The sequence below is a fragment of the Phenylobacterium sp. FG114 genome (genome assembly GCF_057809855.1).
On record NZ_JBMDKU010000010.1, the window covers coordinates 1 to 192,973 of the forward strand.

Annotated in this window: 179 protein-coding genes; 91 read left to right on the forward strand and 88 right to left on the reverse strand. The window is 70.0% G+C overall.

Annotated features, from left to right (window positions below):
• Nucleotides 1-640 (forward strand): ADP-ribosylglycohydrolase family protein (locus ACODSY_RS17045; RefSeq protein WP_488952971.1); only part of this gene is annotated, 640 nt, incomplete at its 5' end.
• 7 nt (nucleotides 641-647) lie between these two features.
• On the opposite strand, the gene ACODSY_RS17050 is transcribed toward ACODSY_RS17045, so the two are convergent.
• The 3 genes from ACODSY_RS17050 to ACODSY_RS17060 form a co-directional block, all read right to left on the reverse strand.
• Nucleotides 648-1,052, reverse strand: a complete 405-nt coding sequence (locus ACODSY_RS17050) for a hypothetical protein (protein WP_488952972.1) — start codon at nucleotides 1,050-1,052, stop codon at nucleotides 648-650.
• A 140-nt stretch (nucleotides 1,053-1,192) separates the two neighbouring features.
• Nucleotides 1,193-1,855 carry a PEPxxWA-CTERM sorting domain-containing protein gene (locus ACODSY_RS17055; RefSeq protein ID WP_488952973.1) on the reverse strand — a complete coding sequence of 221 codons (663 nt, stop codon included), beginning with the start codon at nucleotides 1,853-1,855 and terminating at the stop codon, nucleotides 1,193-1,195.
• A gap of 262 nt (nucleotides 1,856-2,117) precedes the next feature.
• Entirely contained in the window at nucleotides 2,118-2,894 is a 777-nt protein-coding gene (locus ACODSY_RS17060; RefSeq protein WP_488952974.1) for a PEPxxWA-CTERM sorting domain-containing protein, read from the reverse strand.
• Nucleotides 2,895-3,177: 283 nt separating this feature from the next.
• Between ACODSY_RS17060 and ACODSY_RS17065 the strand changes: the two genes are divergently transcribed.
• The 8 genes from ACODSY_RS17065 to ACODSY_RS17100 all read left to right on the forward strand — a co-directional run bounded on the left by ACODSY_RS17065 (nucleotide 3,178) and on the right by ACODSY_RS17100 (nucleotide 10,788).
• Nucleotides 3,178-3,519 carry an ArsR/SmtB family transcription factor gene (locus ACODSY_RS17065; RefSeq protein ID WP_488952976.1) on the forward strand — a complete coding sequence of 114 codons (342 nt, stop codon included), beginning with the start codon at nucleotides 3,178-3,180 and terminating at the stop codon, nucleotides 3,517-3,519.
• A gap of 88 nt (nucleotides 3,520-3,607) precedes the next feature.
• Nucleotides 3,608-3,916: a hypothetical protein gene (locus ACODSY_RS17070; RefSeq protein ID WP_488952977.1), complete on the forward strand. Its 309-nt coding sequence runs from the start codon at nucleotides 3,608-3,610 to the stop codon at nucleotides 3,914-3,916.
• 4 nt (nucleotides 3,917-3,920) lie between these two features.
• Complete coding sequence (locus tag ACODSY_RS17075; RefSeq protein WP_488952978.1) at nucleotides 3,921-5,417, forward strand: class I adenylate-forming enzyme family protein; 1,497 nt, start codon at nucleotides 3,921-3,923, stop codon at nucleotides 5,415-5,417.
• 57 nt (nucleotides 5,418-5,474) lie between these two features.
• Complete coding sequence (locus ACODSY_RS17080; RefSeq protein ID WP_488952979.1) at nucleotides 5,475-6,455, forward strand: enoyl-CoA hydratase/isomerase family protein; 981 nt, start codon at nucleotides 5,475-5,477, stop codon at nucleotides 6,453-6,455.
• Nucleotides 6,452-7,477: a CoA transferase gene (locus tag ACODSY_RS17085; RefSeq protein WP_488952980.1), complete on the forward strand. Its 1,026-nt coding sequence runs from the start codon at nucleotides 6,452-6,454 to the stop codon at nucleotides 7,475-7,477. The genes ACODSY_RS17080 and ACODSY_RS17085 overlap by 4 nt, the downstream gene beginning before the upstream one ends.
• The gene (locus ACODSY_RS17090; protein ID WP_488952981.1) at nucleotides 7,474-8,841 is read left to right on the forward strand and encodes an amidohydrolase family protein; all 1,368 of its coding nucleotides are present in this window, start codon (nucleotides 7,474-7,476) and stop codon (nucleotides 8,839-8,841) included. Before ACODSY_RS17085 ends, ACODSY_RS17090 begins: the two co-directional genes overlap by 4 nt.
• A gap of 126 nt (nucleotides 8,842-8,967) precedes the next feature.
• Entirely contained in the window at nucleotides 8,968-9,201 is a 234-nt protein-coding gene (locus tag ACODSY_RS17095) for a hypothetical protein (protein ID WP_488952982.1), read from the forward strand.
• A gap of 369 nt (nucleotides 9,202-9,570) precedes the next feature.
• Nucleotides 9,571-10,788, forward strand: a complete 1,218-nt coding sequence (locus ACODSY_RS17100) for a putative sulfate exporter family transporter (RefSeq protein ID WP_488952983.1) — start codon at nucleotides 9,571-9,573, stop codon at nucleotides 10,786-10,788.
• Between the two features lies 1 nt (nucleotide 10,789).
• Here ACODSY_RS17100 and ACODSY_RS17105 read toward each other — a convergent pair whose 3' ends face one another.
• The 3 genes from ACODSY_RS17105 to ACODSY_RS17115 all read right to left on the reverse strand — a co-directional run bounded on the left by ACODSY_RS17105 (nucleotide 10,790) and on the right by ACODSY_RS17115 (nucleotide 14,540).
• Nucleotides 10,790-12,925, reverse strand: a complete 2,136-nt coding sequence (locus ACODSY_RS17105; protein WP_488952984.1) for a M13 family metallopeptidase — start codon at nucleotides 12,923-12,925, stop codon at nucleotides 10,790-10,792.
• Nucleotides 12,926-13,056: 131 nt separating this feature from the next.
• Nucleotides 13,057-13,764, reverse strand: coding sequence for a Crp/Fnr family transcriptional regulator (locus ACODSY_RS17110; RefSeq protein ID WP_488952985.1), 708 nt, complete (start codon nucleotides 13,762-13,764; stop codon nucleotides 13,057-13,059).
• Between the two features lie 287 nt (nucleotides 13,765-14,051).
• Nucleotides 14,052-14,540, reverse strand: a complete 489-nt coding sequence (locus ACODSY_RS17115) for a pyridoxamine 5'-phosphate oxidase family protein (protein WP_488952986.1) — start codon at nucleotides 14,538-14,540, stop codon at nucleotides 14,052-14,054.
• A 117-nt stretch (nucleotides 14,541-14,657) separates the two neighbouring features.
• Here ACODSY_RS17115 and ACODSY_RS17120 point away from each other — a divergent pair, with 117 nt between their 5' ends.
• The gene (locus ACODSY_RS17120; protein WP_488952987.1) at nucleotides 14,658-16,163 is read left to right on the forward strand and encodes a T6SS phospholipase effector Tle1-like catalytic domain-containing protein; all 1,506 of its coding nucleotides are present in this window, start codon (nucleotides 14,658-14,660) and stop codon (nucleotides 16,161-16,163) included.
• Here the strand turns inward: ACODSY_RS17120 and ACODSY_RS17125 are convergent.
• Nucleotides 16,160-17,791, reverse strand: a complete 1,632-nt coding sequence (locus tag ACODSY_RS17125; protein WP_488952988.1) for an amidohydrolase — start codon at nucleotides 17,789-17,791, stop codon at nucleotides 16,160-16,162. The two genes, ACODSY_RS17120 and ACODSY_RS17125, sit on opposite strands and share 4 nt — an antisense overlap.
• A 58-nt stretch (nucleotides 17,792-17,849) precedes the next feature.
• Nucleotides 17,850-18,023: a hypothetical protein gene (locus ACODSY_RS17130; protein WP_488952989.1), complete on the reverse strand. Its 174-nt coding sequence runs from the start codon at nucleotides 18,021-18,023 to the stop codon at nucleotides 17,850-17,852.
• Between the two features lie 111 nt (nucleotides 18,024-18,134).
• On the opposite strand from ACODSY_RS17130, the gene ACODSY_RS17135 reads away from it, so the two are divergent.
• Entirely contained in the window at nucleotides 18,135-19,097 is a 963-nt protein-coding gene (locus ACODSY_RS17135) for a DUF4118 domain-containing protein (RefSeq protein ID WP_488952990.1), read from the forward strand.
• 154 nt (nucleotides 19,098-19,251) lie between these two features.
• On the opposite strand, the gene ACODSY_RS17140 is transcribed toward ACODSY_RS17135, so the two are convergent.
• Both ACODSY_RS17140 and ACODSY_RS17145 read right to left on the reverse strand, forming a co-directional pair.
• Nucleotides 19,252-19,785 carry an RcnB family protein gene (locus tag ACODSY_RS17140; RefSeq protein ID WP_488952991.1) on the reverse strand — a complete coding sequence of 178 codons (534 nt, stop codon included), beginning with the start codon at nucleotides 19,783-19,785 and terminating at the stop codon, nucleotides 19,252-19,254.
• A gap of 28 nt (nucleotides 19,786-19,813) precedes the next feature.
• Nucleotides 19,814-21,541 (reverse strand): MHYT domain-containing protein, encoded by a 1,728-nt coding sequence (locus tag ACODSY_RS17145; RefSeq protein ID WP_488952992.1) that lies wholly within the window; start codon nucleotides 21,539-21,541, stop codon nucleotides 19,814-19,816.
• Between the two features lie 202 nt (nucleotides 21,542-21,743).
• On the opposite strand from ACODSY_RS17145, the gene ACODSY_RS17150 reads away from it, so the two are divergent.
• From ACODSY_RS17150 to ACODSY_RS17190, 9 genes are all read left to right on the forward strand, one after another.
• Nucleotides 21,744-23,573 carry an alpha/beta fold hydrolase gene (locus tag ACODSY_RS17150; RefSeq protein ID WP_488952993.1) on the forward strand — a complete coding sequence of 610 codons (1,830 nt, stop codon included), beginning with the start codon at nucleotides 21,744-21,746 and terminating at the stop codon, nucleotides 23,571-23,573.
• Between the two features lie 80 nt (nucleotides 23,574-23,653).
• Nucleotides 23,654-24,127, forward strand: coding sequence for a hypothetical protein (locus ACODSY_RS17155; protein ID WP_488952994.1), 474 nt, complete (start codon nucleotides 23,654-23,656; stop codon nucleotides 24,125-24,127).
• Between the two features lie 179 nt (nucleotides 24,128-24,306).
• Nucleotides 24,307-24,741 (forward strand): hypothetical protein, encoded by a 435-nt coding sequence (locus tag ACODSY_RS17160; protein WP_488952995.1) that lies wholly within the window; start codon nucleotides 24,307-24,309, stop codon nucleotides 24,739-24,741.
• Between the two features lie 96 nt (nucleotides 24,742-24,837).
• Complete coding sequence (locus ACODSY_RS17165; RefSeq protein ID WP_488952996.1) at nucleotides 24,838-25,035, forward strand: hypothetical protein; 198 nt, start codon at nucleotides 24,838-24,840, stop codon at nucleotides 25,033-25,035.
• A 48-nt stretch (nucleotides 25,036-25,083) separates the two neighbouring features.
• On the forward strand, nucleotides 25,084-25,287 hold the full coding sequence (locus tag ACODSY_RS17170; protein ID WP_488952997.1) for a hypothetical protein: 204 nt from the start codon (nucleotides 25,084-25,086) through the stop codon (nucleotides 25,285-25,287).
• Nucleotides 25,288-25,361: 74 nt separating this feature from the next.
• Nucleotides 25,362-26,693: an amidohydrolase family protein gene (locus ACODSY_RS17175; protein WP_488953167.1), complete on the forward strand. Its 1,332-nt coding sequence runs from the start codon at nucleotides 25,362-25,364 to the stop codon at nucleotides 26,691-26,693.
• On the forward strand, nucleotides 26,690-27,796 hold the full coding sequence (locus ACODSY_RS17180; protein WP_488952998.1) for a dipeptidase: 1,107 nt from the start codon (nucleotides 26,690-26,692) through the stop codon (nucleotides 27,794-27,796). The genes ACODSY_RS17175 and ACODSY_RS17180 overlap by 4 nt, the downstream gene beginning before the upstream one ends.
• A 25-nt stretch (nucleotides 27,797-27,821) precedes the next feature.
• Nucleotides 27,822-28,463 carry a DsbA family protein gene (locus ACODSY_RS17185; protein WP_488952999.1) on the forward strand — a complete coding sequence of 214 codons (642 nt, stop codon included), beginning with the start codon at nucleotides 27,822-27,824 and terminating at the stop codon, nucleotides 28,461-28,463.
• 30 nt (nucleotides 28,464-28,493) lie between these two features.
• Nucleotides 28,494-28,790, forward strand: coding sequence for a hypothetical protein (locus tag ACODSY_RS17190; RefSeq protein WP_488953000.1), 297 nt, complete (start codon nucleotides 28,494-28,496; stop codon nucleotides 28,788-28,790).
• Between the two features lie 3 nt (nucleotides 28,791-28,793).
• Here the strand turns inward: ACODSY_RS17190 and ACODSY_RS17195 are convergent, their stop codons facing one another.
• Nucleotides 28,794-29,186: a hypothetical protein gene (locus ACODSY_RS17195; protein WP_488953002.1), complete on the reverse strand. Its 393-nt coding sequence runs from the start codon at nucleotides 29,184-29,186 to the stop codon at nucleotides 28,794-28,796.
• Between the two features lie 57 nt (nucleotides 29,187-29,243).
• On the opposite strand from ACODSY_RS17195, the gene ACODSY_RS17200 reads away from it, so the two are divergent.
• On the forward strand, nucleotides 29,244-29,525 hold the full coding sequence (locus ACODSY_RS17200) for a DUF2277 domain-containing protein (RefSeq protein ID WP_488953003.1): 282 nt from the start codon (nucleotides 29,244-29,246) through the stop codon (nucleotides 29,523-29,525).
• A gap of 14 nt (nucleotides 29,526-29,539) precedes the next feature.
• Here the strand turns inward: ACODSY_RS17200 and ACODSY_RS17205 are convergent, their stop codons facing one another.
• The 4 genes from ACODSY_RS17205 to ACODSY_RS17220 are packed head-to-tail and all read right to left on the reverse strand — an operon-like array spanning nucleotide 29,540 to nucleotide 32,522.
• Nucleotides 29,540-29,779 (reverse strand): DUF2188 domain-containing protein, encoded by a 240-nt coding sequence (locus ACODSY_RS17205; RefSeq protein ID WP_488953005.1) that lies wholly within the window; start codon nucleotides 29,777-29,779, stop codon nucleotides 29,540-29,542.
• Between the two features lie 17 nt (nucleotides 29,780-29,796).
• Nucleotides 29,797-30,108, reverse strand: coding sequence for a UBP-type zinc finger domain-containing protein (locus ACODSY_RS17210; protein WP_488953006.1), 312 nt, complete (start codon nucleotides 30,106-30,108; stop codon nucleotides 29,797-29,799).
• 9 nt (nucleotides 30,109-30,117) lie between these two features.
• Nucleotides 30,118-31,755, reverse strand: a complete 1,638-nt coding sequence (locus ACODSY_RS17215; protein WP_488953007.1) for an amidohydrolase family protein — start codon at nucleotides 31,753-31,755, stop codon at nucleotides 30,118-30,120.
• A 41-nt stretch (nucleotides 31,756-31,796) separates the two neighbouring features.
• Nucleotides 31,797-32,522: an FABP family protein gene (locus ACODSY_RS17220; protein ID WP_488953008.1), complete on the reverse strand. Its 726-nt coding sequence runs from the start codon at nucleotides 32,520-32,522 to the stop codon at nucleotides 31,797-31,799.
• A 94-nt stretch (nucleotides 32,523-32,616) separates the two neighbouring features.
• Between ACODSY_RS17220 and ACODSY_RS17225 the strand changes: the two genes are divergently transcribed.
• Nucleotides 32,617-32,949, forward strand: a complete 333-nt coding sequence (locus ACODSY_RS17225) for a DUF2200 domain-containing protein (RefSeq protein WP_488953168.1) — start codon at nucleotides 32,617-32,619, stop codon at nucleotides 32,947-32,949.
• Between the two features lie 62 nt (nucleotides 32,950-33,011).
• Here ACODSY_RS17225 and ACODSY_RS17230 read toward each other — a convergent pair whose 3' ends face one another.
• Both ACODSY_RS17230 and ACODSY_RS17235 read right to left on the reverse strand, forming a co-directional pair.
• Nucleotides 33,012-33,785: a hypothetical protein gene (locus ACODSY_RS17230; RefSeq protein ID WP_488953010.1), complete on the reverse strand. Its 774-nt coding sequence runs from the start codon at nucleotides 33,783-33,785 to the stop codon at nucleotides 33,012-33,014.
• A gap of 104 nt (nucleotides 33,786-33,889) precedes the next feature.
• Nucleotides 33,890-34,033, reverse strand: a complete 144-nt coding sequence (locus ACODSY_RS17235; protein ID WP_488953012.1) for a hypothetical protein — start codon at nucleotides 34,031-34,033, stop codon at nucleotides 33,890-33,892.
• A gap of 292 nt (nucleotides 34,034-34,325) precedes the next feature.
• On the opposite strand from ACODSY_RS17235, the gene ACODSY_RS17240 reads away from it, so the two are divergent.
• Nucleotides 34,326-35,285: a calcium-binding protein gene (locus ACODSY_RS17240; protein WP_488953013.1), complete on the forward strand. Its 960-nt coding sequence runs from the start codon at nucleotides 34,326-34,328 to the stop codon at nucleotides 35,283-35,285.
• Here the strand turns inward: ACODSY_RS17240 and ACODSY_RS17245 are convergent.
• The 8 genes from ACODSY_RS17245 to ACODSY_RS17280 form a co-directional block, all read right to left on the reverse strand.
• Complete coding sequence (locus ACODSY_RS17245; RefSeq protein ID WP_488953014.1) at nucleotides 35,282-35,947, reverse strand: terminase small subunit-like protein; 666 nt, start codon at nucleotides 35,945-35,947, stop codon at nucleotides 35,282-35,284. The two genes, ACODSY_RS17240 and ACODSY_RS17245, sit on opposite strands and share 4 nt — an antisense overlap.
• 112 nt (nucleotides 35,948-36,059) lie before the next feature.
• The gene (locus ACODSY_RS17250; protein WP_488953015.1) at nucleotides 36,060-36,491 is read right to left on the reverse strand and encodes a hypothetical protein; all 432 of its coding nucleotides are present in this window, start codon (nucleotides 36,489-36,491) and stop codon (nucleotides 36,060-36,062) included.
• 428 nt (nucleotides 36,492-36,919) lie between these two features.
• On the reverse strand, nucleotides 36,920-38,008 hold the full coding sequence (locus ACODSY_RS17255; protein WP_488953016.1) for an acyl-CoA dehydrogenase family protein: 1,089 nt from the start codon (nucleotides 38,006-38,008) through the stop codon (nucleotides 36,920-36,922).
• 70 nt (nucleotides 38,009-38,078) lie between these two features.
• On the reverse strand, nucleotides 38,079-39,284 hold the full coding sequence (locus ACODSY_RS17260) for an acyl-CoA dehydrogenase family protein (protein WP_488953017.1): 1,206 nt from the start codon (nucleotides 39,282-39,284) through the stop codon (nucleotides 38,079-38,081).
• Nucleotides 39,285-39,435: 151 nt separating this feature from the next.
• The gene (locus ACODSY_RS17265; RefSeq protein ID WP_488953018.1) at nucleotides 39,436-40,635 is read right to left on the reverse strand and encodes an acyl-CoA dehydrogenase family protein; all 1,200 of its coding nucleotides are present in this window, start codon (nucleotides 40,633-40,635) and stop codon (nucleotides 39,436-39,438) included.
• 123 nt (nucleotides 40,636-40,758) lie between these two features.
• On the reverse strand, nucleotides 40,759-43,644 hold the full coding sequence (locus ACODSY_RS17270) for a TonB-dependent receptor (RefSeq protein ID WP_488953019.1): 2,886 nt from the start codon (nucleotides 43,642-43,644) through the stop codon (nucleotides 40,759-40,761).
• A 109-nt stretch (nucleotides 43,645-43,753) separates the two neighbouring features.
• Nucleotides 43,754-44,962, reverse strand: coding sequence for an acyl-CoA dehydrogenase family protein (locus ACODSY_RS17275; RefSeq protein ID WP_488953020.1), 1,209 nt, complete (start codon nucleotides 44,960-44,962; stop codon nucleotides 43,754-43,756).
• A 44-nt stretch (nucleotides 44,963-45,006) separates the two neighbouring features.
• On the reverse strand, nucleotides 45,007-46,224 hold the full coding sequence (locus ACODSY_RS17280) for an acyl-CoA dehydrogenase family protein (RefSeq protein ID WP_488953021.1): 1,218 nt from the start codon (nucleotides 46,222-46,224) through the stop codon (nucleotides 45,007-45,009).
• A gap of 142 nt (nucleotides 46,225-46,366) precedes the next feature.
• Between ACODSY_RS17280 and ACODSY_RS17285 the strand changes: the two genes are divergently transcribed.
• Entirely contained in the window at nucleotides 46,367-48,004 is a 1,638-nt protein-coding gene (locus ACODSY_RS17285; RefSeq protein WP_488953022.1) for a phosphatidylglycerol lysyltransferase domain-containing protein, read from the forward strand.
• A gap of 2 nt (nucleotides 48,005-48,006) precedes the next feature.
• Here the strand turns inward: ACODSY_RS17285 and ACODSY_RS17290 are convergent, their stop codons facing one another.
• On the reverse strand, nucleotides 48,007-48,210 hold the full coding sequence (locus tag ACODSY_RS17290) for a hypothetical protein (RefSeq protein WP_488953023.1): 204 nt from the start codon (nucleotides 48,208-48,210) through the stop codon (nucleotides 48,007-48,009).
• Between the two features lie 133 nt (nucleotides 48,211-48,343).
• On the opposite strand from ACODSY_RS17290, the gene ACODSY_RS17295 reads away from it, so the two are divergent.
• The 5 genes from ACODSY_RS17295 (at nucleotide 48,344) to ACODSY_RS17315 (ending at nucleotide 54,621) form a co-directional block, all read left to right on the forward strand.
• Nucleotides 48,344-51,001 (forward strand): tetratricopeptide repeat protein, encoded by a 2,658-nt coding sequence (locus ACODSY_RS17295; RefSeq protein WP_488953024.1) that lies wholly within the window; start codon nucleotides 48,344-48,346, stop codon nucleotides 50,999-51,001.
• A 31-nt stretch (nucleotides 51,002-51,032) separates the two neighbouring features.
• On the forward strand, nucleotides 51,033-51,953 hold the full coding sequence (locus tag ACODSY_RS17300; protein ID WP_488953025.1) for a sulfite exporter TauE/SafE family protein: 921 nt from the start codon (nucleotides 51,033-51,035) through the stop codon (nucleotides 51,951-51,953).
• The gene (locus tag ACODSY_RS17305; RefSeq protein WP_488953026.1) at nucleotides 51,953-52,771 is read left to right on the forward strand and encodes a TIGR02186 family protein; all 819 of its coding nucleotides are present in this window, start codon (nucleotides 51,953-51,955) and stop codon (nucleotides 52,769-52,771) included. The genes ACODSY_RS17300 and ACODSY_RS17305 overlap by 1 nt, the downstream gene beginning before the upstream one ends.
• Nucleotides 52,772-52,777: 6 nt before the next feature.
• Nucleotides 52,778-53,245 (forward strand): DUF3429 domain-containing protein, encoded by a 468-nt coding sequence (locus ACODSY_RS17310; RefSeq protein ID WP_488953027.1) that lies wholly within the window; start codon nucleotides 52,778-52,780, stop codon nucleotides 53,243-53,245.
• A 155-nt stretch (nucleotides 53,246-53,400) separates the two neighbouring features.
• The gene (locus tag ACODSY_RS17315; protein ID WP_488953028.1) at nucleotides 53,401-54,621 is read left to right on the forward strand and encodes a JmjC domain-containing protein; all 1,221 of its coding nucleotides are present in this window, start codon (nucleotides 53,401-53,403) and stop codon (nucleotides 54,619-54,621) included.
• Here the strand turns inward: ACODSY_RS17315 and ACODSY_RS17320 are convergent.
• Entirely contained in the window at nucleotides 54,618-55,460 is an 843-nt protein-coding gene (locus tag ACODSY_RS17320; RefSeq protein ID WP_488953029.1) for a lysozyme inhibitor LprI family protein, read from the reverse strand. The genes ACODSY_RS17315 and ACODSY_RS17320 overlap by 4 nt on opposite strands.
• A 78-nt stretch (nucleotides 55,461-55,538) precedes the next feature.
• Nucleotides 55,539-56,507 carry a choice-of-anchor A family protein gene (locus ACODSY_RS17325; protein WP_488953030.1) on the reverse strand — a complete coding sequence of 323 codons (969 nt, stop codon included), beginning with the start codon at nucleotides 56,505-56,507 and terminating at the stop codon, nucleotides 55,539-55,541.
• Between the two features lie 180 nt (nucleotides 56,508-56,687).
• Here ACODSY_RS17325 and ACODSY_RS17330 point away from each other — a divergent pair, with 180 nt between their 5' ends.
• Both ACODSY_RS17330 and ACODSY_RS17335 read left to right on the forward strand, forming a co-directional pair.
• Nucleotides 56,688-57,698, forward strand: coding sequence for a metallophosphoesterase family protein (locus tag ACODSY_RS17330; RefSeq protein ID WP_488953031.1), 1,011 nt, complete (start codon nucleotides 56,688-56,690; stop codon nucleotides 57,696-57,698).
• On the forward strand, nucleotides 57,695-58,339 hold the full coding sequence (locus tag ACODSY_RS17335) for a GNAT family N-acetyltransferase (protein WP_488953032.1): 645 nt from the start codon (nucleotides 57,695-57,697) through the stop codon (nucleotides 58,337-58,339). Before ACODSY_RS17330 ends, ACODSY_RS17335 begins: the two co-directional genes overlap by 4 nt.
• Here ACODSY_RS17335 and ACODSY_RS17340 read toward each other — a convergent pair.
• From ACODSY_RS17340 to ACODSY_RS17355, 4 genes are read right to left on the reverse strand one after another with little or no spacing between them, the layout of a single operon-like run.
• The gene (locus ACODSY_RS17340) at nucleotides 58,296-58,994 is read right to left on the reverse strand and encodes a TorF family putative porin (protein ID WP_488953033.1); all 699 of its coding nucleotides are present in this window, start codon (nucleotides 58,992-58,994) and stop codon (nucleotides 58,296-58,298) included. The genes ACODSY_RS17335 and ACODSY_RS17340 overlap by 44 nt on opposite strands.
• Nucleotides 58,991-60,190 carry a S8 family peptidase gene (locus ACODSY_RS17345; protein WP_488953034.1) on the reverse strand — a complete coding sequence of 400 codons (1,200 nt, stop codon included), beginning with the start codon at nucleotides 60,188-60,190 and terminating at the stop codon, nucleotides 58,991-58,993. The genes ACODSY_RS17340 and ACODSY_RS17345 overlap by 4 nt, the downstream gene beginning before the upstream one ends.
• Nucleotides 60,190-60,783, reverse strand: a complete 594-nt coding sequence (locus tag ACODSY_RS17350; protein ID WP_488953035.1) for a zf-HC2 domain-containing protein — start codon at nucleotides 60,781-60,783, stop codon at nucleotides 60,190-60,192. The genes ACODSY_RS17345 and ACODSY_RS17350 overlap by 1 nt, the downstream gene beginning before the upstream one ends.
• 24 nt (nucleotides 60,784-60,807) lie before the next feature.
• Nucleotides 60,808-61,413 carry an RNA polymerase sigma factor gene (locus ACODSY_RS17355; protein ID WP_488953036.1) on the reverse strand — a complete coding sequence of 202 codons (606 nt, stop codon included), beginning with the start codon at nucleotides 61,411-61,413 and terminating at the stop codon, nucleotides 60,808-60,810.
• Between the two features lie 166 nt (nucleotides 61,414-61,579).
• Here ACODSY_RS17355 and ACODSY_RS17360 point away from each other — a divergent pair, with 166 nt between their 5' ends.
• Nucleotides 61,580-62,275, forward strand: coding sequence for a PEPxxWA-CTERM sorting domain-containing protein (locus tag ACODSY_RS17360; RefSeq protein ID WP_488953037.1), 696 nt, complete (start codon nucleotides 61,580-61,582; stop codon nucleotides 62,273-62,275).
• A 1-nt stretch (nucleotide 62,276) separates the two neighbouring features.
• Here the strand turns inward: ACODSY_RS17360 and pdeM are convergent, their stop codons facing one another.
• Together pdeM and ACODSY_RS17370 are read right to left on the reverse strand one after the other, a co-directional pair.
• Nucleotides 62,277-62,996 (reverse strand): ligase-associated DNA damage response endonuclease PdeM, encoded by a 720-nt coding sequence (gene pdeM / locus ACODSY_RS17365; protein WP_488953038.1) that lies wholly within the window; start codon nucleotides 62,994-62,996, stop codon nucleotides 62,277-62,279.
• A 5-nt stretch (nucleotides 62,997-63,001) separates the two neighbouring features.
• Entirely contained in the window at nucleotides 63,002-65,590 is a 2,589-nt protein-coding gene (locus tag ACODSY_RS17370) for a ligase-associated DNA damage response DEXH box helicase (RefSeq protein WP_488953039.1), read from the reverse strand.
• Nucleotides 65,591-65,681: 91 nt separating this feature from the next.
• Between ACODSY_RS17370 and ACODSY_RS17375 the strand changes: the two genes are divergently transcribed.
• From ACODSY_RS17375 to ACODSY_RS17390, 4 genes are all read left to right on the forward strand, one after another.
• Nucleotides 65,682-66,401, forward strand: coding sequence for a class I SAM-dependent methyltransferase (locus ACODSY_RS17375; protein WP_488953041.1), 720 nt, complete (start codon nucleotides 65,682-65,684; stop codon nucleotides 66,399-66,401).
• A 4-nt stretch (nucleotides 66,402-66,405) separates the two neighbouring features.
• A complete protein-coding gene (locus ACODSY_RS17380) occupies nucleotides 66,406-67,701 on the forward strand; it encodes a C69 family dipeptidase (protein WP_488953043.1) in 1,296 nt (431 codons plus the stop codon).
• Nucleotides 67,702-67,776: 75 nt separating this feature from the next.
• The gene (locus tag ACODSY_RS17385; RefSeq protein WP_488953044.1) at nucleotides 67,777-68,646 is read left to right on the forward strand and encodes a PEPxxWA-CTERM sorting domain-containing protein; all 870 of its coding nucleotides are present in this window, start codon (nucleotides 67,777-67,779) and stop codon (nucleotides 68,644-68,646) included.
• 73 nt (nucleotides 68,647-68,719) lie between these two features.
• The gene (locus ACODSY_RS17390) at nucleotides 68,720-70,543 is read left to right on the forward strand and encodes a DUF885 domain-containing protein (RefSeq protein ID WP_488953046.1); all 1,824 of its coding nucleotides are present in this window, start codon (nucleotides 68,720-68,722) and stop codon (nucleotides 70,541-70,543) included.
• A gap of 2 nt (nucleotides 70,544-70,545) precedes the next feature.
• On the opposite strand, the gene pdxR is transcribed toward ACODSY_RS17390, so the two are convergent.
• The gene (pdxR, locus tag ACODSY_RS17395; protein WP_488953047.1) at nucleotides 70,546-71,898 is read right to left on the reverse strand and encodes a MocR-like pyridoxine biosynthesis transcription factor PdxR; all 1,353 of its coding nucleotides are present in this window, start codon (nucleotides 71,896-71,898) and stop codon (nucleotides 70,546-70,548) included.
• Between the two features lie 124 nt (nucleotides 71,899-72,022).
• On the opposite strand from pdxR, the gene ACODSY_RS17400 reads away from it, so the two are divergent.
• Nucleotides 72,023-72,601: a DUF1579 domain-containing protein gene (locus ACODSY_RS17400; protein ID WP_488953048.1), complete on the forward strand. Its 579-nt coding sequence runs from the start codon at nucleotides 72,023-72,025 to the stop codon at nucleotides 72,599-72,601.
• A complete protein-coding gene (locus ACODSY_RS17405; RefSeq protein ID WP_488953049.1) occupies nucleotides 72,598-73,041 on the forward strand; it encodes a GNAT family N-acetyltransferase in 444 nt (147 codons plus the stop codon). Before ACODSY_RS17400 ends, ACODSY_RS17405 begins: the two co-directional genes overlap by 4 nt.
• 6 nt (nucleotides 73,042-73,047) lie before the next feature.
• Here ACODSY_RS17405 and ACODSY_RS17410 read toward each other — a convergent pair whose 3' ends face one another.
• Complete coding sequence (locus ACODSY_RS17410; protein ID WP_488953050.1) at nucleotides 73,048-74,856, reverse strand: bifunctional helix-turn-helix transcriptional regulator/alpha/beta hydrolase; 1,809 nt, start codon at nucleotides 74,854-74,856, stop codon at nucleotides 73,048-73,050.
• A 204-nt stretch (nucleotides 74,857-75,060) separates the two neighbouring features.
• Between ACODSY_RS17410 and ACODSY_RS17415 the strand changes: the two genes are divergently transcribed.
• On the forward strand, nucleotides 75,061-75,837 hold the full coding sequence (locus ACODSY_RS17415) for a PEPxxWA-CTERM sorting domain-containing protein (RefSeq protein WP_488953051.1): 777 nt from the start codon (nucleotides 75,061-75,063) through the stop codon (nucleotides 75,835-75,837).
• A gap of 55 nt (nucleotides 75,838-75,892) precedes the next feature.
• Here the strand turns inward: ACODSY_RS17415 and ACODSY_RS17420 are convergent, their stop codons facing one another.
• From ACODSY_RS17420 to ACODSY_RS17430, 3 genes are all read right to left on the reverse strand, one after another.
• Entirely contained in the window at nucleotides 75,893-77,164 is a 1,272-nt protein-coding gene (locus tag ACODSY_RS17420; RefSeq protein WP_488953052.1) for a cytochrome P450, read from the reverse strand.
• Between the two features lie 73 nt (nucleotides 77,165-77,237).
• Nucleotides 77,238-78,503 carry a serine hydrolase domain-containing protein gene (locus tag ACODSY_RS17425; protein ID WP_488953053.1) on the reverse strand — a complete coding sequence of 422 codons (1,266 nt, stop codon included), beginning with the start codon at nucleotides 78,501-78,503 and terminating at the stop codon, nucleotides 77,238-77,240.
• 120 nt (nucleotides 78,504-78,623) lie between these two features.
• Nucleotides 78,624-79,430 (reverse strand): PEPxxWA-CTERM sorting domain-containing protein, encoded by an 807-nt coding sequence (locus ACODSY_RS17430; protein ID WP_488953054.1) that lies wholly within the window; start codon nucleotides 79,428-79,430, stop codon nucleotides 78,624-78,626.
• A gap of 341 nt (nucleotides 79,431-79,771) precedes the next feature.
• Between ACODSY_RS17430 and ACODSY_RS17435 the strand changes: the two genes are divergently transcribed.
• The 6 genes from ACODSY_RS17435 to fabA all read left to right on the forward strand — a co-directional run bounded on the left by ACODSY_RS17435 (nucleotide 79,772) and on the right by fabA (nucleotide 85,534).
• A complete protein-coding gene (locus ACODSY_RS17435) occupies nucleotides 79,772-80,272 on the forward strand; it encodes a VOC family protein (RefSeq protein ID WP_488953055.1) in 501 nt (166 codons plus the stop codon).
• Between the two features lie 43 nt (nucleotides 80,273-80,315).
• Nucleotides 80,316-81,650 (forward strand): PA2928 family protein, encoded by a 1,335-nt coding sequence (locus tag ACODSY_RS17440; protein ID WP_488953056.1) that lies wholly within the window; start codon nucleotides 80,316-80,318, stop codon nucleotides 81,648-81,650.
• 96 nt (nucleotides 81,651-81,746) lie between these two features.
• Nucleotides 81,747-83,210 carry a sensor histidine kinase gene (locus ACODSY_RS17445; protein WP_488953057.1) on the forward strand — a complete coding sequence of 488 codons (1,464 nt, stop codon included), beginning with the start codon at nucleotides 81,747-81,749 and terminating at the stop codon, nucleotides 83,208-83,210.
• 101 nt (nucleotides 83,211-83,311) lie between these two features.
• Nucleotides 83,312-84,304 (forward strand): SDR family NAD(P)-dependent oxidoreductase, encoded by a 993-nt coding sequence (locus ACODSY_RS17450; RefSeq protein ID WP_488953058.1) that lies wholly within the window; start codon nucleotides 83,312-83,314, stop codon nucleotides 84,302-84,304.
• Nucleotides 84,305-84,387: 83 nt separating this feature from the next.
• Nucleotides 84,388-85,011: a TetR/AcrR family transcriptional regulator gene (locus ACODSY_RS17455; RefSeq protein ID WP_488953059.1), complete on the forward strand. Its 624-nt coding sequence runs from the start codon at nucleotides 84,388-84,390 to the stop codon at nucleotides 85,009-85,011.
• Nucleotides 85,004-85,534 (forward strand): bifunctional 3-hydroxydecanoyl-ACP dehydratase/trans-2-decenoyl-ACP isomerase, encoded by a 531-nt coding sequence (fabA, locus tag ACODSY_RS17460; protein ID WP_488953060.1) that lies wholly within the window; start codon nucleotides 85,004-85,006, stop codon nucleotides 85,532-85,534. The genes ACODSY_RS17455 and fabA overlap by 8 nt, the downstream gene beginning before the upstream one ends.
• A gap of 7 nt (nucleotides 85,535-85,541) precedes the next feature.
• Here fabA and ACODSY_RS17465 read toward each other — a convergent pair whose 3' ends face one another.
• Both ACODSY_RS17465 and katG read right to left on the reverse strand, forming a co-directional pair.
• The gene (locus ACODSY_RS17465) at nucleotides 85,542-85,814 is read right to left on the reverse strand and encodes a hypothetical protein (RefSeq protein WP_488953061.1); all 273 of its coding nucleotides are present in this window, start codon (nucleotides 85,812-85,814) and stop codon (nucleotides 85,542-85,544) included.
• A gap of 128 nt (nucleotides 85,815-85,942) precedes the next feature.
• Complete coding sequence (gene katG / locus ACODSY_RS17470) at nucleotides 85,943-88,186, reverse strand: catalase/peroxidase HPI (protein ID WP_488953062.1); 2,244 nt, start codon at nucleotides 88,184-88,186, stop codon at nucleotides 85,943-85,945.
• Between the two features lie 315 nt (nucleotides 88,187-88,501).
• On the opposite strand from katG, the gene ACODSY_RS17475 reads away from it, so the two are divergent.
• From ACODSY_RS17475 to ACODSY_RS17505, 7 genes are all read left to right on the forward strand, one after another.
• Entirely contained in the window at nucleotides 88,502-90,298 is a 1,797-nt protein-coding gene (locus ACODSY_RS17475) for a CIA30 family protein (RefSeq protein WP_488953063.1), read from the forward strand.
• Between the two features lie 56 nt (nucleotides 90,299-90,354).
• A complete protein-coding gene (locus ACODSY_RS17480) occupies nucleotides 90,355-93,090 on the forward strand; it encodes a M14 family metallopeptidase (protein WP_488953065.1) in 2,736 nt (911 codons plus the stop codon).
• 335 nt (nucleotides 93,091-93,425) lie between these two features.
• Complete coding sequence (locus tag ACODSY_RS17485) at nucleotides 93,426-96,515, forward strand: TonB-dependent receptor plug domain-containing protein (protein ID WP_488953066.1); 3,090 nt, start codon at nucleotides 93,426-93,428, stop codon at nucleotides 96,513-96,515.
• Between the two features lie 63 nt (nucleotides 96,516-96,578).
• Nucleotides 96,579-98,345 carry a gamma-glutamyltransferase gene (ggt, locus tag ACODSY_RS17490; protein WP_488953067.1) on the forward strand — a complete coding sequence of 589 codons (1,767 nt, stop codon included), beginning with the start codon at nucleotides 96,579-96,581 and terminating at the stop codon, nucleotides 98,343-98,345.
• 43 nt (nucleotides 98,346-98,388) lie between these two features.
• Nucleotides 98,389-100,089: a glycosyltransferase family 4 protein gene (locus ACODSY_RS17495; RefSeq protein WP_488953068.1), complete on the forward strand. Its 1,701-nt coding sequence runs from the start codon at nucleotides 98,389-98,391 to the stop codon at nucleotides 100,087-100,089.
• A 79-nt stretch (nucleotides 100,090-100,168) separates the two neighbouring features.
• A complete protein-coding gene (locus ACODSY_RS17500) occupies nucleotides 100,169-100,549 on the forward strand; it encodes a glycine zipper 2TM domain-containing protein (protein ID WP_488953069.1) in 381 nt (126 codons plus the stop codon).
• Between the two features lie 3 nt (nucleotides 100,550-100,552).
• Nucleotides 100,553-101,008 carry a hypothetical protein gene (locus ACODSY_RS17505; protein ID WP_488953071.1) on the forward strand — a complete coding sequence of 152 codons (456 nt, stop codon included), beginning with the start codon at nucleotides 100,553-100,555 and terminating at the stop codon, nucleotides 101,006-101,008.
• 4 nt (nucleotides 101,009-101,012) lie between these two features.
• Here the strand turns inward: ACODSY_RS17505 and ACODSY_RS17510 are convergent, their stop codons facing one another.
• The 3 genes from ACODSY_RS17510 to ACODSY_RS17520 all read right to left on the reverse strand — a co-directional run bounded on the left by ACODSY_RS17510 (nucleotide 101,013) and on the right by ACODSY_RS17520 (nucleotide 103,048).
• On the reverse strand, nucleotides 101,013-101,408 hold the full coding sequence (locus ACODSY_RS17510; protein ID WP_488953073.1) for a DUF3597 domain-containing protein: 396 nt from the start codon (nucleotides 101,406-101,408) through the stop codon (nucleotides 101,013-101,015).
• A gap of 63 nt (nucleotides 101,409-101,471) precedes the next feature.
• Entirely contained in the window at nucleotides 101,472-102,218 is a 747-nt protein-coding gene (locus ACODSY_RS17515) for an ABC transporter ATP-binding protein (RefSeq protein WP_488953074.1), read from the reverse strand.
• Nucleotides 102,215-103,048: an ABC transporter permease gene (locus ACODSY_RS17520; RefSeq protein WP_488953075.1), complete on the reverse strand. Its 834-nt coding sequence runs from the start codon at nucleotides 103,046-103,048 to the stop codon at nucleotides 102,215-102,217. The genes ACODSY_RS17515 and ACODSY_RS17520 overlap by 4 nt, the downstream gene beginning before the upstream one ends.
• 114 nt (nucleotides 103,049-103,162) lie before the next feature.
• Between ACODSY_RS17520 and ACODSY_RS17525 the strand changes: the two genes are divergently transcribed.
• The 3 genes from ACODSY_RS17525 to ACODSY_RS17535 are packed head-to-tail and all read left to right on the forward strand — an operon-like array spanning nucleotide 103,163 to nucleotide 105,944.
• The gene (locus ACODSY_RS17525; RefSeq protein ID WP_488953076.1) at nucleotides 103,163-104,218 is read left to right on the forward strand and encodes a glycosyltransferase family 2 protein; all 1,056 of its coding nucleotides are present in this window, start codon (nucleotides 103,163-103,165) and stop codon (nucleotides 104,216-104,218) included.
• Entirely contained in the window at nucleotides 104,215-104,571 is a 357-nt protein-coding gene (locus ACODSY_RS17530; RefSeq protein ID WP_488953077.1) for a DMT family transporter, read from the forward strand. Before ACODSY_RS17525 ends, ACODSY_RS17530 begins: the two co-directional genes overlap by 4 nt.
• Nucleotides 104,568-105,944, forward strand: a complete 1,377-nt coding sequence (locus ACODSY_RS17535) for a hypothetical protein (protein ID WP_488953078.1) — start codon at nucleotides 104,568-104,570, stop codon at nucleotides 105,942-105,944. The genes ACODSY_RS17530 and ACODSY_RS17535 overlap by 4 nt, the downstream gene beginning before the upstream one ends.
• Before the next feature lies 1 nt (nucleotide 105,945).
• Here ACODSY_RS17535 and ACODSY_RS17540 read toward each other — a convergent pair whose 3' ends face one another.
• A complete protein-coding gene (locus ACODSY_RS17540; protein ID WP_488953080.1) occupies nucleotides 105,946-107,025 on the reverse strand; it encodes a sulfotransferase family protein in 1,080 nt (359 codons plus the stop codon).
• Between the two features lie 133 nt (nucleotides 107,026-107,158).
• On the opposite strand from ACODSY_RS17540, the gene ACODSY_RS17545 reads away from it, so the two are divergent.
• From ACODSY_RS17545 to ACODSY_RS17560, 4 genes are read left to right on the forward strand one after another with little or no spacing between them, the layout of a single operon-like run.
• On the forward strand, nucleotides 107,159-109,117 hold the full coding sequence (locus ACODSY_RS17545) for a hypothetical protein (RefSeq protein ID WP_488953081.1): 1,959 nt from the start codon (nucleotides 107,159-107,161) through the stop codon (nucleotides 109,115-109,117).
• On the forward strand, nucleotides 109,114-110,715 hold the full coding sequence (locus ACODSY_RS17550) for a glycosyltransferase family protein (protein WP_488953082.1): 1,602 nt from the start codon (nucleotides 109,114-109,116) through the stop codon (nucleotides 110,713-110,715). The genes ACODSY_RS17545 and ACODSY_RS17550 overlap by 4 nt, the downstream gene beginning before the upstream one ends.
• Complete coding sequence (locus tag ACODSY_RS17555; RefSeq protein ID WP_488953083.1) at nucleotides 110,712-111,737, forward strand: hypothetical protein; 1,026 nt, start codon at nucleotides 110,712-110,714, stop codon at nucleotides 111,735-111,737. The genes ACODSY_RS17550 and ACODSY_RS17555 overlap by 4 nt, the downstream gene beginning before the upstream one ends.
• Nucleotides 111,734-112,972 carry a hypothetical protein gene (locus ACODSY_RS17560; RefSeq protein ID WP_488953084.1) on the forward strand — a complete coding sequence of 413 codons (1,239 nt, stop codon included), beginning with the start codon at nucleotides 111,734-111,736 and terminating at the stop codon, nucleotides 112,970-112,972. Before ACODSY_RS17555 ends, ACODSY_RS17560 begins: the two co-directional genes overlap by 4 nt.
• Here the strand turns inward: ACODSY_RS17560 and ACODSY_RS17565 are convergent.
• Nucleotides 112,932-113,741, reverse strand: coding sequence for a DUF6270 domain-containing protein (locus ACODSY_RS17565; RefSeq protein ID WP_488953085.1), 810 nt, complete (start codon nucleotides 113,739-113,741; stop codon nucleotides 112,932-112,934). The genes ACODSY_RS17560 and ACODSY_RS17565 overlap by 41 nt on opposite strands.
• A 218-nt stretch (nucleotides 113,742-113,959) precedes the next feature.
• Here ACODSY_RS17565 and ACODSY_RS17570 point away from each other — a divergent pair, with 218 nt between their 5' ends.
• The 5 genes from ACODSY_RS17570 to ACODSY_RS17590 all read left to right on the forward strand — a co-directional run bounded on the left by ACODSY_RS17570 (nucleotide 113,960) and on the right by ACODSY_RS17590 (nucleotide 123,170).
• Complete coding sequence (locus tag ACODSY_RS17570) at nucleotides 113,960-115,696, forward strand: type I secretion system permease/ATPase (protein ID WP_488953086.1); 1,737 nt, start codon at nucleotides 113,960-113,962, stop codon at nucleotides 115,694-115,696.
• Nucleotides 115,693-117,081, forward strand: a complete 1,389-nt coding sequence (locus ACODSY_RS17575; protein WP_488953087.1) for an HlyD family type I secretion periplasmic adaptor subunit — start codon at nucleotides 115,693-115,695, stop codon at nucleotides 117,079-117,081. The genes ACODSY_RS17570 and ACODSY_RS17575 overlap by 4 nt, the downstream gene beginning before the upstream one ends.
• A 211-nt stretch (nucleotides 117,082-117,292) precedes the next feature.
• Nucleotides 117,293-119,131, forward strand: a complete 1,839-nt coding sequence (locus tag ACODSY_RS17580) for a hypothetical protein (RefSeq protein ID WP_488953088.1) — start codon at nucleotides 117,293-117,295, stop codon at nucleotides 119,129-119,131.
• A 92-nt stretch (nucleotides 119,132-119,223) separates the two neighbouring features.
• Complete coding sequence (locus ACODSY_RS17585; protein ID WP_488953089.1) at nucleotides 119,224-120,873, forward strand: glycosyltransferase family 4 protein; 1,650 nt, start codon at nucleotides 119,224-119,226, stop codon at nucleotides 120,871-120,873.
• 200 nt (nucleotides 120,874-121,073) lie between these two features.
• Entirely contained in the window at nucleotides 121,074-123,170 is a 2,097-nt protein-coding gene (locus tag ACODSY_RS17590; protein ID WP_488953090.1) for an O-linked N-acetylglucosamine transferase, SPINDLY family protein, read from the forward strand.
• Here ACODSY_RS17590 and ACODSY_RS17595 read toward each other — a convergent pair.
• The 3 genes from ACODSY_RS17595 to ACODSY_RS17605 are packed head-to-tail and all read right to left on the reverse strand — an operon-like array spanning nucleotide 123,167 to nucleotide 126,020.
• Nucleotides 123,167-124,186, reverse strand: coding sequence for a tetratricopeptide repeat protein (locus ACODSY_RS17595; RefSeq protein WP_488953091.1), 1,020 nt, complete (start codon nucleotides 124,184-124,186; stop codon nucleotides 123,167-123,169). The genes ACODSY_RS17590 and ACODSY_RS17595 overlap by 4 nt on opposite strands.
• 46 nt (nucleotides 124,187-124,232) lie before the next feature.
• Nucleotides 124,233-125,237, reverse strand: coding sequence for a M23 family metallopeptidase (locus tag ACODSY_RS17600; RefSeq protein ID WP_488953092.1), 1,005 nt, complete (start codon nucleotides 125,235-125,237; stop codon nucleotides 124,233-124,235).
• Nucleotides 125,238-125,276: 39 nt separating this feature from the next.
• A complete protein-coding gene (locus ACODSY_RS17605; protein ID WP_488953093.1) occupies nucleotides 125,277-126,020 on the reverse strand; it encodes a sulfotransferase domain-containing protein in 744 nt (247 codons plus the stop codon).
• A gap of 103 nt (nucleotides 126,021-126,123) precedes the next feature.
• Between ACODSY_RS17605 and rfbF the strand changes: the two genes are divergently transcribed.
• Genes rfbF through ACODSY_RS17635 form a run of 6 tightly spaced genes read left to right on the forward strand, consistent with a single transcriptional unit; the run spans nucleotide 126,124 to nucleotide 131,259 of the window.
• On the forward strand, nucleotides 126,124-126,891 hold the full coding sequence (gene rfbF / locus ACODSY_RS17610; protein WP_488953094.1) for a glucose-1-phosphate cytidylyltransferase: 768 nt from the start codon (nucleotides 126,124-126,126) through the stop codon (nucleotides 126,889-126,891).
• The gene (gene rfbG / locus ACODSY_RS17615; protein ID WP_488953095.1) at nucleotides 126,858-127,934 is read left to right on the forward strand and encodes a CDP-glucose 4,6-dehydratase; all 1,077 of its coding nucleotides are present in this window, start codon (nucleotides 126,858-126,860) and stop codon (nucleotides 127,932-127,934) included. Before rfbF ends, rfbG begins: the two co-directional genes overlap by 34 nt.
• Nucleotides 127,931-129,163 (forward strand): methyltransferase domain-containing protein, encoded by a 1,233-nt coding sequence (locus ACODSY_RS17620; RefSeq protein WP_488953096.1) that lies wholly within the window; start codon nucleotides 127,931-127,933, stop codon nucleotides 129,161-129,163. Before rfbG ends, ACODSY_RS17620 begins: the two co-directional genes overlap by 4 nt.
• Nucleotides 129,163-129,690, forward strand: coding sequence for a dTDP-4-dehydrorhamnose 3,5-epimerase family protein (locus tag ACODSY_RS17625; protein ID WP_488953097.1), 528 nt, complete (start codon nucleotides 129,163-129,165; stop codon nucleotides 129,688-129,690). Before ACODSY_RS17620 ends, ACODSY_RS17625 begins: the two co-directional genes overlap by 1 nt.
• A 2-nt stretch (nucleotides 129,691-129,692) precedes the next feature.
• Nucleotides 129,693-130,640 (forward strand): NAD-dependent epimerase/dehydratase family protein, encoded by a 948-nt coding sequence (locus ACODSY_RS17630; RefSeq protein WP_488953098.1) that lies wholly within the window; start codon nucleotides 129,693-129,695, stop codon nucleotides 130,638-130,640.
• A 28-nt stretch (nucleotides 130,641-130,668) separates the two neighbouring features.
• A complete protein-coding gene (locus tag ACODSY_RS17635; protein WP_488953099.1) occupies nucleotides 130,669-131,259 on the forward strand; it encodes a CatB-related O-acetyltransferase in 591 nt (196 codons plus the stop codon).
• On the opposite strand, the gene ACODSY_RS17640 is transcribed toward ACODSY_RS17635, so the two are convergent.
• The 3 genes from ACODSY_RS17640 to ACODSY_RS17650 are packed head-to-tail and all read right to left on the reverse strand — an operon-like array spanning nucleotide 131,256 to nucleotide 134,524.
• The gene (locus ACODSY_RS17640) at nucleotides 131,256-133,541 is read right to left on the reverse strand and encodes a tetratricopeptide repeat protein (protein ID WP_488953100.1); all 2,286 of its coding nucleotides are present in this window, start codon (nucleotides 133,539-133,541) and stop codon (nucleotides 131,256-131,258) included. The genes ACODSY_RS17635 and ACODSY_RS17640 overlap by 4 nt on opposite strands.
• A 33-nt stretch (nucleotides 133,542-133,574) precedes the next feature.
• Nucleotides 133,575-133,868: a SemiSWEET family sugar transporter gene (locus tag ACODSY_RS17645; protein WP_488953101.1), complete on the reverse strand. Its 294-nt coding sequence runs from the start codon at nucleotides 133,866-133,868 to the stop codon at nucleotides 133,575-133,577.
• Between the two features lie 5 nt (nucleotides 133,869-133,873).
• Nucleotides 133,874-134,524, reverse strand: a complete 651-nt coding sequence (locus tag ACODSY_RS17650; protein ID WP_488953102.1) for a sensor histidine kinase — start codon at nucleotides 134,522-134,524, stop codon at nucleotides 133,874-133,876.
• 222 nt (nucleotides 134,525-134,746) lie between these two features.
• Between ACODSY_RS17650 and purD the strand changes: the two genes are divergently transcribed.
• Nucleotides 134,747-136,012, forward strand: a complete 1,266-nt coding sequence (purD, locus tag ACODSY_RS17655) for a phosphoribosylamine--glycine ligase (RefSeq protein ID WP_488953103.1) — start codon at nucleotides 134,747-134,749, stop codon at nucleotides 136,010-136,012.
• Nucleotide 136,013: 1 nt separating this feature from the next.
• On the opposite strand, the gene ACODSY_RS17660 is transcribed toward purD, so the two are convergent.
• Complete coding sequence (locus tag ACODSY_RS17660; RefSeq protein ID WP_488953104.1) at nucleotides 136,014-138,086, reverse strand: M13 family metallopeptidase; 2,073 nt, start codon at nucleotides 138,084-138,086, stop codon at nucleotides 136,014-136,016.
• Between the two features lie 59 nt (nucleotides 138,087-138,145).
• A complete protein-coding gene (locus tag ACODSY_RS17665; RefSeq protein WP_488953105.1) occupies nucleotides 138,146-138,586 on the reverse strand; it encodes an SRPBCC family protein in 441 nt (146 codons plus the stop codon).
• Between the two features lie 115 nt (nucleotides 138,587-138,701).
• On the opposite strand from ACODSY_RS17665, the gene ACODSY_RS17670 reads away from it, so the two are divergent.
• The 3 genes from ACODSY_RS17670 to ACODSY_RS17680 all read left to right on the forward strand — a co-directional run bounded on the left by ACODSY_RS17670 (nucleotide 138,702) and on the right by ACODSY_RS17680 (nucleotide 143,112).
• Complete coding sequence (locus tag ACODSY_RS17670; RefSeq protein ID WP_488953106.1) at nucleotides 138,702-139,784, forward strand: phosphotransferase family protein; 1,083 nt, start codon at nucleotides 138,702-138,704, stop codon at nucleotides 139,782-139,784.
• Nucleotides 139,785-139,886: 102 nt separating this feature from the next.
• Nucleotides 139,887-141,485: a carboxylesterase/lipase family protein gene (locus tag ACODSY_RS17675; RefSeq protein WP_488953107.1), complete on the forward strand. Its 1,599-nt coding sequence runs from the start codon at nucleotides 139,887-139,889 to the stop codon at nucleotides 141,483-141,485.
• 10 nt (nucleotides 141,486-141,495) lie between these two features.
• Entirely contained in the window at nucleotides 141,496-143,112 is a 1,617-nt protein-coding gene (locus ACODSY_RS17680; RefSeq protein WP_488953108.1) for a carboxylesterase/lipase family protein, read from the forward strand.
• Here the strand turns inward: ACODSY_RS17680 and lpxK are convergent.
• The 14 genes from lpxK to ACODSY_RS17750 all read right to left on the reverse strand — a co-directional run bounded on the left by lpxK (nucleotide 143,109) and on the right by ACODSY_RS17750 (nucleotide 155,690).
• A complete protein-coding gene (gene lpxK / locus ACODSY_RS17685; RefSeq protein WP_488953109.1) occupies nucleotides 143,109-144,092 on the reverse strand; it encodes a tetraacyldisaccharide 4'-kinase in 984 nt (327 codons plus the stop codon). The genes ACODSY_RS17680 and lpxK overlap by 4 nt on opposite strands.
• On the reverse strand, nucleotides 144,089-145,333 hold the full coding sequence (locus ACODSY_RS17690) for a 3-deoxy-D-manno-octulosonic acid transferase (protein WP_488953110.1): 1,245 nt from the start codon (nucleotides 145,331-145,333) through the stop codon (nucleotides 144,089-144,091). The genes lpxK and ACODSY_RS17690 overlap by 4 nt, the downstream gene beginning before the upstream one ends.
• Nucleotides 145,330-146,322: a cation diffusion facilitator family transporter gene (locus ACODSY_RS17695; RefSeq protein ID WP_488953111.1), complete on the reverse strand. Its 993-nt coding sequence runs from the start codon at nucleotides 146,320-146,322 to the stop codon at nucleotides 145,330-145,332. Before ACODSY_RS17695 ends, ACODSY_RS17690 begins: the two co-directional genes overlap by 4 nt.
• A gap of 14 nt (nucleotides 146,323-146,336) precedes the next feature.
• On the reverse strand, nucleotides 146,337-147,059 hold the full coding sequence (locus ACODSY_RS17700; protein WP_488953112.1) for a lysophospholipid acyltransferase family protein: 723 nt from the start codon (nucleotides 147,057-147,059) through the stop codon (nucleotides 146,337-146,339).
• Nucleotides 147,056-148,831, reverse strand: coding sequence for an ABC transporter ATP-binding protein (locus ACODSY_RS17705; RefSeq protein WP_488953114.1), 1,776 nt, complete (start codon nucleotides 148,829-148,831; stop codon nucleotides 147,056-147,058). The genes ACODSY_RS17700 and ACODSY_RS17705 overlap by 4 nt, the downstream gene beginning before the upstream one ends.
• A 48-nt stretch (nucleotides 148,832-148,879) precedes the next feature.
• A complete protein-coding gene (locus ACODSY_RS17710; RefSeq protein WP_488953116.1) occupies nucleotides 148,880-149,128 on the reverse strand; it encodes a hypothetical protein in 249 nt (82 codons plus the stop codon).
• 77 nt (nucleotides 149,129-149,205) lie between these two features.
• A complete protein-coding gene (locus tag ACODSY_RS17715) occupies nucleotides 149,206-149,835 on the reverse strand; it encodes a hypothetical protein (protein WP_488953117.1) in 630 nt (209 codons plus the stop codon).
• Between the two features lie 32 nt (nucleotides 149,836-149,867).
• Nucleotides 149,868-150,788 carry a haloalkane dehalogenase gene (locus ACODSY_RS17720; protein ID WP_488953118.1) on the reverse strand — a complete coding sequence of 307 codons (921 nt, stop codon included), beginning with the start codon at nucleotides 150,786-150,788 and terminating at the stop codon, nucleotides 149,868-149,870.
• A complete protein-coding gene (locus ACODSY_RS17725) occupies nucleotides 150,778-151,380 on the reverse strand; it encodes a TetR/AcrR family transcriptional regulator (RefSeq protein ID WP_488953119.1) in 603 nt (200 codons plus the stop codon). The genes ACODSY_RS17720 and ACODSY_RS17725 overlap by 11 nt, the downstream gene beginning before the upstream one ends.
• Before the next feature lie 178 nt (nucleotides 151,381-151,558).
• A complete protein-coding gene (locus tag ACODSY_RS17730; protein ID WP_488953121.1) occupies nucleotides 151,559-152,047 on the reverse strand; it encodes a hypothetical protein in 489 nt (162 codons plus the stop codon).
• A gap of 238 nt (nucleotides 152,048-152,285) precedes the next feature.
• A complete protein-coding gene (locus ACODSY_RS17735) occupies nucleotides 152,286-152,687 on the reverse strand; it encodes a GFA family protein (protein WP_488953122.1) in 402 nt (133 codons plus the stop codon).
• Nucleotides 152,688-152,761: 74 nt separating this feature from the next.
• A complete protein-coding gene (locus tag ACODSY_RS17740) occupies nucleotides 152,762-154,225 on the reverse strand; it encodes a tetratricopeptide repeat protein (RefSeq protein ID WP_488953123.1) in 1,464 nt (487 codons plus the stop codon).
• A gap of 128 nt (nucleotides 154,226-154,353) precedes the next feature.
• On the reverse strand, nucleotides 154,354-154,980 hold the full coding sequence (locus tag ACODSY_RS17745; RefSeq protein ID WP_488953124.1) for a glutathione S-transferase family protein: 627 nt from the start codon (nucleotides 154,978-154,980) through the stop codon (nucleotides 154,354-154,356).
• Between the two features lie 59 nt (nucleotides 154,981-155,039).
• Nucleotides 155,040-155,690, reverse strand: coding sequence for a glutathione S-transferase family protein (locus tag ACODSY_RS17750; RefSeq protein ID WP_488953125.1), 651 nt, complete (start codon nucleotides 155,688-155,690; stop codon nucleotides 155,040-155,042).
• A gap of 140 nt (nucleotides 155,691-155,830) precedes the next feature.
• Between ACODSY_RS17750 and ACODSY_RS17755 the strand changes: the two genes are divergently transcribed.
• A complete protein-coding gene (locus ACODSY_RS17755) occupies nucleotides 155,831-156,508 on the forward strand; it encodes a protein tyrosine phosphatase family protein (RefSeq protein WP_488953126.1) in 678 nt (225 codons plus the stop codon).
• A 9-nt stretch (nucleotides 156,509-156,517) separates the two neighbouring features.
• Here the strand turns inward: ACODSY_RS17755 and ACODSY_RS17760 are convergent, their stop codons facing one another.
• From ACODSY_RS17760 to ACODSY_RS17775, 4 genes are all read right to left on the reverse strand, one after another.
• Nucleotides 156,518-156,937, reverse strand: a complete 420-nt coding sequence (locus ACODSY_RS17760; RefSeq protein WP_488953127.1) for a DUF2147 domain-containing protein — start codon at nucleotides 156,935-156,937, stop codon at nucleotides 156,518-156,520.
• Between the two features lie 64 nt (nucleotides 156,938-157,001).
• Nucleotides 157,002-158,366: a sensor histidine kinase gene (locus ACODSY_RS17765; protein WP_488953128.1), complete on the reverse strand. Its 1,365-nt coding sequence runs from the start codon at nucleotides 158,364-158,366 to the stop codon at nucleotides 157,002-157,004.
• Complete coding sequence (locus tag ACODSY_RS17770) at nucleotides 158,366-159,076, reverse strand: response regulator (RefSeq protein ID WP_488953130.1); 711 nt, start codon at nucleotides 159,074-159,076, stop codon at nucleotides 158,366-158,368. Before ACODSY_RS17770 ends, ACODSY_RS17765 begins: the two co-directional genes overlap by 1 nt.
• Complete coding sequence (locus tag ACODSY_RS17775) at nucleotides 159,073-159,564, reverse strand: MarR family winged helix-turn-helix transcriptional regulator (RefSeq protein ID WP_488953131.1); 492 nt, start codon at nucleotides 159,562-159,564, stop codon at nucleotides 159,073-159,075. The genes ACODSY_RS17770 and ACODSY_RS17775 overlap by 4 nt, the downstream gene beginning before the upstream one ends.
• Before the next feature lie 92 nt (nucleotides 159,565-159,656).
• Between ACODSY_RS17775 and ACODSY_RS17780 the strand changes: the two genes are divergently transcribed.
• On the forward strand, nucleotides 159,657-160,544 hold the full coding sequence (locus ACODSY_RS17780; protein WP_488953132.1) for a branched-chain amino acid aminotransferase: 888 nt from the start codon (nucleotides 159,657-159,659) through the stop codon (nucleotides 160,542-160,544).
• A gap of 37 nt (nucleotides 160,545-160,581) precedes the next feature.
• Here the strand turns inward: ACODSY_RS17780 and ACODSY_RS17785 are convergent, their stop codons facing one another.
• The 4 genes from ACODSY_RS17785 to ACODSY_RS17800 form a co-directional block, all read right to left on the reverse strand.
• Nucleotides 160,582-160,977, reverse strand: a complete 396-nt coding sequence (locus ACODSY_RS17785) for a DUF4870 family protein (RefSeq protein ID WP_488953133.1) — start codon at nucleotides 160,975-160,977, stop codon at nucleotides 160,582-160,584.
• Nucleotides 160,978-161,070: 93 nt separating this feature from the next.
• Nucleotides 161,071-161,439: a dihydroneopterin aldolase gene (folB, locus tag ACODSY_RS17790; RefSeq protein WP_488953134.1), complete on the reverse strand. Its 369-nt coding sequence runs from the start codon at nucleotides 161,437-161,439 to the stop codon at nucleotides 161,071-161,073.
• A complete protein-coding gene (locus ACODSY_RS17795) occupies nucleotides 161,436-162,164 on the reverse strand; it encodes an SDR family oxidoreductase (RefSeq protein WP_488953135.1) in 729 nt (242 codons plus the stop codon). Before ACODSY_RS17795 ends, folB begins: the two co-directional genes overlap by 4 nt.
• Before the next feature lie 13 nt (nucleotides 162,165-162,177).
• Nucleotides 162,178-162,312 (reverse strand): hypothetical protein, encoded by a 135-nt coding sequence (locus ACODSY_RS17800; RefSeq protein ID WP_488953136.1) that lies wholly within the window; start codon nucleotides 162,310-162,312, stop codon nucleotides 162,178-162,180.
• 159 nt (nucleotides 162,313-162,471) lie between these two features.
• On the opposite strand from ACODSY_RS17800, the gene ACODSY_RS17805 reads away from it, so the two are divergent.
• A complete protein-coding gene (locus tag ACODSY_RS17805; protein ID WP_488953137.1) occupies nucleotides 162,472-163,914 on the forward strand; it encodes an aldehyde dehydrogenase family protein in 1,443 nt (480 codons plus the stop codon).
• Between the two features lie 75 nt (nucleotides 163,915-163,989).
• Here the strand turns inward: ACODSY_RS17805 and ACODSY_RS17810 are convergent, their stop codons facing one another.
• Nucleotides 163,990-164,589 (reverse strand): DNA-3-methyladenine glycosylase, encoded by a 600-nt coding sequence (locus tag ACODSY_RS17810; protein ID WP_488953139.1) that lies wholly within the window; start codon nucleotides 164,587-164,589, stop codon nucleotides 163,990-163,992.
• A 16-nt stretch (nucleotides 164,590-164,605) separates the two neighbouring features.
• Here ACODSY_RS17810 and ACODSY_RS17815 point away from each other — a divergent pair, with 16 nt between their 5' ends.
• Complete coding sequence (locus tag ACODSY_RS17815; RefSeq protein ID WP_488953141.1) at nucleotides 164,606-165,787, forward strand: amidohydrolase family protein; 1,182 nt, start codon at nucleotides 164,606-164,608, stop codon at nucleotides 165,785-165,787.
• A gap of 21 nt (nucleotides 165,788-165,808) precedes the next feature.
• Here ACODSY_RS17815 and ACODSY_RS17820 read toward each other — a convergent pair whose 3' ends face one another.
• Both ACODSY_RS17820 and ACODSY_RS17825 read right to left on the reverse strand, forming a co-directional pair.
• Nucleotides 165,809-167,683 carry an ATP-binding protein gene (locus ACODSY_RS17820; protein ID WP_488953143.1) on the reverse strand — a complete coding sequence of 625 codons (1,875 nt, stop codon included), beginning with the start codon at nucleotides 167,681-167,683 and terminating at the stop codon, nucleotides 165,809-165,811.
• Between the two features lie 96 nt (nucleotides 167,684-167,779).
• Complete coding sequence (locus ACODSY_RS17825) at nucleotides 167,780-169,528, reverse strand: acyl-CoA dehydrogenase family protein (RefSeq protein WP_488953144.1); 1,749 nt, start codon at nucleotides 169,526-169,528, stop codon at nucleotides 167,780-167,782.
• A gap of 184 nt (nucleotides 169,529-169,712) precedes the next feature.
• Between ACODSY_RS17825 and ACODSY_RS17830 the strand changes: the two genes are divergently transcribed.
• From ACODSY_RS17830 to ACODSY_RS17845, 4 genes are read left to right on the forward strand one after another with little or no spacing between them, the layout of a single operon-like run.
• Entirely contained in the window at nucleotides 169,713-170,315 is a 603-nt protein-coding gene (locus tag ACODSY_RS17830) for a YceI family protein (RefSeq protein WP_488953145.1), read from the forward strand.
• The gene (locus tag ACODSY_RS17835; protein ID WP_488953146.1) at nucleotides 170,312-171,583 is read left to right on the forward strand and encodes a cytochrome b/b6 domain-containing protein; all 1,272 of its coding nucleotides are present in this window, start codon (nucleotides 170,312-170,314) and stop codon (nucleotides 171,581-171,583) included. The genes ACODSY_RS17830 and ACODSY_RS17835 overlap by 4 nt, the downstream gene beginning before the upstream one ends.
• A 20-nt stretch (nucleotides 171,584-171,603) precedes the next feature.
• Nucleotides 171,604-172,461: an L-threonylcarbamoyladenylate synthase gene (locus tag ACODSY_RS17840; RefSeq protein WP_488953169.1), complete on the forward strand. Its 858-nt coding sequence runs from the start codon at nucleotides 171,604-171,606 to the stop codon at nucleotides 172,459-172,461.
• A gap of 23 nt (nucleotides 172,462-172,484) precedes the next feature.
• Nucleotides 172,485-173,894: an FAD-binding oxidoreductase gene (locus ACODSY_RS17845; protein WP_488953147.1), complete on the forward strand. Its 1,410-nt coding sequence runs from the start codon at nucleotides 172,485-172,487 to the stop codon at nucleotides 173,892-173,894.
• On the opposite strand, the gene ACODSY_RS17850 is transcribed toward ACODSY_RS17845, so the two are convergent.
• On the reverse strand, nucleotides 173,891-175,747 hold the full coding sequence (locus ACODSY_RS17850) for a CHASE3 domain-containing protein (protein WP_488953148.1): 1,857 nt from the start codon (nucleotides 175,745-175,747) through the stop codon (nucleotides 173,891-173,893). The genes ACODSY_RS17845 and ACODSY_RS17850 overlap by 4 nt on opposite strands.
• Before the next feature lie 91 nt (nucleotides 175,748-175,838).
• Between ACODSY_RS17850 and yaaA the strand changes: the two genes are divergently transcribed.
• Nucleotides 175,839-176,636 (forward strand): peroxide stress protein YaaA, encoded by a 798-nt coding sequence (yaaA, locus tag ACODSY_RS17855; RefSeq protein WP_488953149.1) that lies wholly within the window; start codon nucleotides 175,839-175,841, stop codon nucleotides 176,634-176,636.
• On the opposite strand, the gene ACODSY_RS17860 is transcribed toward yaaA, so the two are convergent.
• Nucleotides 176,627-177,484 (reverse strand): pyridoxamine 5'-phosphate oxidase family protein, encoded by an 858-nt coding sequence (locus tag ACODSY_RS17860; RefSeq protein ID WP_488953150.1) that lies wholly within the window; start codon nucleotides 177,482-177,484, stop codon nucleotides 176,627-176,629. The two genes, yaaA and ACODSY_RS17860, sit on opposite strands and share 10 nt — an antisense overlap.
• Nucleotides 177,481-178,095 carry a glutathione S-transferase family protein gene (locus ACODSY_RS17865; RefSeq protein WP_488953151.1) on the reverse strand — a complete coding sequence of 205 codons (615 nt, stop codon included), beginning with the start codon at nucleotides 178,093-178,095 and terminating at the stop codon, nucleotides 177,481-177,483. The genes ACODSY_RS17860 and ACODSY_RS17865 overlap by 4 nt, the downstream gene beginning before the upstream one ends.
• Nucleotides 178,096-178,170: 75 nt before the next feature.
• Here ACODSY_RS17865 and ACODSY_RS17870 point away from each other — a divergent pair, with 75 nt between their 5' ends.
• Nucleotides 178,171-179,070 carry a LysR substrate-binding domain-containing protein gene (locus tag ACODSY_RS17870; protein ID WP_488953152.1) on the forward strand — a complete coding sequence of 300 codons (900 nt, stop codon included), beginning with the start codon at nucleotides 178,171-178,173 and terminating at the stop codon, nucleotides 179,068-179,070.
• A gap of 97 nt (nucleotides 179,071-179,167) precedes the next feature.
• Nucleotides 179,168-179,740: an OsmC family protein gene (locus ACODSY_RS17875; protein ID WP_488953153.1), complete on the forward strand. Its 573-nt coding sequence runs from the start codon at nucleotides 179,168-179,170 to the stop codon at nucleotides 179,738-179,740.
• Here the strand turns inward: ACODSY_RS17875 and ACODSY_RS17880 are convergent.
• A complete protein-coding gene (locus ACODSY_RS17880; protein ID WP_488953154.1) occupies nucleotides 179,737-181,311 on the reverse strand; it encodes a bifunctional AfsR/SARP family transcriptional regulator/alpha/beta hydrolase in 1,575 nt (524 codons plus the stop codon). The genes ACODSY_RS17875 and ACODSY_RS17880 overlap by 4 nt on opposite strands.
• A gap of 112 nt (nucleotides 181,312-181,423) precedes the next feature.
• On the opposite strand from ACODSY_RS17880, the gene ACODSY_RS17885 reads away from it, so the two are divergent.
• The gene (locus ACODSY_RS17885; protein ID WP_488953155.1) at nucleotides 181,424-182,407 is read left to right on the forward strand and encodes an NAD(P)H-dependent flavin oxidoreductase; all 984 of its coding nucleotides are present in this window, start codon (nucleotides 181,424-181,426) and stop codon (nucleotides 182,405-182,407) included.
• Here the strand turns inward: ACODSY_RS17885 and ACODSY_RS17890 are convergent.
• Nucleotides 182,404-182,955: a hypothetical protein gene (locus tag ACODSY_RS17890; RefSeq protein ID WP_488953156.1), complete on the reverse strand. Its 552-nt coding sequence runs from the start codon at nucleotides 182,953-182,955 to the stop codon at nucleotides 182,404-182,406. The two genes, ACODSY_RS17885 and ACODSY_RS17890, sit on opposite strands and share 4 nt — an antisense overlap.
• Nucleotides 182,956-183,066: 111 nt before the next feature.
• Between ACODSY_RS17890 and ACODSY_RS17895 the strand changes: the two genes are divergently transcribed.
• The 4 genes from ACODSY_RS17895 to ACODSY_RS17910 all read left to right on the forward strand — a co-directional run bounded on the left by ACODSY_RS17895 (nucleotide 183,067) and on the right by ACODSY_RS17910 (nucleotide 186,423).
• Nucleotides 183,067-184,035, forward strand: a complete 969-nt coding sequence (locus ACODSY_RS17895; protein WP_488953157.1) for an SPFH domain-containing protein — start codon at nucleotides 183,067-183,069, stop codon at nucleotides 184,033-184,035.
• Nucleotides 184,036-184,038: 3 nt separating this feature from the next.
• Nucleotides 184,039-184,497 carry an NfeD family protein gene (locus ACODSY_RS17900; protein ID WP_488953158.1) on the forward strand — a complete coding sequence of 153 codons (459 nt, stop codon included), beginning with the start codon at nucleotides 184,039-184,041 and terminating at the stop codon, nucleotides 184,495-184,497.
• Between the two features lie 179 nt (nucleotides 184,498-184,676).
• A complete protein-coding gene (locus ACODSY_RS17905; protein WP_488953159.1) occupies nucleotides 184,677-186,008 on the forward strand; it encodes a hypothetical protein in 1,332 nt (443 codons plus the stop codon).
• Between the two features lie 127 nt (nucleotides 186,009-186,135).
• Nucleotides 186,136-186,423: a DUF1330 domain-containing protein gene (locus ACODSY_RS17910; protein ID WP_488953160.1), complete on the forward strand. Its 288-nt coding sequence runs from the start codon at nucleotides 186,136-186,138 to the stop codon at nucleotides 186,421-186,423.
• Nucleotides 186,424-186,433: 10 nt separating this feature from the next.
• Here the strand turns inward: ACODSY_RS17910 and ACODSY_RS17915 are convergent, their stop codons facing one another.
• Together ACODSY_RS17915 and ACODSY_RS17920 are read right to left on the reverse strand one after the other, a co-directional pair.
• Entirely contained in the window at nucleotides 186,434-187,993 is a 1,560-nt protein-coding gene (locus ACODSY_RS17915; protein ID WP_488953161.1) for an acetolactate synthase large subunit, read from the reverse strand.
• Nucleotides 187,993-189,768 (reverse strand): feruloyl-CoA synthase, encoded by a 1,776-nt coding sequence (locus ACODSY_RS17920; RefSeq protein ID WP_488953162.1) that lies wholly within the window; start codon nucleotides 189,766-189,768, stop codon nucleotides 187,993-187,995. The genes ACODSY_RS17915 and ACODSY_RS17920 overlap by 1 nt, the downstream gene beginning before the upstream one ends.
• 140 nt (nucleotides 189,769-189,908) lie before the next feature.
• On the opposite strand from ACODSY_RS17920, the gene ACODSY_RS17925 reads away from it, so the two are divergent.
• Nucleotides 189,909-191,006: a hypothetical protein gene (locus tag ACODSY_RS17925; RefSeq protein ID WP_488953163.1), complete on the forward strand. Its 1,098-nt coding sequence runs from the start codon at nucleotides 189,909-189,911 to the stop codon at nucleotides 191,004-191,006.
• A gap of 45 nt (nucleotides 191,007-191,051) precedes the next feature.
• Here ACODSY_RS17925 and ACODSY_RS17930 read toward each other — a convergent pair whose 3' ends face one another.
• Both ACODSY_RS17930 and ACODSY_RS17935 read right to left on the reverse strand, forming a co-directional pair.
• Nucleotides 191,052-191,831 (reverse strand): calcium-binding protein, encoded by a 780-nt coding sequence (locus ACODSY_RS17930; RefSeq protein WP_488953164.1) that lies wholly within the window; start codon nucleotides 191,829-191,831, stop codon nucleotides 191,052-191,054.
• A 105-nt stretch (nucleotides 191,832-191,936) separates the two neighbouring features.
• Nucleotides 191,937-192,973: RNA polymerase sigma factor (locus ACODSY_RS17935; protein ID WP_488953166.1), on the reverse strand; the 1,037-nt coding region annotated here is incomplete at its 5' end.

Consider the following 192,973-nt stretch of genomic DNA (forward strand, 5'->3'; position numbering starts at 1 on the left):
TGTTTATAAGAGACAGGCGTTGAAGGCCGGCGCGCGCGGGACGCCGGAGGCGCCGATCAACGACTCGAAGGGCAGCGGCGGGGTGATGCGGGTCGCTCCGTTAGGCCTGCTCTCGGCCATCGATGCCGACGCCGCCTTCCGGCTGGGCGACGGGGCCGCCGCGCTCACCCACGGCCATGCTAGCGGCCGGCTCAGCGCCGCGGCCTTCGCCAGCCTGCTGCGGGACCTGCTCGACGAGACGCCCCTGGGCGAGGCCCTCGACCGCATGGAGGCCCGCCTGGAGAGCGCGCCGGGCGGGGCGGAAGTCCTGGCCGCGGTCCGCGCCGCACGTGCGCTTGCTGCCGGCGGCGCGGCGCCTGAAACGGCGGTCCCGGCGCTGGGGCAGGGGTGGGATGGGCACGAGGCCCTGGCCATCGCGCTCTACGCCGTGCTGCGGGCGGAGGGGTTCCACGACGCGCTGCGCCTGGCCGCCAACCACGACGGCGACAGCGACACCACAGCCTCGCTGGCGGGCCAGCTCTGGGGCGTGGCTCACGGCCTGGGCGACCTGCCGCACGACTGGTCGCGACGGCTCGACGTGTTCGAGCCGGTCTGCGACATGGCGAGCCGCCTGATCGCGGCGGCGGCTCGCCCGCGCTGAGCCTGGCTTAGGTGGGCGGCGCCGTCGACGCGGTGATCTGCGCCTTGCTCATCGAGCTGACCGCGCCGCCGTCGGGGGCGACGGTGAGGGCCGAGGCGGGCAGGTTCACGTTGCGCCCGTCGACGCTGACCGCGACCGTGGTCGCCCCGTCCGGGGTGCGGATGACGCGGGCGATCGGGCCGATGGTCGAACCCTGGGTGTCCTTCACCAGCATGCCGGTCTTGTAAGGAGAGGTCGTGGCGCTGGTGTCGACTGCGGGCGGCGCGGTGGCGGGCGTCGTGGCGGGCGCGGCGCTCGATGCGGGCGGGTTCACCGTGCCCGGCGCGGCTTCGCCGGGCTTCGCGGGCGTCTGGGCCTGCGCGGCTGCGGCCAGCGCCAGGCTCAGGCCGGCGGCGAACAGCGGAATGCGCATGGGAAGTCTCCTCGTGCTTCTGGGTAGAGGAAACCGTCCCCTGCAAGCACAGGTTCCGTCTCCCTCGGCCGGAGGCAGACATGAAGAGGCCCCGGACGGGGAGCCGGGGCCTCTGTTCGCGTCGGGTTTTGTAGGGGTCCCTACGCGAGGATCGACCGCCGACGGCGCATGAGCGCGCCGAGGCCGCCGAAGCCCATGATCATCATCGCCCAGGTGGCCGGCTCGGGTACGGCGGTGAGCGGGCCAAGGCGGATCTGGCCGACGCCCACGTCGGCCGAGGTCTGGAAGCTGATGTGAGTGAACACATCGCCGTCCGTGGCCTTGAAGTTGAAGAAGCTGTTGTTGCTGAAGTCCCCGAGCGTCACGGGGCCGAGCGCGTAGGGGTTCAGGTTCTTGTCGACGTACTGGGTGAACTGCACCCCCGAGGCGTCGAAGCCCTTCAGGGTGATCGACCATTCGACCTTGTTGGGCGCGTTGATGTTGATCTCGGCGGCCTTGAAGGTGGAGCCGGGGGTCGAGATGTCGAGGAAGGTGAGCCCGCCGTCCGAGCCTGCCACCCAGACCTGGCCTCCACCGCCGTTCGAGGGCGAGATGTCTTCATTGCCGGTGACCTTGACGGTCCAGCCTTCGTTCGAGAGCCCCAGGATTTCGTTGTCGGTCCCATCGTCCGAGCCGTCGAGCAGGATGGTGTCGAGACTGCCCGGCAGGTTGCCCTGGGTGATGATGACTGCGGCGGATGCCGGGTTCGTCGCGGCCGCGAGCGCCGTGGCGGCGACAGCGGTGAGAAGCGATCTGACGTGCATTTTCAGTACCCCCAACGGCCACTTCCTGAAGCGGCGGTGACCGGGTTGATTCGTCCCCATGCGTTGGAAATGATTAATCGTGATACGTCGAATTATCAAACAACCCAGAGATGACCGTGTTCTCCCAACGAGTTGAGTCTGTGACGGCCCAGAATGGAAATTATTGAATTAAATAAGAAAATCCCGACGTGACTTCGAGTCGTCAGGCAAAAAAGAAGCCCCGGCGAGCCGGGGCTTCGTGTCACGTTGCGGTGAATGCCGTTTACGCAGTGACGGTGCGGCGGCGGCGGAGGGCCGCGCCGGCGGCGCCGAAGCCGATGATCATCATCGCCCAGGTGCTCGGCTCGGGAACGGGCGTGAGCAGGAAGGCGTCGCGGGCGGCGACGTTGAACGTCGCGCCGGTATTGGTGATCACATCGGCCGAGAACCAGAAGCCGCCCGGATAGGTCTTGCCGCCCTTGCCGTTCTTGTTGGCGATGGTCGTCTCGACCGTCGACAGGAAGCGCGGGCCCGAGCCTTCGGTCACCAACCGGCCGTCGGGGCCGAAGACCGCACCGGCGCCGGCGAAGGTCAGTGTTCCACCCGGCGCCAGGTTGGTCACGACGAAATGCAGGTCGGTCGGATCGTAGGCCGCGCCGCCCGTGGCGCCGTTACAGCAGTCGATCTTGTTCGTGTAGATGCCGAAGTTGTTGTTCTGGAACGACCCGAAGCCACCGTCGGCGAAGTCCTGCGCGCCCGTGTTGAAGACGGCCACGTCGTAGTCGCCCGTCAGGTTGAAGGTGAACGGAGCCTTGTTGTCTCCGTTGCCGGTGTTCAGGAAGCCCACCTGCGGATTGAATAGCGAGACGACCACGTCGACCTGGTTCGGCGCGATCTCGGTCAGCGTCACCTTGCCGAACGGCGAGACGGCCGTATCCGGGTCGCTGTTCTTGTACTCGAGGTACGAGATGTAGGTGGCTGCGTTGGCCGCGGCGGGCAGAGCCAGCGCGGTGATGGCCGTCAGGGCCAGCGCGAACTTGCCGAGTGAAAGCGTTTTCATAGTAATGTCTACCGTTCCCCGCGGCGGGTGGCGTCACGGGACGCCGGTTCGCCGAACTTAGTTTCGAGATATCCCGAAGTGATTGAGAAAACAAAGCGGTTCGCCTGCGGCGCGAATTCAGGCACTTTCGCTGCCGGGAGCTCTACTTTCGAGTTTGGACGCCGCGGCGCCCTCGACGAGGTGGGGTGAACGTCGTTAATATGTGGATGAGAGTCGTTCGCAATTGCATTTTCGTCGGCGAGTCGACGCAACGGGTTGATACAACTTCGAGTTTTCCAGATTGATGGAAGAATCCGCCGCGACCGAAGCCTTTTCCGCCCTCGGCAACGAGCGGCGGCTGCAGGTTTTCCGCCTGCTCGTCCAGGCGGGGCCTGACGGGATCGCCGCGGGCGAGATCGCGCGTCAGCTGGGGATGCTGCAGAACACCCTTTCGAGCAGTCTGTCGGTGCTGAGCCACGCCCGGCTGATCACATCGCGCCGTGAAGGCCGTTCGATCATCTACAGCGCCGCCTATGATCAGGTGGGGCGGCTGCTCGATTTCCTGGTCGAGGACTGCTGCGGCGGCCATCCCGTGAACTGCCCGACCTTCAATGCCCGCCAGCGGGCGGCCGCGGGCGGCGTCTGAGGCCATCCCCCAAGGGAACTCTGAATCGAAGGTTCGGTAGGCACGGGCCGTCGCCGCGCGCTACACTTCCGGAAAAGGGAGTGAGTGCATGGACCTGAAACCTGGGTCGCGCTGGAAGAGCGCGGTGTGCGACGGCGAGTTCGTGGTGGTGCGGCCGGCCAAGTCGCCGGTCAGCCTGGAATGCGGCGGCCACCCGGTGATCGCGCATGCCGAGACCCGCGCCGGCGACCTGGTCCTGTCCGACGCACACGCCGCCGGCAGCGCGGCCGGCAAGCGCTACGCCGATCCCGAGACCGGCCTCGAGGTGCTGTGCTCCAAGGCCGGCGCCGGCTCGCTCAGCATCGATGGGCGCGCCATCGGCGCGACCGAGGCCAAGAAGCTGCCGTCCTCGGACTGAACCCATGCATACGGCCCTCCTGCTCGACATGGCCGCCGACGCGGCGCCCGATCGCTTGGCGCTGGGCCGTCGGGCCGATGGCCTCACCTTCGAGGCGGCGCGGCGGCGCGCGCGGTCCGGCGCGGCCTGGCTGGCGGAACAGGGCGGCGATACCGTGGCCTTCCTCGGCCTGAACGGGCCGGCCCTGCCGCTGGCGCTGTTCGCCGCGGGCCTGTTGGGCAAGCCCTTCGCGCCGCTCAACTACCGCCTGCCCGACGCCGACCTGAACCGGCTCGTGGCGCGCACCTCGCCGTCCGTCGCGGTGGTCGACGACGACATGCTGGGCCGGCTCTCGCCCCATCCCGGTGTGACCGTCGTTCCGCGCTCCGCCTTCGAGGCCGCCAGCGCCGCCGAACCGCCCGAGGACTTGCCCTGGGCCGATCCCGATATCGCGGTCCTGCTGTTCACCAGCGGCACGACGGGCGAGCCCAAGGCCGCGATCCTGCGCCACGCCAACCTGACCAGCTACGTCATCTCGACGGTGGAGTTCCTGGGCGCGGAGGAGGGCGAGGCCGCCCTGGTCAGCGTGCCGCCCTACCACATCGCCGGGATCTCGGCCGTGCTGACCGGCGTCTATGGCGGCCGCCGCCTGGTGCACCTGGACGCCTTCACGCCCGAAGCCTGGGTCGAGGCCGCGGCGGCCGAGGAAATCACCCACGCCATGGTCGTGCCCACCATGCTGGGCCGCATCCTCGACGTTCTGGCCGAGCGGGAGGAGAGCCTGCCGGCGCTAAAGGCGTTGAGCTACGGCGGTGGGCGGATGCCGCTGCCGGTGATCCAGCGGGCGCTGGACCTGCTCCCCCACGTGGACTTCGTCAACGCCTACGGCCTGACCGAGACCAGCTCGACCATCTCGGTCCTCGGCCCCGACGACCACCGCATGGCGATCTATTCCGACGACGAGGCGGTGCAGCGCCGCCTGGGATCCGTGGGCAAGCCGCTGCCGTCGCTGGAGCTGGAGATCCGCGGGCCGGACGGCGCCGTCCTGGGCCCCAACCAGTCCGGCGAAATCTACGTGCGCGGCGAACAGGTCAGCGGCGAATATGCGGGCAAGAAGGCGATCGCCGACGACGGCTGGTTCGCCACCAACGATGGCGGGTGGATGGACGACGAGGGCTACCTCTTCGTGGAAGGCCGCCTGGACGATGTGATCGTGCGCGGCGGCGAGAACATGAGCCCGGGCGAGATCGAGGACGTCCTGCGTGCCCATCCCGCCGTCGACGACGTGGCGGTGCTCGGCGTCCCCGACGACCAGTGGGGCGAGAAGGTCGCCGCGGTGATCGTTCCCAGGGGCGAGGCGCCGTCCGCCGCCGACCTGGCCGCGTGGGTGAAGGAACGCCTGCGCTCCAGCAAGACGCCCGAGGTCTGGGCCTTCCGCGACGCGCTGCCCTACAACGACACCGGCAAGCTGCTCCGCCGCCAGCTCAAGGCCGAGATGAGCGCCCCGCCCGCCGCGGCTTGAGCCGATGACTGTGGTCGGTCACCCTTTTGCGCTCCTCACCCGTAGGGGGAGGGGGCCGTGACCAACCTCGTCCTCGCCGACCTGACGGCCCTGGGCGGCGCGGGCTTGGCGGTGACCGAGATGGGGCGCGATCCCCCGCCGCTCGCGCACACGCCGGGCGTCGTGCAGTTGGGCGTGCATCGGGACGGGCCGGTCCCCGGCGGCGCGCTCGATCCATTCGACATCCTGTTCAGCGCCGATCCCGCCGCGCCCGGCCCTTGGGTCGGTTTCGCCTGCGCGCGCCTGGACGCCGCCATCGCCGAGCTTGGCGCCGCCGTGGCCGCACAGCCGGTGGCGGCCGCAGTGGCCGCCCAGGTGTTCCGCACCACCCTGGACGTCGCGTTCGACCAGGCCCTGGTCCACGAGTCCCTGGCCTATTCGATGCTGCTGGCGTCGGACGGCTTCCGCGCCTGGCGCGCCGCCAATCCTCCGCGCGAACGGCCGGACGAGCGCGCCCCGCGAGTCCTGATCGACCCCCGGGGCAAGACGCTGGGCCTGCAGCTCAACCGCCCGGCGGCCCGCAACGCCTTCGACGCGCGGATGCGCGACGAGCTGTGCGAGGCCCTGGCCTTCGCGCTCGAGCACCCCGACGCTCCGCCGGTCCGTCTCTCGGGCGCCGGCCCCGCCTTCAGCGCCGGCGGCGACCTGGACGAGTTCGGCCGCGCCGACGATCCGGGCCAGGCGCACCTGATCCGCACGCTGCGCTCGCCGGCTCGGCTGGCGCTGGCGCTGGGCGAGCGGCTGACCGTCGAGGTGCACGGCGCCTGCGTGGGGGCTGGGATCGAGGTCCCAGCCGCCGCGGCGCGCGTCGCGGCGCGACCCGGCGCTCACTTCCGCCTGCCGGAGGTCGCCATGGGCCTGATCCCCGGCGCGGGCGGCACGGCCACGATCCCGCGCCGGGTCGGCCGCCGTCGCGCCTGCTGGATGGCCATCTCGGGCGCCGACATCGACCTCGCGACCGCGCTCGCATGGGGCCTCGTCGACGAGGTGGCGGCGTGAGCCCCATCCAGCCGGCGCTGGACCGCCTGTACGCCGACGTGGCCGACCGAACGGCCCGTGTAGGCCTGCGCGTGGACGCCTCGTCCCTGGGCGTCACCGACCGCGCCGGCCACCTGCCGCTCGCGCCACCCGGCCGGATTTCGCCCAACGGCGCCTGCCGGATGGTCCGCGCGGCGGATGGCTGGATCGCCGTGAACCTCGCCCGCGACGAGGATCGAGACCTGATCCCCGCCTGGCTGCACGGCGAGTTCGGCGAGGACGCCTGGGATCAGGTCGAGCGGCTGGCCGCCGGTCGAGGCCGCGCCGACCTGATCGCCGACGCGACGCTGCTCGGCCTTCCGGTCTCCAGCGTGGGTGAGTTGCACCTCAAACACATGCAGGCCCCCACGGCGATCGAGGGCTTCCGCCTGAGGCGTTTCGCCGGTGCGCCGCTGAAGGTGGTCGACCTCTCCGCGCTGTGGGCAGGCCCGATGTGCGGCGCGATCCTCGCGGCGATGGGCGCCGAGGTCATCAAGGTCGAGACCTCGGGCCGCCCCGATCCCACCCGCATTTCGACGCCGGACTTCTTCGGACGCCTCAACGGCGCGAAGACCGACGTCACCATTGACCTCGCCGACCCCACGCACCGCGATTGGTTGCGAGAGGAAGTGGCCACGGCGAATATCGTGATCTCGTCCTCGAGGCCGCGCGGCCTCGCCTCGCTGGGGCTCCAGCCTAAGGACATGCTGCAGCGCTCGCCGGGCGGGGTCTGGGTCGCGATCACCGGCTATGGCTGGTATGGCGCGGCCGGTGAGCGGGTGGCGTTCGGAGACGACGCGGCTGCGGCCGGCGGGCTCGTTCGCTGGATAGGTGGCGAGCCGCGCTTCCTGGGCGACGCCCTGGCGGATCCGCTGACCGGCATGGCGGCGGCGGTTGGCGCGTTGGACGCGCTGCTGGACGACGGTGGTCAGGTGGTTTGCGCCTCCCTCGCGCACATCGCCGCCGGCGCCGCGTCCATCGCCGGCCTGAGCCGCCCCGCATGAGCCTCGTCATCCGCAACGTCGAGATCGAGGGCCGGGCCGGCCTCGACGTGCGCCTGGAGGCCGGGCGCATCGCGGAGATCGGCGTTGGCCTGCGCGGCGACGATGACCTGGACGGGCAGGGCGGGGCGCTGATCCCCGGCCTTTGCGACCACCACATCCACATCCTGGGCCTGGCCGCCCGCGCCGACTCCGTGGACGTCGAGGACGTCGCCACGCCCGCCGCCTTTGCCGCTCGCATCGCCGAGGCCGTGGCGGTGCGCCCCTTGGGCGACTGGATTCGGGTGCTGGGCTACCACGAGACCCTCGCGGGCGAGCTGACCCGCGACGAGCTCGATCGCCTCGCGCCGCGCCACCGCCTGCGGGTCCAGCACCAGACGGGCTCGCTTTGGGTGCTGAACAGCCTCGCCCTGGAGGCCCTGGGCGAAGGGGACGAGCCGCCGGGCCTGGAGCGCGACGCCGGCCGCCTCTGGCGCGGCGACGCCTGGCTGCGCAGCCGGATCGGCGCCCGCCCGCCGCCGCTGGCCCCCATCGGCGCGCGCCTGGCCGCCTGCGGGATCACCGCCCTCACCGACGCCAGCGTGGGCACGGATGCATCGGCCGCGGACCTGCTGGCTCGAGCGCATCGCGCGGGCGACCTGCCCCAGCGGCTGACGCTGATGAGCGGCGGCCCGCTGACGGCCCCGGCCGACGGCGCCTTCGCGGTCGGGCCGGTCAAGGTGCTGCTGGACGACCACAGCCTGCCCGACCTCGAAGACTTCCTGGTTCGCATCGCCGCTGCCCGCCAGCAGGCTCGCCCCGTGGCGGTCCATTGCGTCACGGCCGCCGAACTGGCCCTGACCCTTGCTGCCTTCGAAACGGCGGGGGCGGTCGTCGGCGATCGCGTCGAGCATGGCGGCGTGATCCCCGCCGCAGCCATCGCGACCCTCCGGCGTCTCGGCCTGACAGTCGTCACCCAACCCGCCTTTGTCCACGAGCGGGGCGACCGCTACGCCGCCCACGTCGCGCCGCAGGACCAACCCGACCTCTATCGCCTGAGGAGCCTGGTCGCGGCGGGCGTGCCGCTGGCGGGCAGTTCGGACGCGCCCTATGCCGACCCCGACCCATGGCTGGGCATCGCTGCAGCCGTCGACCGCCGGACCGCGCGTGGCCTCGTGCTGGGCGCGGACGAGCGGCTCGACGCGGCCGACGCGCTGGGCCTCTACCTCGACGATCCCGCGGCGCCTGGGCGGCGCGCCCGCCGCGTCGAATCCGGAGCGCCCGCCGATCTCTGCCTGCTGGAAGCCCCGCGCGCCGACGTCCTCGCCTCGCCGTCGTCGGCACACGTCCGCGCCACCTTTATCGGCGGTCGCCTCGTCCACGGCTGAGCTGCGCCACCGTAGAATCCCCCTACGGGCCGTCCCGTAGGTATTCGGACGAAATGGTTAGCGGCCCTGTGGCGGGCCTAGATTTCACCTCAAGAGAGGCTCCGCGCGAGCTCAGGGAGAAATCGGATGACCGCCGCGATCGTAACCCGTGACATCACCACGCTTCCGGCCTTCGTGGCCCGGATCGCCGACTATGCCGCCGATGGGCCGGCCTATCTGCGCCTCGCGGCCGACGGCGCCATGGAGTGGGTCGCCGCGCAGTGTGACGCGACGCCGTTTGACTCGATGCGTGAGGCGACGCGCCATGCCACCCGCCTGCCGGCCAAGCTGCGCGCCTTCGGCGTGCCGCGCCGGGACTAGCGGCTACTCGCCGCCACCGGCGGCGCCCAGGCCGGCGCCGCGTGAGCCTTGTCCTTCACGAACAGGGCGGCCGCCAGGATCACCGCGCCCAAAACCAGCCATTTCATGGTTGAGCCCCACACCCATGAGTTTCATTCGTCGTTCGAGCATACGGACGCGTCGGGGCCGTGGACGCAACGACTCAGGAGCGGGGGTTTAGGGTCTCATCCAGTGATGTGGCTGCGTCGATAGGAGTTTCAACTCTTTGTGGTTGGAATGGGAGATTTTCATTCTCCTCTCCGGCGTGATCCTCGCAGTCATCGACAATGATATTCCTGCCAGCCGCCCCATGATTAGAGGCTCGTTTCACCGAGCCGGGTCGGCACACACATGTTCAAGGCCTTCACGCAGCACCCTGAGACGGTGGGCGAAAGCTATTTCGAGCACCTGCGCTCGGCGTGGGGCTTTTCCTCGACCATGGCTGTGGGCGCTTGCGCCTGCCTGCTGCACGGGCTGTTCCCGTTCGCCTTCCAGACCTCGGGCAGCCGCCGCATCCGCGAACTGCACGAGCGGATGGTCACTCACCGCACCGCCCCCAAGCCGGGGCGCAAGCCGCTTCCCGCCTGGGCGCCGGGCCTGGCGGTCGCCCTCCTGCTCACCGGCCTCGCCACCTGGGTCGCGACGGCCGTGCATCAGCCCGTGGCGCCGTTCGCCCTGGTGGCTGGGTTCCTGATCGCCGCCCCGCTGGCGGGTCGCCTCGACCTTTCCCCGGGCCTTAAGGTGGCCGAGCGGCCGCTGCTCCGCGCCGGTATCGCGCTGCTGGGCCTGCGGATCGTCCTGGGCGACATCGCCCACCTGGGCGTGACCACCCTGCTGCTGGTGCTGGGCTGCGTGGCCCTGACGCTGGCCCTGGGCTCGGGCATAGGCCGCCTGTTCGGCCTGCCCCGCGGCTTCTCGATGCTGTCGGCCAGCGCCACGGCGATCTGCGGCGCGTCGGCGGCCATGGCGGTCGCCTCGGTCCTGCCCAAGGGCGCCGAGACCGAGCGCCAGACGGGCTATGTCGTGGCCGTCGTCGCCACGCTCTCCACCCTCGCCATGCTGGCCTATCCGGCCATCGCCCACGTCGCCGGCCTGCCGCCCCAGGCCGCGGCGATCTTCCTGGGCGCCTCGATCCATGACGTGGCCCAGGTGGCCGGCGCCGGCTACTCCGTCTCGCCGGCCGTGGGCGACATGGCTGTGACCGTCAAGCTGGTCCGCGTCTCGTTGCTGGCCCTGGTGGTCACGGCGGTCGCCTTCTCGTTCGCCAGCGGCGCGCGCGGCGGGCAGGGCGAGAGCAGGGGGGTGGGCCGCGCCGTCCTGCTTCCGGGCTTCGTCATCGCCTTCTTCGCCCTCGCGGGCCTGCGCAGCACGGGCGTGGTCCCGGCCCAGGTGCTGCCTGCAGCGACCTTCGCGTCCAACCTGCTGATCGGCGCGGGCGTCGTCGCCGTGGGGGCCAAGACCTCGATCGCCGGCCTGAAGTCGATGGGCTGGCGTCCCCTGGCGGCGCTGGCCTGCCAGACCGCACTGCTGTGCGGCCTGGCGTTCGGCGCGGCGCAGCTGGTCGGCTAGCTCACCAGATCTTCACCCGCTGATCCGGCGCGACGTAGAGCTTGTCGCCCGGCTGCACGTTCCAGGCGTCGTACCAGCCCGCCACGTTCCGGATCGTGCCGTTGACCCGATAGTAGGCCGGCGAGTGCGGGTCGGTGACCACCTGCTGGCGCAGCGCCTCGTCGCGGCTCTTCTCGCGCCACACCTGCGCCCAGCCCAGGAACACGCGCTGCTCGCCGGTCAGGCCGTCGATCACCGGCGCCGGCTGGCCCTTCAGCGAGGCCCGGTAGGCGTCGAGGCCCAGGCTCAGCCCGCCGTTGTCGCCGATGTTCTCGCCCATGGTCAGGCCGCCTTGCACCTTCGCGCCCGGCAACGGCTCGAAGGCCGAGTACTGCGCGCCCAGCCGGTCGGCCTGCGCCTTGAACTTCGTGGCGTCCTCGGCGGTCCACCAGTCGCGCAGCACGCCGTCGCCGTCGCTCTTGCGGCCCTGGTCGTCGAAGCCGTGGCTGATCTCATGGCCGATCACGCCGCCGATGCCGCCGTAGTTGATGGCCGGGTCCGCGTCCGGATCGAAGAACGGCGGCTGCAGGATCGCCGCCGGGAACACGATCTCGTTGTTGGCGAAGTTGTAGTAGGCGTTGACCGTCTGTGGGGTCATGCCCCACTCGCCCTTGTCCACGGGACCGTTCAGCCGGTCGACCTGGCGCTGCCAGTCATAGGCGCCCGAGCGCAGGACGTTGCCGTAGAGGTCGTCGGCCTTGAGCGTCAGCTTCGAATAGTCCTGCCACTTGTCGGGGTAGGCGATCTTCACGGTGAACTTGCTGAGCTTCTCCAGCGCCTTGCCGCGGGTTTCCGGGCCCATCCAGGCCAGGGTCTCGATCCGGGCCTTCAGCGCGGTGCGGACGTCGCCGACCAGGGCGTCCATCTTCGCCTTCGACTCCGGCGGGAAGTAGCGGGCCACGTAGATGCGGCCGACGGACTCGCCGATGCTGTTGTCCATGAAGGCGGCGGCCCGCTTCCAGCGCGCCTGCTGCTCGGGCTGGCCGGCCAGTTCCTTGCTGCGGAACGTCCAGTTGGCGTCGACGAAGCGCTTCGACAGATAGGGCGCCGCGCCGTCGGCGACCTTGAACGCCTGCCAGGCCTTCAGCGTCTCGAGCGGGGTGTCGGCGTAGATCTTGGCGACCTTCGGGAAGGCGGTGTTGGTCGTCACCACGACGCGATCGACCTTCGGCAGGCCGGCGGCCGTCAGGTAGCGGTTCCAGTCGACGCCGGGCGTGAAGGTGGTCAGCTCGGCCGGCGACATCGGGTTGTAGGTCTTGTCGCGGTCGCGGCGTTCGATCCGGCTCCAGCTCGCCTCGGCCAGCCTTGTCTCGAACTCGACGATGGCCCTGGCGTTCTCGGCGGGCTTTTCCCATCCGGCCAGGGTCAGCATCTGCGCCACATAGGCCTGATACTTGGCCTTCTTCTCCGCGAAGTTGGGCTGGAGATAGTAGTCGCGATCCGGCAGGCCCAGGCCGCCGTTGGTGGTGGTCACCGCGTATTTCATCGGGCTCTTGGCGTCGACGTTGATGCCCACCGGGAACAGGGTCGAGAAGCCGGTGGTGTTGGCCTTGGCCATCAGGGCGGTGAACTGGTCCTTGCTCTTCACCTTGCGGATCTGGGCCAGTTCCGGCGCGATCGGCTTGGCGTCCAGCTTCTCGGCCAGCGCCTCGTCCATGAAGGACGCGTAGCCGGCGGCGATCTTGGCCGCGTCGGGGTCGGTCAGCTTGCCGGCCGCCGCGTCCTCCAGGATCGCGTGCATGCGGTTTTCGGACAGTTCGCGCAGCTTGTTGAAGTTGCCGTAGCGCACCCGGTCGGACGGGATCTCGGTGCGCTCGTCCCACTTGCCGTTGGCGAACTTGAAGAAGTCGTCGCCCGGCTTGACGCTGCGGTCCATGCCCGAGAGGTCGAAGCCCCACGTCCCGTACCGCGGGGCGGCCAGCGACGCGGCGTCCATGCCGCCGCCCGTCGGCGCATCCGCCGCCTCGAACAGCAACTCGGCGGTGCAGGCCGCATCGGCGCAGGCATGTTCCTCATGCGCCTGGCCCGCGCTGGCGGCGAACACGAGGGCGCCGGCCGCCCCGGCGGACAGCAGGAAATTGCGCGTATTGGAAATCATCGGTCTCTTCTCGACTGGCGGGAGCCCCGTTCGGCTCCAAACTCCCCATCGAGACGCACCAAAAGGGGAAAACCGATCCCGCGCAATGGGCTCGCGACGAGCGCGGCAACCCGTCCGAAGGCCTGCGACGCTCAGGTCCCCAGCAGGCGCTTGTAGTGGTTGCGGATGACCCCGTAGCACTCGCACGTGAGCGCCTGCAGGCCGGCCCGGTCCATGATGTCCACCACGCCGCGGCGGTAGCGGATCATGCCCTTCTCCTGCAGCGAGCGGGCGACCGCGGTCACCGTGGTGCGCTGCACGCCCAGCATGTCGGCCAGGAATTCCTGGGTCAGGGCCACCGTGTCGCTCGAGATGCGGTCGTGGCAGGTGAGCAGCCAGCGGCAGAACCGCGCCTCCACCGAGTGCAGCGCATTGCACGCCACCGACTGGATCGCGTGGCCGTACAGCGCCTCGGTATGGCGGTCGACCAGATCGCGAAGCGCGGGGCTCTTCTCCCAGACCTCGTGCAGCCTGTCGGCGCCGATGCGCGCCGCGCGCAGGGGCGTCTGGACGATCGCGCGCGATAGCGACTGGCGCGGCGTGACGGCCGCCATCAGGCCTAGTGCGCCCTCGGGCCCGATGGTGGAGCTTTCGATGGCGGCGCCATTCTCCATCAGGGTCATCAGCGAGATGACCCCGTCATGCGGAAAATAGACGTGCTCGATCGGATCGCCGGGATCGTAAAGCAGGCGTCCGCGCTCCAGGTCGACCTGGACGAGACCTGGAGCGACCAAGGCTTGGTCCTGCGCCGGAAGCGCTTCCAGCAGGCTGTTCTGTAACAGGGGGGCGGGCCTCTGCATCGGGGACTTGAAACGCCGTTCTACGGCTTGGGTTTCAAGTTATCGGCGGTCGCTGAAGCAGACTGTCGAGTACACGACACTTACCTTCGGGCATTCGCGGATTTAGGCGAAATCGTGGTGACTAAGTTTAACATAAGAGGTTCGCGCCAGCTTGGCCGGGCGTCGGATAGTCGACCCAACTATAGCTGGGGCCGGTTACCGGCGGCGAATCAGCTCGAATCAATTGTTGGGCAGCCCCGCCGCGATGCGATGGTCTTCCGCGCCGCGGCAGGGCTGTCCCCTCAGCCTCAGTGGAAATTCAGGTCGCGCCGCTCGCCCACGTCGGGCGTGCTCTTCGATGCGTTCGCCTTCGCCACCTCCAGCGCGTACTTGATCAGGCCGCCCTCGGTGATCCACACGGCCGCCTCGGAGACGTCCAGGCGCAGGAGGGTCAGAGCCGGGTCGTCCTTGCCTTCCGGGTACCAGGCCGCCACGTGGGCGTTCCAGTAGCGGTCGATCCGCTCGCGGTCGTGGGACAGCGTCAGGCGGCCGTCGATGCAGGCTTGCAGCTTGCGGTCGAGGAAGATGAACGCGGCGTCGCCGGCGCCCCCCGCCACCGCCTGGGCGAGGTCGGTGTCGTTACGGGTGAAGAACCACAAGGTGTTGGTGTCCTTCTCCACGAACGCGGTCATCGGCTGGAAGTGGTGGCTGTCGTGGGTCAGGCCCAGCATGCCGGTGTGATGGTCTTCGACGGCTTTCCACAGGCGGTCCTGGACGTCGGCGTTGGTCAGGCTCATGGCGCTCTCCGGGTTTAGGTTGGGGCGCTGCCCAAACCCCCATCACGCCCGCCTGTTCCGTGGGGTTTCCGACGCTCAGGCCTGGTTGAAGCGGCGTCGTGATCAACCTAGAGTGTGGTGACCGAGGGGGAGGGCCTGCCGATGCCCACCGCGAAGCCGACCGCACGGCGCCCACGCGACGGGCGAAAGCGCCTCGCCGTCTTCTGCGACGGCACCTGGAACGATCTGCGGATGCCCAGCCTGACCAATGTGGCGCGGCTGGCGAAATGCGTCTCCCGCCAAGGTTGGGACGGCCGCGACCAGGTGGTGTTCTACGACGCCGGCGTCGGGGTCGCGACCGGGGTCTCGCCGTTCGTCGACCGGCTGGTCAGCCTGCTGGGTGGCGCTCTCGGCCGCGGGATCGACGAGAAGATCGAGGCCGCCTACCGCTTCCTGGTCCTCAACTACGAGCCGGGCGACGAGATCTTCGTCTTCGGGTTCAGCCGCGGCGCCTACACCGCGCGAAGCCTGGCGGGTCTCATCCGCAAGTGCGGCATCGTGCGGCGCGACTGCTTCGAGCAGATTCCCAACGCGATCCGCCTGTACCGCAGCAAGGCCGCGCCCTCGGATTCCGAGCTGATCGCCTTCCGGGCCAGCTATGGCGCGCGGGTGCCCGGCACGGACAGGCCGATCGCCAGCGGGCCGGAGGACCTGTCCGAGGCGCCGCTCGACACCTCCCGCGAGCCTTCGGCGCATCCGCCCGACATCTGGGCGCGCCGCGCGGTCCGCATGACCCGGGTGGATTCCGACGCCGCCGAGAAGGAGGTCGCGCCGCCCGAGCCGCCGCCGCTGGAAATCTACCGGATGATGTACCTGGGCCTGTGGGACACGGTCGGCTCGCTGGGCCTGCCGCCTTCGATCCCGTTCGTGTCGACCCTGCTGAACCGCCGGTACCGCTTCCACGACACCCGGGCTAGTTCTCTGATCTCGTCGCTGCGCCACGCCTGCGCGCTGGACGAGGACCGCAAGGTTTTCGATGTCACCGAGGTCGCCAACATCGACCGCCTCAACGGCGAATGGGCCATCAACAACGGGCTCCAGGTGGACTACCCCGACCGGCCCGGCTTCGTGCAGCCCTGGGACCGTCCGTTCCAGCAGTGCTGGTTCCCGGGCGGGCACGGTTCGGTGGGCGGCGGCAATGCCGAGCGCGGGCTATCCAGCGGCGCCCTGGTCTGGGTGGCGGTGGGCGCGCTGCAGGCGGGCCTGAAGTTCGAATGGGGCGGTGCGTCCGAGCTGGCCCGCGCCAAGACCGAGCGCACGCCCTACGCCGACTGGCGCATCGACAGGGAGGGGCGGCCCCTGCCGGCCTGGCGATTCGACTTCCTGGGCTTCCTGACCGGCTACCGTGACCGCCAGGGACCGAAGACCCGCGCCGAACTCTCCTGGGCGGCGATCCAGCGGATGGACAATCCCGAGGCGAACTATCGCCCCGCCACCCTGAAGCGCTTCACCGGTTCCGCCCGGCCCACCCCGCTCCACCGGATCGTGGCGCGCGCGCTGGGCCTGCTCGTCTGGCTGGTCCTGCTGGCGGCGCTGTTCCGGTTCGTGCACGAGCCGCTCAGGGCCTGGCTGCACGCGCTTTAGGGCCGGCGATAGACCACCTTGCCATCGACCACCGTCAGCACGGCGTGGCCCTTGGGGATCTCGGCTTCGGGGGCCTTCATCAGGTCGACCGAGAAGGCGGTGAGGTCCGCCCGTTTGCCCACCTCGATCGTCCCCAGCTCGCTCTCGGCGAAGCGGGCGTAGGCGGCGGCCGAGGTGAACAGCTTCAGCGCCTCGGCGCGGCTCAACGCCTCCTCGGGATGCCAGTCGGCGGCCGAAAAGCCCTTCAGGTCCTTGCGCGCCACCGCGGCGTAGAACTCGATCAACGGGTCGCCGCGCTCGACCGGCGCGTCCGAGCCGCCCACCACCACGGCGCCCGACTTCAGGAAGCTCTCCCAGGCGTAGGCGCCGTTGAGCCTCTGCTCGCCCAGCCGGGCGGGCGCGAAATGCAGGTCCCCTATGGCGTGGCTGGGCTGCATCGAGGCGATGACGCCGAGTTGCTTGAACCTCGGGATATCCGCGGGCCGCACGATCTGGGCGTGCTCGATCCGCCAGCGCAGGCCGTCCACGGCCTGTTCGCCGTAGAGATCCAGCACGTTGGCGTTGCCGCGGTCGCCGATCGCGTGGGCCGAGACCTGGATGCCCGCGGCCTTCGCCTTCGCCATGGCCTCGCGCATCGTCGCGGGCGGCGTGCGCACCAAGCCCGTCGTGCCGGGCGCGTCGGCGTACGGCTCGAACAGGGCGGCGCCGCGCGAACCCAGGGCGCCGTCCTCGTACAGCTTGATCGCCCGCGTGGTGACCCGCCCGTCCTTGGTGGCCCGCGGCCCGCCGGCGAACAGCGGCCCAGCCTGGTCGGCGTCCACGGCGTTGTAGACCCGCAGCGGCGTCTTGCCCTGCGCGTTCAGCGCCTCCAACAGGCCGACGTCCTTCCAGTCAACGCTCATGGAATGGACGCCGGTCCATCCGTAGGCCGCCTCCACCTTGAACGCCGCGTCGAACGCCGCGCGCCGGTCGGCCTCGGTCGGCGGAAGTTGCAGCTTGCGGACCAGGCTCATGGCGTTGTCCACCAGCATGCCGGTCAGCTTCCCGTCAGGCCCCTTCAGGATCTCGCCGCCCGCCGGCGCCCGGGTCGTCTCGTTGATCCCCGCGGCCTTCAGCGCCGCGGAGTTCGCCACCAGCGCGTGGCCGTCGGCGCGCACCAGCAGCACCGGCTGCCCGCCCGAGAAGGCGTCGATGTCGCCGCGGTTCAGGAACCGTCCCTCGGGCCAGCCCGTCTCGATCCAGCCGCGCCCCCAGACCGGCCCGGCCGGCTTTCGCGCGGCCAGATAGGCCTTCACCCGGCCCGCCGCCTCGGCCGCCGACCTGGAGCCCTCCAGGTTCAGCGACAGTTCTCGCTCGCCGATCCCGCGCAGGTGGGCGTGGGCGTCGGTGAAGCCCGGGAACAGGGCGGCGCCTTTCAGGTCGATGGTCTCGGTGGTCGGGTCGAGCTTGAAGCGGATGGTCTTCGGGTCGCCGACAAAGGTGATCTTGCCGCCCTGCACGATCACCGCCTCGGCGGTCGGCTGGGCCTCAACGCCGGTGTAGATCGGCCCGCCCGAGATCCACAGGTTCTGGGCGAGGGCGGGAGAGGCGGCGAGAACCGCCGCGGCGGCGAACAGGGTGAGCTTCATCCGCTGAAGCTACCGACCGATTGTCGCCATCGCCAGCCCGCCGGGACCGCGCTTCCCGCTAATGCTCCTCGCCGCCCAAACAGTGGTCGTAGACCGCCTTGGCCGTGCCGGCGAGGGTGACCGCCGCGGTATGGAGGGCGGTCTGGCCGACGATCGACTCCGCCTGCTGCGAGAGCCCGAGCAATTCCTCGGCGATTGCGGAAAGCTTCAGGTACACGTCGCGGTCGTTCATGGCCCACCTTTGTGTCCGTTCGGTCAAGCACGCCAAGCCGGCCTGTGCTAGACCCCGGCTATGTTGTCCTGGTTCTCCCGGCGCGCGCCGTCCGGCGTTCACGAGTCGATCATGCCCTGGCTATGGACCGCGGCCCTCGTCGCGGCGGCCTTCTTCATCCGCCTCCCGATGCAGTCGGTGCTGGGCGGGGGCCTAGCCTATTCCTGCTTCTATCCGCCGGTCATCCTGGCGGCCTATGCGTTCGGGCGCCGGCAGGCCACGGCCGCCGCGGCGGTCTCGGCCTTGTTGGCCTTCTGGTGCTTCGTCGAACCCGTCTATGCCTGGAAGGCCTCACCGCAGATCCTGACCGGCTTCGTGTTCTTCGGCGTCACCTGCGCCGTGGCCATCGTGGTCATTACCGGCCTGACGGGGGCGCTCCAGGCGGTCTCATCCGAACTGGGCCGCGCTCAGGCAGTCGCCGACAGCCATGCGGGCCTGTTCCGCGAACTGAACGAGCGCATGAGCCACCATATGCGCCTGGTGGCCGGCGTCCTGGCGCTGCAGGCCAAGGGCGAACCTGAGCCGGCCGTCGCCGACAGTCTGAGGCGCGCCATGGAGCGCACCTTGCTGATCTCGCGTGTCCATCGCGAACTGGGGGGCCGGGCGGATCAGGCGGTGGACTTCGACGCCTTCGCCGCCGCCCTGGCGCGCGCTGTATGCACCGCCCGTGAGCAAGCCTTCGAGCGGGTCCAGGTCCAGCCTTCCGGCCTCACGCTCGGGGTTGAGGAAGCCACCTCGCTGGGCGTCGCCCTGGCCGAGTGCCTGGGTGCTCTGTTCGACACCGGGGTGGCCGGCCCGCTGCGGATCCGGTTCGACACTGGCGCCCGCCAGGCCGAAGTGGCGATCTCAGGCGCCGGTGACGGCGTGGACGGGGTCCTGGTCTCGGTGACCAACGGCTACCTGCTGCGCGCCATGACCGAACAGCTAGGCGCCGCCGTGGCGCTTCGAGCCGACGCCGAGGGCTCGGCGCTCGTGCTGTCGATGCCCCGGGCGGGCAACCCGGATCACGGCGCCCAGGCCTCGACGCTGCACTAGAGCGCGTCAGCGTTAAGTGGAAGCCGGTTAGCCCGCCGGCGCGCTCTAAACTTTTGATTTGGAGCCTGTTTATCCAGTTCAGATGGATCCGTTTCAACCGGACAGGCTCTAGGCGCGAAAAAGGGGAAGGTCGCCCTTCCCCCTCGCTGCGGTTCTAGTAGCCGTTGGCGACGACGCTGGCGATCAGGCCGGTGGCCAGGGCCATCAGCACGAAATTTCCGTCAGCATAGACCCAGCGATGGCCGGGAGGCGGGGCGCGCAGGCCGTAGTAGTAGGGATCCTGCACATAGTAGCCGCGATAGGCCCGCGGGACGTAGGCGCCGCGGCGCCAGGTGTAGCCGCGCGTCACCGGGTGATAGCCATAGCCGGGCGCGTACCAGTAGCCCGGACGCGCGCCGCGATAGCCGCGCCATTCCGCGCGGTCGCGCCAGGTGTCGGCGCGGGCGCGGTTGTAGCGGACTTCCGCCTGGCTGCGGCGCACCTCGGCCCGGTCGCGGGCCAGTTCGCGCTGTTCGCGGGGGGTGACCACGCCGTCGCGGCGGGCGTCGCGGCGATCTTCTTTCAGCTCCCGGCGATCGCCACGCAGTTCGCGGCGGTCTTCCCGTCGTTCGTGGCCGGGCTGCGCCGATGCGGCCATCGGCGCGGCGACGGTGGCCAGGGCGACGGTGGCGTACAACAGATACTTCATGTCGGGTCCTCGTTGCGCGTTCCAGCGCTCAGGAGAGACCTGTCGCGCTGAACCCGTCCTGAACCCCCGGATTCAGCCTAGGTTCATCTGCCCGTCCGAATTCGAGCGGGATCGACAGGGCGCCGTGGAAACCGACCGGCTCGAACCTGAGGTCAGCCGCGCCGCCCAGTTCGCCCATCACGGCGCCCTGCACCATGCGCATCCCGAAGCCGCGCCGGCTTGGCGGCGTGACGGCAGGGCCGCCCGTCTCGACCCAGTCCAGCAGAAGCTGCGGTCGCGCGCCGCCAGGGAGCACCGTCCAGTTCAGCCGCACGCAGCCGCCCGGCGCCGAGAGGGCGCCGTACTTGGCCGCGTTGGTGGCCAGTTCGTGGAACACCATCCCCAAAGCCAGCGCCTCGCGCGGCGCGAGGTTCACCTCGGGGCCCGCCAGTTCGACCTGGTCCTTCGGATAGGGGCCTAACTGCTGCTGCAGCAGCTCCTGCAGTTGCGCCCGCTCCCACGAACTGCGGGTGAGCGCGTTGTGGGTCTGCGACAGGGCGATCAGGCGGGCTTCGAACAGTTCGCGGAAGTCGTCGATCGAACCGGCGCGCTTGGCCGACTGGCGCGAGATCGACTGCACGGCGGCCAGGGTGTTCTTCACCCGGTGGTTCAGCTCGTCGATCAGCAGCCGCTGGCGTCGTTCGCTGTCCGCGACCTGGCCGAAGGCCTCCTGCCGCTCGGTGACGTCGAAGACGACCCCCACCATGCGACGCGGACGCCCGCCGGCCTCGTCCACCACCTTGCCGCGGATGGCGACCCAGCGTGGCCCTGGGGCGCTCGCGACGCGAAGCTCCAGGTCGTAGTCGCGGCCGCTCTCGATAGCCAAGGCCAGCCGCTCGCGCCGGGACTCGTCGCTAGGCGGCAGCAGGGCCATCAGTTCCGGCAGCCCGAACGGCGCCTCGACATCCTGGCCCAACAAGGCCTTGCCGCGCGGGGAGACTTGCAGCGCCATCTGGGGCAGGGCCAGTTCCCAATAGCCGACGCCGCCAGCGTCCAGGGCCGCCAGCACGTTCAGTCGCTGGTCGTAGAACGAGGCCAGTAGGGCCAGGAAGAGGATCAGCAGCGTCCCCGTCGCGACGGCCGCCCCCATGACGTAGGGCGGCGCGCCGTCGTGCAGCACGGCCGGCCCGGCCCCGTGAGCGATCGTCAGCGCGGCCATGCCGGTATAGTGCATGCCCGAGATGGCGGCGCCCAGGATGACGGCTGCCGCGGTGCGCCAGCCCATCGCCCGCTCGCGCCGCGCCGCGAGCAACGCCGCCGTCGAGGCCACCACCGCGATGAGCAGCGACAGCGAGACCAGAGCTGGATCGTACCGCAACGAGACGTTCGTCCGCAGCGCCGCCATGCCCACGTAGTGCATGGCGCAGATCCCGGCGCCCATGAACGCGCCGGCCAGCGTGACAAAGGCGCCGCCTGTCCGTTCCCGCGCCGCCGAGAAGAACGCCCCCCAGGTCGCCCCGATCGCCAGGGCCAGCGAGGCCAGGGTCAGGCTCGCGTCGTAGCTGACCGGGCCGCCGGGATCGAAGCCCAGCATGGCGATGAAATGCATGGACCAGATGCTGGCGCCCATGGCCGCCGCGGCAGTCCCCAGCCACACTTGGCGCGTCCGGCCGATGTGGGAGCGCACCCGCCGGAACAGGTCCAGCGCGGTCCATGACCCAAAGACGGCCACCAGCAGCGATAGCGCCACGAAGGCCGGGTGGTGATGGTGTGGCATGGCCCCCGACTCAGCCCGCCCGCAAAACTCACCCGGAAAGCTTCATAATCAAAGCGAAATGCAACTGACGCCTGCAGGAACTCGCGTAACGCGATTCTTCGAATGGCGCGCCGCGGGCGCATGCGATAGCCGTGGCTCGAAGTTTGCGGAACGCGTTCCACGAACCTTGCAACTGTCCCGAGGGGGCGCGTAGTCCGCCGGCATGCCGCCAAGTTCCGCTCGTCTCGCCGACCTCCTCCGCACCCGTGCGTCCTCCGGCGCCCCGGTGGAGCTGTTGCTGGACTCCTGGGCGGTGGTGGAGGATGCGCTGCTGGCCGACAGCGGCCATGCGAGGGAAGACCTCGCGGCGGCCGCCGACGCCCTGCCGCCCATGGCCGGCGCCATTGCAGACCGCCGGGCGCTGGCGGCTGCGGTCCTCAACGGCCGCGGTCAGGTCTGTTTCGCCGATCCCGGCTATCTCGAGATCTTCCCGGATTCAGCCGACCTACGGCCTCTGCTGAAGCGCGCGACGCGCGAGGGCCCGGTGGTCAGCCTGGTCGAGGGCGCGGCGGGCGCGGCGTTCACCGCCTGGGTGGGGGAGGCCTCATCGGCGGTCCGCTGGCCGCTGGGGCCGGACGCGGCGGACGCCCTGCGCGCCGCCCCCGACCGCTTCGCCGTCGTCGTCTGCGCGCCGTCCCGCTCGTCCGAGCTGGCGCGCCGCGCCGCCCGCGCGCTGGACCTGACGGCGCTGGAGGCCCGGCTGGCCGAGGCTCTGCTGTTCGCGCCCAACCTCGACGTGGCGGCGGCCGACGTGGGCGTGGGCCGCGAGACCGCGCGCGACGCCGTTCGTCGCATCCACGCCAAGGCCGGCGTCCGGCGCACGCCCGAGCTGATCGGCCGGCTGATCGCCATCATGTGCGTGACGGGCGATGTCCCGAGCGGGGACGAGGCCCTGGCGGAGAGCGCCTTTTCCCTCACCCCCGCCGAGGCGCGGGCCGCCGCGCTCGTGGCGCGCGGGTCCACCACCCGCGAGGCGGCCCAGGCGCTGGGCCTCAGCCCCGAGACCGTCAAGAGCCACATGAAGGCCGTGCTGCAGAAGACCGGGGCGAAGGGCGCCAAGGACCTGGCCCGCCTGCTGGTGGAGGCGCGCGAACTGGTCGCCGTGGCCTCGGCTGCCGAGCCGCTGCTGGGCGAGGAGGCGGGCGGCGGTCGCCTGCGGATCGTGGCCGCCCTCGACGGCGCCCGGCGCGTGGCCCTCTTCGACTACGGACCTTACGACGCCGAGCCCCTGCTGGTCTTCCACGGGGCCGCCGCGGGCCGCCGCATTCCCGAGGGGTTCCGGCGCGCCCTGGCCGAGCGCGGTCTGCGCCCCATCGTCGTACAGCGGCCGGGCTTCGGCCTGACCGACCCGGCGGCTGGCGACTATGCCGCGGCCGGCGCCGCCGACCTCGCCGCCGTGGTCGACCGCCTCAAGCTGCGGCGGGCCCACATGCTGGCCCGCGACACGGGCATCCCCGTGGCGCTCCGTTTCGCCAGCGATTTCCCGGAACTGCTGGGCCGAGCGATGCTGCTCAACCCGCATACGCCGACCTCCCTGGTCGACGACCGGGCGACCGTGGGCGCCGGGATCCAGCGGCGTCTGCTGCGCAATCCCGAGCTCGTGGCCACCTTCGCCGAGCTGCTGCGCCGCCAGGTCACCACCGAGCTGCTCAGCCAGATCCTCGACAAGGTCTTCAGCGACCTGCCCATCGACGCCGAGATGCTGCGCGACCCCGCCGTGCGGGAATTCCTCGTCCGCGACATCCAGGCCCTATGCGCCCGCTCGGCCCGGGGATTCGCCGCCGAGCACGCTGCCTACGCCAACGGCTGGACGCCGCCTGGGGGGCTGGGCGGATACGACTGGACGGTCGTGCTGTCGGCCGGCCTTGAGGGCCAGCCCGATCCCGCCTGGATCGGCGCGCCGGACCTGCGGGTGGTCCACCTGGCCGGAGCCGGCGTGTTGCCGCAGTTCACCCATCCCGACGCGCTTGCCGACGTCGCCGCCGGACGCTGAGCGGACACCCCCAATCGGGGGAGGGCGCCCCCTTCCTCCCGCCTTACCCTCGGAAACATCAGGGTTTCTTGGGGGCGACAATGTACAGGGCAATCATTCTAGGCGCCGCGGCCGCCGCGCTGCTGGCCGGTCCGGCCTCGGCGCAGCAGCTCCAGGTCAGCTATCCGGGCGACGCCGCTATGGACTGCGTCGCGCTCTCGACGGAGGCCGGTCGCATGGACCAGCTGATGGCCGACGCCAACGCCCAGGTCGGCAAGGCCAACGGCACGGCCCAGGGCGCTGGTCTGGCGTCCACCGTCGCGGTCGAGGGCATGCTGCGTACCGGTGTGCTGGGCCGCGTCCCCGGCGCCGGCATGTTCGCCAACAGCATGGCCAACGCGGCCAAGCAGCGCGCCGCCCAGGTCCAGGCTCAAGCCCAGGAGACGATCCAAACCGCCACTACCCGCAAGGCGCTGCTGGCCGGCCTCTACTCGGGCAAGGGCTGCGACGCGGCTCCACCGCCCGCCGCCCCCTCGCCGGAACCCGCGGTCGCGCCGTCGCCGACCGGCGCCTGATCGCGTCGAGACCGGGCCCGGCCCGGCCATCCACGAACTCCGTGCGGACGCTCGGGCGAGGGCAATCGCCCCCATGCGACCTCTCGGCCGCTCGTCCTCGTGGGTGGTCGGACCCGGCCCGGTCCCGATGAAATCTAAGGAAACGCCGCGCCCTCGCCCGATTGGGGAAGGTGGTTGCCTTGCCCGACGACGTTAGCCAAATCTGCAGCATGGCCACCCGCAGCCCACCGGGCCGGATAATCCTCCAGGCGCTGATCTCGATCGCCGTGGCCGCCGTGCTCGTGGGCGTGGCCACGCTGGGCCGGGCGGCGCTCGGGCCCAAGCTGGGGGCGCTGTCGCCTTTCATGCTCTATGTACCCGCCGTCCTGCTGGCCGGTCTGGTGCGCGGTCCCTTCTGCGGCGCCCTTGTCATGCTGGCGGGAGGCCTTGTGGGTTTCCGCCTGTTCGTCAGCACCAATGGCGTGGCGCAGGACGGCTCGGTGGTGGCTCTGATGATCTTCTGGGGTGTCTCCGCCCCCGTGCTGGTGACCGCCAACGAGCTGCGGGTCCAGCTCGGCCGCGCCATGGCGCGCCTCTCCGCCGCCCTCGAACGAAACGGCCGCACGCCGGCCTGATCGCCAGGGATTTCGCTTCTCAAGCGAAAGTGTCGGGTGCCGGACTCAACCGGGTGGGGAAGGGTGTATAGTCACGGCTGGTCGGAGGGACCGGCGATGCCGCTCTTTACGTTCTACCCTTGCCTGCCCGACGGCTCGTCCCCGGCGCTTGAGACGATCGAGTGCCGCGACGACGCCAGCGCCATGGTCCGCGCCCGACGCGTCCTCGAGGACCATCTGAGCGCGGCCGAGGTGGTGATCTGGCTGGGCGAGCGTCGTGTCGGCGCCGTGGCCCGGGTGGTCGGAGACGCCTGACGCGCGCACGGCCTTGCCCTGCGCGGCCGCATCGGCCAAAGCCTGCCCATGCCGAGCGCCCCGAAGCCGCCCGACGAGGGCAAGCCTGATCGCCGGGCCGCCGCGGTTCGCTGGATGGCCCTCTTCACCGCGGCGCTCGCAGTCATGTGCGTGTGGCTCGCCATGGCCTGGAAGACCGAGCGGGAGGCCGCCGCCTGCTGGCGCATCGCCGCCGAGTTCCAGCAGACTCCCGAGGGCGGTTGCCGGAACTGACCCGCGCGCCATTGCGGCCGGCCCCGGCGCGACCTAACCCTCGTGGCGACGCGGCGAGGGGGTTTCCTGTGACGATGCGAATGATGGCGGCCGGCGCCTTGGCGGCCGGATTGCTGGCCGGCCCAGGGCCCGCGGCGGCCGAGGCCGTGCTCTACCGCAACGCCATCCTGATCGACGGGACCGGCGCGCCGGCCCGGCCGGACATGAGCGTCCTGGTCGATGGCGAGACCATCGTCCAGGTCCTGCCCGCCGCGCAGCTCCCGGCCCCCGCCGGCGCTCGCGTCGTGGACCTCGCGGGCAAGTTCCTGCTGCCCGGCCTGATCGACAGCCACGAGCACCTGGCTACCCCGCCCAACCGCCGGCAGGCCGAGGCCAGCCTGCGCCGGGATCTCTACGGCGGGGTCACGTCGGTCCGCGACATGGCCGACGACCTGCGCGCGGTGGCCGAGCTCACGCGGGCCTCGCTGCGCGCCGAGATCCCCGCGCCCGACATCTACTACGCCGCCCTGATGGCCGGCCCGTCGTTCTTCGCCGACCCGCGCACGCTCGCCGTCAGCTACGGCTACACGCCCGGCAAGACGCCGTGGATGCAGTCCATCGACGACAAGACCGACCTGCGGGAGGCGGTGACCCTGGCGCGCGGCACGTCCGCCACGGCGATCAAGATCTACGCGAACCTGCCGGCCGATCTCGTGGCGAAGATCGCCGCCGAGGCGCACCGCCAGGGCCTGAAGGTCTGGGCGCACACCGCCGTCTACCCGGCCACGCCCCTGGAAGTGGCCGCCGCGAGGCCGGACGTCATGAGCCACGCCTGCTCGCTCGGCCACCAAGCGCTGGGCACGCCGCAGACCTACCAGTCGCGCACGCCGATGGACCCCGCGCTCTTCCTCAAGTCCGACAACCCCGACGTCGCCAAGGTGCTGGCGACCATGAAGGCAAACGGGACCATGCTGGACGCCACCACCAGCATCTACGCCCACATCGAAGCCGAGGCGGCCAAGGACCCGAAGGCCCGCAAGCCGCTCTGCACCGGAGCCATGTCAGACGCCCTGGTCCGCCAGGCCTGGCAGGCGGGGATCGAGCTTTCCACCGGCACCGACTGGGTCGCGCCCTACGACGATCCCTGGCCCACCCTGCACCACGAGCTGGCCGCGCTGGTGAAGCTGGGCATGCCGCCCGCGCAGGTGATCCGCGCCGCCACCCTGAACGGCGCCCGCGCCGCCGGCCAGGCCGACCGCCTCGGCTCGATCCAGGCCGGCAAGCTCGCCAACCTGATCGTGGTGGCGAAGGACCCGACGGCCGACATCGGAAACCTCAAGACCCTGGAATTCACCGTCAAGCGCGGCCGCGAATACCGTCGCGCCGACTTCAAGCCGCTCACCAAGGACGAGTTGGAAGACCGATGAACCGCCGCACCCTGCTCGCCCTTTCCGCCGCCGCGGCCGCGTCGCCGGCCCTCGCCGCAACGTCCGATCCCATCGCCGGCATGACCGTGATCAACGCCCTGGGCGGCCTGGACGACCCCAACTTTCCCGAGCGGACACGGCCGGAACTGACGCCCCGCATCCTCGCCGATGCCCGGGCGTCGGGCCTGACGGCGGTCAACTGGACGATCGGCTACGTCGCCGGCCCGGACGAACCCTTCCAGAAGTCGGTGGCCGACATCGGCCAGTACGACGCCCTGATCCGCGCCCATCCGAAGGACGTGCTCAAGGTTCTCTCCGCCGCCGACATCGCCCGCTGCAAGGCCGAGAAGAAGGTGGGGATCATCTACGGCTTCCAGAACGCCGCCATGATGGGCGACGACCCCGCCCGCGTGGACATCTTCGCCGACCTGGGCGTCCGCATCATCCAGCTGACCTACAATCTGAGAAACCAGCTCGGCGACGGCTCCATCGTGCCCGAGGGCCGGGGCCTCACAGAATTCGGCCGCAAGGTCGTCGACCGTCTCAACGCCAACCGCGTCATGGTCGACCTTAGCCACTCCGGCCGCCAGATCTGCCTCGACGCCATCCAGGCGTCGAAGCAGCCGATCTCGATCAACCACACCGGCTGCCGCGCGCTCACCGACCTGCCGCGCAACAAGACCGACGAAGAGCTGCGCGGCGTGGCCGAGAAGGGCGGCTTCGTGGGCATTTACTTCATGCCGTTCCTGAATCTCAGCGGCCATGCCCGCGCCGTCGACGTGGTCGCCCACATCGAGCACGCGCTGAACGTCTGCGGCGAGGACCACGTGGGCATCGGCACCGACGGCACGGTCACCCCCATCGACGACCTCGACAAGTACGCCGAGGCGCTGCGCAAGGAGCATGAGGACCGCAAGGCCAAGGGCATCGCCGCGCCGGGAGAGCGCGCCGACACCCACCCCTTCGTCGACGACCTGCGCGGTCCCGACCAGTTCCGCAAGCTCTACCGCCTGCTGGCCGAACGCGGCCACAAGCCGGCCCGGATCGAGAAGATCCTGGGCGGCAACTTCGTGCGCTATGCGAGAACGGTATGGGGCGCCTGACCGGGGTCCTGCCTATATCGGCGACGTGAAGCCGGCCCGTCTGTCCCTCGCCCTCGCCATTGCCGCCGGTCTCGTCGGCTATGCTTGGCTGCAATGGTCGCCGCCGGCGGGGCGCAAGCTTGAGCTGACGCCCGTGGTCTCGGATGTGCTTTCCGATCCGGGCTCGCCAGCCACCGGCGCGGCCCGCCCCGAGGTCACGGTGGTGATCTTCACCGACTACCAGTGCCCCGTATGCAAGGCGACCGATCCGGCCCTGTCGCGCCTGCTGGAAGCCAATCCCGGCGTTCGCGTGGTCTGGAAGGACTGGCCGATCCGCGGGCCCATGTCCGACCTCGCCGCGCGCACGGCCCTGGCCGCCGATGCGCAGGGAAAGTACGGCCCCGTGCACGACGCCCTCATGGCGGCCCGCGGTCAGCTCTCGCCCGCCCGCATCGCCGACATCGCCGCGCAGGCCGGAGCCGATCCCCAGCGGCTGGCCGCCGACCTGCGCATCCACGCCAAATCCATCGACGCCCAGCTCGGCCGCCACAGGATGCAGGCCTTCTCCCTCGGCCTTCAGGGCACGCCGGCGTACCTGGTCGGGCCCTACCTGATCCAGGGCGGCCTGGACGACCGCGCCCTGGCCGCCCTCGTTCGCCGCGCGCGCCGGGCGGGACCGCCGCGCTGAACCTCGCTCGCCTTCGCGCGCTCTAGGGACATGGTCCGAAACTTCATTCCCTTCGCCGTCCTCGCCGCCGTCCTCAGCGTCGGCGCGTGTCAGGGCAAGGCCACCGCCGACGGCGCGTCCGCTCCGGCGGCCTCCGAACCCGCCGCGGCGCCCGCCGCCGGCGCGACCACCGGCGCGGCCGGGGCGATCGGCTCGGCGGCCGATCCCAACCCGACCGGCTCCGGCGCCACCACGGGCGCCACGCCCGGCGATCCCAATGGGGCGATGGGGGCGACCGATCCCGCCAGGCCGCCGGGCTCGACCCCGCCCATCGCGCCGCCGAACTGATCGTCAGCGCACCTGCCAGCCGCGCGCGGTCAGCCAACGGCGCGCCGCCTCGGCCGCGTCCGGCCCCTGGGTGCCGGGGATCGGCTGGATCACCGCGCCCTCGCCGTTGATCAGGATCACCCCGCCCGAGGTCCCGTCGGCGCGCACATAGCCCACCGCGCTCTCCCGCGCCCGCTGCCCGGTCCGCGCCAGGTAGAGCGGCCACTGGAAGACCACCCGCAGCTCCGTGTCCTGCTTCGGCGTCGTCCCCGGCGCCGTTCCGCCGGGCGGATAGCGCACCTCGGCAGGAGCTGGTTCGGGCCGCGGCTCGGGCTGGCGCGTGGTCTTGGCCGGCTCGCAGGCCGCCAGCGCCAGGGCCACCGCCAACACCAGTCCGGTCACGCCGAAACAGCGCATGCTCTTCCCCTTCGCTCGGCCCGCGGCCATCTTCAGCGCGAGACGGAGACCCCGCCCATGTGCCGCAACATCAAGACGCTGTTCAACTTCGACCCCGCCGCCACCGACGACGAGGTGCGCGCCGCCGCCCTGCAGTTCGTGCGCAAGCTGTCGGGCTTCAACGCACCGTCCAAGGCCAACAAGGCCGCCTTCGACGCCGCCGTCGAGGAGGTGTTCCAGGCCGGCCACCGCCTGCTGCACGAGCTGGAGACCACCGCCCCGCCGCGCGACCGCGAGGTCGAGGCCGCCAAGGCCCGCGCCCGCAACGCCGAGCGTTTCGGCCAGAAGGCGTCCGCCTAGGCCCCGGCCTGAGATCAGTCGTCGACGCGGGTGTAGGGCCGGTCGTCGCCCGCCTCGACCTCGCTGCGCCAGCGTCCCTGGGCGTCCTCGTAGACGATGCCCGTGGTGTCTCCGGGCACGCGTTGCTCGCCCGCCGCGCGCACCGCCGCCTTGTGCGCCGCCTCCCGCGTCGGGAAGGTCTCGGAGAACGTGCCCTCGAACTTATAGGCCCAGCCGCCGTCGTGCTGGACCAGGTGATAGACGACGTCCGCCATGGGAGGCTCCTTCGGGTTCAGTACCAGCGCGGGATCGGCCCCAGTTGCGGCGTCCGCCGCTCGCCCAGGTCGAAGACCAGCTCGTCCACATAGCACCATCCCCAGCCCTCCGGGGGATCGTAGCCCTCGATCACCGGATGGCCGGTGGCGTGGAAATGCGCCGTCGCGTGCTTGTTCGGCGAGTCGTCGCAGCATCCCACGTGGCCGCAGGTCCGGCACAGCCGCAGGTGCAGCCATCGCGAGCCCGACTTCAAGCACTCCTCGCAGCCCCGCGCGCTGGGCGTGACGTCTGCGATCGACTGGGCGTGGCGGCAGGGCAGGTCGTCCATCGAAGGCTCCTAGGGCTTTCCGGCCGCCACGCGCTCGGCCTTCTGCTTGTCGACCATGGCCTTCACGTCGGCGAGCAGCGCGTGGGCGTCGTAGGCCACGCCGCGCGTCACGGTCCATTTCACGCCGCCCACCCGCTCGACCTTGTTGTCGGCGCTCAGGCGCTCGTGGCCGGTGCCGTACAGGGTCTTGAAGTTGCTGAGCGGGTTCTCCGGGACGATCACCAGGTCGGCGCTCATCCCCGGCCGCACGATGCCGAAGCTGGGCGCCTCGCCCTTCGGGTCGGCCAGGGTGCGGGCCCCGTTGCTGGTGGCCGCCTGGATCACCTCCAGCGGCGTGAAGCCCGCCTCCTGCAGGAGTTCCAGCTCCTCGATGTAGCCGAAGCCGTACAGCTTCCAGATGAAGCCCGAGTCCGACCCCGTGCTCACCCGGCCGCCCATGTTCTTGTAGTCGTTCACCAGCCGCATGAAGCGGGCGTAGAAGTTGCGCCAGGCCACCTCGTTGCCGGTGGTCCAGTCGTAGAAATAGCTGCCGTGGTTGTCGCGCGTGGAGACGAAATAGTCGTTCAGCGTCGGCAGGGTGTAGATCGCGTGCCAGTCGGCGTTCTTCGCCCGCATCAGGTCGCGCGACGCCGCATAGATTGTCATGGTCGGGTCGAAGTCGACGCCCGCCGCCTTCTGGGCCTTCAGGTAGTCGACCCAGGCCTCGGAGCCCGGCTCCACCTCGTCCCAGATCTCCGCCGCCTCGCCGAACCGCTTGGCCTCGTCGTAGAAGTTGTAGTCGTTCGGGTACTTCTGCAGCCGACCGTTCGCCAGCATCGACTCGAAGTGGCCGTAGAAGTGGGTGACGGTTCCCAGTCCCGCCGCGCCGAACTGCCGGGCGTTCATCCCCGCCACGCCGGGCTGTGAGATATGGGCCACGGTGCCCAGGCCCAGCTTCTTCGCCTCGTCGATCGCCGCCGTCATCGCCTCGGGCGTCTCGTCGTTCCAGCCGAAGAACTTGATGCCGTCGACGCCGTTCTTCGCCGCCCACTGCACCCAGGCGCGCGCCTTGGCCGGCCCGTCGATCCGCCCGCCGCTCCAGCCCTGGCCCATGGTCTGGTAGTTGAAGATCCGCGGCGCGACGATCTCGCCGCGCGCGCTGCGCCCCTTCTCCGACACCGCGATGTCGTGCGGCGCCAGGCTCACGCCGCGCACGGTGGTCACCCCGTGCGCCAGCCACAGCTTGTAGGCGTACTCCAGGTCGGGCGACTTCACCGGGTCGCCGCCGTGGACGTGCAGGTCGACGAAGCCGGGCAGGGCGTACATGCCCGTGGCGTCGATCTCCTTATCGGCGTCGCGCGGCGCCCGGTCGGCCTTCAGCGGCATGCCGGGCCAGCCGGCCTGCAGCACGTCGGTGATCTTGTCGCCCTCGATGACGATGTCCACCGGCCCGCGCGGCGGCGCGCCCGTGCCGTCGATCAGCGTCACGCCGCGGATCACCAGCTTGCGGTAGGGCCCCAACCCTTCGCCGGCCCGCCGCGCGGGGGCCGGGTGCATGGTGGGCTTCGCGGCCGTCGCCTGCGGCGCCGCGGCGGCCTTCTGCGCCTGCGCGGGCGCGCCCGCCATCGCCACCGCCAGGGCCATTCCGGCCCAAACCCAACGCCCCATCGAACTCCCCATCTCTGCCGCCGCGACGATAGCGCCGCCCCCTACGTGTCCGCCATCCCGTGCGCCGCCAGGTGCGACTTGACCTCGCCGCGCGCGATCCGCGCCAGCGGGTTCGGCGTCGGCTCGCCCACCTTCTTCAGGGTGTTGCGGTCCCGGTGCTTGAACAGGCCGTCCTGCCCACGCACCGCCAGCATCGTGTCCGACACATAGCTCCAGCTGTCCGGGCCATCGAAGGTGATCTCCAGCGCGTACGACTCGGTCCGGAACGCCCACTCCAGGAAGTCGGTGGAACAGATGCCGTAGCCTGGCCCGCCGCGCTCGGCCTTCACGATGATCTTGCCGTCGCCCGCCTGGCCCTGGCCTCTGGCCAGCGCGACTTGCCCGCGCGGGATGGCCAGGGTCTGCATCACCAGCCCCGTCGCCGGCTCCCAGAGCCAGTAGCCCACCTGGTCGTGGAAGGTGGTGTCCTCCTCGGGCGTGGCGATGTGCACGTGGTAGCGCAGGCCGTACAGCAGCTGCGGCCCGTTCGGCTGCGGGTCGATGGGCTGCATCTCGATCCGCTCGAGATATTCCCGCCGCTCTGGCCCCTCGGCCTTGGGGTTCAGGTCGGTCCCCTTGCGCCCCTCCCAAATCCCGGCCAGCGGCCTGAGCGGCCCCAGGTTCGCCAGCGTGTCGGGATCCACGTCCTCCGGCTCGGTGAAGATGTCGTCGGGGAACGGGTTCATCGGTAGCCCTGCGCAGCGGTCGAACCCCGCGACGATAGCCACGCTTGGCGCCGGACTCTACCTATCCCATGGTTGCGGTCTCCAACGGAGGCCCTCAGTGGAAACGACCGTCGCGAAGACGCACCGCATCTACACGATGAGCTTCGCCAGCGTGCACCCGCTTTACGTCGCCAAGGCCGAGCGGAAGGGGCGCACCCGCGCCGAGGTCGACGAGATCATCCTTTGGCTCACCGGCTACAGCCAGGCCGAGCTCGACCGCCATGTCGCGGAGAAGACGACCTTCGAGACGTTCTTCGCCCAAGCGCCGCGGCTCAACCCCGCCCGCTCTGAGATCAAGGGCCTGATCTGCGGCGTCCGCGTCGAGGAGATCGAGGAGCCGCTGATGCGCGAGATCCGCTACCTGGACAAGCTCATCGACGAACTCGCGAAGGGTAAGGCCATGGCCAAGATCCTGCGGCCGCCACCGTGACCGCCGCCGCGCCATCCTGCACTCCCTGACCGGCTGGCGCGCCTTGGGGTGAGCGGCGGGCCCTACCGCGTCGCCAAAGGCCACCGCTGCTCGACCCAGAGGCTTACTTGCCCTGTCCGCGGATCGACGCAGGCGCGTCCGGCTGAACCGACGGCGCTCCACAGATAGCGAGCGCTGCGTTCGTCGGGGCAGGCTTCGCCGGTCGCCGTCACCCTGGGTCCGCCATAGCCGTTGAGCTCCAGCGTCGCGGCGATCATCTCCTCGTCGCTCGGCTCCTGGTGGCTGCGGAGGTCGCCGATCATCGAAGCGACGTAGATCGCGAAGCCCACCGCGCACGCCCCGACGATGAACAGGATTTCGGTCGCTCTTACCCAGGCAGGGCGCCGTTCGCGGGTCGCCCGGTCAAGCCGTGACGTGTAGGAGGACAGCGCGACGGGCGATTCCACGGCGTGCCGCAAAGGCGTCGCAAGCGGCGGTGGTGGGGCGGTCGTTGCGGTGCGAACACCTCCGAAGTCCATGGCGTGATACTTCATTCGCTCGGCGTCGGCGGCCGCTTCTTCCGCCTGACTCATCGACAACGACGAACTGAAGCGCAGCCACAAGAGACCGCGGACGACGGGATAGGCGAAGGGCGAGACGATGATCGCCAGAAGCCCGCTGCCGACAGGATCCCCGCCGTCGTCCATTCCAAGTGCGAAAAGCGCGAGGAATGCCAGCGGCGTCCAGGCCAGCCAGCCGTAGAGGATGCGTCGCGGATGCTGCCGCATCGACAGCCAGATTTCGACCCCGGCAGCCGCCATGCCGCCGAGCGCCAACACCGCAATCAGCCACGCCATGTACGCACTCCCGGATGCGAGAAAGCTTTGCCTTAGAGGCGTGTGTCAACACCCACTGCTGCCGCTCCCCGTGCGCAGGGAGCTTGGCGTGCCCCTGAGTTGCGCTACCGTGCCGCTTGCGTGGGGGCGCGGGCATGGCGGGCAAGGCCGACTTCATCGTCAACGGCAGCTTCGAGCGCCAGGCCGGCGGCGACGCGGCGGCCTGGATCGGCCAGGCGCCGCAGTTCGACACCGCCCTCGACGGCCACACCTACTATCTCCGTCCCGCGGCCCCGCCCGACGGCTGGACGGTGACGCGCGGCTTCTTCGGCGTGGAGACCTATGTCCCGCCCAGGGACCAGGTGTCCTGGGACGGCAAGGTCTGGGGGCTCATGCACGACAGCTCCATCGGCCAGCAGGTCGCCGGGCTCGCCTCGCGCGTCGTCTACGATCTCGCGTTCATCGCCTACCGGCCCGCCGACCAGCAGGCCGGACTGCAGGTGTTCTGGAACGGGCAGAAGGTCGCCGACTTCGCCAGCCTCCAGACCGAGGCCGGCCGGGGTGATCTACGTCCTGGTGACCGGCGGCGAGGGCGCGAACTCGCTCGAGCTGCGCGCCACCGGCGTGGTGGTCCTCGACGACGTCCGCCTCTTCGCGGCGGGGCCGGGCGGGTCTGCCGACTTCTCGCTTTCGACCCAGCCGGTCGGGGTCAACCTCGGCGACACGGAGTTCACCACCGACTTCGCCGGCATCCCGCCGCTGCCCAACCTGGCGCCGCTGCACGCCTACGTCGGCGCGGTCCCCCAGCCCCTGAGCGGCATCAAGGACGTCGTCGGCGGGTCGGCCAACGACCTGCTGGTGGCGGCCCCCACGGGCGGAACCCTCGAAGGGCGCGGCGGCGCCGATGCGCTGGTGGGCGGCGCGGGCGCCGACACGCTGATGGGCGGCCTGGGCAACGACCTCGTCGTCGGCGGTGGCGGCCGCGGTTACCTGCGTGGCGACGAGGGCGACGACTACCTCCAGGGCGGCGCCGACTTCGACGACCTCAACGGCAACATGGGCAATGACACCTGCGTCTCCGGCGGCGGCGACGACTGGGTTGTCGGCGGCAAGGACAACGACAGCCTAGTCGGCAGCGCGGGCCAGAACCTCGTCTACGGCAACCTCGGCGCGGACACCTGCGACGGTGGCGCCGGGGACGACATCGTCCGCGGCGGCCAGGACAATGACGTAATCCAGGGCGGCGACGGCGCCGACTACGTCTCGGGCGACAAGGGCGACGACACCGTCACCGGCGGCGCGGGCGCGGACAGCTTCCACACCTTCGGTGACGCCGGGATTGATCGGGTCACCGACTTCAACCTGTCCCAGGGCGACCGCGTCCAGCTCGACCCCGGCACGCAGTATACGGTGGTCCAGTCGGGCGCCGACACGGTGATCAACATGACCGGCGGCGGCCAGATGGTGCTCGTGGGCGTCCAGATGAGCACGCTCACTCCGGGGTGGATCTTCGGGGCTTAGGGGCGGTCCGTCCGATACACCCTCGGCGTCAGCCGTCCGCGCCTTTCTTCCAGCCTCGCGATCTTGACGTCGGCGGCGTCGAAGTCCCCCATCCCGGCCCAGACCTCGTCCCCGACGATGTCGGCCTGAAGCGCCAGCCACCTGTCCCGCCAACGGCACGCATCCACGAACGCCACCCGAAACCCGGGGCAGGTCTCCAGGCGTCGGTAGATCGTCTTCACCGACGGCGCCCCGCGCGCCGCCGTGGCTTCTCCGATCGAGGCTCCGGCGCGGACCCGCGCCAGCACCCGCCCCAGCGCCTTCGCCGAGCAGGAGCCGCGCATGCGCGGCCGCAGCGAGCGTTCGCCGGGCGCCCGCAGTCCATCCTCCGCCCGCGCCAGCCCGCGCTGCAGCCGCCGGTCCGCCACCCGCGCCTGCGCCATCATCATCCGCAGCCGCGCCACCGCCGCGCCGAACTCCGGCACGACCTGCATCCAGCGATAGACGGTGCAATAGGCCGGCATCCGCGCATCGGCCGTGATCGCCTTCATCGTCTCGCCCTCCGCGATCCGCAGCAGGATCAGCTCCCCCATCGCCCGGGTGAAGGCGGAAGCCTTGTAGCCGGACGCATGGTCCATCGGCGGGATCGGGAGGTTGCTGGCGCGGGGCGGGGAGGGTGGCATGGCGGGGAGTGTGCCGGCGCTGTGCGTCAGAAGCGGACGTTCCCAGTACCTCCGCCGCTCATCGGGGATTTGGCGAAGAGGTGACGGCTGTGCTCGGCGCCATGTCTAAAACCTAGACAATCTCAACCGCCCCGCGCCGGGCGGACTCGGTCACGCGTCCGGGGCGAACCATCATGAAGTCGCCTGACCAGACGCGTGGGATTTTCCATCGCCCCTCGATGCGCAGCCCGTCATCGCTGACGATCCCCTCGTAGATGACCTGGCCGCCGTACTCGGCGTCGGGGCCGAGGTCCTCATAGGTCTTGATGAAGACCACGTGGTCGCTCAAGCGCCGCCCGTCGATCACGGCGTGGATCGTCTTGCCAGCGAACACGCCGATGTCGGCGATCTCGTGGACCGTTCCGCTAAGAGCATCGCCCAGCTGCAGCAGTGTCACCGTGAAGCCGGTTGAGCTCTCTTCCAGTGGGTAGGTGTACACGCCGTCCCAAACACCGGTCAGGCTATCGAACGCACTCTCGATCTCCACGAGGCCCCCAAGGAGCATCCTTCAGGATGCCTCCCACCCTTAAATCCATGGTGGATTGCGAACCTGTCGGTCCAGGCGTGTCAAGGACGCGCCTCTGGCGCGCCGCCTTGCGGCAGGCGCTGCGCGCCTGTCCTTGAGACGCCTGGCCCGGCAGGCAAACTCTGGCCATGGACTTAAGGGCGCGACCGGTTGTCGACGTTGCCGACGCGCGAAGCCTGACAATTGGTGAGCTCGAGAAGCGGCTTGAGCTTCGCCATAGTTCATGTTTTGTTCGATCGTACTCCTCTCCCTTGGCGCTGCCGCGCCTGGGAGAGGAGTAGGGGCATCCGCGGCGCGGCGCACACAATGTCCGCTAAGCTCGTCGTCGCGCCGCCCAACGAAAAACCCCGCCGGCCTCGCGACCGACGGGGCTTCCGTCATCTCAGTCCTAAGCGGCTAGCGACCGCTCAATACCCCTGGATCCGCGCATACCGGTCCCGGTGGAACGCCTGGTTGCCGAAGGCCGCTTCCGCCGCGCGGGCGCGCTTCAGGTAGAAGCCGGCGTCGTGGGCGTCGGTCATGCCGATGCCGCCGTGCATCTGGACCATCTCGTTGCTCACCAGGTGGAACGTGTCGCCCATCTTGGCCTTCGCGAGCGAGGCCAGTTCCGGCACGTCCGGCGCGTCGCTGTCGATGGCCGCCAGGGCCGCCTCGACGGCCGAGCGGGACAGCTCCAGCTCGGTGAACATCTTGGCCGCGCGGTGCTGCAGGGCCTGGAAGCTGCCGATCACCTGGCCGAACTGCACGCGGGTCTTCAGGTAGTCCAGCGTGATCTCGAACGCCTGAGTGGCGGCGCCCAGCATCTCGGCGGCAAGGCCCGCGCGGGCGCGGTCGAGCACCTTTTCCAGCAGCGCCGCGCCGCCGTTCAGCTTGTCGGCGGCGGCGCCGTTGAACTCGACGTTAGCCGCGCCGCGGCTGTCGGCCAGGTTCAGCTTGGTGCGCTTCACGCCCGCGTCGTCGGCCTTCACCAGGTAGAGCTCGACGTTACCGCCCTCCTTCGCCGAGACGACGAAGACGTCGGCCGCCATGCCCTCGATCACGAAGGTCTTCTTGCCGGTAAGCTTGCCGCCCGAGACCGTGGCCTCGACCTTCTCGGGCTTGTGGTGCGGGCCCTCGTCGATGGCCAGCGCGGCCACGGCCGAGCCGTCGGCGATCTTCGGCAGCCACTCGGACTTCTGGGCGTCGGAGCCGCCCAGGATCAGCGCCGAGGCGCCGGCCAGGCCGGACGCGATCAGCGGCGAGGCCGTCAGGGTGCGGCCCAGTTCCTCGAGCACCAGGCCCAGGGACAGGTAGCCGAAGTTCGAGCCGCCGTACTCTTCCGGGATGATCACCCCGGCCCAGCCCATCTCGGCCATCTCGTTCCAGGCGGCCACGTCGTAGCCCAGCTCGGCGCCGCTATCGCGCATCTTGCGGAAGGCGGTGACGGGGCTCTTTTCCTGCACCCAGCTCTTGGCCGCGTCACGCAGCATGCTCTGTTCTTCGGTCAGAACGGCCATCTTAGTTCCTCGTGAAATTCGTTCGTTGTTTCAAATGTTCGGATGGGTGCGGACCCTGCGGCCCGCATCCTCACTGCGCTTGCGTAAGGTCAGGCAAGCCCAGGATGCGCTTGCTGACGATGTTCGACTGCACTTCCTGCGAGCCGCCGAAGATCGTGAAGGCCTTGCCGTAGAGCCAGGCGCGGACGATCTCGAGTTCGTCCTTGGCGAAGTCGCCGCCCTCCCAGCCCAGGCCCTGGTGGCCCATGATCTCGAGCGTCAGTTCGTGGCGCTCCTGGGCGATCCAGGTGCCGGCGTTCTTCATGATCGAGGTGGCGGCGGACGGCCCGGAGTTGCCCTTGGACTCGGCCATCACGCGGAAGGCGGTCTGCTGGAAGACCCGCGCCTCCATCTGGTTGCGGATCACCCGGTTGCGCAGGTCGTGGTCGGCGATGCGACCCTGATCGTCGACGCCCACGTACTTCTTGGCCAGGTCGGACAGCGAGGCGCCGCCCATGCCGCCGCCCATGCCCGAGATGCCGCTGCGCTCATGCTGCAGCAGCCGCTTGGCGATGGTCCAGCCGCCGTTCAGCGGCCCGACCAGATCCTTCTTTTCGGCGCGGGCGTCGGTGAAGAACGTCTCGCAGAAGGGGGCCATGCCGTTGATCAGCGGGATCGGCCGCACCTCGACGCCCGGCTGGTGCATCGAGAACAGCACGAACGAGATGCCTTCGTGCTTTTTGGCGGGGTCGGTGCGGACGAGGCAGAACATCCAGTCGGCGTATTGGCCGCCGCTCGTCCAGACCTTAGATCCGTTGATTATGAAGTGATCGCCCTTGTCTTCAGCCTTCGTCGCCAGAGAGGCAAGATCAGAACCGGCATTCGGCTCGCTGAAACCTTGGCACCACTGAAGATCGCCGCGGCAGATCGGCGGGATGTGCTCTTGTTTCTGGGCTTCGGTGCCATACTCCAGCAGTGTCGGGCCGAACATCATCACGCCCATGCCGCCGATCGGGTTGTAGGCGCCGGCCCGGGCGAACTCGCCCTGGATCACCCGCGCCTGGGCCTGATTCAGGCCGCCGCCGCCGTACTCCGCGGGCCAGGTGGGGGTGCCCCAGCCTTTCGCGCCCACCGCCTTGCGCCAGGCTTCCTGGTCGGGCGTCGGCTCGCTGCCGCGCTCTTCCCGCGCCATCGGGTTGGGCTTGCCCTTGAGCGAAGCGGGGAAATTCGCCTCGACCCAGTCTCGGACCTCTTTCCGGAAACTCTCCAGATCGGTCGCGCCGCCAAAATCAGCCATTTCTCGAAAATTCCTCGCTCTTAAATTTTGCTCGTCATCGCCGGGCTTGTCCCGGGGATCCAGATGCGCCGACCGCTCAGGCAAATTCCCGAAAGCCGGCGCGTCTGGATGGCCGGCACTAGGCCGACCATGACGGGTTGGAGTTCAGACCCTAGCTCGAAGCCGTCGTGTCGGGCAGGCCCAGAATGCGCTTGCTGACGATGTTCGACTGAACCTCCTGGGAGCCGCCGAAGATCGTCCAGGCCTTGCCCGAGAGCCACGAGCGCACGGCCTCGAGCTCGTCCTTGGCGAAGGCGTCGCCGCTCCAGCCCAGGCCCTGATGGCCCATGATTTCGAGCAGCAGTTCGGCGCGCTCCTGGCCGATCCAGGTGCCCGAGTTCTTCATCACTGACGTCGTGGCCGAAGGGTTCACATTGCCCTTGGACTCGGCGCGGGCGCGCTCGATGGTCAAGGCGTGGGCGCGGGCGTCCATCTTGTTCTTCACCACCCGCGTGCGCAGGTCCGTGTCGGCGATCCGGCCCTGGTCGTCGACGCCCACATATTGCTTGGCGAGGTCCGCCACGTCGGCGCCGCCGGTCATCCGCCCGCCGCCTTGGCCCGAACGCTCGTGCTGCAGCAGGCGCTTGCCCACGGTCCAGCCGCCGTTCAGCGGCCCGACCATGTCGTTCTTCTCCGCCCGAGCGTCGGTGAAGAAGGTCTCGCAGAACGGCGACGACCCGGCGATCAGCTTGATCGGCCGCGTCTCCACCCCCGGCTGATGCATGTCGATGAGAACAAAACTTATGCCCTCATGCTTCTTGGTGGTATCTGTACGAACAAGGCAGAAGCACCAGTCGGCCCATTGCGCGCCGCTGGTCCAGATTTTCTGGCCATTGATCTTCCAGTGATCTCCGGCGTCCTCGCACTTTGTTGTCAGGCTGGCCAGATCCGAGCCGGCGCCAGGCTCCGAATACCCTTGGCACCAGCGAAGTTCGCCTTTCACGATCGGCGGGATGTGGCGCTGCTTCTGATCCTCGGTGCCATATTCCAGCAGCGTGGGGCCGAACATCGAGACGCCCATGCCCATGATCGGGTTGTAGGCGCCGATCCGGTCCATCTCCTGCTGCAGGACGCGGGCCTCGGCGGTCGAAAGTCCACCGCCGCCGTACGCCTTGGGCCAGGTGGGGACGCCCCACCCCTTCTCGCCCATGCGCTGCTTCCAGACGAGGTGGTCGCCCTCGGGTCGATCGCCGCCCTGGAACCGCAGCGGCGCGTTGGTGTCGCCCCGGATCGACGGGGGCACGTTCGCCTCCAGCCACGACCGCGCCTCGGTGCGGAAGGCATCGAGTTCGACACCACCGAAGTCAGCCATCACATCCTCCCTTGGATACCGTTTTTTCTATCCTAGCACCGCTCCCGGGAGGCGGGGAGTCTGTCCAAACGCCTGTTCAAACCTCCTCTCCCTCGCGCTGCGCGTTGGGGGGAGAGGAGGAGCTCAGAAGAACAGCTTGCGGAAGCCCAGGCTGAGCACTCGGCCGGTGGGGTTCAACTCGTCGGCGCGGTAGCCCGAGGGCGTCCGGCCGGTGACGTCGGTCACCTTCTGGTCGGCGTCGAATAGGTTGGTCACCGACAGGGTCACCCGCGAGCCGCGGAAGAACGGCTGCTTCGCCACCAGTTCGCGGTTCGCGCCCAGGTTGGCGAACAGCCGCAGGTCGACCGTCGCCAGGCTGCCGAAGTGCAGGTCACCCGTGGGGGAGGAGGCCGGTGCGTCGACGTCGGTGGCGCTCTGCCAGTTGGCGCTGATCCGGGCGCCCAGGCCGTTGCGCGACACGCCGGCCTGAGCCTGCACCTCGTGCCGCGGCTGCCCGCCGCCGTTGCCGGCCGCGGAACCATTCAGCAGGTCGAACACCGGCCCGCCGTCGCGGACCAGGATTTCATCCTCGAAGTTGATGGTGTGGTAGAGCGCGAACTGGATGCGGCCGCCCATGGCCCCGCCGCCCCGGCCACCGCGGAAGCCGCCGGGCGGGCCGCCCGGTCCGAACCGCGGCGCGTCGCCAGATCCCGCTCGCTGACCCTCGCCCGGGCGCGCTTCGCCGCCGGAAGGCGCGCTTGGTGTCGTGGCGTCGGGCGACGCCCCTTCCGGCCGTTCGGCCGCCGCACCGCCGGGCTGACCCTGGCCTTGGCCCGCACGCTGAGCGCTCGCGTTCGGACCGCCCTGGCCGAACCGGCGCGGCTGGGGTTGCGGGCCCCACGGGCGCGAGTAGTTGAAGCCCCAGCGCAGGCTCTCGGTCTTGGTCTGGGCGAAGTTCACCGGCCGGTAGTCGATCTGGACCAGCGCGCCCGACGCGTCGCGGGTGAAGCGGTCGGGGAAAGCCGCCTCGATCTCGGCCGTGGCCGCCGGGAAGGTGGCGATCGGGTTCTCGATCCGGCTCCGCACATAGTTGGCGCTGAGCGTCAGGTCCTGGCCGGTGATCGGCTTCCAGGTGACGCCCAGCTTGGTCACGTTGCGCTCGTCGCCGGTCAGCGCGGCGTTTCCGCCATCGATGCGGCGCACTTCGACCGTCTGGCCGGTGGCGTAGTCGAAGATCCGAGCGGCCTCGGTCACCACCTGTGGCCCGCCCAGTTGGGCCATGGTCGGCGCGCCCTGGTCGCGGGTGTGGGAAACGATGACGCTGACGCCGGTGACCGGACGCCAGTTCACGCCGAAGCCGACCGTGGTCAGGGTCCCGAAGTCGGAAAGCTCGTTCACCGCGGCGTTGGCGTTTAGCGACAGATCGCCGAGGAACGGCAGGACATCGTTCTTGCGGCTGGTCAGCGGCACGTCGACGCTGCCCTGGGCCGAGAGCGTGTTGCGCGACAGGTCGGCGTCGCGCTCGACCCCCAGCCGCAGGGTGTCCGACGACAGCCAGCTTGCGGCCTCGCCGACCTTGATCGAGGTGCGGACGGGGCCCGCCGGGACGTTGAAGGCCGGGCCGCTGGCCACGCCCTGAAGCGTGAAGCCGTCGCTGATCGAGCGCGCCTTGTTGCCGCCACGCTCCGCGATCAGGCCGGGCGACCACGGCGCGAAGGGCGAGGCGAGGGCGCCGGCGTTCTCGGCCGCCTGCAGCGCGCTGATGTCGACGCCCACGTCGCTGACGGTGAACGAGTCGGAATGGTCGTAGCTGCCGGTCAGCGACAGCCGCCACTTGTCCAGGTCGCGATTCAGCGAGCCGCCCAGCTGGCCGCTCCAGCCCTGTGTCCTCTGTTGCAGTGGGCCGAACGCGGTGACGTAGCGGTTCAGCGTCACGTCGGTGGCGAAGGGCGACAGCGGATCGGTGTCGGGGATCGTGAGGCTGGCGCCCGGCAGGCCGCGCAGCGAGTCGCTCTGCGTGGCGCTGAAGTTCGCGGTCAGCGTCCCCCGGAAGTCGTGCGGCAAGGTGCGGGCGATCACCGCGTTGCCGGTGACGGTCTTGGTCTCCGGGACGAGCGAGCGATAGCGGCCGACGTCGCTGACGTTGGCCACGCCGGCGGTTGGGGCCAGGCCCGCGAATGTCAGCGGCTGGCCGTTCACGGCCGAAACCGGCAGGCCCGCCACCGTCACCGGCTGGCCGACGATGGCGCTCAGCGCCGGGTCGATCTCGCCACCGCGCGTGGCGCCCGTGAGATTGCCCGTCAGGTCGAAGGGCTGGCGCGAGACCGCCGCGTCGACGTCGCGCTCATCCGCGGTGATCGCGGAGGAGGCCTGGGCCTTGAGCACCAGGTTGATCCGGTTGTCGCCGCGGATCTGCAGGCGGTTGATCTCGGCCTGGCCGTTCGCCTGGCCGCCGCCCGTCGGGCCACCGCCGCCGGCCTCAACCGTGGTCGCGTTGAAGCGCCGGCGCAGCACGAAGTTCACCACCCGCTGGTCGGCGGAGTACCCGTAGGCCAGCGCGGCCTCCTCGGGCAGGATGTCGACGCGCAGGATCGCCTCGGTGGGGATGTCGCGGATCTCGGCGAAGCCCGAGATGCGCCGGCCGTTCAACAGCACAACCGGGGCCTCGCCGCCGCGGCCGCGGTTGCTGGAGATCTGCGGACTGAGCTCGTTCAGCAGGTCGGCCACCGAGCTTACGCCATAAGACTGGATCTGCGCCGGGCTGAGCTGCACCTCGGGTTGGATATCGCCGACGACGGCGCCGACCTGCGGGCGGTTGCGCGTCCCCACCACGACGAGTTCAGAGACGGTGTCGTCGTACTCCTCGTCCTCGGTCTGCCCGGCCGCCGGCGCGGGCTGCGCGGTGTCGACGGGGGCCTGGGCCTGCGTCGATTGCGCCCTGGCGGGAAGCGCCGTGCTGGCCAGCAGTACGGCCAGCAAGCTCGCGGCCGCGGCCGGCGCCGGCCGCAGGTTCGAACAATCCTTCGTCACCCAACCCTCAAGTTCAGCAGCGTCCCAACCGGCACGAATGCCTGAACGCAGGGGCGGAAATGAGGGTCCGCCGTTACGCGATCATGTCGTTCTGATCGGCGCCGAAACTTTATTTCGGGTCTGGCAAACCCAGCACGCGCTTGGCGACGATGTTGAGGTTGATCTCGGAGGTGCCGCCTTCGATCGAATTGGCCTTGGAGCGCAGCATGGTCCGCATGGCGGCCAGTTCCTGCTCCGAGAAGCCATCGCCGTCCCAGCCCAGTGCACCCTGGCCCATGGCCTCGACCATGAGCTCGTTCCGCTCCTGGGCGATCTTGGCGCCGGCGTACTTCATGATCGCCGCCGTGTTCGACGGTCCGTTCGAGGCCCGCGCGTCGGCCGCCGCCCGCTTCATGGTGAGCTGGAAGGCACGGTTCTCCATCAGGTGCTCGGTGATCCGGCGGCGCAGGTCCGGGTCGGCGATGCGGCCCTGGTCGTCGACGCCCACGCCGGCCTTGGCCGCCTCGGGGATCGTCGGCATGGCCACGGTCTGGCCGATGTTCCCGCCGCCCAGGCTGCCGGCGATCGAGTCCCGCTCGAATTGCATCAACCGCTTCGCCACCGTCCAGCCGCCGTTCAGCGGCCCGAACAGCTGGTCCTTCGGCACCTTCACATTGGTGAAGAAGGTCTCGCAGAACGGCGAGGTCCCGTTGATCAGCAGGATCGGCCGCACCTCGACGCCCGGCGCCTTCATGTCGATCAGCAGGAAGCTGATCCCCTCATGTTTCTTGGCCTTGTCGGTCCGCACGAGGCAGTAGCAGCGGTCGGCGTTCTGAGCGCCAGAAGTCCAAATTTTTGAACCATTTACGAGGTAGTGATCGCCCTTGTCCTCGGCGAAGGTCTGCAGCCCTGCCAGATCCGATCCGGCTCCCGGCTCGGAGTAGCCCTGGCACCACCAGACGTCGCCGTTCACGATGCCTGGGAAGTGCTCCTTTTTCAGCGCCTCGCTGCCGTACTCCAGCAGGGTCGGGCCGAAGAACGCGATGCCCATGCCGCCGATGGGGTTGCGCGCGCCGATCCTGGCCATTTCTTCGTTCAGGACCTGGATCTCGGCCTTCGAGAGCCCGCCGCCACCGACTTCCTTGGGCCAATGGGGCGCGCCCCAGCCCTTGGCGCCCAGCGCCTTGCGCCAGGCTTCGGCGTCGGCGCTCTCAGGCTTGGCCTGGAGCTTGGCCAGTTGCTGGGCCGTATCGTGCGCCAGCGCCTTGGGGAAGTTGGCGTCCAGCCAGGCCCTCGCCTCGGCCCGGAACGTCTCGATCTCGCCGCCGAAGTCCGCCATGGCCGTTGTTCCTCCTGCCTCGGTTTTCCGGATTTGCGCCCGTCTTACTTCGGGTCAGGCAAGCCCAGCACGCGCTTCGCGATCACGTTCAGGTTCACTTCCGAAGTGCCGCCCTCGATGGAGTTGGCCTTGGTGCGCAGCCAGCCGCGCACGGCCACGATCTCGGGGCTCTCATAGCCTTCGCCGTCCCAGCCCAGGCCCTGGTGGCCCAGCGCCTCGACCATCAGCTCGGACCGCTCCTTCGCGAACTCGGCCGCCGCGTACTTGATGATCGAGGTCGTGGCCGACGGCCCGTTGCCGGCCTTCGACTCCGCCGCCGAGCGCGCGATCGTCTGGCGCAGCGCCTGGAAGTTCATCTTGTTCGTGGTGATCTTGCTGCGCAGCTCGATGTCGCTGAGCTCGCCCGCGTCGCCGTTGTACTGCTTGGCGATCGTCGCCAGGTCGCCCGAGGCGCCGCCCGCCGAACCCCCTTCGCCGAAGCCGGCGGAGATGTTCTGGCGCTCGTACTGCAGGAGGCGCTTGGCGATCTCCCATCCGCCGTTCACCCGGCCGACCAGGTTTCCCTTGGGAATCTTCACGTCGGTGAAGAAGGTCTCGCAGAATGGGCTCTCGCCGCTGATCAGCGGGATCGGCCGCGTCTCCACGCCCGGCGAAGCCATGTCGATCAGCACGAACGAGATGCCTTCGTGCTTCTTGGACGTATCGGTCCGCACCAGGCAGAAGCACCAGTCCGCCTTGTCGGCATAGCTCGTCCAGATCTTGCTGCCGTTGATCAGCCAGTGGTCGCCCTTGTCCTCGCACTTGGTGGCGAGGCTGGCGAGGTCCGATCCGGCGCCCGGCTCGGAATAGCCTTGGCACCAGCGGATCTGGCCCTGGACGATCTTGGGCAGATGCTCCTTCTTCTGCTCGTCGTTGGCGTACTCCAGCAGGACCGGCCCCAGCATCCAGATGCCGAAGGAGGCGAGGGGGGAGCGGTACTTGCCGGCCGCTAGCTCGCGGTCGATCACTCGGGCCTGGGCGGCGGTGAGGCCGGCGCCGCCATATTCCTTCGGCCACGTCGGCGTGGTCCAGCCCTTGGCCGCCATCCGCTGCATCCAGACGATCTGCGGGTCGTCCGATCCCTCGAAGGCGCGGCCGCCCCAGACCGCCTCGTAGTCGGTCTTGGCATGGGGATCGCGCAGCTCGGGCGGATACATCGCCGCGAGCTCCTTGCGCACCTCGGCGGCGAAGGCGTCGAGTTCCGTGGCGCCGAAGTCAGCCATACCGATCTCCCAAACTTTGTAGACAGCGCCCCAAGATTAGCGCCCGGCGGGGCAGGGGCAAGCGCGATTAAACGGCCGTTTGAGCGTCGGGCCGCAGGCTCGCCTATACAGTCGATTCGACGCGGCTCATTAGAGGGACCTGATGCGCTTCCTCCGTCATCCGGCCGTGACGGCCGCCGCCCCCTGGACGGCGGCCTTGCTGACTCTGGCGCTGGGCGTCCTGCTGCTGGCCTCGGGCGCGCGGCCGTCGTTCCCGACCCGGTTCGTCCGCCTGATGGAGTTCGAGCCGGTCATCCTGATCGAGATCAGCCACTTCATCTCCAGCGTCATCGGCACGGTGCTGATCGTCCTGGCCTTCGGACTGCGCGCCCGTCTCGACGGCGCCTGGTGGGCCACCCTGGCCACCCTGCTGGTCGCCGCGCCGCTCAGCCTCGTGAAGGGCTTCGTGTGGGAGGAGACGGCGCTGCTGCTGGCCCTGGCCGCCGTCCTTGCGCCGCTGCACCATGCCTTTCCCCGCAAGACGCCGCTGACCCGGATGACCGTCACCCCGGGGTGGCTGGTCTCGGCCGCCTGTTTCGTGATCGGGGCGGGCATGATCGGTATCTGGTCGTTCGAGAACGCCGACTATGGCGATCTACCCTGGTGGCGGGTCATGGCGGACGACGACGCCGCGCGGAGCCTGCGGGCCTGGACCGGTTCCGCCATCGCCCTGCTGGCGTTCGGCATCTGGCGGCTGTTCAGCTCGGCCGCCAAGCCGCCGATCGTGGGTGAGGCCGACCCCGACTTCGAACGGGTTCGCCGCATCCTCGCCGAAGCCGAGCTGTCCCGCCCGCCGTCCAATCTGGCCCTGCTCGGCGACAAGCGGTTCCTGTTCTCGCAGTCGGGTGAGAGCTTCCTGATGTTCGGCGTGCGCGGCCGCAGCTGGATCGCACTCGGCTCCACCGTCGGGCGCCGCGACGAGCGGATGGAGCTGCTCTGGCGCTTTCGCGAGCTGGCCGACGCCAATGCGGCGCGGCCGGGCTTCTACAACCTGGAGCCGGACGACCTGCCTGACGTCGTCGAGCTGGGGTTCGCGATCCAGAAGATGGGCGAGGCCAGCATCTCCCCGCTGGAAAGCTTCACCATCGAGGGCACCAAGCGCGGTAACCTGCGCCGCGCCTGGCAGCGCGCGGCCAAGGACGGCGCGACATTCGAGATCGCCCAGCCTGCCGACATCCCGCCGCTGATGCCTGAGCTGAAGCGCATTTCCGACGCCTGGCTCGACACTCACGCAGGCGGCGAAAAGAGCTTCTCCCTGGGCGGCTTCGTCCCGCGTTACGTCCAGGAGTTCCCCGTCGCCCTGGTGAAATGGGAAGGCCGCATCATCGCCTTCGCCACGCTCTGGCCCACCGCGCGGCGTACGGCCTTCTCCATCGACCTGATGCGCTTCGTGCCCGAGGGGCCGCCCCGGATCATGGACTTCCTGTTCGTGGAGCTGATCAACTGGGGCCGCGAGCAGGGCTACGGCGCGTTCGACTTCGGCATGGCCCCGCTATCGGGCCTCGAGGACCGCCCCCTCGCGCCTGCGCTGTCGCGGGTCGGCAGGCTCATCTACGACCGAGGCGAGGAGATCTACAACTTCCAGGGCGTTCGCCACTACAAGTCCAAGTACGACCCCACCTGGCAGCCGCGCTATGTGGCCGCGCCTCGGAAGTGGGCCATCCCCATCCTCATGGCTGACGCCGGCCTGCTCTCCTCCGGCGGCGTCGCCGGCCTCGCCAAGCGGCCCAAGAAGGACTGACCTCACCGCCGGGGCGAAAAGCCCGCCATCTGCTCGGCGGTGGCGAGCAGCAGGATGGCGGCCGCGGCGGCGAACACCATGATCGCGCGCCAGGGAACCAGCCTTGGACCCTTCATCGGATCTGGTGGCCGCGCGCCTCGCCAGCCCGCGAAGGCGGCCACGGCGGCGCAGCCGCAGAACAGGGCTATGGTCAGGCGCAGGTCCATCGCGCAGCCCTACTCGAACCGTCTCGGGCCATCCACAGGAACCGACGCCGCACACCAGATGTAGCGTTAGGGCTTCGTTTACACCCCAGGAATCGGTCGATAGCGTCTGAGACTAGGCGGAGAAGCGATTCGCATGGGTGGGGCGGCGCCATGGAGCGTCAAGGGGATCGACCCCAAGGCCCGTGAGGTCGCGAAGGACCTTGCCCGTCGTTCTGGCATGACGCTTGGCGAGTGGCTGAACCGGGTGATCCTTGAGGATGACGTCCCCGATGAGGTGACCGCCGAGGCGCAGTTCGCCGACCGCGCTTTCCGGGCCCAGGCCCCGCGGCTGCGGGCCGTGCCGACCGGGCCTCTGCCGCTGGCGGGCGACGATCTGGCGGGTGTCGCCCACGCCCTGGACCGGCTCACCGACCGCATCGAGGCGTCCGAGACCCGGACCGGCCTCGCCATCAACGGCGTCGAGCATTCGGTCCGCCAAGCCCTGGCCCGCATCGAGACCGCTGAACGCGAACAGCACGCGGCCTCCACCCGGCTGGAAGGCCTGCTGGCCGAGTCGTCGGCCGAGCAGAGCTATTTCGGCGAGCGCCTGCGCCGGCTCGAGAGCGAGGCCGGCGGCGGCCCCCGCTCGATCGAGGCCCTCCGTCTGATCGAACAGCGGCTGGCCCGTATCCAGCCTGAACTGGTCGTCGAGACGGTGCTGGAGCGCCTGGGCGACCGGCTGGCCACGGCCGAGACCCGCACCGCCGAGGCGCTGGAGGGGCTGAAAGGCGCGCTGGGCTCGCTCGACCGCCGTCTCGCCGCCGTCGAGAGCATCGGCGACGAGCGGGTGGAGGCCCGGTTCCAGGCTCTGGCAGACGTCCTGACCCACCGCGTCGAGGCCGTCCGCGCCGAGGTCGCCGACAAGCTGGCGCGCTCGACCGGAGAGGACCGTTTCGCCGAGCTGGCGCAGCAGGTGCGAGAAGCCGAGCGGCGCTCGGCGCAGGCCGTCGAGGAGATCGGCCGCCAGGTGCTGTCTATGGCCGAGGCCGTGGGCAAGAAGCTGATCGAGGTCGACCAGCGCGGCGCCGAGGCCATCGACCAGGTGGGCTCCGAGATCGCCCGCATCGCCGGCGCCGTCGAGCTGCGTCTGGCCCGTGGCGAGCACGTGCAGGCCGAGGCCTTCGAGCGCTTCGGCGCCGAACTGGCCAGCATCGGCGCCCGCATCGCCGCGCCGCTTGCGGCATCGCCGTCCGCGCCCGCCGAATCGCCGACCCTTGAGGCGCCGACCGCAGAGGCGTTTGTCCCCGAGCCGGAAGCGTCCGTCGAGCCGCCGACATCCTTCGAAGCCTATGGACCCGCGGTCGACCCGTTCTTCGCGCCGGAAACGACGAGCGAGGCGGCCGCCGAGGCCGCCGAGCAGGCCGTCGCCGATTTCGCGCGGGATGAGGAGCCTGCGGCGGACCTCGATCCTTTGGCCGAGGCGATCCGCATCCTGGGCCCGCCGCCCGAGCCGGAGCCCGAGCCGCCGCCGGCCGCCGCGTTCGACGAAGACTTCTACTCGCGGGCCGAGGTCGAGGGCCCTGCGGCCGTCGAGCTTTCGGCCGCCGAGCCGCCCGCCGCGACGGCGGAGGCCGAGACCGTCGCCGCGCCGTGGCGTCGCCTCGACCTCGACATCCCTTCGCCGCGGGTCCCGGAGACCTTCGCGCATATCGACGACGAGGAGGACGACGACCTCTTCCAGTCGGTCGAACCCGTCGACCCGGTCCGAGAGCTCTCGACCCGCCAGGTGATCGAGCAGGCCCGCGCGACGGCTCGCGCCGCGCAGGAGTCCGGCGCCGCAAGCCCGGCGAAGGTGCGGGCCAAGATGAAGGCGGCGGCGTCGGGCCGGCTGTTCGCTGGCTTCGGCCAGCCGAAGGCCAAGCCATCGGCCCGCCAGTCCGCGCTCCAGACCGCGCTGCTGGTCGCCGGCGGCGCGGCGTTCATGAGCGTGGGCGCCGCGGGCCTCACCCTGATGCAGGCGCCGAAGGATCCGCCGCCGGCGCCCGAGCCCATCGCCCTGACGCCGGACGGATCGCCCGCCCGCGCCTCGATGGCGTTGGGCCCTGCCAGCTTCGCGAGCGCGCCCAAGCCGCCGCCGGCGTTCGCCCAGGTCCGCGCCGACGTCGAGGCCGGTGTCCCCGGCGCCATCGACAAGCTCAAGTCGCTGGCCGAGGCCAACCACGCCCAGGCCCAGCTCTACCTGGCCCAGCTTTATGACGAGGGCGGCGCCGGCCTGCCGGAGAACCCCGCCGAGGCGCGCCGCCTGACGACGCTCGCCGCGGAGAACGGCGATGTGAAGGCCATGCACAACCTCGGCGTCTACCTGTTCCGCGGTGAGGGCGGCCCGCAGGACCTGACCAGCGCGGCGCAATTTTTCGGCAAGGCCGCCGCCGCGGGCGTGGTTGAAAGCCAGTACAATCTGGGCCTCCTCTACCAGTCGGGCTCGGGCCTGCCAAAGGACCTGGTTCGCGCCCGCGCCTGGTTCGAGCGCGCCGCGGCCAAGGGCGACGAACAGGCGAAGAAGGCCCTCGCGGAGATGGGTCCCAAGCCGCAGCTGAAGCCGGTCAAGCCGCCCGCGCCGCAGGCGTCGACGGCGCCCGCGCTCAAGCCCGCTCACAACATCAACGTTCGCGAGACCCAGCTCATACTCACGCGGCTTGGATACTACGACGGTCCGCTGGATGGACGAGCCAGCGTCGCCTACGACCGCGCGCTGGCCGAATATCGCCGCGATCAGTCGAGCGACGCGCCGCTCGCGGTCTACCAGCGTTGACCTAGCCGTCCGCAAGGTCGTAGGCCCGGGCGTGGACATCTACCTCCCTATCGCCGAGGTGGCCGTGAACGCCCCGCTGATCGTCCTCCTGGGCGCGGCTGTCGGCTTCATCTCGGGCATGTTCGGCATCGGCGGCGGCTTCCTGATGACGCCGATGCTCGTCTTCCTCGGCATTCCCGCGCCGGTGGCGGTTTCGTCGATGGCGAACCACGTGGCGGCCTCGTCGATGTCCAGCGTCATCGCCTACAGCCGGCGGCGGGCCGTCGACCTGCGGATGGGCGCGGTCCTGGCGGCCGGGGGCGTCGTCGGGGCGTTCGTCGGTGTGGAGCTGTTCCGCTGGCTGCGCCTGCTGGGTCAGGCCGACCTCGTCGTCTCGCTCTCCTACCTGCTTTTCCTCGGCGTCATCGGCGGCCTGATGCTGCTGGAGAGCCTTGGGGCCATCCTGCGCCGCCGGCGCAACGAGCCGCCGCCGCCGCGCCGCGACCGCCGGCCGGTGTGGCTGTACGGGCTGCCGCTCAAGATGCGCTTCCCGCGCTCGCGGCTGTACATAAGCGTGATCCCGCCCCTGGGTCTGGGCGTCTTCGTGGGGATCCTCTCGGCGATCATGGGCGTGGGCGGCGGCTTCATCCTAGTGCCGGCCATGGTCTACGTCCTGCGCATGCCGGCCGGCATGGTGGTGGGCACCAGCCTGCTGCAGATCATCATCACCACGGCGCTCACCGGCGTGCTCCAGGCCGGGCGCAACCAGACCGTGGACATCGTGCTCGCCACCCTTCTGCTGGTGGGCGGCATCGTCGGCGCTCAGTTCGGGGCGCGCGCCTCCTCCCGCTTCAGGGCCGAGGAACTGCGCGCGGTTCTGGCGCTCATCGTCCTCCTCGTCGGTTTGCGCATGGGGCTTGGGCTGTTTCTCACCCCCGAGGAGCCGTTCGTTCTCATGTCGGGGATGGGCTGATGGGCGCGCTCGCAGCCCTCGCCGCAGTCTCGATCGGCGCGGCGCCGGGCCCACCGCTGCCGCCAGCCCCGGCCGCGCAGGGCGCGCCCGTCATCTCGGCCGCCCTCACCGACACAAATGTCCAGGTGAAGTCCGACTTTCGCGGCGCCCGCATCGTGCTCTACGGCGCCGTCTTCGATGCGGCCGCACGGCCGTCCGATGTGGTCGTGTTGGTGCGGGGCCCCGAGCAACCCGTCCGTCTCACTCGCAAGACCAGGATCGCCGGCCTCTGGCTGAACAGCCGCCCGGTGGTGTTCCGCGGGGCGCCCGGCTTCTACCGCGCGGCCTCCAACCGGCCGCTGGAAGACATCGCCAATTTCGGCACGCTGCGCCGGCTGGGCGCCGGGGTCGACCATCTGCCTATCAACGCTCCGGCCGAGCAGCATATCGAGACCCGCTACGGCGTGCGCGACGTCGTCGTCTCCAGCCTGGGACCCGACTACTACGATTGGCGACGCGCCGTGGTGCGGCTCAAGGAGGCGGCCGGGCTCTACCACGAGGACGGACGCGGCGTACGGTTCGTGGATCGCGGCCTGTTTCGGGCGGAGATCGCGCTTCCGGCAGGGGCCCCCACCGGGATCTACAAGGCCGATATCCTGCTCTTCCAGAACGGCAAGCCGGTCGCGGCGCGCGCCAGGACCCTGACCGTCGAGAAGGTCGGGGTCGAACGGGCTCTTTACGTGTGGGCGCATGACAGGCCATGGTCCTACGGTCTGGCAGCCATGGCGTTCGCGCTGGCGGCCGGTTGGGCGGCCTCGGCGGCATTCCGGAGAGACTGATTGCTCATGGATGACGTAGGGCCCGCCGGTAAGGCGGAGGCCATTCCCGTCGCGCTTTGGGGCATCGCCCTCGTCGCGCTCGCGCCGTTCCCGATCACGGCGTTGCTCTACTGCTACGGACCAGCCGACTGGGCCGGCCCGTCGCTGACCCTGCTGCTGGCTTGGTCGGCGATCACCCTGGCGTTCCTGGGCGGGGTGCGTTGGGGCCTCGAAACCCGCGAGCCCAGCCCGCGCGCCATGCGCCAGGCGTTCTCGTTCCTGTGCGCCGTGGCCGCCGTGGTGATCCTCCTGGCCCGGGGTCGCGCGCCGGACACCTGGGTCCTGGGGGGCTTCGTCGGCGCCTTCCTGCTGCAATGGCTGTTCGATCACCAGACCCCCGACACCCCTTCCCGCTACCCGATCCTCTCCACGGCCGTCACCGGAGCCGCCTGCGTCTCGCTGGGCCTCGCCCTCGAAAGAGCGATGAACGGCTGACGCGCCAAACGCCGGGCGCGCCCGCGATTTCATCATCGTCCGAGCACCCGGCCGAGAGCACGACCGTTCGTCGCGCGCTGGGATGACAACGCTCGCCGAAGCGTGAGATTTGCGTCGGCGCCGCGAGTACGCGCGGTCGCGTCGGGGGGCGTGGGATGAATTTGGCGGACGCTGAACGACGGCTGGGGCAGTTCCTGTCGCCGCTGAGCGTCGACGCTTTCTTGGGTGAGGCGCTGGGCGGGGGCTTCCGGGTCGTGCGCCACGATGGACAGGCATCGCGCGCCGGGCTGCTGGGCCCCGATCCGCAAGCCGCGCTCGCCGGCGCCGTGCGCCTGGCCTCCAAGCTGACCTGGCACTCGGCCAATGCCTCGGGGCCGGCGCCCAGCCTGACCGATGTCCGCGACGCCGCCGATTTTCGCGAGCGGATCGCCGCCTTCCACGCGCGAAACTACTCCGTCCGCTTTCCCGACCTGCGGCCCCTGTCCCCGACGCTCGACGCCTTGGCGCGCTCCCTCGAGACGCTGATCCACGCGCCCGTCACCGCTTCGGCCTTCTGGAGCCGGGGCGGCATGCGCGCGCCGGTGCACTACGACGACCACGACCTGATCGTGGTGCAGCTAAACGGGACGAAGCGCTGGTACGTGGCCACACGGCCGTCCGAACTGTTCAACACCTGGAAGGGCGTCTCGGGCAATCCTCCGGACCTCGGCCCGCACGAGGTGGTCGACCTGGCGCCGGGCGACCTCATGTACCTGCCGCGCGGCACGTTCCACACCGTCGATTCCGACACGGAGTCCGTGCATCTGGCGATCGGCTTCACGCCGCTCACCCTGCGCGAGGCGATGATCGCGGCGCTGGATCATCTCTCAGACCTGAACCGCCCCCTACGCGCCACCGTGCTGGGCCGCGTCGATGGCGCAGACCTGGAGGCTCTGGCCCGGCCGGTGGCCGAGGCCGTGAGCCAGCTCCTGAACGCGGCCCGGACGCCTGGCTTTCTCACCGCCGCCCTCCAGCGCCGCTCGTCGCGCTCCGTCGGTGAGCTGCCGCCCCTCGACCGGCCCGCGGCGCCTGCTGCGCTCACCCTGGACACTGCGTTGCGCCACGCGGACCCGGCCTTCAGCGTTCTGGGCGCCAACGCCGAAACGATCGACTTCGCTTTCCCTGGCGGCCACCTCTACGTCCACCGCGGCGCCCAGGAGGCCGTGGTCTTCATCGCTGACACGGAAACCTTCCGCATCCGCGATCTGCCCGGTCCGATCGGCGACGACGTGCGGGTGGCCCTGGCCGCGCGGTTCGTGGAGGTGGGGTTCCTCGAGGTCGCCGAGCCGAGAGCCGGCGTCGCCGATCTGTTCGGCGCGGTGTCCGCCGGGGTTTAGCGCGGGGCCTGGTCGGCCACGTCCCACAGCTCGTCGATCCGCTGGCGGTAGATGCTGGCCACCGCGTACCGTGAACGCTCGGCGGCCTCTTCGCGGACCGACATCCAGTCCTCCTGGTCAGCCGCCAATGCGGCCGGCGACGCACCTGCCGCAAGGGCCGCGGCATAGGCCCGCTTCATCCGGCGGTCGAGGGCGGCGAGGTCCATGTCGGCGCACACCATGCGCCGCGCCGGGGTGGGGGCGTCGCCGCAGGCGAACGAGCGGCTGCGTTGAGGCGGGGCGACGGTGGTCGGGGCGTCACGCGCGGGCGCCACGACCGCCGGTTCGCGCGGCATGGGCGAGGGCAGCGGCGAGGGAGACGGGGCGGGGGCGGGCGACGGTGCGACTGGCGCCAGCATCATCGGCGGCTGGGCAGCGGCCGAAGCGGGCGCGCGCCGGGGCTCGCTGTCGCGCGGCAGCACGTCCAGTTTTCCCACCGTGGCGACGGACGGGATCGGCGGAGGCTTGAGGGCGGCGACTTCGACATTCATCGGCGAGGCGGCGGCTTCGACCTGGACGGCCGAGGGCGCGGGCTCATGGCGCGCGATCAGCAACCCGCCCCCGAACGCAACGGCCACGGCCGCGACCGCGCCGGCGACCGGCCAGACCCTTCGCCGCGGAGCGGGAAGCTGGGCGTCTTCCCAGGGAGCCTCCGGGTCGAGCCCCTCGACAGTCGGCTCGGGGCTTGCCCATGACCGCGGTTCGCTGGCGCGCAGCCTCCGCGGCGTGTCGTCGGCAAAAGTGGCGAAGCCCGGAAGCGAACCCTTGGGCGGGTCGCTCCGGAGGTCGTCGCTCGGCACGGCCAGCACCTCCTATCGCGGTCCCTCCGACGTTCAATCGTCGGCGCCCGATCAAGGTTGCGTGCAGCCTGGCGGATATTAGGCCGCGGCGACGGCTCGCTTGCGGCGCAGCAGGGCGCCGGCCATGCCGAAGCCGCCGATCATCAGCGCCCAGCTCGCGGGCTCCGGCACGGCGCCGGGCGGCGTCAGGGTGAGCAGGTCGCCCGCGAACTTCACGTTGTTGATCTGGGTGTTGCCCTGGGCGAACTGGTACCAGGAGTCTCCCGTGAAGCTCTTGACGATCAGCTGGCCGTTGAGCTGACCGCCGCCCCCGACGACGGCCGCGTTCGGCGCGAGCACCGAGCCCATCATGCCGAAATTGCCATTCTTGAAGCTGGTGGCGTCCTTGAGGTTGAACAGGACCTGGCTGGCGTTGCCGCCGTTTACCGACATCCCGCCGTCGAGCTGCAGGCTGGTCCCGCTCACGTTCACCAGGATGCTGGAGCCCGCGCCGAGGTTGATGGTGATGGTGTTGGTGTCGGACAGGATCGACGCGTCGATATCGAACACGTTGAGGCCCGCCTGGGTGGCGTTGAACGTGAGCTGGTAGCAGTTCGAGCCCGGAGAGCCCCAGCAGACCTGATCGACGGTGCCGGTGTTGGCATAGGTGTCGAGGTAGTTCGACAGCGCTACCAGGCGCGTGCCTTCCGCGGCGAAGTCCACCGTCGGAGCGCCGACGGTGATCGCGCCGTGCGACCAGCTGGGGTCGGCGGGGGTGCCGGTGTTTCCGACCAGCGAGGTGGCGCGAACGTCGCCGAAGGTCGTGCCGCCGGTCGCATACAGACTGCCGCCGACCACCAGGTCGGTGCCGGTCGGGGTCATCAGGCCGATGGTGTAACCGTCGAGGCTGGCGTTGCCGCCGACGGCCACGCGGCCCTCGGTGTCGCTGCTGCGAACCTTCATGTCGCCGAGGACGAACAGGTTGAAGTCGGCGGCCGTCTCGGCGCTCGCGACGGCCGGCGCGGCCAGGACGATCAGGGTGGCGGCGGCAAGCAGGATACGGCGCATGAGACAGGCTCCCGAGACGCACACACACGGGCGCCAACTGAAAAGGTGCTCTCCGGTATCCCCGGGGGCGGCCGCAAGCTACGCCTTGGTGGTTGTAAAGACCGCCGGGATTCCCCTCCAGGCAGAGCTGTGCCACCCATAATGGGCGCACGCCCTCGGCGGCTGCGGAGGGAGGGCGCGATGCGGCGATGGATCCTGGGCTTGGCGGCCGCGCTGGCCGCCCTTGTCCCCGCGATGGCGGCCGACTTCGCGCCCGCGCCGATGAACGACGTCACCCCGTGGACGCACACGCGCTTCGACGACGCGCCGGGGGACTTCGCGTTCGCCGTCGTGACCGACCTGGAAAGCGGCTATCGCACCGGCGTCTTCGACGTGGCCGTGGCGGACCTGAAGCTGCTGCGTCCCGCCTTCGTCATGACCGTCGGAGACCAGATCGACGGCGGGACGGAGGATGAGGCGAAGCTCGAAAGGGAATGGACCGAGTTCGACGCGCGGCTCGCCAGCCTGACGGCGCCCTACTTCCACGTGGGCGGCAACCACGACCTGACCAACCTCACCCAGCGCAAGGTCTGGGAGCGCCGGTACGGCGCCCGCTACTATCACTTCAGCTACAAGGGGGTGCTGTTCCTGGTGCTCGACACCGAGGACTACACACCCGCCCGCTTCGCCGAGATCTACCGCATGCGCGCCGACTACCTGGTCGCCCGGGAGACAGACCCCGCGAAGGCTCGGACTCTACCTTACGCCTCGCTGATGGAGGCGAAGGTAGGCGAGGTGGGCGAGGCCCAGAGCGCCTATTTCGAGAAGGTCATCGCCAAAAACCCCAAGGCGCGGCACGTCGTTCTGCTCATGCACAAGCCAGCGTGGCGCCGCGCGGGGACGGGCGGACTCGCCCGCATCGAGGCCGCGCTGAAGGGCCGTCCTTATACCGTGCTGAACGGCCATCTGCACCGCTATGGTCACGAGGCGAAGGAGGGCCACGATTACATCACCCTGGGCACCACCGGGGGGGAGTGGGCCGACAACCACACACCTGGGGCCTTCGACCACATCATGTGGGTGACGGTCACGAAGGATGGTCTATCCATCGCCAACCTCCGGCTCGACGGCGTGCTGGACAAGACCGGCCGGATTCCGGCAGGCGGCGACAAGCTGTGCCTCAGCCTGCATGGTCCCAATTGTCCGAAATGAGTTCGCGCATGCTGTCCGATGGCTACCACGACGTCGACCCGACCAAGATCGTCACGGTCGAGACCTCGCTGCAGATGTTCGCGCGGCCGGCGCGCCGGCCGGTCCCGGCCACGCCACCGTTCCGGCTTGTGCAGCTCGAGAACGTCGCCGCCGCCGAGTACCTCGACCTCTATCGCGCGGTGGGCCGTGACTGGCTGTGGTTCATGCGCCTGGCCCTCAGCGAGGCCGACCTCCTGAAGATCGTCCGGGACCCAAAGGTCGAAGTCTACAGGCTGGAGGGCGAGGGGGGCGTCGGCATCCTCGAACTCGACTTCCGCGAGGAGGGCGAGTGCGAACTGGCCTTCTTCGGCGTCTCGCCCGGCCTCGTCGGCACGGGCGCGGGGCGCTGGCTGATGGACCAGGCCATCGAACTCGCCTGGTCGCGACCGATCCGCCGCTTCTGGGTCCACACCTGCACCCTCGACCACCAAGGCGCCGTGGCCTTCTACATGCGCTCGGGCTTCGTCCCCTTCCGCCGCAAGGTCGAGATCACCGACGACCCCCGCCATCTGGGCCGCTCGCCTAAGGACACCGCCCCGCACTTCCCCTTCATCGAGGCTAGAAGAACACCGCCAGCCCGGCCACCAGCGCGGGCCGGGTGAACGACGTGTGCGGGTCCGGGCGCGGCGTGGCGCCGACGAAGGTCAGCGAGGCCTCGGCCCGGCCGAGCTCGCGCACCACGCCCAGCGCCACGTCGTAGCGGCTGCGTTCGGCGACCCGGCCGCCCAGCCGGCGCAGCGCGCCCACATGCCCGGTAAGTCGCCAGCGGTCGGCGGGCCGTAGCGCTGCGTTCAGCTCGGCGTACGCGCTTGTCACGCCATGCCGCGGGTAGTCCGGCGCCAGCGAGACCCGTCCGCTGACCGGCCCGTGGGACAACCCCGCATAAGCCTCGGTGTAGTCGATGGAATACTCCCGGTCGAAGTAAGGCCGGTACTCCACGCGGTTCACCCCCAGGTCCCAGCCCGGCCCGCCCGCGAACTGCCCCGCGATGCCGGCATAGGCTTGGTAGCCGAGCAGCCGAGCCCCGCGCACGGCTGGATCGTGGCCGATTAGGGTCCCGCCCACGTAGGCGCCGCTGGCATGGTCGTAGTTGGCCGAGACGGTCGCGACGCCGCGCCCGTCGGTCAGGGAGAAGCCGCGCAGGCGGTAGTCGCTGGCAAGGCCGACGGCGCCGCTGAGCTGCGCCATGGCCACGCCGGGGGCGAGCCCGCTCACGGCGACGGCCAGGGTCAGGCTGAGGGCGCGGCCGAGCCTCACCGGGCGGGCGGCGCCGCGCGGGCGGCCAGGGGGACCCGCCCGCCACAAGCCTTCAGCGTCGCGCACGCGTCCACCGCGCCGCCGGCGCCCGCCAGCAGCGTCGCGGGCCGCCCGCGTGGGCTGCGCTCGCGCAACAGGGCGTAGAGCCCGCTCACATGGGCCGCAGCGTACGAGCTGCCGCTGACCAGGCCGAAGCCGCCGCCGGGCTCGGTGGTGGGGATGTCGCGTCCCGGCGCGGCGAAGGTCCCGGGCGCGCCGCCGGGCAGGGCGGCCACCGCCACCACGCCCCGATGCGAGGCGGGGAAGCCGCCGCCCGGAAGCGCGGGATCGACCGCGGCCACCACCGCCGTCCCGCGCGCCGTCGCCACGTCGATCAGCCGCCCGAGCAGCAGGTTCCGCGGCCCGCCCAGGCTCATGTTGATCACCTTGGCGTTGCGCTCGATAGCGAAGCTCAGCGCCTTGGCGAGGCTCAGCGTGTCGCAGATCGTGTCGGCGGCCGTCTTCTGCCAGCAGGCGCGGAGCGCCATCAGCCGAGCACCCGGCGCGATGCCGGCCACGCCCAGCCGGTTGTCCGCCAGGGCAGCGATCACGCCCGCGACGCCGGTGCCGTGCGCCTCTGCCGTCGCTGGATGGCCGATGGTGAAGTCTTCGCGCACCGCCACCTGGCCCGCCAGATCGGGATGCCGCGGGTCCACCGCGCTGTCGATCACTGCCACCCGCACGCCCCGCCCGGTGGCCGCCCCGCGCAGCTCGGCCAGCTTCCAGGCGCTCGCCGCCGGCTGCAGCGGGAACAGCGGATCGTTCGGCGCCGCCAGGCCGCGATAGCTCTGCATCGGTTCGGACCATTCCACGGCACGGTCGCGCGCCAGTTCGGCGGCCACTGCCGCGGCGCTGCGCCCCTCGGGCGCCTCCAGCACGAAACAGTCCATGCCGATCAGCGGCATCGGCCAGTCCGTGACCCGCGACAGGCCATGCTCGCGCGCCAGCCGGTCGGCCGTCCGTTGGCGCGCCGTCCGCGCCGCGCCGTCGCCATAGCCGCCGGAGTAGGCCGCGCCCGGCCGGAAGTGGTCGGGCGCCATCCGAAGCATCACCAGCACCTGCCGTTCGGTCGCCTCGGAGGCCGCGGCCCACGCCGCGCCGGCGCAGGCCAGCCAAGCCGCCAGCACGGCGAGCAGCAGTCGCCGCCAACGGGTCATCAGCGTCGGCCGATCGGCTCGGCGACCACCACGGCCCGGTCTGCTCTGAGCGCCGCCAGAGCCGCCGCGCGCCGCGCCGGAGTGACGTGCAGCACATAGCCGTTGGCCGCCGTGGGCCCATCGACCAGTCGCGCGCCGCTTACTTTCAGGATCCCGCGCATCCGCTGTTCCGTGGTCTCGGGCAGGAAGACCACCACGATATTTCCCGCCGCGGCGGGGGCCGCCGGCGCCTCGCCCAGCGCACGATACTCCGCCGGATCGCGTTGCGGCAGCCAGGCGGCGCCGGCCGTCACCGCCAGCGCCGCCGCCACGCCCCAGCCCGCCCATGCGGACGCGCTGCGGGTCCGGGACCTGTCCTTTTCGGGCGTGTCCTCGTTCGCCAGCCGGGTCCGCATTTCGGCCCAGCCCCGTTCGACGTCCAGCGGCAGCCGCGCCACCTCGGCCTCCAGCCGCGCCTCAGTCGCCGCCTCCGCCCGGCACTCGGCGCAGGCCACAAGATGGGCCTCCACGCGCTCACACTCGGCGGCCTCCAGTCGCCCGGTCACGTACCAGGGCAAGAGCTCCTGGACGCTCCGATGTCCGTCACTGTCCAAACGGAACCCCCCGTTCCATCGCCGTCACCATGTCTCCCCTTCCAGCCGTCCCGCCAGCATGGCCTTCAGGTAGCGCCGCGCGTGCAGCATCCGCGACTTCACCGTGCCCACCGGACAATCCAGGATCTCGGCGATCTCGGCATAGCCGGCCTCGTGGAAATAGGTCAGGTCCACCACCGCCCGGTGCTCGGCCGAGAGCTGGCTCATGGCGCTCCAGAGGATCGCCTGGGTCTGCCGTCGACTGACCTCCTGCTCGGGGCCGGGCGCCAGGCTGGGGCGATCCTCGGCGTCCTTGTCCTCCATCGGCTCGTCGTGCCGCGACCGGGCCTTCAGCGCCGTGCGGTAGGCGATGGCAAAGATCCAGGTCGAGACCTTGCTGGTCCCGTTGTAGGCCTCGGGCTTGCGCCACACGACCATCAGCGTGTCGTTGAGGGCCTCCTCCACCAGGTGCGGGCGTCGAAGGATGTTGGACAGGAACCGCGTCAGCCGCGGGTGATAGATCCGATACAGCTGCTCGAACGCCCGCAGGTCGCGCGTCGCGATCCGGTCGAGCAGGCGCGCCTCGTCCAGCGCCAGCGGGATGGCCGCTCCGCCGCGCTCACCGTTCGCCTGGCCGCCCGTCTCGAGCATGAGCCTCCTTCGCACTCGACCGGTCTATGCCCCTGGCGGCGCGATCGGTTCAAAGCGTGGCGCGCATCCCGCCAGCATGAACCTTTTCGGTAGGGCCCGGCATCAATTCTCGGCGCGACCGGAGAGGCCGGCTCGCCCAAGCACTCCACCGTGCCAGGAGCCCCCGATGCGTTCCGTCCTGCTTGTCGCTACAGCCGTGCTCGCCCTCGCCGCCGGCCAGGCGCACGCCACTGCCATCGTCGATCCCGCGGGCGACTTCCTGCCCAGCTTCGTGGGGGCGCATGACGCCGACCTCGACGTCCTCGCCTTCTCGGTCGCCTACGACGATGTCGCCCAGGCGTTCAACTTTCACGCCACCCTGGCCGGCGAGATCGATCCGGCGCGCGCAGGCGTCTACGTCATCGGCGCCAACACCGGCACGGGGACCATCCAGCCCTTCGCCGGCATCGGCGCGCATAATGTGATCTTCAACCAGGCGATTGTGGTGCAGAAATCCGGCGCGGCGGCGGTCAGCGGCAACAACATGAGCGCCACCATCTCGGGAGCCAGCTTCAGCTTGGTGGTGCCCTTGGCGTTCCTGCCCTCTACGGGCTTCGCGCCCACCGAGTACGGGTTCAACCTCTGGCCGCGGAATGGCGTAGGGAACAACAACCAGATCAGCGACTTCGCCCCCGACAACGCGAACATCACGGGCGTGCCCGAGCCCGGCGCCTGGGCGCTGATGATCCTAGGCTTCACCGCCGCCGGCGCGGGCCTGCGCCGCCGTCGCCGCGTGTGGGTCGCTAGTCCCGTCTGGCGATCCCACGGCCGCCCGACCGCCCCGCTAAAATCCCCCGGCGAGCGCGGTCGGGCGGGACCGTGAACTAATCCCCCACCAGCTGCCGCCAGCCGACGGCACGGACGCGTTCAGCGCCCAGTGCGCCGGCCAGCGGCGGCCGCATGAACATCCCGGCGAAGGCGGCGTCGCGCACATTGAGCCCGCCCGCGTAGGCTCCGAACGCCGGCAGGATCACCCGCTCGCCGTCGGTCACGAAGCAGCGCCGCCGCACCGTGCCGCGCGGCGCCTTCACCTTGGCGGCCGGGTGCAGGTGGCCAGCCACCTCGCCGGGCTGGGCGCCGGCCTGCGGCTCGTGGCGCAGGATCAGCGCCGCCACGGCGATCTCGTCCGCTGTCTCGCCCGGCAGCGCCTGCGGCCCGTCGGCGTCGTGGTTGCCCACCACCCAGACCAGCCGCCGACCCACGGCGAGCGCCCGGAGGCGATCGGCGTCGTCAGCCGCCAGCCGGCCTTCCGACTTCCGGTCGTGGAAGGTGTCGCCCAGCAGCACGACCGCCGCGGGCGCCAGCGCCGCCACCTCGGCCTCCAGCCGCCTCAGCGTCTCGCGTGTGTCGTACGGCGGCAGCATCTGGCCGCGGGCGGCGTAGCTCGACCCCTTCTCCAGGTGCAGGTCGGCCACGATCAGCATCCGCTCGCCCGCCAGCCACAGAGCGCCCGAGCAGCGGAACGTCACCTCGACCCCGCGCACCCGCGTCGCCAGGCCTCCGCAGTCGCTGGCGCCGAACCGGTAGGCAAACGGGAGACTCACGTCGTTCACTGCAGCGCCTCTGCGATCAAATCTTCCTCGGCCTCGGCCAGGATCATCTCGCCGGCTTGGCCGGGCGAGCGCTCCTTACCGATCTCCAGCAGGATCGGCACCGAGAAGGGGCTCAGATGGTCCAGCGGCGCGTGACGGATTCGGCCGCGGATGCGCGCCAGCATGTCGCCCAGCCGCGCCACGTCGATGAGGCCGGTCGCCGCATCGGCGCGCGCACAGCGCAGCAGGAGGTGGTCCGGCTCGTGCCTGCGCAGGACGTCGTAGATCAGGTCGGTCGAGAAGGTGATCTGTCGCCCCGTCTTCTGCTGCTCGCCCGGGAACCGCTTTTCGATCAGCCCGGCGATGATCGCGCAGCCCTTGAAGGCGCGCTTCATCATGAAGCTCTCGTGGAGCCAGGCCTCCAGGTCGTCGCCCAGCATGTCCTCGGCGAACAACTCGTCGAAGTCGAGGCGGTCCAGCGGTTTCAGCGCCCAGATCGCCATGGCGTAGTCGTTGCAGACGAAGCCCAGCGGCCCCACGCCCAGCCGCTCCAGGCGCTTGGTCAGCAGCATGGCCAGCGTCGTGTGCGCGAGCCGACCCTCGAAGGGATAGACCACCATGAAGTTGCGGTTCCCGCGCGGAAAGGTCTCCAGCAGCATCTCGTCCTCGCCGACGATCAGCGACCGGTCCTTCTGCGCCCCCAGCCACTCGCGCACGTCGGTGGGCAGCACGCTCCAGTGGTTCTCGTCGAACATCAGCTCGCGCACGCGCTTGGCGAGATAGGTGGACAGGGCGAACTTCGACCCGCCCCACGACGGCATCTTGGGGTCCTTGTGGTTGGCTGGCCGCACCAGGACGTCCAGGTTGGTCACGCCCACCAGCTCCCAGACCTGGCCCGCGAAGACGAAGGTGTCGCCGGGGTCGAGCATCTCCAGCATGCCCTCCTCGACCTCGCCCACCTTGCGGCCCCCCCGGTTGCCGCGCATGGCGATCCGCACCGACAGCACGGCCGGCGAGACGATGGCCCCCACGTTCAACCGATGCCGCTGCGCCACGTTCTGGTCCCTGACCTTCCAGCGCCCGTCGGGTAGCTGAACGATGCGTCGGAATCGGTCGTACGTCTTGAGCGCGTAGCCGCCGGTCGAGACGAAATCGACCACGGCCTCGAAGTCTTCCCAAGGCAGGTCGCGATAGGGCCCGGCCGAACGCACCTCGTCGTACAGCTGCAGCATGTCGAACGGCTCGGAAACCGCGCAGCCCATGACGTGCTGCGCCAGCACGTCCAGCGCCCCCACCCGCGGTGGGTCGCCGTCCAGCTTGTTCTCGGCGATGGCCTCGCGAGCGGCCTGGCACTCCAACATCTCGAAACGGTTGGCCGGCACGAACAGCGCGCGGCTGGGCTCATCGAGCCGGTGGTTGGCCCGACCGATCCGCTGCACCATCCGCGACGCGCCTTTGGGGCTGGCGAGCTGGATAACCAGATCCACGTCGCCCCAGTCGATCCCCAGGTCCAGGGTGGAGGTGCACACCACGGCCCGCAATTCGCCCCGCGCCATCGCCGCCTCCACCTTGCGCCGCTGCTCGGCCGCGAGGCTGCCGTGGTGCAGAGCGATCGGCAGGCTGTCGTCGTTCAGCCGCCACAGTTCCTGGAACGCGAACTCGGCCTGGAAGCGTGTGTTGACGAACACCAGCGCCGTACGGCTCCGCCGGATGACGTCATAGACCTCCTGCATCGCGTGCTGCGCCGTATGCCCCGACCATGGGACGCGGCCTTCGCTCAGCAGCACGTCCACCACCGGCTCCGCCCCCGCGGGCCCGCGGATCAGGGCGATGCGTTCAGTTCCTCCCCCGCCGGCGGAGGGGGACACCGAAGGGGTGGAGGTGGCTTCCTCCACGACGGCCAGGGAGGAAACCCCCTCCGTCGGCTTCGCCGCCACCTCCCCCTGCGGGGGAGGAACGTGGCTCGCCATCCAATTCTTGATCACCAGCGGGTCGTCGACCGTCGCGCTCAGTCCCACCCGCCGCATGTTCGGCGCCAGCGTCTGCAGCCGCGCCAGGTCCAGGGCCAGCAGGTCGCCGCGCTTGCTCGCATGCAGCGTGTGGATCTCGTCCAGGATCACGCAGCGCAGGTCCTCGAAATAGAGCCGCGCCCCCTCCCAGGCGCACAGCAGCGCCAGCTGCTCGGGCGTGGTCAGCAGGATGTCCGGCGGCTTCACCCGCTGCCGTTGGCGCCGCGCGATGCCGGTGTCGCCCGTGCGGCTCTCGGCCACCACGTTCAGGCCCATTTCCAGGATCGGCGCGTTGAGGTTGCGCTCCACGTCCACCGCCAGGGCCTTCAGCGGGGAAATGTAGATCGTGTGCAGCCCCCTCGGCGTATTGGCCGGCGGCCGCTCGCTGAGCTCGATCAGCGTCGGCAGGAACCCGGCGAGCGTCTTGCCCCCGCCCGTCGGCGCGATCAGCAGCGCGTCGCGGCCCGCGCGACCCTGGGCCACCATCTCCAGCTGATGCGTGCGCGCCGACCACCCGCGCCTGGCGAACCAGGCCCGGAACCGTTCCGGCAACAGGTCGGCGGGGCTTCCCCCAAGGGCCTCGGCGGCGTCGGCCATTCCGACGCCTATAACACGTTCCCGTTCCGTTTCACGTTCCATGATCCTTAGGGGCTGGCGTTCGGCGCGAATTCAGGCTGGAAAGAGGCCGATGCGTTTCAGTCTCGTCTTCCTGGCCTGCGCCGCGCTGGCGGCGTGCTCGCCAACGCCGGCCAGCCGTCCCGCCCAGGCCGCGGCGCGCACGGCCGAAGGCTTCCCGCTGCCGGACCGTTCGGTAGCGGGGATCGTCGCTCCGGAGTGGTCCAGCGGATCCGACCGCGACGCCGCCGACGAGTCGGGTCAACTGATCCGAGGGCTGGAGATCGCGCCCGGCATGAAGGTCGCCGACATCGGCGCAGGCTCGGGCTACCACACCCTTCGCCTCTCGCCGGCTGTCGGGCCGACCGGCATGGTCTACGCCGAGGACATCGTAGAGGCCTATATCTCTGGCCTGCGCCGCGAGGCAGAGCGCCGTAGGCTGACGAACATCCGTATCGTGGTGGGGACGGCCGACGATCCGAAGCTGCCGGCGAAGACCATCGACCGTGCCGTGCTGGTTCACATGTACCACGAGGTCGAGAACCCCTATGCCCTGCTGTGGCATCTGGCCGGTGCGCTGAAGCCGGGCGCCCGGGTCGGCGTGATCGACCTGGACCGCACGTCGTCGTCCCACGGCATGCCGCCGGCGCTGCTGACGTGCGAGTTCGAGGCCGTGGGCTACAAGCAGCTCAGCTCGGGCCCCATGGCCGGCGGCGTCGGCTATCTCGCCATCTTCGAGGCGCCGACGAAGCGTCCCAGGCCCGTCGACATCAAGGCCTGCAAGGCGCGCTAGGGCCGTGTGCGACACCCTCGCCGCGCTCGCGTCGTCGACGGCCAGGGGCGCCGCCCTGTTCGCCAAGAACAGCGACCGCGAGCGCAACGAGGCCCAGGTCCTCGAAGTCCATCCGTCCCGCGAAGGCCTCGCGGGGCGGCCGCTGCGGACCACCTACATCACCATTCCGGACGTCGGACGCACCCACGCCTGCCTGCTCAGCCGGCCCTTCTGGATGTGGGGCGCCGAGATGGGCGCCAACGAGCACGGCGTGGTCATCGGCAACGAGGCCCTGCACGCCAAGACCCCGGCCCAGCGCCGCCGCGCCCTGATCGGTATGGATCTGGTCCGGCTGGGCCTGGAGCGCGGCGCCACCGCGCGCGAGGCGCTGGAGGTCATCGTCGACCTGCTGGAGCGCCACGGCCAGGGCGGCGACTGCGGCCACCTCGGCCGCTTCTACTACAACAACGGCTTCATCATCGCCGACCCGACCGAGGCCTATGTTCTGGAGACCGTCGGCCGCTCCTGGGTCTGGCAGAAGGTGAGAGGACATCGTGCGCTGTCCAACGCCTATTCCATCGGCGCCGACTGCGACGCCCTCAGCCTCGACCTCGACCGCGGCGCGCCCTACGACGTGGCCGCCAGCCTGATCGACGAGGCCCGCGACGCCGTCAGCTTCGGCCGCGGTCGCTGCGCCCGAGGCCAGACGTTGCTCGACCGCGCCGCTCCGGCGCTGACGCCGGGCGCCATGATGGCCGTACTCCGCGACCACGGCGACGATCCTCACTGGACGCCAGCCCGCACGACGAACCGCACGATCTGTATGCACGCCTCAGCGGGCGCGCGGCGCAGCCAGTCCGTCGCGTCGATGGTCAGCGAACTCGCGCCCCGCCGCACGGTCCACTGGGTCACCGGTACGTCGGCGCCCTGCACCGGACTCTTCAAGCCCTTCGTCTTCGGCGCCGCCATCCCGCCCTTCGGCCCTCCGCCGACCGACCGCTGCGACCCGGCGTCGCGTTGGTGGAACCACGAGCGGCTGCACCGCGCGATGCTTGGCGACTTCACGCCCGCCCTGGCCGCCATCGCCACCGAGCGCGACTCCCTGGAGGCGGACTTCCAGGCTCGCGTCGACCGCGCCTTCATGGATGGCGACCTCGACGCCGCAATCCTCGACTGCTGGGCGCAGGGCGACGCCGCCGAGGCGCGCTGGTCGCGCGAACTCGCCCCGCGCCCGCCGACCGAGCCTGCCGCCCATCGTGGAAGCTGGGCGCGGCTGAACAAGGTCGCCGGCCTCAACCACGGGAATCTCCGCGCGCCCTGACCCGCGGCGCGTCGTTCCGGCGCCTTCCCTCTTGCCGACCCGCGTCTGGGCGGCGGTGCAGGAGTGGGGCTAGTCATGAACCTGAAGCTGAAATCCATCGCCGGCGCGCTGTCGCTGATCGCCGCCACCGCCATCGCGGACGCGGCCCAGGCCGGCTACTTCATCACTCCCTATGCCCAGCTGGGCTCGGGGGTGGACAACGGCTATGTCGCCAACGGCGTCACTTCCGGTTCGGCCAACGTGGATAATGGCGGCTTCGCGGAGTCCCACGTCGATCTGACGACGGGCACGATCAAGACCTACCTGGGCTTCTCCGCCGCCGACGTCACCGGCGGGCCGTTCGGCCAGGCGGCGGGCGTATTCGGCGACCGCATCACCTTCTCCGGCCCTGCCGGCAGCTCGATCGGCTTTTCGGTCAATTTCGACGGCCTGATCTATGGCGACGACGATCTGCCCGATGCGGACGAGATCTTCCAGATCGGGCTCATCGCCAACCTGCGGGTCTTCGACGCCGCGGCCGGCGCCACCTCGGCCAATTTCGCGTCCAAGGCGGGCGCGCTGGTGTCCGACACGATCAACCTGGATTTCAGCAATCCAGGAGCCTCGTTCTATCACGAACTCGACGAGACCCTGTCCGGCGACCTGATCACTCTGGGCGGTGTCGGCGCCTACGACGTCTTCGTCAGCTTCTCGATCTTCACCGCCATGAACAATCACCCGGCGACGATCACCATGGACTTCCTCAACACCGCCACCTTCGACATCGCCGCCGACCCGGGCGTCACCTACACCTCCGAAGCCGGCATTCTGGGCGCCGAGATCACGCCCACCGCGGTCCCGGAGCCGGCTGCCTGGGCCTTGATGATCCTGGGTTTCGGCGCGACCGGCGCCATGGTCCGCCGGCGGCGGAGCCGGTTCGCCACAGCCTGGGCTCGCGCCTCATAGATTGAGAATTATTCATTTCGGGCAGCGCGGAGCGGGCCCTAAGCCTCGCGGTCACACAACCTCCGGGGGTTACATGTTCCGCACCGCCTGCTCCGTCCTCGCGCTCAGCGTCGCCCTGGTGGCCGCCGCGCCCGCCTTTGCTCAGGCGGCGGCCGTGCCCGCCACGGCGCCCGCCCAATCGGAGGACGCGCGCCTTGCTGCCTTCTTCCAGGCTTCGTTCCTGGAGAGCGCCCGCCTCAGCCCCGAGACCCTCACCCAGCTCGGCATGAAGGAGCGCTACAACGAGCTGGGCGACTACACCGAGGCCGGCCAGAAGCAGGCCCTGGCCGTGGCCGAGGCCCAACTCTCGCAGATGAAGCGCGACTTCGATCGTTCGAAGCTCTCGCCCGCCTCGCAGCTCTCGTACGACCTCTTCGAGCGCAACGTCGCCACCCAGCGCATGTTCGAGAAGTGGTACTGGCAGAACTACGCGGTCTCCTCGAACGGCAGCGCGCTCGACAACCTGCCGGTCATGCTGATCAACGCCCACAAGGTGGACAGCGCCGCCGACGCCGAGGCCTATGTCGCGCGCCTCAAGGCCGTCGAGCGGGTGGCCAAGGAAGTCTCCGACGACATCGACCAGCGCACGGCCAAGGGCTTCTTGCCGCCGGCCTTCGTGTTTGGCCGGGTCATCCCCGACGCCCAGACCCAGATCAAGGGCGCACCCTTCGACACCGGCGCCGACCACCCGCTATGGGCCGACTTCAAGACCAAGGTCGCTGCGCTCAAGACCGACGACGCCACCAAACAGAAGCTGCTGGCCGCTGGCGAGGCGGCGCTGAAGGGCGAGTTCAAGCGCGGCTATGAGCGCTACATCGTCTCGCTGCAGGGCATGCAGAACAAGGCGACGAAGGTCGACGGGGTCTGGGCCCTGCCCCAGGGCGACGCGTTTTACGCCGACATGGTGGGCTTCTTCACCACCACCAAGCTGACCCCGGATCAGATCCACCAGACGGGCCTCGCCGAGGTCGCCCGCATCCGCGGCGAGATGGAGGTCATCAAGGCCAAGGTTGGCTTCAAGGGCACGCTGGAGGAGTTCTTCCGCTTCGTGCAGACCGACCCCAAGACCCACTACCCCAACACCGACGCCGGCAAGCAGCAGTATCTCGCCGACGCCAAAAAGATCATCGCCGACTACATGGCCGTCGCGAACAAGCAGTTCTCCACCCTGCCGAAACAGGCCCTGGAGGTCCGCGCCGTCGAGCCGTTCCGCGAGAAGACCGCGTCTACGGCCTTCTACAACCAGGGCACGCCCGACGGCTCGCGGCCGGGCATCTTCTACGTGAACCTCAGCGACATGACCCAGGTCCAGAAGGTCCAGCTTCCCGCCATCGCCTACCATGAGGGCGCGCCGGGCCATCACTTCCAGATCGCCCGCAGCCAGGAGCAGACCGACCTGCCGATGTTCCGCCGGCTATCCTACTACGGCGCCTACACCGAGGGCTGGGGCCTCTACGCCGAGAAGCTGGGCAAGGAAGCCGGCTTCTACCAGGACCCTTACGACGACTTCGGACGCCTCAGCCTGGAGATCTGGCGCGCCGCCCGCCTGGTGCTCGACACCGGCATCCACGCCAAGCACTGGAGCCGCGACCAGGCCATCGCCTACATGAAGGCCAACACGCTGAACTCCGACCTCGACACGGCGCGCGAGATCGACCGCTACTTCACCAGCCCCGGCCAGGCGACCAGCTACAAGGTGGGCCAGCTCAAGATCTCGGAACTGCGCGCCAAGGCCGAGAAGGCCATGGGGCCGAAGTTCGACATCAAGGCCTTTCACGAGACCATCCTGGCCGCCGGCGCCCTGCCGCTGGACGTCCTGGAAGGCCGCGTCGACGCCTACATCGCCACGGCGAAATAGGCTCAGCCGATCGCGTCGGTCAGCAGGCTGATCGCAGTCGGGATATCCTCGGCCTCGATCAGCCCGTAGCCCAGGGCGAACCCCTGGGCGGCCGGCCGTTCGGCGGCGAACGGCGCCAGGGTCTCCACTCGCAGGCCCGCCGCCAGCGCCCGCGCCGCGACGGCCGTTGCGTCGCCGTCCTTCAGCAGCGCCGCGACGTGCAGCCCGGCCGAGCTCGGCGTGACCTCCAGCGCCTCGCACCGGTCGAGCGCCGCAAGCATCGCCGCCCGCCGGGCCGCATAGACCTTTCGCATCCGCCGTACACGCCGCGCCAGGTGGCCCTCGGCGATGAAGGCGGCCAGCGCCGCGTGCTCGATCGCCGGGCCGTGCCAGTCGCTCAGCGCCCGCGACTCGGCCAGAGCGTCGCGCAGCGGCGAGGGCGCGACCACGAAGCCGATCCTGAGCGCCGGCAGCAGGCTCTGCGAGAACGTTCCGACATAGGCGACGCGGCCGGCGTCTTCCGCGAACAGCGGCGGCCGCGCCGGCCCCTCGAACCGGAATTCGCCGCCGTAGTCGTCCTCGACCACCAGCGCTCCGGTCCGCCGCGCAAAGTCCAACAGCGCCGCCCGCCGCCGGTCAGACATCGCCACCCCCATGGGGAACTGCTGCGCGGGCGTCACGCAGATCACGGCCGCCTCGGCGGGCAGGGCGCCCACCACCAGGCCCTCGCCGTCGACCGGAACCGCCCGCACCTGCGCGCCGGCCGCGGCGAACGCCGCCCGCGTCGCCGGATAGCCGGGGTCCTCGACGGCGACGACGCGCCCCGCCGCTGTCCGCGCGATCAGGTCGAACGCCTGCTGCGCGCCCACGGTCACCACGATGTCTTCCGCCCCGCAGGCCAGGCCTCGTGCGAACGACAGGTGGCCGGCGATGGCCTCGCGCAGCGCGGGATGTCCCACAGGCTCGCGGTAGCCGGACGGCGCTCGCGAGAACTGGCGCAGCGCCCGGCCGGTCAGCCGCCCCCAGATGTCGAACGGGAAGCTCGTGCTGTCCGGCAGCCCGGGCCGCAGGTCGAACCGTGCCGCGGGCGCCGCCGCTCGCCGCGCCGACGCCGCCGCGCCGCCGCCGGTCACAAAGGCGCCCGCTCCCGGTCGCGTCGTGATCAGACCCTCGCTCAACAGGATGTCGTAGACCCCCGTCACCGTGTTGCGGGACAGGCCCAGGCCGACCGCCAGCGCCCGACTGGCCGGCAGCTGCAGCCCCGCCGCCAGCCGCCCGTCAAGGATCGCCGCGCGCAGCTGAGCGTGCAGCTCGCGCCGCACATGTCGCGAACCCGGCTCCGGCAGTTTCAGCCCCAGCTCGAGGACGGCGCTCATCGCCCTGTTGTGCGCGAGCCTGGGGGCGGCCTCAAGGGCGCGTCCGACAGACCCGAACTGGCGCCCTGAACTTCCCCCGGATTGGCCCTCGTCCGCGCGCGAGTGGGCGGCCAGAACCGCCGTTATGACCCTTGCCGAAACCGACCGCCGCCGGCTGCTCCAACTGGCCCTGCTCGCCGCGCCGACCCTGGCGGCGGTCGCGCCCGCCGCCGCCCAGCCGGCCGTCGCCTCCGGCCTCCACGACTTCGACTTCTTCGTCGGGACCTGGGACGTACACCACCGCCGCCTGCGCAAGCGCCTGGCCGGCAATAGCGACTGGGAAGAGTTCAAGGGGACCACCCGCTGCCAGTCCCTGCTGGGCGGCGTCGTGAATCTCAATGAGAGCAAGGCGGTCCGCGAGACTGGCCCGACCAACGGCATGGGGCTGCGCGTCTACGACGCCAAGTCCGGGCTCTGGGCCGACTGGTACGTCACCGCCGCGGGCGGCCACGCGCTGGGCGATCCGGGGATCGGCCGGTTCCAGGGCAAGGTCGGCGACTTCTTCTCGGACGACACCTTCGAAGGGAAGCCGATCAAAGTCCGCGGTCGCTTCACCTCGATCTCGGACGGTCTCGCCCAGTGGGAGCAGGCCTTCTCGCCCGACGCCGGCCAGACGTGGGAGACCAACTGGGTGATGCGATACGTGCGAACAGCCCGAACGTGATCGTCCGCCCTGCGACCGTCGCCGACCTGCCGGCCCTGGTCCCCCTGTTCGACCGCTACCGTCAGTTCTACGGCCAGCCGGCCGACGCGCCCCGCGCTTACGCCTTCCTGGCTGAGCGCTTCCTTCGGGCGGAGTCGGTGGTGCTGATGGCTTTTGAAGGGGGCGAGGCCGTGGGCTTCACCCAGCTCTACCCGTCGTTCTCGTCGGTCCGCACCGCGCGGCTGGTGATCCTCAACGACCTCTACGTCGATCCCGCCCGCCGCCGCTCAGGCGTGGGCGAAGCCCTGGTCCGGGCCGCCGTCGACCATGCGCGAGGGCAGGGCGTCGCCGGCCTTGTCCTGCAGACCGGAGCGGACAACGCAGCCGCCCAAGCGCTCTACGAACGCCTCGGCTGGACCCGCGAGAGCGGCTTCTACGAATACGGCCTGCGCCTGGCCTGACTACCGTCAGCCGCTCAGCAGCTCGGCCAGCGCGTCGGCGTGGGTGAACTGGGCCAGCACGCCGGCGCCGGCGAGCGTGCGGAACGCCACCTCGGGCAATCCGAGCCATGGCGTATGCGGCGGCTCGGCCCCGAGCGCGGCGGTGTGCGCCACCGCCCACGCACCGCCCGTGACGTCCGGCACGCGCCAGCCGGCGGCGTAGAGCGCGTGTTCGGCGGCATAGCCGGCGCTGGTGTGGGCGAACTGAGCCTGGATGTCGCGAATGAGCTGGGCGCGCACGGCCGGATCCCTCAAGGCGTCGCGGTCCGCGGGTATGGCGCTCAGGGTCTGGTCCAGAGCCGCTGCCAGAAAGTCGCTCCGCGTACGGCGGCGGATCAATTCGCCAAGGCCCTCAATGAGATGCGGCTGGTCGAGGATAAGTCCCGTCATCCGCTTCACCGGTCCGCTGCGGTGACCGGGGGCCAGGCCGCGGGGAGAGCGAGGGTTCATCAGCACGCCGCGCGCCACGCGTCCTGGATGCGCCGCTGCGAACGCCAGAGCCGCGGCCGTCCCGCCGTCCCGCGCGAACAGGGCGATTTCGCGCAGGCCCAGGGCCGTCGCCAGCGCACCCAGGTCGTCGGCCGCCGTGTCCAGATAGTCCCCCATGGCGGGGGACGTCAGGCCGAATCCGGGCCGCTGCGGCACGATCGGCCGCAAACCCAGGGCCTGCAACGCCGCCGCCAGCCGGGGTGGCAGGCTGCGCCCCGCCGTGAAACCGTGGAACACCACCGCCGGTCGTCCGCTCGCCGGGCCATAGTCGAGGAACGCCAGCCGCCGGCCGCCTGGCCTGGGCATCAGCCGCAGCCGCGCCGGAGGTCCGCCCGAGGTGAACACGGGCTCGGCCACCGACACCAGGCCCGAGAGCGCGCAAGTCTCGGCGGCCAGGCGGGCCAGGTCCTTGGCTCGCGCCACCCCGGTCTTCGCCAGCACGGCCTTCGCGTAGGTCCGGACCGTCTCGGGCTGCAGGCCCAGCGTCTCGGCCGCCTCCTTCTGGGAGGCACCGCTCGCAAGCTCCACCGCGACCCCGGCCTCGGCCGCCGTCAGACCGAAGGCTTCGGCCAGTAGTGACGCGTCGGCGCGGAGTTCGTCGTGCACGGCGCTCATCACTTCCGTGAGCCGCCGGACGATTTCGGCCGAGCGGCCGGCGCCCGTCTTCGCCATGATCCGGCCCAACGCGTCGCGCGCCGTGGCCCGTCCAATCCCCGCCTGCGCGGCGGCGATCTCCAGGGTCGGCGCGAACAGGAACGCCTCGGCCAGCCGCGCCTCCAGCGGCGTCAGCCCGAACGCCGACGAGGCCCGTGCGGCCAGGTCGCTCGAGCGCGACGGCGCGAAGACCAGCACCACCACCGCGTCCGGCCTCGACAGAGCCGCCAGCGCCTCCGCAGTGCGGACCCAGCGGGCCGCCGCGGGCCCGCGCGCCAGCCACGCGGGAACCGGAGCCCCGTCCGCGGCTTCGAGCAAGCCCAGCGCCGACCCTTGTCTTCGGGCCCGATCCGCCAGCCGGCGCAGGTCGGGGATGGCGCCGGGATCGGGAAAGGCGGCGGTGAAGGCGGCGTCTGCCTGGGCCACGGCGTTGCGGCCGCTCAGCACCGCGATCGCGACGGCCTCTTCGGGGACCAGCGCGGCCGATCCGAAGCCGGCGTCGGCGTCTCCACCCAGGATCTCGTCCACCACGCGCATCTCATGGCGCGAGGCGCGTCCGTCGCGCCCCCAGGCGTGGCGCAGCAACTGGGCGGGCGAGGCGGGGGGCAGGTCTGTCGGGTCCGGCCGGTTCAACGGAACGCGCTCTGTACTCACCACTGCCCCCGCAGGCGCCTAACGCCCGGGAATTGTTGCGGCTGCATGACTAAGGCGGACCTAACCGACGGCCTTAACGACCGATGAACACCACCAAAAGGGGGCGGCGCGCCGAGCGCCCGCCGGCGTACCCATTCCCCACGAGCGCCGCTCAGGCGCCGCATCAGTAGTGGGGCTTATCAGATGAAGACCTTTGCCTTGGGCGCTGCGGCTTTCGCCTCGGCCACCCTCCTGGCGGGGGCGGCCGGCGCCGTCACCTCGCCCGTGTTCGAGACCAACTACGGGACCGTGCTGGTCTCCGCCGACGATTCCACCGCGTCCGGAACTCTGCCGTTCGCCTTCACCCTCTTCGGCCAGAGCTACACCGGCTTCGAGGTGTCCACGAACGGCTTCGTCAGCTTCGGCAGCGGCAACGGCAACGGCTGCTGCAGCGGCGACGTCGGCGGGTTCCTAAACGGCGCCGCCCGCATCGCCCCCGAGTGGTTCGACATCGTCGGCCCGGCGTACCTGAACACCGACCAGGCCGACCGCGCCGTGTTCACCTGGGTGGGCGGCGAATATGCGGCGGGCGGCAGCTACGCCGCCCAGGCCCAGCTCTTCGCCGACGGCCGGATCATCTTCGGCTACAGCAGCGACAGCGTGCCCGCCGCTCACGTCACGCTGGCGGGCATCAGCGCCGGCGGCGGCGTGGCCGACCCTGGCGCGACCGACCTTTCGGGCGGCCCGTACACCGTCGACAGTCCGCGGGCGATCTACCAGCAGTTCGCGGCCAACAGCTTCGACCTGAACGGCGCCAACGTCTATTTCACGCCCGACGCCCAGGGCGGCTACACGGTCAGCACGTCGGCCGTGGGCGGTGTGCCCGAGCCCGCCACCTGGGCCATGATGCTCGCGGGCTTCTTCGGCGCGGGTTCGATCCTCCGCAGCCGCCGGACGCGTCAGACGCCGCAAAGCGCCTGATGTCAGCGCCGTCGGGGGTCGTACCCGTGCAAGCCCCCGGCGGCGCGCCTTCCTGCTAGTTGCGCTTCGGAATGACGACCGGCAGGGTCTCGTAGCCCTTCACGAAGGTCGAGAACGAGCGCTTGGGTTCGCCCACCACCTTCACTTCCGGGAAGCGCTTCAGGATCTCTTCCCAAATGATCTGCAGCTGCAGTTCGGCCAGCCGGTTGCCGACGCAGCGGTGGATGCCGAAGCCGAACGAGATGTGCTGGCGCGGCCGCTCCCGGTCGATGATGTAGTCGTTGGGCCGCTCGATCACGGTCTCGTCGCGGTTGCCCGAGACGTACCACATGACCACCTTGTCGCCGGCCTTGATGGTCTTGCCCTGGAACTCCACGTCCTCGGTGGCCGTGCGCCGCATGTGGGCCAGTGGCGTCTGCCAGCGGATCGTCTCGCTCACCATCGACGGGATCAGGTCGGGGTTGGCGCGCAGCTTGGCGTATTGGTCGGGGTTCTGGTTCAGCGCCAGGATCGAGCCCGAGATCGTGTTGCGGGTGGTGTCGTTGCCCCCCACGGTCAGCAGCACCACGTTCCCGAAGTACTCGCGGGGCTCCATGGTCCGGGTCGCCGGGTGGTGCGCCAGCATCGAGATCAGGTCGCCGGTCGGCGCGGCATTGACCTTCTCGTTCCACAGCCCCGTGAAATAGGCGTGGTACTCGCCGAAGATCGCCATCTTCTGCTCGATGGATTCGACCAACCCGCCGGGCGTGGGAACGGCCGTCACCACGTCGGACCAGTAGGTGATCTGGCGACGGTCCTTCTGCGGCGCGCCGAACAGCGTCGCCAGCGTCATGGCCGTCAGTTCCTTGGAGACCAGGTCGACCCAGTCGAACTCCTCGCCGATCGGCAGGCCGTCCAGGATCGCTCCGGCGCGCTCGCGGATTTCCGGCGCCATGGCCGCCAGCGCCGGAGGCGCCACCGCGGGGCTCACGGCCTTGCGCTGGATGTCGTGCTTGGGCGGGTCCATGGCGATGAACATCGGCAGCGGGTCCATGTTGGCCTGGCCGCCGGCGATGGTGATCCCGCCCTTCATGAAGTCCGACGAGAACCGATTGTGGTCCGTGTCGATCGCCATGATGTCGTTGTACTTGGTGATCGACCAGTACGGCCCGAATTCGTGCTCTTCGGTGTAGTGCACCGGGTCCTCGGCGCGCAGGCGCTCGAAGTAGGGCCACATGGCGTCGGCCTGGAACAGCTCGGGCCGCGCCGGATTCAGCTTCTCCAGCGGCAGGCTGTAGGCCTCGGCCCGCGCCTGTTCCTTGTTCATCAGCGCATTGCCGTCGGCCATCACGTTCCTCCGTCGTGTTTGCAACAGTGAACGCTGATCAGGTTCGCTTGGCTAGGGCGTTTTGCGCCGACCGCTACTTCACCAGGGCGTCGTAGATCCACGCGCGGTTCTTGCGCTGGTAGTCCATGGCCAGTTCGCGGGCCTGGACCATGAAGACCATGAAGACGTCGTTCTTCGGGTCGACCCAGAATTCAGTGCCCGCGATGCCCCACCACGAGAAGGTGCCCTTGCCGGGCCGCTGGAGCGTGTCGTCGTTGACCAGGCTGAAGCCCAGGCCGAAGCCCATGCCGGGGCCGGGGAAGAACAGGCCCGCCTTGCGGATCTCGGGCGTGGTCTCGTCCTGGCGCATCCGCAGCAGCGTCTCCTTCTTCAGGATCCGCACGCCCTTGTACTCGCCGTCCCCGGCCAGCATCAGCACGAAGCGCAGGTAGTCCTCGGTGGTCGACGACATCCCTCCGCCGCCCGAGAGGTAGGGCGTGGGCTTGGCGTAGTCATAGTAGACCCCGCCGCCGCCGTCGTTCTTGGCTTCGGCGAACCGCGCGCGCTTGGCCTCGGGCTGCCAGAAGGCGGTGTCGGTCATGCCCAGGGGGCCGGTGACCCGCTCCTTGACCAGGACGTCCAGCGTCTTGCCGCCGGCCACCTCGACCACGGCGCCCAGCACGTCAGTGGAGTGCGAGTAGTTCCAGGCCGTCCCCGGCTCGGCCTTCAGCGGAAGCTTGGCGATCAGTCGTGCGTACTCGCGCGCCGTCAGGTCGTTCCGGTATTCGCCGCCCGCGGCCCAGGCCTTGGAGATCGGCGCCGTCGGGGTGATGAAGCCGTAGATCAGCCCCGAGGTGTGGCTCATCAGGTGGCGCACCAGCATCGGCTTGGTGGCCGGCGCGCTGGAACCGTCCGCCTGCCACACCACGAGGTTGGCGTACTCGGGCAGGTACTTCGACACCGGCGCGTCGATGTCCAGCTTGCCCTCCTCGACCAAGGTCATCGCCACGACCGAGACGATCGGCTTGGTCATCGAGAACACACGGAAGATCGTCTCGTCGCTCACCGGCGTCGCCTGGCCGGGGCCCTGCACGCCGAAGCCTTCCTGGAACGCGACCTTTCCATGGCGGCCGACCAGCAGATAGGCGCCGGCGATCTTGCCGCCGGCCACGTCGGCCTTCAGCCCTTCGCGCGCCAGCGCCAGCTTCGCGGGGTCGAAGCCCAGGGCCGCCGCGTCGCCCTTGACGATCGACGAGGCCTTGGGGTCGACGCTTTTCGGCGCGGCATCCGCCGCCTGCGCGCTCATCAAAGCGGCCAGCACCACGGCCGCGCCGCGCGCGCCCAGGAACCTGTTCAGCATGAGACGATGTCCTCCCCGTCGGGATTGATGCCGTCGTTTGCCGGCTGCGGCAATTCCACACGAAAGAACGCGGCGGAGGCGCCCCCGCCGCGTCCATCGATCCCGCCGGGTGCGAAGGCCTCAGGCGACCGCGAACTGCCGCCGCCGGCGCAGGGCCGCGCCGGTGAGGCCGAAGCCGCCGATGATCAGGGCCCAGGTGCTGGGTTCCGGCACCGCGCCGCCCTCGATCGGCCAGCCGATAGCGAAGGTCTGGTGCTGCGGGCTGCGGGCCTGGTCGGTGATCGTGTAGACGCGGTCGTTGGCGTCGGCGAGCACCGTATAGTTCCCGGTCTTATAGTCGTTGAAGTAGGTCTGGTATTGGCTGAACTGCGCGCCGTTCAGGTTGGCGTTCAGCACTGTGATGGTCGCGTTCGGGTTCGCGACCTGCCAGATCGCCGCCTGGATCGCCGCTGTCCGCATCGACGTGTCGTAGTCGTTCGGGTTGCCCTGGTGCAGCAGCCAGCCGGTATCCACGAGGTTGGTGATCGCGGTGATCTGCCCATCGCTGAGTTCGTTCGCCGGCGCCGTCGGTCCGTAGTTCGTGTAGAGCGGCTGTCCTGCGTCGCCGTAGGTCGACGTGTACGTGTAGTTGAGTGTCTGATTGATGTACATGTCGTGGAAAATGTCGATGCAGAAGCCGTAGATATAGTAATCCGAGGCGTTGAACCCTGCGGACGTGCCGAAGTCATTCACACGGAACGTCACGCCGTTCGAATATGCGTTGCCGAAGCCCGAGATGTTCGCTTGGAACGTCGTGTTCATGGTTGCATATTCGACGTAGATATTCTGCGTCGCTGCCGCCGGCGTCGCCATGGCCATCATCGCTGTGGCGATCGCGGCGCCCGCCGCGGCCTTCGCGCCCGAGGCAATCGTATCGAACCTGAACATAGTATCCCCCTAAAACCCAATGCGGCGATCGTCATGCACGTCTCGTGCAAGCTCGCCATGGATCCCCATCCATTCGCCGTTAGCTATTCGGTGGCGAACGGCGATCGGCAAGTGAGTGCACGTCTCAGGGGAATTCAGGCGAACCGGCGCGGGAACTCAGCGGGTCTCTTGGCGATGTCCTGCCGCCAGTGGCGCCGTGTTCGATGTCGACTTGCGAACACACGCGACGATTCAGGTCTGATCCTGAGTCTTGGCTCGGCGCCGCGGCTCTGCAATTCCGCAGACTTGTGCGGCGGACACGGCAATTCCGGACGGCGCGCGAGGGGCGTACGCCTTCCTTCATGACCGAGCGCCTCCACCACATGGCCTTCCGCTGCCGCGACAGCGAGGAAACCCGCGTCTTCTACGAAGAGGTGATCGGACTGCCCCTCGCCGCCGCCTTGCCTATCGAGGCCTCGGCCACCGGCCGGGCCGTGCGGGTGATGCACACCTTCTTCCAGCTCAAGGACGGCAGCTTCGTCGCCTTCTTCGAGGTTCCGGGCGCGCCGTTCGAGTTTCGCGACCAGCACGACTTCGACCTGCACATGGCGCTCGAGGCCGACCAGGAGGACATAGACCGCGCCACGGCCGCCGCCCGCGCGCGGGGCGTCGAGGTGCGCGGCCCGTCCGAGCACGGCTTCATCCGCTCCACCTATTTCCGCGACCCGAACGGCTATGTGGTCGAGCTGGCGCTGAAGACCCACATCCACGACAGTTTCGAGGCCGAGGCGCCCAAGGCCGCCCACGCCATCCTCGCTGCCTGGCGCGCCCGCACCGCCGAGCTCGCCGCGCAGGAGGGCTAGCCTCTACAGCTTAGCCGTGATCCGCTATGGGCGGGGAGGGGCGATGTCCGAGCCGATCGTGCAGACTTGGCGCAGGCGCAACTTCATGCGCGCCTTGCCGGGCCGTCTGCGCCTCATCCTCGGGATCCTGGCCGTCCCCGCCGTGATCGCCGCGGTGGTCTGGTTCTTCATGGCGAGCGGCGGCCTTGTGCCCAGCCCCGCCAGCGTCCAAGGGCCGCCCGTGCGCGCCGCCGTCGCGGGGGCGGGCGACCGCGTCTTCCTGATGACCAGCCAGTGGCGCACCTACCGCACGGGCCGGTCGTCGACGGGCACGAGCTATACCCGCCTCTTCGTCGATGTCTGGGGCTTCGACGCTCGCACGGCGAAGCCCGTCTGGCGCCGCCGCCTCGTGGACGACCGCCGGGGCGTGAACATGGGCCGCGAGATTCTGGGCGTGCAGGGCGGCGTCCTCTGGCTGTTCGACGGCAAGCAGCTCCTCGGCCTCTCTCCCTCGGATGGCGCCGTCATCGCCGACGCCGCCTCGCTCGAGGCGGCCAATCCTGCACTGAAGGGCGTGACGCCCACCGAGCTGCGCTACATCCGCTTCGACCCCCAGGGCCTGTCGTTCACAGCCGCCGACGGCCGCGACTGGCGCCTGACGGGCCAGGGGCCGGCCACCCGTCCCGACGGTCCCCGGCTGAGCCTCGACGCCCAGCGCGCAGCGCCCCAGGCCGGCATCGCGCCGCGCGCCCGCATCGCCGGCGGCAATGGCACATGGGCCTTCTACACCCGAGGCATCGGCGTCAACGGAACCATGTGGCTAGGCCTGCTCGCCGAGCCGGAGGTCGTGGGGTTCCGCGACCAGGGCGCGATCGGCGGCGTTGATCCCGAACGTTATCCGCGCACCCGCCTCTGGACCGCCCGCATCGGCCGGAAGGAGACGTTCTTCGGCCCGCGACCCACCTTCGCCAACTTCAAGCCCCTGCCCGAGAGCCCGGAGTTCCTGACCGCCGGACTCTTGCAGGACGGCCGCTGCTGCCACGAGACCCCGATCCTGCTGTTCAAGCCCGACAGCGTGTTGGTCCTCCACCGCGATCGCCTGGGGGAGGGCAGTCGCCTGCGGCTCACCCGCGTCACCGGCCCGCGCGGCAAACCGGCGTGGACGGTCGACCTGCCGGCCGACGCCCTGGAGGCAGTGATGCCGGGCGAGGGCGCGGTCGTGCTTCTGGGCCGCCGCGACGAGCCGCCGCTGTTCCCCAGCCGCCGCTCCAGCACGCGGCCCGACAGCGTCGATCAGCTTATCTCGGTGGACCTGGCCACCGGCGCGCTCGGCGTCTACGGCTTCCGCATTGCCCCCACGGAGCCGGACGATCTGCCGGAGTCCTCGACGAAGCCCTAGGCGCCGGAGCGCATTGTCGCGGGGCGGCGTCGCCGCATGGCGCGGGCTGCGGCCTAGGTGTAGCGTCCGGGTCCCCCCACCGGCCTTCGAAGACCTGTGTCCGACCTGCGCTCGAAAATCCCGGCCGATCCCCCCGCGGCCGCCGCACAGCCGGCCGCCAATCCTGGCGTCTACACCGCCCTGACCCAGGCGCCGTTGGGCGTGGCCATTTTCGATCGCGAGATGCGCTACCTGGCGGCCTCCAGCCGGTTCCTCGTCGACCAGGGCCTGCCGGGCGACACGCCGCTGATCGGGCGGCGGCACTATGACGTCTTTCCCGCCATCCCGCCTCGCTGGCGCGACCTGCACGCCCGCGCGCTGCGGAATGGCGAGGCGTTCAGCCACGACGCCGACCCCTACATCGACCAGGACGGCAAGGTCGAATGGATCCGCTGGTCCCTGCAGCCCTGGCGCGAGGGCGAAGGCCGTATCGGAGGGTTGATCCTCTATACCGAGGTCGTCACGCAATCGGTGGAGGCCCGCCTGCGCCTGGAGGCGGCCGAGGCCCGCTACCGAGCCGTCTTTGACCAGGCTGCCGTCGGCGTGGCGCGTGTCGCCGCCAGTGGGCGGTTCCTTGAGGTCAACGATCGGTTCTGCGCCATCACCGAGTACGATCGGCCCGAACTGCTCGCGCGTCGCTTCCAGGACATCACCCATCCCGACGACCTGACCCCCGACGTCGCCCAGGCCAATGCGCTGCTGTCGGGCGCCATCACGAACTACTCCCGTGAGAAGCGCTACCTGACCAAGGCGGGGGGCACGGTGTGGATCAACCTCACCGTCTCGCTGGTGCGCACCACCGATGGGGCTCCCGACTACTTCGTCACGGTCATCGAGGACATCACGCCCCGTAAGCAAGCGGAGGCGGAGCAGGAGCGCTACCAGGCCCAGCTGCGCCTGATGATCAACGAGCTGAACCATCGAGTGAAGAACACGCTCGCGACCGTCCAGTCGATGGCCGCCCAGGCTCTGCGCGGCGGCGCTGACCCCGCCACCGCCTACCACCGTTTCGAGGCCCGCCTGATGGGTCTGGCCGAGGTGCACGACGTCCTCACCCGCGAGAACTGGCATGGCGCGGCGCTGCAGGAGGTGGCCGAGCGGGCGCTGCGTCCGTTCGCCGGCGCGCCCCTAGCCGAGCCGCCGTCCGGCCAGATCCGTGTGGAGGGTCCCGCCGTTTGGCTCCAGCCGCGCGCCGCCCTGACCATGGCGCTGGTGCTGCACGAACTGGCCACCAACGCGGTGAAGTACGGCGCCCTATCGCGCGAGCAGGGCCGCGTCGTCCTAGGGTGGACCTTCGATTCCGCCGCCGAGCGCCTGCGCCTGTCCTGGCAGGAGAGCGGCGGCCCGCCGGTCAGCCCGCCCACCCGCCGCGGCTTCGGCTCGCGTTTGATTGAGCGGGCGATCAAGAGCGAACTCCAGGGCCAAGCCTCCATGACCTATGACCCAGAGGGCTTCGTCTGCATCATGGACGGCCAGCTCCCGAAGCGGGAGGGGATGCTGAACTTGCTGGACGGGCTGTAGCGCCGGCGTCTGCGTACCGTTCGCGCCGGCCGCGCGCGCCTTGCCTCTGCCCCAGCGGAAGCGCCTAACCTCCCGCCAAACGGACATCGGGAGGACAGGCCATGAAGGACTTCGCCGGCAAATTCGCCGTCGTCACGGGCGGCGGCACGGGCATGGGCCGCGAGCTCGCCCGCCAACTCATCGCCGAGGGCTGCAGCGTGGCCATGTGCGACGTCTCCGACCGCAACATGCAGGAGACCATCGCGCTCGCCAAAGCGGACGGCGTGCCCCAGGGCGCCAAGATCACCGCCCATGTCGCCGACGTCTCGGACGAGGCCGCGCTGGTCCGCTTCCGCGACGAGGCCATGGCCGCCCACGACATCGACCGGCTGCACCTGCTGTTCAACAACGCCGGCATCGGCGGCGGCGGTTCGATGGTCACCGACGACCGCGTCGAGTGGGAGCGCACGTTCAACGTCTGCTGGGGCGGGGTCTACTACGGCGTGCGCACCTTCCTGCCGGCCCTGATGGCGGCCGACGAGGCGCACATCGTCAACACCTCCTCGGTCAACGGCTTCTGGGCCAGCCTGGGCCCGCACGTCTCCCACACCGCCTACGCCGCGGCGAAGTTCGCGGTGAAGGGCTTCACCGAGGCGCTGATCACCGACCTGCGCCTCAACGCCCCGCACGTGAAATGCTCGGTGGTCATGCCCGGCCACATCGGCACCGCCATCGCCGGCAACAGCCGCAAGGTGATCCGCGGGACGGAGGACGACTCCCTCAGCCCCGAGGAACTAGCCCGCGCCCGCCAGCGCATCGGCCGCATGGGCATGGACGCCGCCGCGATCCCCGACTCCGCCATCCAGGCCATGGTCGCCGAGCAAGCGCGCCGCTTTCTGGAGGACGCGCCCATGACCGCCGCGGCCGCCGCCAAGGTGATCCTCGACGGCGTCAAGGCTGAGCGCTGGCGCATCCTGGTGGGCGACGACGCTCAGAAGATGGACGCCCTAGTCCGCGCCGATCCCGAGAACGCCTACGAGCCCGCCTTCTTCGAGGTCCTCGCCAAGGAAGTCGGCTGGCAGCTCAACGGGATCGTCTCCAACCAGCCGAAGTAAGGTCTCTCGCCGAGCTCTACGCGCGCCTTGCCGTGGCCAGGACGTCCCCTTAAATTGAATTCAATTCAATAGGCGGACATCTCATGGCCATCCCGAAGATCGGCACACCCGAGCGCCTGATCCGCGCCGCCCAGGAGGAGCTGATCCACACCCACGGGCTGCTGGAGATGCAGGCGGTCGCCAAGCGGGCGAGGGTGTCGGTGGGACTGGCCTACCATCACTTCGGATCGAAGGCGGGTCTGATCGCCGCCGTGGTCGAGGCCTTCTACGACCGGCTGGAGGAGGCCGCCTTCAGCCCCGCGAACCTCACGGCGCCCGACTGGGCAGGCCGCGAGAAGGAGCGGATCGCCGCCTACATCGCTTTCCACTACGACCATCCGTTCGCACCGCTGGTGGTGGGGCCGCTCAGCCGCGCGGCCGAGGTTCTGGACGTCGAGCAGGCCTTCACGCGCCGCCAGCTCGCCGCCGGCGCCTACAACCTCCGCGCCGGCCAGCGCGCGGGCGTCATTCCGCCAGACCTCGACCCGCGCCTGACCATCGCCCTGATGATCGGGGGCATACGCCAGGCGCTGATCGGCGCCCTGACCAGCGCCCATCGCCCCGACCCCGCCGAGCTCACCGATAGGATCTGGGTGTTCGTGGCGAACGCGCTGCGCCTGCCGCCGGGCGCGGCGGTCTCCAGCAAGGACCTGCAACGCCATGGCTGATCCGCACGCCTTCCACACGCCGCAGTCCAGCTACACGAAGGACGAGCTGCTGCGCTCGAGCCGGGGCGGCTACTTCGGCGCCGGCAACGCCCAGCTTCCCGCACCGCCGATGCTGATGATGGATCGGATCATCGCCATCACCGCGGACGGCGGCGAGTTCGGCAAGGGCCAGGTGGTGGCCGAGCTGGATATCGTCCCCGAGCTCTGGTTCTTCGACTGCCACTTCCCCGGCGATCCCGTGATGCCCGGCTGCCTGGGCCTCGACGCCATGTGGCAGATGCTGGGCTACTGGCTGGGCTGGTCGGGCTCGCCGGGCAAGGGCCGGGCCCTGGGCGTCGGCGAGGTGCGGTTCCGCGGCGACGTCACGCCCGCCACCCGCCGGGTGCGCTACGAGGTCGACCTCCGCCAAGCGCGGCGCGGCCAGCTGGCCGTAGGCGTCGCCAACGGCCGCCTGTTCGCCGACGAGACCTGCGTCTACTGGGCCACGGATCTCAGGGTCGGGATGATCCGACCCCAGGACTGACACCCCATCAGGGCGGCGGGCCGTTGGCCGGATCGCGGATGGTCTGCAGGACCTGCGCTTTCTCCAGCAGATCGCGGTCGTCGATCGCCCGCTGCTGGGCGTCGCCGGGCCGGGTGCAGATCTTGGTCTTCAGGCGGCTGCCCAGCACGGTCTCCTTTCGGCAGACGATCCCGTCCTTGTCCGGCTTTCCGGCATGGACCTTGGCCGGCAGCGCGGGCGCGGTGAACGAGGCGACTGGCGCGGTGGCCTGGAACAGCGCGGCGAGCATCAATGCGATCATGCGGACCTCCGTGGGAGCGCCAAGCCTCCCATGTCCGCACACTGCCTCAGTCGCGACGGGCTCGCGACGTCGATGCGACGGGCGGTCCGATGACGACGCCGAAGGCGTGCGCCGTCATCGGTGATGCCCTATGCCGCGCGGCGCCGTTGGACCCGGGGCAGGTCGAACCGGTCGGCGTTCATGACCTGGGTCCAGGCCGCCACGAAGTCGTGGACGAACTTCGGCCCCGCGTCGGCCGCTGCGTAGACCTCGGAGAGCGCGCGGAGCTGCGAGTTCGAGCCGAAGGCCAGGTCGGTCCGGGTTGCGGTCCAGCGTTCCTGGTTGGTCTTGCGGTCCGTGCCGACGAAGACCTCGTCGCCGCGGTCGTCGACTTCCTTCCAGGCCGTGCCCATGTCGAGCAGGTTGACGAAGAAGTCGTTGGTGAGCTGGCCCGGGCGATCCGTGAAGACCCCGTGCTTCGACCCGCCATGGTTGACGCCCAGCACCCGCAGGCCGCCAACCAGCGCCGTCATCTGCGGCGCCGAGAGGCCCAGCAGCTGGGCGCGGTCGACGAGCAATTCCTCGGTCGGCACGCTGAAGCGGCTCTCAAGGTAGTTGCGGAACCCGTCCACGCGCGGCTCGAGTACGGCGAAGCTATCGGCGTCGGTCTGCTCGGCCGTGGCGTCGGCCCGACCGGGCGAGAACGGTACGATGACAGGGTGGCCGGCGTCCCGCGCCGCCTTCTCGACGCCCGCCGCGCCGCCCAGGACGATCAGGTCGGCGAGCGAGACCTTCTTGCCGCCGGGCGCGGCGCTGTCGAAGTCGGACTTGATCTTCTCCAGCACGCCCAGAACGCGGGCGAGTTCGGCGGGCTCGTTGACCTTCCAGTCCTTCTGCGGGGCGAGGCGAATGCGCGCGCCGTTGGCGCCGCCCCGCTTGTCGGACCCGCGGAAGGTCGAGGCCGAGGCCCAGGCGGTCTTCACGAGGTCCGACACGGAGAGGCCCGAGCCCAGCAGCGTGGTCTTCAGTCCGGCGATCTCACCGGCGTCGATCAGCGGGTGGTTCACCGTCGGGATCGGGTCCTGCCAGATCAGGTCCTCCTTAGGGACCTCCGGGCCGAGGTAGCGCGCCTTCGGCCCCATGTCGCGGTGGGTCAGTTTGAACCACGCGCGGGCAAAGGCGTCGGCGAACTGGTCCGGGTTTCGATAGAAACGCTCGGAGATTTCCCGATACTTCGGGTCCATCTTGAAGGCCATGTCGGCGGTGGTCATCATCGTCGGAAGGCGCTTGTCGGGGCTGTGGGCGCCCGGCGCCATGTCTTCCGGCTTCTGGTTGATCGGTTGCCACTGCTTGGCCCCGGCCGGGCTGCGGACCAACTCGTACTCGTACTCCAGCAGCATCCGGAAGTAGTTGTTCGTCCATCGGATCGGCGTGGGCGTCCAGGCGCCTTCGAGGCCGCTGGTGATGGTATGGTCGCCCATCCCGCTCTCGTGGCCCGATTGCCAGCCCAGACCCTGCTGGGCGATGTCGGCGCCTTCGGGCTCGGCGCCCACCTTGGCGGCGTCGCCGGCGCCATGGCACTTGCCGAAGGTGTGGCCGCCGGCGGTCAGCGCGACGGTCTCCTCGTCGTTCATGCTCATGCGCGCGAAGGTTTCGCGGATGTCCCGCGCGGACTTCAGCGGGTCCGGCTCGCCGCCCGGGCCTTCCGGGTTGACGTAGATCAGGCCCATCTGGATGGCCGCCAGCGGGTTCTCAAGCGCCCGGCCGGATTCCGTGTCGATACGCGTGAGGTTGCCTTCCTGGCCCACCCACTGCTCCTCGGTGCCCCAGTAGATGTCGCGCTCGGGCTCCCAGACGTCCTCGCGGCCGCCGCCGAAGCCGAAGACGGGTCCGCCCATCGACTCGATGGCCACGTTGCCGGCCAGGATCATCAGGTCGGCCCAGGAGAGTTTCGCGCCGTACTTCTGCTTCACCGGCCACAGCAGGCGGCGCGCCTTGTCTAGGTTGGCGTTGTCCGGCCAGCTGTTCAGCGGCGCAAAGCGCTGCGCGCCCGACGAGGAGCCACCGCGGCCGTCACCCGAGCGATACGTCCCGGCGCTGTGCCAGGCCATGCGGATGAAGAACGGGCCATAGTGACCGTAGTCGGCCGGCCACCAGGGCTGGCTGTCCGTCATCAGCGCGGTCAGGTCGCGCTTCACCGCGGCGTAGTCGAGGCTGGTGAACTCCGCGGCGTAGTCGAACCCGTCGCCCATCGGGTCGCCGGTCACCCCGTGCTGGTGAAGGATGTCGAGCGAGAGCTGGTTCGGCCACCAGTCGCGATTGGTTCTGCCCAGGAGCGTGCGGAGCGCTGCCGGCTCCTTCCGGGGATCGTGCAGTGGGCTGGCGTCGTCCATGAGGTGTTCCTCCTGAGATCCTCCCCCAAGTCGGGCGACCCTAGGCCCGCGCCGGGGCCGGGGGCAAAATGAAAGGTCCTATGTCGAAGAACGGGAAAATCTATGGGCGGCCCCGAGGGCATGGCGCGAGCCGGGCGGAGGGGCGGATCGATCCTCAGGCCCAAATCCGCCCACACCCTTTGTGCCCGTCCCCCTTGCCCCATCGCGCTAGGGGGTCGAAATTCGCTGAGGATGCTAAGGGACGCTGAGGTTTCGCCGCGCTCGTTCGTTCTTGATTGGAGTCGGGCGGCCTGGGCGGCCATGGGGGAGTAGGGCGTGGCGTATCGGTGGGGACGGGTGCGTGTCGTAGCGGCGCTGGCCGCGGCGGCGATGATCGGGCAGGCGCAGGCGGCGGCGCCCAAATCCGACACGACCGCCATCATGGGCGCGACGGTCTTCGACGCGACCGGTGCGGCGCCCCATGTCGCCAACGTCATCATCCGCGACGGCCGCATCGCCGAGGTCGGTCCGGACGCCAGGGCGCCGCGCGGCGCGACGGTGATCCAGGCCAAGGGTAAAGCCCTGCTGCCCGGCTTCTTCGACCTGCATACCCACTGGACGCCGGGCGGGCAGCCCGCCGTGGCCCCGCCGATCGCGGCAGCCTACGTCGCGTCGGGCGTCACAACCGTCAACGATTTCCACCAGCCGCCCGAGGCCTACGAACCGCGCCGGCGATGGCTGGGGACGCTGACCACGCCGCACGTGAACTTCACGGCGCGCATCTCGACCCCAGGTGGGCACGGCGCCGATTGGGCCGACGAGGCGACCACGAAGTGGGTCAGCACGGCCGAGGGCGCGCGGGCCGCGGTGCGCGGGCTGCTGCCTTACAAGCCCGACGCCATCAAGGCGTTTGCGGACGGCTGGCGCTATGGCGCGGGTCCCGACAATTCCAGCATGGACTACTGGACCCTTTCGGCGATCGCTGACGAGGCGCACAAGAACAACCTGAAGGTCCTGACCCACACTGTCACCGTCGAGCGCGGCAAGGTGGCCGCGCGCGCCAAGGTGGACGTGATCGCCCACAGCCTGCAGGACCGTGAGGTCGACGACGAGGTCGTGGCGCTGATGAAGGCCAACGGCACGGTCTATGCGCCGACCCTGGCGGTCTACGAGCCTGTCAAGCCGGGCCAGACCGCGCCGGCCAATCCGGACGCGCGCCTGCAGAACGCGCAGAAGAAGTTCGGCTACGCCCTGCACAATGTGAAGGTGCTGCACGACGCCGGCGTGCCGATCGCGGTGGGCACCGACGCGGGCATGCCCGGCACGCCCCATGGCGCGGCGACGCTGCGCGAGATGGAGCTCCTGGTGCAGGCAGGGCTGACGCCGACGCAGGCGCTGATGGCCGGCACTTCGAACAGCGCCCGCGCCATGGCGGAGATCGCCGACCGCGGCACCATCGAGAAGGGTAAGCGCGCCGACCTGGTGCTGATCGCCGGGACGCCCTGGACGAACATCGGCGACATCCGCAAAACCGAGCGGGTGTTCATCGACGGCAAGGCGGTGTTTGGCCCCGGCGTGAAGCCGACGCCGGCGGACGGGCAGATGTCGATGCCGGCGATCAAGGCCAGGGCGCTGGTGGACGACTTCGAAGGCGTGCTCGGGCGAACCCGGCTGGACACCTTGCGCCTGGACGACATGGACGGCGGCCACGACCGCTCGGTGCAGGTGAGCCAGGTGACGGTGCGCAGCGGCTCGGACCACGCGCTGCTGCTGGCCGCGAAGATGGCCCAGAAGGAAGATCCCAGCGCCGGGGTGCTGCTGCCCCTCAGCCGCGGCTCGGTAGAGCCGGTGGACGCCAGCGCTTTCAAGGGCGTGCGCTTCGAGGTGCGCGGCGATGGCGGCGAGTATGCCTTTACGGTGGGGACGCAGAGCGGCCGGTGGCGCGCACCGATCAAGGCTGGGCCCGAGTGGACGAAGGTCGAGATTCCGTTCTCCGACCTGAAGCGCGTGCCAGGCCGCGGCGCGGCGACAACCGGCTGGACCGGCGCCGACCTGACCGACCTCGGCTTCAGCGGCGGCCGGGCAGCGGGCGAGCGGCTGTGGCTGCAGGTCGACAATGTGAGCTTCTACTGACGCGCCGCGGGCCGGTGACGTGGGTCTGGGCGGCGTGAGTTTGGGGGACTGAAGTGATGCGTTTCCATCGTGCGATCCGCGGCGCCGCGCTGGCGCTGGCGTTCGGGGCGGCCCTGGTCGGGACGGCAGCCCAGGCGGGCCCTGTCACCTCGCCCAAGGAGGCGTTCGGCCACGACATCGGCGACGACTATTTCCTGGCGAACTACACCCAGCTCGAGAGCTACTTCAAAAAGGTCGCCGGCCAGACCGACCGCATGAAGCTGGTGGAGATCGGCAAGACCGAGGAGGGCCGCACCGAGTATATGGCCATCGTCTCGTCGCCGGCGAACCTGGCCAAGCTGGACCGCTACCGCGAGATCGCCCGCAAGCTGGCCAAGGCCGAGGGCGTCAGCGAGGCGGACGCCAAGGCGATGGCCGCAGAAGGCAAGGCGGTGGTCTGGATCGACGGCGGCCTGCACGCCACCGAGACGGTGCCGCCCCAGGCGCTGATCGCCGGTCTCTACGACATGCTGAGCAAGGACGACCCTGAGACCCTGCGGATCCTTGACAACGTCATCATCCTGTTCGGTCAGGTGAACCCCGACGGCATGGAGTTGGTGTCGAACTGGTACATGCGCAACGCGGATGAGAAGAAGCGCGAGTTCTCCAGCCTGCCGCGGCTCTACCAGAAGTACATCGGCCACGACAACAATCGCGACTACTACATGTCGGCGATGAAGGAGACCACGAACGTCAACCGGATCTTCTTCCGGGAGTGGTTTCCCCAGATCATCTACAATCACCACCAGACCGGCCCGGCTGGGACCGTGGTGTTCGTGCCGCCGTTCCGTGACCCGTTCAACTACAACTACGACCCGCTGGTGATGTCGACGCTGAGCGAGGTCGGCGCCACCATGCACAGCCGGCTGATCGCCGAGGACAAGCCCGGTTCGACTATGCGCAGCGGGGCGACCTACTCCACCTGGAACAATGGGATGGAACGGTCGATCACCTATTTCCACAATGCCGTGGGCTTGCTGACCGAGATCATCGGTCACCCTACGCCCTCGACCCTGCCGCTGATCGCCAAGAACCAGATCGCCCGCAACGACCTGCCGGCGCCGATCGCCCCGCAGACCTGGCATTTCCGCCAATCGATCGACTACTCGCTGACCATGAACCGCGCGGTGCTGGACTATGCGACGCGCAACCGCGAGCGGCTGCTGTTCAACATCTGGCGGATGGGGAACAACTCGATCGAGCGGGGCCGGCGCGACAGCTGGACGGTCACGCCGAAGCGGATCGAGGCCCTGGAGGCGGCGGCCAAGGGCAAGCCGCTGGTAGGGTCGGGCCGCAACGCGGGCCTGGATCCCGACCTCTACAAGACCGTGCTGCGCGACCCCGCGATGCGCGATGCGCGCGGCTACATCATCCCCGCCGACCAGGCCGACCTGCCGACGGCGGTGAAGTTCCTGAACGCACTGATCAAGACGGGCGTCGACGTGCAGCGCGCCACCAAGTCGTTCACGGTGGCGGGCAAGACCTATCCGGCCGGCTCGTACGTGGTGAAGGCCGACCAGGCCTACCGGCCGCATGTGCTCGACATGTTCGAGCCGCAGGACCACCCGCACGACTTCGCCTATCCGGGCGGTCCGCCGATCCCGCCGTACGACTCCACCGGCTACACCCTGGCCCTGCAGATGGGCGTGGCGTTCGACCGGGTTCTGGACGGCTTCGACGGCCCGTTCGAGGCGGTTCCCGACCTGCTGGCGCCTCCGCCGGGGCGGATCGTCGGTTCCGGCGGCGCCGGCTACCTCGTGAGCCACGAAACCAACGACAGCTTCATCCTCTCCAACCGGCTGCTGAAGGCGGGGCAGGGGGTCTACTGGATGAACGCTTCGACCAAGGCGGGCGGACGCACGCTGCCGCCGGGCGCCCTGTGGATCCCGGCGACAGCCGAGAGCCGCGCCATCGTCCAGGCGGCCGTGAAGGGGCTGGGCCTGAACGCCTATGCGCTGGGCGGCGCGCCCTCGGGTGCGCGGCTGAGGCTGAAGCCGGTTCGCGTGGGCCTGGTGGACAAGTACGGCGGCAACATGCCCGCCGGCTGGACCCGCTGGCTGATGGAGCAATATGAATTCGACTACCGCGTGGTCTATCCCCAGCGGCTCGACGCCGGCGACCTGGCCAAGGACTATGACGTCCTGATCTTCACCAACAACGTGCTGGCCAGCGACGACGCCGACGCCTTCCAGGCCCGGCAGCCGAAGCCCGACGAGATCCCGGCCGAGTTCCGGCCGTGGTTGGGAGAGGTGACGCGGGACAGGTCGGCGCCCCAGGTTGCCGCCTTCCTGAAGGCCGGCGGCGCGGTCGTGGCCATCGGCAACTCGACCCGCCTGGCCGAGATGGTCGGCGTCACCGCCACGAGCGCGCTGAATGGGCCGGACGGCAAGCCGCTGCCGCGCAACAGCTTCTACATCCCCGGCTCCTTGGTCGAGGTGAGCGTCGACACCACCCAGCCGCTGGCCTACGGCGCGCCGAAGTCGATGAACGTCTTCTTCGACCGCAGCCCCGCTTTCGCACGGGGCGTCGGAAAGCCCGCGGCCTGGTACCCACAAGGCGACGTGCTGCGCAGCGGCTGGGCCGTCGGCCAGGAGAAGCTGAGCGGCGCCGGCGCGGTGGTCGAGACCGACGTGGGCAAGGGCAAGCTGTTCCTGATGGGGCCGGAGGTGGCTCAACGCGCCCAGTCGCACGCAGCGTTCAAGTTCTTGTTCAACGGCCTCCTGTATGGACCCGCGATCGCGGCGGCGCCTTAGCGGAACGACCGCAAGTCCCGCCCGTGATGACAGTTGAGAGATGTATCTAAGCGTAACATAACGCGGTTAGCAGTATTTTTCGAGCAATCGAGAACCAATATCAGATGCATCTGATAGTTGTGCTGAGCGGTTTCTGAAGTGGCATCGTCTTGGTGATCGGGAATGAGGCGCGGCTGCTCACCCTCGCCACATTCCAGCCGTTATCGAACTAAGCGCCACGGGTTTCTTGTTGACTATCCTGCGAACGGTTGTTTGACGCGACGCAGATCACGCTATTCACTACGCCTGGGGCGGGCGCCTTGCTTCGCGCCGGGCCGGATGAGGGGAAAACAAACATGACGACGCCATCGCGCGGACGGACCACCTTGCTTGCGACCAGCGCGCTCTGCGCCGTCGCCGCCATCGCCACGCCGGTCCGGGCTCAGGAAGGCGCAGCGCCCAGCGAGCTCGAAGAAATCGTGGTCGTCGGCTCCCAGATCCAGGGCTCCAAGGTGACGGCGGCCCTTCCGGTGACCGTGGTGGATGCGGCCCAGATCCAGGCCACGGCGGCTGGATCGGGCGACGAGCTGTTCCGCACCATCCCGCAGGCCGGCAACGTGACGTTCAACTCGAGCTTCCTGCCGGGCTCGTCCAACTCGGCGCGGGGCGACGTGAACTCGATCAGCCTGCGCAACCTGGGCGCCGGCAATACGCTGGTGCTGATCAATGGCCGCCGGACGGTCTATCACCCGACGACCCAGGCCGAATCCCTGGTGCCGACCTTCACCTACAACACAAACGCCATCCCGGTGGCGGGCCTGAAGAGCATCGAAGTCCTGCGCGACGGCGCGGCCGCCATCTACGGCACCGACGCGGTGGCCGGCGTGGTCAACACCGTGCTGCAGGACGATTACGACGGCGCCCAGATCGAGTTCCAGTACGGAACGGCGACCGGCACCAACCTGCGCGAGGGCAGGCTGACGGGCCTGATCGGCGACAACTTCCAGGACGGCCGCGGCAACATCACGCTCTTCGGCTCGCTGGAGAAGCGCTCGGCCCTGCTGGCCTCCGACCAGGACTACACCGCCTCGCAGGATCGCCGGCCCCTGTTCGCCGGGACGGAGTTCGCCAACACCGTCGGCCTCGACAGCCGGGCGACCACCTCGGGCTTCGGCGCCTTCCAGGCCCAGGGCGTGACCAGCGCGATCCGCGTCGGCACGACGGCGATCACCGGCGCCACCGGCATCTTCCACACCTCGCCGCAGTCCGTGGCTTGCGCCGTGGCGGTCGGACCGGGCCTGTGCGTCGTACCGGGCGCCATCAACACCACGACCGACCGCGCCTTCCGTCCCGACGTGCTGGCCCAGACCAAGGCGTCGGTCATCCCGCAGGCGGACCGGACCAACCTGTTCCTGACCGGCCACTACGACATCAACGAGGACGTCACCTTCTTCGGCGAGGCGGGCTACTACCACGCCCGCACCGAGGGAAACACGGCGCAGTACAATGCGCTGAGCACCTCTCCGGCGATCAGCATCGGGCCCAACGCCTACTACAACCCCTTCGGCGCCACGACGTTGGCCAACGGACAGCCGAACCCCAATCGCCTGCCGAACCTGGTGGGCGTTCCGGCGGGCGGGCTGCGGCTGACCTTCAACGCCTACGGCCTCCTGGACCTCGGCGCCTCGCAGGTCATCGTGAAGAACGACCAAGTCCGGATCCTGGGCGGCCTGAAGGGCAAGAAGTACGGCTTCAACTGGGAGACCGCCGCGCTCTACTCGGAAGCGACGGTGGACGACCTGTCGTACGCCCTGGACGGCACCGCCTTCTCGGCGGCGGTCAACCGCACGACGCCTGACGCCTACAACCCGTTCAACGGCATCGGGGCCGGGACGAACCTGGTCACCGGCGGCGATCAGACGCCGTCGAGCGCAGCGGCGCGCGCCGGGCTGATCATCCCGATCACGCGCTCCAACAAGACCACGCTGGCGCTCTGGGACTTCAAGGTGAGCCGTCCCGACCTGTTCACGATCTGGGCCGGTGACATCGGCCTCGCCGCGGGCGTCGAGGTGCGGCGCGAAACCTACCGGGACAACCGAGACGACAACGTCGACGGCACCATCCCGTACGTCGACGCGATCACCGGTCCGATCGTCGGCGGCGCCGTTGCGCTCAGCAACATCCCGGGCACCTCCGTGTCCCCGGACGTGAGCGGCCACCGCACCGTCAAGTCGGCCTACGCTGAGCTGGCCATCCCGCTGGTCTCGCCGGAGATGAACATCCCGTTCGTCAACCGCGTGGAGATGCAGCTGGCCGGACGCGCCGAGGACTACAGCGACGTGGGCAGCGTCGCGAAGCCGAAGGTGGCGGCGGCCTGGGACGTCGTCCCCGGGTTCCGCCTGCGCGGGTCGTGGTCGAAGGGCTTCAAGGCCCCGAACCTTGAGCAGATCAACGTCAGCCAGGTCAGCCGCACCAACAACCGCCAGGACTACTACTTCTGCGAGGCCGACCTGCGGGCCGGCCGGATCACCAGCTTCAGCCAGTGCACGCAATCGCGGACCACGCGCGCCGTGCGGGCGGGCAACCCCGACCTGAAGCCCGAGACCTCGGAAAGCCTGTCCTACGGGATCGTCTTCCAGCCCGAGTTCCTGCCGCCCGAGATGGGCCGCTTCATCTTCACGGTCGACGTCTGGAAGATCAAACAGAAGGGCATCGTCGGCCTGTTCGGCGAAGGCAACGCCGTCATCCTCGACTACCTGATGCGGCTGCAGGGGTCCTCGAACCCGGCGGTCCACCGCCTGGCGCCGACGCCGGACAACATCGCCGTGTTCGCCGGCACCGGCCTGACGCCCGTGGGCTTCGTCGAATATGCCGACGACAAGTACGTCAACCAGCTGCCGCAGGTGGCGCAGGGCGTCGACATGGGCGTCAACTACCGTCTGAACACCGAGAATTTCGGTGACTTCACCGTCGACGTGAACGTGGCGCGGCTAGACAAGCTCTACCAGTCCCCGACCGAAGGCCTCGCCGCGCTGATCACGGCGCGGGCCGCGGGCCAGATCAACGCCGGCACGATCATCACGGGGGGCCAGGAGCTGGTCGGTCAGAACGGCACGCCGGAGTGGCGCGGCACCGGGTCGGTGAACTGGCGCTACAAGAACTTCGCCGCCAACTGGTTCACGACCTACACGGGCGACTTCTACTCCACGGCCCTGACCTATTCGGCGACGGGCGAGTTCTACAAGGTGCCGCACACCTGGGTGCACAACGTGTCGGTCTCGTACACCTTCGAGGACGGCAACAAGTACCTCGAGAACACCCGGGTCCTGATCGGGGCGCGCAACGTGTTCGACAAGGACCCGCCGCTGGTCTCCGACGGCTACCAGGCCTCGGTCTACAACCCCTACGGCCGGTACCTCTACTTCAACATCCGCAAGACCTTCTGAGCTGGATGACCCGGGCCCCTCTCGCAATCGCGGGAGGGGCTCATCGTTTTGTGGGGAGCAGTGATGCGTAAAGTCGTCCGGGCCGCCGTCTCGCGCGCCGCCCTCGCGGGCTTCCTGGCGGTCTCTCTCGCCTCGGCGCCGCCGGCGTGGGCCCAGCAGGAGGAAGCGCCGACCTCGGCCCTGGCGCAGACCGGCGGCGACCTGATCGGCTACCGGTCCATCCACCACCCGGTGATCGGGCGCGACGGGATGGTCGTGTCGCAGAACAAGATCGCCTCGCGGATCGGCGCCGACATTCTGGCCAAGGGTGGCAACGCCGTGGACGCCGCTGTGGCGGTGGGCATCGCCGAGACCCTGGTCCTGCCGCGCGCGGGCAATCTGGGCGGCGGCGGCTATATGCTGTTCTACGACGCCGCGACGAAGAAGACGACGGCGATCGAGTACTACGGCCAGGCGCCGCTGGAGGTGAAGCCCGACCTGTTGCTGGGCGCGGACGGCAAGGTTTCGAACGACAAGTCGATGTCATTCAAAGGCGTCACCGTGCCGGGCACGGTCGCCGGCCTCTACGAGGCGCACAAGCGGTTCGGCAAGCTGCCCTGGGCCAAGCTGGTTCAGCCGACCATCGACCTGGCGAGCAAGGGCGTGGTCATGAGCGACGACGAGGCCTCGGCGCTGGCGGCGCGGAAGGCCACCATGGCCAGGGACCCGGGCGGCGCCCTGAAGGTCTACTTCAAGAAGGACGGCTCGGCCTACCAGCCGGGCGACGTGTTCCGGAATCCCGACCTTGTCTGGACCCTGAAGCACATCCAGGCGAAGGGCGCCGATGGCTTCTACAAAGGGCCAGTCGCGGACCGACTGGTCGCGGGCATCCAGGCCGGCGGCGGCATCATCACCAAGGCCGACCTGGCCGCGTACAAGGCGAACGTGCTGGAGCCGATCTGGTCGGACTACCGCGGCTACCGGATCGCCTACATGCCGCCCACCTCTGCCGCCTCCAGCGTCGCCGAGGCGATGAACATCATCGAGCAGTTCCCGATGGCCCAGTATGGCCAGGGCAACGTCGCCAGCATGCACCTGATCGCCGAGGCGCTGAAGATCGTCACCTTGGATCGCCGCTATTCAGGCGGCGGACCGCAGTGGAAGACCCCGGCCAAGGGCATCGCCAGCGAAGAGTTCGCCCGGGAGCGCGCGAAGCTCATCTCGATGGACAGGTCGCTGGACAGCAAGGCGCTACCCGGCCTGGATCCGCATCCTTACGAGAGCCCCGACACCACCCACTTCTCGATCGCCGACAAGACCGGCAACGTGGTGTCGAACACCTACACCCTGAGCGCCTCCTTCGGCGCGCACGTGGTGGCGCCCGGCACGGGGTTCCTGCTCAACAACTCGCTGGGCAATTTCGACTGGAACCCCAAGCCCACGAGCCTGGGAAACAGGATCGAGCCGGGCAAGCGGGCGCAGTCCACCATCTCGCCGATCATCGTGTTCAAGGACGACAAGCCCTGGGTGGTCACCGGAACGCCGGGCGGCGGCACCATCCTGGCCACCATGGTCCAGATGCTGGTCAATGTGATCGACTTCAAGCTGAACATCGCGGACGCCGCCCAGCGGCCACGCATCTACCAGGTGGGCATCGACGGGCCCCTGCAACTCGAGGAAGCCATCCCGGATGACCTGGTCGTGGGCCTGGCGGCCAAGGGCCATAAGGTCGAGCGCTCGCAGATCCTGGGCAGCACGCAGTCGATCATGATCGGGCCCGACGGGGTGATGTACGGCGCGGCCGACACGCGCCGGCCGGACGCCGCCGCCGTGGGCGTGAAGCAGTACTAGGGCCGCCTCGACGCCCCGACCCGGCGCGTTCTAAGACTGGAGCATGAGCGACGAGCCTATGAGTTCCGGCGCGCGGGGCGGGCTCGCGATCCTGCACCCGTCGGGCCACACCACCCTGCAGAAGAACCCGTTCGGCAAGGACGTGGCCAACCTGCAGCTCTGGCAGGCGCTGGCCCGGCACGGCGGCTACGGGCGCCTCGATGTGGTGACCATGCAGAACGCCGACGCCGGCGAAGTTGCGCAAGGCTTGCTGGAGGGTGTGGCGTCACCCACGCGGATCACCACCTCGCTGCGGCTCAACTCGAGCGCCCCTGTCGAGATGGGGGCGCTGCTGCGCGGCACGCCCGAGATCTCCGGCCTGGCCTGGTCGCGCAGACGCCGGGCGTCGGACCGGGCCTACAGCCTGCTGGGCATGATCCACACCCTGGCGCCCCCGGCCATGCGCCAGATCACGGCCAATGTCTCGACCGCCCCGATCCAGCCCTGGGACGCCCTCATCTGCACCTCGCCTTCGGTGCGCCAGGCGATGGACGAGATGTTCGACGGCTGGGAAGACCACCTGGCCGATCGCACCGGCGGACGGCGCCCGCCGCGTCCCGCGTTGCCGGTGATCCCGCTGGGCGTGGACGCCGCCCGCTTCGCGAACAAGGCCGACCGTCCGGAGGCGCGAGCCCGGGCGCGGGCCGCGCTCGGCCTGGCGAAAGAGGACGCGCTGATCCTGTGGGTGGGGCGGCTCTCGTACTACGAGAAGGCGTTCCCCCAGGCCATGTTCCAGGCGTGCCAGCGGGCTGCCGCGGCGACCGGTGTTCGCACCGTTTTCGTCATGGCCGGTTGGTTTCCCGAGGCGCACGAGCGTGGCTTGTACGAGGCGGCGGCGCGGACCTACGCCCCCGATGTCGAGACCCACTTCGCCGACGGCAACGACCGCGAGCGCCTGGCCGACCTGTGGGCGGGAGCCGACGTGTTCCTCTCGCTGGTCGATAACATCCAGGAGACGTTCGGGATCACGCCGCTGGAGGCCATGGCCAGCGGCCTGCCGGTGGTTGTGAGCGACTGGGACGGATACCGTTCCAGCGTGCGGCACGGCGTAGATGGGTTCCTGGTCCCGACCCTTGGCGGTCCGATCGGCGGCGGGTTGGGCGGGGCGATGGTGGAATGGCACACCATCGATATGCGCTCCTATCAGGCCTACGTCGCCGCCGTGGCCCAGCAGACGGCCGTGCACGCGGGCCGGGCGGGCGACGCGCTGGCCGAACTGATCCGCTCGCCCGACCTGCGGCGACGGATGGGTGAAGCGGGACGAGTCCGCGTGCGCGAAACCTACGACTGGCCGGTGGTGGCCCGTCAGATCCACGCGCTGACCGACGAGTTGGCGGCCATCCGCGCTGCGTCGGAGGACCCCGTCTATCGCGTGGCGCAGGATCCCGTGGCCGGCGATCCCTTCCGCGCCTTCGCCGCCTTCGCGTCGCAGACCCTGACGCTGGAAACCCGCCTGACGGCCGCGCCGGGAATCACGGCCGACATGGTTCGGGGCGCCGGCAAGGTGGTCGCCCTGGACACCGCGCTGCCGGACTTCCGCGCCAGCCCGGCGGTCTGCGCCGAGGCGTTCGACAGGATCGCGGCGACCTCCGGCGGGATGACGGTGCGCGATGTCCTGACTGGCTTCCCGATCCCGCAGCGGCGGACGTTGGAGCTGGGCCTGGGCTGGATGGCGAAGTGTGGCTTTGTCGACTGGCTGACCTAGCGCCTGCATCCAACTCCAGCCTTTGGCGTTTCCATCGCCTGAGCCGACGAGGGAACGGCTCACGGATGAAGGAGAGACTATGCGGACGATCGCCATGATCGCCGGCCTGGCCATCGCCGTGGCCGCCGTTCCCGCCGCCTCACAGGCGGCTTGCCAAAAGCGCACCAACGGGACCGTGATCGGCGCCCTGGGCGGGGCCCTGCTGGGGAGCGCCGTCGCCGGCCGCGGCGACCGTACCGAAGGCGCCCTGATCGGCGGCGCGGCCGGTGGCCTCGTGGGCAACCAGGTCAGCAAGTGCCGCAACAAGAGCTATTCCAGCCGCAGCTATCAGCGCGCCCGCAGTTCGGAACGCGCCTCGTACGACCGTCCGCGCTACGCGACCGGCTGCCGGATGGAAACCCGCGCCTACTACGACGCGTATGGACAGCGCGTGTATCAGCCCACCCGGGTCTGCCGCTAAGCCATGCGCAACATCCTGATCGTGACCGCCGCCTGCGCGGGCCTCGTGGCCTGCTCGGGCGGCGACCGCCGGCCGGTCGCCGGCGTCTGCAAGGCTTTCCCGACAGCCGCGCAAGCGGCCGCGACCGACGGCGCCGCCGGGATGGAGGATTGCCTGCATCGGTGGGCCTACACCTTGGCCGCTGGACCGGATGACGCTGGAACCGTGGCGGACGCGACGGTTGCGGCCTGCACGGCGCCGCTCAGCCGCTGGAATCAGCAAGCCTTGGCCGCAGCCGCGAACGAAAGCACGCCGCAGGAGGCGACGAGCCTGCTGACCGGCGAACCCACCAGCCCTATCGCTGAACACCGAAACTTCGCCGCGGACCGAGCGCTGTTCTATGTCGCGCAAGCGCGGGCGGGGCATTGCAAGCCGCCGCCCCGCCGCGAGGGCGCGGTGATGACCGCGCCGGACAAGTAGTCGTCTAGCGAAGCGAGTCGGGGACGATCCCACCGTTCTCGGCGAGCTTCCGCATGACCGCCTTGTGCAGCCAGATGTTCATGGCCGCGCTGTCGCCGGTGTCGCCCGAATAGCCGAGTTCCGCCGCCAGCGCGGTCCGGTTGGCAAGGCTCGAGTCGATGGACAGCAGCTTCAGCAGGTCCACGATCGACTGACGCCAGTTCAGGGTCTGCCCGTTGTCCTTCGCCATCACCTCGAGAACGGCCTCGACGTCGACGGCGGGGGGCGGTTCGGCCGCGGCGGGCGCAGGCGCGGCCGCGGGCGCCGCCGCTGGCGCGGTCTGGCGCGGGGCGGCCTGAGGCGCCGCCTTGGCCTGGGGATGGTGGAAGATCTTCGAGAGAATGTCGCCGAATACGCTCATGTGCCGCCTCCTGCTGAGGACGGCGGAACGTCGACGGGGGCGGGTTGGATGCTAAGGCAGAGCTCAGCTCTTGAGCAATTCGTCCAGCTTGCGGATGTCGACGATCTCGGAGGCGACGCCGCCTTCGAGCTTCATCACCTTGTTGCAGTAGAGCCGCAGCAGCGGCGCCTCGTGAGTGGCGAGCACCAGGATCCCCGCCCGCTCGACCAGCTTCAGCAGCCGCTTGTGCGCCAGCTTCTGGAAGTCGGCGTCGCCCACGGCGATCCATTCGTCCATCAGGAGCACGTCGCACTCCACCGCCGTCGCCGCGGCGAAGGCGAGGCGGCCCTGCATGCCGGCGGAGTAGGTCTTCACCGGCATCGACAGGAAGGGCCCTAGCCCGGTGAACTCGGCGATCTCGTCCATCCGCGCGTCGATGTCCTTGGTCGACAGGCCGCCGATGCGGCAGCGGAGGCGAATGTTCTCGTAGCCGGTCGCCGACGGGTCGATGCCCAGGCTGAGGTCCAGCAGCGAGGCGATGCGCCCGTGCACCTCGATCGAGCCCTCGTCCGGCTCGTAGGCTCCCGAGAGCGCGCGCAGCAGGGTGGTCTTGCCTGAGCCATTGTGGCCGATCAGGCCCAGACGGTCGCCAGCCTTGAGCTGGAGGTTCACGTTCGACAGCGCAGTCACGTCGGTGACACCGGCGTGGCGGCCCAGGGCGCCGCCGACGGCTACAGCGCGGGCCAGCGCCTTCTTCATCGACTTGGCGTCGGCCCCATAGACCGGGAAGCGGATCGTGAGGTCGGTGCAGGTGATCGAAGCGGCGGTCACAGGTAGTGCACCAGGCGGCGGCGGGTGTTGGCGAAGATCGCGAAGGTGAGAGCCCAGCCCACGACGGCCATCGCCACGAGGACGATGTAGCTGTACGAGGCCACCGACTGGCCGAGCAGCGGCGCGCGGACGGCCTGCAGCAGGTGGTAGAACGGGTTCAGGTCCAGGAAGATCTGGTGCTTGCCGAACCGGCTGGGCATCCAGAACACCGGCGTCATGAAGATGGCGAACTGCATCACCGAGACCACGATCTGCGGAACGTCGCGGAAGCGGGCCGAGGCGATGGCGGCGAGCAGGGACATCCAGCTCGCGTTGAGCAGCATCAGCGCCACACCGACCACCGCCAGCGGCACGTCGGCCACCTTCCACTGGCCGTAGAAGACCAGCATGCCGACCACGATCACCAGGTGGTGGCCGAGGTTGATCAGGTTGCGGAAGACCGTGCGCCAGACAAAGGTGAACATCGGCAGGCTGGTCTGGGACAGGATGCCCGAGGCCAGGACAAAGGTGTCGCAGCCCTCGTTCACCGTACCCGTCATCACGCCGAAGAACACGATGCCGAGCGCCACGTAGGGCAGGAACTCGTTCAGCGGCAGGGTGAAGAGACTTGCGTACAGAAAGCCGATGCCCAGGACCATCAGGCCCATGGACAGCGTGATCCAGAACGGGCCGAGCACCGAGCCGCGGTAGCGCGAGGCCACGTCGTGCCAGGCCAGCGACCAGGACAGGCCCAGTCGCCCGAACGAATTGACCAGGTCCCTGGACGCCATCTGCAACTGGAACAGCGCGCCGCGCCGGCCGGTCCGCAGCATGTGGGTGGCGGTCTGCAAAGGGCCTCTCCCGATGGAAGGCGCGCAGTTATCAGCCGGGGTTTCACGGCGCAAGGAACGACGCCTGCCGCAGCGGCTTTGCCAGCCCGCGCGCTTCCGTGTTAGCCCGGCCACGTGCCCCGCACCGTCCCTGCTCCCCCGCCCGCGCCCGTCCGCGACACCGCGACGCCCGCCCTGTCCCTGGAAGGGGCCGGCGTCTGGCTGGTCGTCCCATGCTACAAGGTGACCGGCCACATCCTGCGGGTGATCAAGAAGACCCCCGCCTGGTTCGAGGGCATCGTCTGCGTGGACGACGCCTGCCCCGACAAGTCGGCGGACTTCATCGAGGCGAACAACACCGATCCGCGCGTGGTGGTCGTGCGGCTGGCGAAGAATCAAGGGGTCGGTGGCGCGATGCTGGCCGGCTACGCCGAGGCCGCCCGCCGAGGCGCTCGGGTCATGGTCAAGGTGGATGGCGACGACCAGATGGACCTGGGCTACGCCGCCCAGCTGGTGGCCCCCATCCTGCTCGGCGAGGCCGACTACGCCAAGGGTAACCGCTTCACCTCGATCAGCCACCTGACCACCATGCCGACGGTGCGCGTTCTGGGAAACGCCGCGCTCAGCTTCGCGGCCAAGGTCTCGACCGGCTATTGGAACATCTTCGACCCCACCAACGGCTACACCGCGCTCGAGGCGAACGTCGCGCGGCTGCTGATGGAAAAGCGGGTCTCGAAACGGTTCTTCTTCGAGACCGACCTGCTCTACCACCTGGGTACGCTCCGGGCCGTGGTGCGGGACGTACCGATGCCGGCGCGCTACGCCGACGAAGTCTCGAATATCCGCATCGGCGCCATCGTCGGGCCCTTCGCCCTCAAACACATCCGCAACTTCGCCCAGCGCGTCGTGGGGCAGTACTTCGTGCGCGACTTCAACGCCGCCAGCATGGAGTTGTTGTTCGGCCTGCTGTTCTCGCTCTTCGGCGTGGCCTATGCGCTCAGCTACCTCGCCAACCGGGTGCCGGGCCAGGCCGCGTCGGCCGGGGTGGTCATGCTGGCCGCGCTCCCGGTCATCCTGGGCGCCCAGCTTCTGTTGCAGGCGATGAACTTCGACGTGCTGAACGTGCCCAATCGTCCGATCCACCCGTATCTCAACGTCCTGCGCGAGCTGGAGGAGGAGCCCCAGGCATGAGCCCCAAGGACATGGCGCTTTGCAGCGTCTTCGCCGTGGCCCTGCCGCTGGGCCAGATGATGTTCAAGTGGGGCGCCGTCTACAACGAGCGGCTGTCCGGACCCTTCCTCGTCCGGGTTGTCCAGAACTACCCGCTGATGGGCGCCTTCGCCTGGTACGGGGTCACGGCGCTGCTCTGGTTCTACGTGCTGACCCGCGTGCCACTCAGCCTCGCCTATGCCTTCTCGCTGATCGGGTCGTGCCTGGTGCCTTTGGCCGGCTGGCTGGTGTTCAAGGAACAGGCGACCTGGACCATGGCGGCCGGGTACGTCCTGATGGTGGCCGGCCTCTTCCTCGTGGTGCGCCCGGCGTGAGAGAGGTCGCCACGCCGACGGGCGCCGCGGCGCGCTGGACGCTGCGCCTCATCCTGCTCGCCGCCTTCGTGCTGATGCTGAAGCTGAACCTCCCGGGCCACCTGACCGTGGACTCGGTGTTGGCCCTGCACGAGGGCCGGTTCGGCGTACGCACGACCTGGAACCCGGCCTTTTTTGGCTGGCTGCTGGGCGTGCTGGACAGGATCCACACCGGCACGGCCCTCGCCGTCGGACTGAGCGGGCTGCTGCTGTTCGGCGCCTGGTCCCTGTTGCCGGCCACGCGGCCGCGTACCAGCTGGCTGGCGCCGCTGGTGGCGCTGGGCGTGATCGCGCTGCCGCAGGTGATCGTTTATCCCGGCATCGTTTGGAAGGACGTGCAGTTCGCGGTGGCGACCCTAGCGGGCTTCTCGCTGCTGGCCTTCGGCGTGCGCGACCGGTTGGCGGCCACGCCTTGGATCAGCCTCGCGGTCGCGGCCGTGCTGTTCGCCGCCGCCGGCCTCCTGCGCCAGAATGGCCTGCTACTGGCGCTGCCGGCGGCGCTGGCCATCGCCTGGGCGCGCGCGGGCTATCGCGGCTGGGGCCGCAGCACCGGCCTCGCCCTGGGCTGGCTCGCGGCCGTGGCGCTGATGGCCTTCGTGCTGAGCGCAGTCGCTCAGCCCCAAGGGGCCGGTCGCCCGGACGACGCCGGCAGCAAGGGGGTGCGCATCCTGCAGACCTATGACGTCGCCGCCGCCAGCGCCCTGGAGCCCAGCCGCCGCACGCCGCACATCGACCGGGCCTCGCCCGCCGCCGGCGCCTATCTGCGGGCGCACGCCGCCGAGTTCTACTCGCCGGAGCGGGTCGACACGATGTCCTCCGACGCCCGCATGTCCGAGCTCTGGAAGACCGTCCCGCATGCCGCGATCCAGGCCGAATGGCTGGACCTGATCCAGGAGGATCCCGGCCTCTACCTCCGCGCCCGGGCCCTGGCGTTCAGCCAGGTTTTCGGCACGCCGGTGATCGATCGCTGCCTTCCGGTGACCGTGGGCGTGGATGGCCCGCCCGAGGCGATGAAGGCCCTCAATCTGCCGCGCCGCATGAGCCGGGACGACCAGCGGCTGTTCAACTACGTGACGTGGTACATGGACACGCCGGCCCTGTCGCACGTGGCCTTCGCCGCCGTCGCCCTGGTGGTGGGCGTGATGCTGCTGATCCGACGCGATCCGGCCGACTTGGTCATCGCCGGCCTGCTTGCGGGCGGGCTGGGGTTTGCGGCGAGCTTCTTCGTGATCTCGATCGCCTGCGACTATCGCTACCTGTACGTCCTGGACATGGCGGCGCTGACCGGCCTGATCTACCTCGCGCTGGATCCGCGCCTACGGCGCCGGGCGTAGATCAGTCGTCGGCGAGGGCGGCGTCCAGTTCGGCGTCGACGCTATCCAGCAGGCTCTGGGCGGCGCGCCAGCCGTCCTCCAGCCGCGCGATGCTGGCGCGGGCCTCGGTCTCGAACGCCTGGGCCGCTTCGATCCGGGCGCGGGCTTCCATCAACTCGGCGCGGACGGCAGCCAGGTCTCGGGTCGTGGACGAGACCAGGGCGCCGACGTCGCGGGCCCGCTCGGCCAGCCGCGCCGCCGCGCCGTCCAGCAGGGCCATCTTCGGCGACTTGCCGGCCGCCTTAGCCTCGAACCAGGCGTGAACGTCCGCGGCGATTTCGCCGGCCCAGCCCAGGTTCTTTAGGCCGTCGCTGGTCGCATTGTGGCGCAGGTCGGCGGTCAGGAAACCGTCGATCTCCTTCGCAGCCTTGGGCGTCAGCTTGGGCATCGGCGCGCCGTGGGCGGCCTCGATCCGCGTGACCTCGGTCCGCCAGTCCGCCAGCAGCGCATCGTACCCCACGAAGGCGCGCGGCAGGTCGCGGGTATAAGCCTCGGCCGCCAGCATGTAGACGCTCCAGACCAGCACCGACTTCTCGTCGGCGAATCCGTCGCGGCGGCGCAACGAACCAGCCACGGCCAGCGGATGGCGAACCGGGATGACGCAGCGGGCGGCGACGCCTTTCGCCTCCAGCACCCTGCGCCACATCGGCAGGAGCACGGTGGCGCGGGGGTCCTTCATCAGAGGCCAGGCCGCCTTGGGGAACTCCTCATCGAACAGGGCCATGGCGCGTTCGAACCAGGCCTGGTCCTCGGCTTCCGGCAGCGGGCGATAGGGATAGGCGAAGGGGTCGTCCCAGGCCGAGCCCGCGGCGCGCAGGCGCTCGTCGTTGAAGATCGCGATCTTCCAGGGCTCGAAGTAACCCTTGGCGTTGTGCTCGTCGCCCGGCATCACATTGGTCGGGAGCTGGGCGCCCGCCAGGGCCAGTAGCTGGGTGACGGCCGAGGTGCCCGAACGGTGCATGCCCAGCACGAGATAGGCGGTCCGCGCGCCTGCGGCCGTCGCGGCCGTCGGGGAAGCAGTCTTGGCGGTTGGGCGGCGCATCTCCGGGTGGGTGGTACGGGGCAGGGCGCGCGACGGCAAGCGCTGGATCGCAAAGCGGGACCGCCAAGGTTGAACGGCCGGACCATCTGTTGCACACCACGGCCTGCCGCCCGATCTCAGGAACCCATACTCCATGGCCGCTACGGCCCCAGCTGACGAACGCCCGCTCTCCGCGGAGGCGCATCGGGCGATCTCCGCCGCGTTCGACCCTGACTTCTACCGGGCGACCTACACCGACGTGCCGGCCGACATGGGGCCGCTGTGGCACTATCGGATGGCCGGTTGGCGAGAGGGCCGCGACCCGGCGCCGTGGTTCTCGGTCCATGGCTACCTCGCGGCCAACCCCGACATCGCGTCCGCCGGGGTCGAGCCCTTCTCCCACTTCCTGACGTACGGCCGGCATGAGGGGCGCGAGATCGCGCCCTCCCGGTTCGCCGCGGCCTACTTCGGTCAGGTGGACTGGGCGCCCGAACCCTGGACGCACGAGAGTTTCGCCGTCTCGGAGACCGCCGGCGTGGCGCGCGGCGGCAAGCGTCGCCGTCCGGCCCTCCCGCTGACGCCGGAGCAGCATGCCGCGGTGGCGGCGGAGTTCGACGCGGCCTTCTACCTGACCCTGAATCCCGACATCGCCAGCTCCGGCCTGGACCCGCTGGAGCATTTCATCCGCACCGGCTGGCTGGAAGAGCGCGACCCCAACGCCCGCTTCTCCGTGCGCGACTACCTGGACGCCAATCCCGACGTGGAGGCGGCGAACCTCAACCCCTTCGCCCACTATCTCGTCGCCGGCCGGGCGGAGGGCAGGGCCCCGCGGCACGAGCTCGGGTTCCGCTACGATGTGGTCGCCCGCCTGCGGCCCGTCGAAGAACGGATCGCCGCGGCGGCGAACGCCTCGGCCCGTCTGCGGACCGATCCACCCGGGCGGCTGACGGCCGCGCTGGGCAAGCTGGGCGACCTCCACGTGACGCTCAGTCACGACAACTACGTCGAGCACTCGGGCGGGCTGCAGTTCTGCGTGCGGCGTGAAGCCGAACAGTTCGCGTCACGCGGAGTTGCGCACCTGCATCTCTATCCCGCAGTTCCCTGGCCGGTGGTCCGCGCCGCGGGCGAGGCGGGACCGCTGGGCGTGCTCCTGAACGGCCGCCGGCTGGGGTTCTTCACGCCCGAGGCCGTGCGCGATGCGCTGGCGGCGGCGGCGGCGGGGGAAGGCCGGCGAAGCTTCGCGATCCATAGCCTGCTGGGCCACGAGCCGGACGCCACCGCCGATATCCTGGGCGCGGCCGGCCTCTGCGAAGGCTTCTTCTGGCTGCACGATTTCGCCAGCCTTTGCGCGGGTTTCCACCTGCTGCGCAACGAGGTCGAGGACTGCGCCGCGCCGCCGCCGGAAAGCGCCGCCTGTGGGATCTGCGCGTACGGGCCTCACCGCGCCCGTCATCTCGACGCGCACAGGCGCCTGTTCGAGCGCCTGAAGCTCACGGTCGTGGCGCCGTCGCAGGTCACACTCGATTTCTGGCGTTCGCGCGGCGATCTGCCGGCCATGGCCGAGGTGGTGCTGCCCCACGCGCGACTGGTGGAGCGCAAGGCGGCGCGGCCGCCGGGCGGCGAGCAACCGTTCCGGTTGGCCTACCTCGGCATGCCGACCGCGCTGAAGGGCTGGCCGGTGTTCCGGGCGCTGGCGCAGCGCTTCGAGGACGACCCTCGCTACGAGTTCCTACACCTGGGCGGCGCGCCGGACCCGACCGCGCCGGCGGCGTTCCACAAGGTGGTCGTCACCGGCGAGCGGCCGCGCGCCATGCAGGAGACCCTGGAGGCGCTGCAGGCCGACGCGGCCCTGATCTGGCCGCTGTGCCGCGAGACCTTTTCGTTCACGGCCTACGAGGCCGCCGCGGCCGGTGCGGCGGTGCTGACCGGACCTGATAGCGGCAATGTCGCGGCCTTCGCGGCGGACCCCACGCGCGGCCGTGTCCTGGCCGACGAGGCGGCGCTGGCCGAAAGCTTCGAGACGGGCGAGGTGCTGGCGCTGGGCCGAGCGCACCGCAAGGCGATGCTGCATGACCTGGCCTACAGCGGCATGACCGGAGACCTCGTGGCATGAAGCGCCTGCTCGCAGCCGCGGTGCCCATGCGCCTGCGTGGGCGTCTGCGCCGACTGCATCCCGACCACGCGATCGCCGCGCGCGCCTTCGACGCGGCGTTCTATCTCAAGACCTATCCCGATGTGGGCGAGGTGGGCGCCGATCCGCTCGACCACTTCATGACCTACGGCTGGCGCGAGGGACGCGATCCGTCGCCGGACTTCTCGGTCCGCGCCTATCTCGAAGCCTTTCCGGACGTGGCCGATACGGGGCTGAACCCGTTCGTCCACTGGCTCACCAACGGCCGGCCGCGGGCGGTGGCGCTCCAGTCACCCTATGGGTTCCGCTACGACCTTATCGTCGGGCTGAAGCCGGTGGAAGCGCGCCTCCCGCGAGGCGTGGACGTCTGCGCACCTGAGGACGGCCTGAGGCTTGCGCTCGCCACGTCGCGGAGCGGCCTCCGCAGGCTGCACATCACGTTCAGCCACGACGACTACAGCGCCAATCTCGGTGGGCTGCAGGCGGCGATCCGGCGCGAGTCCGTGCGGGCCGCGAGCCTGGGTTGGGACCACCTCCATCTGTATCCGGCGCGACCCTGGCCCGTCGTCCGCACCGAGGCCGAGGCGGCGGGGCTGGGCGTTGTCTGGAACGGCGACCGCGCGGGCGTGTTCGCCCCCGCCTCGATCGCCAGGGTCCTGACCGACGCCGCCGGGCGGGAAGGCGCCGAGCGCAGCTTCGCCATCCACAGCCTACTGGGTCATACGGCCGACGAGGTCGCCGACATCGTCGAGGCGGTGGGCCTGGGCGCGGGGACCTTCTGGCTCCACGACTTCGCCAGCCTGTGCGCCGGCTTCCACCTGCTGCGGGACGACGTTCAGGACTGCGCCGCGCCGCCACCGGGCAGCGCAGCGTGCGGCATCTGTGTCTATGGCCCCTGGCGCGGCCGTCACCTGGCCCAGCATGCCCGGCTGTTCGAGCGTCTGGCCCTGACCGTCGCGGCGCCGTCGCAGGCGACGCTCGACCTCTGGAAAGCCTCGACCACCCTGCCGGCCGCGGCCACGGTCGTGCTGCCGCACGCGACGTTGGTTCCTCTGAGCCCAGCGCCGCCGACGCCTGCCGATCGGCCGCTGCGGGTCGCGTATGCGGGGCTGCCGGTCGCGCACAAGGGCTGGCCGCTCTTCCAGGCGCTGGCCGGGCGGTTCGCCGACGATCCCCGCTATGAGTTCCACCACTTCGGCGCACGCGGCGACGCGGCCCTGCCGGCGACGTTCCATGCGGTGAGCGCCAACGCAGGCCAGCCGCTCGCCATGCGCGATGCGCTCCAGGCGGCTGAGATCGACGCCGTCCTGGTCTGGCCGCTATGCCGCGAGACGTTCTCGTTCGTGGCTTACGAGGCGGTGTCGGCCGGTTGCGCCGTGATCACCGGACCCGACAGCGGTAACGTTCAGGCGTTCGTGGTCGGAGAACGCCACGGCCAGGTGCTGGACGAGGCGGCGCTGACCCAGGCGTTCGAAAGTGGCTCGATCTTGGACCTGTCTCGTGCGCGCCGCGCCCCGATGCTCTATGAGCTTCGCTACGGCGCGCTCACCTTTGACCTCGGCGACGCCCCAAGCGCATGAAGATCCTCTGCTATTCCAGCTTCACCTTCTCGTACCTGAACCGCGCTCGCGTGCTGTTCCAGACGCTTCGCGAGCATCATCCCGAGTGGGAGCTGGCGGCGCTGATCACCGACCGCCCGCCGGAAGGGTTCGTCTTCGACCCCGCCGTCGAACCCTTCGACCGGCTGGTGTGGGCCGACGACCTGGGCATCCCGAACTTCCAGAGCTGGCTGTTCAAGCATGACGTCGTGGAGGTCTGCACGGCGGTGAAAGGCCCCTTCATGCACCAGGCGTGCAGCTGGGGCTTCGATGCTGTGATCTACATGGATCCCGACACCGCCGCGCTCAGCACGCTGGCGCCGCTGGAGGAATGGCTGGCCGCGGACGATATCCTGCTGACGCCGCATCTGATCGATCCCAACGACGACCACACGGCCATCCTCGACAACGACCTTTCGGCCTCGCGCACCGGTATTTTCAACCTGGGCTTCGTCGCCATCCGCACGACCGGGGAGGGCGCGCGGTTCGCCAAGTGGTGGAACGACCGGCTGCTCTCGTACTGCTACGACGACATGGCGAACGGGCTGTTCGTGGACCAGCGATGGTGCGACCACGTGCCGGCCCTGTTCGACCGTGTGAAGATCATTCGCGACCCTGGGTACAACGTCGCCAGCTGGAACCTGTCGACCCGCAAGGTCGAGGTCGGCAAGGACGGGGTGATCCGCGTCAACGGCGCGCCGCTGCGGTTCTGGCACTTCACCAAGCTGGGGGCCGTCGGCGACGCCATGACCAAGCGCTACGCTGGGACCAATTTCCCGGTCTACGAGATCTGGGCCTGGTACAAGCGGCAGGTGACGGCGGCGACCGATCCTGCGATCCCGGACCGCTGGTGGGCCTTCGGCGCCTATGATGACGGCCGGGCCATCGCCAAGAAGGAGCGGGTGCTTTATCGCGAACGCGCCGACCTGCAGGCGGCTTTCCCCAACCCCTTCGCCTCTGGGCGCGGCAGCTTCCAAGAATGGCTCGAACACGAAGGCGCGTGACGCCGGCCGAAGCCGGAGCCGACGCCGCTCTCAGCACCCAGCCCGCGCACGCGACGATGCTGGACAAAGCCCGCGCCGTCTCGGCGAAGGTGGCGCGGCTGAGCCGTGACTTCGCCGGCGCGCACAAGCTCGCCCAACAGGCCCAGGTCCGCGAGGCGCTGACCCGCACCGAGCTGACCCAGGCGCTGACCGAATCGCTGGCGGCGCGCGCGGAGCTGGAGGCGAGGTTGCGGGACCAGGCGGTGGCCGCGTTCCAGGCCCGCGGGGAGAGGCGCCTGCGCCGCCACAACCGCCTCAGCCGCCTGCTGGACCGCGTGTTGGCGCGGCTCGGCTGGCCCGGCCAGGCGCTGGTGATCGCCCGCAGCGGCGTGTGGCACGGGACCGGACGGCGCTGGCGCGACCTGCGCCACGTGGCGGCCTACGCGCGGCGTGGAGCGCAGCCCGAGGTCAGCCCGCGCGCGCCGCTGGATCAAGCCTGGTATCTCGCCGAGAACGCAGACGTGGCCAAGGCCGGGATCTCGCCGCTGGCCCACTACCTCGTCACCGGCGGCCGCGAGGGCCGCGATCCCGGCCCCCTGTTCCACAACGGATGGTACGCGCGCGAGAACGCCGTCGAACTCGCCGCCACGAGCGTGACGCCGCTGGAGCACTATGTGCGGGTCGGCGCCGCGCGTGGACTCTCACCGCATCCGGTGTTCGACGCCGCCCACTACCTGGCGCAGGCCCCGGTGCTGGAGCCGGGCGATGCGCCGCTCGCCCACTATCTGCGCGAGGGCTGGCGTTCGAACCTCAGTCCTCACCCGCTGTTCGATCCAGCCTGGTACCTGCAGCAGGCGCCGGAAGCGGCCGGCCAGCCGCCCCTGGCCCACTATCTTTCGACGGGCTGGAAGACCGGCCGCGCGCCGCATCCGCTGTTCGACCCGCGCTGGTACCTGGAGCAGCATCCGGGTGTGGCCGAGGCGGGATTCGAGCCGCTGACCCACTTCCTGGCGAATGGTGGCTTCGAAGGCGCCAGCCCCAGCCCCTGGTTCGACCTGCCCGCCTATGTCGAGGCCCGCGGCGCGGACCTGCCCAAGGGCGTCCACCCGCTGATCGACTACCTGCGCGGGGGAGCGTGGGCGGTGGCCGAGGCCCGGCCGGGCTTCCCGACCGCGGCCTATCTCGCGACGCGTCCAGGGCTCGTGGCCAAGGGCCTCACGCCGCTGGAACACTGGGCTCGGCGGGGCGGTCGCTGAAAGCGTCCGCCAGGCCGAGCGCGGCCAGCTGGCGGCGCACCTCGTTGTAGTATTCCGGCACGTAGTGGAAAGGGCTGAGGCCCCAGCGATGCTCGGCGTCCGCTAGCCGAAACGCGCCGGCGTCGATCCGCGCCATGGGCGGCATGAGCGCCTGGAACTCGGCTTCCTGTCGCTCGAGCAAGGCGTTGTAGTCGGCGATCGCCGCGCTCTGGCCGCCGATGATCTCCACATGATCGATCGGCGCGATCCGCCCGTCAGGCAGCCGCTGGCGATCGGCCCAGCGCGCGCTGTGCAGGATCAGCTCGGCGCGCCCCAGCGGCGTCGCCCGCGTCAACGCCGCGAACTCCGAGGCCGACTCGCGCCAGAGCCGCTCGGCGGCCTCGGACAGCCGATGGATGGTCCGCACGTCGCGCAGGGAATCCTGCGTCCGATAGCCGCTCCTGACCATCTCGCCGCTGTTTGAGGCCAGGGCCGGGCCGACGGAGAGCAGGTCGAACCGCTCGTCGATGAAGTCGAAGATGATATGGCTTGGCCGCCACGCCAGGAGCGTCCCAAGCGCGGTCTTGCGCAGGTCGGCCACGAGCGCCTTGTGCTCGTGCGCATGCAGGTCACCCGGCAGGTCCTCCGCAGGGCGAAAACCCTCGACCGGAGCCGAAAGCAGGCCCGGAAGGCTGGTGCGCGACACGTAAAGCAAAGCTTCCGCGCCGCCGCCACGGATTGGCCACAGATCGCGGGTTATGCAGCTGCCAACGATGGCGATCCGCAGCATCGGGGCTCCTGGGGCGCGGGGTCCGTTCGGCGGTTCTTAGCACGGACGGGCGAGCATTGGGGCGCATTGACAAGGCAAGGTCGCCTGCGCATCTACGCGCCCTTTCGGCAAATTGCCGTCGCGGGGGGGCGCGAACGCGCTATCTTCGGGTGCGTTCACGTCTTTCGGGGCGGATTGGTATATCAGGCCCCAAGGTCTGACGAGACGGCTTAGGCGACATGAAATTCCTCACGTTCCTTACGGATCTGCCGAAGAACACGGTCGGGCGCGCACTTCGCGACGGCTACAAGCCGGCGGCCGTGGCGTTCGGATTCAGCCTCGTCTCGAACCTGCTCTATCTGGCCCTCCCGCTCTATACCTATCAGATCTACGGCCGGGTGATGGTCAGCCAGAACCTTCCGACCCTTTGGATGCTGACGCTCGTCACGCTGTTCGTCTTCGCCATCTCGGGCGTGATCGACGACCTCCGCGCGCGAGTGCTGATCAACTACGGGGTGGCCCTCGACCAGCGCGTGTCCGGCCGGGTGTTCACCAGCCTCTTTGACGCCGCGGTGCGGGGGGATTGGGGCGCGCGGGCGCAGGCGCTGCGCGACCTGGACCAGTTCCGCCAGACCCTCACCGGCGTCGCGGCCGCGGCCTTCATGGACGTGCCGTGGATCCCGGTCTTCCTGTTGGTGCTCTTCATCATCGATCCGCTGGTCGGCGTGATCACGGTGCTGGGGGCCGCGGCGCTCATCCTGCTCGCCGTCGCCCAGGCGCGGGCGACGAAGTCCGCCCTGAAGGACGCCAACGACTCGGCGCTCAAGAGCTACGGTTTCACCGACGCGGCCCTGCGCAACGGCGAGGTCGTGCGCGCCATGGGCATGCTGCCCACGATCGGCCAGGCCTGGGCCCGCCATCGGGCCGTCACGATCGAGCGCGGCGCCGCGGCGGCTGAAGCGTCGAACTTATACACCGACCTGATCAAGACGGTGCGCATGGGAATCCAGGTGCTGATCATCGCGACCGGCGCCTTCCTGATCCTTGAGGGCAAGATCCACTCGGGCATGCTGTTCGCCAACATGATCCTGGCCGCCCGCGCCCTGCAGCCGATCGAGAAGATCGTCGCGGCCTGGGACCCGCTGAACAACATGTTCCGCGCCTACGAGCGCCTGAACCTCTTGCTGGCCGGAGCCGAGCAGCCGGCGGCCGCCACCGCCCTGCCGCGCCCCCTGGGCAAGCTCTCGGTCGAGGGCCTCAACTTTGCGCCGCACGGTAGTACGCGGCTGGTGCTCAGCAACATCAACTTCGCGCTCGATCCCAACGAGGTCCTGGGCGTGATCGGGCCGTCGGGCGCGGGCAAGTCGACCCTGGCGCGCCTGCTGATGGGAATCTGGAAACCCCAAAACGGAGTTGTGCGGCTCGACGGCGCCGACGTGTTCAGCTGGGACCGCGCCGACTTCGGCCGCTACGTGGGCTACCTGCCGCAGGATACCGAACTGTTCGCCGGCACGGTTCGCAACAACATCGCCCGCTTCCGCGAGGGCGTGACGGACGAGGAGGTCGTGGCCGCGGCGCAGCTCGCCGGGGTGCATGACCTGATCCTGCGCATGCCCAAGGGCTACGACACCGATGTCGGCGAAGGCGGCGTGGTGCTCTCCGCCGGCCAGCGGCAGCGCGTGGGCCTGGCGCGGACGGTGCTCGGCAAGCCCGCGTTCGTCGTGATGGACGAGCCGAACGCCAATCTCGACCTCGAGGGCGAAGAGGCGCTGATGCGCGCGATCGACGCGATGAAGGCCAATGGCGCCACGGTGGTGATCATCTCCCACAAGCCGGGCGTGTTCCGCTCGGCCGACAAGATGCTGGTGCTGCGGGAAGGGCGCGTCGAGCTGTTCGGTCCGCGCGATCAGGTGATGGCGCGCCTCGTCAAGCCGGCGCAGCAGCCTGAAGTCCGCGCCGTGGAGGGCGGTCGATGAAGTTCGATCTGACGACGCTCAGCAAGCCGCCGGCCCGCCGGGGCTATGTCGCGCCGACCTTCGGGAACGATGAAGACGAGGTGATGCCCACCGAGCTGCAGCAGCGGCTGCGGCGGCCGATGGTGGTGGGCGCGGGCGTGATCGGGGCCTTCGTGATCGGCCTGGGTCTCTGGGCCTCGGTGAGCCAGCTCAGCACGGGCATCACGGCCCAGGCGCAGGTGCGCGCCGACGGAATGCGAAAGACCCTGCGGCACAAGGAGGTCGGGGTCGTGAAGCAGATCCTGGTCACCGAGGGCCAGCGGGTGCGCGCCGGCCAGCCGCTACTGCTGTTCAACGACGTCGAGGCGCGCGCCGCGGTGGCGGTGCTGCAGAACCAGTACGACAGCCTGCTGGCGCAGAACACGCGGTTCACGGCGGAGGCGCTCGGCAAGACCGCTCTCGAGTTCCCGAGCGAGCTCAGCGCGCGGATGAGCGACCCGGCCGTCGCCACCATGATCCGCGACCAGCAATTCCTGTTCTCGTCGCGCCAGCAGCTCTTCCAGAGCCAGTCGGCGGTGCTGATGCAGCGAATCGAGCAGCAGCAGACGCAGGTCCAGGGTCAGCAGGCGCAGGTTGATTCGATCAACGAGCAGATCCGCCTGACCGAGGAGGAGCTCGCCGGCTATCGCAAGCTGAACGAGCAGGGCTTCGCGCCCAAGACGCTGATCCTGCGCTACGAGCGCAGCCTCGCCGAACTGGGCGGCCGCAAGGGCCAGCTCCTGGCCGACATCGCCCGCCTCAAGCAGCAGATGGGCGAGACGCGGCTGCAGCTGACATCGATCCGCGAAGAGCGCGAGACGCAGGCGGCTGAGGGGCTGCGCGACAGCCAGGCGCGCCTGGCCGACGTGATTCCCCGCCTGACGACGGCCCGCCAGACGCTGGACGCCACCGTCGTCCGCTCGCCCGTGGACGGCTACGTGTTCAATCTGACCCAGTACACCGTCGGCGGCGTCGTCGGCGGCGGCGAGGCGCTGATGGACGTGGTGCCGTCGAGTACGCCTCTGACGGTGACCGCCATGATCAAGCCCGAGGACGTGGACGAGGTCCACGAGGGCATGAAGGCGAAGATCAAGCTGACCGGCCTGAACCAGCGCTTCAACGACGCGCTCAACGCCGAAGTCGTGCTGGTCTCGAAGGATCGGATCACCAACGAAAAGAGCGGCATCCCGTTCTACCGGGTCGATCTGCGGATCCCGCCGACCGAACTCAAGAAGCTCAAGAAGGGCGTCCAGCTGACGCCGGGCATGCCCGCGTCGGCGCTTATCGTGACCGGCCAGCGGTCGGTGATGGGCTTCCTGATTTCGCCAATTACGATGACCATGGAGGACGCGTTCCGCGAGGAGTAGCGGCGCCCGTGCAACACCAATTCACCTGAAGTTCCAGGGGGCTTTTTGATGTTGCGTAATTGGCAGGGTTCCGATACGTCTCCCCTTGGGCTCGTCTAACCTGCGCCGCAGCCATGCTATGGCGCTTGGGGTAATGGACCGCTGGGACTGCTCCATCGGGGATGGGGGTCAAGCGTTCCAGGGGTCCGTGTGACACAGACTGGAGAGACTAATGGCGACTTATTTGTTTGAAACGATCACGGACGCGCAGGCCGCGACCTACGATCAGTGGGTTGACCAGCTCGTCTTCACGACGGCTGGCGAGCGTGCGACCCTGACGACCGTCCGGTTCAACCCGGCGACGCTGGCGAACCCCGCTTCGACGATCACCGTGATCTCGGGCCTGACTGGCAAGACCGTGACCTTCCCGGCCGCGACGTTCGCCGGTGAAACCCCGATCTTCCCGGACGGCTCGGTGCTGTACGTCGGCACCACCGGCAACGACAGCCCCGCGGCTGGCGGCTCGACCAACGACGCCTACTACGGCGGTGAGGGCAACGACACCTTCGACGGCGGCGCCAACGGCGACCTGCTGCAAGGCAACCAAGGCAACGACAATCTGACGGGCGGCTCGGGCGCCGACACCGTGTATGGCGGTCAAGGCAACGACACTATCGACGTCGGCCAACAGGCGAACTTCGCTCAGGGCAACATCGGCAACGACACCATCTCGGGCGCCGGCCAGTCGACCCTCCTGGGCGGCCAAGGTGACGACAGCGTCACGGGCGGCACCTTTGCGGACTTCCTGAACGGCAACTCGGGCGCTGATACGATCACGGGTCTGGGCGGTAACGACCAAATCCTCGGCGAGAGCGGCGCTGACAACATCACGGCTGTGGACGGCAACGTCACTGTCGATGGCGGCACCGGTAACGACACGATCTCGATCTCGGCCGGCTCCGTTGGTGGCACCGTTTCCGTGATCGGCGGTGACGGCGACGACAACATCTCGGCTGCGAACGTCGCGGGTGGTGGCGTTCTGCAGGGCAACCTCGGCAACGACACGATCAACGCGTCGGCGACTGCCGGTGTGTTCTCGGTCTTCGGCGGCCAGGGCGAAGACAGTATCACCGTCGCCTCGACCACGAACGGCTCGCTCGTCAACGGCAACCTGGGCAACGACACGATCGTGGCCAACGACGGTGCGGATCGCATCTTCGGCGAAGCTGGCACCGACAACATCACGAGCGGTAGCGGCAACGACACCGTCGATGGCGGCGCCGATAACGACACCATCGTGGCGGGCTTCGGCAACGACAGCGTCAACGGCGGCGACGGTGCGGACGTCATTACCAACTCGGGTGGTGCGGACACCGTCGACGGCGGCGCAGGCAACGACAACATCACGAGCGATGCTGGTGCTGACCAACTCACGGGCGGTGACGGTAACGACACCATCGTCGCGGCTGATGGCGCCAACACCATCAGCGGCGGCGCCGGCAACGACTCGCTGACCTCGCTCTCGGGCAGCGACAACGTCACGGGCGGTGAAGGCAACGACACCATCACCACCGGCACGGGCGTCGGCAACGACACCGTCGACGCGGGTGGCGGCAACGACAACGTCAGCACGGGCGCCGGCAACGACGTCCTGCAAGGCGGCGACGGCAACGACACGCTCGTGGCCGGTTCGGGCACCGACAGCATCTCCGGCGGCAACGGGAACGACATCTTCTCGTTCAGCACGGCGGGCGACTCGGGCACGGTCCTCAGCACGCTCGACCGCATCCTGGACTGGGATTCGGGCGACAAGCTGGACTTCGCGGGCGGCATCACCGCTCCGGTGGAGAACGTGAACTACCTGGAGCTGACGGCTTCCACGTACGAGCTCGCGGTCAGCCTGGCGACCAGCCAGATCGGCGGCGGCGTGGTGGACTTCGTTGCGGTGCAGGTCGAAGGCAACGTGGTTGTGTTCGCCGACGGTGCGAACTCCAACGCGATCAGCGACGCGGTGGTTCTCGTGGGCCGCACGCTGGCCGACATCAGCTCCACCAACATCATCGGCAGCTAAGACGCCGAAACGATGGTTCGGAATTGGGCCGCCCCTCTGGGGCGGCCCTTTTTCGTTGCGCGCGCCCCCGGCTGGGCTAAGAGCCCGACGGCATGTCCAACGCTGCGATCTATCTCCACCCGAACGGCTTCGACACGACGACCGACCGCCTGCTCGGTCGGCATTCGGCGGGTGAAAGTTTCCTCCGCGGCCTGATCCGCCACGGAACGGCGCCCAACCTCAACTTCTGGAACGTGATCGGCTACGATCAGGCCAAGCTCGCGGCTCTGGTCGACCGCATCGAGGCGCCTTCGCGGCCGGTCCGCTGGATCGCGCCCAATGCCCGCGCGCAACTCAGCGACCCGGGCGTCGTCTACCTTCCCGGGCCCGCGCTGCCGGCGGAAGCCTGGCGCCGCCAGCCGCACGGGACCCGCCGATACTCAATCTCGGGCGTCACCCACACCACGGCCACGGCCAACGTAATGGGCATCCTGCCGAACTTCCTCATCGCCCCGCTCGAGGACCACGACGCGCTGATCTGCACCTCCGCCGCCGTCCGCTCGGCGGTCGACACCCAACTCCAGATGATGCGCGACTACATGCGCGCCGAGTACGGCCCCCGGCTGCGCTCTGAGGCGCTGCGGGTGACGATCCCGCTCGGCGTCAACTGCGCGGATTTCGGGACCAGCCCGGAGCACCGGCGGGCCTGGCGGGAGAAGCTCGCGATCCCGGACGGCGGCGTGGTGGCCCTCTACGTCGGACGGTTCAACATCAAGGCGAAGATGAACCCCGCCCTGATGGCCATGGCCCTGGAGCGCGCGGCCCAACGCCTGGGACGCCCGATCTACTGGGTCAACTCGGGCTGGGCGGAGAGCGAGGCGCAGGAGCGCACCTATCACGAAGAGACGCGCAAGCTCTGTCCGTCCGTCGAATATCGTCAGGTCGACGGGCGGGCGCCGGAAGTGCGCTTCTCGATCTGGTCGGTCGCCGACCTCTTCATCAGCTTCTCCGACAACATCCAGGAATCGTTTGGCCTGACGCCGGTGGAGGCGATGGCCGCCGGCTTGCCGTCCGTGGTGAGCGATTGGGACGGCTATCGGGACACCGTTCGCGACGGGCAGGACGGCTTCAGCGTGCCGACCCTGGGGTCGCGCCCCGGCTTGGGGGGCGACCTGGCCTACTGGTACGAGAACGAGTGGATGGCCTACGACAACTACATCGGCGCCGCCGGCCAATACACGGCCGTTGACCTGCGTGCGGCCGAAGAGGCGATCGTCGCCCTGGCCTCAAGCGAGGATCTGCGTCGGAAGATGGGCGCCGCGGCCCAGGCGCGCGCGCGGCAGATCTTCGACTGGGCGGTCATCATTCCGCAGTACGAGGCGCTGTGGGCCGAGCAGAACGCGCGCCGGAGCGCCGCTGCCCCCGCGCCCGTCCACCAGGTCAATCCGTTCGCGCCCGATCCCTTCACGCTGTTCTCGAGGTATCCTTCCAGGCACCTCGGCCGCGGCGACACGGTGAGCCTGACGCCCGGCCTGTCCTGGGACGCGGCCCAGGCGATCCTGGGCGCGCCGCTGGCGGCGTACAGCGCCCTGCATCGTCCGAACGCCTCGGAACTTCAGGCGATCTTCTCGCATCTGTCGCAAGGCCCGGCGACCGTCGCGGCGCTGCGCGACCTGTTCGAACCGGCGCGGAAGAACTTCATCGAACGCGGCCTGATCTGGCTGGTCCGCTACGGAATTCTGGAGGTTCGTCAGGCGCCCTAGCGTGGCCGCGGACGGTCGGGAAACAGCATCTGGCGACCTGCTTCCCGACCAAAGCGACACAGCCATGGAGAGCTAGGCTGACAGTTGAAGACTAGCGTAAAGCTTTACCGGAATGAAGGGGCGGCCAGATCACGTCTCGGTCAACTGCCGGCGGGTGTTGGAGCCGAGCAACGGGTTGGCGGGTGGATGAGAGCAAGGCGGTGAGCGACGCGCGTGGGGCCCGGGCATGCTGTGCGGCGCTGGATGCGGCGCGAGCGCTGGATCGGGCGGGCCGGGCGGCCGCCGCGGCCGCGCGTCTGGCCGATGTCGACGGATGCGACAGCTGCCGGTTTCGCAACCTCTATCTCAAGGGATCGCTGGCCGCGCGACTGGGACATCACGCCGATGCGGATCGCTGGCTCTCGGCGGCGCTCGGCCTGGACCCGGACTCCGTCCCGGCCTTGCGCCTGCACGGTATCGTCCTGCGGCGCCTAGGCCGCCTCGAGCCGGCCCTTGAGCGCTATCAGGCCGCCATCGCCCTCGCGCCGGACCTGGCCGAAACCCACGTCAACCTGGCCAACCTGCTGAACGACCTTCATCGATGGCGGGATGGCCTGCGGGCGGCGGACCGCGCCATCGCGCTGGACCCGACCACCGGCGGCGCGCACAACGCGCGCGGGACGGCCCTGGCTGGGCTGGGTAGCCAAGCCGAGGCGACGGCAGCCTTCCGCGGGGCCCTCCGCCTCGATCCCGACGACGTTAACGCCCATGCGAACCTCGGCAACGCGCTTGTCCGCGTCGGCGAGACCACCGAGGCCCACGCCCTCTACGAACGAGCGACGTCTCTCGCGCCGGGCAATGGCGGGGCCTGGAACGGGCTGGGCAATGCGCTGGCGCTCCAGGAGCGATGGCCCGAGGCCGCCGACGCCTATGACCGCAGCTATGCGATCGATCCGGCCCAGGCGGGCCTTCTCGGCCAACGCCTGCATGCCCGCATGAAGCTGTGCGACTGGCGCGACTACGAGGCGAACGCCGCGGCCATCTCCAGCGAACTGCGCCGCGGCCGCCTGCCGACAGGTCCTTTCCCTCTGCTCGCCATCTCGGACAGCGCCGCAGACCAGCGGCTCTGCGCAGAGGCCTATGTCCGCGGGTTCGTGTCCGGTCCCGTGGCGCCCCGCCCGGCTCCGCCCCCGTCGCCGCGCATCCGCGTCGGCTACTTCTCGGCTGACTTCCACTATCACGCGACCGCGCATCTGATGGCCGAGGTGTTCGAGCGCCACGACCGCGAGGCGTTCGAGATCACGGCCTTCTCGTTCGGGCCCTCATCGGACGACCCCATGCGCCGGCGCCTGCTCGGCGCCTTCGAGCGCTTCTTCGATGTCTCGGGGATGGACGACGCGGCCGCCGCGTCCATGGGACGCGCGTTCGGGCTGGATATCGCCGTCGACCTGAAGGGCTTCACCAAGGAGGCGCGCGCCGGAATCTTCCGCCACCGCCCCGCGCCCGTCCAGGTGAACTACCTCGGCTATCCCGGCACGATGGGCGCGCCCTTCATCGACTACCTGATCGCCGATCCGGTGCTGATCCCCGCGTCCGCGCGCGGCGACTATTCCGAGAAGATCGCCTATCTGCCGTGGACCTATCAGCCGAACGATCGTCAGCGGCCGAGGCCTACGCGCACGACCCACCGCGCCGATCATGGCTTGCCGGCCGACGCTTTCATCTTCGGCGGCTTCAACGCCCTCTACAAGGTGACGCCCGACGTCTTCGCGGCCTGGATGCGGATCCTGGCGGCCTGCGAGCCCTCAGTTCTCTGGCTGTACGGCGACCATCCGGTGGCCGTGGACAACGTACGGCGGGCGGCCGAGGCGCAGGGCGTCGACCCGCGGCGACTGGTGTTCGCGGATCCGGCGCCCCGGGAACGGCACCTCGAGCGGCTGCAGCACCTGGACCTGTTCCTGGACACGGCGCCCTACAACGCCCACACCACCGCCAGCGACGCGCTCTGGATGGACGTTCCGCTGGCGACCAAGCTGGGCGGCGCGTTCGCCGGACGCGTGGCCGCCAGCCTGCTGACCGCGGCGGGCGCGCCGGACCTGATTGCGGAATCCTGGGCGGCCTACGAAGCCTTGGCCATCGACCTTTTTCGCGACCCTGGCCGGCTCGCCGCGATCCGCGAGCGTCTGGCCCACAACCGACTGGGCAAGCCGATCTTCGACACGCCGCGGTTCACCCGTGATCTCGAGGCCCTGTACCGGCGCATGCACGAACGCCGGCTGGCTGACCTGCCGCCCGACGATCTCGCACCGGTCGGCTAGGGCGCGTGGTCCAGGGCGCCGGCGAGTTCGGCGATCACGCCGGCCCAGTCTCCGGGCGCGCGCTGGCGGATGATCCGGGCGGACGGATACCAGGGCGTGCGGTCGTCATTCCAATTGGCGTACCAGTCGTAGGCCGGCCGCGACATCAGGATCAGCGTCGGCTTGCCGAGGGCCCCGGCCAGATGCGCGACCGAGGTGTCGACGCTGACCACGCGCTCCAGGCCCGAGATCAGCCTGGCCGTCTCGCCGAAGTCGCGCGCGCCGCTGGTCTCGGGATCGAGAGCCGTGAAGTCGCTCAACCCGCGGATGGCCCGAGCGATCGGGCCCAGCGGCAGGCGTAGGGGGTTGGGATTGCGCTCTCCGCCCTGCAGCATCAGCCCCGCGCCCGCCGGTGGTCGGGTGGGCGCCGGCGTGCTCAGGGTCGGCGCGGGCGCGTCGTCGGGCCCCGCTCCCAGCCAACGCGGGATCGAGCCCATCGAGGCCCAGACATCCACCGGCTGATCGTCGAGCGACTGGGCGTTGAAGACCATCGCCGGAAGCTGTTCCAACAGGGGCACGAGCGGGCGGGCGACGGCGAGACGAACCTCGGCGGCTTGCTGTGCGAGAAGCGGGATGAAGCGGGACCAGAGGATCTGGTCGCCCAAGCCCTGTTCGGCGACGACGAGGATGCGCTTGCCGGACAGCGGTTCCCCCTGCCACTCCGGGAACGGCGCCGTCGGTCGCGGCAGGATGCGGTGGCGCGCCTCGTACAAGGCCCAGCCCTCCGTCCAGCGGCCGAGCTGCAGCAGGGTCATGCCCAGTGCGTGCCTGGGATGCGGCTCGTCGCCCGCCGCGGCGACGGCTTCGCGGAGCACGGCCTCCGCCTCCTCGAGACGGCCGGTGATGCGCAGGATGACGCCGAGGTTGTGCAGGGTCCAGCCGGGCCGCCAGCTCGCCGCCTTGCGATAGCAGGCCTCGGCCTCGGCGAGGCGGCCGGCCTTCTGGTGCGCGACGCCCTCCTGGAAGATCGACTCCATGGCCCAGGTCTAGGACGACCGACCGCGAGCTGTCACCTTCGCCGACCTAGAGGCGAAGCTCGAACCGCCGGCTGATCGCCACTTTCCCGGCGCGCCAGACCCGATAGTCGGCGACATAGGCCCCCTTCGGCCAGCCCGCCGGCGGGCGCCGTTTGCCCACGAGGATGAAATCCTGCGCCCGCCAGCGCACCAGTGGCTGGGCGCGGCTGCGCGCCAGGCTGGCGCCGCCGGGACCCTTGAGCTCGAGCTCGACCTCGTCGCCGGGCAGCAGCGCGATCGCCCGCACATAGGCCACCAGGTACGGCGAGGCGGCGGTAGCGGCGGCCACCCTGCCGGCCTCGACCTGATCCATGGTGATCTGGCCGCCGGTGAAGCCCGCGTTCAGCACCACCCCGGATCGATACGGCATCTTCGCCAGCGCCTGGGCCGTCCAGAGGCTGGTCTGGCGGCCGCACGACTGGGCCTGGGCGGGGTCGGGCGCGAAGGGATCGACGACCTGGCCGGCGTGGCGGACGGTCAGGTGCAGGTGCGGGAACTCCGTATTGCCCGAAAGGCCGACGCGGGCGAGGGGAGTTCCAGCCGTCACGGCGTCTCCCTGCTTCACCACGATGCTGCCGCGCGCCAAATGGCAGTACTGGGTCTCCCAGCCGTTGCCGTGGTCGATCACGACGCCGTTGCCGCACTCCTGGTTGGCGACGGAAGGCGCGCCGGGCGCCCGGATCGAGATGTCCTGCACCCCGTCGCGCAGGCGCGCCACGCGGCCGGCCGCGGCGGCCAGCACCGCGACGCCGCGACGCTGGGCGGCCATGTCGGGCACGCGGATGTCGACGCCGGTGTGTTTGTCATAGGTCTGCAGCCCGCAATGATAGTCGCGGGTCCCAGGGCCGGGGTCGCGGTCGACGTAGTGCTGGATCTCGCAGGTCCGCCCGGTTTCGCAGGCCAGCGGAAACGAGAGGGCGGGCGCACCCGCCGGCGGCGCGGCGTGGGCCTCGGCAACGCCCAGCCCCCCGAGCGAAAGCGCGGCCACGGCAGATAGAGCGGTCAGCTTCATGGCCGGAGGCTCGCGGCAGGAGAGGTCGAAACTGTGGCCTCAGCCGAACCGCAAGCCCGTGAGGCCCGCCAGCCGCTCGGCGTCCGCGGCGTAGACGGCGCGCAGGTGATCGACGTCCTTTGCGGTGAGTTCGGACGGATAGTCCATCTCACGGCCCACATGCACCTCGCGCGCGGCCGGGGTGGGCGCGGGGCCGAGGCCGAGAAAGCTTCGCACCTCTCCCAGTGTTTCGCCCGGCGCGGCGCGCAGCCGGTCGGACGTCAGCACCAACGCCTGCTCGCGGGGGAACAGGGCGTAGAGGCGCTCGATCTGCTCGCCGTAGAAGCCGCGCTCCACGTACGAGAACTCGCGATGATGGCCCCAGGGATCGGCGTCGAACAGGCGCTGGCGCCCCTCTCGTATGCACCATGCGAAGGGATGGGTCTCGACACCGCGCGCGTACTCCATCCGCCAGTGCGACCAGGCGCGTTGCACCGGATCGCGCAGGACAAGGATCAGCTTCACGGCCGGGTTGTAGACGGCGATCCGCTCGAGGCTGTTCGGCCAGTAGGCGTAGATCGGCGTCGCCTCGCCGCAGGGCCGGCCCGCCGGGTCGCCGAAGCGTGCGTGATAGTCGGCGTAGTCGGGGCGATCCCAGTCGCGGCGGTCGTCGTCGAAGAAGTGGAGTTCCTTGAAGTCGGGCAGGGCGATGTCGGGGTATTCGCCGAGGTAGTCGAACAGCGCCGTCGTGCCGCCCTTCTGGACGCCCGCGATGATGAAGCTGACGAGGGGCTGCAACGTCATGGCCTCACATCCCGCGCCGAGGCCGTCCGCGCAAGCGGCTTCGGAATCACTGGCTTACCCGCTAAGACGGCGACGAGGCGCGGATCGCGCGAGAAGGCGAGACATGAAGACGGTAATCCTGGCCGGGGGCCTGGGCACGCGCATCTCGGAAGAGAGCCACTTGAAGCCGAAACCGATGATCGAGATCGGCGGACGCCCCATCCTCTGGCACATCATGAAGCTGTTCTCGCACCACGGCTTCAACGACTTCGTCGTCTGCCTGGGCTACAAGGGCTACGTGGTGAAGGAGTACTTCGCCAACTACGTGCTGCATAACGCAGACCTGACCGTGGACCTGGCCAAGGGCGTGATCGAGTACCACGCCACCAACCACGAGCCCTGGCGGGTGACCCTAGTCGACACGGGCGAGGCCACCATGACGGGGGGACGGCTGAAGCGCGTGGCCTCCTATCTCAATGCGAACGAGCCGTTCTTCCTGACCTATGGCGACGGCGTGTCGGACGTGGATCTGACGGCGCTGGCCGCCTTCCATCGCGGCCACGGCAAGGACGCCACGATCACCGCAGTGGCCCCGCCCGGGCGCTATGGCGCGCTGGAGATCGACAACGGCCAGGTGCAGCGCTTCGTCGAGAAGCCGCCGGGCGACAACGGCCTGATCAACGGCGGCTTCTTCGTGCTGGATCCCAAGGTCATCGGCCGCATCGACGGTGACGCCACCGTTTGGGAACAGCAGCCTCTGGAGGGCTTGGCCGCCGACGGCCAGCTGATGGCCTATCGCCACGACGGCTTCTGGGCGGCGATGGACACCCTGCGGGACAAGAACCAGCTCGAGGCGCTGTGGGCCTCCGGCGAGGCGCCGTGGCGGCGGTGAACCCAGGCTTCTGGGCCGGCAAGCGGGTCCTGCTGACGGGGCACACGGGCTTCAAGGGCTCGTGGGCGGCGATCTGGTTGTCCCGGATGGGGGCCGAGGTGACGGGTTTGGCCCTGCCGCCCGACCAAGCGCCGGCCCTGTTCACCCTCGCAGGCGTCGAACGCCGGATCGACTCGCTTTTCGTCGACCTGCGCAATCCGGACGCCGTGGCCGGGGCCGTGGGTCCGTGCGCCTTCGACATCGTGCTGCACATGGCCGCCCAGCCGATCGTGCGGACGTCGGTGGAGGACCCGATCGGAACCTTCGCGACCAACGTGATGGGCACGGCCCACCTGCTGCAGGCGCTGCGCAGGCAGGCGGCGCTGCAGGCGGTGCTCGTGATCACCTCGGACAAGGTCTACGCCAACAACGACTCCGGCCGCGCCTTCCGGGAAGGCGACAACCTGGGCGGCAAGGATCCCTATTCGGCCTCGAAGGCGGCGGCCGAGATCGTGGTGCAGAGCTTTGCCAAGAGCTTCTTCCCGGCTACGCCGGTGGGCACGGCGCGCGGCGGCAATGTGATCGGTGGCGGTGATTTCTCACGCGATCGCCTCGTGGCCGACATCGTCCGTGCGGCGCACGCGGGTCAGCAGGTGGTGCTGCGCCATCCCGAGGCGACGCGACCGTGGCAGCATGTCCTGGATTGCCTGGCGGGGTACTTCGCCCTCGCTGAGGTCCTGGCCACCGATACTTCGGCGCCTCGGGCGGTCAACTTCGGGCCGAAGCCTGGCGGGCCGGAGGTGAGCGTGGGCGAGCTTGCGACGCTGGGCGTCGAGGCCCTGGGCGGACAGGCCTGGCGGCATGAGCCCGACCCCGCATCGCTGGAGGCCAAGACTCTGGCCATCGACGCGACCCTGGCGCGCGAGGTCCTGGGCTTCGAGAGCCGCCTGGACGCCCGAGAGGCCGTGGCGCTTACGATGGACTGGTATCGCCGCCTGGCGGCTGGCGAGGACGCGCTTTCCTTGTGCCTGGAACAGATCGAGGGCTACGAAGGCCGGCCATGAGTCTCTGCCGCTTCTGCCGCTCGCCGCTGACCCGCACGTTCCTGGACCTGGGGCTGCAGCCCCTGGCGAACAGCTACCTTACGCCCGAACAGCTGGCCGCCGGGAACGAGCCGGTGTTCCCGCTCAACACCATGGTCTGCGACAGCTGCTTCCTGGTGCAGGCCGACCACGACGTGCCCGCTGAGGCAATCTTCGACGAGGGCTACGCCTATTTCTCCTCGTTCTCGCCAGGATGGGTCGAGCACGCGCGCCGCTATGCCGAGGCGATGATCGAGCGCTTCGGCCTCGGGCCGGAGAGCCTGGTGGTCGAGGTGGCCAGCAATGACGGCTACCTGCTCAAGCACTTCCTGGCGAAGGACATCCCCGTGCTGGGGATCGAGCCCACCGCCAATACGGCGGACGCGGCGCGCGCCATCGGCGTGCGGACCGACGTCGTGTTCTTCAATGCCGAGACTGGGCAGAACCTCGCGGCGCGAGGCGACCGGGCCGACCTGATGGCGGCCAACAACGTCCTGGCCCACGTGCCCGACCTGAATGCCTTCGTGGCCGGCTTCCGGCACGTGCTGAAGCCGGACGGCGTGCTGACCTTCGAGTTCCCGCACCTGCTGAACCTGATCGAGCTGGTGCAGTTCGATACGATCTACCACGAGCACTATTCGTATCTGTCGCTGCTGGCGGTGGAGCAGGTGCTGGGCGCCCACGGCCTCAGGGTCTTCGACGTGGAGCGGCTGCCGACCCACGGCGGGTCGCTGCGGCTGTTCTGCTGCCACAAGGCGGCCGGCCGCGAAGAGAGCGACGGCCTGCGCGCCGTTCGCGCCGCCGAGGCGGCTGCCGGGCTGAACCGGCCGGAAACCTATGATGGCTTCACGGCCCGCGTAGAGGCCGTTCGCGACAGCTTCCTGGGGTTCCTCGCCGCCGCTCGCGATGATGGCAAGGTGATCGCCGCCTATGGCGCAGCGGCCAAGGGCAACACGTTCCTCAACTATTGCGGCGTCGGGGCGGACCAGATCCTCGAAGCTTACGACGCCAACCCGGCCAAGCAGGATCGCTACCTGCCCGGTAGCCATGTGCCGATCCGCGCACCCGACGCTGTGAAGGCCTCCCGGCCGGACTACGTGTTGATCCTGCCCTGGAACCTGAAGGACGAGATCACCCGCCAGCTCAGCTTCATCGCCGACTGGGGCGGCCGGTTCGTGGTGGCCTCGCCAGTCACCCGGGTGCTGGACTGATGCGGTTCACGCCGACGGAGATCGCCGGTGTCGTGCGCGTGGACGCGGAGCCGCACCGTGACGACCGTGGCCTGTTCGCGCGCCTGCACTGCCCGGAAGAGTTCGCGGCCGCTGGCATCCCATTCGAACCGGCGCAGACCAGTGTCTCGCGCAACCCGACCCGCCATACGTTGCGCGGGATGCACTACCAGCCCAGCCCTAACGGCGAGACCAAGCTGGTGCGGGTGAGCCGGGGCCGGATCTTCGACGTGGCCGTGGACCTGCGCCCCGCCAGTCCCACCTATCGCCGCTGGATCGCCGCCGAGCTGTCGGCCGATAATCTGGCGGCGCTGTTCATCCCGGAGGGGATCGCGCACGGCTTCCTGACGCTCGAACCGGATACGGACGTGGTCTACCAGATCGCCCCAACGTTCCGGCCCGGCCATGAGGCCGGCGTCCGGTGGGACGATCCCGCGTTCGGAATCGCCTGGCCCGCGCCGCCCACGCTGATCTCGCCGCGCGATGCGGCCTATCCGGACCACGGGTAGGCATGGCGGCCAAGGTCCTGCTCACGGGCGCGAGCTCGTTCACCGGCGTCTGGATCGCCGAGGCGCTGGCCGCCGCCGGGTTCGAGGTGGTCGCGCCGCTGCTCCGCCCGCGCGAGGACTACGAGGGCGTGCGGCTTGACCGCGTGGTCCGTCTGGAGAAGGCGGCCGTCGTCACCTATGGACGGGCGTTCGGATCGCAGGCGCTGCTCGACGACATCCGGGCGGCGAAGCCTGACGTGCTCGCCCACCACGCGGCTCATATCACAGGCTACCGCAGCCCGGACTTCGACCCCGTCGACGCCCTGGCCCGCAACACCGCGGGCGCAGGGGACGTCCTTTGCGCCGTCCGCCGGGCCGGGGGGCGGCTGATGCTGCTGACCGGCAGCGTGTTCGAGGCGGGCGAAGGCGGCGGCGAGGAGGCCGGGGCGGTTACGCCCTACGGTCTGTCCAAGACGCTCACCACCGCGGCGTTCGACTACTGGGCCCGGTCGGCGGGGCTCGCGTTCGGGCGGTTCGTCATCCCCAGCCCCTACGGCGCGCTCGAGGAGCGGCGCTTCGGCTGGCACCTGTTCCGCAGCTGGTTCGCCGGCGAGACGCCGGCGGTGCGCACGCCGCTCTATGTCCGCGATCATCTGGCCGCCGCGCAATTGGCGAGGGGGTACGCCGAATACGTCGCCGCCTGCCTGGGGTCCGACGAGCCAACAACTCCCGCGCGACCTTCGGGATGGATCGCGTCGCAGGGTGACTTCGCGCTGCGCGTCGCCGACGAGGCCGGTCGCCGGCTGGGCCGTGAGTGCCCGGTCGACCTTTGCGACCAGGCGCGCTTCGACGAGCCGCGCGTGCGGGTCAACGACCAGCCGTCGTGGGGCTCCGGGTGGGACGAGGCGGCGTTCTGGGACGGCTACGTGGACTGGTACGCCCAGTTGCATGCGCGCGGCGCGCTGGATTGAACGGCGCGAAGGCATAGGAATCCACCACATGCCCCCTCCTGTCTTCACGACCGTCGCCGCCGCCCAGCATGTTGCTGCGGGGCGCCTCGTGGCCGGCCCGCATTCCTACGGTGTGCCGATCCTGCGCTACTGGGGCTCGCCGGGCGGCTACGCCTGCCGGATCGGCGACTACTGCTCGATCGCCGACAATGTCGACGTGTTCCTGGGAGGCTACCATCGACCGGAGTGGGTCTCGATGTACCCGTTCTCCGCCTTCGAGGAATGGCGCGCCGACTGTCGGGTCCGCAACCACACTGTCGGGCGCGGCGACGTGGTGATCGGCAGCGACGTCTGGCTCGGCAGCGGCTGCACCATCATGGCCGGCGTCAACATCGGCCATGGCGCGGTCGTGGCGGCCCGAGCCGTGGTGACCAGGGACGTGCCGCCCTATGCCATCGTCGCCGGCAATCCGGCGCGGGTCGTGCGGCGACGGTTCGACGACGACACGATCGACGAGATGCTGCGGATCGCCTGGTGGGACTGGCCTGCGGATCGCGTCGGGCAAAACCTCGACCTGCTGATGAGCGGCGACATGGCCGCCTTCATCGCTCGCAACCGGGTGACGCCCGAGGCTTTCTAGCGGCCCAGGACCGTCCGCTCGACCGCATCGTAGAAGTCGGCCGCCCAGGTGTCGCTCTGGCCCAGCGGGCTGGCGCGCATCCGCTCGCGCAGGGTGGCGCGCAGTTCGGCGATCCGGCCCGGATCGTTCGCCAGTCCGACGGCCGCGTCGACATAGCCGTCGACCGAGTCGGCGCAGAGGTCGGCCAAGCCCACGTTGCTCAGCACCGACCAGCTCAGCCGCTCGTAGGGCGCCGGACCCTTCAGACTGACACAGGGGGCGCCCATCCACATGGACTCGCAGGTCGTGGTGCCGCCGGTCTGCGGGAAGGTGTCGAGGCTCATGTCCATGCGGTTGTAGTGCGGCAGGTGCGCGCCTCGGACCGCCTCGAACTCGATCCGGTCACCCTCGATCCCCTCGGCCGCGAAGGCTTGGCGGATATTGGCCTGGAATGACGCCGAGCTGCCTTCGGGCCGGATGAACAGGAAATGCGACCCGGGGCTGCGGGCCATGATCCGGCCCCAGGCCTGCAGCACCTCGCGCGTGTACTTGTGCGGCTGGTTGGCCGTGCCGAAGGTGACGTAGCCGTTGCGGGCGACCGGCGGCTCCGGGTTCGTGGCCGGCTGGTCGCGGAATGCCGAGGCGCTGAGCGGGTACCAGGCGTGCTTCAGCATCAGCGGCCTCTCGATCAGCATGCGGAGATCGGGCGGCGCGATGTAGGGGTCGCAGACGAAGTAGTCGATGGTCTCCAGGCCCGCGGAATGCGGATAGCCCAGCCAACTGGCCTGTCGCGGCGCCGGCTTGTAGGCCATGACCTCGAGCTTGTTCATGTGCGTGGAGCCGCCCAATTCGATCAGCATGTCGAGCTGGTCGTCGGCGATCTTCTGCGCCGCGTCCGCCGCGGTGATCTCGGGCCACCAGCGGTAGGCGGTGACCTTCGAGGTGATCAGCCGCTGGGCCGCGTCGGCCTCACCGCCGTTATAGTAGGAATATGCGAACACCTCGAACCGGTCGTTGTCGATGTGCTCGAACAGCGGCAGGGCGAAATAGCCGACCGGATGCAGGCGCAGGTCGGACGACATGAAGCCCAGGCGAATCTTGCCGCCCGCCGGTCGCGGCGGCTGGCGCTTGACCTTCCGCCGGTTTGCCGAGGCCTCCACCTGCCGCCCCCAGATGCGGTGCTGCTCGATCAGCTCCAAACGATCCGCGTCGGTTCGCACGCGGGCCATCTGCTTCATCAGCGCCGTGTGCCGGCCGTTGCTTGCCCAACCGCGCCCGAGGCTGCGGAAGTCGCCGATACGATCCTGCGAGTCGAAATCGCAGACCCGGCCCAGGGTCTCCCAGACGATCTTGTTGGCCGAGTCGCTGAATTCGGTGGCGCGCGGCACGAGCTCTCGCGCCAGCTGGTAGGCCTTCTCGATGTTGGCGCCTTCGTCGCCGCTTCGGTTGCGCTCGTAGCCCTCGATCAGCGCGACCGCATAGTCGATCCGCTGGGGCTCCGCCTTCACCGCCTTTTCGAGATGCTCCAGGCCGCGGGCCCGGTCGCGGTCGACGAGCATCGCGCCCAGCTGATGGTGCAGCCAGCCCGCGTCGGGGTTCGACGGCAACAGCGCCCGGAGATAGGCCTCGGCGCGGGCCGCGTCGCCCGAGCGGCGGAGCACGGCCCCCTTGGCCTCCAGCAGCCGCTGCGCGCCTGGGTTCGCCGCCAGGGCCTTGTCGAGCGCCTCCTCGGCTTCAGCAGTGCGGAACTCCTCGTTCAGTGTGCCGACGATGTCGAGCCAGGCGTCGAGATGGTCGCGCTTAAGGCTCACCGCCTGCCGGAAACGCATGAGACCGGGCTCTATGCGGCCCAGCTTGACCATCGCGCGGCCCAGCTGGCGCTGGAACTCGGCGTTGCGGGGCTCCAGTCGCGCCAGCTTGGCGAACAGCGTCTCGGCGCGGGCGGCGGCGCCGAGATCGAGCAGGATGTTGCCCAGGTTTTGTTGTGCCGGCAGCTTCTTGGGTTCGAGCTTGATGGCCTGCTCCAGCACCGGCACGGCCTCGGCCTGGCGCTTCAGCTTGCGCAGGAGCACGCCGCGGGTGTTGAGCAGATCGTAGTCGCGCGGATAGCGGTCCAGGCCCTGGGCGGCGAAGGTGTCGCCCTCCTGGAAGCGGCCGGCCCCGAACAACTGCGCGGCCAGGACGCGGTAGACCGGCGCAGGCCGGGCGGGATCCTCGGCGACCGCGGCGATCAGATGCTCGATGGCCTCACCCGAACGCCCTGCATTCAGCGCCGTCTGCGCCGCCGCCAACCGATCCGTCATCCCGCTACCTTCTGGCCCGTGCCGGCGAACGACTTACGGCCCCGGCTGGCTCGTGGCTAGCCCGCGGCCTGCGGCGAACCGCCATTTGAGGACGAGGATGGCGGCAGAGAGCGCCAAGCACACGGCGTTCGACGCCGCGATCGGCCAGCTTCCGATCATCACGCCATAGGCGATCCAGAGCGAGAAGCCGGTCACCGTGACCGCGTACATCTTGAGAGACACCGAGGAAGCGTCGCGCTCGCGCACGATCTTGGTGAGCTGTGGCACGAAGCTGGTCATCGAGCAGAGAGCGGCGCCCACGCCCACGACGTTTACGATGAGAGACATGGGCCTCAGGCCCGCGACGTTGCTGTGTCCATGGGCACGCTAACGGAAAGCCGCAGCCCCGGTTGCGCGGCGGCGGTATCGAGGCGACCCCGGAGCTGTTGCGCCATGAGCTGGACGACGGTGAGGCCGAACCCCGTCTTCGGAGCCTCGGGCGGCATGCCCACCCCGTCGTCGCAGACCTGAAGATCGAAGCCGGCGGCGGTCCGCCGCACGATCACCTGGATTCGTCCCCGACGATCGCCGGGGTAGGCGTGGCGCAGCGCGTTGCCCACCATCTCGCTGACCAGCAGGGCCACCGGCGCGGCCTGGCGGCCGGGGATGCTGACGGTGTCGAGGTCCAGGTCGATGTCGACCCCCTCGCGGCCCGCCGATCCGGCCAGGTCGCTCACGATCTCCCGGACCAGCGCGGCGACTTCCACCTGTTCGGCGTCCTCGCTCCAGGACACATGGCGGTGCGACACGCTGACCGCGGCCACCCGCTGCTGCACGGCCTTCAGCGCCTGGCGGGCGGCGTCGTCGGCGGCGCGGCGACCTTGAAGCAGCACGATGGAGGAAATGAGCTGGAGGGTGTTCTTCACCCGATGCTCGACTTCCCGGGCGCGTTCGGCCTGCCGTTCGAGCGCCTGTTCGGCGCTGTCGAAGTCTGAATCGGCCATCCCGTCTCCCGTCGTTTGGCCAGCAACCTTAGTACTATAACGAAGGTTGGCGGGCGTGGGATTGCGACCTTGCGCCGCCGTTCGCGTAACACGGTACGGCTAAGCCAAGCCGCGCAAAGACGCCAGACCGACCGATGCCGCTGGACGTCGTCACCCCGGTCCCGCCGCGAAAGGTCCATCCCGCCTTGACCGCCGCCGAGCGGCGCGCCAAAGCCGCCTGCCATGAACATCCTCCTTGTGGGCTCCGGCGGGCGCGAGCACGCGCTGGCGTGGAAGATCGCGGCTTCGCCGCTGGTGTCGCGCCTCGTGGCGGCTCCGGGCAACCCAGGCATGGCCGCCCAGTGCGAGCTGCGCGCGGTGTCGGCGACCGATGTGGAGGCGCTGGTCGCGCTGGCCCAGGACATCGCGGCCGACCTCGTGGTGATCGGGCCCGAGTCGTCGGTCGCGGCGGGCCTGGGCGACGCCCTGGCTGCGGCGGGGATCCCGTGTTTCGGCCCCAGCGCCCAGGCCGGCCAACTCGAGAGTTCGAAGGCCTTCACCAAGGCCTTCTGCGACCGCTACGGCCTGCCCACCTCGGCCTATGTGGTGTGCGACAGCGCGGCTGAGGCCAAGGCTGCGCTGGACCGGTTCGAGCCGCCCTATGTCATCAAGGCCGACGGGCTGGCGGCGGGTAAGGGCGTGGTGATCGCCACGCAGCGCGCCGAGGCCGAAGCGGCCATCGACGACACCTTCGGCGGGCGGTTCGGCGCCGCCGGAGCGCGGGTGGTGATCGAAGAATTCCTAGAGGGCGAGATCGGCTCGTTGTTTGCGCTGTGCGACGGCAGGGATTCGATGGTGTTCGGCTGGGCGCAGGATCACAAGCGCGCGTTCGACGGCGAGCAAGGCCCGAACACCGGTGGCATGGGGACGTATTCGCCGGCGCCGCTGTTCACGCCCGAATTGGTGGAACAAGTGCGGACCCGCCTGGTCGAGCCCGCCTTTGCCGGGATCGCCGCCGACGGCGCGCCGTACCGTGGCGTGCTGTTCGTGGAGTTCATGGCCACCAAGCACGGTCCCAAGCTGGTCGAGTTCAACGTCCGCTTCGGCGACCCGGAGTGCCAGGTGCTGATGCTGCGTCTCGAGAGCGACCTCGTGCCCTATCTGATGGCCTGCGCGCAGGGCCGCTTGGCCGACATGCCGCCCCCGGTCTGGCGCAAGGAGTCGGCGGTCTGCGTGGTCGTCGCCGCCGACGGCTATCCGGGCACCCCTAGGGCGGGAGGCCGGATCGGCGGGACCGAGGCCGACTTCGGGGCTGGGCAGCTGGTGTTCCACGCCGGCACCCGGCGTGACGAGGCCGGGGTGCTGCGCGCCGCGGGCGGGCGGGTGCTGAATGTCTGCGCCACCGGCGCAGACCTCCGCGAGGCCCGGGACCGCGCCTATGCGGCGGTGGACGCGATCGATTTCCCGGATGGCTTCTGCCGCCGCGATATCGGCTGGCGTGCGCTCTGACCTACCAGACACGGACCCGGCGGTCGGGCGGCAGGTACATCTTCTGGGCGGGCTTCACGTCGAAGGCGGCGTACCAGGCGTCGACGTTGCGCACCTCGGCGGTGCGCCATTCGTTGGGCGAGTGCGGATCGGTCAGCAGCTGCTGACGCAGCGCGTTTTCGCGCTGCAGCGACCTGCTCGTCTGGGCGAACGACATGAAGAAGCGCTGATCGCCGGTGAGGCCTCCCAGAACCGGGGCCGGCCTGCCGCGCAGCGAGGCATGATAGGCGTCGTACGCCATGCAGAGGCCCGCGAGGTCGCCGATGTTCTCACCGAGGGTCAGGCGGCCGCTGATCCGCGCGCCCGGAAGCGGCTCGTACTGATCGTACTGCGCGGCCAGCCCTGAACCGGCGGCGTAGAACTTCGCCAGGTCCTCCGGGGTCCACCAGTTCGCGAGGGCTCCCTTCTCGTCGAACTTCGCGCCCTGGTCGTCGAACTGGTGGCTGATCTCGTGGCCGATCACACGGCCGATGGCGCCGTAGTTCACGGCCGGGTCGGCGTAGGGGTCGAAATTCGGCGCCTGCAGATAGCCGGCGGGGAACATCACCTTGATCAGCACCGCGTTGGACACGGCATTGATGGTCTGTGGGTTCATCGACCATTCGCGGCGATCGACGGGTCGGCCCAGCATGCCCAGCATGCGGTCGCGCTCGAAGGCCTGCGCGCGCTGGAGGTTTCCGAAGCCGTCGCCGGCGACCACCTCCAGTTTCGAATAGTCGCGCGGCGGCTGCTGGCCGCCGATCTCGACGCGCAGGTTGGCGAGCTTGGCCAGCGCCCGGGCCTTGGTCTGCGGCGACATCCAGTCGAGCGCCTTGATCCGGTTCGCCATGGCGGCTTTGAGGTTGCGCGTCATGTCCAGGATCTGGGCGCGCGACCTCTCCGGAAAATGCCGCTGGAGGTAGATCTCGCCGACGGCCTGGCCCAGCGCCTTGTCGGTCTGAACGACGGCGGTCTTCCAGGCGGCCGGCATATCCGGCGTGCCCGATAGGGCCCGGCCGTTGTAGTCGAAATCCTCCTCGCGGAAGGCCCGTGGCCCAATGGGCGCGAAGTTGCGGATGGCGCGAAGCGCCAGGTAGTCGCGCCACTCGGCAATCGAAACCTCGGCCGCCGCGGCCGCCGCAGAGGCCGACGCCTCGGGTTGGTTCACGATCCACACCGACTGGCCATCCAGGCCCGCCGCCTTCAGGTAGGCGTCCCAGTCGACGCCAGGGGCCCTGGCCGCGAAGTCCGCGCGGGTGAAGGGGTTGTAGCGCGCCTCGGCCTGCCGGTTGGCCACGCGGGTGCGATGGCCGCGGGCGATCCGCTCCTCGAGGGCGTAGACTCGCGTCGCGCGGCCCTCGGCGTCGTCGAAACCCGCCAGCGCGAACATCTTCGCCATGTGCGCCTTGTACGCCTGGCGGGCCTTCACGTTGGCGGGCCTGTCGATCAGGTAATAGTCCCGGTCCGGCAGGCCGATGCCGCCCTGGGTCATCCCCGAGATGTAGCGGTCAGGTTGTTTGATATCGACGGCGACGCCGCACGCGATGGGGCTTTGCGGCAGCGGTTGGGAGCCGTTCGGGTTCGGCAGCGCGGCCCAGGAAAGTGTCGCCAGTTCGCGGGCCAGGTCCGCGGGGGTCGCGACGGCGGCCACGCGCGCCAACTCGCCCTTCAGCGGTTCGGTCCCGCGACGCTCCAGGCCCGCCTCATCCACCCAGGCGGCGTAGTAGTCGGCGATCTTGCGCCCGTTGGCCGTGCGGAGCGAGCCCGCGGACTCCATGATCGCGCGTGTTCGCGCCTGGGTGTTCTCCGTAATCCGCGCCCCGGCGCCCCAGCTCGAACGATCGGGCGGGATGGTCGCCGTCTTCAGCCAGGTTCCGTTCACGTGCCGGAAGAAGTCGTCGCCCGGCGCCACCGAGGGGTCGATGGCGGTCAGGTCGATGCCGAAGTCGCCGTACTCGGGCTTGCCCTTGGCGACGGCCGCGAGCGCCGACGGCGCGGCGCTCATCAGGGGTGCGGACAAGAGCCCGGCGCCGAACGTCCGTCGCGTGAAACCCATTTGGCTAGAACCCCCGATATGCGCCGCGATACTGTGCCGCCCCGGCGCCCGCGGCAACGCTACTCCGTGGGCGTCTCCGCCACGGCCCGCAGGCGGGGCAGGGCCACGCTGTGCCAGGCGTGGCCCAGGCCGCCTCGTACGTCCTCGGTCTCGCGGTCGTCGAACTGGTCCCAGCCGGAGTGGACCAGTCGCACGTAGGTGCCTCCCGGGATGTTGCGCAGCCGGATATCGACGAAGGTGTCCGGCACGTCGGGGAAGCCCCACGAGAAGCTGAGGCGGCGCGGCGCGTCGACGACCTCGATCCGGCAGGCGATGGCGTCGGTCACGTCGTCGGCCGCCCGTCGCCCTCGGTCTGGCTGCAGGTAGAAGATGTGGCCGGGCGCCGCGCGGAAGCGCAAACAACCCATCCAGCGCGCCACCTGGGCCGGATCGGTGAGCGCCTGCCAGACCCGTTCGCGCGGGACGGCGATCTCGATCATCGACGTGACGTCTTCGACCATGCCTGCGGCTGTGCGGATTGCGGCGCGCCGCGTCAAGCACGCCGCTCGCGCCTTGCTCCCGCGTGGGCGGCGTCGCTAAAAGGGGTTCAAACAACTGTACGAAGCGAGGAACGCCATGTCCGTCACCGCCGACATCGCCGCCGAACAGGCCCGGGAACAGGCGAACACGGGCACCAAGGAGGTCGCGGAATCCCACCGGTTCGACCAGGCCGCGCTGGAAGCCTGGATGAAGGCCAACGTCGAGGGCTACGCGGGGCCGCTTGAGGTGCGCCAGTTCAAGGGCGGCCAGTCGAACCCGACCTACCAATTGATCACGCCGGGCAAGAAGTACGTGCTGCGCCGCAAGCCGCCGGGCAAGCTGCTGCCGTCGGCGCACGCGGTGGATCGCGAATTCAAGGTGATCTCGGCGCTCTATCCCACCGGCTTCCCGGTGGCGCGGCCGTACGGCCTCTGCACCGACGACGGGGTTATCGGCACCTGGTTCTACGTGATGGACATGGTCGAGGGCCGGATCCTGTGGGACCAGAGCCTGCCGGCCTATGAACCCGCTGAGCGCAACGCCATCTTCAAGGCCAAGATCAAGACGCTCGCCGACCTGCACAACACCGACTACGTGAAGGTGGGCCTTGAGGACTACGGCAAGCCCGGCAACTACATGTCCCGCCAGGTCGACCGCTGGACCAAGCAATACAAGGCCTCCGAGACCGTCCACATCCCGGAAGTCGAAAAGCTGATCGAGTGGCTGCCGAAGACGGTGCCGGCCCAGGAGCGCACCTCGATCGTGCATGGCGACTATCGGCTGGACAACATGATCTTCCATGCCACCGAGCCGCGCGTCGTCGCGGTGCTGGACTGGGAATTGGGCACCCTGGGCGAGCCGCTGGCCGACTTCACCTATGTGCTGATGAACTGGGTCAACGGCACGATCTCGACCCTGCCGGACCTGAAGGCGCACGGCATCCCAACCCTGGACGAGGCCGTCGCCTACTATTGCGAGCTGACCGGGCGCCCCGGAATCCACGACCTCAACTGGTTCTTCTCGTACAACGCCTTCCGCCTTGTGGGCATCCTGCAAGGCATCCTGGGCCGGGTGCGCGACGGAACCGCCAACCACCCTGACGCCGCCAACATGGCTCCCCGGGTGCAGAGCCTGGCGCAGATGAGTTGGGCCTACGCGCAGAAGGCCGGCGCAAGCTGAGGGCGAGGCGGCGCCCGGCCGTCGGAATTTTTCGTAGATTGGGTATGGCCTCCGCCTGAGCTCCCGCGTATCCAGGTGGGAACAACAAGCGGGAGGGGCGCCATGACCTATGACCGTCGGGCCTTGCTGGCCGGCGTTTCGGCTACAGTGGGCGGATGGGCGCTGGGTGGCGTGCCAGCCCGCGCCGCCCCGGGCGCCCCCGTCGCGGACACGGCCTCGGGCAAGCTTCGCGGCGCCTGGAACCGCGAGGTCGCGGTGTTCAAGGGCGTGCCCTACGGTGCTTCCACCGCCGGGGCCGGGCGTTTTCGCCCCCCGCAGCCAGCGAAGGCCTGGACCGGCGTGCGCGACGCCCTGGCCTTCGGAGCCTCGTCGCCGCAAGGCCAGCCGGCGGCGCTGGCAGCGGCCGGGCGTCCACGCAGCCCGCTCAACGATCAACCGATCAGCGACGACTGCCTGTTCCTCAACGTCTGGACACGCGGGCTGGCGGACGGCAAGCGCCGGCCAGTCATGGTGTGGCTGCACGGCGGTGGGTTCAGCGCCGGGACCGGATCGTGGCCCTCGACGGACGGGACCCGCCTGGCCGAACGCGGCGATGTGGTGGTGGTGACCCTGAACCACCGGCTGAGCGCCTTCGGGTTCCTGTACCTCGCCGAGCTTGGCGGCGCCGCGTTCGCGGATTCTGGCAACGCCGGCATGCTCGACATTGTCCAGGCGCTGAAGTGGGTGAAGCAGAACATCGCCGCGTTCGGCGGCGACCCGGGCAATGTCACCATCTTCGGCGAGTCCGGAGGCGGGGCGAAGGTCAGCGTGCTGATGGGCATGCCTGCGGCCAAGGGCCTGTTCCACCGCGCCATCGTGCAGAGCGGCGCGCACCTCACCGGCCTGGGCAGGGACGAGGCGACCGAGAATGCGCGCCTGGTCATGAAGGCGCTGGATGTGAGCGACGTCGGTAAGCTGCAGCAGGCGCCGGTGGACGCGCTGTTGGGCGCCATCATCACTGCGCAGCGCACGCCAGGCCGCAAGCCCGCCAGCTATAGCCCGGTCATGGACGGCCGCGCCTTGCCGGCGCATCCCTGGCTGGACGGCGCGCCGGCAGTCTCCGCCAAGGTTCCGGTGCTGATCGGCTCGACCCGAACGGAGACGACGTTGCTGGTCGGCGCATCCGATCCCTCGACCTTCGACCTCGACGCCGCGAGCCTGCGGACCAAACTGGCCTCCTGGCTGGCGGGCGCCGACATGGAGGCGGTGATCGTGGCGTTCCAGAAGGCCGATCCCAAGGCCACACCCAGCGACCTGTTCTTCGCGATCACGACGGACCTGCGGGTGCGCAAGCAGTCGTGGGCGCTCGCCGACCGCAAGGCGGCGCAGGGAGCCGCGCCGGTATGGATGTACGAACTCCATTTCGACGAGTCGGCCCGGATGCGTTCGCCGCATGCGATGGACGTGCCGCTGGTGTTCGACAATCCGCCGAAGGGCGCGGTGGCCGGCACGGCCGAGGTGGCGGCCGCCATGGCCTCGACCTGGATCGCGTTCGCCCGCACCGGCAACCCCAACAACCCGGCGGTCCCGCAATGGCCCGCCTACGGCGCGACCGACCACGCGGCGATGCTGTTCGAGCCGCAGCCGCGACTGGCCCACCACTGGCGCGACGACGAGCGGGCGGCGCTGGCCGGCCTGCCGGTCATCCGCGTCGATCGCTAGGAGACAGCAGATGAGCCACACGCGTCGGGCCGTCCTGGCCGGGGCTTCGCTGGCGGCGGGTGCCCTCGCCCTGCCGCGCTCGTCATGGGCGGTATCGCAGGAGGCGCTCTTCCCGGTGGTCGAAACCGCCCAGGGCAAGCTGCGGGGAATGACGGCCGGCGGCGTCAGCATGTTCAAGGGCGTACGCTACGGGTACGACACTTCCGGACGTAACCGCTTCATGCCGCCCCAGCCGCCGCCCAAGTGGGCGGGGGTGCGCAACGCCTACGCTCACGGCCAGGTCGCGCCGCAGATGCCCAACAGCCGCCAGAACGCCTATGGCGGCCTGATCATGTTCGACATCCAGCCCGGCGGGATGGGTGAGGACTGCCTGGTCCTCAACATCTGGTCGACGAAGCTGGATCGCAGCGCCAAACGGCCGGTCCTGGTGCACCTCCACGGCGGCGGCTTCTACGGCGGGTCGGGCAACTCGCCGGGCTTCGACGGCGAGGCGATGGCGCGCTTCGGCGACTGCGTGGTCATCACCATCAACCATCGCCTGGGCGCGTTCGGCTACCTGAACCTGGCCGACGCGGGGCCGGCCTTCGCGCGATCGGGCACGGTCGGGATGATGGACATCATCGCCGCCCTAGCCTGGGTGAAGGCCAACATCGAGGGCTTCGGTGGCGATCCCAACCGGGTGCTGGTCTATGGCCAGTCCGGCGGCGGGGCGAAGACCAGCATCCTGATGTCGATGCCGTCGGCCAAGGGGCTGTTCCATCGCGCCGGCGTCATGAGCGGCTCGACGCTGCGGCTGGCCTCGGCGGAGCAGGCGCAGGCGGGCGCGGCGGCGTTCCTGAAGCAGCTCGGCCTGACCAAGACCGACACGGGCAAGCTCCAGGCGCTGCCCTACGAGACCCTGTTGGCGGCGCAGGCCACCATGGAGGCGGCGGACCGCGCCAAGGGCGAGGCGCCGCGTTCGTTCTCGCCGTCGATCGACGGCGTCGTGCTGCCGGGCCATCCGTTCGATCCGGGGGCGCCGACGGTATCGGCCGATGTGCCGATGATCGTCTCGACCGTAATCGACGAGCGGTCGTATCGGATGGGCAACTTCAACCTCGACGAGGCGGGCCTGCGAGCCTTCATCGCCCGGCGGGTGGGCGAGGGCCGGGCGGACGAGGTGCTGGCCCTGTACCGGCAGGACGATCCCAAGGCGACGCCGTTCGTGCTGCAGGCGCGGTTCGACAGCGACGAGACGTTCCGTAAGGGCGCGCTGGCCCAGGCCGAACGCAAGGCGGCGCAGGGCCAAGCGCCGGTGTGGAGCTACTACTGGACGCATCCCAGCCCGGCCTATGGCGGCCGCTACGGCGCGCCGCACGGCAGCGACGTCGGGCCCAGCCTTCACGACGTACGAGGCGGATTGAACGAGACTGGGCCGGACAGCATCCGCCTGACCGACCAGCTCTCGTCGGCGTGGATCGCCTTCGCCGCCACCGGCGATCCGAACAACAAGCTCATCCCCAACTGGCCGAGCTACAAGGTTCCGGAGCGGGCCACCCTCGTGTTCGGCGACGAGACGCGGGTGGAGAACGATCCGCGCGGCGCCTTCCGCCGGTTCTGGGAGAAGGAACCGCCGCGCGGCGGCTAGCGCGCCAGGAGGGCGTCGAGGGCGGCCTCGTCCTCGAAGACCGTCCGGACCGGCCAGGCCGCCACGCGGTCGCGCCAGGATGCAGGCAGGCGAGCCCAATCCTTCTCGGTGGTGACCAGGCCGGCGCCGAACTGCCGCGCGCGGTCGGCCAGGCGGCGCAGCGTGGGCTCGTCGTAGGCGTGATGGTCGGGGAAGGGCCAGAAGTCCTTCAGCTCGCAGCCGGCGGCCTGCAGAGCGCGCTCGACCTTCCAGGGCTTGCCGACGCCCGCGAAGCCCACCTGCGGGCCGGTTGGCGGCGGCGCGGCTGGCGCGAGGCGGGCGACGAGGACGGAGATGGCGGACAAGGCCCGCAGCAGGTCGGGATCGGGCGCGTCCATATCGGCTGGCAGCAGGATGATCGCCGCGTCTGCGCGGGCCAGTCCCACCTTCAGCGGCTCGCGCATGGGACCGGCGGGAAAGACGCGGCCGTCGCCGAACGGCCACTCGTCCTCGCGCGTCTCGCCGTCGACGACGATCAGCGACAGGGTCTTGCGGACCGACGGGTTCTGGTGGCCGTCGTCCATGACGATGGCTTTGGCGCCGGCCTTCGCCGCCGCCAGGGCGCCGGCGGCGCGGTCGCGCGAAACCCAGACGGTGAGACCCTGCGCCAGCATCAACGGCTCGTCCCCGACGTCGGCTGCGCCATGGCGGGCAGGGTCGACCTGGACGGGGCCTTCCAGCGATCCCCCATAGCCACGCGAGAGGACCACGCCGTCCAGACGCCGGGCGATCTCGCGGACGACCGGCGTCTTGCCGGTTCCGCCCATCGTGAGGTTGCCGACGCAGATGACCGGAACGCCGGGATCGACGGGCCGACCCTTGGCGATCCGGCGCGCGGTGACGGCGGCCCAGATCCAGGAGACGGGCGTCAGCAGCAGGCGGGCGATCGCGCCGGTCTTGCCGTCGCGCGTGTACCACCAGCGGGGCGTGCTGAGCTTCATGCGGGCAGCAGGGGCTCGAGCATGGCCATCGCCTGGTCCAGGGCGGCGCCCTGCCGGCTCGCGTACGCCAAGGCGGCCTCGCCCATGCGGCGGGCGATGACGGGGTTGGCCAGGAGGCCGCGGAGATGGCGGGCCAGCGCCGCGCCGTCCGCCGCCTCGATCGCCGCGGCCTCGGCGAAGAGGGCGGCGTAGAGATCGGTCGCATTGAAAGCGTGCGGGCCGGTCAGGATCGGACGGCCGATGCGCGCTGGCTCCAGCGGGTTGTGGCCGCCGACGCCCGGGACGAAGCTTCCGCCCATCACCACCACCTCGGCCAGGCGGAAGAACAGGCCGAGCTCGCCCAGCGTGTCCGCAATGTAGACCGGTCCGGTCGGGTCCTCACCAGCGCCGCGGCGCGGGGCGGCGAGATCGCGGGCGATGTCGGGGCCGCGCTCGGGATGGCGGGGGGCGACGACCAGCAGGGCGTCCTCGCGGCCGGTCTCGCGGAAGGCGTCGGCGACGATGGGCTCCTCGCCGGGATGGGTGCTGGCGGCCAGCACCACCTTGCGGCCGGCGACGGCGGCGCGCATGCGGCCGAGCTCGGCCTCGTCGACGGCCAGGGGCTCTCCCAGCAGCTTGAGGTTCAGGCGCGGGCCCGGCGTCGCGCCCAGCCGTCGAAGGCGGGCTTCGGTGGCCTCGTCCTGCGGCAGGGCGAGGTCGAAGGCGCCGACCAGGGCGCGGGCCGAGGCCGGCCACTTCGCCCAGCGCTCGGCGCTCGACTGCCGCATCCGGGCCGACATCAGGGCCAGGCGCACGCCGCGCGCCTTCGCCTGGAGGATCAGGTTGGGCCACAGCTCGCTCTCGACGAAGACGCCCAGCGACGGCCGCCAGTGGTCGAGGAAGCGGCCCACTGCGGCGGGGCCGTCGACCGGCGCGAACTGGTGCGTCACGCCGCCGGGCAGATGCCTGGCCAGCATCTCGGCCGCGGTGACGGTGCCGGAGGTCACCAGCAGCCGCAGGTCGGGTCGTCGGGCGCGCAGGGCCGTGACGAGCGGCAGCAGCGACATGGCCTCGCCGACGCTGACGCCGTGTAGCCAGACGAGCGAACCCTGTGGCCGGGACGCCTCGGTGTGGCCCAGGCGCTCGCCCAGGCGGGCGAGGTCCTCCTTGCCGCGGCGGGCGCGGCCGCGGAGGATCGAGGGCGCGAACGGCTCCAGCAGGCCTGTGGCTGCGCCATAGAGCGCGAGCGGAAGGGTGATCACACCACCTCGGCGGGGGCGAGGCGGCAGGTGCGGGCGGCGTCGGTCTCGACCTGCAGGGTCGCGTGGCCGATGCGGAAGCGCTTCTCGAGGCCCTCGCAGGCCTGATGCAGGAAGCCGTCGCCGTCGGCGTTCGCCGGCCGCAGGATGTGGGCGGTCATCGCCGTCTCGGTGGTGGAGATCGCCCAGACGTGCAGGTCGTGGACGCCCTCGACGCCGGGCAGGCCGGCGAGGTAGGCGCGGACCTTGTCCACGTCGATGCCGCGCGGGGCCGCATCCATGGCGAGGTCCATCGAGTCGCGCAGCAGGCCCCAGGTGCCAAGAACGATGACCACGGCGATGACCAGGCTGAGCGCCGGATCGACCCAGAGCAGGCCGGTCCGGGCCATGACGAAGGCGCCGGCGACCACGGCCAGCGAAACGCCGGCGTCGGCGGCCATGTGCAGGAAGGCGCCGCGGACGTTCAGGTCGTCGTGGCTGCCGCGCATGAACAGCATGGCGGTGGCGCCGTTGATCAGCACGCCCAAGCCGGCGGTGAGCATGACGATGTCGGAGTCGATCGACGCGGGTTCGCGGAACCTGTGCGCCGCCTCGGAGACGATGGCGCCGACGGCGACCAGCAGCAGGATGGCGTTGGCGAGGGACGCCAGGATGGTGCCCTTGCGCAGGCCGTAGGTGCGGCGGCCGGCCGGCGCGCGGCGGGCCAGGATCGTCGCGCCCCAGGCCAGCAGCAGCGAGAGCACGTCCGACAGGTTATGGCCGGCGTCCGCCAGCAGGGCGAGCGAGCCGGTCCAAAGGCCGGCGGCGACCTCGGCGGCGACGAAGGCGGTGTTGAGGACGACGCCGATGGCGAAGGCGCGGCCCATGTTGGCGGGCGCGTGGTGATGGTGGCCGCCGGCATGGCTGTGCCCGTGGCCATGGTCGTGCGCATGGGCATGACCGTCGTGGTGGTCATGGTCGTGCCTGGAGTGATCGTGCGCGTCGTGGGCCATTCAGGGCCTATGTCTCACCGACCGACCCGACGATCAATCCGGCCGACCAGCGCCTCGGCGCGGCGGGTGGCCGCCGACAGGCGAGTTGACCAGTCTTCGATCAGCGCTGCGATGGCGGCGTCGTCGGCGTCGGCGGGGACCTGTAGCGGGCCGTCCCAGACCACTGCGCCGCGGCCGAAGGGGGCGGCGAACATGACCTTGTCCCAGGTCGAGTCGATCTGCCAGGCGGGGTTGGCGGCGATGCCCATGAGGTAGACCGGCTGGTCGGACCGCCTGGCGATCTGCAGCGAGCCGGCGGCGATCACCTCGTTGGGGCCGCGCGGGCCGTCGGGGGTGACCACCAGCGCGCCGCCGCCCTGCACCCAGTTGGTGGCCTCGCGGATCGCGGCGACGGCCTGGCGGGCCTTGGCGGTATCGCCCTTCTTGGCCGAGGAGACGCGGATGGCGGGGAAGCCCGACATGTCGAGCGCGCGGGCGATGAACTCGCCGTCGGCCGAAGGCGAGATCAGGCACTTGGTCCGCTTCCTCCACCACTGCGGCGCGGTCGCCAGGCAGAGGGGGATGCGGCCGTGCCAGAAGAGGGCGATCGCGCCCTTGCTGTCGTCGGCCAGCGCCGGCTCGACGCAGGCCGCGTTCTCGTGCCGCCAGCGCACGGTGCGCAGCACGAGCCGCAGGTAGGTTCCCAGCACCCAGCCGAGGAAAGCCTGGACGCCGTCGGATCGCAGGAAGGCCTTCACGCGACGGGCTCCGCCTCCAGGTCCTGACTTTGCGCCAGGCGGGCGTAGAGGCCGCGCTGCTTGACCAGGCCGGCGTGGTCGCCGGTCTCGACGATGCGACCCTTGTCGACGACGTAGATCCGGTCGGCGCCGCGCACGGTGGAGAGGCGGTGGGCGATGAGGATCGTGGTGCGGCCGGCCATCAGCCGCTTCAGGGCGGCCTGCACCTGAGCCTCGCTCTCGGTGTCGAGCGCACTGGTGGCCTCGTCCAGCAGCAGGAGCGGGGCGTCCTTCAGGAAGGCGCGGGCGATGGCGATGCGCTGGCGCTGGCCGCCGGACAGGCGTGCGCCGGCCTCGCCGACCAGGCTGTCGTAGCCGTCGGTCAGGGCGGCGATGAAGTCGTGGGCCGCGGCGGCCTTCGCCGCCTCCTCGACCTCGGCCTGGGTCGCCGCCGGGCGGGCGTAGGCGATGTTGGCGCGGACCGTGTCGTCGAACAGGAACGGCTCCTGGGTGACCAGCGCGATCTGGTCGCGCAGCGAGGCGATGGCCAGGTCGCGGACGTCGCGGCCGTCCAGGGTCACCCGGCCGGTGGTGACGTCGTAGAAGCGCGGGATCAGGTTGAGGATGGTGCTCTTGCCGCCGCCCGAAGGGCCGACCAGGGCGACGGTCTCGCCGCGGCGGGCCTCCAGGCTGACGCCGCCCAGCGCCGGCGGGCCTTCGCCGCCATAGCTGAAGCCCACGTCCTCGAAGCGGATCAGGCCGTCCACCTGGCCCACGGGCTGGGCGCCTGGCCGCTCGCGAACCTCGGGTTCGACATCCAGGGCGGCGAACAGGCGGCGCGCCGCCGACATGCCCTCGGCGAACACGGTCTGCAGGTTGGCGAGCTGGCGCAGGGCCTGGCTGGCCATGGTCAGGGACGCCACGAACGAGAAGAAGGCCCCGGCGTTCATCTCGCCCGACTGGGCGCGCCAGCCGGCGTAGGCGAAGACGATGGCCACGATCAGGGTCATCAGCAGTTCGGTGGCCGGCGCGGCGCGGGCCCGGGCGTTGGCGCCCTTGGTCAGGTGCGACTGGCGACGGCGGACCACCTCCGCGACCCGAGCCTCCTCGTGCGCCTCGCGGTTCTCCAGCTTCACGACCCGGACGCCGTCGAGGCTCTCCATGATCGCCGACGACAGCGCCGAAGTCTCCTGCATGGCGCCCTTGGCGGCCTTGGTCGTGCGTTTGGAGAAGCGGCGCATGATCGCGCCCGCGAGGGGCACGGCGGCCAGCAACACCAGCGAGAGCACCCAGTCGTTGCCGATCATCACGATCAGGGCGCCCAGGAAGATCAGCGCGTTCTGGGTGTAGTTCACGACGCCGGCGGTGGCGGCCTCGCGGATCAGACCGGCGTCGTAGAGGACGGAGGAAACGTAGGCGCCGGAGTGCTGGCTGCGCAGGTGGGCGAGGTCGGCGCGGACCAGCTTGCCGAACAGCTGCACCTGCACGTCGCCGACCACGGCGTTGCCGATGCGGTTGACCAGGGTCGCCTGGACCACCTGGGCGACGGTGCGCGCCAGCGCCAAGGCCGCGATGGTTAAGGGGAGCACGAGCAGCGCGCCGGGCTTCCTGAACACCAGAAGGTCGTTGGTGGCGGGCTCGATGATCTGGACTAGGCGGGCGCTGCAGTAGGCCACCACCACGGCGGCCAGCATCGCCGTCGCCCAGCCTTTCCAGCGCGGCGCCATGTAGATGCGCGCCACCCGTGCGATCAGGGCGCGGGCGGAAAGCTCCGTCGGGGCCGGCTCGCTCATGGGCTTGGGATCGGATGTTGCGAGGGCGGCGTCAAGCGAAGCTGCCGCCTAGCCGTCGCCCAGCGCCTGTTCGAGCTCGGCGATGGCCTCGGCGACATCGCTGTCGTCGTCGGCGAAGATGCCGTCCCAGACCATCTTGAAGAACGGACCCGGCTGCTGCGCGCGATCCGCGTCGTGCTGGGTCTTCCAGTCGCGGAGTCGCTGCAGGAGGTCGCGCAGCACGACGGGATCCGCGTCTGTCGAACCGCGGATCTCGCGCCACCACGCCAGATCGCCGGAGAGCCCCGCCACGCGCATCGTCACGTCTCCCTTGGGAAGCGTCGACACTGTGACGGCCTCTACCGTCGGTTTCCACCCCTGAGGGCGAGCCGTCGTCAGGCGGAGCTGAGTCGGGAGACGGGAGGGGGCGGCAGCGGCGGCAGGGACGGCCGCGCCAGCGCGGCGCCCCCCATCAGCCGGGATCGCCGGTCGCCGGGGCCTCCGGGGAGGGGGAGGCGCGGTTCGCGCGCGGCCGGCGACGGCGGCGTGTCGCACACCGCCAGCGGCGCGGCCGCGTCCAGATCGTCGCGGATGCCCGCGATACAGGCCTCGACGGCCTCGTGGAGGGCGTCCAGGTCAGGGTCCTCGGCGTCCAGGAGCTCGTCGAGTTCGTCGAGCAGTTCGTCGCTGTCGTCGGATTCGTATTCGTCCCAGCCGGTCCGTTCCGGCCGCACCCGTGGCGGCGGCGCCCGTCTGAGGCCGGCCCCGGGCTGGGGCGCGGCGCCGGCCGTCGCGGCGGCAGGCGTCGGGCGGCGCGGCTCCTGCGTCAGGCGGAACTCCAGCGCCATGGTCTGACGCACGGCGCGTGACACCCGGTGGAAGGCCAGGCCCAACTGCGCCTGGGTCTGCAGGTCCTCGGTGGCGAGCATGGCCTCGCTCAGCCGGCGCACCATGACCATTCCGGCCTCGGCCAGTTCCGCCAGGACGCGGCCGTGCCGCTCGCGCATGTCGCCTTCGTTGGACATGAACAAAAAGAGAACATGCGACAATGCCGCCGTCAAGCCTGAACGTGCGAGACCTGCGGCGCAGACCCGTGGGCCCCGGTCCGGCGGACCAGCGCCGCCGTGGCTTCGGCGATCGCCTGGGGGTGGTCCTCCTGCAGATAGTGGGCGCCGGGGCCGAGCTCGACGACCTCGATGTTGTGGAGGTTCGCAGCGAACGCCCGGGCGAAGGTCGGCGAAACGAGCGCGCCCGGGTCGCCGGTTAGCAGGACCTTCGGACAGTGCGAGGCGCGCAGCGCCCGGTGGGCCTCGGCCAGGGCCGCCGCCACGTCGGCGGGCTGGCCCGCGATCGGCAGTTCGTTGGGCAGGCGCAGGATCGGAAGACGGCTGGCCGCAGTGGGGAACGGCGCGCGGTAGGCCGCCATCTCCTCGCCGGTCAGGGCGCGCTTGACCGAGCCCGGCAGCACCCGCTCGATGAAGAGGTTGTCTTCGAGGATCAGGCGCTCGCCGACGCCCGGGGTGCGGAAGCGGCGGAAGGTCTCGCGCGCGGCGTCCGATTGGTGGAAGTCGTCCCAACAGGCGAAGGGCCGGATGAACTCCATGAAGACCAGGCCACGGACGAAATCCGGTCGGCGTGCGGCCAGATGGAACGCCAGCGCCGTGCCCCAGTCCTGGGCCACCAGATAGGCCGACGGCAGGCCCATCTCGGCGATGAAGGCGTCGAGGTAGCGGACGTGGTCGAAGAAGCGATAGCCGCAGTCCGGCTTGCCCGACTGGCCAAAGCCCACGAGGTCCGGGGCCAGGCACCGGGCGACCGGCGCGACGCCCGGCAGGATGTTGCGCCAGATGAAGGACGAGGTCGGATTGCCGTGCAGGAACAGGACGACCGGCCGATCCGGGTCGCCCGCTCCCGCTTCGCGGTAGGCCATGGTCGTATCCAGCACACGCACCTCGGGCAGGACGGCGTCAGGTCGCATCGGACGGCTCCTCTTTGAATACGGTGGCGAAGGCGATGGCCTTGAAGCGCTCCAGCGGCGCGGCGCTCCGCTCGACCTTCATGCGCAGGATCGCGCCCTCCCACGAGGCGATCAGGAACTCCGCGAGGTCGGCGGGGGCGAAGCGGTCGTCGATCTCGCCGAGCGCCTGGGCCTCGGCGATGCAATCGGTGAAGGGCTGCAACCAGATCTCCCAGATCCGCAGCAGGCGCTCGCGCAGCGCCTCGCTGTCCTGAACCACCTCCAGGCTGAAGTCGCCGATCAGGCAGCCACGGGAGAAGTCGTCGTGGGCGAGGCGGGCGGTGATGATGTCGAGGTAGCGGCGAAGGCGCGCGCGGGGCGTGAGGCTTGGGTCATCCAGCGCCTCCGCCACCAGCCGGAGCGTCTGCTCGAAATAGAGGTCGAGCACCTCGCCCGCGAAGGCTTCCTTCGAGCGGAAGTGATTGGTGAACGACCCCTGGGGAACCCCCGCCTCGGCCACGACGTCGCGCACGCCCGCGCCGTGAAATCCCTTGCGGAACATCACGCGCAGGCCGGCCTGGAGAATGTCGGGTTTGAGGGAGGGGCGCGGCATGAGGTGGATTAATACGTACGAACGTATTGGAAGGCAAGCGGGGCGTGGAGTTCTGGCGTTGATCGGGGGTCGGACGGGAGGATGACAGGGTCACCGAGTCGACGGCATCGATGGCTCCGCGGCGCTCGATAACGCACGTTCCGGAGTTCGCGGAGGGGGTGGCTTACGGACGTTGGCCTCAGCCCCACCCAGCTTCGGCGAGCATCTCCTCGCGTTCGTCCTCAGTCAGCATGGCCATTCGAGCAAGCGTGAGTTTGCCTTTGGCGAGGGCGAGCACGGCCAGGATGCTGCTCACGAGCTCATGGTCACGCGTTGTCGGCCAGTCCGCCAGACCACGGGCTTCAAGGTCCTTCCATGCGAGATCGTAGTCGGCGGCCAGCCAGGCAGGGAGCTCCGGATTGGCTCCCCCATGCCTCGCCCCTTCTATGGTGGCCGCCAGCGCGTACACGTTCCAGTCCGGTCGGGAGTGCGCCGCGTAGGCTCGTACTAACTCTGGTACGGCGGCGTACGAGGCTTCGCCTACGTCGCCTTGGTGGTGCAACTCATCCCAGAGCTCCTTCCAGACACCTGGGTCGCCCCCAGCGAACCGTCTCAGCGCTGGCCTGACGTCATATGGCCGCCGGTAGCCGCCCTGGAGGCTAGCCCAGCGCTCGTCCGAAAGATCCATCGACGCCTCCGACTCAGTTCGAGGTGCAGGGTAGCGGGTTAGCGAATGTCCGTGATGGGTCGGACGCGGTCGATGAAACGGCGTCGGGAGCCGATCTTCGCCGCCATCCCCATGAACGGATGTCGGCAACGTCAGTGTGGGGTGAAGGCGACACCTCCTCTCCCCTCTCGCCTCGCGGGGGGAGAGGAGATCGGAGCACCAACGCCCGCTAGGGGCACGGCGCCTCGGAGGCCGCGCGCTAGGCCCAGAGGTCGCGGACGGTTCGGCCGTCGGGGGGCAGGTCCTCGAAGGTGTCGAGGCCGTCGAAGTGGTCGATCGGGAGGTGGGCCACGGCTTCGAGGTCGGTGAGTCGGACGTTGACCGCCATGCGGCGGCGGCCGTCTTCCTCGGGCCGCAGGCCGCGCCAGGCGAGCACGCCCGCGCAGGCAGGGCAGAACACGATCTCGAGCGCGGGATCGGCCTTCCCGACCCGGCGGAAGGTGGATGTCACGCCCTCGATCGCGATGCGCTCGCCCTCGAAGTCGTAGGCCCAGAGCGCGCCGTACCTGTGGCAGAGGGTGCAATTGCAGGCCGTGATCGGGCCGGGGTCGCCGGTCAGGGTCCAGCCGGCCGCGCCGCAATGGCATGACCCCTTGAGCATAGGCGCGTCTCCATCCGTTCGGGAGGACGTTGTCAGGCCACGACGTCGTGCGCCAGGGGGCGGCCGGCGCCGCTCTAGGGCTGCTGGAGCCGGCTCGCCCTGGCGAGGCGCGGGTCGAGGCGAAGGGCGGCTTCGTCGTCGGCGCTGCCGCGGCGGAGGTCGTGCCGCGCGGCGTAGGCGATGCTGCGATGGCGGAAGGCCAGGGCGTCGCTGGGGTCGATGGCGATGGCCTCGGAAAGGTCGGCGATGGCGAGCTCGGCGCGGCCCCGGGCCAGCTGGGAGATGCCACGGCCGCGCCACGCCGCCCCGTCATCGGGGGCGAGGGCGAGGGCCTTGTCATAGTCCACGATCGCGGCGGCGTGGTCGCCCCGGGCCTGGCTGATCGCGGCGCGGTGGCGGTAGGCGACCGCGCGTTTCGGAGCGAGGGCGATCACCCGGTTGTAGTCGGCCAGCGCCAGTGAGGTCCGGCCGCCGGCCTTCAGCGCCTGGGCGCGGTTGAGGAGGGCGTCGACATAGCGCGGGTCGATGGTCAGAGCGCGGCCGAGGTCGGCGATGGCGCGGTCCCAGTCCGCCTGCTGCATGTAGGCGGTGGCGCGGTTGTTGTAGGCGTCGCGGAAGTTGGCGTTGAGCGCGATGGCGCGGGTGAAGTCGGCGATGGCGAGGTCGCGCGCGCCCTTGGCCAGATAGGCGTCGCCGCGGATCTTGATGAGCTCGGCGTCGGTGGGGTTGAGGTCGATGGCGCGGCCAAATTCCGCGATGGCCTGGTCGCGGCGACCCAAGGCCTGCAGGGCGGCGCCGCGTGCCCGATGGCCGCCCGCCACCCGGGGATCGAGGCGCAGGGCCTGGGCGGCGTCGGCCTCGGCGCGCCGGGCGTCGCCGGCCTTCTGCCAGGCGAGGCCCCGGTTGCGCCAGACGGTGGCGTCCTTCGGGTCGAGCGCGATGGCGGCCGAGAAGTCGTCGATCGCGGCCTGGAGGTCGCCGGCGTTGCTGCGCAGCACGCCGCGGGTGACGAATACCGCCGGGTCGTTGGGCGAGAGGCGGGCGGCGTCCTCCAGGTCGACCAGGGCGCCGGCGTTATCGCCACGGCGCATGGCGAGCGCGGCGCGGTTCAGATAGGCGGAGGCGACCGTGGGGTCGGTCGAGACGGCCGCGCCGAAGTCGGCGATGGCGCGGTTGTCGTCGCCCTTGGCCGCGTAGGCGATGCCGCGATTGACGTAGGTGCGCGCCGTGACGCCCTCGCTGCGGGCGGCGGCGGGGCCGAGCTCAAGGGCGGCGTCGTAGTCGGCGATGGCGTGGTCCCAGTCGCCCCGCTGCTGATAGACGAAGCCGCGGTTGCGGAGCGCGATGGCCCGTTCGACAGGCGTGCGGCTCTGGGCCTGGATGATGCGGGTGCAGGCCGGCAGCATGTCGCCGGGCTTGCCCGAGGCGCAGGCGAGGTTGTCGGGATTGAGGAGAGGTTTGCCCTCGTCCTGGGCCGCGGCCACGGCCGGCGCCGCGAGCGCCAGTCCTAAGGCTAGGCCGAGCGCGTTCCTCATCATGCCTGCCAGCTCCCTCATTCCGCCCAAAGCAACGCACGGTTGCCGGGGCGTGACAAGGTCGGCTGCTGGATCCAAAGCTTAGAGCGCGTCGGGCAGGTTAACCGGCTTCCACTTAACCCTGACGCGCTCTAGGCGGGGACGCCCTCGTGGGAGCGTTCCAAGGCGCGCTTGTAGGCGTCGCGGCCCTGGGTGCGGGCGAGGTAGTCGCGTTCCAGGTCGCCGAGCGCGATCCCGGCGTGCTTGCCCCCGAGGTGCAGCGCGTAGCTCACCGAGATGTCGGCGGCGGTGAACCGGTCGCCGGCCAGGTAGGGCGATTGGGCGAGGCGGCGGCGCACGATGTCCATGCGGCGGCCGATGCATTCCAGGGCCCAGCGGGCGCCCCAGTTGTCGCGCTCGGACTCCGGGGCGATGAAGCCGCTGACGACCGGGACCATCATCAGGGTCGCGAGGCCGGCTTCGCCCAGGTGGAGGAACTGCTGGTAGGCGGGGAAGGCGGGGTCGCCGGGCGCCGGCGCCAGCGGCGTCGGGCCGTAGCGGCCCAGCAGGTATTCCATGATGGCGATGGACTCGACCATGGTGACCTCGCCGTCGGTGATCGCCGGGATGTAGTTGGCCGGGTTGACCGCCAGGAACTCGGTGTCCGGCTCCTTGGCCATCATGTCCACCTGCCGCACGCGATAGGGCAGGCCCATCTCCTCGAGAAGCCAGACGACGCGGATCGATCGCGAGGTCTGTCCGCCGTACACGGTGATCATGGAACCGTCCTTCTGCCTGCGATATCGGGGCTTATATTCATACTGATTGCATTATGCAATCAGTCTTTCGAGGCGGCTTCGAAGACCGCGAGCTGGGCGGCGAAGGCGCGCTGGTAGGCGGGGCGCGCCTCGGCGCGGGCGATGTAGGCGACGAGGTTCGGGTGGTCGGCCAGCAGGCCCGAGGAGCCCAGCCGGCGGAGGGCGTGAACCATCAGGATGTCGGCGGCGCTGAACGCGCCGTCCAGCCAGTCGGCGTCGCCCAGGTGATCGGCGAGCTGGCCCAGGCGGGCGCGGACGGCTTGGTCGAGCATCGGAAGGCGGGCCTCGTACCAAGGCTCGTCGCGTTCCAGCATCGCCGCCATCGAACGCTCCACGATCGGCGGCTCCACCGTTCCGAGTGCGGCGAACATCCAGGCGACGGCGCGGGCTCGCGCGTCGGGGTCGGCGGGCAGCAGGCCGGGGTGGCGCTCGGCGATATGGAAGACGATGGCGCCCGACTCGAAGAGGACCAGGTCGCCCTCCTCGTAGGTGGGGATCTGGCCGAAGGGGTGGCGCGCCAGATGCGCAGGCTGCTTCATCTCGGCGAAGGTCAGCAGTCGGACGTCATAGGGCTGGCCCACCTCCTCAAGCGCCCAGCGGACCCGCATGTCGCGCGCCAGGCCGCGCCCGCGGTCGGGGGAGGCCTTGAAGGCGGAGATCGTGGGGCGCATCGGGCGGCTCCAGGCTGTCGGTATGCCGAGGACGGATGGACGGCGGACATTCCGACACGCGGCGCAACTTTTGTCCCGTCGCCCCGCGCGGCTGGGCCCAACCGGTGGCATGGCCTGCGGTTTTCGCCTACCTAGCGGCGATGACCACCGAGCCTTCCGGCTTCGACCTCGGCAGCCCGTGGGGCCGGACGAAGACCTACCTCGACTACCTCTGGAACGACCACGCCTACCTGCGGCTGGGCTTTTCCAATGCGCACTGGATCAGCGACGAGCTGGTGCGGGCGAACCAGCCCTGGCCGCACCAGATCGCGGAGTGGAAGGCGCGCGGGATCAAGACGATCGTCAACCTGCGCGGCGGATTCGACGCCAGCTTCCACGCCCTGGAGAAGGACGCCTGCGAGCGGCTTGGGCTGGAGTTCGTGAACTTCACGATCACGTCGCGCGAGGCGCCGTCGCGCGAGCGGGTGCTGGGCGCCAAGCGGCTGTTCGAGACGCTGACCTACCCGGCGCTGATGCACTGCAAGTCGGGCGCGGACCGGGCGGGCATCATGAGCGTGTTCTACATGCACTTCCGGCAGGGCAAGACGATCCGCGAGGCGATGGAGCAGCTGTCGTTCAAGTACCTGCACATCCGGCACGGCAAGACCGGCGTGCTGGACTACGTCTTCGCCCGCTACATCACCGAAGGCGAGCCGGCGGGGATGAGCTTCCTCGAATGGGTCGAGAGCCCGATGTACGACCCGGCCGGCATGAAGGCGGACTTTCGCACCAACATGTGGGGCAACCTGCTGACCGAGGGCGTGCTGAAGCGGGAGTAGGCGCGCGCCTCAGCCCCGGCGCCAGGTCTGGGCCTGGCAGACCATCAGGATGCAGCCCTCGACCTTCAGGGTGCCGTTGCCGTTGATGCTGAGCTTGCTGTCATAGGTCTTGCCGCTGTTGGGGTCGTAGATCTTGCCGCCCGTCCATTTGCCGGGAGCGGCCTGCTTGAAGTCGCGGATCATCGGCAGGCCCAGGATCGTGCGGGTCTTCAGCTTGGGATCGGGGTTGTTGTTGTCGGTCGCCCTGGCGTCGGCCGGGTTCTTGAGCCACGAGATATTGCCGCACAGGCGGTCGGCCTTGGCGGCGCAAGGGCCGATCTTCACCTTCGCCGTGCCGGCCTGGGTGAGCCATTCGCCCTCGGCCGGGTCGGCGGCCAAGGCCGTGGTGGCCGCGAGGCTGAGGCCGGCGGCCAGGATCAGAGCGCGCATTTGAGACTCCCCATCTGTTTGCGGCGAAGCTTCGCCACCGTCCGTGAACTGCGAATGAACATCGTTAGCCCGGAAGCCGCACGACCGCGCGCAGGCCGCCCAGGGGCGAGCGGTCCAGCACGATGTCGCCGCCGTGGCCGCGGGCGACGTCGCGGGCGATGGCCAAGCCCAGGCCCACGCCCTTGGTGTTCTGGTTGCGGCTCTCGTCCAGGCGGGCGAAGGCCTTGAACGCCTCCTCGTGCTGCTCGGCCGGGATGCCGGGGCCGTCGTCGTCGACCACGATCTCGAGCGCGCCGCTCGGCGCGCGGCGGGCGGCCACCTCGACGTGCTCGCCATGCGCGGCGGCGTTCATCACCAGGTTCGACAAGGCCCGCTTCAGGGCGTTGGGCCGCGCCGTGGCGGTGAGGTCCGGATCGGCGGCGACCGTCACCTGAGCGCCCAGGCGCCGCGCGCCCTCACTGACGGCGTCGATCAGGGGACGGATGAGCACCGGCTCGGTCGCCTCGCCGCCTTCACCGCGGGCGAAGGCCAGGTACTCGTCGACCATGTGCTCCATCTCGGCCAGGTCGCGCTTCATGTCGGCGGTGCGCTTGTTCTGCTCGGCCAGCGCCAGGCTGAGCTTCAGGCGGGTCAGCGGCGTGCGCAGGTCGTGGCTGACCGAGGCGAGGAGGGCCGTGCGTTGCTCGATGTGCCGCTGGATGCGGCCGCGCATGTCGAGGAAGGCGGCGGCGGCGGCGCGCACCTCCCTGGCGCCGTGGGGCTTGAAGGCCGGCACGTCGGCGCCGCGCCCGAAGGCCTCCGCCGCGTTGGCAAGCCGCTCGATGGCGCGCACCTGGTTGCGGATGAAGAGGAGGGCGATGGCGGTCAGCAGCACCGTCGCCACGGTCATCCAGAGGACGAAGATGTGGCCCTGGGTGGCGAAGGCCCGTTCGCGCGGCGCGAGCACGCGCATCACCCCGCCCTGCACGCCCACGCGGATGTCGACGTAGGCGGGATAGCGCGTGGTGTCGAACCAGAACGGCGCGTCCAGCCGCTCGGAAAGCGCGCGGTCCAGCGAGCGGTCGATGGGGGCGAAGAAGGCTTCCAGCAGCACCGGCGGGTCGCGCCGGCGAAGGGGCAGGCTGCGGCCGGGCTGCAGCGCGATGGACAGGCCCATGGACTCCTCCGCCCGCTCGCTCAGCTTGGCGAAGCTCGCGGGGGTCGGGTCCTCCTTGTAGGTCTCGACCGCCCAGGCGATGTCGCCCGCCAGGCCCTCGGAGAGGCGCGCCGTGACGGTCTGCCAGTGGGCGTCGAAGAAGACGTAGGTCACGGCGATCTGCATCAGCGCCACGGGCAGCACGATGATCAGCATCGACCGCGCGAACAACGTGGCCGGCAGCCGCCGCTTCAGCCAGCGCACGAAGACGCGCGTGGAGGAGGGGAGTTTCATCAGTCCGGCGCCAGGCGGTATCCCACGCCGCGCACGGTCTGGAGATAGCGGGGGGCCTTGGGATCGTCCTCGATCTTGCGGCGCAGGCGGGTGACCTGGACGTCGACGGCGCGGCCCGACGGGTCGACCGAGCCGCGCGCCAGCTCCAGCCGGTCGACCGGCTCGTGCGGCGTGCGGGCGAGTTGGCGCAGCAGCGAAACCTCGGCCTCGGTCAGGCGCACGGCCTCGCCGGAGCAGGTGAGCTCGCCGCGGTCGGCATCGAACAGGCAGCGGCCGAGCGAGAGCGCGCCGCCGGCGGGCTGTGGCTCGCTCGCCGCGCGGCGCAGGATGGCCTCGATGCGCAGCAGCAGTTCCTCAGGCTCGAACGGCTTGCCCAGGTAGTCGTCGGCCCCGAGCTTCAACCCCTCGATGCGATCGCCGGCCTCGGTCTTGGCGGTGAGCATCAGCACGGGCGTCCGCCCCGGCGTGCCCCGCTGCTCGCGCAGCCACTTCGTCAGCGAGAAGCCGTCCTCGCCCGGCATCATCACGTCGAAGACCGCGAGGTCGAAATCGAGCGTAGCCAGCAACCGGCGGGCCGGCGCGCCGCCGGCCGCGGCGGTGACGCGGAAGCCGGCGCGGGTCAGGTATTCCTTGAGCAGGTCGCGGATGCGGTCGTCGTCGTCGACGACCAGCAGGTGCCGGGCCCTGGGCGGCGCGTCCGAGAAGCTCATGGGCGACCTCCGCCAGATCCGGGTGTGCGCATTCTGCCCCCGGCCATCGCCGTCAATATGGCGCGTGCGCCCGCCACGCCGTCCAGTCCCCCGGTGCGGTACGCGCGGGTGAGCTGGCTGCGCAGGCGCTCGCTGATGGCGGACTCGAACGCCTCGCCCCGCGCGGTTAGGACGGCCGAACGGCGGCGGCCGTCCACGTCGCCGGCCTGCTTCTCCGCCAGACCCTTGGCGGCGAGGTCGACGAGGACCCGGCTTGCCGCCTGCTTCGACAGGCTGGTGAGGTGGGCCAGTTCCTGCACCCCGATGCCGGGCCGGCGGCGCAGCAGGAAGGCGGCCCGCCAGTGCGAACGGCCCAGGCCCAGGTTCTCGGCCTCCAGCCCCTGGTCCACGGCGGCCCACAGCGAGGCCTCGGCCAGCAGCATCAGCTCGAGGCCGGCGTCCAGCTCGTCCTCGCGCAGGATCAGGCGCGGATCGGCGGGCGTGTTCATGCGGCCCTCACGCTGGGTGAGCGGCCCAATTTGTTTGACGCGGGGCGGCCGGGGCGGTTCAAGGGGCGCACTGGAAAGGACGATTTCTCCCCATGGCGCTTGTTCCCTTCGATGACCGCGACGGCTGGATCTGGCTCGACGGCGAGTTCGTCCCGTGGCGCGAGGCCAAGGTGCACGTCCTCACCCACGGCCTGCATTACGCGTCGGCCGTGTTCGAGGGTGAGCGGATGTACGGGGGCGAGATCTTCGAGCTGACGGCGCATACGGAGCGGCTGTTCGAGTCCGCGAGGATCCTGGACTTCGAAATCCCCTTCACGGTGGCCCAGATCGATCAGGCCTGCAAGGACACCTGCGCCAAGAACGGCCTGACCGACGCCTATGTCCGTCCGATCGCCTGGCGCGGCTCCGAGATGATCGGCGTCTCGGCCCAGAACACCAAGATCCACGTGGCTATCGCGGTGTGGGACTGGCCCAGCTACTTCTCGCCGGAAGAGAAGGCCAAGGGCATCCGCATGTGCTGGGCCAAGTACAAGCGCCCCAGCCCCGAGACCGAGCCGGTCCACGCCAAGGCCACCGGCCTCTACATGATCTGCACCATCTCCAAGCACGCCGCGGAGAAGGACGGGTTCACCGACGCCATGATGCTCGACTACCGCGGCTACGTGGCCGAGAGCACCGGCTCGAACGTCTTCTTCATCAAGGACGGCGCGATCCATACGCCGACGCCCGACTGCTTCCTGAACGGCATCACCCGCCAGACGGTTCTCAAGCTCGCCCGCGGGAAGGGCTTCGAGGTTATCGAGCGTCACATCAAGCCGGAGGAGTTGGCGGGCTTCACCGAATGCTTCGTGGTCGGCACCGCCGCCGAAGTGACGCCAGTCTCGCAGATCGGCGAGTACAGCTTCACCCCGGGCAACATCAGCCTCAGCCTGATGGACGACTACGCCAAGCTGGTCCGCCGCGAGCTGGTCGCGGCTTAAAGGATCGTCCCTCCCCGTGAAGGGGAGGGAGATTGCTCTACGCGATCACGGCATAGGGCCGGGGGTAGGCTTCGCCGCGGCTCAGGAACACCAGGCCCACCACGGCGCGAACGCCGTAGAGGATGCCGGCGCCGCCCATGACAAGCCAGGCCACGCCCATGATCGGGAAGCCGATCAGGATGATGGAGAGCAGGGCGCCCACGCCGAACAGGATGCCACCGGCGATCATCAGGACGAGGGTGATCCAGAAGGTGCGGATCAGGAAGGTGTAGTGGCTCTGCATCGCCGGGCCGGCGGTGGAGCGTTGGGCATAGGCGATGATCAGGCCGATGATGGCCGTGATCCCGGTGGCGAACGCCAGCAGGTAGAGCGCGTAGCAGACCGCCGGCATCGTCTTGTCTTCGTTCGCGGCGTAGCTCACGTGGTCGGTCATCGTCGGTTCGGTTCCTCCCTCGCCCATCAGCGGGCGCACTAGAGATGGACCCTCTCCGGCGTAACGAAAAGCCGCATACGCGTTACAAATTGCTCACCCGCGGGCGACGACGATCTCCACACCGGCGCCGACGGCGTGCGGAGCCAGCGCGAGCGGCTTCTCGATACGGACCCGGGCGCGGCTGACGCGCGGGTCGGCCAGGCAGCGCTCGGCGAGACGGTGGGCGAAGGTCTCCACGAGGTCGACGTGGCCCTGTGCGGCGAGGTCCTGGGCGGCGGCCAGGATCGTCTCGTAGTTCACCGTGTCGGCCAGCCGGTCCGACGCGTCGGTCGGCACGTCCAGTTCCACGTCGACCACCAGGGGCTGCACGCGGCCGATCTCGTGCTTGTACACGCCGATCTGGGCCTGGACCTGGACGCCGGTGACGAAGACCTTCGAGGTGACGAGCACGGTCGCCGTCATATGAGGTGCTGCCCGGAATCGGCGGCGATCATCTGGCCGGTGACCGAGCGCGCGTCGATCAGGTAGCGCAGGGCGGCCCCGATCTCGGACGGGTGGACCGAGCGGCCCAGCAACGTGGCTTCCGCCTCGGCGCGGAAGGCCGCCTCGTCCTGGTGGATCGACTGCAGCGTGGGGCCCGGCCCGATGCCGTTGACGCGGATCCTGGGCGCGAGGTCCTGCGCCAGGATGCGGGTTGCGTCCCACAGCGCGGCCTTCGAGAGCGTGTACGAGAAGAACTCCGGCCCCGGCCGCAGCACCCGCTGGTCCAGGAGGTTGACGATCAGGCCCTCGCGCCCGGCGGGCAGCCGGCGGGCGAACACCTGGCTCAGCACCAGCGGCGCGCGCAGGTTGGTCTCCATGTGGAGATCCCACGAGGCGCGGTTCATGTCGGAGAAGGCGTCTTCCTCGAACACCGAGGCGCAGTTGACCAGCAGGGTCACGGGCCCGAGCTCGGCCTCGGCCTGGCCGACCAGGGCGACGGTCTCGCTTTCCTTGCGCAGGTCGCAGGCGAAGATCGCGGCCTTGCGGCCGTGCCGGCGCACCTCGCCGGCGGCGGCCTCGGCCTCGTCGTCGATCGCGCGCACGTGGATGGCCACGTCGTAGCCGGCCTCGGCCGCCGTAGCCGCCAGCACCCGGCCGATCCGCCGCGCGCCGCCCGTCACCAGTGCTGCGCCGCGGTCGGCCATCAGGGGCGCCCTATCAGTCGAAGCGGCCGAACTCGAAGCGGTTCAGCGCCGCCATGACCGCCAGGAACACGAGGATCATGTAGATGCCGCTCATGGGGCCTCCAAAACTCTGTGGCCCGGCTTTAGCGAGGGGCGCCGTCGTGGGCAAGCGGCCGTCGCAAAGCTGTTGCCCTTTCGGCGCAGCCTTTCCAGTTCTTTCGTAGCGTCAGGGCTTCCAACCTGAACGCCGATCACTAAAATGATTGTTTGAAGGTCGGGGCCTGGAAGCCCTAAGCCGCTAACGACAAAGGTCGCCAGGAGGACGTCTATGCGCGAGTACCTGAAATTCTACATCGATGGTGCGTGGGTCGATCCGGCCGAGGGCCTGAAGACGCTGGACGTCGAGAACCCGGCCACGGAAGAGACCGTCGGCAAGATCGCGATGGGCTCGGCCGCCGACGTGGACAAGGCCGCCAAGGCCGCCCGCAAGGCCTTCGAAACCTGGTCGCAGACCAGCCGCGAGGAGCGCCTGGAGGTCCTGGGCCGGATCCTCGCCGAGTACCAGAAGCGCTTCGGCGACCTGGCCACCGCGGTGACCGAGGAAATGGGCGCCCCGGCCAGCCTGGCCCAGCGGGCGCAGGTGCCGATCGGCATGGCCCACCTGGCCACCGCCGCCGAGGTGCTGAAGACGTTCAAGTTCGAGGAGGACCGCGGCCCGACGATGATCGTCAAGGAGCCGATCGGCGTCTGCGGCTTCATCACCCCCTGGAACTGGCCGCTGAACCAGATCGTCTGCAAGGTGGCCCCGGCCATCGCCACCGGCTGCACCATGGTGCTGAAGCCGTCGGAAGTGGCTCCGTTCTCGGGCCAGATCTTCGCCGAGATCATGCATGCCGCGGGCGTGCCGGCCGGCGTGTTCAACCTGGTGCAGGGCGACGGCCCTACCGTGGGCGCGGCGATCTCCAGCCATCCCGAGATCGACATGGTGTCGTTCACCGGCTCGACCCGGGCCGGCATCGAGGTCGCCAAGGCGGCTGCCCCGACCGTGAAGCGCGTGGCGCAGGAACTGGGCGGCAAGAGCCCGAACATCGTCCTGGACGACGATGCGTTCGCCAAGGGCGTCGGCCGCGGCGTGGCCACCATGATGACCAACTCGGGCCAGTCCTGTAACGCGCCGACCCGCATGCTCGTCCCGAAGAAGCGCATGGACGAGGCGATCACCGTGGCCCGCGAAGCCGCCGAAAAGATCACGGTCGGCGACCCGAACGGCAACGCCCAGCTCGGCCCGGTGGTGAACAAGACCCAGTTCGACAAGATCCAGAAGCTGATCCAGGCCGGCATCGACGAGGGCGCGACCCTCGTGATCGGCGGAACGGGCCGTCCGGAAGGCCTCGACAAGGGCTACTATGTGAAGCCCACCGTCTTCGCGAACGTCACCAACGAGATGACCATCGCCAAGGAAGAGATCTTCGGCCCCGTGCTGTCGATCCTCGGCTACGACACGGTCGAGCAGGCCATCGATATCGGCAACGACACCGAGTACGGCCTGGCCGCCTATGTCCAGGCGGGCGACCTCGAGAAGGCCCGCAAGGTCGCCTCGAAGCTGCGCGCCGGCCAGGTGTCGATCAATGGCGGCGGCGGCGACATGATGGCCCCGTTCGGCGGCTACAAGATGAGCGGCAACGGGCGCGAGTGGGGCGACTACGCCTTCCACGAGTTCCTGGAAACCAAGGCCATGCTCGGCTACGCGCCCAAGGAAGCCGCCGAGTAATCCTGGACCGACGCAAGCGTACGAAGGGCCGTCCTCTGGGCGGCCCTTTTGCTTTTGGCCGGAGTCCCAGACGGGTCAGCGCTGCGGGAAGGGGCGGCTGACGAAGCGGGATCCCGCCTCGCCGAAGCGCCACGGGACCTCGACGGCCTTGGTGATGCCGATGCGGGGTCCGGCGACGACGCCCGCGCTGGGGCCGGGGCGGAGTTCGAACGGCGGGCGATCCAGCGGCAGGCCGTTGTGGTCGCGGGTGACGGCGAGGGCCTGACACAGCTTGCCCGGCCCGGAGCAGAGGGCGCGGGGATCGGCGAGGCCGCGGCGCTCGGACATCTCCAGCAGGCCGACGGTGGGTTCCAGGGCGCGGATCAGCACCGCGCCGCCGGGCGCCCCGCGCCAGCAGACGAAGTTCATGCACCAGTGGATGCCGTACGAGCGATAGACGTAGAGGTGGGCCGGCGGGCCGAACATCACCTCGTTGCGAGGGGTGGGGCCGGAATAGCTGTGCGAGGCGGGATCCTCGTGGTGATAGGCCTCGGTCTCGACGATGCGGCCGCCGACGCCGTGGAAGAGGACCTCCCAGCCGATCAGGTCGGCCGCCACATCGGCCGGGTGGCGCTCCCAGAAGCCTTGACGCTCGGCGTTCGAAAGTCCGGAATGTCCCGCAACGAAAGAACTCATCCTGGGAGGATGCGCCATGGCTTACGTGGAAGGCCAGACCGTTCACGACGCGGACAGCCACATCATGGAGCTGCCGGGGACGATCAACCGCTACCTCGATCCGAAGTTCCGGGGCGCCTTCGTCGAGAAGACCGGCCGGAAGGACGTGCTGCCCGAGTGGTTCGCCAAGGCGGCGGACAAGGCCAAGGACCCCGAGTTCAGGGCCGGCGCCGAGGCCAACATCCTGCTGCGCAAGAACTACGAGGCCCTGGGCGCCTTCGAGGCTAACGATCGGCCGGCGACGCTGGACTACCTGGGCTTCGCCAGCCAGCTGGTGTTCACGACGGCCTGCCTGTCGAACTTCGGCCTGGAGCAGATGGGCGAGGTGGAGCTCGCGCTGGAAGCCGCCCGCGCCCACAATCGCATGATGACCGAGTTCTGCGCGGTGGACCGGCGCCTGCTGGCCACCGGCTACGTGCCGCTGGTCGACCGGGCCCGTGCGCCGCAGATCGCGCGGGAGGCGCTGGAACTGGGCTGCAAGGCGCTGGTGATCCCGTCACGGCATCCGCCGGGCTTCTCGCCCAGCCATCGCGAGCTGGACCCGCTTTGGGCGGTGGCCCAGGAGGCGGGCGTGCCGATCCTGTTCCACGTCGGCGGCGAGGAGAAGATGGCGAAGGACTACCTGGAGAATGGGCTGCCCTTCGTTAAGGACTTCCACGGCGGCGACGAGAACTTCACCTCCCTGACCTTCATGGCGATCCCGCTGAGCGTCTGGCAGACGCTGTCGGCGCTGGTCATCGACGGAGTGTTCGACCGCTTCCCGCGGCTGAAGTTCGGCGCCATCGAACTGGGCGCGTCCTGGCTGCCCAGCCTGATGAAGTTCCTGGACTCGGGCTGCGCCGCGTTCGGGCGGGAAGAGCGGCTGCAGAACCTATCCGACACCCCCAGCGCCATCCTGCGCCGGCAGCTGCGGGTCACGCCTTACCCGCACGAGGACGTGGCCTGGATCATGGAGAATTCAGGTCGGGAGATGGTGCTGTTCTCGTCCGACTTCCCGCACGTCGAGGGCGGCCGCAATCCGCTGAAGCGGTTCAACGACAGCTTGGCGGGCGTGGACGCGGCGGCGAAGCGGGCCTTCTATCGGGACAACTTCATCGACCTGATGGGCAAGGGCCTGGACCCGTCGCTGCACGACCTGCCGTCGCTGGCCGCGGCCTGAGCCGGGCTCCCGCGGGCGGCGTCAGGCGCTGAGGCTGGCCCGCTCGTCGCCGGGCGGGGCGGCGGTCATGGCGCGCACGATGGCGCCGAGCAGGTCCTGGAGCTGGATCGGCTTGGCCGCGTGTTCGGTGAAACCCTGGTCGAGATAGCGCTGGCGGCCGCCCGAGGTGACGTCGGCGGTCAGGGCGATGACGGGAATGGCCTGGTTCGGGCCGGGCGCGCAGCGCAGCGATTCCAGCACGTCGACGCCGGTCAGGCCGGGCATCTGGATATCGGTGAGCACCAGGTCGAACCGTTCCTCTCCCAGCGCGCGTAGGGCCTCGGCGCCCGACGAGGCCTTGGAGACGTCGTGCCCCAGGCTCGAGAGCAACTGGTCCAGGACCAGCAGGTTCACGGCGTTGTCGTCGACGGTGAGGATCCGTAGGGCCTCGATGGCGAGGGACTGGGGCTCGTTGGTCTCGGCCGGCGCGACGGGCAGGGCGTCGTGCACCACGTCCAGCGGGATCTCGAAGTGGAAGACCGAGCCGACGCCCAGCTCGCTTTCGACCCAGACGCGACCGCCCATCAGCTCGACCAATTGCTTGACGATCGCCAGGCCCAGGCCGGTGCCGCCGAACCGCCGCGCCTCGGACTCGTCGGCCTGGGAGAAACGGTCGAAGAGTTGGGGCAGGTGGTGGGCCGAGATGCCCGCGCCGGTGTCGGAGACCGCTAGGTGGAGCTGGACGGTGTCGTCGTCCCAGGCGGCGGCCTCGGCGATCACCTGGACCGTGCCGGCGTCGGTGAACTTGAGCGCATTGCCGACGAGGTTGAACAGAACCTGGCGCAGGCGCAGGGCGTCGACGAAGACGGTGCGCGGCACATCCGGCGCGAGCCGCAGCTCGAGCGTCACGTCGCGCTCCTCAGCCCGAGGCGACCAGAAGCTGATCACCCGCCCGAGGAAGGCGTGCAGATCCTCGGCCGAGGGCACGATCTCGAGCTTGCCAGCATCGATCTTGGAGACGTCCAGGATGTCGTTGAGGATCGAGAGGAGGTACTCGCCGCTGTCGATCAGCACGTCGAGGCGCTCGACCTGGACCGGATCGGTCTCGTCGCGCTTCATGAGCTGGGCCATGCCGAGGACGCCGTTCATCGGCGTGCGGATCTCGTGGCTCATGGTGGCGAGGAAGTTGGACTTGGCGCGGTTGGCGGTGCGGGCGGCCTCGCGCGCCTCGTCGGCGGCGGCGCGCTCGGCGACGGCCTGGTCGTGCGCCGCGGCCAGTTCCTCGACCGTATTGGTGTTGGCGAGGAAGGCGGCGTGCCAGGTGCTGATCGCCCGGGTGGTGCTTCCCGAGATCGTGGCCAGCAGCACGAGAAGGACCAGGAAGCCGGTCATCAGGGCGGCGGCCACCTGCGGCTCGAAGCGCAGGAAGATCATCAGCATGGCCTGGACCAGCACGGGCCCGGAGAGCGACCAGAAGACGGTGCGCGACAGGGCGCCGGCGCCCATGGCGACGATCAGCAGGGTTCCGAGCTGGATGACGTAGAGCAGATGCTCGGGCATGCCGCCGTTCCACGCCATGGCGCAGGTGGGCGCGGTGTAGACGCAGACCCGCGTCACGCAGAGCGCCGCCAGCTTGCGGAAGCCCTTCGCCTCGTCGGCGTCGAAGCTGGCGAGCAGCCAGCGGCGGACCAGCGCCTGCTGGACGATATCCATCGCCGACGCGCTGACGAACAGGATCGCCGCGATCTGCGGATGGCCCAGCATCCAGGCGCCAGCGGCGGCGACCGCATTGAAGAGAAAGTGGATCCAAACCGGCAGGCGCAGACCGCCGACCGTGAGCTGATAGGCCGTGAGTCTGGCGTCGACGATCGCGCCCGCCGCCGTCGGCGTGCCGGATGCGTCCTTGGCCTTGAACATCACACCCTACCCCTTTCGCCGGACGGTAGAGCTGAAAAGTAAACCGTCCGAGAATCGGCGAACGTGATATTTCAACCAAAGATTGTGAAGATTGTCCTAGCCCGCGAGGGCTGCGGCCCGGGTGGCCGCAAGGTCGTCGGCGCCGTTCTCGGCGATGGAGTCGGCGAGGCCCGGGGCGAGGCTCAGGACCTGGCTGGCGTAGAGCCGCGCCAAGGCGCCCTTGCCGGCCAGCCAGGGATCGTCGGACCCGGCCGCGGCCAGCGCCTGGCGACCCAGGATCCAGCCGCCGGTCACGTCGCCGGCCAGTTTGAGGAACGGCGTGGCGGACGCCAGCGCGGCCGTGTTGTCGGCGGCCAGCAACCCGTCGGTCGCCCGCTCCAGGGCGGCGACCCCCGCGGCGAGGCGGCGACCCACGCCGGCCAGTTCAGGGACCTCGGTCAGGGCCTCGGCGGTCAGCGCGATCTCGCCGCAGAGCGCGCGCAGGGTCGCGCCGCCGTTCAGGCGCACCTTGCGGCCGACCAGGTCCATGGCCTGGATGCCGTTGGTGCCTTCGTAGATCGGGGCGATGCGCGCATCGCGGTAGTGCTGGGCCGCGCCGGTCTCCTCGATGAAGCCCATGCCGCCGTGCAGTTGCACGCCCAGGGACGCCACCTCGACGCCGATGTCGGTCGACCAGGCCTTGGCGATGGGGGTGAGCAGCTCCTGCCGCGCCCTGGCCGCGGCGCGTTCCTCCTCGCTGTCGGCGAGACGGGCCAGGTCGGACAGGACGCCGGTGGAGAGGCAGATGCCGCGGGCGGCCTCGATCTTGGCCTTCATCAGCATGAGGGACCGACGCACGTCGGGGTGGCCGTAGATCATGCCGTCGGCGTCGTCGAAGACGGGGCGGCCCTGCTTGCGCTCCTGGCTGAACGCCAGGGCCTGCTGGAAGGCGCGCTCGGCGATGGCGACGCCCTGGACGCCCACCTGCAGGCGGGCGGCGTTCATCATGACGAACATATGGGCTAGGCCTTGGCCCAGCTCGCCGACCAGTTCGGCCTCGGCGTCCTCGTAGATCATCACGCAGGTGGGCGAGCCGTGGATGCCCAGCTTGTGCTCGATGGAGGCGGGCCGGAAGCTGTTGCGCGGGCCCAGCGAGCCGTCGTCCTTCACCTGGAACTTGTTGGCCAGGAACAGGCTGATGCCCTTCACGCCGGGGGGCGCGTCGGGAGTGCGGGCGATGATCAGGTGGCAGATATTGTCCGCCGCGTCGTGGTCGCCCCAGGTGATGAAGATCTTCTGGCCTGAGAGGAGGTAGCCGCCCTTGCCGTCCGGCTTGGCGATGCTGGTCAGGGCGGCGAGATCCGAGCCGGCCTGCGGCTCGGTGAGGCACATGGCGCCGGTCCATTCGCCCGAGACCAGCTTGGGCAGGACCAGCTGCTTCTGGCGATCCGTGCCGTGCAGGGCGAGCGCTTCGATGGCGCCCTGGGTGAGCATGGGGCAGAGGCCGAACGCCATGTTGGCGGCGTGGACCATCTCGAAGACGGCCAGCTCCATGGCCTTCGAGAGGCCTTGGCCGCCGTGGGCGGGATCGGCGCTGAGGGAATTCCATCCTTGCTCGACGAAATGCCGGTAGGCGTCGGCGAAGCCCGGGGCGGCGGTGACGGCGCCGTTGGCGTACTTCGCACCCTCCTGGTCGCCCTTGCGGTTCAGGGGGGCGAGCTCGTTGTCCGCGAACGCCGCGGCGGCTTCCAGAACGGCCTGAACCGTATCGCCGTCCAGGTCCGGATAGGCGCGGGTCAGCAGCTCGGGATGACCGACGGTCTTGAGCGCGAACGCCAGGTCGCGGACGGGGGCGCGGAAGGTCATGCGGACGGCCTCTCGGAATAGCTGGGGCGCGTTCTAGAGCGCGACCCGCGGCCCGGCGAACATTTTTGTGCGGCGCATTCGAACCGATGGTCTCGGGGGCGGCATCAACGCCGTGAGCGGTCGCCGGTCCCACGGCCGCGCGATGGGGGTTATCATCGTGCCCTGGGATCGATGGAGCCATCGAATGCCGCGTCGCGTCCTGTTCGCCCTGATCGTCAGCCTGCTCGCCTCGGGGGCGGCGGCGGCCGACCCCACAAGCCGCGATCCCGCCAAGGTTCCGCCCGGCAGCTACGAGCTGGATCCGCGACACGCGAGCCTGCTGGTGAAGGTGCCGCACATGGGCGGGTTCTCGCGCTACACCATGCGTTTCCGGGCGCTGAACGGCGGCTTCACCTACGACCCCGCCAGCTACCAGGCGACGAAGGTGCAGATCACCGTCGACCCGAAGTCGATCGACACCGAAGACAACATCTTCAACAGGACGGTCGCCGGCTACTTCGAGCCGGAAAAATATCCGCTGATCACCTTCACCTCGACGGGCCTGACGACCGGCGAAGACGGCAAGGGGCAGCTCACCGGCGACCTGACGCTGCACGGCGTGACCAAGCCGGTTACGCTGGACGTGGAATTCAACGGCGTGGGGCCGGGCCTGCTGGGCGCCGGCACCCGGATGGGCTTTTCGGGGATGGGACGCATCAAGCGCTCCGAGTTCGGCGTTACCGGCGGAAGGCCCTTCGCGGGCGACGAGGTCGATCTCGCCTTCGAAGTGGAGTTCGTGAAGAAGTGAGTTCCGTAAAGCCGGCGCGCTATGCCGCCGTCGCCATCGTCCTCCACTGGACGATCGCGGCGCTGATCGTTCTGCAGGTGGTGCTGGCCGGACGCATGGAGGCCCGCACGCCCGAGGCGTTCGCGGTCACCCAACTGCACAAGTCGGTCGGCATCACCGTGCTGCTGCTCACCTTGGCGCGGCTGGCCTGGCGGATCGCGCGACCCCCGCCGCCCGAGCCGGTCGACCTGGCGCCGTGGGAGCGGCGGCTGTCCGCGGCGGTCCACTGGGCGTTCTACGCGGTCATGGTCCTGATGCCGCTGACCGGCTGGATCATGGTTTCGACCAGTCGGATCGCCCTGCCGACCCTGCTGTTCGGCGTGGTCCCCTGGCCGCACATTCCCGGCCTCGCGGACCTGGCCCCGGCCGCCAAGGCCGCGTGGAACGGAGCGGCGAAGGACGCCCACCACCTGATCATCAAGGGCGCCTATGGGCTGTTCGGCCTGCATGTAGCGGGCGCCCTCAAGCATCAATGGTTCGACCGGAACTCGCCGGTGCTGGCGCGGATGGCCCCGGGGGCGCGGCCGGGGCGACGGCTGGAGCCTTGGCTGCTGCTGATCGCGGCCAGCCTCGTGGGGGTCGTGGCTTTCGGGCGGCTCTACCAACCCCCTCGTCCGGCGATGAGCGCGCCGCCGCCCGTCGCGGCGCCGGCCGCGCCGGAGGCCGAACCCGCGTCCGTGGCCCCTCCCGCCGCGCCCGTGGCGGACGCCGGACCGGTGCGCTGGGCGGTCGGGAAGGGCTCCAGCGTCGGGTTCGAGACGGCCTGGAGCGGCCAGGCCATCCAGGGACGGTTCGAGCGCTGGGCGGCCGATATCGTGTTCAGCCCCGAGGCGCTGGACCGGTCGCGGGTCACGGTCGGGATCGATGTGGGTTCCGTCGACACGGGGGACGCCCAGCGCGACGCGACCCTGCCGGCCGGCGACTGGTTCGACGCGGCCGCGCATCCGAAGGCGGTGTTCACCGCCGAGCGGTTCACGCGGACGGGCGAGGGGCGCTTCGTCGCCCACGGGCGGCTTAGCCTGCGCGGGGTGAGCAAGCCGCTGGACCTGCCGTTCCGGCTCAAGATCGACGGCGACAGGGCCGAGGTCAGCGGTGTAACGAGCCTCGACCGGACGGCCTTCGGCGTTGGACAGGGCGAGTGGACGAGCACCGATCAGATCCCGGCGCGGGTGACCGTACGCGTCACCCTGAAGGCCAGGCGGACGTCGCCAGCGCCGCCCGCGCCCTGAGGGCCGGCGGCCTGGTGCTGATGCCGACCGAGACGGTCTATGGCCTCGCGGCGGACGCGGCGAACGCGCGCGCCGTGGCGGCGGTCTACGAGGCCAAGGGCCGGCCCAGCTTCAACCCGCTGATCGCCCATGTGGCGGACCTGGCGATGGCGCGCCGGATCGCCCGCTTCGACGCGCGGGCCGAGGCCCTGGCCGCGCGGTTCTGGCCGGGGCCGCTGACGCTGGTGCTGCCGGTGGCGGAGAGCGACGCGGTGTGCGACCTGGCCCGCGCGGGGCTGGACACCGTGGCGGTGCGGGCGCCCGGCCACCCGCTGGCGCACGCGCTGATCGAGGCTGTCGGCGGCCCGGTCGTGGCGCCCTCGGCCAACCGGTCCGGGCGGCCCAGCCCGACCACCTTCGCCGACGCGGTGGAGGAGACGGGCGGCGCGGCGGCGGCGGCCCTGGATGGCGGTCCGTGCGAGATCGGGCTGGAGTCGACGGTTGTGGCCCTGCTCGACGCGGCGCGGCTGCTGCGGCCGGGGTCGGTGACCCGGAGCGAGATCGAGGCGGTGATCGGGCCGCTGGCCGAGGCCGAGGACGACGCGAAGCGCTCGCCCGGGCGGCTGGCGCGCCACTATGCGCCCAACGCGCCCGTGAGGCTGGAGGTCACTGAGCCCGGTCCCGGCGAGGCGTGGTTGTCGTTCGGCGCCGACGCGCCCAGTGCCTGGAACCTCAGCCCGAGCGGCGACCTGCGTGAGGCGGCGGCCAATCTGTTCGCCTACCTCCGCGGGGCGGACCGGACGAACCCGGCGGGCATCGCCGTGGCGCCGATCCCCCACGAGGGCCTGGGCGAGGCGATCAACGACCGGCTGAAGCGCGCCGCGGGCTTTGTGGGCTAGGCCGCCGGGACTAGATTGAGCGCATGACCGCCCCCGTGCCCGCCGACGTGATCTCCCGCCTGAAGGCCGTGCTGGGACCGGGCGGCTTCAGCGAGGACGCGGAGCGGATCGCGCCGAAGCTGGTGGAGTGGCGCGACCGCTGGGTGGGCCAGACGCCGTTCCTGGCGCTGCCGAAGACCACGGCCGACGTCGCCGCCGTGGTCGGGATCTGCTTCGAGGCCGGGCAGCCCATCACCACGCAGGGCGGCAACACGGGGCTGGTCGGCGGCCAGATCCCGCAGGGCGAGATTCTGCTGTCGACCGAGCGCATGAAGGGGATCCGCGAGGTCGACGCGTTCGACGACGCCCTGACCGCCGAGGCGGGCGTGACCCTGGCCGAGGTGCATGCCGCCGCCGCCGAGGTGCGCCGGCGCTTCCCGCTGGGACTGGCCTCCGAGGGTTCGGCGACGGTGGGCGGCGTGGTCTCGACCAACGCCGGCGGCACCCAGGTGCTGCGGTACGGCATGGCGCGGAACCTGGTACTGGGTCTGGAGGCGGTGCTGCCGACCGGCGAGGTGTGGAATGGCCTGAAGCGCCTGCGCAAGGACAATACCGGCTACGACCTGAAGCAGCTGCTGATCGGGGCCGAGGGGACGCTGGGCGTGGTGACGGCGGCGGCGCTGAAACTGTATCCCGTGATGGCCTCGCGGGCCGTGGCGATGATCGGGCTTTCCAGCGCCGACGACGCCATCAAGCTGTTGGTGCGGGCCAAGGAAGAGACCGGCGGGGCGGTCGAGGCCTTCGAGCTGATGGGCCGGCTGGGAATCGATTTCGCCCTGCGCAACGTCGCCGGCACGCGCGATCCGCTGGACGCGCCGCACCCCTGGTACGTGCTGGCCGAGTTCTCGTCCGGCGAGCCGGGGTCGGCCGAGGCGGCGATGGAACGCTTCCTGACCGAGGGACTGGAGGGCGGCCTGATCCGCGACGCGGTGGTCGCCCAGACCGAGGCCCAGGCCAAGGCGCTGTGGGCGATCCGCGAGAACCAGTCGCCCGCGCAGAAGCCCGAAGGCGCGACTTGGAAGCACGACGTGTCCGTACCGGTGAGCCAGGTGGCGGCGTTCCTGGCCGAGGCCACGGCCGCCATGCAGGCCTTCGCGCCGGGCGCCCGCATCGCCGCCTTTGGCCACGTGGGCGACGGCAACATCCACTACGACGTGCTGCGGGCCGATGGCGGGTCGGACGCCGAGCATTCGGCGCGGCGCGACCAGGGTTCGCGGATCGTCCACGACATCGTGGCCAGGATGGGCGGCTCGATCAGCGCTGAGCATGGGTTGGGGGCGATGAAGACGGCCGAGGGCGCGCGCTACAAGAGCGAGGTGGAGCTGGCGGCCCAGCGCGCCATCCGCCAGGCGCTGGACCCCAAGCGCATCCTGAACCCCCGGGTCTTGTTCTAGTCCTTCGCGTCCAGGACCTGCCGCACCTTCAGCGCCACCTGCTCGATGGTGAAGGGCTTGGCGATGAAGGCGACGTCGGCGTCCAGCATGCCGTTGTGGACGATGGCGTTGCGCGTGTAGCCGGTGGTGTAGAGCACCCTCAGGCCCGGGCGCTCGGCGCGGGCCTTGTCGGCCAGCCGGCGGCCGTCCAGGTCGGGCATGATTACGTCGGTGAACAGCAGGTCGACGCGCGGCTGGAGCGTCAGCACGGTCATGGCCTGGGCCGCGTCAGCCGCCTGGACGACGGTGTAGCCGAGCTCGCGCAGGGCATCGACGCTGAAGTGCCGCACGCGCTCGTCGTCCTCGACCACCAGGATGATCTCGTCGGCGGTCCCGTGCGGCAGTTCGCCGACCGGGCGGGCGTGGGCGTCGCCGGCGTCCACCTCGCCGGTGTTGCGCGGCAGGTAGATCTTGATGGTCGTGCCGACGCCGGGCTCGGAATAGATCTTCACGTGGCCGTGGCTCTGTTTGACGAAGCCATGCACCTGGCTGAGGCCCAGGCCGGTCCCGCGGCCGGCGCCCTTGGTCGTGTAGAACGGATCGAAGGCGCGCTCGACCACCTCGGGCGGCATTCCGGTGCCGGTGTCGGTGACCGAGATCATCACGTACTGGCCGGGCTCCACCTCGGCGTGGGTGGCGGCGTAGGCGTCGTCGAGGTGGGCGTTCGAGGTCTCGATGGTCAGGCGGCCGCCGTCCGGCATGGCGTCGCGGGCGTTGACGCAGAGGTTGACGATGGCGTTCTCGAGCTGGGCCGGGTCGGCGAAGGTGCGCCACAGACCGCCGGCCAGCACCGTCTCGACGCGCAGGTTCTCGCCGATGGTGCGGCGAAGCAGCTCGGACATCCCGCCCACCAGCTTGTTGACGTCGAGCACCCGGGGCTCTAGCGGCTGCTGCCGCGAGAAGGCCAGCAGACGGGCGGTGAGCTGCGCGGCCCGCGTGGCTCCCTCCAGCGCGCTGTCGATGCAGGCCTCGGCCCTGGCGAGATCCTTGTGGAGCCGTCGCTTCGCCAGGTCGAGCGAGCCGATGACGATGGCCAGCATGTTGTTGAAGTCGTGGGCGATGCCGCCGGTGAGCTGGCCGATCGCCTGCATCTTCTGATACTGGCGCACCTGGCTCTCGGCGGCCTCGCGGCTCGCGGCCTCGGCTTCCAGCCTGACGTTGGCGACCCGAAGCGACTCGGCGGCGCCGACCGCCTCCCGCAACCTGCGCCGAGCATCGACAATCACGAACGCGCCCAAGGCCATCATGCCGAGCGTGCTGAGGACGAAGCCGATCCGCACCAGCAGGGTCTGGCGCGCCGCGTCGGCGATGCGGATCGCCAGGAGCCGCTCCTCCTCGGCCTTCATCGCGAGGACGGCGTCGCGGGCGGCGTCCATGTGCCGCCGGCCGGCTTCGAGGCGGGCGGGCGGCACCTCGAGCCCCGCTTGGGAGATCGCGAGGTTCTCGCGAAGCAGCTTGGCCCGCCGGTCGACGGCCTCGCGCAGGCGCGCGAGGTTCTTCACCTGCCGCGGATTGTCGGCGGTCACCTCGCGGAGCTGCTCCAACTCGGGATCCAGCCGCCGAACGGCCTCGTCATAGGGCGCGAGGAAGCCCGGTCGGCCGGCCAGAAGATAGCCGCGCTGGGCGGCTTCGGCCTCGAGCAGTTCGGCGTGCAGGCGGCTTAGCCGGTTCTCGATCTCGAGGGTGTGCCGGACCAGGCGCGTGGCGTCGGCTTGCTGTTCGCTGACCCACATCGAACCGAGCAGCAGGATCGCGAGCAGCACGAACCCGCCAAGCAGCGCACCGACGGCGCGGTCATTGCGAACAGACCCCATGACTCCTCATCGCCGAGGCCGGCCGGCCTGCGCAAGCTTCACCGTCGCGATATCCTTGGCGCCGGCGGAAAGTCGCGTCAAAGGGTGGGCGATGCTCATCGTCCTCTCCCCGGCCAAGGCGCTGAATTTCGACGCGCCGCCACAGTCCGCGCCCCTGACCCTTCCGCAGCTCGCCGAGCATACGGCCGAGCTCTGCAAGACGACGAAAAAGCTCCGCGTCGTCGACCTGAAGCGGATGATGGACCTGTCGGACAACCTCGCGAAGTTGAACCGCGAGCGGTTTCAGGCCTTCGACCCCGAGAGCGAGGAAGGCCTGCAGGCCGCCTTCGCCTTCAACGGTGACGTCTACCTGGGCCTGAAGGCGCGCGAGCTGGACAAGAAGGCGCTGGCCTGGGCGCAGGCGCATGTGCGGATCCTGTCGGGCCTCTATGGCGTGCTGCGGCCCTTGGACGCCATCCAGCCGTACCGGCTGGAGATGGGGGTGCGGATCAAGACCCGGCGCGGCCACAGCCTGTACGATTTCTGGGGGCCGCGGATCTCGGCAGCTCTGGACGAGGCGCTTGCCGGCCACAAGGACCGCACCGTCGTGAACTGCGCCAGCGGCGAATACTTCGGCGCCGTGGACCGCGCCGCCCTGAAGGCGCCGGTCGTCTCGTGCCGGTTCCTGGAGGAGAAGGACGGCGAGGCCAAGGTGATCTCGTTCTTCGCCAAGCGGGCGCGCGGCGCCCTGGCCCGCTATGCGATCGACAACCGGATCGACAAGGCCGCGGACCTCCGTGCGTTTGACGTCGACGGCTACCGCTTCCAGGCCGGATCGTCGTCCGACGAGGAACTGGTGTTCTCACGGCCGCAGCCGCCCCCCGCTACGCGGAGCAAGGCTCAGGCGTAGAGGCCGGCCGGGCCACGCCAGCCGCCGGAGACCGTGAAGCGCCAGGTGCGCTCGGCGCCGGGCAGGTCGTGCTCGTCCCAGGCGACCTCGGCGGTCCCCTGTAGCTGCAGCAGTTCGCCGGCCGCGAAGTCCACGAAGAGCAGCGCCGCGCGCGGGTCGAGCAGCAGGTTGCCCAGGGTGTTGAAGTAGCGGTTGCCGCGATAGTCCGGGATGGTCAGCACGTCGCCCGACACCTTCACGAACCCGGGCGGGCCGCCACGATGGGAAACGTCGACGCCGCCGTTCTCGACGCCGGCGCCGCTGCTGGTGGCCACGAAGAACGTGTCGGCGGCCGCGACCTGCTTTCGGGCCCGGGCGTCGAGGCCCTCGAGGGGCTCCGCCTCGATGACCACGCGGCGGTCGGCCATCACATGGCGCGGATGAATGTACTGCGGGCAGTTGCCGAAGCTCTGACGCACCTGGACGGTCATGCCGGCGTCGGCGGTCGCGGTGATCACCCCGTTCGCGCGGTTGCGGCGCCGGGTGTCGGGCTGGATGCCCAGGAGGCCGATAGGCGCCCCGGAGACCAGCCGCCGCCCGGCGGGATCGGCGCTGGACGCGGCGATGGTGAGCGTGGTCGCGTCGGGGCTGGCGATGAAGCCGGGCCGTCCGGTCAGCAGCGTGGCCATCGGGGCGCCCGCCTCGTCGACCGTCGCGGCGACCATGAAGGGCAGGGTGGCGAAGAAGTCCCGATGCTGGTCGGGCATGAAGGCCCGGATGCCGGCGCCGCCGGGGATGTGGTCGGCGCCGGACAGCCTCTGCGCGCGGAGCTCGCCGGCGTGCCAGGGCGAGGGGGCTATCGCGGTCATGCCGGGACCGCCGAGCGTGGCATCGGGGTGACGCCGGGCAGGGCCTCGAACCGGGCGATCCAGGCGCGCACCGCGGGATAGGGCGCGAGGTCGACGCCGCCCTCCGGCGCGCTGGCCACGTAGGGATAGCAGGCCACGTCGGCGAGGGTCGCGGCCGAGCCGGCCAACCAGTCCTGCCCCGCCAGCGTCGCCTCCATGAAGCCCAGTAGGCGGGCGGCCACCGCGTGAGCGTCGGCGAGATCGGTCTTGAGGCCGAACAGATGGACCGCGCGGGCGTTGGCGGGGCCGAAGCGGATCTCGCCCGCCGAGATCGAGAGCCAGCGCTGGACCTGCGCGGCCTCGACCGGCGTCTCGGGCAGCCAGCGGCCGGCGGGATCGTAGCGCTTGGCCAGGTAGACGAGGATCGCATTGGAGTCGGCCAGGACCACGTCCCCGTCCTCGAGCACCGGGATTTGTCCCAGCGGGTTGAGGCGAAGGAAGGCCTCGGTCGCGCGCTGGTCGCGACCGGCCTCGACGGCCGTGAAGGGCACGCCCAGCAGGTTGAGGAACAGGGCCACCTTGTGAACGTGGCCGGAGAGGGGGACGCCGTGGAGGCGGAGGGGCTTCGTCATGAGGGGAGGCTAAGCGTTGCAGGTCGCGCATAGAAGCGCGCAAGATAGCAAGTCAGAATTGCGTATGGTGCAATAGTGGACAGACTCGACGAGCTCGCGGTGTTCGTGGCGGTGCTGGAGAGCGGCAGCCTGGCCGGCGCGGCGCGGCGGCTGCGGCGTTCGGCTGCGGCGGTGACGCGCACCCTCGCGGCGCTCGAGGCGCGGGTCGGGGTGCGCCTGATCGAGCGGACCACGCGGAAGCTCGCCGTCACCGAGGCCGGTCGCCGCCTCGCCGAGGACGCCCGCGCCCTGCTCGCCGGCTACGAGACGGCGATGATGCGCGAGGCCGACGGGCCGCTGCGCGGGGCGATCCGGATCAGCGCGCCGCTGGTGTTCGGCCGCCGGCACGTGGCCCCCGTGCTGGCGGCCTTCCTCGACGCCCATCCGCAGGTCGCCGCCGAGCTGGTGCTGAACGACCGCAACCTCGACCTGGTAGACGCGGGCCTGGATGTGGCGGTGCGGATCGGGCCGCTCGCCGACTCCAGCCTGGTGGCCCGGCGCGTGGGCGATGTGCGCCGACGGGTGGCGGCGTCTCCGGACTACCTGGCGCGGCGAGGAACGCCGGAACGGCCGGGCGAGCTGGCCGACCATGAAATCATCTACTCCAGCACCCAGCCGGGCCCGACCGAATGGCGGTTCGAGGGGCCGCGCGGGCCGCTCACCGTACGGTTGCGGCCGCGCCTGATGATCAACGCCATCGAGCCGGTCGTGGAGGCCGCCGTGGCCGGCCGCGGCGTCACGCGGGTGTTCTCGTACCAGTTGGCCGACGAGCTGGCGGATGGGCGGCTGGTGCGGTTGCTGGCGCCCTACGAGCCCGCGCCGCTGCCGGTGCACCTCGTGACTGCCAGCGCGCGGCTGATGCCGCCTCGGGTGCGGGCCTTCCTGGATTTCGCGGCGGACGAACTTTCGCGGCTGGCGGTGATCCGGCCGGAGTGAGGCGCCGATTCCACGGTTCGCGGCGCGCGTTTCCACGCCGGGCGCCACGCCCGCTCACACGTCAATGCGGCAAACCGGGGACAAAGGAGGACCCCGAATGACCGCCATGACCCTCGGCCGCCGCTCGTATCTCAACGGCGTGCCCGTCCACGACGTCCGCGCCCTGATCGACACCGTCTCCCGGCGGCCGGCGCAGGGCCTGACCCGCTGGCGCGTGGCCAACAGCTGGAAGAGCCGGCTGCGCAGCCGCGGACAGGTGGACGTGTTCAGCGTGGGCGGCCGCACCCAGCGGCGTCCGTTCGAGATCGAGGTCGACCAGCCTTCCGAACTGGGCGGCACGGACAACTACGCCAATCCGCAGGAGTACCTGCTGGCCGCGTTGAACGCCTGCCTGACGTTCCGCTTCGCGACGCTGTGCGCGCTGGAAGGCCTGGAGATCCATAGGCTGGACGTGGTGAGCGAAGGCGACATCGATCTGCGCGGCCTGCTGGGCGTCGATCCGAAGGTGGCGCCGGGCTACGCCGGCCTGGAGACCACGGTGCGGGTGAAGGGATCGGCGCCTGCCGCGGCGTTCCAGCGGATCTTCGAGGCCATGCTGGCCACCTCGCCCACGCTGCACACCATCACCCAGCCGATCGCGGTCAGTCCGCGGCTGGTGGTGATGGCCTAGTCGCCGAGGAACAGCCGCAGTTCTTCGAAGAACCGCTGCGTGGCCGGCTCATCCTCGAGCAGCATGTGGTTCTGGCCGGGCAGGGCGACGAAGCGCGCGCCCGGGATCGCGGCGGCGAGCAGACGGCCGGCCTCGATGGGCACCATGGCGTCGCCGCGCGAGTGCAGCACGAGCGTCGGGACCGACACCTTCGGCAGCAGTTCGCGCACGTCGAGCTGTCCGGCGGCCTCGAAATAGCGGGCCGCGCATTCGGCCGAGGTGGTTCGGCGCTGCAGCTCGTTGAAGGCGTCGGCCAGGTCGCGCGTCGCGCCGGGAATGAACAGCGAGGCGAAGAGCTGTCGGAATGCCGGGTTCTCCTGCGCCCAGCCCGCCCGGATCAGCGTGGTCATCGCCTTGCGCTCTTCGATGCCGGTCGCGTCTCGGCGGCCGGCGGGGAAGGCGCCCAGGAGGACGAGATGGCTCACGCGCTCGGGGTGACGGACCGCATAGGTGATCGCGCTGGCCGCGCCCTGCGAATGGCCGAGGATCGGGAAGCGCTCGAAGCCCGAGGCCTCGATCACCGCCTCGAAGTCGGCGTACCAGGCCTCCTGCCCGACCTCGCCGACGTTCCAGTCCGACAGGCCGTTGCCGCGCGCGTCGTAGCGGAGCAGGCGGCGGCCGTCGGCGAGCCCGCGCAGGAAGTGGCCGAAGATCGGGCTCTCCCAGTCATACTCCAGATGGTTCATCCAGTTGGCGGTCTTGACCAGCGGCGGGCCCTCGCCCGCGAGGGCGTAGGCGATGCGCGTCCCGTCGGCGGTGCGGCAGAAGCGGATGTCCTGGCGCATCGCGGTGGCAGACGGAGGCGCCGGGACCGTGGGCGCAGCGGCGGCTGACAGACGGACCCGCTTCAGGAGCCGGGTTGGTCCGCCGATATCGGCCAGCGCCTTGGCCGCGGCCGCATGCTGCGCCTCAGCCTCCTGGCGGCGGCCCAGCGCGTTCAACCGTTCGATCAGCCTGGCCCAGGCGCTCTCCGCCAGGGGGTCGAGCCGCACCAGCTCGCGCGCGTAGGGCAGGGCCCGCTCGGGGTCGGCCGCATAGCGGTCGTCGAGGGTGTAGAGGATGTCGGCGTGCAGCCGGCGGGTCTCCTCGCGCATCGCGGCGATCCACGACTGCAGTTCCGGGCTCTGCGGCAGGTCGAGGTCGGCGAGAAACGGGCCACGGAACATGCCCGCCAGGCTCTCGAGGATCTGGGTGGCCGCCCCACCCACGCCGTCGCGCAGCGTGGCGCGGACCGCCAGGAGGTCGACCTGGGCGGGGTCGAGCCGCACCGCCACCTGATGACGATCGGCGGCGACCACGTGCGCATCCTCGCGGTCGAGGATCGATCGCAGCTTGGAGAGGCTCCAGCGCAGCGCGCCGCGCGGATCGTCGGGCGCGTCCCACAGCAGTTCGCACAGCCGCTCGCGCCGCTGCGGCTTGCCGGTCGCGGCCAGATAGGCAAGCAGCGCCCGGGTCTTGCGCGACGGCGGCAGCGTCACCGGCTCGCCGTCCTGGCAGACCTCCAACTCGCCCAGCAGGCGGATCGTGAGCATGACGCCGAATTCTCCCCGGCTTCAGCCTAGCGTCTCGAGTGACCTCGCGTCACCGTTTCCAACGCGGGCGCCGGGCGCCATGCTTCCCGCCAACGACAAGGGAGGACGTCCGATGACCCTGCACACCAAGCTCTGCGACCTCCTGGGCGTGAAGCATCCGATCATGCTGGCCGGGATGGGAGGCGTCTCCTACGCCGAGCTGGCCGCGGCGGTGACCAACGCCGGCGGCTATGGCGTGCTGGGCATGGCCGGGCGCGGGCCCGACTTCATCCGCGAGCAGATGCGTCAGGTGCGCAAGCTGACCGACGGGCCGTTCGGCGTGGACCTGCTGGCCGCCTCGCCCGAGAGCCTGACGGCTTCGGTGGACGTGATCATCGAGGAAGGCGCCTCCAGCTTCGTGGCCGGCCTGGGCGTGCCGATGCCGATCATGGAAAAGCTCAAGTCGGCCGGCGTGAAGGTCATGGTGGTCTGCGGGGCGGTGAAGCACGCTGTGAAGGCCGAGCAGGCCGGTTGCGACGCGGTGATCTGCCAGGGCGGCGAAGGCGGCGGGCACACGGGCCTGGTCGGCACCATGCCGCTGGTGGCCCAGGCGGTGGAGGCCGTGAAGATCCCGGTGGTGGCGGCTGGGGGGCTCTATGACGGCCGCGGCCTAGCGGCGGCGCTCAGCCTGGGCGCGGTCGGCGTCTGGATGGGTACGCGGTTCATCGCTTCGGCCGAGGCCCACGCCGGCCAGATGTATCGCGACGTGATCGTCGAGGCTTCGGACGAGGATACGGTTCGCACCCGCAGCTATTCGGGCAAGCCGATGCGCGTGAAGAAGAACCCCTACGTCGAGGACTGGGAGAAGCGCCCGGCCGATATCCAGCCCTTCCCGCAGCAGGCGATGCTATCGACCCGCGAGGGCGTCATGGGCGGCATCGGCGGCCAGATCGAAGGCCTGGACATCGACCGTTCGTGCTTCGCCATGGGCCAGTCGGCGGGTGGGGTCAGGGACGTTCTCCCGGCGGGCGAGATCGTCGCGCGGATCATGGCGGAAGCCGAGGCGGCGATCGACCGCGTGGCGGCGATCCGGCGGAACGCAGCCGTCCCGGCCTAAGCTGCCTCAGCCAGATAGGCCACGGGGTCGCGGATGAAGCCTCGGGCCTCGCCCAGGCAGCCTTGCCAGGCGGCCAGGTGGGTGGTGGCCGTTTCGCGGGTGTCTGAGGCGACGAGCAGGGCGGCGTAGATGGCGTGCGCCTTGCCCGCCTTGTCCTGATAGATCCGGCAGAAGACCGAGGTCTGGTTGAAGCCGTTGATCTGGGCCAGCGTCGGTGAGCCCCCGTCCAGCAAGCTGTCATAGAGCGCCGCCTGGCAGGCGCGGCCTTGCGCATTGCAGCCGGCGAACTGCAGCGAGAAGTTGGCCGCCGTCGAGGTGACGGTCACGAAGACCGAGTCCCCCTCCTTTCGGCTGGTCTGCACCTTCGCGCCGGCGCCGCTCAGGATGTCCATCAGCGACTGCGGGTTCCGCGCATCGTAGGCGGCGGCCTGGGCGGGCTTGGCAGGCGCGGCCTTGGCGGCCGGAGCCTTCGCGGGCGCGGTCTTGGGCGCGGGCGCGGCGGCCAGGCAGAGCAGGGCGGCGGGCAGCAGGAGGGCGATGCGGCTCATGTCCGACCGCTAACAGACCGCCGATCGCGGCGCGAGCATGTCCGTCCGGTTTCCGTGGCGGGCGCCGTCCCACCCCGATAAGCTCGACCGGCAGTCCTGGGGAGGGATGAGATGGGAATGATCGTCGCTGGGGTGTTCCTGGTGCTGGCGCTGGTGGTCGCCCTGGGCGCCATCAAGATCGTGCCGCAAGGCCGCGAGTACACCGTCGAGCAGTTCGGCCGCTACACGCGGACGCTGAAGCCGGGCATCACCTTCCTGATGCCGTTCGTCGAGGGCGTCGGCCGGCGGGTGAACATGATGGAGCAGGTGCTGGACGTGCCGCGCCAGGAGGTGATCACCAAGGACAACGTCATGGTCCAAGTCGACGCCATCGTCTTCATCCAGGTGATGGACGCCAGCCAGGCAGCCTACCGCGTCGACAATCTGAACTTCGCCATCCAGCAGCTGGCGATGACCAACCTGCGGACCGTCGTGGGCTCCATGGAGCTCGACGAGGTGCTGAGCCAGCGCGACCACATCAACACCCGGCTGCTGGACGTGATCGACCAGGCGACGAGCCCCTGGGGGGTGAAGCTGGCGCGGATCGAGATCAAGGACCTGACGCCGCCGCCGGACATCACCAACGCCATGGCGCGCCAGATGAAGGCCGAGCGGGAACGTCGCGCGGTGATCACCGAGGCCGACGGCGAGAAATCGGCGGCCATCGCCCGCGCCGAGGGCGCCAAGCAGTCCGCCATCCTGGAGGCCGAGGGACGCAAGGAGGCCGCCTTCCGCGACGCCGAGGCGCGCGAGCGGGCCGCCCAGGCCGAGGCCAAGGCTACGGAGCTGGTGTCGAGCGCCATCGCCGCCGGCGACGTCAACGCCATCAACTATTTCGTGGCCCAGAAGTACGTGGAGGCGTTCGCCGAGCTGGCGCGCAGCCCGCAGCAGAAGACCGTGATCGTGCCGGCGGAAATGGGCGCCCTGGTGGGCACGGTCGGCGGGATCGGCGAATTGGTGAAGGCCATCGGCGCCGACGGCCCGCCCGCGCCGCGTCCGCAGGCCCGTGGCCGGGGCGCCGTTCCCTCGGCGGGAGCCTGAGCCATGGATGTCGTCAGCCTCTATGCCGCGCAGCCGTTCTGGGTCTGGGCAGGCCTGGCCGCGGCCATCCTGGCGGCCGAGGTGGTGACGGGGTCGGGGTGGCTGCTGTGGGCCTCGGCCTCGGCGGCGGTCACAGCCGCCGTGGTGGGCCTGCTGGAGATCAGCGTGCCGACCACCCTGCTGATCTTCGCCCTGCTGACCATCGCCTCCACGCTGCTGGCGCGACGCTACCTGCCGCGCGAGGTCTCGGCGCCTTCGGCCGACATCAACGACAACGTGGCGCGCCTGGTCGGCCACAAGGGCTCGGCGGTGAAGCGCTTCTCGGGCGGGGCCGGTCGGGTGTTCATCGACGGCAAGGAATGGGCGGCCGAGCTGGCCGAAGGCGAGACCCTCGAAGCAGGCGCTCACATCGAGGTCGTGGCGGTGGACGGCGCGCGGCTCAAGGTTAGAAAGGCCGCGTAACGCGGCTCGTCGAGCCCCCTCCGACGCGCCTTATGGTCAAGCTAAGTGATTGGAAAAAGGCCATACTTCGGCCGCCATCGCCGGACAGCTTGACCCCAGGGACTACGCAGCGCTTATAGGCGCGCAAAATCACGCGCCTCAAGGTCGCGCCCAGGAATCAAGGCCAGGAGAGAAGTCAGGTGAAGATGCCCAAGTGGAGTGGGTTGGGAGCTATGGGGCTCGCGCTCGCGGTGGCGTGCGCGGCGCTCGGACCGGCGACGGCGATCTCGCAAGGCAAGAAGCCGGCGCCGATCTCCGACGCTGCTCGCAAGAAGGGTCAGGCCGACGCGCCGGCCGTGGTGCAGACCGCGGGCCTGAGCTGCCAGGTCTCGGACGCTCGCCTGATCGGCGAGGACAAGAAGAGCAAGACCTCGTACTACGAAGTCGCGTGCGGCACGGGCCAGATGGGCTACGTCCTGCAGAAGCCCGCCGAGGGCGCCGTCACCTCCTACAGCTGCGTCGAGGCGAACACGCCGCCGGCGCCCGGCCAACCGCCGTCGGCCCCCTGCCTGCTGCCGGGCAACTCCGACCCCAAGGCCGTGCTTCAGCCTCTGATCAAGGCCGCGGGCGCTGACTGCATTCCCGAGCAGGCGCGCGGCATCGGCCAGACCAAGACCAACACCTACATGGAAGTCGCCTGCCAGGGCGGCACCGGGTACATCCTGATGGCCAGCGCGCCGTTCGACAGCGCCAAGCCGATCCAGGCCCAGAACTGCCTGATGTATGACGACGCCGAAACCAACATCAAATGCACGTTCTCGGACAAGGCCACGCGCCTGACCGCGATCGACAAGTACATCGCCCAGGCGAACAACGGCTGCGTCGTGAAGGACCGCCGCTTCGTGGGCGTTTCGAAGGACAACTCGACCTTCTACGAAGCCTCGTGCCAGGACGGTAAGGGCTACATCTACAAGGTCGCCGCGGCGGGCACGCTGACCGAGGCCTACGATTGCGCGAAGGCCACCCAGATCCTGGGCGGCTGCACCCTGACCGATGCGCGTCAGGCCCAGAGCGAACAGGCCGGCCTGTACACCAAGCTGGTCACCAACGCCGGCGGCAAGTGCGACGTCGACAAGTACGCCCTGTTCCCGTCGAAGCCGGGTGAGGAAGTCGCCGAGCTGGTCTGCAAGGACGGCACCGGCGCCATCCTGATCTCGAAGGCGGGCACGAAGGGTCAGGCGCTGGACTGCGCGCGGGCTCCGGTGGCCGGCTACAAGTGTTCGCTGACCAAGCCGGAAGCGGCCTATTCGCTGCTCACCGCCGACCTCAAGAAGTTCAACTACAACTCGTGCGAGGTCTCGAACAGCCGGGTGGTCGGCAAGACCGAGAAGGGCACGACCTATGTGGAAGTGGCCTGCGCCGACAAGCTGAAGGGCTACATGATCGAGTACCAGAGCGCGCCCACCGTCACGGCCGTCCAGGCCATCGGCTGCGCGTTCGCCGGCAACTGCAAGCTGCCCGGCAACACCTAAGGCCCCGCCTCACGGCTGAGCTGCGAAGGCCCGCGGAGCGATCCGCGGGCCTTTTGCTTTCGGGGGTCTTGCCGGACGTCGCGGCAGGTCGCGAGGTTGCCGCCCTCAGTCCAGGAGGAAGCCCGCGATGCCGGCCTATGTGATCTTCATCAAGAACAAGACGACCGACCCGGAGGAGCTGAAGACCTACAGCCAGAAGGCCGGCGCCGCGCGGGGCGACCATAAGATCACGCCGCTCGCCTTCTACGGTCCGCTCGAAGTGCTGGAAGGCGACGACGCCGAGGGCGTGGTCCTGCTCTCGTTCCCCGACAAGGCCGCCGCGAAGGCCTGGTACGACAGTCCCGCGTACCAGGACGCCAAGCAGCACCGCCTGAAGGGCGCCGACTACCGGGTGATCCTGGCGGAAGGCCTGTAAGGGCGACGCCTCAGATCTTCGCTTCGATGAACATGGGCCCTCGCTGCGCCATGGCGCCGGCGAAGGCCTTCTCGAAGGCCTCGGCGGTGTCGCAGCTCACCGCTGGGAGACCGAGGCCCTTGGCGACGGCCACGAAGTCGATGTCCGGGCCCCCCAGTTCCAGGAGCTTGCGCGCCGAGGGCCCGGCCTTGCCCGCCCCGGTGCGCTCCATCTCGATGTTGAGGATGCGGTAGGTGTAGTTCGCGAAGACCACGACGGTGATGTCGAGGTTCTCGCGGGCCATCGTCCAGAGCGCCTGGATCGTATACATCGCCGCGCCGTCGCCGTTCAGGCTCAGCACTTTGCGGTCGTGGGCGGCCACCGCCGCGCCGATGGCGAGGGGCAGGCCGATTCCGATGGCGCCGCCCGTCAGCGCCAGCACGTCGTGCGGCCGGGCGGTGCCGGTGTTGGCCGCGACGCCGGCGCCGGAGGTCACCGCATCGTCGGCGATGATCGCGCCCTCGGGCATGTGCCGGGCGATGGAGGCCCCGACCGCATAGGCGGTGAGCTTGCCGGTGGGTGCGGCGTCGGGGATCGCCAGGGCCTGGCTGGGGCCGGACTTCGGCGCGCCCAGCGCGTCGGCCAGGGCGGCGAGGCCCGCGACCGCATCTTCGCCGCGCTCTGCCAGCGTCAACGTCGCGCAGCCTTCGGGCACGAGCACGCTGGGACGGTTGGGATAGGCGAAGAACGCCACCGGCGTGGTCGTGCCGGCGTAGACCATCACGTCGACGCCCTGCAGCTCGGCCAACGCCATCTCGCCGAAATACTGCATCTTCTTCGGCAGGAAGCCGCCCGCGCCGCGTGGCTGGCGCGAGACGAAGGTGTCGGAGAAGACGGTGACGCCCGCGGCCTGCAAGCGTGCGGCCTCCTTCAGGGCCTCGGCGCGGACCGCTTGGCCGCCCAGCAGGACGACGGGGTTCTTGGCGGCCTTGATCGCCTTCGTGGCGGCGTCTACGGCCGAGCCGGCGGGCGCGGGCCGCACCGGCTTCTGCGCGATGACCGGCTCGTTCTTCGCGGGCAGCCAGGCGGAATCGGCGGGCAGGATCAGGCTGACGGGGCCGCCGGGCGGGCCATAGCTCGCGGCCACGGCCTCGGCGGTGAGGTTGGCCACGGCGTCGGGGCTGTCGGCGGACTTCGCCCAGATCGAGTTGGGCTTCACCAGGGTGGCGATGTCGGAATTCAGCGGGGCGTCGTACTGGCGGTGGTAGGTGGCGTGGTCGCCGATCACGTTGACGATCGGTGTGAAGGCGCGCCGGGCGTTGTGCAGGTTGGCGACGCCGTTGCCGTAGCCGGGCCCCAGGTGCAGCAACGTGCAGGCGGGCTTGTCGGCGATGCGGCCGTACCCGTCGGCGGCGCCGGTGGCGACCCCCTCGAACTGGCAGAGCACCGGGCGCATGGCCGGCACGCCGTCGAGGGCGGCCACGAACTGCATCTCGGATGTGCCGGGGTTGGCGAAGCAGGCGGTGACCTCATTGGCCACCAGGGTCGAGATCAGGGCGTCTGCCCCGTTTTTTTCGGCGCCGTCGGTCATCAGAACACCATCACGTCGGAAGGGACAGGATCGGCGAAAAGCCGCTCGATGGCCTCGGCGCGGCGGGCGCGGGCGAGGCTCTGGGCGATGTAGCCCTTGTCGGTGATCTCGCCCGCGCTGGCGTCGGGCGGATCCGGCAGGACCAGGACGCGCGCGACGCGGCCGCCCGAGCCCCTGGCGCGGCTGTTGTGCGCCTCGACCCCGGCGCGCACCGCGGCCTCGACCTCGGCGCGCGGCCGGGTAGGGTTGGGATAGAGTAGCAGGCCGACCGCATCCTGGTTTTCGCCGCAGACCACGGCGTCGGTGACCGCGTCGCCGATGGCGCCGATCGCGCCGATACGCAGCTCGCCCACCATCACGAACGTGCCGGACGCGAGCTTGAAGTTCTCGGAGAGCCGGCCATCGAAGATCATGCCCGCTTGCGGATTGCCGGGCTCGACGAACCGGGCGGCGTCGCCCAGGCGATAGAAGCCCTCGTCGTCGAAGGCGGCCGCCGAGAGTTCGGGGCGGCCCAGGTAGCCCGGCGTGATCTGCGGCCCCTTCACCCGGAAGTCGAGCTTCCCCGCCTCGGGGACCAGACGCACCGAGGTTCCCGGCAAGGGCAGGCCGATCATCCCCATCAGAGCGTTGGGCCAATGGACGTTGCAGGCGGTCGGGCCGGTCTCGGTGGCGCCGTAGCCGCTGCCGAAGCTGATCCGCTCGCCGACGGTGCGGACCGCCACAGCCTGGATGCGGTCGGCGGTGGCTTGCCCGAGCGCCGCGCCGCCGTACTGCAGCAGGCGCACGCGGGAGAAGAACGCCCGCGCGAGGTCCTCGTCCTGCTCGAGCGCCTCGGCGAACAGCATCCAGGCGGCGGGCACCATGTTCTGGTAGGTCGGCGTGACCTCGCGCAGGTTCCGCACGGTTTCGCCGAACTTCGCGGCGGTGGGCTGGCCGGCGTCGATGTAGAGCGAGCCGCCGCGGTGGGCCGAGTAGTGCAGGATCGCATTGGCGCCGAGGCTGTGGCTCCACGGCGCGGAGTGCACCATCACCGGCGGGTCGGGGTCGTCGAAGCAGGCGGTGATCTGAGCCGAGTTCAGGCTCATGGTGCGGTGGGTGTTGATCACCGCCTTGGGCAGGCCGGTCGAACCGGAGGTCAGCAGGTACTTGGCGTGCTGCTCGGGCGTGGCGGTCGGCGCGGCCGAGCCGGCGCCGTAGAGGCTGTCCAAGGCGACGTCGCCCGGGCGCGGGTTCGCGGCCGCGATCACCGGCAGGCCGGCGAGGCAATCGGCGGCCAGGCCTTCGGCGAACAGCGCCGCGTCCTCGGTGTAGACCGCGGCGGGCTTCAAGACCTCGCAAGCATGGGTGAGGCGCGCGACGTTGGCGCCCGGCAGGCCGTACTGCGGCGAGACCGGCGCCACAGGCATGCCCTGACCCATGGCGGCGTAGGCGACCAGTGCGTGGTCGACGGTGTTGCGGCTGAGGATCAGCAGCGGGCGCTCGCCGACCACCCCGAGGCCCCGGAGGCCGGCGGCCAGGGCGGCGATCCGCTGCCAGGCCTCGGCGAAGGTCACGGCGCGCCAACCGTCGCCCGACCTCTCCGCCAGCCAGATCCGGTCGGGCGCGGTGACGGCCCAGTGTCCCAGCGACGCGGTGACGGTCTGGAACGCGGTGGAATAGGGCGTGGGGTTGGTCAGCACCATCTCGCCGCCCGGCCGCTCGTCGACCGTCAGGCGTCGCGGCGCGTAGCGGGGATCGCGGAACGGTGCGGTCGCGATTTTGAGCTCGGCGTCCATGCGGCGAGGGTTACGGGGCGGCGCGCGGAAAGGGAAGAGCGAGTTGCGGCGCGCGCCGACGTCGAATGACCGTGCGTCAGGTCGAACACGTAGTATGGTTCCCGCAAAGGTCGTTTCAGAACCTGACGGGAGATGAAGTCATGCGCCGCGTGTTGATCCTCGCGCTCGGAACCGCCCTGGCCGCGACGGGCGTCGCGACAGCAGCCCCCGCCAAGGCCCCGGCCCCGGTGGTCGATCCCACGGTCCGCCAGCCCGGCTGGAAGGCGCCGACCACGGCCTGGGGCCACCCCGACTTCTCCGGCTACTGGAGCAACGCCACGCTCACGCCGCTGGTGCGCAACCCGAAGCTCAGCAGCGCGCCGACGCTGTCGCTGGCGGAAGCACGGGCGCTGGAGGGCGCCTTCGCCAAGGCGCTGGAGGAGGCCGACGCCCCGACCGATCCCAACAAGACCACGCAGTCCTACCAGGCGAATTCCGCCGAGGCGAAGCTGATCGCCATCAAGCCGGAGTTCGGGGCGGCCGGGGGCGACGTGGGCGGCTACAACGCCTTCTGGCTGGATCCGGGCGCGCACATCATGGCGGTGAACGGCGAGTTCCGGACCTCGATCATCACCACCCCAAACGGGATGCCGCCGCCGCGCAAGAGCGGCGCGGGCGGGGGTGGTTTCGGCCAGTATCGCGACAACTACGACAGCTACGAGACGCGCGCGCTGGGCGAGCGTTGCATCACGGGCTTCGGGCGCAACGCCACCGCGCCGATGCTGCCGAACGGCTTCTACAACAACAACTACCAGATCCTGCAGACGCCGGACGCCGTGGTGATCCAGGTCGAGATGATCCACGACACCCGGGTGATCCGGCTGAACGGCCAGCACCGGACGGACGGGCTGCGCCCCTGGATGGGCGATTCCATCGGCCATTTCGACGGCGAGACCCTGGTGGTGGAGACCACCAACTTCCCGCAGCGCGAAGCCTTCATGGGCTCCTGGAAGAACCTGAAGGTCACCGAGTGGTTCACCCGCGTGTCGCCGACCCGGATCAACTACCGCTTCCAGGTCGAAGACCCCGACACCTGGGACAAGGCGTGGGGCGGCGAGTACGATTTCTCGCCCCTGGAAGGCATCATCTACGAGTACGCCTGCCACGAGGGGAACTACGCGTTGCCGGCGATCCTGGCGGGTGCGCGCCAGCAGGAAAAGGAAGCCGCGGAGCCCAAGGGCAAGCCGGGCGCCGACTGATCCACGGCCCCCGGCGGCGGACCGCGCGGGGGCCGCGTTCTCTCCTCAGATCGAGACGATCCAGCCGCTGGCCAGGGTGGACTGCTGCACGCCCACCAGCAGCATCTGGTCGCCGTTGCCGAGGTCGATGCGCACGTCGCTGCCGACCTGGCTCACGGTGTAGGTGTTGCCGAGGACGAACACCCGGTCGCCCTCGGCGCTGCTGAAGTCGGTGACGCGGTCTAGGCCCGCGCCGGCGAAGGTGTGGAAGATGTCCGCGCCCGCGCCGCCCGAGACGGTGTCAGAGCCGCGATCGCCGGCGATGAAGTCGTTGCCCGCGCCGCCGAACAGCACGTCGTCGTCCTTACCCCCGCGCAGGATGTCGGCGCCGTCGCCGCCGGCGAGCGTGTCGTTGCCGGTATTGCCGTTCATGATGTCGAGGCCGCCGCCGCCGTCGATGGTGTCGGCGCCGCCGAACCCTTCGATGAGGTCGTTCAAGTTCGCGCCGGTCAGGACGTCGGCGCCACCGAGGAAGACCTGAAGGTTCGTGAAATCAGGCGTCCCGCCCGCGAACGGCAGCGAGAAGTCGCTCACGGAGAGCAGGGTCTGGCTGTTGAGGTCGACGCGCATGCTGGTGAAAGCGCCGCCCGTCGGGAAGCCGGCGGTCAGGGTGAAGTTGCCACCCAGCACCACGTCCAGCGTGCCGTTGATGATGCCCGACACCGGGATCCGCACCGCCAGGGTGGTGGCGTTCGAGCTGACGATCTGCGCCTGGCCGACGGTCAGCGACACGAGGTCATTGTACGTCACGGTGCTGAGGCTTGGATTGTAGGATATCTTCGACACGGATCAGTCCCCCACTCGCCGGCCGCCACGCTGGCGCCGTGCTTGCCCTTTCAGTGCCGCGGGGGAATGTCCCGGACACCCCCCAATCGGGGGCTTCCGATCGCCTTAGATCTCGGCGAGCCGGCGCTGGAGGTAGAGCCGCTCGGCCGGGCCGGGCTGCAGGGCGACGGCGGCGTTCCAAGCGGCGCGGGCGGCGTCGTGGCGGCCGGCGCGGGCGCTCAGGTGGGCGAGCGCGGCTTGGTACGGGAGCCAGGCCTCGACGCCCGCGATCCTCGCCAGTTCCGCCAATCCGGCCTCGGGGCCGCGGGCCTCGCCCAGGGCCACGGCGCGGTTCACCGCCACGGCGGGCCCGGGACGCAGGCCGGCGAGGACGTCGTAGAGGGCGGCGATGGTCGGCCAGTCCGTGTCGCCGGTCTCGGCCCGCGCGCAGTGCGCGCCATGGATGGCGGCGAGGATCTGCCGGGGGCCGCTGCGTCCGCGCGCGGCGGCGCGGTCGAGGAGCGCGGCGGCCTCGGCGATCAGGTCGCGACGCCAGAGAGTGGCGTCCTGCTCGGGCGGCGGGACCATGGCGCCCCGCTCGTCCAGGCGGGCGGGTCGGCGAGCCTCGGCGAAGCGGACGAGGGCGGCCAGACCCAGCACCTCGGGCTCGTCCGGCGCCAACTCGGCCAGCAGGCTGGAGAGGCGCAGCACCTCGGTGGCGAAGGGCGCCACGTCGCGGGCCGATAGGGCGGCGTCCTCGTAGGCCTGGGCGTAGGCGATCTCCAGGGTCGAGAGGACGGCTTCCAGGCGCTCGGGCCAGGCCTCGCGGGCCGGGACTTCGAAAGGCACGCCGGCGCCGGCGATCTTCCTTTTGGCCCGCGTGATGCGCTGGAGCATCGCCGGTTCGGCCACGAAGAAGGCGCGGGCCAGCCGTTCGGTAGACAGGCCACAGACGACCTTGAGGGTCAGGGCCGCGCGGCTGTCGGCCGCCAGTGCCGGATGGCAGCAGACGAAGATCAGCTTGAGGCGCTCGTCGGGGATGGGCTGATCGGCGGCCATCACAGCCTCCTCGGGCGTGGGCTCGGGTTCGGGCGGGTCGAGGATCGCGCGCTCGCGCACGGCGGCCCGGCGCCTGGCGTCGATGGCGCGCCGCAGCGCCGCGC

What these genes read in the sequence shown, in the direction of transcription:
- ACODSY_RS17580 (WP_488953088.1), top strand. Translation starts at nt 117,293, where the DNA reads ATGGCGACTTATTTGTTTGAAACGATCACGGACGCGCAGGCCGCGACC.
- purD (WP_488953103.1), top strand. Translation starts at nt 134,747, where the DNA reads ATGAACATCCTCCTTGTGGGCTCCGGCGGGCGCGAGCACGCGCTGGCG.
- ACODSY_RS17665 (WP_488953105.1), bottom strand. Translation starts at nt 138,586, where the DNA reads ATGGTCGAAGACGTCACGTCGATGATCGAGATCGCCGTCCCGCGCGAA.
- ACODSY_RS17285 (WP_488953022.1), top strand. Translation starts at nt 46,367, where the DNA reads ATGCGCTTCCTCCGTCATCCGGCCGTGACGGCCGCCGCCCCCTGGACG.
- ACODSY_RS17705 (WP_488953114.1), bottom strand. Translation starts at nt 148,831, where the DNA reads ATGAGCGAGCCGGCCCCGACGGAGCTTTCCGCCCGCGCCCTGATCGCA.
- ACODSY_RS17635 (WP_488953099.1), top strand. Translation starts at nt 130,669, where the DNA reads ATGCCCCCTCCTGTCTTCACGACCGTCGCCGCCGCCCAGCATGTTGCT.
- pdxR (WP_488953047.1), bottom strand. Translation starts at nt 71,898, where the DNA reads ATGAGCGCCGTCCTCGAGCTGGGGCTGAAACTGCCGGAGCCGGGTTCG.
- ACODSY_RS17680 (WP_488953108.1), top strand. Translation starts at nt 141,496, where the DNA reads ATGAGCCACACGCGTCGGGCCGTCCTGGCCGGGGCTTCGCTGGCGGCG.
- ACODSY_RS17140 (WP_488952991.1), bottom strand. Translation starts at nt 19,785, where the DNA reads ATGAAGTATCTGTTGTACGCCACCGTCGCCCTGGCCACCGTCGCCGCG.
- ACODSY_RS17180 (WP_488952998.1), top strand. Translation starts at nt 26,690, where the DNA reads ATGAACCGCCGCACCCTGCTCGCCCTTTCCGCCGCCGCGGCCGCGTCG.
- ACODSY_RS17600 (WP_488953092.1), bottom strand. Translation starts at nt 125,237, where the DNA reads ATGAAGCTGACCGCTCTATCTGCCGTGGCCGCGCTTTCGCTCGGGGGG.
- ACODSY_RS17165 (WP_488952996.1), top strand. Translation starts at nt 24,838, where the DNA reads ATGCCGCTCTTTACGTTCTACCCTTGCCTGCCCGACGGCTCGTCCCCG.
- ACODSY_RS17455 (WP_488953059.1), top strand. Translation starts at nt 84,388, where the DNA reads ATGGCCATCCCGAAGATCGGCACACCCGAGCGCCTGATCCGCGCCGCC.
- ACODSY_RS17400 (WP_488953048.1), top strand. Translation starts at nt 72,023, where the DNA reads ATGACCCTTGCCGAAACCGACCGCCGCCGGCTGCTCCAACTGGCCCTG.
- ACODSY_RS17760 (WP_488953127.1), bottom strand. Translation starts at nt 156,937, where the DNA reads ATGCGCGCTCTGATCCTGGCCGCCGGCCTCAGCCTCGCGGCCACCACG.
- ACODSY_RS17640 (WP_488953100.1), bottom strand. Translation starts at nt 133,541, where the DNA reads ATGACGGATCGGTTGGCGGCGGCGCAGACGGCGCTGAATGCAGGGCGT.
- ACODSY_RS17900 (WP_488953158.1), top strand. Translation starts at nt 184,039, where the DNA reads ATGGATGTCGTCAGCCTCTATGCCGCGCAGCCGTTCTGGGTCTGGGCA.
- ACODSY_RS17215 (WP_488953007.1), bottom strand. Translation starts at nt 31,755, where the DNA reads ATGGGGCGTTGGGTTTGGGCCGGAATGGCCCTGGCGGTGGCGATGGCG.
- ACODSY_RS17500 (WP_488953069.1), top strand. Translation starts at nt 100,169, where the DNA reads ATGCGGACGATCGCCATGATCGCCGGCCTGGCCATCGCCGTGGCCGCC.
- ACODSY_RS17850 (WP_488953148.1), bottom strand. Translation starts at nt 175,747, where the DNA reads ATGGGGTCTGTTCGCAATGACCGCGCCGTCGGTGCGCTGCTTGGCGGG.
- ACODSY_RS17290 (WP_488953023.1), bottom strand. Translation starts at nt 48,210, where the DNA reads ATGGACCTGCGCCTGACCATAGCCCTGTTCTGCGGCTGCGCCGCCGTG.
- ACODSY_RS17585 (WP_488953089.1), top strand. Translation starts at nt 119,224, where the DNA reads ATGTCCAACGCTGCGATCTATCTCCACCCGAACGGCTTCGACACGACG.
- ACODSY_RS17765 (WP_488953128.1), bottom strand. Translation starts at nt 158,366, where the DNA reads ATGAAACTCCCCTCCTCCACGCGCGTCTTCGTGCGCTGGCTGAAGCGG.
- ACODSY_RS17725 (WP_488953119.1), bottom strand. Translation starts at nt 151,380, where the DNA reads ATGCCGCGCCCCTCCCTCAAACCCGACATTCTCCAGGCCGGCCTGCGC.
- ACODSY_RS17555 (WP_488953083.1), top strand. Translation starts at nt 110,712, where the DNA reads ATGAAGATCCTCTGCTATTCCAGCTTCACCTTCTCGTACCTGAACCGC.
- ACODSY_RS17255 (WP_488953016.1), bottom strand. Translation starts at nt 38,008, where the DNA reads ATGGCCGTTCTGACCGAAGAACAGAGCATGCTGCGTGACGCGGCCAAG.
- ACODSY_RS17230 (WP_488953010.1), bottom strand. Translation starts at nt 33,785, where the DNA reads ATGGCGTGGCTGATTGCGGTGTTGGCGCTCGGCGGCATGGCGGCTGCC.
- ACODSY_RS17305 (WP_488953026.1), top strand. Translation starts at nt 51,953, where the DNA reads ATGGGCGCGCTCGCAGCCCTCGCCGCAGTCTCGATCGGCGCGGCGCCG.
- ACODSY_RS17325 (WP_488953030.1), bottom strand. Translation starts at nt 56,507, where the DNA reads ATGCGCCGTATCCTGCTTGCCGCCGCCACCCTGATCGTCCTGGCCGCG.
- ACODSY_RS17050 (WP_488952972.1), bottom strand. Translation starts at nt 1,052, where the DNA reads ATGCGCATTCCGCTGTTCGCCGCCGGCCTGAGCCTGGCGCTGGCCGCA.
- ACODSY_RS17125 (WP_488952988.1), bottom strand. Translation starts at nt 17,791, where the DNA reads ATGAAGCTCACCCTGTTCGCCGCCGCGGCGGTTCTCGCCGCCTCTCCC.
- ACODSY_RS17280 (WP_488953021.1), bottom strand. Translation starts at nt 46,224, where the DNA reads ATGGCTGACTTCGGCGCCACGGAACTCGACGCCTTCGCCGCCGAGGTG.
- ACODSY_RS17770 (WP_488953130.1), bottom strand. Translation starts at nt 159,076, where the DNA reads ATGAGCTTCTCGGACGCGCCGCCCAGGGCCCGGCACCTGCTGGTCGTC.
- ACODSY_RS17195 (WP_488953002.1), bottom strand. Translation starts at nt 29,186, where the DNA reads ATGCGCTGTTTCGGCGTGACCGGACTGGTGTTGGCGGTGGCCCTGGCG.
- ACODSY_RS17880 (WP_488953154.1), bottom strand. Translation starts at nt 181,311, where the DNA reads ATGCTCACGATCCGCCTGCTGGGCGAGTTGGAGGTCTGCCAGGACGGC.
- ACODSY_RS17480 (WP_488953065.1), top strand. Translation starts at nt 90,355, where the DNA reads ATGCGTTTCCATCGTGCGATCCGCGGCGCCGCGCTGGCGCTGGCGTTC.
- ACODSY_RS17250 (WP_488953015.1), bottom strand. Translation starts at nt 36,491, where the DNA reads ATGCTCCTTGGGGGCCTCGTGGAGATCGAGAGTGCGTTCGATAGCCTG.
- ACODSY_RS17830 (WP_488953145.1), top strand. Translation starts at nt 169,713, where the DNA reads ATGCCGCGTCGCGTCCTGTTCGCCCTGATCGTCAGCCTGCTCGCCTCG.
- ACODSY_RS17695 (WP_488953111.1), bottom strand. Translation starts at nt 146,322, where the DNA reads ATGGCCCACGACGCGCACGATCACTCCAGGCACGACCATGACCACCAC.
- ACODSY_RS17265 (WP_488953018.1), bottom strand. Translation starts at nt 40,635, where the DNA reads ATGGCTGACTTCGGTGGTGTCGAACTCGATGCCTTCCGCACCGAGGCG.
- ACODSY_RS17920 (WP_488953162.1), bottom strand. Translation starts at nt 189,768, where the DNA reads ATGGACGCCGAGCTCAAAATCGCGACCGCACCGTTCCGCGATCCCCGC.
- ACODSY_RS17450 (WP_488953058.1), top strand. Translation starts at nt 83,312, where the DNA reads ATGAAGGACTTCGCCGGCAAATTCGCCGTCGTCACGGGCGGCGGCACG.
- ACODSY_RS17710 (WP_488953116.1), bottom strand. Translation starts at nt 149,128, where the DNA reads ATGCGCGTGGCGGGGCTCTCCGGCGATCTGGCGTGGTGGCGCGAGATC.
- ACODSY_RS17275 (WP_488953020.1), bottom strand. Translation starts at nt 44,962, where the DNA reads ATGGCGGACTTCGGCGGCGAGATCGAGACGTTCCGGGCCGAGGCGAGG.
- ACODSY_RS17170 (WP_488952997.1), top strand. Translation starts at nt 25,084, where the DNA reads ATGCCGAGCGCCCCGAAGCCGCCCGACGAGGGCAAGCCTGATCGCCGG.
- ACODSY_RS17345 (WP_488953034.1), bottom strand. Translation starts at nt 60,190, where the DNA reads ATGACCCGTTGGCGGCGACTGCTGCTCGCCGTGCTGGCGGCTTGGCTG.
- ACODSY_RS17775 (WP_488953131.1), bottom strand. Translation starts at nt 159,564, where the DNA reads ATGAACACGCCCGCCGATCCGCGCCTGATCCTGCGCGAGGACGAGCTG.
- yaaA (WP_488953149.1), top strand. Translation starts at nt 175,839, where the DNA reads ATGCTCATCGTCCTCTCCCCGGCCAAGGCGCTGAATTTCGACGCGCCG.
- ACODSY_RS17375 (WP_488953041.1), top strand. Translation starts at nt 65,682, where the DNA reads ATGCGTTTCAGTCTCGTCTTCCTGGCCTGCGCCGCGCTGGCGGCGTGC.
- ACODSY_RS17415 (WP_488953051.1), top strand. Translation starts at nt 75,061, where the DNA reads ATGAAGACCTTTGCCTTGGGCGCTGCGGCTTTCGCCTCGGCCACCCTC.
- ACODSY_RS17210 (WP_488953006.1), bottom strand. Translation starts at nt 30,108, where the DNA reads ATGGACGACCTGCCCTGCCGCCACGCCCAGTCGATCGCAGACGTCACG.
- ACODSY_RS17625 (WP_488953097.1), top strand. Translation starts at nt 129,163, where the DNA reads ATGCGGTTCACGCCGACGGAGATCGCCGGTGTCGTGCGCGTGGACGCG.
- ACODSY_RS17495 (WP_488953068.1), top strand. Translation starts at nt 98,389, where the DNA reads ATGAGCGACGAGCCTATGAGTTCCGGCGCGCGGGGCGGGCTCGCGATC.
- ACODSY_RS17310 (WP_488953027.1), top strand. Translation starts at nt 52,778, where the DNA reads ATGGATGACGTAGGGCCCGCCGGTAAGGCGGAGGCCATTCCCGTCGCG.
- ACODSY_RS17155 (WP_488952994.1), top strand. Translation starts at nt 23,654, where the DNA reads ATGTACAGGGCAATCATTCTAGGCGCCGCGGCCGCCGCGCTGCTGGCC.
- ACODSY_RS17545 (WP_488953081.1), top strand. Translation starts at nt 107,159, where the DNA reads ATGGCCGCTACGGCCCCAGCTGACGAACGCCCGCTCTCCGCGGAGGCG.
- ACODSY_RS17190 (WP_488953000.1), top strand. Translation starts at nt 28,494, where the DNA reads ATGGTCCGAAACTTCATTCCCTTCGCCGTCCTCGCCGCCGTCCTCAGC.
- ACODSY_RS17805 (WP_488953137.1), top strand. Translation starts at nt 162,472, where the DNA reads ATGCGCGAGTACCTGAAATTCTACATCGATGGTGCGTGGGTCGATCCG.
- ACODSY_RS17100 (WP_488952983.1), top strand. Translation starts at nt 9,571, where the DNA reads ATGTTCAAGGCCTTCACGCAGCACCCTGAGACGGTGGGCGAAAGCTAT.
- ACODSY_RS17745 (WP_488953124.1), bottom strand. Translation starts at nt 154,980, where the DNA reads ATGATCACCGTGTACGGCGGACAGACCTCGCGATCGATCCGCGTCGTC.
- ACODSY_RS17335 (WP_488953032.1), top strand. Translation starts at nt 57,695, where the DNA reads ATGAGTTCGCGCATGCTGTCCGATGGCTACCACGACGTCGACCCGACC.
- ACODSY_RS17370 (WP_488953039.1), bottom strand. Translation starts at nt 65,590, where the DNA reads ATGGCCGACGCCGCCGAGGCCCTTGGGGGAAGCCCCGCCGACCTGTTG.
- ACODSY_RS17660 (WP_488953104.1), bottom strand. Translation starts at nt 138,086, where the DNA reads ATGGGTTTCACGCGACGGACGTTCGGCGCCGGGCTCTTGTCCGCACCC.
- ACODSY_RS17785 (WP_488953133.1), bottom strand. Translation starts at nt 160,977, where the DNA reads ATGACCGACCACGTGAGCTACGCCGCGAACGAAGACAAGACGATGCCG.
- ACODSY_RS17485 (WP_488953066.1), top strand. Translation starts at nt 93,426, where the DNA reads ATGACGACGCCATCGCGCGGACGGACCACCTTGCTTGCGACCAGCGCG.
- ACODSY_RS17060 (WP_488952974.1), bottom strand. Translation starts at nt 2,894, where the DNA reads ATGAAAACGCTTTCACTCGGCAAGTTCGCGCTGGCCCTGACGGCCATC.
- ACODSY_RS17105 (WP_488952984.1), bottom strand. Translation starts at nt 12,925, where the DNA reads ATGATTTCCAATACGCGCAATTTCCTGCTGTCCGCCGGGGCGGCCGGC.
- ACODSY_RS17435 (WP_488953055.1), top strand. Translation starts at nt 79,772, where the DNA reads ATGACCGAGCGCCTCCACCACATGGCCTTCCGCTGCCGCGACAGCGAG.
- katG (WP_488953062.1), bottom strand. Translation starts at nt 88,186, where the DNA reads ATGGACGACGCCAGCCCACTGCACGATCCCCGGAAGGAGCCGGCAGCG.
- ACODSY_RS17260 (WP_488953017.1), bottom strand. Translation starts at nt 39,284, where the DNA reads ATGGCTGATTTTGGCGGCGCGACCGATCTGGAGAGTTTCCGGAAAGAG.
- rfbF (WP_488953094.1), top strand. Translation starts at nt 126,124, where the DNA reads ATGAAGACGGTAATCCTGGCCGGGGGCCTGGGCACGCGCATCTCGGAA.
- ACODSY_RS17330 (WP_488953031.1), top strand. Translation starts at nt 56,688, where the DNA reads ATGCGGCGATGGATCCTGGGCTTGGCGGCCGCGCTGGCCGCCCTTGTC.
- fabA (WP_488953060.1), top strand. Translation starts at nt 85,004, where the DNA reads ATGGCTGATCCGCACGCCTTCCACACGCCGCAGTCCAGCTACACGAAG.
- ACODSY_RS17825 (WP_488953144.1), bottom strand. Translation starts at nt 169,528, where the DNA reads ATGACCTTCCGCGCCCCCGTCCGCGACCTGGCGTTCGCGCTCAAGACC.
- ACODSY_RS17145 (WP_488952992.1), bottom strand. Translation starts at nt 21,541, where the DNA reads ATGCCACACCATCACCACCCGGCCTTCGTGGCGCTATCGCTGCTGGTG.
- ACODSY_RS17115 (WP_488952986.1), bottom strand. Translation starts at nt 14,540, where the DNA reads ATGAGCCTGACCAACGCCGACGTCCAGGACCGCCTGTGGAAAGCCGTC.
- ACODSY_RS17360 (WP_488953037.1), top strand. Translation starts at nt 61,580, where the DNA reads ATGCGTTCCGTCCTGCTTGTCGCTACAGCCGTGCTCGCCCTCGCCGCC.
- ACODSY_RS17755 (WP_488953126.1), top strand. Translation starts at nt 155,831, where the DNA reads ATGACCACCGAGCCTTCCGGCTTCGACCTCGGCAGCCCGTGGGGCCGG.
- ACODSY_RS17130 (WP_488952989.1), bottom strand. Translation starts at nt 18,023, where the DNA reads ATGAACGACCGCGACGTGTACCTGAAGCTTTCCGCAATCGCCGAGGAA.
- ACODSY_RS17430 (WP_488953054.1), bottom strand. Translation starts at nt 79,430, where the DNA reads ATGTTCAGGTTCGATACGATTGCCTCGGGCGCGAAGGCCGCGGCGGGC.
- folB (WP_488953134.1), bottom strand. Translation starts at nt 161,439, where the DNA reads ATGACGGCGACCGTGCTCGTCACCTCGAAGGTCTTCGTCACCGGCGTC.
- ACODSY_RS17315 (WP_488953028.1), top strand. Translation starts at nt 53,401, where the DNA reads ATGAATTTGGCGGACGCTGAACGACGGCTGGGGCAGTTCCTGTCGCCG.
- ACODSY_RS17505 (WP_488953071.1), top strand. Translation starts at nt 100,553, where the DNA reads ATGCGCAACATCCTGATCGTGACCGCCGCCTGCGCGGGCCTCGTGGCC.
- ACODSY_RS17885 (WP_488953155.1), top strand. Translation starts at nt 181,424, where the DNA reads ATGACCCTGCACACCAAGCTCTGCGACCTCCTGGGCGTGAAGCATCCG.
- ACODSY_RS17915 (WP_488953161.1), bottom strand. Translation starts at nt 187,993, where the DNA reads ATGACCGACGGCGCCGAAAAAAACGGGGCAGACGCCCTGATCTCGACC.
- ACODSY_RS17420 (WP_488953052.1), bottom strand. Translation starts at nt 77,164, where the DNA reads ATGGCCGACGGCAATGCGCTGATGAACAAGGAACAGGCGCGGGCCGAG.
- ACODSY_RS17645 (WP_488953101.1), bottom strand. Translation starts at nt 133,868, where the DNA reads ATGTCTCTCATCGTAAACGTCGTGGGCGTGGGCGCCGCTCTCTGCTCG.
- ACODSY_RS17860 (WP_488953150.1), bottom strand. Translation starts at nt 177,484, where the DNA reads ATGACCGCGATAGCCCCCTCGCCCTGGCACGCCGGCGAGCTCCGCGCG.
- ACODSY_RS17385 (WP_488953044.1), top strand. Translation starts at nt 67,777, where the DNA reads ATGAACCTGAAGCTGAAATCCATCGCCGGCGCGCTGTCGCTGATCGCC.
- ACODSY_RS17565 (WP_488953085.1), bottom strand. Translation starts at nt 113,741, where the DNA reads ATGCTGCGGATCGCCATCGTTGGCAGCTGCATAACCCGCGATCTGTGG.
- ACODSY_RS17465 (WP_488953061.1), bottom strand. Translation starts at nt 85,814, where the DNA reads ATGATCGCATTGATGCTCGCCGCGCTGTTCCAGGCCACCGCGCCAGTC.
- ggt (WP_488953067.1), top strand. Translation starts at nt 96,579, where the DNA reads ATGCGTAAAGTCGTCCGGGCCGCCGTCTCGCGCGCCGCCCTCGCGGGC.
- ACODSY_RS17895 (WP_488953157.1), top strand. Translation starts at nt 183,067, where the DNA reads ATGGGAATGATCGTCGCTGGGGTGTTCCTGGTGCTGGCGCTGGTGGTC.
- lpxK (WP_488953109.1), bottom strand. Translation starts at nt 144,092, where the DNA reads ATGAAGCTCAGCACGCCCCGCTGGTGGTACACGCGCGACGGCAAGACC.
- ACODSY_RS17110 (WP_488952985.1), bottom strand. Translation starts at nt 13,764, where the DNA reads ATGCAGAGGCCCGCCCCCCTGTTACAGAACAGCCTGCTGGAAGCGCTT.
- ACODSY_RS17750 (WP_488953125.1), bottom strand. Translation starts at nt 155,690, where the DNA reads ATGCGCCCCACGATCTCCGCCTTCAAGGCCTCCCCCGACCGCGGGCGC.
- ACODSY_RS17510 (WP_488953073.1), bottom strand. Translation starts at nt 101,408, where the DNA reads ATGAGCGTATTCGGCGACATTCTCTCGAAGATCTTCCACCATCCCCAG.
- ACODSY_RS17055 (WP_488952973.1), bottom strand. Translation starts at nt 1,855, where the DNA reads ATGCACGTCAGATCGCTTCTCACCGCTGTCGCCGCCACGGCGCTCGCG.
- ACODSY_RS17095 (WP_488952982.1), top strand. Translation starts at nt 8,968, where the DNA reads ATGACCGCCGCGATCGTAACCCGTGACATCACCACGCTTCCGGCCTTC.
- ACODSY_RS17245 (WP_488953014.1), bottom strand. Translation starts at nt 35,947, where the DNA reads ATGCCACCCTCCCCGCCCCGCGCCAGCAACCTCCCGATCCCGCCGATG.
- ACODSY_RS17295 (WP_488953024.1), top strand. Translation starts at nt 48,344, where the DNA reads ATGGGTGGGGCGGCGCCATGGAGCGTCAAGGGGATCGACCCCAAGGCC.
- ACODSY_RS17225 (WP_488953168.1), top strand. Translation starts at nt 32,617, where the DNA reads ATGAGCTTCGCCAGCGTGCACCCGCTTTACGTCGCCAAGGCCGAGCGG.
- ACODSY_RS17530 (WP_488953077.1), top strand. Translation starts at nt 104,215, where the DNA reads ATGAGCCCCAAGGACATGGCGCTTTGCAGCGTCTTCGCCGTGGCCCTG.
- ACODSY_RS17200 (WP_488953003.1), top strand. Translation starts at nt 29,244, where the DNA reads ATGTGCCGCAACATCAAGACGCTGTTCAACTTCGACCCCGCCGCCACC.
- ACODSY_RS17355 (WP_488953036.1), bottom strand. Translation starts at nt 61,413, where the DNA reads ATGCTCGAGACGGGCGGCCAGGCGAACGGTGAGCGCGGCGGAGCGGCC.
- ACODSY_RS17820 (WP_488953143.1), bottom strand. Translation starts at nt 167,683, where the DNA reads ATGTTCAAGGCCAAGGACGCATCCGGCACGCCGACGGCGGCGGGCGCG.
- ACODSY_RS17150 (WP_488952993.1), top strand. Translation starts at nt 21,744, where the DNA reads ATGCCGCCAAGTTCCGCTCGTCTCGCCGACCTCCTCCGCACCCGTGCG.
- ACODSY_RS17675 (WP_488953107.1), top strand. Translation starts at nt 139,887, where the DNA reads ATGACCTATGACCGTCGGGCCTTGCTGGCCGGCGTTTCGGCTACAGTG.
- ACODSY_RS17865 (WP_488953151.1), bottom strand. Translation starts at nt 178,095, where the DNA reads ATGACGAAGCCCCTCCGCCTCCACGGCGTCCCCCTCTCCGGCCACGTT.
- ACODSY_RS17065 (WP_488952976.1), top strand. Translation starts at nt 3,178, where the DNA reads ATGGAAGAATCCGCCGCGACCGAAGCCTTTTCCGCCCTCGGCAACGAG.
- ACODSY_RS17570 (WP_488953086.1), top strand. Translation starts at nt 113,960, where the DNA reads ATGAAATTCCTCACGTTCCTTACGGATCTGCCGAAGAACACGGTCGGG.
- ACODSY_RS17575 (WP_488953087.1), top strand. Translation starts at nt 115,693, where the DNA reads ATGAAGTTCGATCTGACGACGCTCAGCAAGCCGCCGGCCCGCCGGGGC.
- ACODSY_RS17715 (WP_488953117.1), bottom strand. Translation starts at nt 149,835, where the DNA reads ATGTCCAACGAAGGCGACATGCGCGAGCGGCACGGCCGCGTCCTGGCG.
- ACODSY_RS17795 (WP_488953135.1), bottom strand. Translation starts at nt 162,164, where the DNA reads ATGGCCGACCGCGGCGCAGCACTGGTGACGGGCGGCGCGCGGCGGATC.
- ACODSY_RS17205 (WP_488953005.1), bottom strand. Translation starts at nt 29,779, where the DNA reads ATGGCGGACGTCGTCTATCACCTGGTCCAGCACGACGGCGGCTGGGCC.
- ACODSY_RS17650 (WP_488953102.1), bottom strand. Translation starts at nt 134,524, where the DNA reads ATGGCCGATTCAGACTTCGACAGCGCCGAACAGGCGCTCGAACGGCAG.
- ACODSY_RS17845 (WP_488953147.1), top strand. Translation starts at nt 172,485, where the DNA reads ATGACCGCCCCCGTGCCCGCCGACGTGATCTCCCGCCTGAAGGCCGTG.
- ACODSY_RS17620 (WP_488953096.1), top strand. Translation starts at nt 127,931, where the DNA reads ATGAGTCTCTGCCGCTTCTGCCGCTCGCCGCTGACCCGCACGTTCCTG.
- ACODSY_RS17135 (WP_488952990.1), top strand. Translation starts at nt 18,135, where the DNA reads ATGCCCTGGCTATGGACCGCGGCCCTCGTCGCGGCGGCCTTCTTCATC.
- ACODSY_RS17670 (WP_488953106.1), top strand. Translation starts at nt 138,702, where the DNA reads ATGTCCGTCACCGCCGACATCGCCGCCGAACAGGCCCGGGAACAGGCG.
- ACODSY_RS17595 (WP_488953091.1), bottom strand. Translation starts at nt 124,186, where the DNA reads ATGGAGTCGATCTTCCAGGAGGGCGTCGCGCACCAGAAGGCCGGCCGC.
- ACODSY_RS17540 (WP_488953080.1), bottom strand. Translation starts at nt 107,025, where the DNA reads ATGCGCCGCCCAACCGCCAAGACTGCTTCCCCGACGGCCGCGACGGCC.
- ACODSY_RS17810 (WP_488953139.1), bottom strand. Translation starts at nt 164,589, where the DNA reads ATGAGTTCTTTCGTTGCGGGACATTCCGGACTTTCGAACGCCGAGCGT.
- ACODSY_RS17440 (WP_488953056.1), top strand. Translation starts at nt 80,316, where the DNA reads ATGTCCGAGCCGATCGTGCAGACTTGGCGCAGGCGCAACTTCATGCGC.
- ACODSY_RS17735 (WP_488953122.1), bottom strand. Translation starts at nt 152,687, where the DNA reads ATGCTCAAGGGGTCATGCCATTGCGGCGCGGCCGGCTGGACCCTGACC.
- ACODSY_RS17730 (WP_488953121.1), bottom strand. Translation starts at nt 152,047, where the DNA reads ATGGATCTTTCGGACGAGCGCTGGGCTAGCCTCCAGGGCGGCTACCGG.
- ACODSY_RS17075 (WP_488952978.1), top strand. Translation starts at nt 3,921, where the DNA reads ATGCATACGGCCCTCCTGCTCGACATGGCCGCCGACGCGGCGCCCGAT.
- ACODSY_RS17740 (WP_488953123.1), bottom strand. Translation starts at nt 154,225, where the DNA reads ATGATGAGGAACGCGCTCGGCCTAGCCTTAGGACTGGCGCTCGCGGCG.
- ACODSY_RS17070 (WP_488952977.1), top strand. Translation starts at nt 3,608, where the DNA reads ATGGACCTGAAACCTGGGTCGCGCTGGAAGAGCGCGGTGTGCGACGGC.
- ACODSY_RS17875 (WP_488953153.1), top strand. Translation starts at nt 179,168, where the DNA reads ATGACCGCCATGACCCTCGGCCGCCGCTCGTATCTCAACGGCGTGCCC.
- ACODSY_RS17630 (WP_488953098.1), top strand. Translation starts at nt 129,693, where the DNA reads ATGGCGGCCAAGGTCCTGCTCACGGGCGCGAGCTCGTTCACCGGCGTC.
- ACODSY_RS17175 (WP_488953167.1), top strand. Translation starts at nt 25,362, where the DNA reads ATGCGAATGATGGCGGCCGGCGCCTTGGCGGCCGGATTGCTGGCCGGC.
- ACODSY_RS17910 (WP_488953160.1), top strand. Translation starts at nt 186,136, where the DNA reads ATGCCGGCCTATGTGATCTTCATCAAGAACAAGACGACCGACCCGGAG.
- ACODSY_RS17090 (WP_488952981.1), top strand. Translation starts at nt 7,474, where the DNA reads ATGAGCCTCGTCATCCGCAACGTCGAGATCGAGGGCCGGGCCGGCCTC.
- ACODSY_RS17815 (WP_488953141.1), top strand. Translation starts at nt 164,606, where the DNA reads ATGGCTTACGTGGAAGGCCAGACCGTTCACGACGCGGACAGCCACATC.
- ACODSY_RS17605 (WP_488953093.1), bottom strand. Translation starts at nt 126,020, where the DNA reads ATGACGTTGCAGCCCCTCGTCAGCTTCATCATCGCGGGCGTCCAGAAG.
- ACODSY_RS17390 (WP_488953046.1), top strand. Translation starts at nt 68,720, where the DNA reads ATGTTCCGCACCGCCTGCTCCGTCCTCGCGCTCAGCGTCGCCCTGGTG.
- ACODSY_RS17890 (WP_488953156.1), bottom strand. Translation starts at nt 182,955, where the DNA reads ATGAGCCGCATCGCCCTCCTGCTGCCCGCCGCCCTGCTCTGCCTGGCC.
- ACODSY_RS17780 (WP_488953132.1), top strand. Translation starts at nt 159,657, where the DNA reads ATGGCGCTTGTTCCCTTCGATGACCGCGACGGCTGGATCTGGCTCGAC.
- ACODSY_RS17720 (WP_488953118.1), bottom strand. Translation starts at nt 150,788, where the DNA reads ATGCGACCTGACGCCGTCCTGCCCGAGGTGCGTGTGCTGGATACGACC.
- ACODSY_RS17550 (WP_488953082.1), top strand. Translation starts at nt 109,114, where the DNA reads ATGAAGCGCCTGCTCGCAGCCGCGGTGCCCATGCGCCTGCGTGGGCGT.
- ACODSY_RS17840 (WP_488953169.1), top strand. Translation starts at nt 171,604, where the DNA reads ATGCCGACCGAGACGGTCTATGGCCTCGCGGCGGACGCGGCGAACGCG.
- ACODSY_RS17925 (WP_488953163.1), top strand. Translation starts at nt 189,909, where the DNA reads ATGCGCCGCGTGTTGATCCTCGCGCTCGGAACCGCCCTGGCCGCGACG.
- ACODSY_RS17425 (WP_488953053.1), bottom strand. Translation starts at nt 78,503, where the DNA reads ATGCTGAACAGGTTCCTGGGCGCGCGCGGCGCGGCCGTGGTGCTGGCC.